The sequence below is a fragment of the Rhodococcus sp. 05-2256-B1 genome (genome assembly GCF_002258465.1).
GTDB classification, from domain to species: Bacteria; Actinomycetota; Actinomycetes; order Mycobacteriales; family Mycobacteriaceae; genus Rhodococcoides; species Rhodococcoides fascians.
Window position 1 is genome coordinate 1 of sequence record NZ_NOZA01000033.1, and the last position, 230,686, is coordinate 230,686.

At 62.5% G+C, this 230,686-nt stretch carries 216 protein-coding genes and 3 pseudogenes (1 of these 219 cut by a window edge); 103 read left to right on the forward strand and 116 right to left on the reverse strand.

Annotated features, from left to right (window positions below):
* Positions 1-99, forward strand: a pseudogene (locus CH285_RS22140) (IS481 family transposase); the annotation flags it as partial.
* Here CH285_RS22140 and CH285_RS22145 read toward each other — a convergent pair.
* Both CH285_RS22145 and CH285_RS22150 read right to left on the reverse strand, forming a co-directional pair.
* On the reverse strand, positions 96-605 hold the full coding sequence (locus CH285_RS22145; RefSeq protein WP_027497701.1) for an O-acetyl-ADP-ribose deacetylase: 510 nt from the start codon (positions 603-605) through the stop codon (positions 96-98). The pseudogene CH285_RS22140 and the gene CH285_RS22145 overlap by 4 nt on opposite strands.
* Positions 602-1,528 (reverse strand): ADP-ribosylglycohydrolase family protein, encoded by a 927-nt coding sequence (locus CH285_RS22150; RefSeq protein ID WP_094643639.1) that lies wholly within the window; start codon positions 1,526-1,528, stop codon positions 602-604. The genes CH285_RS22145 and CH285_RS22150 overlap by 4 nt, the downstream gene beginning before the upstream one ends.
* A gap of 62 nt (positions 1,529-1,590) precedes the next feature.
* Between CH285_RS22150 and CH285_RS22155 the strand changes: the two genes are divergently transcribed.
* The 8 genes from CH285_RS22155 (at position 1,591) to CH285_RS22190 (ending at position 11,663) form a co-directional block, all read left to right on the forward strand.
* Entirely contained in the window at positions 1,591-2,265 is a 675-nt protein-coding gene (locus CH285_RS22155) for an NUDIX hydrolase (RefSeq protein ID WP_094643640.1), read from the forward strand.
* Between the two features lie 48 nt (positions 2,266-2,313).
* Positions 2,314-3,474: a hypothetical protein gene (locus CH285_RS22160; RefSeq protein ID WP_255032348.1), complete on the forward strand. Its 1,161-nt coding sequence runs from the start codon at positions 2,314-2,316 to the stop codon at positions 3,472-3,474.
* 91 nt (positions 3,475-3,565) lie between these two features.
* Positions 3,566-4,864 carry a T3SS (YopN, CesT) and YbjN peptide-binding chaperone 1 gene (locus tag CH285_RS22165; RefSeq protein WP_051365202.1) on the forward strand — a complete coding sequence of 433 codons (1,299 nt, stop codon included), beginning with the start codon at positions 3,566-3,568 and terminating at the stop codon, positions 4,862-4,864.
* A gap of 91 nt (positions 4,865-4,955) precedes the next feature.
* Complete coding sequence (locus CH285_RS22170; protein ID WP_032364396.1) at positions 4,956-5,975, forward strand: AurF N-oxygenase family protein; 1,020 nt, start codon at positions 4,956-4,958, stop codon at positions 5,973-5,975.
* A 61-nt stretch (positions 5,976-6,036) separates the two neighbouring features.
* Positions 6,037-7,635, forward strand: coding sequence for an FAD-dependent oxidoreductase (locus CH285_RS22175; protein ID WP_052054977.1), 1,599 nt, complete (start codon positions 6,037-6,039; stop codon positions 7,633-7,635).
* A gap of 174 nt (positions 7,636-7,809) precedes the next feature.
* A complete protein-coding gene (locus CH285_RS22180; protein ID WP_094643641.1) occupies positions 7,810-8,619 on the forward strand; it encodes a hypothetical protein in 810 nt (269 codons plus the stop codon).
* 90 nt (positions 8,620-8,709) lie between these two features.
* The gene (locus CH285_RS22185) at positions 8,710-10,026 is read left to right on the forward strand and encodes a DUF2786 domain-containing protein (protein ID WP_141215032.1); all 1,317 of its coding nucleotides are present in this window, start codon (positions 8,710-8,712) and stop codon (positions 10,024-10,026) included.
* Positions 10,027-10,046: 20 nt separating this feature from the next.
* Complete coding sequence (locus CH285_RS22190; RefSeq protein WP_094643643.1) at positions 10,047-11,663, forward strand: AMP-binding protein; 1,617 nt, start codon at positions 10,047-10,049, stop codon at positions 11,661-11,663.
* Between the two features lie 9 nt (positions 11,664-11,672).
* Here the strand turns inward: CH285_RS22190 and CH285_RS22195 are convergent, their stop codons facing one another.
* From CH285_RS22195 to CH285_RS22205, 3 genes are all read right to left on the reverse strand, one after another.
* The gene (locus CH285_RS22195; RefSeq protein WP_176458636.1) at positions 11,673-13,268 is read right to left on the reverse strand and encodes an ABC-F family ATP-binding cassette domain-containing protein; all 1,596 of its coding nucleotides are present in this window, start codon (positions 13,266-13,268) and stop codon (positions 11,673-11,675) included.
* A 91-nt stretch (positions 13,269-13,359) separates the two neighbouring features.
* On the reverse strand, positions 13,360-14,061 hold the full coding sequence (locus CH285_RS22200) for an aminoglycoside 3'-phosphotransferase (RefSeq protein ID WP_094643644.1): 702 nt from the start codon (positions 14,059-14,061) through the stop codon (positions 13,360-13,362).
* Positions 14,058-14,735: a SanA/YdcF family protein gene (locus tag CH285_RS22205; protein ID WP_094643645.1), complete on the reverse strand. Its 678-nt coding sequence runs from the start codon at positions 14,733-14,735 to the stop codon at positions 14,058-14,060. The genes CH285_RS22200 and CH285_RS22205 overlap by 4 nt, the downstream gene beginning before the upstream one ends.
* 314 nt (positions 14,736-15,049) lie before the next feature.
* Here CH285_RS22205 and CH285_RS22210 point away from each other — a divergent pair, with 314 nt between their 5' ends.
* Complete coding sequence (locus tag CH285_RS22210; RefSeq protein ID WP_027497711.1) at positions 15,050-16,423, forward strand: dicarboxylate/amino acid:cation symporter; 1,374 nt, start codon at positions 15,050-15,052, stop codon at positions 16,421-16,423.
* Positions 16,424-16,483: 60 nt separating this feature from the next.
* On the opposite strand, the gene CH285_RS27575 is transcribed toward CH285_RS22210, so the two are convergent.
* The 4 genes from CH285_RS27575 to CH285_RS22230 form a co-directional block, all read right to left on the reverse strand.
* A complete protein-coding gene (locus CH285_RS27575) occupies positions 16,484-16,729 on the reverse strand; it encodes a hypothetical protein (RefSeq protein WP_094733282.1) in 246 nt (81 codons plus the stop codon).
* 165 nt (positions 16,730-16,894) lie between these two features.
* A complete protein-coding gene (locus CH285_RS22220) occupies positions 16,895-17,458 on the reverse strand; it encodes a DUF3558 domain-containing protein (protein WP_080729067.1) in 564 nt (187 codons plus the stop codon).
* Between the two features lie 64 nt (positions 17,459-17,522).
* A complete protein-coding gene (locus CH285_RS22225; protein WP_230592865.1) occupies positions 17,523-18,212 on the reverse strand; it encodes a DUF998 domain-containing protein in 690 nt (229 codons plus the stop codon).
* A gap of 137 nt (positions 18,213-18,349) precedes the next feature.
* A complete protein-coding gene (locus CH285_RS22230; protein ID WP_094643646.1) occupies positions 18,350-19,390 on the reverse strand; it encodes an SMP-30/gluconolactonase/LRE family protein in 1,041 nt (346 codons plus the stop codon).
* A gap of 87 nt (positions 19,391-19,477) precedes the next feature.
* Here CH285_RS22230 and CH285_RS22235 point away from each other — a divergent pair, with 87 nt between their 5' ends.
* Positions 19,478-20,131, forward strand: a complete 654-nt coding sequence (locus tag CH285_RS22235) for a DedA family protein (protein ID WP_094643647.1) — start codon at positions 19,478-19,480, stop codon at positions 20,129-20,131.
* A gap of 3 nt (positions 20,132-20,134) precedes the next feature.
* Here CH285_RS22235 and CH285_RS22240 read toward each other — a convergent pair whose 3' ends face one another.
* Positions 20,135-20,395 (reverse strand): LuxR C-terminal-related transcriptional regulator, encoded by a 261-nt coding sequence (locus CH285_RS22240; RefSeq protein ID WP_027497717.1) that lies wholly within the window; start codon positions 20,393-20,395, stop codon positions 20,135-20,137.
* 173 nt (positions 20,396-20,568) lie between these two features.
* On the opposite strand from CH285_RS22240, the gene CH285_RS22245 reads away from it, so the two are divergent.
* Positions 20,569-21,813 carry a TetR family transcriptional regulator C-terminal domain-containing protein gene (locus CH285_RS22245; RefSeq protein WP_094643765.1) on the forward strand — a complete coding sequence of 415 codons (1,245 nt, stop codon included), beginning with the start codon at positions 20,569-20,571 and terminating at the stop codon, positions 21,811-21,813.
* A gap of 18 nt (positions 21,814-21,831) precedes the next feature.
* Here CH285_RS22245 and CH285_RS22250 read toward each other — a convergent pair whose 3' ends face one another.
* Together CH285_RS22250 and CH285_RS22255 are read right to left on the reverse strand one after the other, a co-directional pair.
* Positions 21,832-23,043, reverse strand: a complete 1,212-nt coding sequence (locus tag CH285_RS22250) for a Fic family protein (RefSeq protein WP_094643648.1) — start codon at positions 23,041-23,043, stop codon at positions 21,832-21,834.
* 163 nt (positions 23,044-23,206) lie between these two features.
* On the reverse strand, positions 23,207-23,710 hold the full coding sequence (locus CH285_RS22255; RefSeq protein WP_094643649.1) for a hypothetical protein: 504 nt from the start codon (positions 23,708-23,710) through the stop codon (positions 23,207-23,209).
* 115 nt (positions 23,711-23,825) lie between these two features.
* On the opposite strand from CH285_RS22255, the gene CH285_RS22260 reads away from it, so the two are divergent.
* Together CH285_RS22260 and CH285_RS22265 are read left to right on the forward strand one after the other, a co-directional pair.
* The gene (locus CH285_RS22260; RefSeq protein ID WP_094643650.1) at positions 23,826-25,328 is read left to right on the forward strand and encodes an SAM-dependent methyltransferase; all 1,503 of its coding nucleotides are present in this window, start codon (positions 23,826-23,828) and stop codon (positions 25,326-25,328) included.
* Positions 25,325-25,600, forward strand: coding sequence for a hypothetical protein (locus CH285_RS22265; RefSeq protein ID WP_141215033.1), 276 nt, complete (start codon positions 25,325-25,327; stop codon positions 25,598-25,600). The genes CH285_RS22260 and CH285_RS22265 overlap by 4 nt, the downstream gene beginning before the upstream one ends.
* On the opposite strand, the gene CH285_RS22270 is transcribed toward CH285_RS22265, so the two are convergent.
* On the reverse strand, positions 25,584-25,826 hold the full coding sequence (locus tag CH285_RS22270) for an ArsR/SmtB family transcription factor (RefSeq protein ID WP_371128986.1): 243 nt from the start codon (positions 25,824-25,826) through the stop codon (positions 25,584-25,586). The genes CH285_RS22265 and CH285_RS22270 overlap by 17 nt on opposite strands.
* Before the next feature lie 167 nt (positions 25,827-25,993).
* On the opposite strand from CH285_RS22270, the gene CH285_RS22275 reads away from it, so the two are divergent.
* From CH285_RS22275 to CH285_RS22285, 3 genes are all read left to right on the forward strand, one after another.
* The gene (locus CH285_RS22275; RefSeq protein WP_094643652.1) at positions 25,994-27,040 is read left to right on the forward strand and encodes an SDR family oxidoreductase; all 1,047 of its coding nucleotides are present in this window, start codon (positions 25,994-25,996) and stop codon (positions 27,038-27,040) included.
* An 83-nt stretch (positions 27,041-27,123) separates the two neighbouring features.
* The gene (locus CH285_RS22280; RefSeq protein WP_094643653.1) at positions 27,124-28,413 is read left to right on the forward strand and encodes an MFS transporter; all 1,290 of its coding nucleotides are present in this window, start codon (positions 27,124-27,126) and stop codon (positions 28,411-28,413) included.
* 54 nt (positions 28,414-28,467) lie between these two features.
* On the forward strand, positions 28,468-29,259 hold the full coding sequence (locus tag CH285_RS22285) for an acyl-CoA thioesterase (protein ID WP_094643654.1): 792 nt from the start codon (positions 28,468-28,470) through the stop codon (positions 29,257-29,259).
* Here CH285_RS22285 and CH285_RS22290 read toward each other — a convergent pair.
* The 4 genes from CH285_RS22290 to CH285_RS22305 all read right to left on the reverse strand — a co-directional run bounded on the left by CH285_RS22290 (position 29,247) and on the right by CH285_RS22305 (position 33,728).
* Entirely contained in the window at positions 29,247-30,725 is a 1,479-nt protein-coding gene (locus tag CH285_RS22290) for a mannitol dehydrogenase family protein (protein WP_094643655.1), read from the reverse strand. The genes CH285_RS22285 and CH285_RS22290 overlap by 13 nt on opposite strands.
* Before the next feature lie 103 nt (positions 30,726-30,828).
* Positions 30,829-31,800, reverse strand: a complete 972-nt coding sequence (locus CH285_RS22295; protein ID WP_037219444.1) for an ABC transporter substrate-binding protein — start codon at positions 31,798-31,800, stop codon at positions 30,829-30,831.
* Positions 31,801-31,854: 54 nt separating this feature from the next.
* Entirely contained in the window at positions 31,855-32,952 is a 1,098-nt protein-coding gene (locus CH285_RS22300; protein ID WP_032364378.1) for an ABC transporter permease, read from the reverse strand.
* Positions 32,949-33,728 (reverse strand): ATP-binding cassette domain-containing protein, encoded by a 780-nt coding sequence (locus tag CH285_RS22305; protein ID WP_032364377.1) that lies wholly within the window; start codon positions 33,726-33,728, stop codon positions 32,949-32,951. The genes CH285_RS22300 and CH285_RS22305 overlap by 4 nt, the downstream gene beginning before the upstream one ends.
* Positions 33,729-34,134: 406 nt before the next feature.
* Between CH285_RS22305 and CH285_RS22310 the strand changes: the two genes are divergently transcribed.
* Both CH285_RS22310 and CH285_RS22315 read left to right on the forward strand, forming a co-directional pair.
* A complete protein-coding gene (locus CH285_RS22310) occupies positions 34,135-34,860 on the forward strand; it encodes an SDR family oxidoreductase (protein WP_094643656.1) in 726 nt (241 codons plus the stop codon).
* 30 nt (positions 34,861-34,890) lie between these two features.
* Positions 34,891-35,898, forward strand: a complete 1,008-nt coding sequence (locus CH285_RS22315) for a LacI family DNA-binding transcriptional regulator (RefSeq protein ID WP_094643657.1) — start codon at positions 34,891-34,893, stop codon at positions 35,896-35,898.
* On the opposite strand, the gene CH285_RS22320 is transcribed toward CH285_RS22315, so the two are convergent.
* A complete protein-coding gene (locus CH285_RS22320; RefSeq protein ID WP_176458637.1) occupies positions 35,891-36,463 on the reverse strand; it encodes an AAA family ATPase in 573 nt (190 codons plus the stop codon). The two genes, CH285_RS22315 and CH285_RS22320, sit on opposite strands and share 8 nt — an antisense overlap.
* A gap of 74 nt (positions 36,464-36,537) precedes the next feature.
* Between CH285_RS22320 and CH285_RS22325 the strand changes: the two genes are divergently transcribed.
* The 4 genes from CH285_RS22325 to CH285_RS22340 all read left to right on the forward strand — a co-directional run bounded on the left by CH285_RS22325 (position 36,538) and on the right by CH285_RS22340 (position 40,988).
* The gene (locus CH285_RS22325; protein WP_176458638.1) at positions 36,538-37,542 is read left to right on the forward strand and encodes a LacI family DNA-binding transcriptional regulator; all 1,005 of its coding nucleotides are present in this window, start codon (positions 36,538-36,540) and stop codon (positions 37,540-37,542) included.
* A 10-nt stretch (positions 37,543-37,552) separates the two neighbouring features.
* Complete coding sequence (locus tag CH285_RS22330) at positions 37,553-38,908, forward strand: FGGY-family carbohydrate kinase (RefSeq protein ID WP_094643660.1); 1,356 nt, start codon at positions 37,553-37,555, stop codon at positions 38,906-38,908.
* Between the two features lie 70 nt (positions 38,909-38,978).
* Positions 38,979-39,863, forward strand: a complete 885-nt coding sequence (locus CH285_RS22335; protein ID WP_094643661.1) for a tagatose-bisphosphate aldolase — start codon at positions 38,979-38,981, stop codon at positions 39,861-39,863.
* Between the two features lie 69 nt (positions 39,864-39,932).
* On the forward strand, positions 39,933-40,988 hold the full coding sequence (locus CH285_RS22340) for an alpha/beta hydrolase (RefSeq protein WP_094643662.1): 1,056 nt from the start codon (positions 39,933-39,935) through the stop codon (positions 40,986-40,988).
* A 7-nt stretch (positions 40,989-40,995) separates the two neighbouring features.
* Here the strand turns inward: CH285_RS22340 and CH285_RS22345 are convergent, their stop codons facing one another.
* Entirely contained in the window at positions 40,996-41,394 is a 399-nt protein-coding gene (locus CH285_RS22345; protein WP_094643663.1) for a PPOX class F420-dependent oxidoreductase, read from the reverse strand.
* A 106-nt stretch (positions 41,395-41,500) separates the two neighbouring features.
* Here CH285_RS22345 and CH285_RS22350 point away from each other — a divergent pair, with 106 nt between their 5' ends.
* On the forward strand, positions 41,501-43,126 hold the full coding sequence (locus CH285_RS22350; RefSeq protein ID WP_094643766.1) for a long-chain fatty acid--CoA ligase: 1,626 nt from the start codon (positions 41,501-41,503) through the stop codon (positions 43,124-43,126).
* A gap of 2 nt (positions 43,127-43,128) precedes the next feature.
* On the opposite strand, the gene CH285_RS22355 is transcribed toward CH285_RS22350, so the two are convergent.
* Together CH285_RS22355 and CH285_RS22360 are read right to left on the reverse strand one after the other, a co-directional pair.
* The gene (locus CH285_RS22355) at positions 43,129-43,416 is read right to left on the reverse strand and encodes a hypothetical protein (RefSeq protein ID WP_094643664.1); all 288 of its coding nucleotides are present in this window, start codon (positions 43,414-43,416) and stop codon (positions 43,129-43,131) included.
* A 130-nt stretch (positions 43,417-43,546) separates the two neighbouring features.
* Entirely contained in the window at positions 43,547-45,292 is a 1,746-nt protein-coding gene (locus tag CH285_RS22360; protein WP_094643665.1) for a TerD family protein, read from the reverse strand.
* A 338-nt stretch (positions 45,293-45,630) separates the two neighbouring features.
* On the opposite strand from CH285_RS22360, the gene CH285_RS22365 reads away from it, so the two are divergent.
* Positions 45,631-45,849 (forward strand): helix-turn-helix domain-containing protein, encoded by a 219-nt coding sequence (locus CH285_RS22365; RefSeq protein ID WP_255032367.1) that lies wholly within the window; start codon positions 45,631-45,633, stop codon positions 45,847-45,849.
* A gap of 142 nt (positions 45,850-45,991) precedes the next feature.
* On the opposite strand, the gene upp is transcribed toward CH285_RS22365, so the two are convergent.
* Entirely contained in the window at positions 45,992-46,615 is a 624-nt protein-coding gene (gene upp, locus CH285_RS22370) for a uracil phosphoribosyltransferase (protein WP_027497743.1), read from the reverse strand.
* A 203-nt stretch (positions 46,616-46,818) separates the two neighbouring features.
* Between upp and CH285_RS22375 the strand changes: the two genes are divergently transcribed.
* The 16 genes from CH285_RS22375 (at position 46,819) to CH285_RS22450 (ending at position 69,895) form a co-directional block, all read left to right on the forward strand.
* Entirely contained in the window at positions 46,819-47,991 is a 1,173-nt protein-coding gene (locus CH285_RS22375) for a CaiB/BaiF CoA transferase family protein (RefSeq protein WP_032364454.1), read from the forward strand.
* Positions 47,988-49,568 carry a carboxyl transferase domain-containing protein gene (locus CH285_RS22380; protein ID WP_094643666.1) on the forward strand — a complete coding sequence of 527 codons (1,581 nt, stop codon included), beginning with the start codon at positions 47,988-47,990 and terminating at the stop codon, positions 49,566-49,568. Before CH285_RS22375 ends, CH285_RS22380 begins: the two co-directional genes overlap by 4 nt.
* Positions 49,569-49,646: 78 nt before the next feature.
* Complete coding sequence (locus CH285_RS22385) at positions 49,647-50,753, forward strand: ring-opening amidohydrolase (RefSeq protein ID WP_027497745.1); 1,107 nt, start codon at positions 49,647-49,649, stop codon at positions 50,751-50,753.
* A 105-nt stretch (positions 50,754-50,858) separates the two neighbouring features.
* Entirely contained in the window at positions 50,859-52,307 is a 1,449-nt protein-coding gene (locus CH285_RS22390; protein WP_027497746.1) for an amidase, read from the forward strand.
* A gap of 42 nt (positions 52,308-52,349) precedes the next feature.
* Positions 52,350-54,068, forward strand: coding sequence for a PucR family transcriptional regulator (locus CH285_RS22395; RefSeq protein ID WP_027497747.1), 1,719 nt, complete (start codon positions 52,350-52,352; stop codon positions 54,066-54,068).
* 21 nt (positions 54,069-54,089) lie between these two features.
* On the forward strand, positions 54,090-55,466 hold the full coding sequence (locus CH285_RS22400; protein ID WP_094643667.1) for an amidase: 1,377 nt from the start codon (positions 54,090-54,092) through the stop codon (positions 55,464-55,466).
* Between the two features lie 141 nt (positions 55,467-55,607).
* The gene (locus CH285_RS22405) at positions 55,608-56,750 is read left to right on the forward strand and encodes an XdhC family protein (protein WP_094643668.1); all 1,143 of its coding nucleotides are present in this window, start codon (positions 55,608-55,610) and stop codon (positions 56,748-56,750) included.
* Entirely contained in the window at positions 56,744-58,411 is a 1,668-nt protein-coding gene (locus CH285_RS22410; RefSeq protein ID WP_094643669.1) for a helix-turn-helix domain-containing protein, read from the forward strand. The genes CH285_RS22405 and CH285_RS22410 overlap by 7 nt, the downstream gene beginning before the upstream one ends.
* A gap of 129 nt (positions 58,412-58,540) precedes the next feature.
* The gene (locus CH285_RS22415; protein WP_052061230.1) at positions 58,541-60,001 is read left to right on the forward strand and encodes a uracil-xanthine permease family protein; all 1,461 of its coding nucleotides are present in this window, start codon (positions 58,541-58,543) and stop codon (positions 59,999-60,001) included.
* 80 nt (positions 60,002-60,081) lie between these two features.
* Positions 60,082-60,996, forward strand: coding sequence for an FAD binding domain-containing protein (locus tag CH285_RS22420; RefSeq protein ID WP_094643670.1), 915 nt, complete (start codon positions 60,082-60,084; stop codon positions 60,994-60,996).
* Entirely contained in the window at positions 60,996-61,634 is a 639-nt protein-coding gene (locus tag CH285_RS22425; protein WP_094643671.1) for a (2Fe-2S)-binding protein, read from the forward strand. The genes CH285_RS22420 and CH285_RS22425 overlap by 1 nt, the downstream gene beginning before the upstream one ends.
* Positions 61,631-64,111, forward strand: a complete 2,481-nt coding sequence (cutA, locus tag CH285_RS22430; RefSeq protein ID WP_094643672.1) for an aerobic carbon-monoxide dehydrogenase large subunit — start codon at positions 61,631-61,633, stop codon at positions 64,109-64,111. Before CH285_RS22425 ends, cutA begins: the two co-directional genes overlap by 4 nt.
* Entirely contained in the window at positions 64,108-64,770 is a 663-nt protein-coding gene (locus CH285_RS22435; protein WP_063216770.1) for an SRPBCC family protein, read from the forward strand. The genes cutA and CH285_RS22435 overlap by 4 nt, the downstream gene beginning before the upstream one ends.
* 248 nt (positions 64,771-65,018) lie before the next feature.
* On the forward strand, positions 65,019-67,118 hold the full coding sequence (locus CH285_RS22440) for a hydantoinase/oxoprolinase family protein (protein ID WP_027497755.1): 2,100 nt from the start codon (positions 65,019-65,021) through the stop codon (positions 67,116-67,118).
* Positions 67,118-69,049: a hydantoinase B/oxoprolinase family protein gene (locus tag CH285_RS22445; protein ID WP_032368968.1), complete on the forward strand. Its 1,932-nt coding sequence runs from the start codon at positions 67,118-67,120 to the stop codon at positions 69,047-69,049. Before CH285_RS22440 ends, CH285_RS22445 begins: the two co-directional genes overlap by 1 nt.
* A 9-nt stretch (positions 69,050-69,058) precedes the next feature.
* The gene (locus CH285_RS22450; protein ID WP_094643673.1) at positions 69,059-69,895 is read left to right on the forward strand and encodes an SDR family oxidoreductase; all 837 of its coding nucleotides are present in this window, start codon (positions 69,059-69,061) and stop codon (positions 69,893-69,895) included.
* Between the two features lie 43 nt (positions 69,896-69,938).
* On the opposite strand, the gene CH285_RS22455 is transcribed toward CH285_RS22450, so the two are convergent.
* Positions 69,939-70,535, reverse strand: coding sequence for a TetR family transcriptional regulator (locus tag CH285_RS22455; protein WP_255032358.1), 597 nt, complete (start codon positions 70,533-70,535; stop codon positions 69,939-69,941).
* Positions 70,536-70,952: 417 nt separating this feature from the next.
* Here CH285_RS22455 and CH285_RS22465 point away from each other — a divergent pair, with 417 nt between their 5' ends.
* Genes CH285_RS22465 through CH285_RS22485 form a run of 5 tightly spaced genes read left to right on the forward strand, consistent with a single transcriptional unit; the run spans position 70,953 to position 75,823 of the window.
* Entirely contained in the window at positions 70,953-71,807 is an 855-nt protein-coding gene (locus tag CH285_RS22465) for an ABC transporter permease (RefSeq protein ID WP_255032359.1), read from the forward strand.
* A 21-nt stretch (positions 71,808-71,828) separates the two neighbouring features.
* A complete protein-coding gene (locus tag CH285_RS22470; protein WP_094643767.1) occupies positions 71,829-72,848 on the forward strand; it encodes an ABC transporter substrate-binding protein in 1,020 nt (339 codons plus the stop codon).
* Positions 72,849-72,873: 25 nt separating this feature from the next.
* Entirely contained in the window at positions 72,874-73,653 is a 780-nt protein-coding gene (locus CH285_RS22475) for an ABC transporter ATP-binding protein (RefSeq protein WP_094643677.1), read from the forward strand.
* 32 nt (positions 73,654-73,685) lie between these two features.
* Entirely contained in the window at positions 73,686-75,350 is a 1,665-nt protein-coding gene (locus CH285_RS22480; protein ID WP_094643678.1) for a M24 family metallopeptidase, read from the forward strand.
* On the forward strand, positions 75,347-75,823 hold the full coding sequence (locus tag CH285_RS22485; RefSeq protein ID WP_094643679.1) for a RidA family protein: 477 nt from the start codon (positions 75,347-75,349) through the stop codon (positions 75,821-75,823). The genes CH285_RS22480 and CH285_RS22485 overlap by 4 nt, the downstream gene beginning before the upstream one ends.
* A gap of 3 nt (positions 75,824-75,826) precedes the next feature.
* Here CH285_RS22485 and CH285_RS22490 read toward each other — a convergent pair whose 3' ends face one another.
* The 3 genes from CH285_RS22490 to CH285_RS22500 all read right to left on the reverse strand — a co-directional run bounded on the left by CH285_RS22490 (position 75,827) and on the right by CH285_RS22500 (position 79,676).
* Entirely contained in the window at positions 75,827-76,297 is a 471-nt protein-coding gene (locus CH285_RS22490; protein WP_094643680.1) for a GreA/GreB family elongation factor, read from the reverse strand.
* A gap of 364 nt (positions 76,298-76,661) precedes the next feature.
* On the reverse strand, positions 76,662-78,005 hold the full coding sequence (gene gdhA, locus CH285_RS22495) for an NADP-specific glutamate dehydrogenase (RefSeq protein ID WP_094643681.1): 1,344 nt from the start codon (positions 78,003-78,005) through the stop codon (positions 76,662-76,664).
* Positions 78,006-78,122: 117 nt separating this feature from the next.
* Positions 78,123-79,676 carry a helix-turn-helix domain-containing protein gene (locus CH285_RS22500; protein ID WP_094643682.1) on the reverse strand — a complete coding sequence of 518 codons (1,554 nt, stop codon included), beginning with the start codon at positions 79,674-79,676 and terminating at the stop codon, positions 78,123-78,125.
* A gap of 144 nt (positions 79,677-79,820) precedes the next feature.
* On the opposite strand from CH285_RS22500, the gene CH285_RS22505 reads away from it, so the two are divergent.
* Positions 79,821-80,285, forward strand: a complete 465-nt coding sequence (locus CH285_RS22505; protein WP_217900682.1) for a nucleoside deaminase — start codon at positions 79,821-79,823, stop codon at positions 80,283-80,285.
* Complete coding sequence (gene codB / locus CH285_RS22510) at positions 80,282-81,592, forward strand: cytosine permease (RefSeq protein WP_094643684.1); 1,311 nt, start codon at positions 80,282-80,284, stop codon at positions 81,590-81,592. Before CH285_RS22505 ends, codB begins: the two co-directional genes overlap by 4 nt.
* Positions 81,593-81,771: 179 nt before the next feature.
* Here codB and CH285_RS22515 read toward each other — a convergent pair whose 3' ends face one another.
* The 4 genes from CH285_RS22515 to CH285_RS22530 are packed head-to-tail and all read right to left on the reverse strand — an operon-like array spanning position 81,772 to position 84,179.
* Positions 81,772-82,494, reverse strand: a complete 723-nt coding sequence (locus tag CH285_RS22515; protein WP_094643685.1) for a hypothetical protein — start codon at positions 82,492-82,494, stop codon at positions 81,772-81,774.
* 46 nt (positions 82,495-82,540) lie between these two features.
* Entirely contained in the window at positions 82,541-83,614 is a 1,074-nt protein-coding gene (locus CH285_RS22520) for a hypothetical protein (RefSeq protein ID WP_141215034.1), read from the reverse strand.
* A complete protein-coding gene (locus CH285_RS22525) occupies positions 83,611-83,901 on the reverse strand; it encodes a hypothetical protein (RefSeq protein ID WP_032369083.1) in 291 nt (96 codons plus the stop codon). The genes CH285_RS22520 and CH285_RS22525 overlap by 4 nt, the downstream gene beginning before the upstream one ends.
* Positions 83,898-84,179 (reverse strand): SAV_915 family protein, encoded by a 282-nt coding sequence (locus CH285_RS22530; protein ID WP_230592870.1) that lies wholly within the window; start codon positions 84,177-84,179, stop codon positions 83,898-83,900. The genes CH285_RS22525 and CH285_RS22530 overlap by 4 nt, the downstream gene beginning before the upstream one ends.
* Before the next feature lie 274 nt (positions 84,180-84,453).
* On the opposite strand from CH285_RS22530, the gene CH285_RS22540 reads away from it, so the two are divergent.
* A complete protein-coding gene (locus CH285_RS22540; protein ID WP_141215035.1) occupies positions 84,454-85,272 on the forward strand; it encodes a hypothetical protein in 819 nt (272 codons plus the stop codon).
* Entirely contained in the window at positions 85,269-85,646 is a 378-nt protein-coding gene (locus CH285_RS22545) for a hypothetical protein (RefSeq protein WP_032368975.1), read from the forward strand. Before CH285_RS22540 ends, CH285_RS22545 begins: the two co-directional genes overlap by 4 nt.
* A 67-nt stretch (positions 85,647-85,713) precedes the next feature.
* On the opposite strand, the gene CH285_RS22550 is transcribed toward CH285_RS22545, so the two are convergent.
* The 17 genes from CH285_RS22550 to CH285_RS22630 form a co-directional block, all read right to left on the reverse strand.
* Positions 85,714-86,775: an MBL fold metallo-hydrolase gene (locus tag CH285_RS22550; protein WP_080729071.1), complete on the reverse strand. Its 1,062-nt coding sequence runs from the start codon at positions 86,773-86,775 to the stop codon at positions 85,714-85,716.
* The gene (locus tag CH285_RS22555; protein WP_080729072.1) at positions 86,772-87,962 is read right to left on the reverse strand and encodes an NAD(P)/FAD-dependent oxidoreductase; all 1,191 of its coding nucleotides are present in this window, start codon (positions 87,960-87,962) and stop codon (positions 86,772-86,774) included. The genes CH285_RS22550 and CH285_RS22555 overlap by 4 nt, the downstream gene beginning before the upstream one ends.
* Positions 87,962-88,150 carry a ferredoxin gene (locus CH285_RS22560; protein WP_032368976.1) on the reverse strand — a complete coding sequence of 63 codons (189 nt, stop codon included), beginning with the start codon at positions 88,148-88,150 and terminating at the stop codon, positions 87,962-87,964. Before CH285_RS22560 ends, CH285_RS22555 begins: the two co-directional genes overlap by 1 nt.
* A gap of 10 nt (positions 88,151-88,160) precedes the next feature.
* Positions 88,161-88,691, reverse strand: coding sequence for a VOC family protein (locus CH285_RS22565; RefSeq protein ID WP_080729073.1), 531 nt, complete (start codon positions 88,689-88,691; stop codon positions 88,161-88,163).
* A gap of 84 nt (positions 88,692-88,775) precedes the next feature.
* A complete protein-coding gene (locus tag CH285_RS22570; protein WP_032368978.1) occupies positions 88,776-89,474 on the reverse strand; it encodes a TetR/AcrR family transcriptional regulator in 699 nt (232 codons plus the stop codon).
* 35 nt (positions 89,475-89,509) lie between these two features.
* The gene (locus CH285_RS22575) at positions 89,510-90,289 is read right to left on the reverse strand and encodes an SDR family NAD(P)-dependent oxidoreductase (protein ID WP_032368979.1); all 780 of its coding nucleotides are present in this window, start codon (positions 90,287-90,289) and stop codon (positions 89,510-89,512) included.
* A gap of 8 nt (positions 90,290-90,297) precedes the next feature.
* On the reverse strand, positions 90,298-91,458 hold the full coding sequence (locus CH285_RS22580; protein ID WP_032368980.1) for an acyl-CoA dehydrogenase family protein: 1,161 nt from the start codon (positions 91,456-91,458) through the stop codon (positions 90,298-90,300).
* A gap of 31 nt (positions 91,459-91,489) precedes the next feature.
* Positions 91,490-92,659 (reverse strand): acetyl-CoA C-acyltransferase, encoded by a 1,170-nt coding sequence (locus CH285_RS22585; RefSeq protein WP_032368981.1) that lies wholly within the window; start codon positions 92,657-92,659, stop codon positions 91,490-91,492.
* Positions 92,652-93,464 (reverse strand): LLM class flavin-dependent oxidoreductase, encoded by an 813-nt coding sequence (locus tag CH285_RS22590; RefSeq protein ID WP_032368982.1) that lies wholly within the window; start codon positions 93,462-93,464, stop codon positions 92,652-92,654. The genes CH285_RS22585 and CH285_RS22590 overlap by 8 nt, the downstream gene beginning before the upstream one ends.
* A complete protein-coding gene (locus tag CH285_RS22595; protein WP_094643687.1) occupies positions 93,461-94,417 on the reverse strand; it encodes an LLM class flavin-dependent oxidoreductase in 957 nt (318 codons plus the stop codon). Before CH285_RS22595 ends, CH285_RS22590 begins: the two co-directional genes overlap by 4 nt.
* Positions 94,414-94,833, reverse strand: coding sequence for a MaoC family dehydratase (locus CH285_RS22600; RefSeq protein WP_052068655.1), 420 nt, complete (start codon positions 94,831-94,833; stop codon positions 94,414-94,416). The genes CH285_RS22595 and CH285_RS22600 overlap by 4 nt, the downstream gene beginning before the upstream one ends.
* Positions 94,830-95,273: a hypothetical protein gene (locus tag CH285_RS22605; protein WP_032368983.1), complete on the reverse strand. Its 444-nt coding sequence runs from the start codon at positions 95,271-95,273 to the stop codon at positions 94,830-94,832. Before CH285_RS22605 ends, CH285_RS22600 begins: the two co-directional genes overlap by 4 nt.
* A complete protein-coding gene (locus tag CH285_RS22610) occupies positions 95,270-96,028 on the reverse strand; it encodes an SDR family NAD(P)-dependent oxidoreductase (protein WP_032368984.1) in 759 nt (252 codons plus the stop codon). Before CH285_RS22610 ends, CH285_RS22605 begins: the two co-directional genes overlap by 4 nt.
* Complete coding sequence (locus CH285_RS22615) at positions 96,025-97,248, reverse strand: cytochrome P450 (protein ID WP_032368985.1); 1,224 nt, start codon at positions 97,246-97,248, stop codon at positions 96,025-96,027. Before CH285_RS22615 ends, CH285_RS22610 begins: the two co-directional genes overlap by 4 nt.
* Before the next feature lies 1 nt (position 97,249).
* Positions 97,250-98,371, reverse strand: coding sequence for a thiolase family protein (locus tag CH285_RS22620; RefSeq protein WP_032368986.1), 1,122 nt, complete (start codon positions 98,369-98,371; stop codon positions 97,250-97,252).
* 443 nt (positions 98,372-98,814) lie between these two features.
* Positions 98,815-100,437 (reverse strand): class I adenylate-forming enzyme family protein, encoded by a 1,623-nt coding sequence (locus CH285_RS22625; protein ID WP_141215036.1) that lies wholly within the window; start codon positions 100,435-100,437, stop codon positions 98,815-98,817.
* A 54-nt stretch (positions 100,438-100,491) separates the two neighbouring features.
* Complete coding sequence (locus tag CH285_RS22630; protein WP_032368987.1) at positions 100,492-101,025, reverse strand: nuclear transport factor 2 family protein; 534 nt, start codon at positions 101,023-101,025, stop codon at positions 100,492-100,494.
* A 171-nt stretch (positions 101,026-101,196) separates the two neighbouring features.
* Between CH285_RS22630 and CH285_RS22635 the strand changes: the two genes are divergently transcribed.
* From CH285_RS22635 to CH285_RS22645, 3 genes are read left to right on the forward strand one after another with little or no spacing between them, the layout of a single operon-like run.
* Positions 101,197-102,573 (forward strand): aromatic acid/H+ symport family MFS transporter, encoded by a 1,377-nt coding sequence (locus CH285_RS22635; RefSeq protein WP_032368988.1) that lies wholly within the window; start codon positions 101,197-101,199, stop codon positions 102,571-102,573.
* Positions 102,570-103,112: a nuclear transport factor 2 family protein gene (locus tag CH285_RS22640; RefSeq protein WP_052068657.1), complete on the forward strand. Its 543-nt coding sequence runs from the start codon at positions 102,570-102,572 to the stop codon at positions 103,110-103,112. The genes CH285_RS22635 and CH285_RS22640 overlap by 4 nt, the downstream gene beginning before the upstream one ends.
* A complete protein-coding gene (locus CH285_RS22645; protein WP_032368989.1) occupies positions 103,112-103,849 on the forward strand; it encodes an SDR family NAD(P)-dependent oxidoreductase in 738 nt (245 codons plus the stop codon). The genes CH285_RS22640 and CH285_RS22645 overlap by 1 nt, the downstream gene beginning before the upstream one ends.
* A 39-nt stretch (positions 103,850-103,888) precedes the next feature.
* Here the strand turns inward: CH285_RS22645 and CH285_RS22650 are convergent, their stop codons facing one another.
* The 7 genes from CH285_RS22650 to CH285_RS22680 all read right to left on the reverse strand — a co-directional run bounded on the left by CH285_RS22650 (position 103,889) and on the right by CH285_RS22680 (position 110,782).
* The gene (locus CH285_RS22650; RefSeq protein ID WP_094643688.1) at positions 103,889-104,662 is read right to left on the reverse strand and encodes an SDR family NAD(P)-dependent oxidoreductase; all 774 of its coding nucleotides are present in this window, start codon (positions 104,660-104,662) and stop codon (positions 103,889-103,891) included.
* Between the two features lie 94 nt (positions 104,663-104,756).
* A complete protein-coding gene (locus CH285_RS22655) occupies positions 104,757-105,587 on the reverse strand; it encodes an HpcH/HpaI aldolase/citrate lyase family protein (protein ID WP_094643689.1) in 831 nt (276 codons plus the stop codon).
* Positions 105,584-106,747, reverse strand: a complete 1,164-nt coding sequence (locus tag CH285_RS22660; RefSeq protein ID WP_032393088.1) for an acyl-CoA dehydrogenase family protein — start codon at positions 106,745-106,747, stop codon at positions 105,584-105,586. The genes CH285_RS22655 and CH285_RS22660 overlap by 4 nt, the downstream gene beginning before the upstream one ends.
* Before the next feature lie 39 nt (positions 106,748-106,786).
* Positions 106,787-108,157, reverse strand: a complete 1,371-nt coding sequence (locus CH285_RS22665) for an MmgE/PrpD family protein (protein ID WP_094643690.1) — start codon at positions 108,155-108,157, stop codon at positions 106,787-106,789.
* Complete coding sequence (locus CH285_RS22670) at positions 108,154-109,371, reverse strand: CaiB/BaiF CoA transferase family protein (protein WP_094643691.1); 1,218 nt, start codon at positions 109,369-109,371, stop codon at positions 108,154-108,156. Before CH285_RS22670 ends, CH285_RS22665 begins: the two co-directional genes overlap by 4 nt.
* The gene (locus CH285_RS22675) at positions 109,368-109,916 is read right to left on the reverse strand and encodes a MaoC family dehydratase (RefSeq protein WP_094643692.1); all 549 of its coding nucleotides are present in this window, start codon (positions 109,914-109,916) and stop codon (positions 109,368-109,370) included. The genes CH285_RS22670 and CH285_RS22675 overlap by 4 nt, the downstream gene beginning before the upstream one ends.
* 131 nt (positions 109,917-110,047) lie before the next feature.
* Positions 110,048-110,782, reverse strand: coding sequence for a FadR/GntR family transcriptional regulator (locus tag CH285_RS22680; RefSeq protein ID WP_094643693.1), 735 nt, complete (start codon positions 110,780-110,782; stop codon positions 110,048-110,050).
* A 305-nt stretch (positions 110,783-111,087) separates the two neighbouring features.
* Between CH285_RS22680 and CH285_RS22685 the strand changes: the two genes are divergently transcribed.
* The 7 genes from CH285_RS22685 to CH285_RS22715 all read left to right on the forward strand — a co-directional run bounded on the left by CH285_RS22685 (position 111,088) and on the right by CH285_RS22715 (position 119,863).
* Entirely contained in the window at positions 111,088-113,169 is a 2,082-nt protein-coding gene (locus CH285_RS22685; RefSeq protein ID WP_094643694.1) for a hydantoinase/oxoprolinase family protein, read from the forward strand.
* The gene (locus CH285_RS22690) at positions 113,166-114,983 is read left to right on the forward strand and encodes a hydantoinase B/oxoprolinase family protein (protein ID WP_032379729.1); all 1,818 of its coding nucleotides are present in this window, start codon (positions 113,166-113,168) and stop codon (positions 114,981-114,983) included. Before CH285_RS22685 ends, CH285_RS22690 begins: the two co-directional genes overlap by 4 nt.
* Positions 114,929-116,188 carry an amidase gene (locus CH285_RS22695; protein ID WP_255032364.1) on the forward strand — a complete coding sequence of 420 codons (1,260 nt, stop codon included), beginning with the start codon at positions 114,929-114,931 and terminating at the stop codon, positions 116,186-116,188. The genes CH285_RS22690 and CH285_RS22695 overlap by 55 nt, the downstream gene beginning before the upstream one ends.
* Positions 116,189-116,363: 175 nt before the next feature.
* Positions 116,364-117,380, forward strand: coding sequence for an ABC transporter substrate-binding protein (locus tag CH285_RS22700; protein WP_094643695.1), 1,017 nt, complete (start codon positions 116,364-116,366; stop codon positions 117,378-117,380).
* A gap of 76 nt (positions 117,381-117,456) precedes the next feature.
* Complete coding sequence (locus CH285_RS22705; RefSeq protein WP_371831886.1) at positions 117,457-118,221, forward strand: ABC transporter ATP-binding protein; 765 nt, start codon at positions 117,457-117,459, stop codon at positions 118,219-118,221.
* Positions 118,218-119,042 (forward strand): ABC transporter permease, encoded by an 825-nt coding sequence (locus CH285_RS22710; protein WP_094643697.1) that lies wholly within the window; start codon positions 118,218-118,220, stop codon positions 119,040-119,042. Before CH285_RS22705 ends, CH285_RS22710 begins: the two co-directional genes overlap by 4 nt.
* Entirely contained in the window at positions 119,042-119,863 is an 822-nt protein-coding gene (locus CH285_RS22715; RefSeq protein ID WP_094643698.1) for an ABC transporter permease, read from the forward strand. The genes CH285_RS22710 and CH285_RS22715 overlap by 1 nt, the downstream gene beginning before the upstream one ends.
* 145 nt (positions 119,864-120,008) lie before the next feature.
* On the opposite strand, the gene CH285_RS22720 is transcribed toward CH285_RS22715, so the two are convergent.
* The 3 genes from CH285_RS22720 to CH285_RS22730 all read right to left on the reverse strand — a co-directional run bounded on the left by CH285_RS22720 (position 120,009) and on the right by CH285_RS22730 (position 122,242).
* Positions 120,009-120,581 (reverse strand): DUF4352 domain-containing protein, encoded by a 573-nt coding sequence (locus CH285_RS22720; protein ID WP_255032366.1) that lies wholly within the window; start codon positions 120,579-120,581, stop codon positions 120,009-120,011.
* Positions 120,582-120,894: 313 nt separating this feature from the next.
* The gene (locus CH285_RS22725) at positions 120,895-121,539 is read right to left on the reverse strand and encodes a vWA domain-containing protein (RefSeq protein ID WP_094643700.1); all 645 of its coding nucleotides are present in this window, start codon (positions 121,537-121,539) and stop codon (positions 120,895-120,897) included.
* A 79-nt stretch (positions 121,540-121,618) separates the two neighbouring features.
* Complete coding sequence (locus CH285_RS22730) at positions 121,619-122,242, reverse strand: DUF4352 domain-containing protein (RefSeq protein ID WP_094643701.1); 624 nt, start codon at positions 122,240-122,242, stop codon at positions 121,619-121,621.
* Positions 122,243-122,377: 135 nt separating this feature from the next.
* On the opposite strand from CH285_RS22730, the gene CH285_RS22735 reads away from it, so the two are divergent.
* The 4 genes from CH285_RS22735 (at position 122,378) to CH285_RS28740 (ending at position 126,695) form a co-directional block, all read left to right on the forward strand.
* Positions 122,378-123,613, forward strand: a complete 1,236-nt coding sequence (locus CH285_RS22735) for a sensor histidine kinase (RefSeq protein ID WP_094643702.1) — start codon at positions 122,378-122,380, stop codon at positions 123,611-123,613.
* 38 nt (positions 123,614-123,651) lie between these two features.
* A complete protein-coding gene (locus CH285_RS22740) occupies positions 123,652-124,305 on the forward strand; it encodes a response regulator (RefSeq protein ID WP_094643703.1) in 654 nt (217 codons plus the stop codon).
* 431 nt (positions 124,306-124,736) lie between these two features.
* Positions 124,737-125,861 carry a ParB N-terminal domain-containing protein gene (locus CH285_RS22745; protein ID WP_094643704.1) on the forward strand — a complete coding sequence of 375 codons (1,125 nt, stop codon included), beginning with the start codon at positions 124,737-124,739 and terminating at the stop codon, positions 125,859-125,861.
* 126 nt (positions 125,862-125,987) lie between these two features.
* Positions 125,988-126,695, forward strand: coding sequence for a restriction endonuclease (locus CH285_RS28740; RefSeq protein ID WP_176458857.1), 708 nt, complete (start codon positions 125,988-125,990; stop codon positions 126,693-126,695).
* A gap of 57 nt (positions 126,696-126,752) precedes the next feature.
* Here CH285_RS28740 and dndA read toward each other — a convergent pair whose 3' ends face one another.
* Positions 126,753-127,943, reverse strand: a complete 1,191-nt coding sequence (gene dndA / locus CH285_RS22755; protein ID WP_094643706.1) for a cysteine desulfurase DndA — start codon at positions 127,941-127,943, stop codon at positions 126,753-126,755.
* A gap of 100 nt (positions 127,944-128,043) precedes the next feature.
* On the opposite strand from dndA, the gene dndB reads away from it, so the two are divergent.
* Genes dndB through CH285_RS22780 form a run of 5 tightly spaced genes read left to right on the forward strand, consistent with a single transcriptional unit; the run spans position 128,044 to position 134,511 of the window.
* Positions 128,044-129,171, forward strand: a complete 1,128-nt coding sequence (dndB, locus tag CH285_RS22760) for a DNA sulfur modification protein DndB (RefSeq protein ID WP_094643707.1) — start codon at positions 128,044-128,046, stop codon at positions 129,169-129,171.
* A complete protein-coding gene (dndC, locus tag CH285_RS22765) occupies positions 129,168-130,697 on the forward strand; it encodes a DNA phosphorothioation system sulfurtransferase DndC (protein ID WP_094643708.1) in 1,530 nt (509 codons plus the stop codon). Before dndB ends, dndC begins: the two co-directional genes overlap by 4 nt.
* Positions 130,694-132,667 (forward strand): DNA sulfur modification protein DndD, encoded by a 1,974-nt coding sequence (dndD, locus tag CH285_RS22770; RefSeq protein ID WP_094643709.1) that lies wholly within the window; start codon positions 130,694-130,696, stop codon positions 132,665-132,667. Before dndC ends, dndD begins: the two co-directional genes overlap by 4 nt.
* Before the next feature lie 5 nt (positions 132,668-132,672).
* Positions 132,673-133,053 carry a DNA sulfur modification protein DndE gene (dndE, locus tag CH285_RS22775; RefSeq protein WP_094643710.1) on the forward strand — a complete coding sequence of 127 codons (381 nt, stop codon included), beginning with the start codon at positions 132,673-132,675 and terminating at the stop codon, positions 133,051-133,053.
* Between the two features lie 9 nt (positions 133,054-133,062).
* Complete coding sequence (locus tag CH285_RS22780) at positions 133,063-134,511, forward strand: DNA phosphorothioation-associated putative methyltransferase (protein WP_094643711.1); 1,449 nt, start codon at positions 133,063-133,065, stop codon at positions 134,509-134,511.
* A gap of 153 nt (positions 134,512-134,664) precedes the next feature.
* Here CH285_RS22780 and CH285_RS22785 read toward each other — a convergent pair whose 3' ends face one another.
* The 3 genes from CH285_RS22785 to CH285_RS22800 form a co-directional block, all read right to left on the reverse strand.
* Entirely contained in the window at positions 134,665-136,875 is a 2,211-nt protein-coding gene (locus CH285_RS22785; RefSeq protein WP_128645940.1) for a DNA sulfur modification protein DndB, read from the reverse strand.
* 1,067 nt (positions 136,876-137,942) lie between these two features.
* Positions 137,943-138,587: a VWA domain-containing protein gene (locus CH285_RS22795; protein ID WP_237669241.1), complete on the reverse strand. Its 645-nt coding sequence runs from the start codon at positions 138,585-138,587 to the stop codon at positions 137,943-137,945.
* Positions 138,588-138,681: 94 nt separating this feature from the next.
* Positions 138,682-139,146 (reverse strand): 5' nucleotidase, NT5C type, encoded by a 465-nt coding sequence (locus CH285_RS22800; protein ID WP_094643713.1) that lies wholly within the window; start codon positions 139,144-139,146, stop codon positions 138,682-138,684.
* Positions 139,147-139,549: 403 nt separating this feature from the next.
* On the opposite strand from CH285_RS22800, the gene CH285_RS28475 reads away from it, so the two are divergent.
* Positions 139,550-140,314, forward strand: a complete 765-nt coding sequence (locus CH285_RS28475; RefSeq protein WP_237669242.1) for a hypothetical protein — start codon at positions 139,550-139,552, stop codon at positions 140,312-140,314.
* Positions 140,315-140,490: 176 nt separating this feature from the next.
* Positions 140,491-141,312 (forward strand): hypothetical protein, encoded by an 822-nt coding sequence (locus tag CH285_RS22810; protein ID WP_256984232.1) that lies wholly within the window; start codon positions 140,491-140,493, stop codon positions 141,310-141,312.
* 195 nt (positions 141,313-141,507) lie between these two features.
* Here CH285_RS22810 and CH285_RS22815 read toward each other — a convergent pair whose 3' ends face one another.
* The 5 genes from CH285_RS22815 to CH285_RS22835 form a co-directional block, all read right to left on the reverse strand.
* Entirely contained in the window at positions 141,508-142,449 is a 942-nt protein-coding gene (locus CH285_RS22815; RefSeq protein ID WP_094643714.1) for a hypothetical protein, read from the reverse strand.
* Positions 142,450-142,474: 25 nt separating this feature from the next.
* A complete protein-coding gene (locus tag CH285_RS22820; RefSeq protein WP_094643715.1) occupies positions 142,475-142,831 on the reverse strand; it encodes a hypothetical protein in 357 nt (118 codons plus the stop codon).
* On the reverse strand, positions 142,828-145,278 hold the full coding sequence (locus tag CH285_RS22825) for an AAA family ATPase (protein ID WP_255032340.1): 2,451 nt from the start codon (positions 145,276-145,278) through the stop codon (positions 142,828-142,830). Before CH285_RS22825 ends, CH285_RS22820 begins: the two co-directional genes overlap by 4 nt.
* Positions 145,279-146,123: 845 nt before the next feature.
* Positions 146,124-147,572 (reverse strand): phospholipase D-like domain-containing protein, encoded by a 1,449-nt coding sequence (locus CH285_RS22830; protein ID WP_094643717.1) that lies wholly within the window; start codon positions 147,570-147,572, stop codon positions 146,124-146,126.
* A complete protein-coding gene (locus tag CH285_RS22835; protein WP_094643718.1) occupies positions 147,569-151,081 on the reverse strand; it encodes a serine/threonine-protein kinase in 3,513 nt (1,170 codons plus the stop codon). The genes CH285_RS22830 and CH285_RS22835 overlap by 4 nt, the downstream gene beginning before the upstream one ends.
* Positions 151,082-151,699: 618 nt before the next feature.
* Here CH285_RS22835 and CH285_RS22845 point away from each other — a divergent pair.
* Entirely contained in the window at positions 151,700-152,473 is a 774-nt protein-coding gene (locus CH285_RS22845; RefSeq protein ID WP_094643720.1) for an 8-oxoguanine DNA glycosylase OGG fold protein, read from the forward strand.
* A 16-nt stretch (positions 152,474-152,489) separates the two neighbouring features.
* Positions 152,490-152,915, forward strand: a complete 426-nt coding sequence (locus CH285_RS22850; protein ID WP_094643721.1) for a hypothetical protein — start codon at positions 152,490-152,492, stop codon at positions 152,913-152,915.
* 13 nt (positions 152,916-152,928) lie between these two features.
* On the opposite strand, the gene CH285_RS22855 is transcribed toward CH285_RS22850, so the two are convergent.
* Positions 152,929-153,453 carry a hypothetical protein gene (locus CH285_RS22855; protein ID WP_045840850.1) on the reverse strand — a complete coding sequence of 175 codons (525 nt, stop codon included), beginning with the start codon at positions 153,451-153,453 and terminating at the stop codon, positions 152,929-152,931.
* A gap of 26 nt (positions 153,454-153,479) precedes the next feature.
* Entirely contained in the window at positions 153,480-154,007 is a 528-nt protein-coding gene (locus CH285_RS22860) for a hypothetical protein (protein WP_052063162.1), read from the reverse strand.
* A 262-nt stretch (positions 154,008-154,269) separates the two neighbouring features.
* On the opposite strand from CH285_RS22860, the gene CH285_RS22865 reads away from it, so the two are divergent.
* Genes CH285_RS22865 through CH285_RS22880 form a run of 4 tightly spaced genes read left to right on the forward strand, consistent with a single transcriptional unit; the run spans position 154,270 to position 156,240 of the window.
* Positions 154,270-154,476 (forward strand): hypothetical protein, encoded by a 207-nt coding sequence (locus CH285_RS22865; RefSeq protein WP_141215037.1) that lies wholly within the window; start codon positions 154,270-154,272, stop codon positions 154,474-154,476.
* A 41-nt stretch (positions 154,477-154,517) separates the two neighbouring features.
* Complete coding sequence (locus CH285_RS22870; RefSeq protein ID WP_255032342.1) at positions 154,518-154,940, forward strand: hypothetical protein; 423 nt, start codon at positions 154,518-154,520, stop codon at positions 154,938-154,940.
* A gap of 14 nt (positions 154,941-154,954) precedes the next feature.
* The gene (locus tag CH285_RS22875; protein WP_141215038.1) at positions 154,955-155,608 is read left to right on the forward strand and encodes a hypothetical protein; all 654 of its coding nucleotides are present in this window, start codon (positions 154,955-154,957) and stop codon (positions 155,606-155,608) included.
* Positions 155,608-156,240, forward strand: coding sequence for a hypothetical protein (locus CH285_RS22880; RefSeq protein ID WP_094643724.1), 633 nt, complete (start codon positions 155,608-155,610; stop codon positions 156,238-156,240). The genes CH285_RS22875 and CH285_RS22880 overlap by 1 nt, the downstream gene beginning before the upstream one ends.
* Here CH285_RS22880 and CH285_RS22885 read toward each other — a convergent pair whose 3' ends face one another.
* On the reverse strand, positions 156,241-158,148 hold the full coding sequence (locus CH285_RS22885; RefSeq protein ID WP_094643725.1) for a flavin-containing monooxygenase: 1,908 nt from the start codon (positions 158,146-158,148) through the stop codon (positions 156,241-156,243). It abuts the gene before it with no gap.
* A 202-nt stretch (positions 158,149-158,350) separates the two neighbouring features.
* Between CH285_RS22885 and CH285_RS22890 the strand changes: the two genes are divergently transcribed.
* From CH285_RS22890 to CH285_RS22905, 4 genes are read left to right on the forward strand one after another with little or no spacing between them, the layout of a single operon-like run.
* On the forward strand, positions 158,351-159,013 hold the full coding sequence (locus tag CH285_RS22890; protein ID WP_027497814.1) for a nitroreductase family protein: 663 nt from the start codon (positions 158,351-158,353) through the stop codon (positions 159,011-159,013).
* Between the two features lie 26 nt (positions 159,014-159,039).
* Positions 159,040-160,602, forward strand: a complete 1,563-nt coding sequence (locus CH285_RS22895) for a class I adenylate-forming enzyme family protein (RefSeq protein ID WP_094643726.1) — start codon at positions 159,040-159,042, stop codon at positions 160,600-160,602.
* Positions 160,599-161,240, forward strand: a complete 642-nt coding sequence (locus CH285_RS22900) for a TetR/AcrR family transcriptional regulator (RefSeq protein WP_094643727.1) — start codon at positions 160,599-160,601, stop codon at positions 161,238-161,240. Before CH285_RS22895 ends, CH285_RS22900 begins: the two co-directional genes overlap by 4 nt.
* Complete coding sequence (locus tag CH285_RS22905) at positions 161,230-162,363, forward strand: serine hydrolase domain-containing protein (protein ID WP_094643728.1); 1,134 nt, start codon at positions 161,230-161,232, stop codon at positions 162,361-162,363. The genes CH285_RS22900 and CH285_RS22905 overlap by 11 nt, the downstream gene beginning before the upstream one ends.
* Before the next feature lie 102 nt (positions 162,364-162,465).
* Here the strand turns inward: CH285_RS22905 and CH285_RS22910 are convergent, their stop codons facing one another.
* Genes CH285_RS22910 through CH285_RS22925 form a run of 4 tightly spaced genes read right to left on the reverse strand, consistent with a single transcriptional unit; the run spans position 162,466 to position 166,245 of the window.
* Positions 162,466-163,569 carry an LLM class flavin-dependent oxidoreductase gene (locus CH285_RS22910; protein WP_094643729.1) on the reverse strand — a complete coding sequence of 368 codons (1,104 nt, stop codon included), beginning with the start codon at positions 163,567-163,569 and terminating at the stop codon, positions 162,466-162,468.
* A gap of 18 nt (positions 163,570-163,587) precedes the next feature.
* A complete protein-coding gene (locus CH285_RS22915; protein ID WP_094643730.1) occupies positions 163,588-164,634 on the reverse strand; it encodes an ABC transporter substrate-binding protein in 1,047 nt (348 codons plus the stop codon).
* A 36-nt stretch (positions 164,635-164,670) separates the two neighbouring features.
* Positions 164,671-165,390, reverse strand: coding sequence for an ABC transporter ATP-binding protein (locus CH285_RS22920; protein ID WP_094643731.1), 720 nt, complete (start codon positions 165,388-165,390; stop codon positions 164,671-164,673).
* 3 nt (positions 165,391-165,393) lie between these two features.
* Complete coding sequence (locus CH285_RS22925; protein WP_094643732.1) at positions 165,394-166,245, reverse strand: ABC transporter permease; 852 nt, start codon at positions 166,243-166,245, stop codon at positions 165,394-165,396.
* Positions 166,246-166,361: 116 nt separating this feature from the next.
* On the opposite strand from CH285_RS22925, the gene CH285_RS22930 reads away from it, so the two are divergent.
* A complete protein-coding gene (locus CH285_RS22930; RefSeq protein ID WP_094643772.1) occupies positions 166,362-166,892 on the forward strand; it encodes a GNAT family N-acetyltransferase in 531 nt (176 codons plus the stop codon).
* Between the two features lie 116 nt (positions 166,893-167,008).
* Positions 167,009-168,076 (forward strand): ParB/Srx family N-terminal domain-containing protein, encoded by a 1,068-nt coding sequence (locus CH285_RS22935; protein ID WP_176458640.1) that lies wholly within the window; start codon positions 167,009-167,011, stop codon positions 168,074-168,076.
* A 29-nt stretch (positions 168,077-168,105) separates the two neighbouring features.
* Here the strand turns inward: CH285_RS22935 and CH285_RS22940 are convergent, their stop codons facing one another.
* The gene (locus tag CH285_RS22940) at positions 168,106-168,762 is read right to left on the reverse strand and encodes a DedA family protein (protein ID WP_094643733.1); all 657 of its coding nucleotides are present in this window, start codon (positions 168,760-168,762) and stop codon (positions 168,106-168,108) included.
* A 171-nt stretch (positions 168,763-168,933) separates the two neighbouring features.
* On the opposite strand from CH285_RS22940, the gene CH285_RS22945 reads away from it, so the two are divergent.
* Both CH285_RS22945 and CH285_RS22950 read left to right on the forward strand, forming a co-directional pair.
* Positions 168,934-170,154, forward strand: a complete 1,221-nt coding sequence (locus tag CH285_RS22945; RefSeq protein WP_255032343.1) for a sensor histidine kinase — start codon at positions 168,934-168,936, stop codon at positions 170,152-170,154.
* Entirely contained in the window at positions 170,145-170,789 is a 645-nt protein-coding gene (locus CH285_RS22950) for a response regulator (protein ID WP_094643735.1), read from the forward strand. Before CH285_RS22945 ends, CH285_RS22950 begins: the two co-directional genes overlap by 10 nt.
* Positions 170,790-170,798: 9 nt before the next feature.
* Here CH285_RS22950 and CH285_RS22955 read toward each other — a convergent pair whose 3' ends face one another.
* Genes CH285_RS22955 through CH285_RS22970 form a run of 4 tightly spaced genes read right to left on the reverse strand, consistent with a single transcriptional unit; the run spans position 170,799 to position 173,535 of the window.
* Complete coding sequence (locus CH285_RS22955) at positions 170,799-171,455, reverse strand: nitroreductase family protein (RefSeq protein ID WP_094643774.1); 657 nt, start codon at positions 171,453-171,455, stop codon at positions 170,799-170,801.
* A 7-nt stretch (positions 171,456-171,462) separates the two neighbouring features.
* On the reverse strand, positions 171,463-172,449 hold the full coding sequence (locus CH285_RS22960) for an alpha/beta fold hydrolase (RefSeq protein WP_094643736.1): 987 nt from the start codon (positions 172,447-172,449) through the stop codon (positions 171,463-171,465).
* 12 nt (positions 172,450-172,461) lie between these two features.
* A complete protein-coding gene (locus tag CH285_RS22965) occupies positions 172,462-172,881 on the reverse strand; it encodes an EVE domain-containing protein (protein ID WP_255032345.1) in 420 nt (139 codons plus the stop codon).
* A gap of 21 nt (positions 172,882-172,902) precedes the next feature.
* On the reverse strand, positions 172,903-173,535 hold the full coding sequence (locus CH285_RS22970) for an isochorismatase family protein (RefSeq protein ID WP_094643737.1): 633 nt from the start codon (positions 173,533-173,535) through the stop codon (positions 172,903-172,905).
* Positions 173,536-173,661: 126 nt separating this feature from the next.
* Between CH285_RS22970 and CH285_RS22975 the strand changes: the two genes are divergently transcribed.
* Complete coding sequence (locus CH285_RS22975) at positions 173,662-174,642, forward strand: GlxA family transcriptional regulator (protein ID WP_094643738.1); 981 nt, start codon at positions 173,662-173,664, stop codon at positions 174,640-174,642.
* Positions 174,639-175,469, forward strand: coding sequence for an adenylate/guanylate cyclase domain-containing protein (locus CH285_RS22980; RefSeq protein WP_176458642.1), 831 nt, complete (start codon positions 174,639-174,641; stop codon positions 175,467-175,469). The genes CH285_RS22975 and CH285_RS22980 overlap by 4 nt, the downstream gene beginning before the upstream one ends.
* A gap of 178 nt (positions 175,470-175,647) precedes the next feature.
* Here CH285_RS22980 and CH285_RS22985 read toward each other — a convergent pair whose 3' ends face one another.
* The 5 genes from CH285_RS22985 to CH285_RS23005 all read right to left on the reverse strand — a co-directional run bounded on the left by CH285_RS22985 (position 175,648) and on the right by CH285_RS23005 (position 179,727).
* Positions 175,648-175,944 (reverse strand): colicin immunity domain-containing protein, encoded by a 297-nt coding sequence (locus CH285_RS22985; RefSeq protein WP_141215039.1) that lies wholly within the window; start codon positions 175,942-175,944, stop codon positions 175,648-175,650.
* A 68-nt stretch (positions 175,945-176,012) separates the two neighbouring features.
* Positions 176,013-176,312, reverse strand: coding sequence for a colicin immunity domain-containing protein (locus CH285_RS22990; protein ID WP_141215040.1), 300 nt, complete (start codon positions 176,310-176,312; stop codon positions 176,013-176,015).
* Between the two features lie 333 nt (positions 176,313-176,645).
* Positions 176,646-176,960, reverse strand: coding sequence for an AtuA-related protein (locus CH285_RS22995; RefSeq protein WP_094643741.1), 315 nt, complete (start codon positions 176,958-176,960; stop codon positions 176,646-176,648).
* Complete coding sequence (locus CH285_RS23000; RefSeq protein ID WP_094643777.1) at positions 176,957-178,309, reverse strand: acyclic terpene utilization AtuA family protein; 1,353 nt, start codon at positions 178,307-178,309, stop codon at positions 176,957-176,959. The genes CH285_RS22995 and CH285_RS23000 overlap by 4 nt, the downstream gene beginning before the upstream one ends.
* A complete protein-coding gene (locus tag CH285_RS23005; protein ID WP_094643742.1) occupies positions 178,306-179,727 on the reverse strand; it encodes a CitMHS family transporter in 1,422 nt (473 codons plus the stop codon). The genes CH285_RS23000 and CH285_RS23005 overlap by 4 nt, the downstream gene beginning before the upstream one ends.
* An 82-nt stretch (positions 179,728-179,809) precedes the next feature.
* Between CH285_RS23005 and CH285_RS23010 the strand changes: the two genes are divergently transcribed.
* Positions 179,810-180,703: a LysR family transcriptional regulator gene (locus CH285_RS23010; protein WP_255032346.1), complete on the forward strand. Its 894-nt coding sequence runs from the start codon at positions 179,810-179,812 to the stop codon at positions 180,701-180,703.
* Between the two features lie 72 nt (positions 180,704-180,775).
* Here the strand turns inward: CH285_RS23010 and CH285_RS23015 are convergent, their stop codons facing one another.
* Positions 180,776-183,013, reverse strand: coding sequence for an NADP-dependent isocitrate dehydrogenase (locus CH285_RS23015; protein ID WP_094643744.1), 2,238 nt, complete (start codon positions 183,011-183,013; stop codon positions 180,776-180,778).
* Positions 183,014-183,253: 240 nt separating this feature from the next.
* On the opposite strand from CH285_RS23015, the gene CH285_RS23020 reads away from it, so the two are divergent.
* The 3 genes from CH285_RS23020 (at position 183,254) to CH285_RS23030 (ending at position 185,912) form a co-directional block, all read left to right on the forward strand.
* Positions 183,254-184,630: an NAD-dependent succinate-semialdehyde dehydrogenase gene (locus tag CH285_RS23020; protein WP_094643745.1), complete on the forward strand. Its 1,377-nt coding sequence runs from the start codon at positions 183,254-183,256 to the stop codon at positions 184,628-184,630.
* Between the two features lie 68 nt (positions 184,631-184,698).
* A complete protein-coding gene (locus tag CH285_RS23025) occupies positions 184,699-184,995 on the forward strand; it encodes an antibiotic biosynthesis monooxygenase family protein (RefSeq protein WP_032406974.1) in 297 nt (98 codons plus the stop codon).
* 47 nt (positions 184,996-185,042) lie between these two features.
* Positions 185,043-185,912: an alpha/beta fold hydrolase gene (locus CH285_RS23030; protein WP_094643746.1), complete on the forward strand. Its 870-nt coding sequence runs from the start codon at positions 185,043-185,045 to the stop codon at positions 185,910-185,912.
* On the opposite strand, the gene CH285_RS23035 is transcribed toward CH285_RS23030, so the two are convergent.
* Positions 185,909-187,261, reverse strand: coding sequence for a cytochrome P450 (locus CH285_RS23035; RefSeq protein WP_032393136.1), 1,353 nt, complete (start codon positions 187,259-187,261; stop codon positions 185,909-185,911). The genes CH285_RS23030 and CH285_RS23035 overlap by 4 nt on opposite strands.
* 85 nt (positions 187,262-187,346) lie before the next feature.
* Here CH285_RS23035 and CH285_RS23040 point away from each other — a divergent pair, with 85 nt between their 5' ends.
* On the forward strand, positions 187,347-187,964 hold the full coding sequence (locus CH285_RS23040) for a TetR/AcrR family transcriptional regulator (RefSeq protein ID WP_176456978.1): 618 nt from the start codon (positions 187,347-187,349) through the stop codon (positions 187,962-187,964).
* Positions 187,965-188,039: 75 nt separating this feature from the next.
* Here the strand turns inward: CH285_RS23040 and CH285_RS23045 are convergent, their stop codons facing one another.
* The 6 genes from CH285_RS23045 to CH285_RS23070 all read right to left on the reverse strand — a co-directional run bounded on the left by CH285_RS23045 (position 188,040) and on the right by CH285_RS23070 (position 195,697).
* Positions 188,040-189,404, reverse strand: coding sequence for an acetamidase/formamidase family protein (locus CH285_RS23045; RefSeq protein ID WP_094643747.1), 1,365 nt, complete (start codon positions 189,402-189,404; stop codon positions 188,040-188,042).
* Positions 189,405-189,493: 89 nt separating this feature from the next.
* A complete protein-coding gene (locus tag CH285_RS23050) occupies positions 189,494-189,934 on the reverse strand; it encodes a hypothetical protein (protein ID WP_141215041.1) in 441 nt (146 codons plus the stop codon).
* Positions 189,935-190,143: 209 nt separating this feature from the next.
* On the reverse strand, positions 190,144-191,832 hold the full coding sequence (locus CH285_RS23055) for an ABC transporter family substrate-binding protein (protein WP_032384933.1): 1,689 nt from the start codon (positions 191,830-191,832) through the stop codon (positions 190,144-190,146).
* A gap of 37 nt (positions 191,833-191,869) precedes the next feature.
* Positions 191,870-193,771 carry an ABC transporter ATP-binding protein gene (locus CH285_RS23060; protein ID WP_094643748.1) on the reverse strand — a complete coding sequence of 634 codons (1,902 nt, stop codon included), beginning with the start codon at positions 193,769-193,771 and terminating at the stop codon, positions 191,870-191,872.
* Positions 193,764-194,684, reverse strand: coding sequence for an ABC transporter permease (locus tag CH285_RS23065; protein ID WP_094643749.1), 921 nt, complete (start codon positions 194,682-194,684; stop codon positions 193,764-193,766). The genes CH285_RS23060 and CH285_RS23065 overlap by 8 nt, the downstream gene beginning before the upstream one ends.
* Before the next feature lie 32 nt (positions 194,685-194,716).
* Complete coding sequence (locus CH285_RS23070) at positions 194,717-195,697, reverse strand: ABC transporter permease (protein WP_032364425.1); 981 nt, start codon at positions 195,695-195,697, stop codon at positions 194,717-194,719.
* 319 nt (positions 195,698-196,016) lie between these two features.
* Between CH285_RS23070 and CH285_RS23075 the strand changes: the two genes are divergently transcribed.
* Together CH285_RS23075 and CH285_RS23080 are read left to right on the forward strand one after the other, a co-directional pair.
* A complete protein-coding gene (locus CH285_RS23075; protein ID WP_255032374.1) occupies positions 196,017-196,973 on the forward strand; it encodes a hypothetical protein in 957 nt (318 codons plus the stop codon).
* Positions 196,970-197,593, forward strand: a complete 624-nt coding sequence (locus CH285_RS23080; protein WP_094643750.1) for a hypothetical protein — start codon at positions 196,970-196,972, stop codon at positions 197,591-197,593. Before CH285_RS23075 ends, CH285_RS23080 begins: the two co-directional genes overlap by 4 nt.
* On the opposite strand, the gene CH285_RS23085 is transcribed toward CH285_RS23080, so the two are convergent.
* Positions 197,556-198,824 (reverse strand): DUF4185 domain-containing protein, encoded by a 1,269-nt coding sequence (locus tag CH285_RS23085; protein ID WP_094643779.1) that lies wholly within the window; start codon positions 198,822-198,824, stop codon positions 197,556-197,558. The two genes, CH285_RS23080 and CH285_RS23085, sit on opposite strands and share 38 nt — an antisense overlap.
* A gap of 142 nt (positions 198,825-198,966) precedes the next feature.
* Positions 198,967-199,380, reverse strand: coding sequence for a DUF6992 family protein (locus tag CH285_RS23090; protein ID WP_202902203.1), 414 nt, complete (start codon positions 199,378-199,380; stop codon positions 198,967-198,969).
* A gap of 52 nt (positions 199,381-199,432) precedes the next feature.
* On the opposite strand from CH285_RS23090, the gene CH285_RS23095 reads away from it, so the two are divergent.
* Positions 199,433-199,819, forward strand: a complete 387-nt coding sequence (locus CH285_RS23095; RefSeq protein ID WP_255032373.1) for a hypothetical protein — start codon at positions 199,433-199,435, stop codon at positions 199,817-199,819.
* Positions 199,820-199,843: 24 nt separating this feature from the next.
* Here the strand turns inward: CH285_RS23095 and CH285_RS23100 are convergent, their stop codons facing one another.
* Positions 199,844-200,410, reverse strand: a complete 567-nt coding sequence (locus CH285_RS23100; protein WP_094643751.1) for a peptide deformylase — start codon at positions 200,408-200,410, stop codon at positions 199,844-199,846.
* Positions 200,411-200,518: 108 nt separating this feature from the next.
* Between CH285_RS23100 and CH285_RS28480 the strand changes: the two are divergent.
* From CH285_RS28480 to CH285_RS28490, 3 genes and pseudogenes are all read left to right on the forward strand, one after another.
* Positions 200,519-200,602 (forward strand): annotated as a pseudogene (locus tag CH285_RS28480) (DUF2256 domain-containing protein); the annotation flags it as partial.
* A gap of 15 nt (positions 200,603-200,617) precedes the next feature.
* Entirely contained in the window at positions 200,618-200,869 is a 252-nt protein-coding gene (locus tag CH285_RS28485; RefSeq protein ID WP_255032375.1) for a DUF3253 domain-containing protein, read from the forward strand.
* A 37-nt stretch (positions 200,870-200,906) separates the two neighbouring features.
* On the forward strand, positions 200,907-202,553 hold the full coding sequence (locus tag CH285_RS28490) for a DUF222 domain-containing protein (protein WP_255032371.1): 1,647 nt from the start codon (positions 200,907-200,909) through the stop codon (positions 202,551-202,553).
* Positions 202,554-202,558: 5 nt separating this feature from the next.
* On the opposite strand, the gene CH285_RS23120 is transcribed toward CH285_RS28490, so the two are convergent.
* Positions 202,559-204,055 (reverse strand): fatty acyl-CoA synthetase, encoded by a 1,497-nt coding sequence (locus tag CH285_RS23120; protein ID WP_094643753.1) that lies wholly within the window; start codon positions 204,053-204,055, stop codon positions 202,559-202,561.
* A gap of 87 nt (positions 204,056-204,142) precedes the next feature.
* On the opposite strand from CH285_RS23120, the gene CH285_RS23125 reads away from it, so the two are divergent.
* Entirely contained in the window at positions 204,143-204,682 is a 540-nt protein-coding gene (locus CH285_RS23125) for a DUF2231 domain-containing protein (RefSeq protein WP_032388485.1), read from the forward strand.
* A gap of 7 nt (positions 204,683-204,689) precedes the next feature.
* Here CH285_RS23125 and CH285_RS23130 read toward each other — a convergent pair whose 3' ends face one another.
* Entirely contained in the window at positions 204,690-204,893 is a 204-nt protein-coding gene (locus tag CH285_RS23130; protein WP_045840953.1) for a hypothetical protein, read from the reverse strand.
* A 432-nt stretch (positions 204,894-205,325) separates the two neighbouring features.
* On the opposite strand from CH285_RS23130, the gene CH285_RS23135 reads away from it, so the two are divergent.
* Together CH285_RS23135 and CH285_RS23140 are read left to right on the forward strand one after the other, a co-directional pair.
* Complete coding sequence (locus CH285_RS23135) at positions 205,326-207,629, forward strand: ATP-binding cassette domain-containing protein (protein WP_094643754.1); 2,304 nt, start codon at positions 205,326-205,328, stop codon at positions 207,627-207,629.
* Positions 207,630-207,705: 76 nt separating this feature from the next.
* The gene (locus CH285_RS23140; protein WP_094643782.1) at positions 207,706-208,632 is read left to right on the forward strand and encodes an ABC transporter substrate-binding protein; all 927 of its coding nucleotides are present in this window, start codon (positions 207,706-207,708) and stop codon (positions 208,630-208,632) included.
* 1 nt (position 208,633) lies between these two features.
* On the opposite strand, the gene CH285_RS23145 is transcribed toward CH285_RS23140, so the two are convergent.
* The 5 genes from CH285_RS23145 to CH285_RS23165 all read right to left on the reverse strand — a co-directional run bounded on the left by CH285_RS23145 (position 208,634) and on the right by CH285_RS23165 (position 212,339).
* On the reverse strand, positions 208,634-209,143 hold the full coding sequence (locus CH285_RS23145) for an LpqN/LpqT family lipoprotein (RefSeq protein WP_141215042.1): 510 nt from the start codon (positions 209,141-209,143) through the stop codon (positions 208,634-208,636).
* Positions 209,144-209,160: 17 nt separating this feature from the next.
* Positions 209,161-210,108, reverse strand: coding sequence for a hypothetical protein (locus tag CH285_RS23150; RefSeq protein ID WP_094643756.1), 948 nt, complete (start codon positions 210,106-210,108; stop codon positions 209,161-209,163).
* Positions 210,105-211,088: a hypothetical protein gene (locus CH285_RS23155; RefSeq protein ID WP_094643757.1), complete on the reverse strand. Its 984-nt coding sequence runs from the start codon at positions 211,086-211,088 to the stop codon at positions 210,105-210,107. Before CH285_RS23155 ends, CH285_RS23150 begins: the two co-directional genes overlap by 4 nt.
* Complete coding sequence (locus CH285_RS23160; RefSeq protein ID WP_094643758.1) at positions 211,085-211,384, reverse strand: type VII secretion target; 300 nt, start codon at positions 211,382-211,384, stop codon at positions 211,085-211,087. Before CH285_RS23160 ends, CH285_RS23155 begins: the two co-directional genes overlap by 4 nt.
* Positions 211,385-211,475: 91 nt before the next feature.
* Positions 211,476-212,339: a hypothetical protein gene (locus tag CH285_RS23165; RefSeq protein WP_094643759.1), complete on the reverse strand. Its 864-nt coding sequence runs from the start codon at positions 212,337-212,339 to the stop codon at positions 211,476-211,478.
* A gap of 131 nt (positions 212,340-212,470) precedes the next feature.
* On the opposite strand from CH285_RS23165, the gene CH285_RS23170 reads away from it, so the two are divergent.
* Complete coding sequence (locus CH285_RS23170) at positions 212,471-213,589, forward strand: YbfB/YjiJ family MFS transporter (RefSeq protein ID WP_094643760.1); 1,119 nt, start codon at positions 212,471-212,473, stop codon at positions 213,587-213,589.
* Positions 213,590-213,687: 98 nt separating this feature from the next.
* Here the strand turns inward: CH285_RS23170 and CH285_RS23175 are convergent.
* The 11 genes and pseudogenes from CH285_RS23175 to CH285_RS23225 form a co-directional block, all read right to left on the reverse strand.
* A pseudogene (locus CH285_RS23175) lies at positions 213,688-214,698 on the reverse strand (XdhC family protein); the annotation flags it as partial.
* A gap of 7 nt (positions 214,699-214,705) precedes the next feature.
* Positions 214,706-215,332 carry an SRPBCC family protein gene (locus CH285_RS23180; protein WP_027497873.1) on the reverse strand — a complete coding sequence of 209 codons (627 nt, stop codon included), beginning with the start codon at positions 215,330-215,332 and terminating at the stop codon, positions 214,706-214,708.
* The gene (locus CH285_RS23185) at positions 215,329-215,832 is read right to left on the reverse strand and encodes a (2Fe-2S)-binding protein (RefSeq protein ID WP_027497874.1); all 504 of its coding nucleotides are present in this window, start codon (positions 215,830-215,832) and stop codon (positions 215,329-215,331) included. The genes CH285_RS23180 and CH285_RS23185 overlap by 4 nt, the downstream gene beginning before the upstream one ends.
* Entirely contained in the window at positions 215,829-218,195 is a 2,367-nt protein-coding gene (locus tag CH285_RS23190; protein ID WP_255032370.1) for a xanthine dehydrogenase family protein molybdopterin-binding subunit, read from the reverse strand. The genes CH285_RS23185 and CH285_RS23190 overlap by 4 nt, the downstream gene beginning before the upstream one ends.
* A complete protein-coding gene (locus CH285_RS23195) occupies positions 218,192-219,043 on the reverse strand; it encodes an FAD binding domain-containing protein (RefSeq protein ID WP_032384077.1) in 852 nt (283 codons plus the stop codon). Before CH285_RS23195 ends, CH285_RS23190 begins: the two co-directional genes overlap by 4 nt.
* The gene (locus CH285_RS23200) at positions 219,043-220,473 is read right to left on the reverse strand and encodes an MFS transporter (protein WP_230591517.1); all 1,431 of its coding nucleotides are present in this window, start codon (positions 220,471-220,473) and stop codon (positions 219,043-219,045) included. Before CH285_RS23200 ends, CH285_RS23195 begins: the two co-directional genes overlap by 1 nt.
* Positions 220,470-221,729 carry an FAD-dependent monooxygenase gene (locus tag CH285_RS23205; protein WP_094643761.1) on the reverse strand — a complete coding sequence of 420 codons (1,260 nt, stop codon included), beginning with the start codon at positions 221,727-221,729 and terminating at the stop codon, positions 220,470-220,472. Before CH285_RS23205 ends, CH285_RS23200 begins: the two co-directional genes overlap by 4 nt.
* Position 221,730: 1 nt before the next feature.
* Positions 221,731-222,762 (reverse strand): hypothetical protein, encoded by a 1,032-nt coding sequence (locus CH285_RS23210; RefSeq protein ID WP_027497879.1) that lies wholly within the window; start codon positions 222,760-222,762, stop codon positions 221,731-221,733.
* Complete coding sequence (locus CH285_RS23215) at positions 222,740-223,633, reverse strand: carbon-nitrogen hydrolase family protein (protein ID WP_052055139.1); 894 nt, start codon at positions 223,631-223,633, stop codon at positions 222,740-222,742. Before CH285_RS23215 ends, CH285_RS23210 begins: the two co-directional genes overlap by 23 nt.
* On the reverse strand, positions 223,630-224,262 hold the full coding sequence (locus tag CH285_RS23220) for a flavin reductase family protein (protein ID WP_052055137.1): 633 nt from the start codon (positions 224,260-224,262) through the stop codon (positions 223,630-223,632). The genes CH285_RS23215 and CH285_RS23220 overlap by 4 nt, the downstream gene beginning before the upstream one ends.
* A 159-nt stretch (positions 224,263-224,421) precedes the next feature.
* Positions 224,422-225,456, reverse strand: a complete 1,035-nt coding sequence (locus CH285_RS23225) for a formamidase (protein WP_027497880.1) — start codon at positions 225,454-225,456, stop codon at positions 224,422-224,424.
* Positions 225,457-225,567: 111 nt separating this feature from the next.
* On the opposite strand from CH285_RS23225, the gene CH285_RS23230 reads away from it, so the two are divergent.
* Positions 225,568-226,638 carry a LacI family DNA-binding transcriptional regulator gene (locus CH285_RS23230; protein WP_051365239.1) on the forward strand — a complete coding sequence of 357 codons (1,071 nt, stop codon included), beginning with the start codon at positions 225,568-225,570 and terminating at the stop codon, positions 226,636-226,638.
* Here the strand turns inward: CH285_RS23230 and CH285_RS23235 are convergent.
* The 4 genes in view from CH285_RS23235 to CH285_RS23250 are tightly spaced (at most 33 nt apart) and all read right to left on the reverse strand, a layout consistent with a single transcriptional unit that may run on beyond the window.
* The gene (locus tag CH285_RS23235; RefSeq protein ID WP_027497881.1) at positions 226,594-227,532 is read right to left on the reverse strand and encodes a PfkB family carbohydrate kinase; all 939 of its coding nucleotides are present in this window, start codon (positions 227,530-227,532) and stop codon (positions 226,594-226,596) included. The genes CH285_RS23230 and CH285_RS23235 overlap by 45 nt on opposite strands.
* A complete protein-coding gene (locus tag CH285_RS23240; protein ID WP_027497882.1) occupies positions 227,529-228,995 on the reverse strand; it encodes a purine-cytosine permease family protein in 1,467 nt (488 codons plus the stop codon). Before CH285_RS23240 ends, CH285_RS23235 begins: the two co-directional genes overlap by 4 nt.
* 30 nt (positions 228,996-229,025) lie before the next feature.
* On the reverse strand, positions 229,026-230,027 hold the full coding sequence (locus CH285_RS23245; protein ID WP_027497883.1) for an ADP-ribosylglycohydrolase family protein: 1,002 nt from the start codon (positions 230,025-230,027) through the stop codon (positions 229,026-229,028).
* Positions 230,028-230,060: 33 nt separating this feature from the next.
* Positions 230,061-230,686 carry the 3' portion of a GntR family transcriptional regulator gene (locus tag CH285_RS23250; protein ID WP_051365410.1) on the reverse strand. Its footprint extends 112 nt past the window's final position, so the window shows 626 of its 738 coding nt (coding positions 113-738); its start codon lies beyond the right edge, outside the window — the gene reads right to left on this strand; it ends in the stop codon at positions 230,061-230,063.

A 230,686-nucleotide genomic window follows, 5' to 3' on the forward strand; every position in this document is an offset into this window, starting at 1 on the left:
ATCCACCACTACAATCACCACCGACCCCACACAGGCATCGGCGGCAAGTCACCCATCGAGCGACTGACCGTCCACAACGTCCCCGGGAAGAACAGCTAGCCCACCATCCGCCGTGTCAGCTCGGCAGCCTCGCGGGAGTATGCGACGAGCATGACGAGGTCCACGGATGGCCGCGCTGCCTTGACGGCAACGACCTGTTGGGTGATGGCGTCGTGCATCGGCCAACCGTAGGACCCGGCCGAAATGAGCGGAAAGGCGATGGATTTCAGATTCATCGACGCCGCCAGCGCCAGGCTGCGCTGGTAGCACAGGCGCAGTAGTTCGGATCTGTCTTCGTTCTTCGAGTAGCGCGGGCCGACGGTGTGGATCACACAACTGGCGCGCAACCTGCCTGCGGTGGTGGCCACAGCGGCACCGGTGTCGAGGCCGTGGGGCAAGGTGGTGGCCCGCAACGCCTTGCATTCCGCGAGGATCGTGGGGCCTCCGGCCCGATGCAGCGCGCCGTCCACCCCGCCACCGCCGAGGAGTCGGGTGTTGGCCGCATTGACGATCGCGTCTGCGGCCACCTCGGTGATATCACCATGCACTACGTCGATGATCGTCATGCGTCGTCCTTTCTCTCGGCGATCGCGATGGCGATGCGATCGAGGTCGTCGGCGCGCAGCCCCGGGTAGCCGTGGACCAGCTCGCGCCACTGCGTCGGGACCGCCGACGCGCCCCACCGTGCACCGAGAAGTCCGCCCGCGATCGCGGCGGTGGTGTCGGTGTCCCCGCCTGCTCGGACACACAGTTCGAGCGCGGCAGGAAGGGGCAACGATGCATCTGCCGCGCGAAGTATCGCCCACCAGGCCGTCTGGAGCGCGTGCACGACCCAACCGTTCTCCGGGAAGTCGGTCGGCTCGCCCTCCCGAGCGCTGTCCAGCAGCGGCTGCCAGAAGTCCCGGACATCGGGTTCTTCGTGGCGCAGGAAGTCGGCGATACCGTCGTACGTTCCGTGCAGCACCGCGTGCCGGATCGCGTGCGACCACAGTTGACATGCCTGACCGGCACGAGGATCGGAGTGGGTCAGCGCGCTGATCCGCTCCGCAGCAGCCCGGCATCCGGTCACGTCGTCGAGATAGGCCAGCGCGACGGGCGCGGTCCGCATCAACGAGCCGTTTCCACCGGTCCGGCCGGTCAGCGACGCCGCGACCGCGGCCATCTCCGATCCGGTGCTCGCTCTCTGCGACAGCACTTTCCGGGTCTGATTGCCGACGTCGGGAGGATTCACCGCGAACCAGGCGCGGAAGTTCGCTGCCACCTCATCGACGTCTCCGCCGATCTCGAGAGCGCTCGCAACGCACAGTGCCATCGACGTGTCATCGGTCCATTCCCCCGGGGCCCAGTCGAACGCGCCGCCCCCGATCATCGCAATGGCGGTCTCCGGCGTCGGATATCCGAATTCGTACCCCGCTCCCAACGCATCGCCCACTGCAGTGCCGAGCAGCACCCCACGCGCCCGATCCCGCTGGTTGTCGGTCAAGTTCATTCGCTACCCCTTAGATCATTGTTGATCTAACAATAGATCAGACTTGCGCTAAGCTGCAACCCATGACGTGGACGGACCGAGACGGCAAGGCTCTGACCGATTACCCGCGCCCTTCGGTTGCGGTCGATGTCGCGGTCCTGACGGTCCGTGAACAGCAGCTACAGGTCGTTGTCGTGCCCACTGAGCGGGGCCTCGCACTTCCCGGAACGTTTCTGCGCCCGTCGGAAACCCTGACCGAAGCCGCCGAACGCGCACTCGAGTCCAAGGCGAACATCGTCGATCTGCAGTTCCACCAACTCAAGCTCTTCGACGAGCCCGGCCGCGACGACCGCGGTTGGGTGCTGTCGATGGCGCACGGCGCAGCAACACCGAGTCGATCACTGCCTGCCACAGCCGAATCGGTCGCCATCGACGGTGTGGTGCCGAGCTCGACACTGGCGTTCGATCACAGCGAGATGGTCACCGAGGCAGTGTTGGACCTCCGAGCTCGCTACGCGCGAGAGATCGACCCCGCAGGATTCCTGGATTCCACCTTCACGCTCCTCGAACTGCGGTCGCTGTACGAAATCGTCTTCGATCGCGCGTTCTCCAAAGACACGTTTCGCCGCCACGTCATCACCGCGCTCGAGGGAACGAGCACGACGACGACGGCAGGTGGCGGTCGCCCGGCCGAGCTGTACCGCCGGGCACCCGAGGCTGCACTGGCCGCTTCCGCGGACTCGTTCCTTCGCGGCTAGAGGCGTCGCGCGACGAAACCGGACATGCCAGCGGATAAGCTGCGAGCCATGGGATCGAAGCGGCCTGCCAACCGCGGACAGAAACGCGCAGAAAAGACCAAGGCCCGGCAACGGCGTCACCAGCAATCCCGGCCGGCACCGACCGGTGTCGTATCCGAGCGGATCAGCGATCTGATCGACGGTTTCGTCGAGTGGCTCGACGAGAGCGAGATGTCGGAGCAGGCCGAGGCAATCTCACGGTTGGTGTCGTCGACACTGACCCAGTTGTCCGGTGCGCGCCACGGGTTCTCCCCCAGCGCGTGGATTCCCGCCGATGCGCACCTGCTGGTGGATGCTGCAGAACGCATTCTGCAGGAGGAATCGGAGACAGCCGAGGACACGGCAGTGAACCTCGTTCTGACGTCACTGCAGTATTTGACATTCCTCGACGAGACCGATCTGTGGGACGGCAGCCCCGAGGACTACGCACACTGCATGGAAGACCTCTCCGACTTCCTCGAGGGCGACGAGCCCGACATGCTCGACGCAGACGACATCGATCTGCCGAACGTGTCGCTCGACCAGGAGCTTGCGGCCATTTCGGCTCTGCCGCTGTTACCTGCGCTCGATGACATCGTTGCTCGCGTCGCCGACGGACTCGCAGTGTCGGACGACGTCCATCTACGCACCGCCGTCGGCCCGACCCCACTCGACCCCGCCGGACTCACCGAGTCCTCGGACGTTGCAGCCGTCGATTACTGGTCGACGGCCATCGCGACCGAACTGGTCCGGATCGACGGCGACACGGCCAAGCTCGGCGACAACGCCCCGTCTCTGGCCAAGCGTGAGGCGGAGACCGTTCATGAGCTGGTTGCCGAACACGTCCGAGTGCAGCTGTCCGGAGACGCCGACGACCCCGACGTGTCCCGTTCGCTGGCCAACACGTTCGCGGTTCAGACCCTGCTGGCCGCGATGACCGACGAGCTGCCTCTGAACAACGAGGGCGAGGACTACGCCGATTTGGAAGGTGAGGACCTGCGGACGGCGCAGCTGATCGACCACCGGGTTCGATCTCTGATCGAGCAAGGCATTCTCGTGCGAATCGAAGAGGTCCTGGCGGTTCCACATGCGCTGCGTCCCGCTGTTCTGGACGGGGTGGCCGAGGCGCACCCTTTCGGGGCGCTGGACGAGGAGACGCACGGGCCGCTCGAGGACTCGGCGTCGTCGTGAACGCACTCGCGCGCGCCGAGACTCTGTCGGTGCTCGCCGCTAGCGTGACCGACGCCGCGTTATCTCAGCGCGATTCGGGTAAGGAGCCGACATGAGCGATTCACTCGAGTTCGACTTCGACGTCGACTCGGCATGGATGCACTTCCAGCGCCGGCTCGGCGAGTACGTCAGCGCCATGCGCGACGGTGACGCCTTGGTGATCGAGTCTCGATACGACAGCACGGACGGCGTTCCGGACACCGCGGCCTGCGTCCAGTTCTACGCCTGGGATCTCGACATGGTTCGTTGCGAGCTGCCCGCCAACGAGCACCTACACAGTAGTCGCGCCATCACTGACGCTCAGCGAGAAGCACTGAACGCGTTGGGCTTTCGAACGTCTCGGGATTCCGAGCCGACGCCACCACACGTCGACCGCAATCGCTCGTGGTCCGATGATCTGGCGAAGAAGACGGTCGCGGTGTTCCGTGACATCTGGGGCCTGCCACACCCGTCTTTTCTGAGTTCGCGGGCCACCGGACGCTACGACGTGCCGAGCTTCGAGGCCAGCACCGAACCCGTCTCGGCAGTCGTTCCACTGTGCGTGCAGCCGAAAGGGAAGGACCACCTGCAGCAACTCGTCGATCGTGCACTCGAACCCTGGTTCGGCTTTCCGCCCGATCACGACCCCGACGGCGACATCCCTCTGCGATTCGTCAACGGCACCGCATACGTCACGGTCAAATCCACCGAGCCGGTCGTCGAGATCAACTCGACGTTGGTGCACGCGGTCACCGGTCGCACCCGCGCGGCCGAGTTGCTGGTCGATCTCAACGTGCAGCTTCCGGATGTGATGTTGCATCTCGTCCAGGACTGCATTGTGGCCCAGGTACGTGTCAGCGGATCACCGTTCGTGGCCGATCACCTGCTGTGGGCGGTCCGGATGCTCTCGCACGTGTGGGAGCAGGTCGACGACAAGTTCGCCGAGGACTTCGGGGGCAGGCTCGGCGAACCGACCCCTCCGGTCCTCGAAGGTGACGACTTCCCGGACGGTCTGCTCGCGTTGATTGAGCTGATCGCGGATTCGCCCGATGCTGTCGAGCCACGCACCGTCCTCGAGTGCTGCTCTTCGGACCGTGACGTGGTCGTGTCGTATCTCCGCATCAGCGCCGAGCAGGAGGCATCGTGGCGCGGCATGGCGGTAGCCGCGGACCTGGGCGACGAACACTGCGATGTGGACGAGGCGGATCGCGAGGCCGCGAACTGGGGCAGCGCAGTGGCTGCCCTGCGGGAGGTGCTGCGGAGCACCCCCGAACAGGTCACTCCTGTGGTCGATCCGTCGGCGATCCAATTGCAGCTATTCGAGACCGACGAAGTCGCGGAGGTGTCCGACGAGCGTTCGGACGATCAGTAGCGCCATCCGAACAGCAAAGTTTCGACGGGCTTCCCTTTCATGTTAACTGGGGTTACATTAACTCCATGTTCGCATCACGTTTGGAGAAGCCATGACACTGACGACCGGCACCACGTCCGTTTCGGTGGACATCGACGCCACGGATGAGCAGCAGTACAACGAAACACTCACGTTGCTGTCCGAGGGTTCGGTGCACAAACACTTCGATCCTTACGTCGACATCGACTGGGAGTCCGAGAAGTTCGCGGTTCCCGCCAATGATCCCCGCTGGGTACTGCCCGCCAAGACCGACCCTATCGGGGGCCATGACTGGTACAAGTCCCTGCCGCTGGACCGGCAGATCGAGATCGGCATGTGGCGTCAGGCCAATGTCGCCAAGGTCGGCCTGCAGTTCGAGAACATTCTGATCCGCGGCATGATGCAGTACGTATTCTCGCTGCCCAACGGTTCGGCCGAGGCGCGCTACTGCACCCACGAATCCATCGAAGAGTGCAACCACACCCTGATGTTCCAGGAGATGGTCAATCGGGTGGGTTCCGACGCTCCCGGCATGAGTCGACCGATGAAGATGCTCTCGCCGTTCATCCCCCTGTTCGCGACGCTGCTACCCGAATTGTTCTTCGTCGGCGTCCTCGCAGGCGAGGAACCCATCGACCACATCCAGAAGTCGGTGCTCCGCTCCGGCGAAGAGATCCATCCGATCATGCAGAGCGTGATGGCCATTCACGTGGCCGAGGAGGCTCGCCACATCTCCTTCGCGCACCAGCTCCTGCGTCGTCGTGTGCCCAAGATGTCCAAGATCGGACGCTTCCTGCTGTCGCTGGCCTTCCCCGTCACGATGCGCATTCTGTGCGACGTCATCGTCATCCCGCCGAAGAAATTCTGGACGAAGTTCGACATTCCGAAGAGCGTCAAGAAGGACCTCTTCTGGGGAACCGAGCAGTCGCAGCACGCTCTGCAGGACTACTTCGGTGATGTGCGCATGCTGGCCACCGATACCGGAATGATGAACCGGGCGGCTCGCCTGATGTGGAAGCTGTGCGGAATCGACGGCAAGGCATCACGTTTCCGTAGTGAGCCGGACCGCAGCTCCAGCCAGTTCGCCGCATAGCCCTCTCGACACCCCACGCGCCAGTTATCCGTACAGCAGCGCCCGCCGTCAGGAACCCCACATGCCCCACGTCGTCACCCAATCATGTTGCAGCGACGCGTCATGCGTCTACGCGTGCCCCGTCAACTGCATACACCCCACCCCCGACGAGCCGGACTTCCTGACGGCGGAAATGCTGCACATCGACCCGCAGTCGTGTGTCGACTGTGGTGCCTGTGTGTCGGCCTGCCCGGTGGACGCCATCGTTCCCCAGGCCAAACTGACCGAGGCTCAACTTCCGTTCCTGACGATCAACGCCGACTTCTACAAGCAGGAGCGGCCGCCACGGCCGATTCTGGCTCCGGTCACGCCGGCCGCCTCGGTGTCGAGAGATCGCCAACCGCTCCGGGTGGCGATCGTCGGGTCCGGACCGTCAGCGATGTACGCGGCCGACGAGCTGCTCACGCAGCCGGGGGTCAGCGTCGATGTCTACGATCGGCTTCCGCAACCGCACGGTCTGGCACGCCTGGGCGTTGCACCCGACCACCAGAAGACGCGTCAAGTGTCACGGCTGTTCGAAACCATCTCGGCGCAAGAGGGATTCACCTATCACCTCGGCGTCGAGGTAGGAAAAGACGTGACGCACGACGAGTTGATGGACACCCATCACGCCGTGATCTACGCGGTCGGAGCGTCGTCGGATCGCGAACTCGGTATCCCCGGAGCCGAACTGCCCGGGCGCACGTCGGCGACCGACTTCGTCGCCTGGTACAACGGCCATCCCGATCACGCTCACCGCACGTTCGATCTGTCACACGAACGAGCGGTCGTCATCGGCAACGGCAACGTCGCACTCGACGTGGCCCGGATCCTGACCATGGACCCCGACGCACTCGCCGCGACCGACATCGCCCCCCACGCCTTGGAAGCGCTGCGCCACAGTGCCATTCGAGAGGTGATGGTCGTCGGTCGGCGCGGCGTGGCGCAATCCGCATTCACCGTGCCCGAATTCGCGGGACTGCTGACCGTCCCCGATATCGATCTCACCGTCGACCGCAGCGAGCTCGCACTGGATCCGGTGACGGTACGACTGGCCGGCACCAACGACCTGCCTCACGCCGTCGCCCAGAAGCTGCAACTGCTGCGGCACGTCGACGAGTCACCCGAGCACATCGACGGCCGAAAGCGCGTCACGCTGCGCTACCTGCTCTCCCCCACTCGAATCCTGGGCACGGATCGGGTCACCGGGGTCGAGTTCGAGCGCATGGGTCTGACCGCCGACACCGACGATGTGGTGCGCAGTACCGCCACCGGCGAGATCGAAACGATCGACGCCGGCCTCGTCCTCACCTCCATCGGATACCGCGGCGTCGCGCTGCCGGGAATTCCGTTCGATCACGCAGTCGGCATCATCCCCAACCTCGGCGGCCGCGTCCTCGAGGAAGTGGGCGGATCCCCGTCGACCGGTACGTACGTCACCGGGTGGATCAAGAGAGGACCTTCGGGCTTCATCGGCACCAACAAGTCGTGTGCTCAGGAGACCGTCGGACATCTGGTCGACGACTTCAACGCAGGCCGCCTGACCGATCCGATCGATCTGCCGAGCGCATGGACGGCGAGCTCGGGTCGAGGGTCGCTGCGGCGCTCGAAAGACAAATTGCTGGCACTGCGCCGATCCTGACCGCTCGGCTCCGACACCCCACCCGGTCGGGATCAATGCGACTGTCAGTCGTTCTGAGTGCAACAAAGCCACATTCATCCGGTCCGAGCGTGAGGTTGAAGCGACGACCATCGGGGTAGATTGGGGTGTATCGGCCACCGATTCGCGGCGGGCCAACACCTCGAGGAGACCGAGATGCCGGCCCTGCGACGCATCACAGCGACAGCCGCTGTCCCATTTGTCGGAATTGCCATTGCGCTCGCGTGCGCCGCACCGGCGCAGGCTCTGCCCACAGCGGGCGATTTGGCAGATGTGCCGGCGCGGACGTCGATCTCGTACGAACACGTCCCGACGGGTACGTACGTCGGCAGCGCGGAGGACAATTCGGCACGTCCCGGGCTGTCGACGGTCAAGCTCTACATGGCCGACTACGTCGTTCGCTTCGGAGACGGTTCGCCGCGAGATCGCGACCTGGCCGCGCGCATGGTCCAGGCCAGTGACGACGGTGCCGCCTCGGTACTCGACAACAAATATCCCTGGGCCATCGATTCGACGGCAACGGAGTTCGGACTCACCTCTACCTCACGGGGCGGTTTCTGGGGCAGTTCCTACACCAGCACAGCCGACACCGTGCGATTCCTAGCGGCGAAGAAGCGAACAGACCCCGCCAGCCCGGTCCTCGGCTGGATGAACTCCGCCGCACCGGTTGCAGCCGACGGAACCGCGCAGGACTGGGGCACCCAGCAACTACCCGGCGTGACCGGTAGCAAATGGGGATGGGCCGACGACGGATCGAGCGTGGTTGCGTCCGCGTCGATCGGTGACGAATTCGTCGTCGCTTCCAACACGTATGGACCGCGCCGCTCACAGACCGACGACGTCCTGACAGCGCTAGGCGGCGTCGAGTTGACGGCGCCGCCCACTGCTTCTCCTGTACCGAACCTTCCCGTGATTCCCGGCCTGCCGTCGGTGGAAGAATTGCTGCTGATGCTCGCTCCTCGCTGACATGTTCGAATAACTTGTCGGACCCCTCCCCTACTCTGCGATTCACCGAAAAGTTCGGGGACCACACCGGGGGACGTGGAGGGGACGACGATGAGTCGTATCGATCTGGACAGTTTTCAAAATTTTCACCGCACCGGTCAAATCCGGCCGGACGCGGATCCGGTTCGCCTCGTCGAAATGGGCCTTGACTACGCCACTCGAGGGTCAGGTTGGAAGGCGTACGTTCGGCTGGTTGCAGACCGTCTCGCGAAATTCGAGTGCACGCCCGAAGTCGATCCTGCGTACGCCGTATCAGCACGGATACTCGACCACTCTGTCGACAGGTTGTTCGAGATCGGTTGGCAGCCGGCCGAACTCGCGCACGCTACTCGAAAGATGGTCGGGGGCGCGGCCGGGATGCTCGTGGTGGAGGCGATCGCCACCCATGCGGGGCGTTCCGCTGCCCTCACCAACGCACCCGATTCCTGGCGAGAGCAACTGATCGATCTGAAAATCGATTCCACCGCAGGCGTGTCCGTCGAACGCCTCCGAAGGTGGTGTGCGAGGCCTCGGGTCTCCACGTCCGACTCCTGGAACACGGTGTTGACCGTCCTCGGTCATACGACCTCACTGGGTTCACTCGACAAGCTGGTTCCCATTCCATCGCAGTGGTCGTCGGTTCGATCCTCGGCAGCACCGTCGTCGGCCCGCAAGAGCGGCGTCTCGGATCCCAAGATGCTGGGCAAGATCCGGGGGTTACTGGCAAAGGCGGAGTCCACCCAGTTTCCAGCCGAGGCCGAGGCGTTTTCGGCGAAGGCTCAAGATCTCATGACCCGCTATGCCATCGGCCATGCGCTGCTCGAATCTGACAACCCGCGCGGTTCGATCGGCGACGTCACCACCCGCCGCATCTTGGTCGACAGTCCGTACTCGGAGGCCAAGTCTCTTCTCCTGCACAGTGTTTACGAAGCAAATGGTGCCCGAACCCTGTGGTACAAGCGATTCGCTCTGGTCAACATCGTCGGGCTCGAAGTCGATCTGGATTTGTGCGAGCTGCTGTTCACATCGCTACTCGTGCAGTCTTCTCGCGCACTCGACGAACTTGCCGAATCACCGGAAGCCCGAGGTCGCAGCTTCAGGAAATCTTTTCTGATCGCGTACGCCCACCGTATCGGCCAGCGCTTGCTGGAAGCTCGGGAGCGAGCTACAAAGGCGGCGTCGGAGCATCACGGTAGCGCCTTGCTGCCGATCTTGGCCGAGCGCAGCGATGCCGTGAACAAGGCATTCACGGCCATGTATCCGTCGACAACGGAGGTGCGTATCGAGGCACGCGATCATGCGGGTCGACGTGCAGGCCGTGCCGCCGCCGAACGCGCCGACCTTACCGGTGGGCGCGAACGTATCGACAAATCAGATCTGGCCTCGTAGTGCGCGCTACATTGGCTGGCATGACCGGTCTGGATACTCCGCTGACACCACTTCGCTTTCTCGAACGCGCTGCGGAGGTTCATCCCCACAAGATCGCCGTGGAGGATGGTCCGCGCACCTTCACCTACGAGCAGTTCGCCGCCGCCGTCACCCGGCTCGCGCATGCACTGCGCGCGTCGGGGGTCGGCCACGGCGATCGGGTGGCCTACATGGCGTCGAACTCGGCAGAGCTACTGTTCGCGCATTACGCGGTGCCACTGGCCGGTGCCGTTCTGGTCGCGATCAACACCAGGCTCTCGCCGGACGAAGTTCGGTACATCTGCGATCACTCCGGTTCGGTTCTGTTGGTGGGTGATTCGGCACTGCTGGCCGGTCTCGGAACAGATCCCATCGCAGATTCGGTCACCGAGATCGTCGAGACCCCCTCGGTGGACGGCACGTACGACAGGCTGCCGCACACCACGCGATACGACGCGTTCCTCGAACGGGGCACGGACGAACCGATGGATTGGGAGGTCGACGACGAGACGTCGACCATCACGATCAACTACACCTCGGGCACCACCGGTCGACCCAAGGGCGTGATGTACACCCACCGCGGTGCTTACCTCAATTCCCTGGGAGAACTTCACCACCAGGGATTCGGGGTCGACACCCGCTATCTGTGGACTCTGCCGATGTTCCACTGCAACGGGTGGTGCACCACGTGGGCGGTCACGGCCGCGTCCGGCACCCACGTGTGCCTTCGCGGAGTGCGCGGCGACGCCATCTGGTCGGCCATCGACAACGGCGTCGATCACCTTGCCGGTGCGCCGACCGTGTTGACCACTCTCGCCACTGCTGCACAGGCACATTCACTCGATCGACCGTTGACCATCGTCACTGCGGGAGCTCCTCCGAGCCCGACGATCATCGCCAAGATTCGAGCATTGGGAGCAACGCTCGTACACGTCTACGGCCTCACCGAAACCTACGGTCCGTATTCGGTGTGCGAGGCGAAGCAGGAATGGCTCGAACTGGACGCCGACGAACAGGCCCGTCGCTTGGCTCGACAAGGAGTCGGCATGCTCACCGCAGACCGTCTGCGCGTGGTCCGCGACAAGCCTGGCCCCGGTGGGGTTTTGATCGATGTCGAACCCGACGGCACCGAAATGGGTGAGATCGTCATGCGCGGCAACAACGTCATGAAGGGGTACTACAACGACACGGCCGGAACGACACAGGCTTTCGCGGGCGGCTGGTTCCATTCCGGTGACCTCGGGGTGATGCATCCCGACGGCTACGTTCAGCTACTCGATCGCGCCAAGGACGTCGTCATCTCCGGCGGCGAGAACATCTCCACCATCGAGGTGGAACAGGCACTAGCGAGCCATCCTGCCGTCGCGGATGTTGCGGTCATCGGGGTGCCCGAGGACAAATGGGGAGAGCGGCCGAAGGCGTTCGTGGTGCTGGTGGCCGGCGTGGACGTCTCGGAAGCCAAGCTCGTGGCGCACGTGAAATCGGCCATCGCGTCGTACAAGGCTCCGCGCAACGTCGAGTTCATTGTCGAGCTGCCGAAGACATCGACGGGCAAGATCAGAAAGAAGGAATTGCGCGACGCCGAGTGGGGCACGTCCGCGTCCAAGATCAACGGATAGCAACTCTGGTCACGCCATCTGCACACCGGCGATTTCGGTGACGCCGCCCTTGCCGTCGAACGACAGCTGCCGAAATGCCACCTTCTCGACGAAGAACCTGTCGTGGCTCACCAGAATCACCGCGCCGGGAAAGGCCATCAGCGCACGTTCGAGCACCTGGGTGCTCTGTAGGTCGAGGTGGTTGGTGGGCTCGTCGAGCACGATGACGCCTGCGCCGAACAACAGGCACTGCGCCAATGCAACTCGTGCCTTCTGCCCTCCGGACAGCACGCCGATCTTCGATTTCAGATCCATCTCGGAGAACTGCAGCAACGTGAGAAAGCGGTGGACTTCTTTCTTCGTCGCCGTCAGAGCGAGACTGCCCGGCATCGCGTTGACCGAGTGCGAGACAGTGTCGTCGAGATCGAGATCGGCGAGCACCTGGTTGTAATAGATGAAGGACGGTGCCTTGGTCTTCCATTTGATCTTGCCACTGTCGGGTTGCTCGGCACCGACGAGGATGTCGACCAGCGTGGTCTTTCCGCATCCATTGGGCCCAGTGATGGCGATACGGTCACCGCGGTGCACGGTGAACGAGATGTTCTCGAAGAGTCGTTGCTCGCCATAGCTTTTCGCGATTCCCGTGATCTCCGCGAGGTTGTCGTGCACATGCAAACCGCCGTAGATTGCGGTGACCACCGTGTCGACCGGGCGGGGGCTCTTGCTCTTCTTGATGTTCGCCAGTCGACGTTTGAGCACTCCGCTGGGGTTCTTCACTGCTTCCTTACGATCACCGATCGCTTCTTGCTCGTAGGCCAGCAGCTGCTGTTCGTTGCTGAACTCACGTTCGAGGTTCTTGAGTCGAAACTGCTTCTGCTGCACGTATTCCGAGTAACTACCGTCATAGGTCTGCAGGTGATGGTTCTCGATTTCGACGATGCTGGTGACGACCTGCTCGAGGAATGCGCGGTCGTGCGAGACAACGAGTAGCGCACCGCGGAAGTCTCGTAGCCAGCGTTCGAGCCACGCGATTCCGGCAACATCGAGGAAGTTCGTCGGCTCGTCGAGGAGCAGGACGTCCGGGGCCTCGATGAGGATCTTGGCCAACGCCGCGCGGTTGCGCCAACCACCGGACAGTCGATCGACGGGGAGCTCCCGTCGTTCGGCGTTGAATCCGAGCATCGACAACACGGTGTCGATCTGTTGGTGGTAGGTCCAACCGCCACTGTTCTCCATGGCGTCGAGCAGTTCGGCTTGACGATCGACGAGCTTGTACATCTGCTTCTCGTCCAGGTCACCGCCCAATGCGGCCTCGACCTCGGCCAACTCGGTCTCGATTGCGTGGACGGCACCGAAGAGAGATTCGAGCTCCGCTCGAATGCTGCGATCGCCGTCCAGTTCGGAGAACTGCGAGAAGTAGCCGATGCGAGCACCCTCGGTGACGTCGACAGTGCCCGAATCCGGGGTCTTTCGGCCGAGAAGAAGCTGCAGCAGAGTGGTCTTGCCTGTGCCGTTACGGCCGATCAGACCGATGCGATCGCCGTCGGCGAGGCGGAAGAACACCTCACGCAACATCACCTTCTGGTCGTATCCCTTGGCAACGTCGTTCAAGCGAATCCAACTCAAGCGTCCACTCCTGTAAAACACGGGGTTCGCTGAGTCGTCGAACCGACTCGCTCACTGTAGTCGCGTCGGTGCGAACGCTCCGCGTCGCCGATCAGGTCGACTCCCACAACCACAAGTAGTAATCGAGCCGTTCACGGTCGAGGTCTATGCCGTACGCATCCAAGAATGCATCGCAGTAGCTCCGGCCGAAGTTGTACTCGGTACTCCAGATTGCCGGTGCCAGGTCTGCCCAACGATCGGCGACGCCCATGCTGCCCATGTCCACGTGCGCTGCGCAGGATCCGTCGGCGGCGATCAGGGTGTTCGGCATGCAGGCGTCGCCGTGACACACGACCAGTCGATCGACCGACGGAGATTTCACCGGCAACTCGCGAGAGCCGATACGAGAGACCACCGACCAGTCGAACGGGCACTGCGCGACGGGGACTGCATCGTGAAACGCGCGAAGGCCGGTTGCCGCCGCTCGGACCGCGGTGGCCGGGTCCTCCATCCAGCGATCGGCGACGGCGTTCTCCCACGGCAGAGCCTCAGTCATCATCCAGGACCCGGTAGCGTCCGAACCGGTTTCGAGGACTTTCGGAACCGGGGTGTACCGAATTACCCAGTCCAGACGACACCGCTCGTCTTCCAGGTCGATCGAGCTTTCGACCGGCGTCCACTTGACGTAGCGCGCCTGGCCGAGGCGGAATGTCATGCCTCCCAGCACATTCGACCACACAGGTTCGATTCCGTCGTACCCTGCCAACTCTCGTACGACGGTCGGGACCGCGATATCGCCGTCGGGCACGCTCATTTGCCGGTGATTGTCGCAAGTGAATCGTTCGGCGGGGACACAACGACTGGATCGCGTCCGGACCACAGATCGAGAACTGCTTTGGGGCGTGCCAACAACTCTCGTGCGTAGTTCCGCACAACAGCGAGCGTGTTGCAGTCGATGCAATCGGCGGTCACGCCGTCGACCTCCAGATCCATGTCCTCGCACAGCGCCACGGCGCGCGAGACGTGAAGGGGTTGACTGATGATGAGTCCACGTTCGACGCCGAACGTCTCTTTCGCGCGGGCGCACGTGTCGTAGGTATCGATGCCGTGATCGTCTCCGATGATGACGTCAGGGTCGATTCCATGCTCGATCAGGTACTCGGTCATAGCCTGAATCTCGTTGCCGGACTTGCCGTCTGCATCACCGGAGACAAGGATTGCCTTGATCTTTCCTGCCTCCATCAACTGAATGGCGGTGTCGAGCCGACCGGCGAGAAAGCGCATCGGTTTGCCGTCGCGCACCTGGGCACCGAGAACGATCCCTACTGGCGCGTCCGGTGCGTCGTCGACGTCGTAGACCTGGCCCGCCGTCGCGTACGCAACCCATCCGGCCGATGCCAGAACGACCGCGACCAGCGCTGCGACAACAGCGCACATCGCTTGTAGTAGTCGCCGAACCAGTCCTCGAGGCTTTGCTGTCGTACTCATGATCTCGTTTCGTCGGCTGCGGAAAACTCAACGTAGCTCACGAAATCGGCGAACCGTCGATCGCGCAGCGCACCCTCATCGATTCCACAGTGAACCCTCAGAAGAACCCTGCCCGTCGCGGCGATTGTCGGACGAGTACCGTCTTACCAGTGAATCCGCTGCTGACCTCTCGACGCTACGTCGACTTGCGTCTGCAAGCCAGCGCTACCTGTTGACGGTCCTCTAGACCGCAACCTCTCCGTCGGGCACATCGTCCCGATGAGCACTTTCTCGCCCACCTCTGTCGGCGTCTCTTCTTTTCGAAAGGCATAACCATGTCTGCGCCCAGCGCTACCCGTACGCGCCGTGTCCCTACCTGGGCAACCGCGTTCGGTCCACAAATCGTTGCCGGTCTCGTACTCGGTGTCGTGTTCGGGCTGATCGCTCGATCGATGCCCGACGCGGCCGACGGCAACGAAAACTGGTTGGTCGGTACCCTCTCGACCATCGGTTCGAGCTACGTCAAGCTGCTCACCGTCGCGGTCATTCCGCTGGTCTTCACGGCCATCGTCAGTTCCATCGCCAATCTTCGTGAAGTCACGAACGCTGCACGTCTGGCAATCCAGACGCTGTGGTGGTTCGCCATCACGGCGTTCATCGCGGTGATCATCGGCATCGTCATCGGTCTGGTCGCCCAGCCCGGATCGCGGACCAGCGCTGGGGCGGACTCGGCAGGAGATCCGTCCAGCGTCGGATCCTGGTGGTCGTTCCTCACCGGTTTGGTGCCGAACAACTTCCTCGCGCTCGGTGCGAAGACCACGGTTGCCGAGAGCGGTACCGCGACCACGTCGTTGAGCTTTAACATCCTGCAGTTGCTGGTGATCGCCGCTGCCATCGGTATCGCTGCACTCAAGGTCGGCAAGAAGGCCGAGCCCTTCCTCGCGTTCAACGCCTCGTTGCTGGCCATTGTCCAGAAGGTGCTGTGGTGGATCATTCGCCTCGCGCCGATCGGCACTGCTGCTCTGATCGGCAATGCTGTGGCCACCTACGGCTGGGACGCCATCGGTTCGCTCGGAGTGTTCACCGTCTCGATCTACGTCGGCCTGGCTGTTGTGTTCTTCGTGGTGTACCCGTTGATCGTTCGCGCTCATGGTCTTTCGGTGCGCGCCTTCTACTCGGGCGTGTGGCCCGCGACCCAGCTCGGTTTCGTCTCGCGATCGTCGATCGGCACTCTGCCTCTCACCGAGCGCGTCACCGAACGCAACCTGGGCGTGCCGCGTGAGTACGCCTCGTTTGCGGTACCGCTCGGGGCGACGACGAAGATGGACGGTTGCGCGGCAATCTATCCCGCCATCGCAGCACTGTTCGTCGCGCAGTTCTACGGTATCGACCTGACCATCACCGACTACCTGCTGATCATCGTCGTGTCTGTGATCGGTTCAGCGGCAACAGCAGGAACGACAGGCGCGACGGTGATGCTGACTCTTACGTTGTCGACCTTGGGCCTGCCTCTCGCCGGCGTCGGCCTGCTGCTCGCAGTGGAACCGATCGTCGACATGGGCCGTACCGCGGTCAATGTCACCGGCCAGGCTCTGGTGCCGACCATCGTCGCCAAGCGGGAAGGCATCTTGAATCTCGAGCGCTACAACGCTCCGCGCAACGGCGATCCCTTCGTCGACGAGGAAGCCGAAGTGGAACTGGCTCGCTAGCAGCACGTTTCGACCGATCGATCCCGACGACCGAGCAACTGGGTCGTCGGAATTTTTCGTCTATCGCGGTGGCGACAGCGCTTCGACCGATGCCGCGGTGGCACTGTCCACGGCCTCGACACTTGCGAAATAGTGTCGAAAGAACTCGCGCATGGTCTTGATGATCTCGATCTGCTGCTTGATCGCAAAGCGAGCGGAGCCTTCATCTCCCGTTGCCAACCGCGTGAACTTCGCCTGAAGCTGTTTGGCCGAGTCCAGGTCACCCCAGGACTCAGGCCACGCGAGGGAGGCGGTCATCTCCAGCATGCGATCGAGCTTTATCAGGTACTCGGTGCACGCAGCGTCGCACCGTTCTGCAACTCCTGATTCGACCTCGAGTTCGCCCGCCGCTGCTCGGTCTCGAAGACTCCGCCAGTGGTCCAGATTTTGATTCAAACCGTATGGCTCCAAGTTAGTCAGCACCCTTCTGATTCACTTCGGCAAATACGGTTCGAAGTCGACCGCGTGTCTGTTGACCTCGGCGCAGGGTTCACCTTCGAGATCTCGCGAACCCTTCTTCTGCAGGTCGAGCACGATCAGACCGTCACCCGTGCCGAAAGCAACTGCGCAACCCAGGGATTTCAATTCGTCTGCGTGCCGCAGTTGAACTGCGGTGCGGCCCGAGAGGCTCACCTCCGCACCGCGCACGAACGAAGGACTGCCCAGTAGTTCGTTGATGGACTCCAGCGACGACAACACGGCGACGTAGTACCAACTGTTCAGCGCAGTGCCGTCCCAAGTACAGCCCTTCCATCCGGGGTACGTCGTGATTCCTGCGAAGTCGGGTCGTTCCGTACTCACGTCCAAGCCGCTTGCTGTCACCGCAGATTTCGGGATAGTGCATGGATCGAATGGCTCTCGTGGGCCCGGTGCCACCGCCGACGTGGATGTGTCCTCGCTCGCCACAGGGTTTCCATCTGTCGAGCCGGCGCATCCCGTCAGCAACAGCACCGTGCTGCACGCCACAGCAATTCGACGTCCAGACATCACACGCATTCATTCAACCTCTCGACGCCGACGGCACTGACAGGTTGGACGCACGCAACGCAAGATCGGTTCCCTAGACGGGCTGCGAGGCCTCGATCTCCTGTGACTTCACGGAAGCAGGACTCCTACGTTCGGCTGCCCACACCCACAAGGCCAGCGAGATCAATGCGATCACTTCGGCAACGACGAGCACGCGCTCCACGTAGCCGAGGGTCACCACCCGGTACCAGGGTCGCGTGCCGACGGCACCGACAACGAGTGCGTATGCGATCGGGAGCAGCGTGCAGACGGACAGCACGCTCAGCCACAGTGTCGTTCGTGCCCGGACAGACCATGGACCCTGACGAATCCAGGGCCGCGAGAACGCGAAGACCGCGACGGGGATGCTGACGAACGCCACTGCCGCACCGAGTCGATGGATCGTCCCGCCGAGGCTCAGTGACGCGTCGTTCGACCAATCCTGCTTCGGCACGGCGACAACGGCAACAAGGCCGACAGTCCACAGCATCAGACACAAGGACGCTACCGAGGTGGGTGGGGTGAGCCGTTGTCGCACCGCGGCCAGCAGAGTGAAAGCAGAACCCAACGCGAGCAGGACGACCCCGATCGAGAACACCCACTGCTGTGCGCCGAGTCCGTATTCACTGATCGTGCGCCGAAGGTGCGAAGGCGTCTGCCATGCAGTGTGAGCATCGAGAACCAGAACGACCAGCGCTCCCAACACGATCGACACGGTGCCGACCTCGGCCGGACGAATCGACACGAAGACCCCTCTCTCGGACGACGTCGGTCGCGTCCGACCTCCATGGTGCCCGAACCGTTGCTCGAACCCCCTTGGATCGTTGTGCGCGGAAACTCGGTCTCTGCTACGAGTTTCCGCGCACATGCGGCGAAGCCGCTCTACTGGGGAACAGAGCTGACGGTGAACGGCTCGACCGGTTCTCCCCCACGCTTGTCGAACTGACTGTTGACCACCAGTAGTCGATCATCCACTGCTGCAACGGTTGTGGGGTAGGCAAACGATGGGTCCGTGATTTCGCCGGTGACCGATCCGCGCCGGCCATCATCGTTGAGGTCGACCTTCGAGATCAGACCGTCGCGATTGCGGACGACATACAACGTGTCGTCGTCCATCTCCATGCCATCGCCGTTCATGAGCGTCGCCCCACCGAGGTCGACCTGGGTGACCTCTTTCGAGGTCTTGTCGATCCGGTACAGATTTCCGGTGCTGGACTGCACAACGATCAGCGCCGATTCGTCGTCGTTCTCGACGATGCCGTTGGCATTGAAGCCCTCCCCGTAGACGAACGGGCTGCCGTCGAAGTTCACGAACGTCTCCATCGGAGCGTCCTGCGTCCCAGCCACGATCTGATCGAAGGGAATGCGGTACAGCGCCGGGCTGCGTGAGTCCGTCACAAAGGCATCGCCGTTGTCGGCAATCGCAACGTCGTTGAGGAACGTCGCGTCGGTGCCGAGACCGTTGGTGAACGTGGCCACCAGATCACCGGAATTGGCGTCGTACACCCACACCTTGCCTGTCGCTCCACCGGCGATCACCAAGTAATCGGGCCGATCGTCGTCATCGGTGACATCGATCCCCGCAGCACCGGTGCGTCCGTCCGCACCGCCGGGCAGGAACACCGATACATCCGGCGATCCGACGGTTCCGCGGAACACGGCACCGTCGGAAGTGGAGGTGACGTAGAACGTGTCGTCGGCGGCGGTGATGCCTTCGGGGAACACTCCTGTGCCCGGCAGGTTGTAGACGCCGACGTTCGATGGGCCGGACGAAGCCGATACAGACGACGGAGCGGAGGACGCCGGAGCTGACGATTCAGTGGGAGCGGAAGCGGGGGTCGGCTCCGGATCGGAGGACCCGCAGGCACCCAGCAGGAGTGTGGCGGCGGCAACAACGGGCAGTACCTGGAGGGCTCGTTTCACCCTCGCAAGTGTTCCATATGTCTCAATTTCTTGGCATTTCTCCTGGTGAGCAGATTTTCGGTCGAGACGTTTCGTACAGTCGTAGTCATGAGTGAGCTCTCCACCCTTGCCGCGACCAGCACTGAACTCGGCGGAATCGCCGGGTGGGCGGTGAGTTTGATGGAGGCGATCGGCGGTCCCGGTGCCGGTATTGCCGTGGCCGCCGAGAACTTTTTCCCGCCGCTTCCCAGCGAGATCATTTTGCCGTTGGCCGGCTTCACCGCATCTCAGGGCGGGATGACGCTCTTCGGTGCATTGTTCTGGACGACGGCGGGATCGGTGCTCGGCGCTCTGGTTCTCTACTGGCTGGGCATCAAACTCGGACGTGACCGGATGTACGCCATTGTCGAGAAGATGCCGTTCGTCGGAACCGAGGATCTGACGAAGGCCGAGGACTGGTTCACCAGACACGGTCGGTCGGCGGTGTTCTTCGGCCGCATGATCCCGGTGGTTCGCTCGGGCATCTCGATTCCGGCCGGTGTGTCACGGATGCCGGTAATGCAATTCACGTTGTACACCACGCTCGGCAGCCTGATCTGGAACTCCATATTCGTGCTGGCCGGTTACTTCCTCGGCGAGAATTGGCATTACGTGGAGAACTACGCCTCGGTGTTCCAGTACATCGTCATCGGCATCGTTGTGGCGCTGATCGCGTGGTTCGTGGTGAAGAAAATGAAGTCGAGGCGCGTCGAGGTTGAGTGAACCTCACAGATCGTCGATATCGATGAAGCCGTCCTGCAGAGCCCTCGCCAACAATGCCGCTTTGGTGGGTGCCGTGCGCCCCACCGCGGAGTACTTGGCTCGGATCCGGGACAAGTGGGTGTTCACAGTTCCCATCGACAGATAGAGCGCCCGCGACGCCTCCGACTTGGAGTCGGACACCAGCCACGTGGTGAGCACTTCGATTTCACGAGCGCTGAGCCGCGGATCGGAGCCTTCGTGGATGCGGATGTCGAGAATTGTCATGAAAATCCTTGATATCGGGCACCACCGCTGTCCCGGCGGCGCGAACACAGCACATCACACCGCACTCTTTCCGTTGGGTCACTCCGGTTGATGACCGAGGTCGCTCTCACCCGAGAGTGAGTACTGTCACCGGCACCGTCACGGTCGGTCTCACCTCGGTAAAGTCCGTCCCCATGAACGAGCTCGACGCGACTGCCACCCATTTCGTCGAGGCGGCCGTCACATTGTTGGTCGCGGATCCTCGACGAATTCTCGACCGCGGTATGCGCATCGAGGACGTCGTCCACGCATCCGACTCGTCGACAGCGACGTTCTTCCGCAAGTTCAGCACCAAGGCCGACTTTCTCGACAAGGTGGTCGAGCAGCTGGCCCGGACCTCGCTGCCCACCGACGTCCACGAAACAGTTCGCAGCCAGGTGACGAACGGCGGTGCATCGATTCGCTCGACGGTGACGGCGCTCGTTGCGCAGTACTTCCCGGCAATCGTCGACCGGCAAAGCATCACCGAGTCTCTTCTGGACCACGTTTTCGGCGGACCGTCGTCCCCGACCCTGTTGAGTGAGTACCGCGTCCGAGACCAAGCCGTACTGGGCGCGTTCGAGGCACTGTTCGACCCCGACGGCGGGGCCTTTCGCCGTCCCTTCACAGCCCGAACGTTCGCAGTGACGGTCAACGCAATCATCGATGGATTTCGCCTCCGCAGTCAGGCGGACGCCGCGTCCGTATCGGCCGAGGTGATGTCCGACGCGGTGCTTGCCTTTCTCGGGGCCGTCGTCGACACGTCCGGACGTCATCAGCACCTCGATGATGTGGGAGAAGTCGATTCACCGGTCGAGGAACGCCCGCTTCCTCGCGATCCTCGCGCTGCGATCGTCACAGCTGCGCGCGACGAGTTCGGAAAGCGTGGCTACTTCATGACGCGAATGGACGACGTCGCCGACATCGCAGGAGTGCCGAGGACGGCCTGCAAGACACTGTTTCCGACCAAGCCGTCCGTCATCGTTGCAGCCCTGCAGAATCGGGTCGATCATCTTCGCGAGTCGGTAGCCGACGACCAGTTGCTGGGCCTCGATGAACTCACGATTCTACGAAATCACATGCTGCGGTGCGCGCAGCTCGCCGCCGACGAAGTCGAATTCATGGACGCGCTCCTCGTCGCCGTCGCACACGACACGTACGGCGAGCCGGAGGGGTTGATCTCGATCAAGGAGAAACTCAACCTGCCGGCAATCATCGGGCCGGTCATCGCGCGGGGTCAGGACAGCGGGGTGTTCCGAAAGAGCTCGAGCCCAGTCGATCTCGCAGCAGGCATCACCAATACGCTGCTGATGCGATGCTTCACACGAAGACAGAACAGCCCGCAGGACAACGCGAACTTCGTCGCTGAACTCCTCCTCGACGGTCTCGGTGTGCACTGAGCATCGACCGAGTGCGTGTTATCGGACCCGCCGGATGCCGTCCGCGAAGTCGTCGAGAGCGGCAAGTATCTCCTCGGCCTGCCACACCCTGTTTCGTCGCCCCTTCGACGTCTGGTGCAAAATTCCCACCTCGGTCAGCTTGTCGATTGCCCGCTGAGCCGCAATCTCGCTGACGGCGAAAGTGTTTCGTACGTAGGCGTTGTCGACGACCGGTTGCGCCACCAGCGCGTCGAGTAGTTTCCACACAACCGAGTCGCTGCGTGCGACGACGCGATCGGTGTACTCGGTTCTGACGTCGGACAGCTCGTCTACCAATCGCCGCCCACCTTCGACGGCGTGGAAGGTGGCAGCGGTGAGGCTTCGCACGATCGCCTCGACATCCCCGGCGCGGTAGGCATCCAGACTTCGGAAGTAGCCTGCGGTGTCCGTGAGGAGCCCAGCAGACAGTGGAACCGTCACTCGCTCCGTCACTTCTGCCCTCCGCAGCATCGCGTGGACTATGGCCCGGCCCGTTCGCCCATTTCCGTCCGTGAACGGGTGAAGCGTTTCGAATTGCGCATGCGTGACGGCGATATGCGGGATGACGGGCAAGTCCGAACGAGCTGCGAACTCGAACAGGTCGGCAAGTGCACCCGGAAGCCGGTCGTGGTGCGGTGGAACGAAAGCGGCACGGTGCGGGCCTATGTCCGATCCCCCGATCCAGACTTGCTGAGTCCGCCATTGCCCCGGGAACGGATCGCCGTTGGACTCCATCAGCGATCGGTGCATCTGAAGCACGCTTGCTTCTCCGATCGATGATCCGACCTCGAGTGCTGCTTCCATCGCACGGACGTTTGCCGACACGATCGAGGCGTTCCGCGTTGTGGGCGCACCCAATTCGGCGAGTGCAAGCGCCCTGGCTCCCACGGTCAGATTCTCGATCTGAGAGGACGCCGAGCTTTCCGTCCGCAACAGAATCGAACTCATGGGTGCAAGTTCCACCGATGAACCGAGCCGCTCAGAGGCATAGTGGTCGAATCGAACGATCTCACGGAGGGCGTCCTCCGACTCCGCGATCAGCTGCGCAGGCAGGTTCAGCTCTACCTCTGCAATACGCGGCGGTACAGCTGCTCGATAGTCACCCTGATGCAGCCGCCTCTGGGCGCGCGACATGCACGAATCGGCGACACGCCACGGCCGGCTCTCGAACTCCACCGCAGGCCAGGATGCACCGGCCTCACCGTCTGCCATTATGTGACCATACCAAACCTTATTTGCATATGGTTTGGTATGGCCTGCTCAACCGTACGATCGGCGCGTTCGGACAATGTCGAGATGCAGGTCGACCTCGCCGATGGCAGCTACCTTTTACAGTCAGGCTCGAAATTGGCCATGTTGCAACCACTCCCCTGACTCAGTCCTTCGGAATACGGTATCGACTGCCGATGAACGCGAAGGCCGCATATCCCAGAATCACCACCACATAAAGCACAGTCGGCACCACGAACACCCACGCGCTCACCGACGCACCTGTAGTCGTGCCCGCAACGACGCAGATCCAGGCGAACAGCAGTGCGGAGGCGACTCCGATCCAGTCGAGGTCCTCGGAAATCTTGCGGTTCAGTTCGGGCCGATTCTCGGGGGCAGTCCAGTACTCGTGCAGTCGTCGACTCGGCAGGTTCACCAGCTGGGCCGGGACCTTCGGCAGCCACCACCCGACGCTGACGAACAACCCGACCATGACGAATCCGGTACCACCCATCGTGAGGAGGAAGGAGAGCTTCGAATCCATCCGATCCACCTGACCGGAGCCGTCGAAATGTGCAGGAATCTCGTCGCCCGCGGTGACGGCGACCCAGACGAGAACACCGATGAAGACGAGACTGGACAGCAGTAGGGCAGCGCGCGAAAGCTTCATCCCAGTCAACATTAGCGCCTGCGGCAGTGGTGTGGTGCTGAGCCTCTGGGTCGCTCCGCAGGCTATGCTCCTGTGCCACAGACGGCACCTATCCGCACCACTGCCGGAGGCATCGATGCCCAACAACGAGTTCGGAGACTTTCAGACTCCGACCGAGTTGGCGCGCGCGTTGGTTAACGCCCTGCCTCGTCGCGAATGGACCCGCGTCCTGGAACCCACCTGTGGTGTCGGGAACTTCCTGTCAGTGATGGCCCGGACTCACCCTGAAACAGAGCGCGTCGGGATCGAGGTGCAGCCCGAGTATGCCTCATCAGCAGCACAATTCGGCAGGATCATCACAGCGTCGATCTTCGACTTCGATCTGGCCCGAGATATCGAGTGGAGTTCGGGGCCCGGCGCGACCCTCGTGATCGGCAACCCACCGTGGGTCACCAACTCGCAACTGTCGGTGCTCGATTCCGCCAATCGACCCGCACGCACGAACACGAAGAACGCTCGCGGCATCGACGCCATCACCGGCAGCTCCAACTTCGATATCGCAGAGTTCATTTGGATCAAGTTGCTCACCGAATTCACGGATCGACCCGCAACGATCGCGATGATCTGCAAGACCCAGGTAGCTCGAAACGTTCTGCTGCACTGTGCTCAGCATCAGCTTCCGGTGACCGGTTCGAGCCTACGAATGATCGATGCGAAGAAGTGGTTCGACGCAGGGGTCGATGCCTGTTGGTTCACCGTGGAGCTCGGGGCGGGCAAGAACGACTACACCGCACAGACATATCCGAGCCTCGATGCGGTGCAGCCGGACAACAGAATCGGAGTCGTCGACGGCCAACTGGTCGCGAATGTCGCTGCATATCAGCGCAGCAAGCACTTCGACGGCACCAGCCCTCTGGTGTGGCGGCAAGGCATCAAGCATGACGCCACCGCGGTGATGGAGTTGGCCGAGAATGGCGGCCCGCGAACCAAACTGGGAACCGGCGTGGACATCGAAGCCGACTACCTGTTCCCACTCTTCAAGTGCACCGATGTCTACCGCGACAAGCTGGACTCGGTGTCCAAGTGGATGATCGTGCCGCAGTCGCATACCGGCGACGACACCGAGCAGTTGACGCACACCGCACCGAAGTTGTGGGCATACCTCAACGCCAACGCCGCGGCGCTCGACGGGCGGAAGTCGTCGATCTATCGCAATAGAGCCCGGTTCTGCATCTTCGGTGTAGGCCCGTACACGTTCGCGCCCTACAAGATTGCGATCTCCGGGTTCCACAAGATTCCACAATTCAGGATGGTCGGTCCCTACGACGGCAAACCAGCCGTGTTCGACGATGCCACCTATCTGCTCCCTTTCGAGGACCCCGCAACCTGCTCCGTCGCCCACGCGTTACTGACCGGGCCCGAAGCCACCGATCTCATTGCTGCTCTGGCATTCTGGGACAGCAAGCGGCCCGTGACGAAGAAGCTCTTACAACGCATCGATCTCGCGGCGGTCGCCCGGGCGACCGACCCCGTCGTACTGAGTGAGCGTTCCGCAGCGGCTGCAGCTGCGCACGGTCTAGTGTTCGAGGCAGCATCGCTCACTCACGCGGTGGATCTCGCGATAGGCAAAAAGCTGTGACTGTCGATCCTCTTCAGCGACAACCTGTCCCGGAAATGGCTCTCTTCTTCGTCGGAGGAGTCATGTTCGTCGCGGCTACCGTGATGAAGTGGAACGCCTTGTTCATCACGTCCATCTTCCTCTGCGTATTCGCCGGTTTCGCAGCCCTCATTTCGACATGGCTGTCCCGTCAGAGTCGGCGCATCATCGCACTGTCCGGCATCATCAACCTGCTGGCAGGCCACATACAGAGGTCGCGCCGACGCAGTGGAGACGTCACAGATCGGTCTTGATCGTTTCGGCCAATCGGTCGAGGTACTCGGCGTTGCGTTTGTAGTGCACCCAGGGCCCAATTTTGGTGCTAGTCACCAGGTGGGCGCGTTGTAGCACCGCCATGTACTGCGAGGCAGTCGACTGCGAGACGCCCGCTCTGGATTGAATATGCTTGAGGCACACCCCTACCTGTTCGGCCGGTTCGAGCTGCGGCGGAAAGTCGCTCGGGTCCTTGAGCCATTGCATGATCGCCAATCGCGCCGGGTTGCTGAGAGCACCGAACACTGCCGCAAGCTCCGCAGGATTCAGTTCGTCTGCCACCCTCGAAGCGTACTCCAATATCGCAATATCGCGATCTGTGGTCTACTTACCCAGACATCGTGATATCGCGATATCTAGATAAGGAGAAGCTGATGAAGACAGCAGTAGTCGTGGGGGCCAACGGCGTGATCGGCGGAAATTTGGTCGAACACCTGCAGCGGACCGGGGATTGGAACATCATCGGCCTGTCCCGCAGCGGCGGTATCGACAGCGAACGCGTCCAGCACATTGCGGTGGACCTGCTCGACGGCGACGAGACTCGACGCCGACTCTCGCACCTGACAGACGTCACGCACATCTTCTACGCCGCGTACCAGGAACGCCCGACGTGGGCCGAGCTGGTGCCTCCCAATCTGGCGATGCTCGTCAACGTGGTCACCGTGATCGAGGACAGTTCTCCGAACCTGGAACACGTCAGCCTGATGCAGGGCTACAAGGTCTACGGCGCGCATCTCGGACCGTTCAAAACCCCTGCGCGCGAAACCGATCCACCGCACATGCCGCCCGAGTTCAACATCGACCAACAACAGTTCCTCGAAAGCCGTCAGGTCGGAAAGAGGTGGTCCTGGTCGGCTATCCGGCCATCGGTGGTGTGCGGTGTAGCGCTGGGGAATCCGATGAATCTGGCCACCGTCATCGCTGTCTACGCCACCATGTGCAAGAAGCTGGGCGTGCCCATGCGATTCCCGGGCAAGCCCGGTGCTTTCGGATCTCTGCTGGAAATGACCGATGCATCGTTGCTCGCCGAAGCGACCGTTTGGGCCGCAACCACTCCCGCGTGCGCGAATCAGGCGTTCAACATCACCAACGGAGACCTGTTCCGCTGGAACGACATGTGGCCGCGCATCGCGGACATCTTCGGGTTGGATACCGCCACCCCACTGCCCATGTCACTGGCCGACGTCATGGCCGACAAAGAGTCACTGTGGAATTCGATCGTTGCCGAGCACGAGCTGAAGCCCACTCCCTACCGCGATGTGTCGTCCTGGGCGTTCGGTGACTTCGTGTTCTCCTGGGACTACGACGTCATATCCGACGGCTCCAAGGCCCGCCGCATGGGTTTTCATCGTTTCGTCGACACCGAGGCGATGTTCGCCGGCATCGTCACAGATCTTCGGCAGCAACGAATCATTCCCTGAGCGAATCGGGCTCGGTGGTTCCGCACCCCGGGAGCTGTGGAGGCATAGGCTTTTCGACGCACGCCCCCGACAAGGAGATCGCCATGTCAGTGAAGTCCGAATCGACGTCCACTCGGCACGTGATGCCCAAGAAGCAACTACTCGCAGTCAGTATCGGCAATGCCGTCGAGTGGTACGACTGGACGGTCTATGCGACATTCTCGATCTACTTCGCGACCCAGATCTTCTCCGGTGACAACCCGGCTGTGGCTCTGTTGAGCACCTTGGCGACGTACTCGGTGGCGTTCTTCTTCAGGCCGCTCGGGGGCTTGCTGATCGGACGTTTTTCCGATCTCAGAGGGCGACGTCAGGCAATGATCCTGACGATCGCGATGATGTCGGGTGGGTCGTTCGCGATCGCGGTCCTCCCCACGTTTTCCGTGGCAGGTTGGATAGCTCCGATTCTGCTGTTGCTGGCCCGGATCGTCCAGGGCATGTCGATGGGCGGTGAAGTCTCCAATGCGTCGGCCTACCTCGCCGAGATCGCCCCGAACGATCGGCGGGGGCGATACTCGTCCTTCTATTACATCTCCACCGGCACGGCCATTCTCCTTGCCTCACTACTGGGCGCGTATCTGACCTTCGTGCTCGACGGCGACCAACTGAGCTCGTGGGGCTGGCGCGTACCGTTCGTCATCGGCGGGCTGCTCGGAGTAGTGGGACTCTGGATGCGACGCGGCATGGCCGAAGCCGACAACCAAGAACGCAACGCAGTGAAGGCGAAGGCCGTGCGAAACCCGTTGTGGATGACCATGAAGCACCATCCTCGTGCCGTCCTGCAAGTCGTTGGATTCGTTCTCCTCGCCACTCTCGCCTACTACACGTTCTTCTCCGCGATGACGCCCTACGCCGTCAAGCAACGCGGAGCGGAGGCCAACGACGTGTTCGTGGCCTTGTCGATTGCGACAGCGATGTTCGTCGCGTTGCAGTACCCCATGGGCGCTCTCGCGGACCGCATCGGCCGCAAGCCGCAATTGCTCACCTACGCTGCACTGTTCGCGATTCTGATCATCCCGCTCTCCAAGCTGATCGGGCCGTCGTTCGTCAAACTGCTGATCGTCTTCTGCGTCGGCCTGCTGCTGTTCGCGATGTGCTCGGCCATCATTCCTGCCGTTCTGGCCGAAGCCTTCCCGGCAGAGCTTCGAGGTGTCGGTATCGGGGCCTGGTACAACCTCACGGTTGCGTTGTTCGGTGGCACCGCTCCCCTACTGGTCAATGCCTTGTCCGACGCAGGCCACGCCGACTGGTTCTTCTACTATCTCGCTGCAGCAGCCGTGATCTCGTTCTTGACGATGGTGTGGATGCCGGAGAAGCGTGGCCAGGACCTGGACTGATTATCGGCGACACTACGATCGGATGGCACACCGTCCGAGGCCGTAGGAGAGTCAATGCACCCGTTCGATGCAGCAGTCGCACTCGAGAGTGTCGGCGAGGGCACGTACGCCGGACGTACGTCGCCGTCGTACAACAACATGGTCGGCCCGTTCGGTGGCATCACCGCGGCCACGTTCATCCGGGCCGTCGAACTGCATCCAGAAGGCCAGGGAACACCGGTCTCGTTGACGGTGAACTTCGCCGGTCCTGTCGCCGAGGGTGATTTCGAGATCTCGGCTCGCCCTGTGCGGACCAACCGAAGCAACCAGCACTGGTATCTCGAACTGACTCAGAACGGTGCGGTGGCGACGACCGCGACCGCGGTGTTCGGTTCGCGTCGTGAGACCTGGGACAACATCGAGGCGACGGCCCCTGACGTTCCCTCCCCCGCCGACACGAAGCAGGGCGGTCTTCCCGACGCCATCGCGTGGGCACAGAACTACGAGATGCGTTTCGTGCACGGCGCACTGAGCGATCAGGAGTCCGCTGACTCGACCGAAACTCTGTGGATCCGCGATACACCACCGCGGCCAATGGACTTCGCGGCCCTGACCTCGCTGAGCGATGTGTTCTATCCGCGGATCTTCCAGCGGCTCGGCAAGTATGTTCCGGCTGGGACGATCTCGTTGACTACCCATTACTTCGCTACGCCCGAGGATCTCGAGCAGCATTCCGACGGATACGTCCTCGGCACCGCGCGGGCACGCCGATTTCACCAGGGCTACTTCGACCAGACTGCCGAATTGTGGACCGAGGGCGGGGTTTTGCTGGCCACCAGTCACCAGATGGTCTACTACAAGGTGTGACTCACCGACGACTGTTCCAGCAGTCGTCGTACCGCGCCCCTGGCACCGTTGTCCTGCAGCGAACGCTTGGCTCGCTGGTACGCACCTCGTAGTCGCGGACTAACCGAGAGGTCCCCGAACACTGCGCGATTGGTCAGGAATGCTCCGGGATTGTCGTGGTCTTCCCACGACAGTCGCTGCAGACGCTCCGCATCGGCGTCGATCATGGGCACGTCTCCGCGCTCGTACACCCCACACCATCCGGCGAGTATCAACGCGCAATGATCGACGGTCCGATCGTGCGCCAACCGATCTCGCAGTACCGGCAGCACGAACTTGGGAATCCGCGCGGAGGCGTCGACGATCTGACGTTCGAGGGTGTCTCGAACGGCCAGGCTCGAAAATCGTAACAGCAGTTGCTCGATATAGGCGTCGAGGTCGATCCCCGGCACCGGCGCGAGCGTCGGGGCAGCCTCCGCACGCATGTACGATGCGACGAATTCACGCATGTCCGGATCCGCCATCACCTCGTGAACGTGGGTGTATCCGGCGAGGATGCCGAGGTAGCTCATGGCCTGGTGGGATCCATTGAGCACCCGAAGTTTCATGTGCTCGTACGGTGCGACATCGGAGACGAGTTGCACTCCTACTTCGTCGAACGGTGGCCGCCCGAACGAGAAGGTGTCTTCGAGTACCCACTGCGAGAACGATTCCGACTGAACGGGCCAGCGGTCGTCGATGCCGAAATCACGTCGCAGGTCGTCGACGACGGTGGGCGTCGTGGCCGGGGTGATGCGGTCGACCATCGAATTGGGGAACGCGGTCGTGGCATCGATCCAGTCGGCCAAGTCGCTGTCGTGGTGGCGCGCGAAGGACGTCAGCGCGGTGCGGGTGACCGCGCCGTTGTGAACGATGTTGTCGCAGGACATCACGGTGAACGGCGGAACTCCGTGGAATCGACGGGTGGCGAGAGCCACGGTCAGAAAACCGAAGACGCTCTTCGGTATGGAGAGATCCTCGAGATCCGCCAGCACCGACGGGTCGGTGGGCTCGAACGCTCCCGTCAGATCGTCGACGCCGTAACCGCCTTCGGTGATGGTCAGGGACACGATCATCGTGGACGGTGAACTGAGCACATCGATGACGGCCTGCGGATCGTCGGGTGCGAAAATGAAATCGGCGACAGAGCCGACGATTCGGGCGTCACGTATGCCGTCGGGGTCGACGGTCACGAGTGTGTAGAGGTAGTCCTGGGCGTCGAGGACCTCTCCGATTCTCTTGTCCTGGGGCAGTACTCCCACCCCGCACAGCGCCCAGTCCAGGTGCCCGGCCGCGAGCAATCGGTCGAAGTAGACCGCCTGATGTGCGCGGTGAAACGCACCGACACCGAAATGAACGACACCGCAGTGCAGTTCGTCGGCGTCGTACTCGGGCCTCGCGACGGTCGCCGGTAGGTGTTCCAACGTGGTGCGACGAAGCTCGCTCATGACTTCGGTCCTCGAGTCGGCTGAAGATGAAACGGACGTGGTGAGCGGTGGCGCTCCCGGGCAGGTTCTGCCACCAGGAGCACCACCGCAGTTCAGGGGTGAATCAGCAGGACGACTTGTAGACGTACTGTGCGCCTTCGCCGTCGATGTTGTCGGCGGTGATGACGTGGAAACCGGTGGAGATCTCGGCGGTGACCGGCTTGTCGTCGATGGCCGCCATGGCCTGCTCGACGCCATCGGTGCCGATGGTGCCGGGCTGCTGAGCGATCAGTGCTTGCACCGTTCCCTCACGAAGCTGCTTGACCTGCGCCGGGCCCGCATCGAAGCCGACGATCTTGACCTGATCCTGCTTGCCCGCCTGCCGAACTCCGGTTGCGGTGCCCTCGGCCGCAAAGGTGTTGGCAGCGAAGATGCCGACGATGTCGGGGTCCTTGGCCAGTGCGGCCGAAACCAGACGGGCTGCTTCGGCCGGATCGTTGTGGCTGTACTGCACGCCCAGATAATCGAAGGCCGAGTTTGCTCCGACGGCTTCCTCGAAGCCTTCCACTCGGGCGTCGGCGGTGGAGACTCCCGGATCGGTGGAGATCACCAGTACCTTGCCGCCTGCCGGGCTGAGCCGCTCGATGGCGCTGAATGCCTCTGCGCCGCCGCCCTTGTTGTCGGACGAGATGGAGGAGACCGCGATGGACGGGTCTTCGAGAGTGGTGTCGACGAGGACGACCTTGATGCCGGCTTTGGAGGCTGCCTCGAGGGGTGCCTGCATGGCGGCGACGTCGGTGGGCGCAATGAGAATGGCCGACGGCCGTGATGCCACAACCGAATCCACGATCGGCTTCTGCAGCGTCGGGTCGAACTTCACCGGCCCCTGAGTGTCGACGGTGACGCCTGCCTCCTTGGCCGCGGCCTCGATTCCGCACTGCATGCTGATGTAGAACTCGTCGCCGCTGACGCCCTGGATGAAGGCGATCTTGCCGCTGCCGCCACCGCTTCCGGAGTCGGACGAACAACCCGCCAGGAACATGGCGGAGACCGAAGCGACACTCAGTGCAACGACGGCGGTGCGTGATGTGATCATGGTCGACTTTCTTGTAAGGGGTTGCGAGCGAGGGAGTTCAGGGCCGGTCCGAAGCTAGGGACTTCGAGACCAGAGTCTCTTGAGTGAGCTGGGCGATTGGCCTCGACTTGCGGCGTCGCGTCGACGTTGGTCGAAGTAGACCGCGGCGATGAGAACGGCACCGACGGCGACCTGCTGCCAGAAGGGCTGTACTCCGACGATGACGAAGCCGTTCTGCAGTACGGCCGGAATGAACAATCCGACGACGGTGCCGAACATGGTGCCGATGCCGCCGAAAAGGCTCGTTCCACCGATGACCACTGCCGCAATGACATTGAGGTTGGTCTGGGACTGGCCGGCGATCGCGGTGGTGCCGTACTGAGACAGCGACAGTATGCCCGCCAATCCGGCGAGGGTGCCGGAGAGCGCGTAGATCTTGACCAGATGCATGTCCACCTTGATGCCGACGCGGCGAGCGGACTGCTCCTTGGAGCCGACGGCGAAGGTGTAGAGGCCGAACTTGGTGCGGTGCAGAACGATTCCGAAGATGACGACCAGCACCAAGGCGATGCTCGAGATCAACGGGATGGTGGTGGCAGGCAGGTTTCCGTAGCCGATCGTGTCGACGAGGACCGGTGGTACGTCGCGGATGTCGACGCCGCCGGTGATGACCTGCGACAGACCGAGCGCCCCGCCCAGTGTGCCGAGTGTGACGATCAGCGGAGGCACTTTCGCCTTACCGATCAGAAATCCGTTCAGCAGACCCCAGCACAGGCCGCATCCCAGCGCCACCACGATGCCGACGGCCGCCACTCCCCAGCCGTCGCCGCCGATCGCGGCCATCGTCTTCGCCGACACGACGCCGGAGAAGACGAGCACCGAGCCGACCGAGAGGTCGATGCCGCTGGTGACGATCACGAACGTCATGCCGATACCGAGAACGGCCAGGATGGAGACGTTCTGGATGATCTGCCGGATGTTGCCCCATTCGGGGAAGCTGCCGGGGGCCATGATCGAGAACACCAGGCAGATCGCCGCCAGCACGAGCACGATCTGAAAGACCTGGACTCGCGCCAACTTTCCGAGCGACTCGACGAGATCGAACGTGTGCCGTGACGGCCTGTCGCCGGGAGGCAGCGGCTCGAGCGATGGGGAGATGGTCTGGTTGCTCATCGTGTTGCTCCGGTGGTTGCGCCGGTCATCGCACCGACGAGTTCTTCCATGGTCGTGTTCTTGGCGTCGAGGGTGGCCACGCGCTTGCCCATCCGCAGCACCTGGACACGGTCGGCTACTTCCATCACGTGCGGCATGGAGTGGCTGATGAACACCACGGCCACTCCCCTGTCCGCGACCCGACGGATGGTGTCGAGGACGTTGCGCGTCTGCACGACACCGAGGGCGGCGGTCGGTTCGTCGAGAAAGACGACGCCCTTGGCCCAGGCGACGGCACGCGCGATGGCGATGGCCTGTTGCTGGCCGCCGGACATCGATCCCACCGGGACGGTGAGGCTACGGACGGTGGCACCGAGTTCGTCGAGCGCATCCTGTGATTGCTTGCGCATCGTGGAGACGTCGAGGAAACCGAGGCGGCCGAGCGGCCCCTTGGCCGGCAGTTCGCGTCCGAGAAACATGTTCTGTTGCGCGTTGAGATGCGGAGCGAGCGCGAGATCCTGGAACACCGTTTCGATTCCGAGCTCTGCCGCCACCGTCGGACTGTCGAGATCGACTGCTGTGCCGTCGAACAGGATCTCTCCGGTGTCGACGGCCAGGCTGCCCGAAAGAGCCTTGACCATCGTGGACTTGCCTGCGCCGTTGTCGCCGATGAGGGCGACGACCTCACCCGGGTAGATGTCGAAGTCGGCGTCGTCGAGGGCGCGCACGTTTCCGAAGCTCCTCGACAATCCCCTCGCTTCGAGGATCGGTGTCGCAGCAGGTGCAACGGTGGCCATGGGTACTCCTCGGTCGAATGGAAACGTTCGGGTGTGGGACAGGACGCCCCCGCCGACGCCGGTGCAGCACGGTTCGAGAACTGGGCCTGCGCGGCATGTCGAGCTCCCTGCGGGGCTCGCTGTGTAAACGAGTGTGACCCACACAACTCGCATTGTCACGTGTTTCGCGAAAATTCATGTCACCGGTGACATGGCCTGTCGGCCCAGCAGTCATTCCGCCGCAGTACGAGGCCGATACCCGACCACCGAGTACCGTCTTTGAACTGGACAAATGGACGATCTACACCGTTTTCGCGACGGGAACGACGCGCTGCGGTACCGTCCATGACACCGATGACATACGCGTCCATTCCGGGACGGATGACACCGATGACATGACCACTCGGAACAGTGAAGGTAGACCCCCATGGCGAAGTTCGACGGCCGCAAGATCTTGGTGACAGGTGCCAGCGGAGGCATCGGCTCGGCAACCGTTCGACGATTGGTGGCCGACGGTGCCGACGTCGTCGCGTCGGGCCAATCCGTGGACGCGCTCGACAAGCTGGCCGACGAGACCGGGGCAACGCCCCTGGCGTTCGACCTGACGTCCGAGGACAGTGTTCGCGACGCCGTCGCGGGCCTCGAGCTGTACGGGGTGGTCAACTGCGCCGGTTTCGGCGGCGAGATCGCCACGCCTCAGGACACCGACATCTCGATCTTCGACAAGGTCATCGCCATCAACGCGCGCGGCGCTTTGCTGGTCATCAAGTACACCGTGCCGGCCATGATCGCCGCAGGCACCGGAGCCATCGTCAACGTCTCGAGCCAGGCCAGTCTCGTCGCTCTGACCGGACACATCTCCTACGGATCCTCGAAAGCAGCCTTGGACAACATCACTCGGGTCTCCGCACTCGAACTCGGCCGCCACGGCATCCGCGTGAACGGTGTGAACCCGACGGTCGTCATGACGGAGATGTCTGCCTTCTACTGGGGTCGCCCGGAGATCGAGGAGCCGTTCCTGGCGCAGATGCCGCTGGGACGCTGGGCCACCGAAGACGAGATTGCCGCGCCGATTGCCTTCTTACTGAGCGATGATGCTTCCATGGTGACCGGAGTGTCGTTGCCGGTGGACGGCGGCTACACCAGTCGCTGACGGGACGAGGACGAGCAGACGGGGTAGATCATGACCACCATGCAAGACGTCGCGGCGCTGGCCAAGGTCAGTGCCAAGACCGTCTCACGGGTGTACAACAACGACCCGCACGTCGATCCCGATACTCGTGCCCGCGTTGCCGAAGCGCTCGAGTCGCTCAACTATGTGCCGAACACGATGGCGACCTCCTTTCGCAACGGCCAGACGGCGGCCATCGGTGTCGCCGTCCCGGATATCGACGACCCCTTCTTCTCCTCCATCGCACGCGCAGTGGAGGAACGGGCCCGTCAGGACGACATGGCAGTTCTCGTCACCAGCCTCGGTCACGACGGAGATCAGGAACAGGCGTTGGTGGAGTCGCTGCTGCGGAGGCAGTTGAGCGGCTTGATCATCGCGCCGACGGGTGCGGACCACGCATATCTGGAGCGCTGGATCGACAAGACACCGACGGTGTTCGTCGACCGCGCACCCGACGGTCTCAAAGCCGACAGCTTCGTCGACGACGATCACGGCGGGGCGGTATTGGCCACCGATCATCTCCTCGATCTGGGTCATACCCGCATCGCCGTGATCGGCGACAGTGCCGGGATCCCGACCAGCCGCAATCGCTTGGCCGGATATCGAGAGTCGTTGCAGGCCAGGGGAATCGAATTCGACGAGGCTCTCGTCGCTCTGGGTGTGCTGGACCGCGAGGACGCCCGTGTAGCACTGACCGACCTGACCGCACTCGACAGTCCGCCTACCGCACTGTTTCTGTCGAACGCGCGAGTGGCAATGGCCTGCGTGCCTGTTCTACAGCAGGTGAATTTGCTGCATCTGGCGTTCGTCGGATTCGGCGACTTTCCCCTCGCCGATGCGGTGATGCCACCGGTGACGGTGATCGATCAGAACCCGGCTCGACTCGGCCATCTGGCCATCGAACGACTGTTGGGTCGAATCGAGAATCCGGGTCGCCGTTACAAGCGACGCAACATCCTCGGTGTCGAGTTGATCGAGCGCGAATCCTGTACTCCTGGAACCACTCACACCATCAGCTGAGCCCGAGTTCTCGGGCGACGAGATCGGCTTGCTGCGCGGTCGTCAGTTCGGCGTCGACGCGTAGGTGCGGGATGCGCGGCGTCCGAGCAGGCGGATCCACCGGCCTGTGGGCATCGCGATCCGCGCCACGAGCGGCCCGGCGTCGCGCCAGGAGTTCCGGCGATCCGTCGACGTGGATCACCTTCGTTGCAGCAGGGGTCAATTCGTTCACCAGCAGCGTCCATTCGGGCGCGCCCGTCAATTCGCGGGTGAAGGGCGCAACGAGGACGGGCCGCTGACCGAGCTGTACGAGATCCCGGGCAGCGGCGCGCACCACGGCGTAGCGCCCGGCGCGAATCCGCTCCGAATGTGGTCCGGCACTGTTCCAGTGCGGGCCTTCGATCAGCGAATCCAGTTCGTCCAGTAGCGGATTGGTGAGGGTGTCCAGGTCGAGCAGAGCAGTACCGAGACGGCGCGCCAGCTCTCTACCCAGCGTCGTTTTGCCACTCCCCGCCGCGCCGGCAACCACCAGGACCGGCAGGGATTCCCGTTCGATTCCGAGGACGTCTTGACAGACACGAGGCATAGCGGGAATCATACAAGACAACGTTGTCTCGCATACGTGCTACAGCGACACACTTCCTCCGATCGAGAGTTCACGTGACCGAGCGCGCCAGCATCAAAGACGTCGCCGCCTTGGCGGGCGTCAGCTTCAAGACCGTCTCACGCGTCGTCAACGGCGTGGATACGGTCCTGCCGGAGCTACGCGAGCGGGTCGAGGCTGCGGTGCAGACACTGAACTACGTTCCGAACTCCGCCGCCAGGTCCCTTAAATCGGGGTCGGGCAACACCATCGGGATCGTCGTCGACTCCATCGACGATGTCTTCTTCGCATCACTGGTCAGTGCCGTCGAAGATCGCGCACTCGAACACGGGCTCGCCGTCATCGTCGGCAGCACCGGCTTCGATGCCCAGCGAGAACGGGATCAGCTTGCCCTTCTGGCCGGACAACACGTGCGGGGCATCATCCTCGCGCCGGTCGGCGACCACAGTGACTTCCTCGTACCTCGGCGTCGCACACTGCCCACGGTCACCATCGACCGCTCGATCATCGGTTTCGATTCTGTCATCGTGGACGATTACGGTGCCGCCAAGCGAGCCGTCGAGAAGTTGGTGGCAAGCGGGCACACGCGAATTGCTCTGCTCGGCTTCGACGATCGCCTGCAGACTGCGCAGTTGCGCAGGCAGGCGTATCTCGACGTTCTCGCCGATCTCGGCCAAGAGCCGGAGGCCGCGCTCGCCCCTCCGGTATCCCACGCCGCAGATTCGGTGCGGCCTGTAGTGAAGACGCTGCTGGCGCAGCGCAATCCACCGACTGCGTTCTTCGTCGCCAACGCTCGACACGCGACCGCCGTGGTGTCGGTTCTGCACGAGATCGGTCGCACCGACGTAGCCATGGTGTCGTTCGGCAATTTCTCGCTCGCCGATGCCGTCAGCCCGTCGGTGACCTGCATCGACCAAGACCCGTATCGCATCGGCACCCTCGCATTCGACCGCCTGGTGCGGCGGTTCGACGATCCCTATCTCGAACCCGAGCAGCAGATAGCGCCGACCACTCTCGTGGAACGACTTTCACACGCACTCCCCCTACCCGTAGAGAAATGAGAACTACTACGTGAACCCCAGACTTGTTGCGGGACTGGACCTCGGGAGCACCGGCGTCAAAGTACTCGTCACCGACGATGCAGGCACCGAGCTGCTCATCGAGCAGAGTCCCACGCCGTGGCGGCACGGACCGGGCGGAACCACCGACCTGGCCGCGGAGGATCTGTTGTCCACCATCGGGCACCTACTCGACGTGGTCGCTCGCCGGCTGCCCGAGGAAACCGATGACCCGGCCGCCCGCATCGACGCCATCGCGGTGTCCGGGATGGGTGAGACGGGCTTTCTTCTCGATGAAGACAACGTTGTCCGGGCACCGGCCTTCGCGTGGTTCGATCCGCGTGGTCAGCAGCAGGTCGACAACCTGCCGGCCGAATTGCGCGATCAGTTCGCCGGCAAGACCGGGCTTCCCGTCGGCGTTCAGGTCTCCGTCGTCAAGATCGCCCACCTACGAGACAACGGACTGAGCCTGAACGGGCTGCGCTGGTTCAATCTGCCGGAGTTCGTCGTCCTGTCCCTCGGCGGTCGTGCGGTGGCCGACTACTCGCTGAGTTCGCGCACCGGACTACTCGATCAGGACAGCGGCGAACCCTGGTCGGAGATGTTGGCGCACCTGGGTGTCGGAACCGACTTCATGCCACCCCTGGTCGACGCCGGAACCGATCTCGGAATAGCCGACGCATCAACACTTCCCGAGTCCATCGCCGGCGCTCGTCTGACTGTGGCCGGTCACGATCATCTCGTGTCCGCGGTGTCCGGCGGAGCTATCCCGCACGACCGATACCACGTGTCCATGGGCACTGCCGAGGTTTTGCTGCGGGTGCTCGACACTCCGTTGACCACCGACGCGCGGAGCAGGCTGGCCGAACACCTCATCAACTCGGTGCGCCACGTGGTTCCGGGCCAACATGTGCTCGTCGCGGGAGTGAAGACCGGCTTGCTGATGCGACGGGCGTTGCAGCTGTGCGACATCAGCGATCGTGCCGGCCGCGACCTACTGGACCAGCGAGTGTGCGCTCTGCCTCCAGGTGGACCGTTCACCGACGGTGGTATCGACATCGCCGGTGCCCGCAACGACGACGGCGTTCTGTCCATCACGGTCCGGACCGACGGGATCGATTCGGCCGAGCTGTTCCGTTCGATTCTGTTGCACGGCAACGACGAAGTGGCTCGACTCATCGAGGCACTCGACGCCGAGGTGCCGCCGGCCAGGACGACATTGCTCACCGGCGGCTGGGCCGGGATGGCCAGCGTGCGAGACGCGCGAGCTCAGGTGCTGCCCGGCGTCTCGGTCTCGACCCGATCCCAGGACACCGCCTACGGTGCAGCGCTGTTCGCTGCCCGCCTACTGACGCTCATAGAAATCTGAGCCCATATTTCTGCAGTGAGACAACGTTGTCCCACTCGCGCTCGACCCCAACACCCACCAGGAGAAGAAGATGAACGAACTCACCACCCTCGAACGTCGCGGAATGGCTGCCATTTCCACCGAAGACGGCAACATGCTCATCGTCGCGGGAGATCAGCGCAACGGCATGAAGGCCGTCATGAAGGACGCCGTCGACGGGCCGGGCTCGATCACCGTCGAGCAGCTCGCCGAGGCCAAAGCTGATCTGGTTCGCTACCTCGGCAATCATGCGCCGGCCATCCTGCTGGACCCGGAGGTGGCACTGCCGAAGATCGTCGATGACGGTGTGCTTTCGCGGGGCACCGCTTTGGTGGTCGGCATGGACGCGTCGGGCTTCGAGGAGACCGACGGTCTGCGCTACACCCGTTTCGTCGACGGCGTGACCCCGCGCGTCGTGCGTGACCTCGGCGGCGATGTCGCCAAGATGCTGTTCTACATGCGCCCCGAGCAGCAGGGCGTCGATTCCCGTGTTGCCGAGGAGATCCGTGACCTCGTCAAGGCTTGCTCGGCCGAGGGTCTGCTGCTCATCGTCGAGATCTTGACGTACCAGCTCGAGGGCGAGTCGGACGAGGACTACAAAGCCGGCTTCGGCAAGATCATCGCTGATTCCACGCGCATTTCGGTCGAGTGCGGTGCCAAGGTGCTCAAGCTCCCCTACCCCGGTTCCGCCGAGGCCTGCGCTGCCGTCACCGAAGCGGCACAGGGTGTTCCGTGGGCCGTGCTGTCGGCGGGCGTCGATCACGAGACGTTCATCGAGCAGGTCCGCATCGCCGTCGCCAACGGTGCACGGGGAGCGATGGCAGGCCGGTCACTGTGGAAGGACAGCATGGCTGTCTCTGCCGAGACCCGCGAGGATCTGCTCACCAACCGCGCACTCCCCCGGCTGCGTGAGCTGAACGAGGCCGTCGACGCCTGATCCGCGTCTTTCGACCGAGCCCGTGGGCGAACACGGGCTCGGTCGACGCCGTCTGGGTACCGTGAACCCATGACGGAAGACTCGAAGCACATCGATATCGTTGCCGCGCCCGGAGTGTTCGCCGACCTGCAGACCGCGCAAGAGCTGGTCGCGAGGGCGCTGTCCGCCCGCGGTCTGTCGGGCGGAATTGTCGACGCTGCAACCGGTTCCGATGAGGTTGTCGTCGTTCCCTGCGATGGAGCGCAGGTCGATACGTCGTTGTACAGCAGCGTTGTTCGCGTCGACTTCGGTCAGTGCGCGCCGGATCGTTCCGAGGGGATTCGCGCACACATCCGGGGCCGCGGTCTCGACGGCCTCAGGTTCGCGATCGACAGTCTCTACTTTCACCGCTTCCACCCCGGCACGATCGTGACGTACGGAGATCACCCCGAGCAACGCGTCGAACTGCGGATGCCCGAAGGCGTTGGCCCGTTCCCCGTCGCCGTACTGATTCACGGCGGATACTGGCGTTCGAGGTGGGAATTCGACCTGATGGATGCGATGGCGGTCGATCTGACCGCACGCGGCTACGCCACCTGGAATGTCGAATACCGCCGACCCGACGAACACGGGTGGGATGCGACGACCGAAGATGTCGCGGCTGCTCTCGCCGCGCTGGAGACGGCACCCGCCTCGCTGGATCTGTCTCGAATCGTCCTGATGGGTCATTCCGCGGGAGGTCAACTCGCCCTGCGGCTTGCGGCCGATTCCGTCGGCAAACCTGTGGCCCCTGCCCTGGCGTTGAGTCTGGCCGGGGTGCTCGACCTGAAAGTCGGCGACGAGCGGTGGCTCGGGGAGGGTGCGGTATCGAACGCGATCGGTGCCCGTTATGCGGAGGCGCGACGCATCTACGAGGAGTCGTCACCGATGTCTCGGCTGCCCCTCGGCGTTCCACAGCTGGTGGTGTCCGCAGTGGGCGACGATCCCAATCTCCTCGAGATCAGCCGCGCGTACTACGCCGCCGCATCCGCGGCTTCCGATTCCGTTGCTTCGGTCGAAGGACCGGGCGGGCACTTCGCCGTCGTCGATCCCACGTCGGAGATCTGGGTCGACATCGTTGCGGCGGTGGATGCTGCCCTGATGTGAACCGACCTCAGTCGGTGGTGATCGACAGAATCACCCGCGGCTTGCGGCGTCGAGCGATGATCAGTTCGACGAGCATGACGATGCGGTACTCGATGCCGTATTTCTTCTTCAGCACCGATGTCGGTCTCGAGGCGGCGTCTCCGGTGACGATGGTTGCCGAGCCGGTTACCGCCACGGCGTCATCGGGCACCGCTCCGCGCCGACTGCACGGGCGGAGCTCCACGCGATCGGAGTTCTTGATGCGCTTGACCTTGCCGCTCTCCGCGGGAGTGATGACGACCAGGTTGTCGCCGTCTCGGGCGATCCACACCGGCGTCGATACCGGCGCACCGGATCGACGGAAGGTGGTGAGCGAAACGAATGCCTCGTCGCCAAGGGCACGAGCGTCATCCGAAGTAGTGGCCATGAGTACCAAGTTACGCACCCTCCTCGCGTCGAGTCCGTAGTGTGCATGTTGTGACGCGGAGCACAAAGACGTGCAGCCGCGCCGGGACATCGAAAGCGAGATCGTCGTGAAGAGCACCATGCAGGACACCCCACTGTCCATCGGCCAGCTGGTTCGATTCGGGACGTCAATCCACTCCTCGGCCGAGATCACCACGTGGACCGACACCGGACCCACCACGGTGACATTCGGGGAGTTGGGCAGGCGGGCAGCACAATTGGCTCACGGCCTGCGGTCGATAGGGATCGACGACGATCAACGAGTCGCGACGTTCATGTGGAACAACGCCCCGCACATGGAGGCCTACATGGCGATTCCGGCGATGGGCGCAGTGCTGCACACTCTGAACATCCGACTCTTCCCCGAGCAGCTCACGTACATCGTCAATCATGCCGAGGACCAGGTGATCATCGCCGACGCCAGCCTGCTCCCCCTGCTGACGCCGTTGCTGCCGACGTTCGAGACCGTGCGACATCTCGTGGTCGTCGGGGTCGACCCGGCGCAGGTCACTGCACCCGACGGTATCGAGGTGCTCGGCTACGAGGACCTGTTGGCCGGCAAACCGGAGGAGTTCGATTGGCCCGAACTCGACGAACGATCAGCTGCCGCAATGTGTTACACCTCGGGCACCACCGGCGATCCCAAGGGGGTCGTGTACTCGCATCGCTCGATCTACCTGCATTCCATGCAGGCGTGCATGACCGACGCGATGGCAATTGCGCAGTCCGACAAGGTGTTGGCCATCGTGCCGATGTTCCACGCGATGTCGTGGGGGCTCCCGTATGCGGCGCTGATGGTCGGTGCGTCCCTGATCATGCCCGACAGGTTTCTGCAGCCGGCTCCGTTGGCAGAGATGATGTCGACGCTTCGTCCGACGGCGGCGGCTGCTGTCCCGACGATCTGGCAGGCCCTGCTCGCTCATCTGGACGAGCATCCGGCGGATCTGTCGAGTCTGCGTGATGTGGTGGTCGGCGGTGCCGCATGCCCACCGAGTCTGATGAAAGCCTTCCACGAGAAGTACGGCGTACACATCTCGCAGGCATGGGGCATGACCGAGACCTCACCGCTCGGCACCTCCGGTAGGCCCGACGCGGGACTGTCGCCGGAAAACGAGTTCGACTTGCGTTGCACACAAGGCAGATTCGTTGCCGGAGTTCGGGCACGACTCGTCGACGACGCCGGAACGGTGTTGCCGTGGGACGGCAAGACCGTCGGCGAGCTCGAGGTCCGTGGCCCGTGGATCACCGGCAGCTACTACCGCGCTGACGCGGACGACAAGTTCGACGACGGTTGGCTGCGAACCGGTGACGTGGGCACCATCTCCGAGAACGGCTACCTCCGGCTCACCGATCGCTCCAAGGACATCATCAAGTCCGGCGGTGAATGGATCTCCTCGGTGGAACTCGAGAACCAGGTGATGGGACATCCGGCTGTTCGTGAGGCTGCGGTCATCGGTGTGCCCGACCCGAAGTGGGACGAGCGTCCACTGGTCGCTGTCGTCGTCCGCGAGGGTGCGTCGGTGACGGCCGAAGAACTGAAAGAGTTCCTCAACAGCCGCGTCGCGCAGTGGCAGTTGCCGGAACGATGGACCTTCATCGACGAGGTCCCGAAAACGAGCGTCGGCAAATACGACAAGAAAAGGCTGCGGAGTTCCCACGCCGACGGGGCGTTGGAGGTCATCGAACTGGTGTAGGACTAACTGCTCCAACCCCAGTTGTAGGGGTTCACCACGATTCGGTACCAGGTATCGGTGTTCTCGACGTTGGTGCACGGCACCACGATGTACGACTGCGACGCCTTCTCGAGTGACAGCGCCTTGTTGCAAAAGTATTGCGCGCCTTCCCCGGACTGCTCGGCGCGATAGACAGGACCGTAATGCCATTCGTCGGCACTGGCGGTCGCAGCCCCCATGGTGGTGCCGGCGGCGAGCGGAAGCGCCAGAAGTCCGGTCAATACTGCAATGCGTCGGCTGGTGCGGTTCATTCGAGGGCCTTTCGTGGCGGCACGTCCTGCACAACGTCGCCGGCCGTGGTCCGGCCACCGACTCGATCCGTTCATTGGTGACGTCGCTCGACGGCCGAGTCGCGTTACCGGTCGACGCGACGCAGCGCGACTACCCATCGACCTCCACGCCGAACCGCACCGCCAATTCTGCCAATCCGTCGTCGTAGCCCTGACCGATCGGCCGGAAGCGCCAGCCACTCCCGCGGCGGTAGATCTCTGCGAGCAGCATCGATCGTTCCGTGGTCGCGGCATCCAGCACCGCTGTCGCGACCGCCGAATCGAGTCCATCGAGCGACACCGATACCGCGCCTAGGTCACCGAATGTGTGGTCACCGTCGATTGCTGCGGCGACGGTGATACGCACGCAATCCTCGGGAACGAGTGAAAGGTCGATCCGCACACCCTGTTCGCTGTCACCATCGATCGACATCGAGACGGCACCGTCCGAGGTGACCGGAGCGTTGTAGAACACGAAATCCTCGTCACTGGCGACCAATTCATCGTCGGACAGCAAGAACGCGACTACATCTACACCGACCCGATCGGAGTCGTCGGCACGCCAGGAACTGTTGACCGTCAGCACTGCCTGATCAGGGTCGAGGTCGACGACGCCACCCCGTGGCACCAACGGAGCGATTCGGGACCGCCGAGCAGGGAGCGGCGCGGGAACTTCGATATTCAGTTCTCGGTCGATCGCTGCCGGTGTCAGCAACGTGAGATCCCGTTCCTTCACTTTCGGCATCCGCGGGTCTCCATCGCCGCCGTCCAAGATCAGGATGTCGGTCACGCCGGCGCTGAGATTCACAGCCGGTGTCGCACCGAGTTGGATCAGGCGCGACCGCATGAGTACCGACTCGGCGTGCGAACCGCCCATGACCAAGACCCTTCTAGTCTGCCAGGGCTTGACGACTGGATCGGGCTGCTGCTCGGCTGGTTTCGGCTGGGTCTGCGGCCGAATACCTTTCGGCGTTCCTGGCTGCACATTCCGGAGCAAGTCGAGCAATTCCGACTCCGAGATGATGCGAAGGCCATGGGCGCGCGCCCTTTCGACTTTTCCGCTTTCCGTTGTGGGATCCGAACACACCACCACACTCGTGAATCGACTGACGGAATTCATCACGTCCAGTCCGGCTTCCGTGAGCTGAGCGGCCAAGCGCAATCGCGGGATTCGCGTGTCGCCGCTGATCACGACTCGCATGCCCTGAACGAGACCGCCGTCCTCGGCAAGTGGACCTGGGTTCTCCCACGCGCAATGTGTGCGGGGAACGGTATCCGGATACAGCGTCAGACGCTCGGTGCACGTGACGACTGGAAGGGGAAGTTCGAGCGACCTGGCCAGCCGAGCGCTGTGGGTGAACACCTGCGCCAGCACTAGGGCATCGTCGTAGGCGTCGTGCGCATTGGACTGCAGCACTTTCCAGTGCGCGGCCAGGGTGGACAGCTTGTGGTTGGGAGTATCGAGTTGTAGTCGCCTCGACAATGCCACGGTGCACAACCGTTGCTTCGTCGGCATGTCGATGCCCGCACGCATCGATTCGAGCTTCAAGAACCCGTGATCGAAACTCGCGTTGTGCGCGACCAAAGTTCGACCATCCAGCAGATCCATGAGTTGCGGAGCGATCATGTCGAACGTCGGCGCACCGGCAAGCCGTTCGGGCGTCAGTTTGTGAATGTGCACCGGGCCAGGATCGCAACCCGGGTTGACCAGAGTCGACAGTTCGCGTCCGACACGTCCGTCCTCGTCGACCGTCAGAGCGGCCACACTGAGCACTCGATCACGGGATGCCTTCAGACCCGAGGTCTCGACATCGACGACGACCCATTTGTCGCTGCCGGTTCTAACCGAATTCTTCACAGGATTACCGCTTTCGACCGCATCGGACAATGAAGGCCACTATGCCGCACGAGATGCTGCACGCGAGTCGACTTCGGGCCAACACCTACGGTTCCTGGCCACCGACGGCCGTTCCACAGCACATTGGCGTACCTCGGACCATCGGTCCGCTTGCCAACGCACGCATAGCGAGCCCTTCTCCTGCGAGACGACGTTTCCACACTTTCTGCCTGCTAGAGCAGGCATAGGGGCTCATTGTCGGCAGAACCTTCGGCTAAGTTCCAACATGCATGCCAGGGCAAGCACAAGGAGCGATGATGGCGGAACCGCGACGACGAGCCCGTGAGCACTCGTGAGAACTGGCCGCAACGTTCGTCGCGCGTCGCCATCAGTTGCGCATGACCCAAGCCGAGTTGGCGTTGCTCGCCGGGGTGGGTCGTTCCACCGTTCAAGCACTCGAAGGAGGAAAGAACACAGTGCAGCTCGACAGCGTGGTCGCGGTCGCGGATGCTCTGGGGTGCGATATCGCACTGCTCACGCGCGCCGGATCGTTTGTGCCACCGCTGGATTCGACATGATTCAAGCATTCGAACTACGAGAGGTCGATGCAGCCGATGCCTACCAGGGAAGACCCCTCCCCGATTGACTGACCCGCTCGGGAAACGACATGGTGTTTCGATACGACAGCACTGACCTCGACGACTCCTCTGCGTCGGATCGTCACCGAGGCCCGAATTGACGGTCTCCCGCATCCCCCAGTCCTGGCACGATGATGCCCTGATCGTTGAGCTCATCATCGACGGCGGCACACACCACACGGACGGGATGTCCTGACTTCTCCAGCGCTGCAAGGCCTTCAGGTGTGACGACGACGCACACGACGACCACGTCGGTTGCTCCACGTGCGACGAGCAAGTCGATCGTCGCGGTCATGGACCCGCCCGTGGCCAACATCGGGTCGAGAACGAACACCGGTGTGCCGGCGAGATCTGCGGGCAGCGACTCGAGGTACGGCACCGGCTGCAGTGTCTTCTCGTCTCGTGCCATGCCGATGAATCCCACACCGGATCGCGGAATGAGCGCACTCGCCTGCTCCACCATGCCCAGCCCTGCCCGGAGAACCGGCACGAGCAGAGGTGGGTTCGCCAACCGAACACCCGTGGTGCGGGCAACCGGGGTGTCGACCTCGAAGGTGTCCACCGGGGCATCACGCAAAGCCTCGTACACCAACGTGTGTGTCAGCTGCCGCAGCGCCGAACGGAAGGTCGCGTTGTCACTGTGCACGTCGCGCATCGTCGTCAAAAGCGCTGCGGTCAAGGGATGGTCGACTACGTGGGTATCCATGGTCGCAGATTATGGGCCCCTCGTCGGCCATCCGTCCACACGGCTCGCGCTCGCTCGAACTGTCCGAAAGCGACCCCTCAGCGTCGGCAACTTTTGCCCACGACGGGGCCGCGACCGGCACGTTGACTCGGACGCATGACGCTTCGCAACGATCGATTCGAGTTCGACACCGACATCGCTCCCCTGTCTCGGAACGCAATCCGATGACGGTCGGACCGCTCTCCGACTGCCTGGTCGTCGACCTGTCGCGGGCACTCGCCGGACCCCATGCCGCGATGATGCTCGGGGACCTCGGCGCGCGAGTGATCAAGGTCGAATCGCCCAGCGGCGGTGACGACACGCGAAGCTGGGGCCCACCCTTCGTCGCCGACGACGAGGGCGATCGACACTCGACGTACTTCCTCTCGTGCAATCGCAACAAGGAATCCATCGCACTCGACCTGAAAGCTGTCGACGGCCGAGAAACGCTCACCGCATTGATCCGCCGCGCCGACGTACTCGTCGAGAACTTCCGCCCCGGCGTTCTCGCTCGCCTCGGCTACAGCATGGAGGCATTGCACGAGCTGAATCCCCGTCTGGTGATCCTGTCGATCACCGGTTTCGGCCACGACGGGCCAGAAGGCACGCGCCCCGGTTACGACCAGATCGCTCAGGGCGAAGCAGGATTGATGTCCCTGACCGGGCCGTCGAAGGACGAACCCACTCGGGTCGGCGTTCCCATCGGAGATCTGCTCGCCGGAATGAACGGCGCATACGGCGTCGTGGCCGCATTGCACGAGCGCAACACCACCGGACGCGGCCGCGTCGTGCGAACCAGCTTGTTGGCCTCCATCGTCGGGGTGCACGCATTTCAAGGCACTCGCTACACCGTGGCCGGCGAGGTGCCCCGCCCCACCGGCGGACATCACCCGTCGATCTGCCCGTACGGTCTGTTCCACTCGTCCGAGGGTCTGGTTCAGATTGCCGTGGGCAGCGAGGGATTGTGGCAACGCTTCGCTCCCGCATTCGGACTGGACCGTCCGGAGTGGGCCACCAACCCCCAACGCGTCGACGACAGAGAGGCCGTCATCGCCGCTGTCGATGCCGTTTTCGCGGACTGGCCGACCGACAAACTGCTCGGACTACTCGGTGAGCTCGGCATACCGGCCGGACGCGTCCGTGATCTGGCCGAGGTCTACACCTGGGAACAGACACGGTCGCAGGGACTGATGATCGACGTCGATCATTCGGCCCTGGGCACCATCACGTTGCCCGGCCCACCGCTGCGCATGGACGAGGATTGCGAGGGTGCCGCGATGCGCACGACACACGCGGCCCCGCCGACCCTCGACCAGCACGGCGACTCGATCCGCGCCTGGCTCGAGACGACACCATGACCCGCACCGGCGCGCCGGCACGGCTCGGCGCACTCGAACTCGTCGAGATGGTCGTCGACGCCGGCAGTTTCGTCCGGTGGGACACCGACCCGCTTCCCCCGATCGGGGTGCACGGACCGGCGGATCAGGGCTATCTCGACGAGCTCGCCGCGGCCCGTGAAACGAGCGGCTGCGACGAGTCGGTGTTGACCGGCGAAGCCACCCTCGCAGGGCGCCGGGTGGCACTCGTCCTGTGCGAGTTCGGGTTTCTCGCCGGCTCCATCGGAACGGCGGCCGCCGAACGATTGGTACAGGCCGTCGAAAAGGCGACAGCAGAACAGCTTCCGCTGCTCGCCTCGCCGACCTCCGGCGGAACACGGATGCAGGAGGGCACGGTCGCCTTCTTGCAGATGGTCAAGATCTCGGCGGCTATCGCTGCACACAAGTCGGCGGGTCTCGCCTACGCCGTCTACCTTCGCCATCCCACGACCGGAGGAGCACTTGCCTCGTGGGGCTCTCTCGGCCACGTCACTGCGGCCGAACCGGGTGCGCTGCTGGGCTTTCTCGGTCCGCGTGTGTACCAGGCGCTGTACGGCGAGAAGTTCCCGGAGGGAGTGCAGACAGCCGAAAACCTCGCTGCCCGTGGCCTCGTCGACGCGGTGGTCCATCCCGAACAACTCCGTGAGGTTGCCATTTCGGCCCTCGCCGTCCTGTGTGCGCCACACGAGCCACCTCCGCCGGTTCCGAACATCCCGTTGGAGCACCTCGACGATGTGCCTGCATGGGAATCCATCCGTCGTTCTCGACGACCGGAACGGCCGGGAGTACGCCACCTCGTGCGATCGGCAGCGAACACGGTGACGACGTTGCAGGGCACCGGAGCCGGTGAGATCGAACCCGGTTTGTTTCTGGCCCTTGCCAAGTTCGGGGCCTCGGCGTGTGTCCTTCTCGGCCAGGACCGCACTTTCGCCGATCAGCCGTTGGGTCCCGCCGGCCTCCGGGAGGCACGACGCGGAATGCGGCTGGCGGAAGAGTTGCAACTTCCCCTCGTCACAGTCATCGACACTGCCGGTGCCGCGTTGAGTAAGGAGGCCGAAGAGGGTGGCCTCGCGGGCGAGATCGCCCGCTGCTTGGTCGAACTCACGACACTGAAGGCACCGACGATCTGCCTGCTGCTCGGCCAGGGAGCCGGCGGCGGCGCACTCGCACTGCTCCCCGCCGATCGGGTGCTGTGTGCCCAGCACGGTTGGCTGTCGCCACTGCCGCCGGAGGGTGCATCGGCGATCAAGTTCCACACCACCGACCGCGCAGCCGAGATGGCAGAAGAGCAGGGAGTGCGCAGCCTGGACCTGCTCCGTAACGGCGTCATCGACCGGATCGTGGCCGAACGGCCGGATGCCTCCGACGAACCTGCGGCGTTTCTGTCTCGGCTCGGGACCGTGCTCGAACACGAGTTGGCCGTACTCCTTGCCGCCGACCCTGCCGCGCTGGCGACCTCACGGTTGCAGCGCTACCGCTACCTGGTGATGTCCGATAACCAAAAAAGTGCGCTGATTGGGCAAAGCTTGCCAGTGCACCCCCGGTCCAACGGTCGATAACGTTCGTGGGGCGAGCCCCCGCCGCGCGAACGCCGGCCGACTCTGCAGTACCCACAGATCCCGATGAAGGAGATTTCAGTGCCCGACGCAATCGAGGTCCGCAAGGTCCCGCTCCACAACGTGTCCGATGCCAGCGAGCTGGCGAAGCTCATCGACGACGGGGTGCTCGACGCCGACCGGGTCATTGCAGTCATCGGTAAGACGGAAGGCAACGGCGGAGTCAACGACTACACCCGCATCATCGCCGACCGAGCATTCCGCGAAGTGTTGTCCGCGAAAGGAACTCGCAGCGCACACGACGTCGGCGAGGTTCCGATCGTCTGGTCCGGTGGCACCGACGGAGTCATCAGCCCCCACGCCACCATCTTCGCGACCGTACCGTCGGACAAGGCAGTGCAGACCGAGGAGCCGCGCCTGACGGTCGGCGTCGCGATGAGCGAGCAGTTGATGCCCGAGGACATCGGCCGCACCGCGATGATCACCAAAGTGGCTGCGGCAGTCAAGGATGCGATGGCCAACGCAGGCATCACCGATCCCGCAGACGTGCACTACGTGCAGACCAAGACCCCGCTGCTGACGATCCACACCATCCGTGACGCCAAGAGCCGCGGCAAGACCGTCTGGACCGAACAGACGCACGAGTCGATGGATCTGTCCAACGGCGGCACCGCTCTCGGTATCGCTGTCGCGCTCGGTGAGATCGATATGCCGACCGACGAGGACGTCATGCACAGTCGTGAGCTGTACTCCTCGGTGGCCTCGTGCTCCTCGGGCGTCGAGTTGGACCGTGCGCAGATCGTCGTCGTGGGTAACACTCGCGGAATCGGCGGCCGGTACCGCATCGGACACAGCGTGATGAACGACGCGCTCGATCAGGACGGCATCTGGAACGCGATCAAGGATGCCGGTCTCGAACTCCCCGAACGGCCGCACACCAAGGATCTGGACGGCAAGCTCGTCAACGTCTTCCTCAAATGCGAAGCAAGCCAGGACGGTACGGTCCGTGGACGGCGCAACGCCATGCTCGACGATTCCGACGTCCATTGGCACCGCCAGATCAAGGCGTGCGTCGGCGGCGTCACCGCAGCAGTGACCGGCGACCCAGCGGTCTTCGTATCGGTCTCGGCAGCGCACCAGGGCCCCGAAGGTGGCGGCCCCGTCGCCGCGATCGTCGACCTCGGATAACGCCGGTTTCGATATCGAACAGCGCCGCGCGAACCCGACAGTCTCGGGTTCGCGCGGCGTCCGGCCCTCCCTGCTTCTGCGTCTCTCTCGAACGAAGGAACCACCATGGCAACCACCGTCGGACCCGCTGCCGAACTTCTGATGTCCGACGCGGTCGAGCTCAGCGGCAAGATCAAGCGCCGCGAGGTCTCGTGCGTCGAGACCATGACGGCGTACCTCGACCACATCGAGGCACACAATCCGACGGTCAATGCCATTGTCGCCCTGCGTGATCGCGACGAGCTGCTGGCCGAGGCACGCGAGCGAGATCGGCAGCTCTCGGACGGACAGTATCTCGGGTGGATGCACGGATTTCCCCATGCGGTGAAGGATCTGTCGGCAGCCCGAGGGCTACCGTTCACATCGGGGTCACCGATCTTCGCCGATCGCATCGCTGAGGCGGACGATCTGTTCGTCGCCCGCGTGAAAGCGGCCGGTGCCATCGTGATCGGCAAGACCAACACACCGGAATTCGGGTTCGGATCTCAGACGTACAACCCGGTGTACGGAACCACCGTCTCGCCCTACGACACCTCGCGCACTGCAGGCGGAAGCAGCGGAGGTGCGGCGGCAGCATTGGCCCTGCGCATGCTGCCCGTCGCCGACGGCACCGACTACATGGGATCGCTGCGCAACCCCGCAGCCTTCAACAATGTGGTCGGCTTTCGCCCGTCGTGGGGACGCATTCCCGAGCCCGGCTTCATCGCACAGGGCGCGGTCGCCGGACCGATGGGCCGATCGGTCACCGACGTCGCACATCTGCTGTCGACGATGGCGGGCCCGGATGCCAACGCGCCCCTCGGAATCGACGAGGATCCGGAGATCTTCACCCGCACTCTCGAACGCAGCTTCCGCGGTGCCCGCATCGCGTGGGTCGGAGACTGGAACGGTCACCTGGCTACCGAACCCGGTGTCCTCGATCTGTGCGAGTCGTCGTTCACCGTCTTCGAGGACCTCGGCTGCGCAGTGGAGAGCACCGTGCCGTCGTACGACCCGGCGAAAATCTGGGACTCGTTCCTGACGTGGCGGTGGTGGGCGCAGCTCGGGATGGCCGATCTGTACGAGAACCCGCGCACGAGGGAGCTGATGAAGCCCGAAATGCTGTGGGAGATGGAGCATGCCGTCGCATTGACCGCACTCGATGTCACCAAGGCAGCGCAGGCTCGCAACGACTGGCAGAGCGCACTGACGACATTGTTCGAGACCTACGACTTCGTTCTCGCGCCCACCGCTCAGGTGTTCCCGTTCGACAAGGACCAACATTGGCCGCAGTCCATCGCGGGTCGACCCATGGACACCTATCACCGGTGGATGGAAACGGTGGTGCCCTGGACGATGACCGGTGTTCCTGCCGCCGCCGTCCCGGTCGGGTTCGACGATCGCGGTCTGCCGATGGGTGTTCAGATCATCGGCAGGCACGGTGCCGACCGGGCGGTTCTGCAGCTCGCCTATGCCTACGAGCAGGCCTCGCGGTGGGTCGAGCGCGTTCTCCCGCCGGCACTGCACGTCGGCTGATCCCCCGCCGTCGCGACATGCCCTACACAGTATTGTTGAACAATGGATGACATGGTCGGTGCGCTTCGGCCACGAGTACGAGACTTCCCGGCGTCGGCGAGTTACGCGCTCACCGTCGCAGAATTGCTTGCACTCCCCAGCCTCTCCGGGTCCACTCTTGTTGCGGGCGAGCAGGGACTCGAGAATGTGGTTCGACGCGTCAACGTCATCGAAGTTCCCGACATCCTGCCGTGGGTGAAACCGAACGAACTGCTGTTGACAACGGGTTTCCCACTGCGGCATGCAGATTCGGGCCGCCCGTTCGATGCCGGTGCCCTGGTGGAGCTGGTCGAAGGACTTGCCGAACGCGGTGCGGCCGCGCTCGGAGTCAAAGAAGGACGCTACTTCGGAGACGTGCCCGCTGCGATGATCGAGGCAGCAGATCGACTCGGCCTGCCGCTCTTCCTCATTCGCCGAGATGTCGGCTTCGACGAGGTCATCTCCGAGGTGTTCACCCACCTCGTCGACCGGCAGGCGTGGGCGTTGGATATCGCCGATCGCATGCATCGAGCCCTGACCTCGATCGTGCTCGAAGGCGGCGATCTACCGCAGATCGCCGACGAGGTCGCCACGCTGTTCGAGGCGACGGTACTCATCTGCACTCCGGACGGTCGAGTCCAGGCCACAGCAGGAGCAGACGCAGAACTCGCGGCTTTGGAAGAGATGCCGCTGTTCGACCCGTCCGGTCGCCTGCTCACCGAACGACTCCACGAAGGCCTGCAACCGGTCCCGGGCGACAGCGGGCACCGCATTGCCGTCGCACCGATCATCGCGGGCGGCACCGACCACGGACTGATCGTGGCGGTGGCCGCCGCCGAACGACTCGGTCCCGTCACGATGCAGTCCCTCGAACGCGCGGCCACGGTCGTGGCGTTGGCGGTCATCAAGAAGCTTGCTGTCTCTGCCGTCGAGTCCAAGTTTCGGGGCGACTTCCTTCGGGACGTCCTCAACGGCGCAACCGAATCCCCCGAACAGATCATCGAGTACTGCGCCCAGCTCGACTGGGACGTGGACCGCAGCATGGTCGTCATCGTTGCCCAATTGGACGAGATCGCCGAGGTTGCCGTGAGCAATTCGGTGAAGCCGGCCGTGTCCGGCCGCCTGCCACAGGAGCGGCTGACCGCGGCGTGGCAGCAGGTGGTGCGCAGGCGCGATCGACGGGCTCCCGTCGTCGGGTTCAGCAACGAGGTCGTCACGCTCATGCCGGCCGAACCCGGCACCGAACGGGACGTCGTCGAGGATCTGATCGCCTCCGTCGCCGGAGACAAGGGCGGCGGACGAAACTCGTTCGGCGCGGGCGTGAGCCGCGTTATCGACTCCGTTGCCGACATTCCGCGCGCCTACGATCAGGCCCGCAAAGCAGTCGTCGTAGGACGCCGTATGCGCGGAAACGGATCGGTAGCGCATTTCGACGGCCTCGGCGTGCATCGACTGTTGTCACTGGTCACCGACGGAGCCGAGCTGCAGGCCTTCGCAACCGAGGTGTTGGGCTCACTCGCGGGCGACGACGCCGATGCCGTCGACCTGCGCCAGACGTTGCAGGCGCTGCTGGACACCAACTGCAACGTGGCAGAGACCGCCCGCGTCTTGCATTTCCACTACAACACACTCCGCTACCGCATCGGCAAGCTGGAGTCCATCGTCGGCCCGTTCACCACCGATCCGATTCTGCGCCTGGATGTAGCCTTGGCGCTGCGGGTCGCGGAGATGAAGGGGCTGTGACACCACCCGAGGAGACACCCAGTGCCTGAGGGCAATTCGATCGGAACCGACGCCGTCGCACTCGCGGCAGCAGTGCGCGCCGGCACCGTGTCCGCGCGCGAGGTGACCGAGCAGCACCTCGAACACATCGGCCGAATCAACACCGAGCTGAATGCGATCGTCACCGTCGCAGCCGAATCGGCACTGCTGGCAGCCGACGGAATCGATGCCCGCATCGCCCGCGGCGAGCGGGTCGGCGACCTCGCCGGAGTGCCGTTCACGGTCAAGGACCTGATCGCCACCGCAGGCGTTCGCACCACGGCGGGTTCACATGCGCTCGCGGACAACGTCCCTCGCGTCGACGCTCCCGCCGTTGCTCGGATGCGCGCCGAGGGCGCAATCCTGATCGGTAAGACCAACACACCGGAGTTCGGTGCCAGCGGACTCACGCACAACGACCTGTTCGGCTACACCGTCAACCCGCTCTCGCCTACCGGCATGAAACTGTCTCCCGGTGGCAGCAGCGGCGGCGAGTCGGCGGCCATCGCGTCGGGCATGAGTGTGGTGGGACTGGGCACCGATTTCGGTGGTTCGGTGCGGTGGCCCGCGCACTGCACCGGTCTGTGCTCGATCAGGCCGACACCGGGCCGAATCGACTCCGAGGGGCAGTATCCCGGTGTCATGAGCGACAACCGAGTGCTGACGAATCCGGCGACCATGCACGGCACCGTGCAGACCATCGGACCCATGGCCCGCACTCTCGACGACGTGATCCTGTTGCTGCGCGTGCTGTCGCAGCCGCAATACACCTGGACCGACCCTGCGAGCGTGAACCTCCGCGAGCTCGATATCCGTTGGGCGACAGGTGAAGGCACGATTCCGGTCGATGCGGAGATCCGCGCTGCCGTCGAGGCCGCAGCTCTGCGCACAGAGCCGTTCGTCGGATCGGTGACGCCGTACGAGGGCACCGCACTACACGGCGCTCATGAGCTGTTCACACAGATGCGGGCCTGCGAAACCCAAACGGACATCGAGCAATACGGCCCCGCCGAGTTCAGCGCCAACATCCGGGCCATCCTTGCTGCCGTCCGAACCACCACGGCCGCAGACGTCGAGGCACTGTGGGCTCGACGCGCCGAGATGCAGCACCAGCTGGTGTCCACGATGGGCGACGTCCTGATACTTCCCGTCGCATCGATTCTCGCTCCGCCGCTCGGTGAGACGAGCTTCGAGGTCGACGGTGCAGCTCTGTCGTGGTCGCAGGCGCTGGCGAGCAGCCGAGCGATCAGCATCCTCGGGGTGCCCTCGGTGGTGATTCCCGTTGCCACCTCCAGCAGCGGTCTGCCGATCGGGGTGCAGATCATCGCCAAGCCGTGGCACGAGCATCACGCTCTCGCCGTCGCCGCTGCTCTGACGTAGCCCGCGCGGTCCGGCCACCCGTACCGCGACGGCAGGTTCTTACAACGACCCGCTGTCGATTTGGTCGAAATGTGTTTCATGGTCGGCCCGCGCCAGCAACTAGCGTGATGGGCATCACTCATCCGGTCGAAAGGCGGCGGCATGCGCGACATTCTCGACGACGTGGCCCCGTGGCTGCGCGAACGTGAGCCGTTCGCCCTGGCCACGGTGGTACATACGTGGCAGTCCGCACCGCGCCCCGCGGGTGCGGCCATGGCAGTGGCTACGTCCGGTCAGGTCGTCGGCAGCGTCTCCGGCGGCTGCATCGAAGGTGCCCTGTACGAGCTGGCGAACGACGTCCTCGCCGACGGCATGGCCAGGAGCGAGACCTACCGGGTAGCGGACGACGACGCGATCGGCGTCGGCCTCACGTGCGGCGGCACCATCGAGGTGTTCGTTCGTCTCATCGACAGCGACGCGTGCGCCGCACTCGAAGACGTCGCTCGTCTGGTCTCGAGCGGCGAGCCGGTGGCCGTGCTCACCGACCTCACCACCGGGGCCCCGACGCGACAGGCGGTTCTGGGAGCGGAGGCAACCGTCGATCCGGACGGTCTCACCGACATCGAGTCCGACGGTTCGAGCGTGAGTCTCGCCGTTCTCGACCGACTACACCGCGGCGAGTCCGGCCTGGACATTCACTTCGTCGACGACGGCGCGCGATCCGTCATGGTCGAGTTGTTCGGGCCACCGCCCCGGATGTACGTGTTCGGTGCCATCGATTTCGCCGCCGCGATGTGTCGCCTTGGCACGTTCGCCGGCTTCGCCGTCACCGTCGTCGACGCCCGCCCGGTGTTCGCCACCCGAGCACGATTCCCCGACGCTCATGACGTCGTGGTCGCATGGCCGCATACGTTTCTCGCCACCGCGCCGGTGGACGAGCGCACCGTCATCACCGTTCTCACACACGACGAGAAGTTCGACATTCCCTTGCTCGAGGTCGCGCTACGTAGCGGTGCCGCCTATGTGGGTGCACTGGGTAGTCGTGCCACGCACCGCCGACGGGTGGAACTGCTTGGCGAGCGCGGGGTGACCGAGAACGAACTCGCCCGGCTGCACTCCCCCATCGGTCTCGACCTGGGTGCCTCCACTCCCGCGGAAACTGCGGTCTCCATCGTGGCCGAGATTCTTAAGGTCTCGCGGCGCACCACCGGGCTCGAATTGCGCAGTCTCACCGGTCCGATTCATCGCGACGCCGCCGGGGCAGTCGACGCGACGTCACCCACTCGATCGGCCGTGCGGTGCTGACACTGCACGACGAGCAACGCTCGACCACCTCGGAAGCACCGCATACCGTCGAGACCGTACTGGGCTCGAACCTGCTGGAGCACGCCACGCTGCTCGCCGGTCGCGCCGGCCTCGGACGGCCGGTACGCAGAATCAATCATGTCGACGACCCCGCCGGCATTCGGTTCTGGATTCGGCCGGGTGACCTGTTGTCCACGACGAGCGAGGCCCTCACGCACCTGACGGAGCCGACGGCAGCGCTGCTGTCCCGAGCGCATTCCCTCGGCGTTGCCGGGATTCTGGTGCGGGTGGACGACGACATCGCCGTTCCGGACAGCGTCGGCGTGAGTGCCGAGACACTGGGCCTGCCGCTGGTTCAGGTCTGCGGCGAACTCGACCCCGGGCACGATCTCACCGCGGGCCTACGCGACAACGCAAAGACGCAGGCACGAGCGATGTTTCGGTCCGAACGTCTGCGCCGGGCATTGACCGACATCACGCTCGCCGGCGGCGGGGTGGCACAACTGGCATTCGCAAACTCGGTCGAATGCGATGTGGCAGTGTCGATCACCACGGTGGACGGACGCGAACTTGCCTCGGCAGGCAGTGACGACGAACTGTCCGCCCTCCGCACCAGCACCGCCCTCGATCCCACCGGAAGACTGCGCACCGACTCCGTCGACGGCGGCCTCGGTCTTCGTTCGCAACAGGGCAATTCGATCGCGGTATGCGCCATTACTGCCAACGGAATCGACCACGGACGCATCGTTCTGTTCTCCTCACGTCGGCCTTTGACGGAATCGGACCTGCACACTGCCGACGCGGCCGCAGGCGTGTTGGCGATGGTCGTCACTCGCGATCTCGCGCTGTCAGCAGTCGAGGAGAAACACCGATCGAATTTTCTGCGCGATCTTCTCCTGGGCCGAGGCGGCGAGCACGCACACGCGGTGGCGCATGCTCGACGCTTCGGCTGGGATCTCGGCAGGCCGGTGGTGATCGTCGCGATCGAACCGATCCCACACCTCGACGACGAACCGACGCCCGGCCGCAGGCCACTCGTCGATCGGCAGATGTCGGCTTTCGCAGGGGCTCTGGCACAACGAGATCCGCAGGCCGCCATCGCCGCCCTCGGCACCGAGACCGTCATCATCATGGGCGAACGTCCGACGACGGTCGCGGACGTGCACGAGATCGTCGAACGAGTGCACGGAGACGGCGGCGGTGGTCGGCAACCGTTCACGGTCGGGATTTCGCGTCCGTGCACCACGGTGGCCGACATCCCCAGCAGGTACGGCCAGGCGCGTACCGCGTTGAAGGTCGGCCGGCAGGTATCCGGGGACTGGGCCGTCACCACGTTCGACGAACTCGGCGTGTTCCGACTACTGAGCCTGGTGGACAACGTCGACGAGCTCGAATCGTTCACCCGGGAAACCCTGCACGACCTCGCCGGACACGACGACGAGGCACGCGACATGCGCAGAACGCTGGAGACGTTGCTGGCCACCAACATCAACATCGCCGAAACCGCTCGGGCACTGCACTTTCACTACAACACCTTGCGATACCGAATAACGAAACTCGAAAAGATACTGGGCCCCTTCACCGATCGCGCCGATCTACGCCTGGATCTTTCCCTTGCGCTGAAAATCATGGCCATGCGCGGAACCGACCACCACATGTGACGGACCCGCCATCGAGCGCTTGGCAGATTGCGCTCGTAGCGATTTGGAAATGCGTCAGTAACGTTGCAGGACAATGCTTTACCCATCCCGCGAACCACCCCGGTTCGATACGTTGGAGAAAGGCTCGACATGCCTATCTGGAAGATTCACGGAGACGGAAAGAATGTTCGACCGGGTGACGTCGTCGCGCCGAACGAACGGTTGAACTGGGGCCGCACCATCAGTCTCGGCGGCCAGCATGTGGTGTCGATGTTCGGGGCCACATTCGTCTTCCCCATCATCATGGGACTCAATCCTCAACTCGCCATTCTGATGTCGGGCTTCTGCACCATCTTCTTCCTACTCATGGTCAAGGGCCGCATCCCCAGCTACCTCGGCACGTCCGCGGTGTTCGTCGGCGGTGTCGCGGCCATCCGAGCGCAGGGTGGAACGTCGGCCGAGGTCACCGGTGCCATCCTCGTATCGGGCCTCGTCCTGGCTCTCGCCGGGCTCGCCATCCACTTCATGGGCGGCGGCGTCGTGGTGCGGGTGCTGCCCCCTGTCGTCACCGGTGCGGTGGTCATGTTGATCGGCTTCAATCTCGCGCCTGTCGTCGCCAGCACCTACTGGCCACAGGACCAATGGGTCGCTCTCGCAGTGATGTTCGTGCTCATCGTCATGAGCGTAGCGTTACGCGGGTTCCTCGGACGGATCGCGATTCTGCTGTCGCTGGTGTTCGGGTACGCGCTGTCCTGGATCCTCGACCTCGTATCCGGGCCCATCACGTCCTACGACGCCACGGCCGGCGAGGTCACCGAGCACTTCCGCGTCAATTGGTCGGGTGTCGAGGCGTCGCAGTGGTTCGGGCTCCCGCCGTTCAGCGACGAGGCCAACGGCATCGTCGGCATTCACGCACCGTCGTTCAGCCTCGCCTTCATCGTTCTCGTCCTCCCCGGTGTCATCGCTCTGATCGCCGAAAATGCAGGGCACGTCAAGGCTGTCGCGGAAATGACCGGTGACGATCTCGACCCGATGATGGGCCGGGCACTCGCTGCCGACGGTATCGCGACGGTCATGGCCAGCTCGGTCGGTGGTTCACCGACGACGACCTACGCCGAGAACATCGGCGTCATGGCGGCGACTAAGGTCTATTCGACGGCGGCATACACGGCGGCCGGAATCATCGCGATGATCCTCGGATTCTCGCCGAAGTTCGGCGCGCTGATCTCGGCCACTCCCGGCGGCGTCCTCGGCGGTATCACCGTCGTCCTCTACGGCATGATCGGTCTGCTGGGTGCCAAGATCTGGCGCGAGAACGGTGTCGACTTCGGCAACCCGCTCAACATGATGCCGGTTGCCGCCGGTCTGATCATCGCGATCGGCGACACCTCGCTCGTATTCAGCGATTCGTTCTCGTTGAGCGGTATCTCCCTCGGCACGATCGTCGTCATAGGGCTCTACCACCTGTGCGCTCGCATTGCACCTGCCCACATGAAGACACCGGTCGACGCGTTGCCTCGACATCGATCCTCCTCTACCACAGCACGTTCCGACGGTAGCGACGGAGACGGGGTTGCCGGCGAGGTCGACACCCTGAAGCCGTTGCGGTAACGAGCGATTGCAACACTGGGGCGTGACGTTTGTCACCTCTTGACGAAACACTTCCAGGCACAGGCAGGCAGGATCGGGATATGAAACCTTCTCCATTGAAATACCATCGGCCGCGGTCGATCGAGGAGGCGTGCCGCATCCTGGCCGAGGTCGACGGCAAGGTGCTGGCCGGCGGTCAGTCCCTCATTCCGATGCTGTCGATGCGCCTGGCCGCCCCCGGGAACCTGATCGACATCACCGGTATCGACGGTCTCGACGACATCACCGGGTCGACCGACTCGGGCGTCACGTTCGCGGCTCTGGCCACGCACGCGTCGCTCGCGTCGAACCGGGCTGCCGCCCGGACGCAGCCGTTGCTCGGACGGGCACTGCAGCTGGTGGCCCACGCGACCATCCGGAACCGTGGGACCACCGTTGGATCCATCGTCCATGCCGACCCGTCGGCCGAGATGCCCGCGGTCATCCGGTTGCTCGACGGTTCGGTCACGGTGCAGTCCGTCCGCGGCCGCCGAGAGATCGCGGCGGAAGATCTGTTCCTCGGGCCGCTGGAGTCCTCGCTCGAAACCGATGAGATCGCGATCGCCGCAACGGTTCCCGCCGCCAAGTCCGGCGAGGGCACGGCCATCGACGAGGTTGCCCGCCGACACGGTGACTACGCGCTCGTCGGAGTCGCGGCCCGCGTCACCGTTGCCGACAACGCAGTACGCACCGCGCACGTCACGTACGTGTCCGCCGGAGAATTCGGCGAGGTCGTCGACTACACCGACGTCATCGGTGGGGCCGCGGTATCCGACGCGCGTGATCCGAAGTGGAACGCGTTGTCCGAGGACGCACGTCGACGCGTCGAGACCGAGTCCGATATTCATGCCACCGCGGCGTACCGATCCCAACTCGTCGCCGCACTGACCGCACGGGTGGTGATGGCCGCCGCAGTCGACGGCGCGTCGTCGAAGTCCGCTCACCCGCAGCACGCCGATTCCGGAGTGAACCACTGATGAAGACAACAGATATCGAACAGCAGTTGGACGATCTGCTGGCGGAGACCGGTGAACAACACGTACAGGTGACGTTCACGCTCAACGCAACCAAGCAGACGATCGTCGTTCCGGCCCGCACTCTCGCGTCGGACGCCATCCGCCACGACCTACGCCAGACCGGCACCCACGTGGGATGCGAGCACGGCGTGTGCGGCGCGTGCACGGTGCTCCTGGACGGCAAGCCGGTCCGCGCCTGCCTGATGCTCGCCGCCAGCCTCGAGGGGCAGACCGTCACCACGGTCGAAGGCCTCGTCGAGCCGGACGGCACCCTGCATCCCGTGCAGCAGGCCTTCAAGGACTGCCACGGTCTGCAGTGTGGTTTCTGCACACCGGGATTCGTCACGACCATCGCCGCGTTCCTCGACGAGAACGATTCGCCGACGCAGGAGGAGGCCACCGAGGCCATCGCCGGCAACATCTGTCGGTGTACGGGCTATCAGAACATCAAGGCCTCGGTGCTCCGCGCCGCCGAGATCAAACGTGAGCGGGCGGGCGAGTTCCCGCTCGGTCCCGACGACGAGTCGAGTCGTGCCGCACTCGACCGCAAGGTACGCGGATCCACCAGTCCCGTCGGCGGACGGATGGGCCGAGCATGAGCACCACGCGCACCGCACCGCCGCACACTCCCACCAACACCGCTCCCCTGTTCGGCCAGCCGCTGTCGCGGTCGGAGGACGAGCGCCTGCTCAGCGGCAAGGGCAAGTATCTCGACGACCTCGGTCACGGGGCGCTGATCGCTGCCTTCGTGCGCTCCCCGCACGCACATGCACGCATCACCGCCATCGATATCGACGACGCGCTGGCCATGCCGGGCGTGCACGCGGTGTACACCTACGACGATCTCGAAGCGGACTCGGCCGAGATGGCCGAAGGGCTGCCGCTGCTGATCCCCCATCCGGCAATCGTGGCTCCACGCAACGGCTTCCCGCTCGCCAAGGACGAGGTCAATCACGTCGGTGAGGCCATCGTCATGGTCATCGCAACGAACCGCTACGTGGCCGAGGATGCCTGTGCGGTCATCGACGTCCGCTACGACATCCTCGACCCCGTCGTGGGCATCGACACCGCGCGCGTCGCGGCTCGCCGAGTACACGACGACGTTCCGGACAACGTGGCCGCGCACCTGCAGCACGGTTTCGGAGACATCGACGCCGAACTCGCCGCTGCACCACACCGCATCACCCTCGACCTGAACATCGAGCGTTCGGCGGCGATGCCGATGGAGGGTAAAGGCGTCTACGCGCGCTGGGACAGTGACGAGGAGACGCTGACCTTCTGGTCGTCCACGCAGACCTCCACGTCGGTGCGCGCGGCCGTCGCGGCGCGACTCGGCATGGCGATGAACAAGATTCACTGCATCGCCCCGGATGTCGGTGGCGGCTTCGGCGTGAAGATCATGCACCCGTGGCCGGAGGAGGTGATGGTGACGTGGGCAGCCCGACAGCTCGGTCGCGCCGGCATCTCCAACGAGGTCAAGTGGGTCGAGGACCGCCGCGAGCATTTCATCTCGAGTGCGCACGAACGTGCACAGGTCCAAGAGGTCACCCTGGGTTTCGACGACGAGGGACGGCTGTTGGCGTTCGACTTCACCGTCTGGCACGACAACGGCGCATACCTGCCGTACGGCATCATCGTGCTGATCAACACCGCGACGCAGGTACTCGGGCCCTACAAGCCGGTCTCGTTCCGCTGCAACGGTTATTCGCTGTACACCAACACCGTCATCGTCATTCCGTATCGAGGAGCAGGACGCCCGCAGGGGGTGTTCGCGATGGAACGCTCGATGGACGCTATCGCCCAGTACCTCGGCAAGGACCGCCTCGAGGTCCGCGAGAAGAACCTGATCAGGCCCGAGGAGATGCCCTACGACTTCGGTTTGATGTTCCAGGACGGTCGACCGTTGATCTACGACACCGGCGATTACCAGGCCGGCATCGACAAGCTCAAGGCGCTGATCGACTGGGACGGCTTCCCCGAATACAAGAAGCAGGCAGCCGCGCAGGGCCGCACCGTCGGTATCGGTGTCGGTGCCTACGTCGAGGGCACCGGCCCGGGACCGTACGAGGGCGCGCACGTGCTCATCGAGAACTCGGGAAAGATCAAGGGCGCAACGGGGTTGACGACGCAGGGCCAGGGCCATCAGACGACGTTCGCGCAGATCGTCGCCGATGACCTGGGTGTCTCCATCGCCGACGTCGAGATCACCACCGGCGATACTCGTCGATTCGGTTATGCCGTCGGCACATTCGCCTCCCGTGGTGCGGTGATGTCCGGTTCGGCGTTCCACGTGGCCGCGCAGATGGTCGCCGAGAAAGCGAAGGTCATCGCCGGGCGTGCCCTCGATCTCGACCCCGTCGAGCTCGAATTGCGCGGGGGCTACGTCTGCAAGATCGGCACCGAACCCGGAGCAGAGGACACGTCCATCTCCCTCGGTGTCGTTGCCGTACTGTCCAATCCGCTGCGCTATGCCTTCGACAAGGAGTCGAGGCAGGCCACCGGGTTCGCGAAGATGGACACCGACATGACGATCCCGCCGGTGCCGGAGGGCGAACAGCCGGGCCTCGAAGCCACCGGGTACTACTCTCCCCCGCGCTCGACGTTCGCGTCGGGCATCCACGCGGCGATCGTCGAGACCGATCCGGTGACGGCCGAGATCCACGTCGAGCGCTACGCGGTGGTGCACGACTGCGGCAACGTCATCAACCCCCGGATCGTCGAGGGCCAGATTCACGGCGGCGTCGCCCAGGGAATCGGCGGCGCGTTGTACGAGAAGATTGCCTACGACGAGCACGGGCAACTCCTGAACGCCTCGTTCATGGACTTCCTGATGCCGTTCGTCACCGAAGTTCCCGAGACGATCGAGATGGACCACACCGTCACCCCGTCCGGGCTCAATCCGTTGGGCATGAAGGGTGCCGGCGAAGCCGGTGTCATCCCCACCAGCGCCGTCATCGCGGCTGCCGTCGAAGACGCCGAGGGCTTTTCGATCACCTCGATGCCCATTTCACCGTCCGACCTGTACGAGCTGCGGCTGACCCACGCGGTCGCTCAGACAACCGAGGAGATTTCATGAGAATCGCAGGAACCGCCACGCTGGCCGCACCTCCCGCCGAGGTGTACGACAGCATGCAGGACGGCCGGGTACTGGCCGCGACCATCCCCGGAGTGCAGTCGCTCGAGCAGTTGAGCGACGATCACTACAAGCTCTCGATCACCGCAGGCGTCGCAGCCATCAAGGGCACCTACGACGGTGAAGTTGTCCTCTCGCAACAGAATCGGCCCGAGTCGTTCGTCATGACCGCCTCCGGTGCCGGCGCACCGGGCACGGTGCGCGCCGACGTCACCATCAAGCTCGAGCCCACCGAAGGCGGCGGCACGATGCTCAGCTACGACGCCGACGCCGTGGTCGGCGGCATGGTCGGCGGGGTCGGTCAGCGCATGATCACCGGTGTCGCAAAGAAGATGGCCGGAGTGTTCTTCAACGGCCTCGACGGCGTCATCGCCAACGGGGTGCCGGAGGCCGCTGCTGCGCCCGCGGAGGTAACAGCCAGCGATTCCGGCACCACCCCCACTGCCTTGCCTGTCGCGGCCGGACGCGCTGTGAGTGCCGGCGCACCCGTCGCCGCGCAGTCCGTCCGCGGCACACTACTGGCCGCCGCAGCCGGCGCAGGCTTCGCACTGGCCGGAGTCGTGTTGGGCGGACTGCTCACTCGCTCGTCCTGTCACCGGTAGCTTCGCGCCGTCACGGCTCACGATAAGGCCGCTCATCCCCAGCGATCGGGGGTGAGCGGCCTTTGTCGTTGCAAGTACTGCCAATTCGACGCCGGTGCAGGGCGCGCGGAGCTCAAATGCTCGGCCGGAGTTTGGCACCTTGTGCCAAAGATACTGAGACGCAGAACGGGTCGAATGTGAGTACACGTCAGGTACCCGCCGATCCGATCAACGGACGCGTGGCCTACGAACCATATCGAGGAGGAAGCGTGGAACCACGAAAGATTCGGGTCGGTATCGACACCGGTGGCACATTCACCGACGTCGTGGCAGTGGACGAGGAGTCGGGAGCCATGGTGACCACCAAGACTCCGTCGACGCCGAGTGATCCGGCCGAGGGATTCCTGACCGGCATCGACAAGGTACTGCGCCAGCTCGGCGTATCCGGCGATTCGCTCAGCGCCGTCAGCCACGGCACCACCGTCGCCACCAACAAGTTGCTCGAAGGCAAGGTGGAGAACCTGGGGTTCATCACCACCGAGGGTTACGAGCACGTACTCGAGATCGCGCGCCAGTCGGTTCCCGACGGCTACGGCAACTCGTACTTCTGGGTCAAGCCCGATCGCATCGTGCCCGCGCACCGCGTCCGCACCATTCGTGGCCGGCTCTCGTTCGACGGCAACGAGATTCGCCCCCTCAACGACGACGACGTGCGCGCCGCAGCCGCATTCTTCAAGGCCGAGGGCGTCAAAACGCTGGGTGTGTGCCTGGTGCACTCCTACGCCAACCCCGATCACGAACAGCGTGTCCGCGACATCCTGCTCGAGGAATACCCCGAGGCCACGGTCTCCATCTCCACCGAGGTGCTGCGCGAGTACCGCGAATTCGAGCGCGCCATCACCACATTGGTCGACGCGGCCGTCAAGCCGAACATTCGCAGCTACGTCAACAACATCGCCAACCGGCTGCGGGAGTTCGCCACCGAATCCGGCGACGCGCGCGACGTGCCGTTCTACGTCATGAAGTCGAATGGCGGCGTCCTGTCCGCCAAAGAGGTTGTGCATCAGCCCATCACCACCGTGCTCTCCGGCCCAGCTGCCGGCGCTCTGGGTGCGGCCCTGGTGGCCAGCGCTGCCGGCGTCGAGCAGGTGTTGACGTGCGACGGCGGCGGCACCTCCACCGATGTGACCGTCGTGGTCCGCGGCGAGCCGGCACTGACCACCGAGGGGCGCGTCGGCAACTACCCGTCGAAGATCCCGATGATCGACGTCGTCACCGTGGGTGCAGGCGGCGGGTCGATCGCCTGGATGACGCCCGAGGGCACGCTGCGCGTCGGGCCGCATTCTGCCGGAGCCGATCCCGGCCCCATGTGTTACGGCAACGGTGGGTCCGCTCCCACCATCACCGATGCCCACGTTCTGCTCGGCCGCATTCCTCCTCACCTGCTCGGCGGCGAGATCCCGCTCGATACCGACCTGGCGCGCAAGGGCATCGAAGACCTCGCGCATCAGCTCTCGCTCGAAGTCGAGGCCTGTGGCACCGGCATCCTCGAGGTGTCGGCCTGGAACCAGGCCAATGCGCTGCGGCAGATCTCGGTCAAGCGTGGTCTCGACGTTCGCGACTTCACGCTCGTCACGTTCGGCGGCTCCGGCTCGCTGCTGGCCTGCCGCCTGGTGGACATCCTGGGTCTGAAAGATGTTCTGGTACCCCTCAACCCGGGCAACGTGTCGGCGTTCGGTTTGCTGACCGTCGACGTGCGCAACGACTACGTGCAGACGCATGTCAGCCGGCACGACCGTCTGCGCGTCGAGGATCTGGAATCGGAGCTGGCCGTGCTGGCCTCTCGGGCCGACGAGGCGCTCGCCGGTGAGGGCTTTGCGGCCGAGGATCGTCGCTACGCACGCTCGGCCGATCTGCGCTACTTCGGTCAGGCCTTCGAGGTTCGGGTGCCGATCGCCGACGGCGAGATTACTCAGGCCACCATCGATCAGGCCGCCGAAGCGTTTCACGAAGCACACCGCGAGCTGTACGGCTACGACTTCCGCGGAGATCAGAGCCAGTTCGTCGAGTGGGTGAACCTGCGCGTCAGCGGCATCGGACCCATCAAGCGCCCGGTGCTGTCCGAGATCGCCGAGGGCAGCGGAGCCGAGAGTGCCCGCACCGGAACGCGTCAGGCCTACTTCGACGGCTGGCACGAAACCGCGATCTACAGCCGCGCCGATCTCGGTGCCGGTGACACGATCACCGGCCCGGCCGTCATCGAAGAATTCAGCTCCACCGTGCCGATCGATCCGGGCTTCTCCGCTCGCATCGACACGTTCGGCAACGTCCGCATCACCCGCACTCTCGACTCGAACGGAGCGAACTGATGACCGTCATCGACATGGTGAACAACAAGCCCTACCGGCTCTCTCCGGTCGACGCGCCTGCGCCTGATCCCGTTCTCGTCGAGATCGTGGCCGGCTACCTCGCAAGCGTCGAGATGGAGGTGGAGACGGCCATTTCGCGAACGTCGCGGTCCCCGATGATTCGTGACGCCCACGACTTCCGCGCCGGAATCCACGACCGGAACCTTCGCAAGCTGACGGGCCGCTCCTACTCCGCGCTGGTGCATCCGGTCGCTCGCGACTTCCCGCTCGAGACGATGAAGCCGGGTGACGTCTACTTCCACAACGACGTCTATCTCTCCGAGGGTGGCATCGGGCACCTGCCCGATCTCTGCGTCACGGTGCCGGTGTTCGCGACCAAGCCCGGCGACACCGAGCCGTCGGTCGTTGCCTTCGTGCAGGCGTTCGGCCATCACGACGACATCGGCGGCTGCTGCCCCGGCTCCATGCCGTCCGGTGCCACCACCGTGTACGAAGAGGGCCTGATGGTTCCGCCGATCAAGCTGTGGGATCAGGGCGTACCCAACCAGGCTGCGTTGACGATCATGACGCGCAATTCCCGCATGCCCGACGCGTTGGCCGCCGATCTCGACGCCGAATGTTCCGCGTGCCTGATGGGTGCTCGGCGGATGACGGAGCTGTACGAGCGCTACGGCGTCGATACCGTCGAGGCGTGCTTCGACTCGATGATGGATGCCACCACCGAGATCTACCGCCGCGAGATCCTGAGCAAAATCCCCAAGGGCGAGTACACCTGGGAGGACTACGCCGAGCACGATGGCGTCGACGAGCCCATGTTGCACGTTCAGCGCATCACGTTGACCAAGACCGGCCCTGAGGACGAGCGCGGCGAGCGACTCATCCTCGACTTCACCGGCACCGGGCCACAGGCCAAGGGCCCGATCAACCACTGCGGTGATTATGCCGACGGCAACTTCCTGGCCAAATGGCTTGCGCCGGTGCTCCGCAACCTCGCGGACTCCCCCGAGCGCATGGCCGAGCTCGACGTCAACGAGGGCGTCATCCCGCTGATCGAGATGAAGTTCCCGGAGAAGGGCACGCTCATCACCCCGATCTTCCCGGCCCCGACCAACGCTCGTACGTTCGTCATCCTGCGCCTGCTCGGTGTGCTCGCCGGTGTCGTGGCAAAGGCCGTGGACGGGAACATGCCTGCCGATCAGGAAACCATTCGCTACACGGGCGTGTACGGCGACGACTTCGACGGCAACTCGTACCTCATGCGTGAGGTGCTCGGCGGCGGCTCCGGTGGTCGGCACTACGCGGACGGTGAGGACACCATTCACGTCGTGCCCGATTCGCGGAACCTGCCCACCGAATTCACCGAGAGCCGCTTCCCGTTCATCGTGGAAAAGCTGGGCCTGGCCAAGGATTCGGGCGGTGCCGGCCGCTACCGCGGCGGCCTCGGCTACGAGAAGCACATCCGGATGCTCAAGGATGCGCACTTCATGTCCATCGCCGACCGTTCGATCCTCGCGTGCTGGGGAGTCAAGGGCGGTAAGGCCGGCGGATCGTTCTCGGTGACGCTGAATCCGGGTCAGGCCAACGAGCGTGAGTTCGACGCGTTGACCGATGCCGAGCCGATCCTGGCGGGCGACACCATCCGAATCCGCACGACGGGCGGCGGCGGTTGGGGCGATCCCCTGGAACGTCCTATCGAATCGGTGGAGCAGGACGTGCTGTGGGGCAAAGTCTCTCGCGAGTTCGCAGCCAAGGATTACGGCGTCGTGATCGCCGAGGGCACGGCGACCGCGGACGTCGAGGCATCGGAGAAGCTGCGTGCAGAGATGCGCAATGCGCGCGGCCTCGATGAGCCGTTCTTCGATCGCGGACCGGGATACGAGCAGCTTTCCGGTGGTGCGAAGTTCGCCGAGTACGACTTCATCGATCGCTGAGATCACCTGATGACTCTCGACGTTTCCCGTGGCACTGACATCGCGATCGTCGGTGCCACGGGTAAGACCGGACGAGCCGTCGCAGCTGCACTCGACGGTGTGGCGGTGGTACGGAGGCTGAGTCGTTCTGCGCCGGACTTTCCGGTGGACCTGGAGACCGGTAATGGACTGGTCGAGGCTTTCACCGGGTGCCGCGGGGTGTATTTCATTGCGCCCAATGTGCATCCGAACGAGCCGGCTCTCCTCGTACGGGCGCTGGACGCGGCGGCTTCTGCAGGGGTCGACCACGTCGTGTATCACTCCGTGGCCTGGCCGTACAGCCCGCGGATGCCGCACCACATGGACAAGGCACGCTGCGAGGAAGCGCTACGTGCTTTCAGTTCGGAGCGGGGCTTGCACTGGACCATCCTGCAGCCCTGCGCCTATGCACAGAACTTCGAGGCGGTTCTGGACGGGACTGCTGCCGATCTTGCTGTGCCCTACAGCCTGGACACCACGTTCTCGTTCATCAGCCTCGACGATGTGGCCGAGGTGGCAGCTCGGGTCCTCATCGAGGGACCTGAGCTGCACCACGGGGCGACGTACGAGCTCGGTGGGCCGGAAGCGCTCAGTGTCCGAGACGTGGTTCGTCTGGTCGAGGTGGCCACCGGTCGTGTGGTCGCCTCGAAGTCCTCGAGTGTCGACGAATGGATGAGGCTGCACAGCGACTCGATGTCCGCCGATGAGCAACATCGACTCGGGGCAATGTTCGAGTTCTACGACGACCGAGACTTTCTGGCCGGGAGTGCCGTCACCGCAGCCCTGTTGGGCCGGGAGCCGACGCCGGTGCGTGCGTTGATCGGATAACGGTCGGGCGTGAAGAGATCCGCCCAGGAGGGTACCCCTGCCTTCAACTACGCACCGTGTACCCGATGACGAGGTCGGTCAACATCTTTCGCAGTCGTTCCTTGTTCTTAGGTGCGACGGGATCGAATTGAAACAACCACTCGAATGTGTACTGGTTCGATATGCGAAAAAAACTGAAGCTCGTGATCGTGAAGTGAAGGTCGACAGCGTCGATACCTTCCTTGAACACTTTAAGATCACGGCCGCGCTGCAGAATCCCGGCTAAAAGCTCCAGCGCGGGGCCTGCCAGCTCGCTTCGCTCCCCTGATTGCCCTAAATACGCGGCCTTGTGCGTGTTCTCGCTAGCCATCAAGCGAACAAAATCCGGGTTCTTCTCGTGGTAGTCGAAGGTCAACTCGACTACCCGCCGCAGTGCATCCACCGGCTCGAGCTCATCGACGTGGACCCGCTGTTCCTCGGCGCGAATGTTGACAATCGCTCCTTCGAGCACCGATCGGTACAACCCTTGCTTGTCTCCGAAGTAGTAATAGATCATCTTCTTCGTCGTCTTCGTACGCAGAGCGATGTCATCCATCCTGGCACCGGTGAATCCCTTGGCTGCAAATTCAGCCGTTGCCACGGTGAGAATGTTGCCGCGCACATCACCGCCGCGGGCTCCTCGGCGGCTTCCGATTTCGGACGCTGTCGACATCTGGCCAATCCCCTCATGCTCGAAAACACTTGTTATACCGCACAGTGAATCACAGCTGGACCCACATCGATGCAGTTTGGATTCCAACGGTCACCTCGCCCTCCCGCCGCGCGTCCCACTTGGCATCGAGCAATTCAGTTTCGGCATAGGTCCAGCTGAGAGAGGCGCAAACGTTGGCGTTCGATGTGTCTATCGACTTTGGACACGTTTGACCCCTGGACGTGTCCTCGATCACGTTGTACGGTTCGGCAAGTTCACCAAACAGTGAAATGGTGTTCGACCCAACGCGTCGAGACTTGACCGCTCGGTCGTTGCCTACCGAGCCCGACCGACAACAGACTTCGATACCCCACAGGATGGATGGCCATGACAGCATCTGAGATGCAGACCAGTCCCGTCGCCACCGAGCCGCCGGAAAAGCCACCGATGCCCGACGGCACCGTCAGACGAAAGAAATGGCCACGTCGCGACTCGCTTCTGACCGGCACCAAGGCCATCGTGGGCATTCTCGGCCTACTGGGCCTATGGGAGTTGGCCGTGGTGATCACTCGGCCACCCGAGTACATTCTCGTGGGCCCACTTGCGGCCTTCGCCGAACTGTTCGACCGCTTCGACTACTTCACCACCAACGCCTGGGTCACGGTTGGAGAAGCATTGGCCGGCTTCGTCGGCGGAACCCTCCTGGGCGTCATCTGTGGCGCGCTTCTCCACTACTCGCCGACCATCCGAACGTTTCTGTATCCAGCGCTGGTCACGATCGATACGATCCCCAAAGTTGCTCTCGCCCCGCTGTTCATCGTGTGGTTCGGTTTCGGTTTCGAGTCGAAGGCGTTCGTTGCCATGGCAATTGCCTTCTTCCCACTAGTAATCAATACCTTCGACGGCCTCAGCACGGTTCCACACGAGTTGAAGGAGTTGGCCCGTATCAACAGGGCGTCGACGTGGAAGCGACTGACCAAGATCGAATTCATCTACGCCCTGCCATCTATCTTCTCCGGGGCCAAGATTTCCATCTCGCTGGCGGTAGGCGGTGCCGTCGTCGGAGAGTTCATTGCCGGGTCGAAGGGACTCGGCTACGTCATCATGCTTGCCAACAGTCAGGTCGATCTGGCCGCGATGTTCGCTGCGTTCTTCGTGCTGGCCGCTATTGCCCTGGTGCTGTTCTTCATCGTCGATTTCACAGGCAAGAAGCTCATGCCATGGAAGTCCCACGCGAAATGATCTATCGACTTGGAGATGACCATGCGTAAGACACATGCAGCACGAGTTCTGATTGCGACAGTCTTTCTTCTTCCCCTCGCCGCCTGCGGCGGAACGAACTCCGAGAATTCGATGTCGCTTATGGTTGATGTGGGCTACCTACCCAAACACGCACCTTTTTTCGCCGCTGTCGACCGTGGCTTCTTCGCCGAGGAAGGCCTCAATGTCACCGTCATGCCCGGCTCCGGTTCAGGCAACACCGTCGCCGCCGTGGACACCGGCAAGGTGGACGCAGGGTGGGCCGACTTCGGTGTCACAGTACTGAACCAGGGGCGCGGCGCTCAGGTCACGCAAGTAGACCTGCTTCAGGCTCGCTCTGCCTACGCGGTAGTAGCCATGTCGGACGGCGATATTCACGACTGGAGTGACCTGCCGGGCAAGACCATCGCCACCGAGGGTGCCGGGGCCATGACCGCAATGTGGCCCTACGCGCTGAGCAAGTTGGGCCTTGCCGATCAGGACGTGGACGTCATTCACGCCGCCAGCAGCGCCAAGATTCCCGGATTGCTCTCGGGCCAGTGGGATGCCAACTTGGCGCTGTCTGTATCCGACGGACCGGCGATCGACGCTCTCGGCAAAACACCGGTGGTACTGAAGTGGTCGGATCTTGGGATCGATCTGTACGGAAACGGCATCATCTTCTCGAACGAGCAGCTGAAGACCAACCCCGACAAGGTCGTGAAATTCAACCGAGCAATGCAGCGGGCGTATCTATGGTCGTGCGACAACCCCGAAGATGCCGCGGAGTCGTTCCACAAAGAAGTCCAAGGATACGAAACCAGCACCGTGGTGCTCGCGCTCGACGAGCAGTGCGCGCTCAACAATCGCGTCGGGGAGGAGTCCGAACCGTTCGGACTCATGACCGACGAGGGCGTCCAACAAATGATCGACGTATCGCGTGATTTCCTCGGGCTCGACCCGAACTCGACTCTCACACCCGATCAGGTTTACAGCAACGACTACATCGACCCGATCTCCGCCGAGATTATCTCCGCGCCATGATCGTCTACTCGCCTGGGAGCGAATCATGAACAGCCGCAATGCAGTAGAAGTCAACAACGTCGGAGTCTCCTTCAAATCTCGCGACGGTGAAACGAACGACGTCCTAAGGGGGGTCGATTTCGACGTCGAGAGCGGTCAGTTCGTATCCATCGTCGGACAGTCCGGCAGTGGGAAGACGACGCTACTCAAGACCATTTCGGGTTTGCAGGCAACCACCGAGGGCGATGTCCTGATCAAAGGTGCGCCGATTGCCGCGGGCATCGAGGAGATCGGCATGGTGTTCCAAAGTCCTGTGCTTTTGCCGTGGCGCAACAATCTCGATAACGTCCTGCTACCGCTCGAGTTTCGTGGCACCCGTGACAACAAATCGAAGGCTCGCGCACTCGAGCTGTTGGATATGGTCGGTTTGAAGGACAAGGCCAAACGGTACTCATACGAACTTTCGGGCGGCATGCAACAGCGCGTCGCGATCTGTAGGGCCTTGGTCTCCGATCCGGAATTGCTACTCATGGACGAGCCGTTCGGAGCGCTCGATGCGATGACTCGCGACACCATGAACTTCGAGATTCAACGCATCTGGCAGAAGGCTCAGTGCAGTGTCGTGTTCGTTACACACAGTATTTCCGAGGCCGTCTGGCTGGGTGATCGAGTGGTCGTGGTGGGTGATCGTCCGGGACGGATCATCGCCGACATCACCATCGATATCCCTCGACCACGCGGCAAGGAACACCGCTACTCCCCCACCTTCGCCGACTACGTCAGCGAAGTCGAATCGCACATCGGGGTCACCGCTGGAATTAGCTGACCCTGCACATCCGCTCTACGACTGGAGTTCTCATGCTGCGGCTATCCGCAAATCTCGACACACTGGCCAGTGATTTCGATCTGTATCCGCACCGAAGCCTGCTGTTCACCGCTATACGTCTGGACTCGCACCCCCTCGTGCGGCCCTTGATCGCAACTGGCGAGCGCACCGAACCGACCCTGCTGGTACGCCAACAAGAACAGGGCAACGTTCTGTCCGCCGGGGTGGACCCCGAGCGTATACGGTTCTATGCCCCGTGGGTCACGATCGACCCACGCCCCATCGCCGGGGTCGACGTGGCCGAAACCTTGACATCCCTGATCGACGAACTGAGCGAGGGTGAGCCGGTACTGCTCGACGCAGACGTCGTCTACAGCCACCAACTGACGCTCGCAGACAAGCTCACGGTCGTAACCGAACCCACCGCACCGAATCGTGTTTCTGTGCAGGCAATTCCGGCGTCGACGGTCATGACACAATTCGCGCGGTGGCGCGTACGCGGTGCACAGAGCGCCGCTGAGCTGATTGCAGACGTACCCCATCTTCAAGGGTTGACGGACGAGTTCGTCACCTCCGATGCCCGCTTCACCGGTCTCGAAGCTGTTGCTGCCGAACGCGACATCGATGCGCTGGTATTACTCGCACCGCCGAACTTCTCCGAGGTCACCGGTAAACCCGGCAACGGCGACATTGCAGTGTGGATGCCAGGTGACGAGCAGGTCTACGTCATTAGACTCGCCGTTGCCGACGCAGGTTCCTATTGCGACACGGTCGGTGACTACTCATCGCTCGGCGAAGCTGTTTCGACGCTAGTTCCCGGCAAACGGATCGGTATCGAAGAGGAATTCATGTCCGTCGGTATCGCCGGTCAACTGATCGATGCGGGCCTCGACCTCGTTCCGACGTCGAACGATCTCGCACATTGGCGCGACATTCGCGATCACGAGGATCTACCCTTTCAGATAATTGCGGCCAGAACGAGCGTATACGCGATCGAGGAAGCGCTGAACTGGGCTAAGGGGGCGATCGACGCTGGTGTCGAGTTCACCGAACTGGACATCCACCGCCGCTATCTCGAATACATCGACAAGTTCAAGAAAGACAATGACATCGAGTTCGAGGTGAAACCGTACTTCACCAACCTGCATTCATCGAACCGCATGCTTTTCCCGGGTCCGCCCGTCGATTTCCCGATCGACTCCGACACCACATGCATTCAACTCGACGCAGGAGTGCAGGTGACCATCGACGGCGTTGTGGTCGCGACATCCGACATGGCTCGTTCGCTCCCCCGCACACCCGCGGCCAAGGAAGCATACGAATTCTTCTTCACCGTCGTCAGGCAAGGAATCATCGGCCAGTTGCGCCCCGGCGTCGTCTGCGAAGACGTACACGAGGAGGCACTTCGGTTCCTCGCTCCTCACCTGCCCCGGATGATCGAAATTGGGATGCTCGGAGAGGACACGGATTTCGATGCCATCTATCGAGGCCGTAACGTCGGGCATCTGATGGGCAAGCAAGAGTCGTTCGCCAACGAACTTCGTCCGGGATACAAGCACGCACTCGATGTTGGCTCGTACGGAGCCGCCGAAATACCCTGGCGCTACGGGGGCGTCGCAATCGGCACCGAGGATCTGTGGTTCATCGGACGGAACCGAACGTACATTCTCACCCAGCGCGACCTGGTTGCATCATGACCTATACCACTACCGAAAACGCGAAGTCGCGTTTGGCGACGCGCAACTTGACGCTCCCGGACCTCGGTGCTCCGGCGTACTCCTACGACGCGTGGACCCGGCACGACGACGTTCTCTACATGTCCGGACAGATCTCACGCACGCCGAACGGGGAAGTTCTCGATGGGCGAGCCGGTGTGGACGCCACCACGGCGGACGCTGCTGCTGCAGCAGAAGTCGCAGCGCTGAATCTGCTTGCCAGGATCGAACAGGCCGTCGGCCTCGACAATGTCGAGCAGATCCTGAAGCTGAACGTGTGGATCGCAAGCGGACCCGACTACACCGATCAACCAGTCGTCGCGGAAACCGCATCGCAGTTGCTGATCGACGTATTGGGCAGAGCTGGACGCCATGCGAGAACAACTTTGCCGACACACGTATTGCCCAAGAACGCGCTGGTCGAACTCGAAGCCGTTGTTGCAGTAAAGAAGTAGCGACTAGTTCCAGGCGATGTCGAGAACGGTCACTGTGCTTTCGGCACCGGAGGGGAGCGAGTACGTGCGTACGTCACGCACTCGACTCCCGTCCAAGGCAGCGCCCAAAGGTGAAGCGGTCGAGCAGGTTCGGCCGCTGCTCTCCAGCACGTGTTCGACCAGCACGAAGGTGTCCACGTCCTTCTCGTCACCATCGAACATGACGGTGACAGCAGATCCTGGGCCGGCGATATCGCGATCGATGGTTTTCGATGCGTCCGATTCTGCGATGCGGCCCTTCACTTCTGCGATCGTGCGATCGATGCGCTGCAGCTCGGCGCGAGCGCGGTGGTACGCGTCGTTGTTGTCGAGGTCTCCCGAAGCACGTTGCACCAGAACGTCGTTGAAAGCCATCACTCGGCTCTCCAGTAGCTCCGGCAGTTGTTGCTCACGGGGTGCGGGTGTGTCGAACGGCAGGTGATCGATAGTGGTCACGGTTTCTCCTGTGTGACTGGGGTTGTGAGAGTGCTCGAGCAGCACGTCATTGCGCGATGTACGGACGCAGAACTGCGCCCGCCGATTCGAGATGACTATTCATTGACCGCTGTTTCTCGATGCGCCGACGGACAGGCATTACCGAGCGCGATCAGAACGGCTGGTAGTCGAAAGAGGTGGCGCTGCAATCGGGTCCAGGACGGAGTCGAGGGACCGAGGATCGAACGAGGTGACGAAAGCGCGAACGCTACCGCACCTCTGCTCCATCGGGGATCACAGCGACACACCTTCTTTCGGTTCGAGCTCGTGCAACCGACTGTAGCCGAAAGAAAATAAAAAGCCAGTCGGTGATGAGGCCGGTGCTTCAGACGATGCCGAGAGCGATCATCGCGTCGGCGACTTTGATGAAACCGGCGATATTCGCGCCGTGGACGTAGTCGCCCGGCTTGCCGTACTCCTCGGCGGTCGCGATGGTTCGGTGATGGATTCCGTGCATGATTGCGGCGAGGCGTTCGTCGGTGTACTCGAAACTCCACGAGTCACGAGATGCGTTCTGCTGCATCTCGAGAGCGGAGGTAGCCACTCCTCCGGCATTGGCCGCCTTGCCAGGTGCGAACGCCACTGAGGCGTCGCGGAAGATCTGGACGGCCTCCGGTGTGGTCGGCATGTTGGCCCCTTCGGCCACCACCTTCACGCCGTTGGAGACGAGGACTTTCGCCGCGTCGGCATCGAGTTCGTTCTGCGTGGCCGAGGGCATTGCTACCTGGCACGGCACATCCCAGATCGAGCCGTTCTCGATGAACGATGCTCCGTCGACGGTCTCGCAATACGCGCTGATGCGTTCGCGTCGCACCTCTTTGATGTCTTTGAGCAGTTCGAGGTCGATGCCGTTGGAGTCGACGATGTAGCCCGAGGAATCCGAGCATGCGATCACCGTGCCGCCGAGTTGATGCACCTTCTCGACCGCGTAGATGGCGACGTTTCCGGACCCGGACACGACCACGGTCTTGCCATCCAGTGAGGTGCCGAGCGTCTCGAGCATGTCTGCGACGAAATAGGCGACGCCGTAGCCGGTGGCTTCCCGGCGTACCTGCGAACCACCCCACGAGGTGCCTTTGCCGGTCAGCACGCCGGATTCGTAGGAGTTGGTCAGACGCTTGTATTGCCCGAAGAGATAACCGATTTCGCGGCCACCGACGCCGATGTCGCCGGCGGGCACATCGGTGTACTCGCCGATGTGGCGGTGCAGCTCGGTCATGAAGGACTGGCAGAACCGCATGACCTCGGCCTCGGATCGGCCCTTGGGGTCGAAGTCGGAGCCGCCCTTGCCGCCGCCGATGGGGAGCCCGGTCAGTGCGTTCTTGAAGATCTGCTCGAAACCCAGGAACTTGACGATGCCCAGGTTGACGCTGGAGTGGAACCGCAATCCACCCTTGTACGGCCCCAGGGCGCTGTTGTACTGCACTCGGAAGCCACGGTTGACGTGCACTGCGCCGGCGTCGTCCACCCACGGAACCCGGAAGATGATCTGACGCTCCGGCTCACACAAACGCTCGATCAACCCGGCGTCGGCGTAACCCGGACTGCGATCGACCACCACTCGAAGCGAGTCGAACACCTCGGTCACCGCTTGATGGAACTCGGGCTCCCCCGCGTTCCGCGCGCGAACTTGCTGGTAGATCGTCTCGATCTGGTCTCGCGTCGACACTCGTGCGTCTCCTATGTGAGGAATGTGAAATAAGACCGTAACAATGACGGACGCGAGATGGGCACACAGGTTGGGGACTCACAGGACCGGATCCACGACGTTCCCGATCGAGTGGGGTCAGCTTCCGCAGCGCGATGTACGCGCGAATGCGGCCTGCGGGTCAACACCTGTCTGCATACGCCACGCCGTCAGAGCGAGTCCCAGACCGGCCAGGTGCGTCGGATCATCGAGCGAGGTGCCCAGGAGCGTGTCGAGTCGCGACAACCGGGCGTAGAGAGACTGTCGCCTGATGCCCAGTCCGATCGCGGTCTGGGCTTTACTACCGCCGTTCGCCACGAAGGCATCGAGGGTTCGCACGAGATCGGCAGAGTGTTCGGTGTCGAAAGCGATCACGTCACCGAGCTGTTCGGTGACGAACTCCGTGATCATGGCCGGTACGCACGCGCCCAGCAACCGTTGAACACCGACATCGCGAGCGCACAGAACACCGGTGCGAGTTCCGAAGCGCCGCGCGATCTGGACCACCTCACGCGCTCGGCCGATCGCATCGGAGATGTGAGACAACCCGAGGACCGGAGCCGACGCACCGATCGTGCGCAATGCTGAACCATGAGATCCGCCGCGGAGCAGAGCCTCGATCTCATTGAACGAGGAGCGAACTCGCGCAGGCGACGGCTGCACCCAACCCTGCGCGAGCACGACGACGTGGTTCGCAGCCACCCCGACCAAACACCGCCCGAGGACGGACTCGACCGCCTCTCGAACCGGAATCAACAGCTCGCGCGCCGGAGTTCGTTGATCGACGTCGACGGCGGCCACCAGAACATGGTGGCCTTCGGTGGGTGCCCAACCGGCTGCGCCGAGGCGCTCGACCAGGTCACCGTGTGAGGTCGACGTGCCTCCCACGAGATCGGTGATCACGGCCTGTGCACGGGACTGCCGGGGACCGAGGCCGGGATGTCGACCGAGTTCCAGAGCTACCGCCACGGCCGCGCAGTGACCGATGGCCGAGCGCCGTGCGGTGGTCCGTCCGGCCAGCACGAGCCGACCGAGCGAGCCCGCGGGTCCGCGCACGTCGAGGACCGTTTTTTCATCGGCCGATCGCGGCGCAGCGGTAGCGTTGTGTTCGACGACGCGGCCCTCCGCGTCGAGCAGATCGACGCCACAGCCGGCCAGCCGTGCGATCGCGTCGAGTAGGGCAGTCATACCCTGCCCCGCCACGACGAGGTCCATGAGCTGATGCCAGACCGGCTCACCGGTGCGCTGCATTCCGAGCCGGCGCCTCATCACGAGGTCGTGGAAGTCCTCGACCATCCGCTCGAAGGGGACGATCGTGTGCAGCGTCAGGAACGCCACCCCTCGGCGACGCGCGGCCTCGACCAATTCCGGCGGTGCCACGAGAAATGAGCGTCCGACTTCCATTGCGAGAGCGGCACATCCCGCGTCGGCCAGTTGGTCGAGGTAGGCGGTCAGCTGTTGGGCCGATCGCCCTTGGAGGCCGAGTCCGGTGGTCAACAACAGCTCTCCGCCCGACAGCAAGCCGCCCATCTCGTAGACCTCGGACGAATGCACCCAGCGGACGACCACGGTGTCGGGTGAGCCCGTGAGTACCTCGACAGCAGCCGCTTCGAAAGACGGCAGCGCCAGAACGTTTCGCAGAGTCGGCAGCATTCGTTCATGCTCCGCCGGCGGGACACAGTGCTCCAGATCGACTATTGCTCGAGTGACACGTTGTCCCTTGGCAATCTGTGCGAGGCCTGGTCGACTGATGGCACGCATCACCCTCACCGTTCGCAGACACTTCAGGAGGACCCCTTGACCGATCCCGCGCACACCGACGAGTACTTCCTCGGACTTGCAATCGAACAGGCACAGATCGGCTGGGAGGAGGGCGGCGTTCCCATCGGCGCGGTACTCGTGCACGACGGCGAAGTACTGGCGGTGGGACGGAACCGACGCGTGCAGATGGACAGCGCAATTCGTCATGGCGAAACCGACTGCATCGAGCGAGCGGGGCGACTACCGGCTTCGGTGTACCGCAAATCCGTTCTCTACACCACCCTGTCCCCGTGCTTCATGTGCGCGGGAACCGCATTGCTGTACGAGATTCCGCGAATCGTCATCGGCGAGAACCGCTCGTTCGAGATGTCGGAGAGTCTGTTGCGCGAGCATGGAGTACAGCTCGACGTCGTCGACGACCCCGCCTGTCTGCAGCTCATGGAACGCATGTTGGCGGAGCGCCCAGGCCTGTGGCTCGAAGACATCGGCGAGGAGGCATGAGCAACCGAGCCGATCACGAATCCACCGCACAGAAGGCCGACGAACCGGTAGACCTGGACTACCCCGTCACGCCCGTGCCCCGCAGTGCCCGCAAGCCGTTCTTCTCGTTGGCCATCGTTCTGCTGGGCTTTACCATCTTCACGCCGACAATGCTGGCCGGCGCTGCACTCGGCACGGCGTTCAGTTTCTGGACCCTCATCCTGGTGATCGTCGCCGGCTCGGCGATTCTGGGCGCGTACGTGGCCATGATGGGATTTGCCGGTGCACGTACGGGTTTGACGACCGTGCTCATGGCGCGTTACAGCTTCGGCACCCGCGGATCCAAGCTTGCGTCGTTGCTCCTCGGTGGTACGCAAATCGGTTGGTATGGCGTCATCATCGGCACCATCGGTGAGCTCACCTCGCAGGCTTTGGGCTGGGAGTCGTATGCCGCGCGGGCGGCGGTCATGATCGGTGCGAGCATCCTCATGTGCATCACCGCCTGCTACGGATACCGCGGGATGTACTGGGTCTCGGTCGTGTCGACGCCATTGATTATTGCCTTGGCATGTTGGGTGGTCTCCCGCTCTCTCGACGAGGTCGGTGGGTTCTCCGGTCTGACGTCGATCGCACCCACGACGACCATGACGGTCACGCTCGCCATCACGACGGTCGTCGGCACTTTCGTCTCCGCGGGGACCCAGGCACCCAACTGGACTCGATTCGCACGATCCGGATCGCAAGCAGCATGGGCGTGCATCATCGGGTTCCTTCTCGGCAACGGAATGATGATTCTGTTCGGAGCGATCGGAGCAATCACGTTCGGTGAGGGCGATTTCGTTCTGGTTCTCTACAACCTGGGACTCGTCGGCTGGGGCTTGATCCTGCTGTTCGGCAACCTGTGGAAGAGCAACGCCGACACCGCATATGCCTTCGGTGTTGCCGGTGCAGAGATGTTCCGGCATCCCCGGAAGGCACCATTCATCATCGGCGGGTGCGTCATCGGGACCGTGCTCGCGCTCGTCGGTGTACACAACCATCTGGTCGACTACCTGAGCTTGCTCGGCACCTTCATTCCTCCGTTGGGCGGGGTTCTCATCGGGGACTTCCTGTGCCGCTGGCGGCACGGCATTCCAGAGGGACACACTCCCCCGCTGGTGCATTGGCGGCATCTCGCGGTCTACGCCTTTGCGGCCTTCCTCGCGTGGTTGTCCGGAGAACTGGACATCGGAATCCCGCCGTTGATCGGCATCGTGGTTGCCATCGCACTGACGATGGTTCTGCAACGACGTGGCTCGGCGTCCGCAGATGGATCCCTAGCTGCTTAGTGTTGGTACTACTGTCAACCCCGACGCCAGTGTTGGTCGAAAAACGGTAGCCGACGCCGATGATCATCACCGGATTGTTCTTCGCCGAGTACGCGCGAGTCAGCGAAGACATGCTCGGCGGTGTATGGGATACCTGCACCGTCCCGAGCGATGCGCCAGCCGAATGCCTGCCGTGCACGCTATATACCGATGCTCGTCAATCTCTCTGCGGCTGCGTCAGTCCCGAGTTCAACGCGGGCCTGCGGATTGTCGATGTAGAAGCGTATCCACTGTTCCAACGTCGCCGGGTGGATATCGAAGCGTCTGCAGTCGAGTTCGATGTACTGGCCTTTCGGCATGAGTTCGACTCTCCAGAGCATGGTTGTGAAGCGCCGGTTCATCTTCGCCAACTCGTCGACCCTTATGAGAACCATCGGGTACGACTCCACCACCACAGCAGTGTCTCTGATGTCCAGCCACGGCACCAGGAGGTCGAATGCCCAGCCGCGGTGGCGAATACCGTCGTCCGAGAGCTCGAGGTAGCCGTTGCGAATACTGCGCAGCAGGATTGGAACCAGGAACGAGGCCATCGACAATCCCATTGCCGCTAGGACCCATCCAGCCCCACCCGAGGTGAAACCCACCGCGATCATGCAAGTCGACAACGAGCTGACTATTACGATGAGCAACCTCAAGCCCACCGGGTTGTAGCGCACAGTCGATCCCTGTACCCATCGGCGGACGTGAGAGCCATTCTTGACAGACGGCACGTTGGTCAACGCGAAAGCCGCTGTGCTGAAGCAGAACACAGCGAATCCGAAAGTCGACAGCGCGGAGGCGACCATTCCCTCCATGACGCTCACCAGGCACAAGTACAGAGCAATCAGCGCCGCGAACCCGAAGATCGCGCTTCGCGCGACCATTGACCCCGGCGATGCCACCCAGCGCCGCAATTCTCTAGGCCGCACGTCAGAAAATCGCATCCCACGCCCCCGTCCCCAATTCCCCGATTGCCGACCCCGTGTCAGCGACTGCCGCAGCACCATCGCCGATCGCGTCGCCGACGCTACCCAGACCTTCTGTGTACAGAGTGTCGACAGCACCGGAAGTGAAGATGCCGACGACCGCACCGCCGGCCGCACCGACAAGAGTCCCGACCCCCGGCACTGGGATCGCGGTGCCGATGAGAGCACCCGCTGCGACTGCCGCCCCGAATCCGAGACCGCCCGACACGATGGCCTGGTCGACTGGTTTGCCCTCGTAAATGTCGTAGGCGATTCCACCGACGGCCAGTGCACCGCCAAGTCCTGCAAAGAACCGGCCCGCTCTAGTTTCGAATCTATCCGCGACGTCTCTGTACATCTCGCTCCTACGCAGGGTTGCCCTGGACTCATCGACATCGCGATAGATCTGAGCTGCAGGAGTTCCGGGCGGGACCGACTGGGCCAGCCGTAGATACTTGGCCGCTTCCTCGGCGAGAAGATCTGCGCGCTTCGTCAGCAGTGACACATGCTTCGAGGCCAGGCCTTCGGCCGCTCCTCCGAGAAAGTCCGAAGCGAGAAGGAACCATCCTTCAGTGACCTCCAACCATGCATTCTTCAGTGTTTCGCCGGCCAGGGTTTCGATCTGTCGCGCCGCATCGGCACCCTGTGACGCCGCCTCGTACGCGAGACGATGCGCCTTGGACTCCCCACCGGGGTCGAGGATGACGTGACCGCTGAGGGTCAGCCCCGCTGCGGCCGCATCGGTCCGAACGTCTGACATCCGATCGTGCGCCCTCTCGAGATCGGAGGCGAAGGCGTCGATCGCGGCAGCATAGGCGCGGGCCGCTACCGCCATATCAACAGTTCGCTGCGCGCCGTGAGTCAATTGCTCGCACGCAAGTCGAGATGCCGGCCCGTCCCAGGCCGAATCCACAGTGTTCCGAATGCAATACATCGTTTCGCCAGTGACGTCGATGTTCGACGCGAGTTGGTCATGTAGCCAGCCGGCTGCCACGCGGACCGAGCCAGGATTACCGTTCACGTGAGTATCGACAGTCACCGATGCTCCTCCCACAGTGCAACATTGACTTGGTCGGCCGAGGCCAGGTCTTGTTCCGAATAGCGATCGACACTGTCCGAGACAACGTCGCCGAAACCCGCGAGCGATAGAGTCAATTGGCCGGCAGACTCGGCGAACATCGACATGATCCCGAGAATTGCTGCAGTTCCTACACCCCCATCGACGTCGCCGGGAATCGACGCCGCCAGTGCATCCATATAAGCCGACGTCTCGGATAGCCGTGCGGCTTCGGACCGCAAAGCGTCCTTGTCCACGTACAACGTCATGATGGTGCCGCCCACTCGTTCTGCGGAACAACGACATCGAGAAGAACAAGGTCGAATAACACGCTTTCTCGAACCGTCATCAACCGCTCGGTTGGCATCACCAGCCAGGGCTCATCCGGGCCAACGCAGGTGCGCAGGCGGTCCAGTGCCGAAAACACCAACAACGCCGACCGTCCGTCGCGTGTGGTCCTCACTCGGACGGTCGCATCATTCGGGGTTACGGCCGACTGGACGCACGGAAAATAGATCACTGGCGGGAAATATGCCGGAACTGCCATGAACGCCCTCCCCTGGTGCGGCACGGACGCCGACTCACTGCATCAGACGCACTGGCGGACCTTGCGGTTCCACCGGACTTCGATCGTCGATGTGGCGCTCCGTGCTCGTCGACCCCACCGCCAACAAGCACCGGTTCGCTCATCGCTGGGAAAACAATCCTGTAAACGAATCACATCGTCGCGACGAGTTGGCCCCGTCCATCGCGGTTCGAACAGACGTCAAGGACTCGGGCGCGCGGCGTTGGGGCACGCGAACCCTTCCTATGATGGAGTCGTGTCCCCTGACCGAACAGATCGCAACCTCGCTCGCGTGATTCCATTGTTCGGTCGCCGAGGATCCCGCGGCACCACGGACTTCGTCGACGACGTCGAGCCGGTGGTCGAGTCTCCGGTCCAATGGGTGACGCCCCAGCACATCGAGCTCGCATCGCTGAATGCCGAGGACGAGTTAGCAGCGCTGACGGCATCAAAACCGATAGCCCAGCTTCGCTCACTCCTCGGCTGGCTCGGTTCCTCACGACCGATCACCGGGAAGGGGGTTCCGCGGCCGGGTTCGGTCAGCGAGCTGGCGAAAGCCGTTGGTGTTGAGCTGAATGGGCGTGAATTGGGGGCGAGATCGATGCTCCAGATCAAAGCCCTGATGACTCTGTGGGATGCGGCGAAGGTGACCGGATTGATCGAGCTCCACTCCACCAGAGCTGTTCCTGGTCCGCATGCCCAACAGTTCGCCCACTCACATGCCAGCTCCCTGGCCGCTCACCGAAGGGCTCTCTCGCACGTCATCGGTCGTTACTTCTTCAGCGAGGATCCCCTCCGTCCGTCCCCGGCTGTCGATGTCGTAGCCGGACAGATCGTTCTCGCCGCGATGACAAGCACTCCGCGGACGCAGCTTCCGGCAGTCGGCCCGGCCGGCGCCGGGGATCTGTACGAACACATCGAGGCGTTGATACTTCGCGGCATGCTGGAGCAGTTCATTGCGGACGGGTGGCTGGTCTGTGACGGCAATTACCGAGTGCCGCAACCCTTTCGCCCGGCCGTCCTGGATGCGATGACATCACTTCCCTATTACGAGACGGACACCACCAACCGATGATCATCACGGGTCTATTTTTCGCGGAATACGCGCGGGTCAGCGGAGACATGCTCGACATCCTCGGCGGCGTCTGGGATACCTGCACGGTTCCTCGCGACAGTCGCATGCTCGAATGCCGGCTGGTCGCACTGTTGCAGACGGGACCCGACGATATCGGTAAGGACTTCCCCGCAACGCTCGAAGTGCTCGACGCGAAGGGCGAACACATCGTCAATCAACGTGGTCTCCAGATCCCCGGTGCCGGATTTACCGGGGAGAATCGATTCTGGTTCCTGCCGATGCAGATGGTGTTCCGCGACGAAGGGCGGCACAACTTCATCCTCAGCGCCGGTGGAGCCACAGCGAGCGTCGGGCTTCGCATCGCCTTCGGCTGACCTCTGGCGCGGTATCAGCTGTGGGATGAGAAGCGTTGTTCTTTCCGACGCCGACTCAAGGCTCGCTTTACGACGGTTCAACCATCCGGAACGAGGCAACACCCCGGTCATCGACATCTTCCGCCAGATGACCTCGCACCACCAAGAGTTCGAGGTGCGCCAGCGTCTCGTTGACAGCCAAAGTGCGGTTGAAGAGATCGAGTTCGGCCAGCGCACTATTGTGCCGAGTCCATGTGGACGCAACGGCGACGTCGTACGCGGTGTGCGCACCCCTCGCCACAGCGTCAGCAAAACCGCTCAGTCGCGTTTCGTGGTGCGCGATTAACTCACGAACCCTGGCGTGCAGCACCGGCATCACTGGGCCGTGCGCGGGAAACATACGCGCGTCGGGCATGTCGAGAAGAGCACCCAGAGACCCAAGATACGAACCGAGAGGATTAACCGACAACACCGACTCGAAGCCAACCGACGGCGTGATGCGCGGCAGCACATGGTCGCCGGTGAAGACTGCCCCGCGTAACGGGTCGACGAACACGCAGTTACCTCTTGTGTGCCCCGGAGTGTGGACGACCTCGAGCGTGCCTTGAGCGACGGAATCCCCGTCGACCAGCCACCGATCGGGATCCTCGAAATCTCTGAAACTCCACGAACGCCACTCTGGCCGCGCTGGCACGTCGTCCGTCCACCCCGTTGCTCCTGCGCGTATCAACGAACGCATATGCGGCTCGTGACCGATGAACTCGGGTTCGGCCGCGCGTCGCAGTGACTCCCGCTCGTCGACGTGCAGGGCTACCTCGGCTCCGGAACAGCGTCTGATCTCGGCTGCGTTCGAGTAATGATCGGCGTGAACGTGCGTCACCGCGACGGCATGAACGGACTCGAATGATTCCCCCAGCGCCGCAAGTCCGCGCGCCAGCGTCTCACGTGCGGCGTCGCTCGACTGCCCCGTATCGATCAGTACGAGCCCTTTGCCCGTCTCGAGCGCGTAGACGTTTATTGCAGCCAATCCGTCGCCTGGCATAGGCAGCGGAATTCGATGCACACCGTCGGCGACCTCGAAAACACCAGCTTCGGTCCAATGCTGCCCTGCGTCGGTCGCCCGACGCAGGGGGAGAACTCCTGCCGTCATGACCGCACCATCATCGATGTACCGATCAAACCTCGAAACTTGGCTGCTTTGTTGGCCTCTCCGATATGAACGACACCTACGACGACCCCGTCCCGGATGTACGCCGCACAGAAGTCCGCGCCCAGGTCACCGTCTGCCACAGTGACGTCAGTACCCAGACCAGGCTGACCGAACGACTGGATCTTCATGTCGAATTGATCGGACCAGAACCAAGGCATCGGAGCAAAAACCTCGGATGCCGGGGCAGTCGTTACCGAACCTGCCAGCAATGACCTTGCAGCGCGTTTCGCGGAGAACATCGGCATCTGCCAGTGTTCGACGCGGCGGGCGACGTCGTCGAACATCGGATTGGGGAATCTTGCGACATCGCCGACGGCCACCACGTCGGCGGTGCCGACAACACGTAAGTCGTTGTTGCACAGCACGCCGTCGGTCAAGTCGAGACCATTGCCTTCCATCCATGAAGTGCTTGGCATCGAACCGACGGCTTCGATCACCATCGATGCCACTATGGCCGATCCATCGCTCAACGTCACGACGGGTGCAAAGTCGTCGCCTTCCACCGCCGAGACACCGACGCCGAGATGAAAGACCACACCGTGGGCTTCGTGCCTGCGCCGAATTTCGCCGCCGACGAGAGCACCGAGCGGCCGCACCATAGGCGCGTCGTCGAGCGCGACCACGTGAACTCGGATTCCCCGGCCGGTCAACGAGGCCGCGGCCTCACAGCCGATGAAGCCGGCACCCAACACGACGACCGTGGCGCCGTCAGCGACGTTCGCTTGGACGAACTGTGCATCGTCGAGCGATCGCAGACTCCTGCAGTCCGCTCGGCCGGCGGTCACCGACAGCCGCCGCGGTTCCACACCCGACGCCGCTACCAGCGCCTCGTACTCGAATGTGGAGCCGTCGTCGGCTGTCAGAGTTCGTTTCGTCAAATCGCTACCTACGATGGGTGTTCGGAGTACCCACCGGTCACGCGCGGAGTTCGATCGTCCCGTCAGAGCCACTGTTTCGTGTACAGCGAGATCGTGCAGTAACGCCTTCGATATCGGTGGCCTGGTGTAGGGCATGTGCTTCTCCGCACCGAATACCGTGATGTCACCTACGTATCCTTCGGCGCGCAAAGCATCGACTGTCCGCAGTGACGCCAGGCCCGCACCCACGATGGCGATGCCGCATGACATCAGCTGCCGACTATCGAAATCGCTTGCAGTGGGCACGCATCGACGGCCGCTTCCACATCTGCACGGTCATCGTCGGAGGGGTTCGACTCGAATTCGAGGCCATTGTCGTTCAATGTGAACACCGTCGGTGCTGCGTAAACGCACTGACCGTAATCCTGGCACAGAGTCAGGTCGACTGAAATCTTCATGTCGCACTCCCTACTGGTAGAACTGCTCGACGAGCTCTTGTTGGAATTTCTTGTTCTCCTCGTTACCCGGGTGCGGCAACCATTTGTCGCCGCCTACCTGGTAACGAGTTGCGAGTTCGATCAGAACCCCGTGGCACTTCTCTTCGGGAATGAAATTCCAGTGCAACCAGGGCATAGTGTCCGGCGAGCTGCTTTCGTCGAGGACGAGCGGCAAACCCGCGTCTCGACACTGCTGCACGGTATGACCGAAATTCGTCGACAGGAACGCAATGTGGTGCACGAACTCGCCACGCTTCTTCAACACCTTGTGCACCCAGGAATCGTCGGTCGCGGGTGCCCACAATTGAATCGACACTCCGGTGGGATCCGGATTCTGGTACGTGGCCCAATTCATTGCGGTCCCATCGGAGGCACCGTTTCCCCTAGTCAAGGCGGTGGTCAATTCAGGGGTGAGGACACCGAGAATGTCCTGCCAGTCCGCAATTGCACGATCTAGATCCCTCACGCACATCGAGACGTGGTCGATATGAACGCTAGCCATCGAGCCTCCTCCAGTTAATTCAACCAATCGGTTGGTGTAATTGTATACCTACAGGTGGGCCATGGTCCACAAAAAAATTTGTTGCTACCGCGTCGCGCGCAACGCGGCAGGACCCGAGGTTCGTACCGCCTCGAGTGACCCTGCCCGCTTCACGCCGTCGTCCGAGACCACGGACGCCAAAATCATCCCCGTCAGCCTTTGGACGAGTTCTTCGACCGACATCCGGCCGCCCACATGGAACCAATTCACCAGCGAGTTGAGCTGCCCCAGAATGGTCCAGGTAGCCAACGAGACGTCGAGGCTGTCGCTGATCAACTTCTCCGCACGGCCCTCGGCAAGTATCGATCGCAGCAGGCCCGTGTATACGTCGCCGAGCTCGGTAATCTCGCGACGTCGGTTCTCCGACAACGCGCGTCGCTCGCGGAACTGAATGCTCATCGACGTGAAGTTGGCGACGGTGAACTCGACGTGCGCGCGCACGAACGCAGTCAATCGATCGAGAGCGTTACCGTCCAAGTCGACTGCATTGCCCACCTCTATCAGCGCAGCATCGAAGGCGCGTTTGATGATCTCGTAGAGAAAATCTTCCTTGGTCTTGACGTAGTGATAGAGGCTTCCCTTCAGCATGCCGACCTCGTCGGCTACCTCCTGGATGCTCGACGCGTCGTAGCCACGAGCGAGGAAAACCGTGGCGGCACCATCGAGGATCTCCTGGAACCGCTGCGGATCGGGCTGGTCCTTGCGCGGACGGCCCGGCCCGCGTCGCGTCGCTTCCTCGACCATGCACACCCCTCTCGACAACGGCGAATCTCTCCACCCTACGACGCCGGCGAAGGTCCGAGCCGCAACGCACCGTCGAGGCGAATCACTTCCCCGTTCAAGAAGCCGTTTTCGACTATGTGCTGGACCAGTCGAGCGAGCTCGGACGCCGCGCCCAACCGCTTCGGGAAAACCGCCTCGCCGATCAAACTCTCTCGGACCGACGGCGCGGCCGCGGCCAGCATAGGTGTATCCATGCTGCCTGGGCACACCGTCATCGATCGGATCCCCCACTCTGCGAGGTCACGGGCGACCGGCAGCGTCATGGCAATCAAGCCGCCCTTGGAAGCCGCGTAAGCGGCCTGGCCGACCTGACCCTCGATACCCGCAATCGAGCCGATGCTGATGACGATTCCTCGGCTGCCGTCGCCGTCCGGCTCGTTCTCGGCCATCGCCGCAGCACAGGTACGAATGACGTCGAATGCACCGATCAGGTTGACCTCCAGGCACTGGCGGTACCGGTCCAGCGGGAACGGGCGCTTCGCTTTGTTGACCACCCGTCCTGGAGGACTTATGCCTGCGCATCCGACAAGCACATCGATGCGTCCGAATCGGGCTACCGAACGCGAGACCGCACGCTCGACCTGATCGGGTACCGAGACATCGACCGGCTCGAACGCGCACGCGTCGCCCAGTTCGCTTGCCAGTTCACCCCCCGCGGACTCCGTGCGGTCGAGGATCACGACGCGACCGCCCTCGGCTACTACCATTCTGGCGACCTGCTCACCGAGTCCCGACGCTCCGCCGGTGACGACGACGACCGAATTTGCTATTCGCATAAGAGACCTCAGAACGATCTCGGCAGACCATAGGACTCGGCAATTTGATTGCGCGCCATTTCGCTCGTGATGGGTCCAATGCGGTAGAGGCGCACATCTCGCCAATACCTCTGCATATCCGTTTCGAGCGCGTACCCCATTCCGCCGAGGATTTGCATGCCCAAATCGGCTGCTTTGCCTGCTAATTCGGACGCCACTACCTTTGCCATCGTCGATTCGGTGCCACAGGGCAAGCCCTGCTCCTGACGCCAGGCCGCGTAGTTGGTCATCAACTCGGCTTGCTTCTGCCACATCGCCATATCGGCGACGAAGTGCTGCAGCGATTGGAACTGGCCGATCGGCTTGCCGAACGCTTCGCGCTCCTTCAGGTAGGCCAGCGCGTCCTCGAAGACACCGTCGAGCACCCCGGTGCAGAGGGCGCCCACCATGATTCGCTCGTTGTTCAGAGTCTCGAGCATCTGGTACCAGCCCTTATTGACCTCGCCGACGACGAGACGGTCCTCGACGAACACGTCGTCGAGCCACACCTCGCACGAGCCGACCGACTTCATGCCGACCTTAGGAATTTGGCGAGTGGTGATGCCCTCGGCGTTGCCGGGTACCAAGAAGATCGTCATACCGCGGCTGGCCTTGTCCGCGTTCGGGTCACTTTTCGCAACGAGCATGAGGTAGTCCGCGACATGGGCTGCCGTGGACCAGATTTTCTGTCCGGTAATGCGCCACCCACCTTCGACCTTCTTCGCGACGGTCTTCATCGAGCCCAGGACATCCGTACCACCCGACGGTTCCGTCAGGGCGATGGACATACGGATCTCACCGTCCGCCAACTTCGGCAGCAGCTCCTGCTTGACTTCTTCCTGGGCATACAGCGCAACGGATTTGGCGCAGAACGACGAGACGCCCCAGATCCAGGTCAGTCCTCCGAGCGTCCGCGCGAGTTCGCGGGCGACGATCATCTGAGTCATCACGTCGCCGCCCTGGCCACCGTATTCCTCCGGCAGGCCGATTCCGTGCAGGCCCTGCTTCGACATCTTGTCCCACAGCTCGAAGGGGTACTCGAATTCGCGCCCCTCCCATTCCCGAGCGGTGTTCTTGTCCAATTCCGAGTCGATCCATGCGCGGAGCGACTTGCGGAACTGCTCTTGTTCGTCGGTCAACGAAAAGTCCATGGTGTTCTCCTACTGAGTGGGTGAATAATGCTTATTTGTCGAGATTTTCGATGATTGTGGCGTTGGCCAGGCCCCCGCCCTCGCACATCGTCTGCAGTCCCCATCGCCCTCCCGAGCGACGCAGTTCGTGGACCAGGGTCGTCATGAGTTTGGCTCCGCTGGCTCCGAGTGGATGCCCCAAAGCCATTGCGCCACCGTTGACATTGGTCTTCTCGATCGGTGCGCCCGTGTCCTTGGACCAGGCGGCAACGACCCCGGCGAAAGCCTCGTTGCACTCGAAGAGGTCGATGTCGTCGATCTCGAGGCCGGCCCTTTTCAGTACCCTGCGGGTAGCAGGTATCGGACCCGAGAGGATCAGAACAGGATCACTGCCGACGACGGCGTTCGAGTGCACACGGGCCAACGGCGCCAAACCGTGCTGCCGCACAGCCGATTCCGACGCGAGAAGGATTGCCGACGAACCGTCGGCCAGCTGGCTCGCCAATGCCGCGGTGTGACGACCACCAGCACGGATCGGTGCCAGACCGCGCATCTTCTCGGTATCGAGCGTTCGCCGGAACCCTTCATCGACGGTGAGCTCGCCGAGTGGGGCAACCTCGGCGTCGAAGCGGCCTTCGTCCCACGCACGCGATGCATTTCGGTGACTGCGCTCGGCTAGCGACACCATCTCGTCGTCGGTGATACCCCACTGCTCGACGATCAGGTCGCCACCGCGAAACTGATGTATCTCCTGCTCGCCGAAGCGAGCTTGCCAACCCGCGCCGTCGAAGGGATAGCGCATGTTCAGGTCCGGCCCGACCGTCCCCGACGAGTTCAGCGGAACGGTACTCATCGACTCGACGCCGGCAGCGACGACCAAGTCGTAGTCGCCGGCCCGAATCCCCTGCGCCGCGAAAGCAACTGCCTGTTGGGACGAGCCGCATTGGCGATCGATGGTAACTGCGGGCACCTCCTCTGGGAGCCCTGCCGACAGCCACGCATTGCGCCCTGTATTCCAAGCCTGACCACCAATCTGCCCGACGCATCCCATGATGACGTCGTCGACGGCAGCGGGGTCGATACCGGTCCGTTCGATCAGTGCGCGCAACGTGTGTGCCGCGAGGTCGACAGGATGGATTGCGCTCGCACCGCCGCCGCGGCGTCCGGTTGGTGTTCGTACGGCGTCCACGATGTAGACCGCCGGTCGAGTGTGTTCAGACATCGATGCTCACCAGTTCTTCGTCGGAGTTGTGTCGGTCCCAGAACTGCTCGAGGCCCGCAGGCAGACCTGGCAGTTGGACGGCCGCTCGAATTCGGCCGGCGATCTTGTCGATCACGAAAGCGGCGTTACTCGCGTTCACAGCCGGGACGCGGAGGATGGCAGTGTCAACGCCGTCGTCGCGTCCGGCTGCACGCAATTTCTCGACCACCCGCGTTATGGCGTCGCGGCCGTCGACGCTTTCCACGTCGAACACGGCGGGTCGCAGTCCGCGACCTCTCGGCGCAGAATTGTCTGCCAGGTAGGGCGCGCCCAGGTCTTCGGCCGAGTCGGCCTGGATCCAGGTTCCGTCGGAACGCACACGGGAGGGGGTGACCATCACCGCGTCGTCCTGGGCATGGGTGTTGGCGTGAATTCGAGCCGGCACAGTCCACACCACGCCGCGGTGCGCGAACGGCCGCGACCGTGCGGCCTTCAGGACGATGTGAGCGGCTTCGTCGAAGCTGGCTTCGTGTCCAGGAGCCGGAGCCAGAGACGCAATCCATCGGCCGCCCAAGAGGTTGTCGAGGACCGCACATTCTTCAGCCGTGTAAACGGGGTGACTGTTGTCGAGGTGCAATCGACCACCGATGGTGACTCGCTCTGTAGTGCCGGCCAGACTTGCCGCGGCAGCTACCACCGCCGCAGTCCGGTCAGACGTTGCCTCGAGCCAAAGGAGATCGAGTGCGCTGTCGTCGACAAGCTGCGCGCAACGAGCGAGGTCGCCGCGCTTCATCGCCGATGGGTCGACGGCGATTCCCAATTTCATGCGGACACCGCCACAGGGAGGAGCGCAGACGCGAAGAGCATGAGACTGTCTCGATACTGCTGGGGGGTAATCACATCGAAGTTCAATCGGGCGACGACGGTATCCACCCCCGCCGATGCGAGCGCGGACAGTTGAGCGGAGACCTCGTCCGGACTACCGACGATGGCCGTGCGCGTGATGCGCTGCATCTGCTTGTCGAGCAGTTCCGGCCGGGTGAAGCCGTTGGCGTCACCGTCGAGGACCCACCAGGCTCCTGCCTCCTCCCGGTAATGCGATTCGAGCGCGGGCAGGAAAGTCTCGCGCGCGCGGGCACCGTCGACGTCGACGTACACGTCTTTCAAAACCCCGATCCGGCCGGCACTCCGGCCACCTGCCGCTTGATGAATACGCGCAACAGCAGCGTCGAGTTCGTCCGGATACAGGGTCTGAGGTAGCAGAGCCGACGCATTACGGCGGCCGATTCTCTCGATCGCCGCATCGGCCATACCGCCGATCCAGATCCGCGCTGAATCCATGGGGTGGGTTCCGCCGAGCAGTCGGTCCAAACCGGCCTCCATTCGGCGTCCGCGGTCTCGTCGGCAAAGTCCGAGCGCGTCGAATTCTGCGTCTCGATGTCCCAGACCGACCCCGAGTTCGAGCCGATCGCCGGACATCGCAGCCACTTCCTGCGCCATCGACGCGATTCGGTCGGGGTCGTGTTGGGGCAGCAGCAACATCGCCGTGCCGAATCGAAGTGTCGAGGTGACGCCCGCTGCAGCGGCAATCGCAGTCAGCGGAGACGGGCACCACCCGTCGTACCAGAACCGGTGCTCGGCGAACCACATCGAGTCGAAGCCGAGCTGTTCGAGTTCGCGGGCGGATTCGAGCATGTCGGCATAGAGACGCTGATGGTTTCGAGAGTCGGCGACCGTCGACTGCATGGACCACAACCCGACACCGATGTGCATGGTCATTGCGTGACAGCCCTTCTGGTGACGCTGGCGCGGGCTGTCAACGCGAGTGGCCCACCCTGAATGCGCAGTTGGATAGTCAAGGTGCAGAGATCTACGTCGACCTCGTCGACTGTGCCGCTGACTTCCAGAATGTCTCCAGCACAAACGTTTCCGACGAAACGCACGGACAGTTTCCGTACATCGTTCACCGACCCAAACACCTCACCCAGGTAGTTCATGACGTAGGCCATATTGGTCGGGCCCTGGTTCACCGGCCGCTCACCCATTCCAAGCGCGCGAACTGCATTCACGTCGAAGTGGATCGGGTTGCTATCCGACAACAGCGCGGCCATTGTCTTCATCTTTTCCGCGCTGACGGCCGGCAAGACGACTGTCGGAAGCGTTGCTCCGAAACGCAAATCAAGAATGTCGGTCATGGTGTCCTCCTGGGGAACACGATCGAGTTTCGGGTGCGGGCGACTACGTGATCGCCGTCGACGATCTCGAGCTCGAACCCGACGATGTCGAACGTTCCCGCTTTGCGGCCCTGCTTGCGCTCGGCACTGCAGAACTGGCCGCGTACCTCGTAACCCCGCTGCACCCGGAGCGGAGTATCGACAATGGTCTCGCTTTCACCGAACATGGGCCCGTCTGCAGCGGACGCGCCACACATCTTGAATAGCTCGTCCCAGGTCAGTCCCATCGCACCTGTTGCCGCGACGTACACGAAAATGGGATGCGCTGTGCGATCACCGGTTTGCATGCCGAGCACGACGTCGTTCATCAACCATTGCTGATAGGGCTCGATGACGAACGACCCACCCGGCAGCGTGCGGCCGGGCAAAGCCTGGACGTCGTCGACTGTGAATGCGGTCATGCGAGTGCTCCTCCGTCGACGACGAGCGTGGACCCGGTGATGAACGACGCGTCGTCGCTGCAGAGAAACACCACGGGCATAGCGATTTCCTCGGCCCGGCCCCAGCGTCCGAGCGGAATGTCCTGATCCAACAGGGCGTCCATCGCACCTGTCCCCTCGTAGTGGGACCATCCCTCGGTGCGAATAAGACCCGGTACGACCGTGTTGACGCGGATGCCGTGGGAGCCCCATTCTTTCGACATCGATCTGGTCAACATTTGGAGACCGCCTTTTGCTGCGGAGTAGTGCGCCATCGAGTCCTGGGCCTGCAGTCCTGCGAGAGATCCGATGTTGACGATCACGCCGCTCCCGCGCGCGATCATGCCGGATGATGCAGCGCGGCCCACGAGGTACGGAGCAGTCAGGTTCAGTGCGATTGTCCTGTCCCAGCCGCGTTGTTCCATATCGGTGATGGGTGCCAAGAATCGTGCTCCGCCAGCGTTGTTGACGACGATGTCGAGGTGGCCGAATTCGTCGTGGGTTGCCGCCACCGCGGCTTTCACGGCGTCTTCGTCGGTGACGTCGGCGACGACGACGAGAGCGCGGCCACCGATTTCCCGGACGTGAGCGGCAACCTTTTCGAGCGGTTCCTGTCGTCGCCCTACACACACCACGTCGGCACCGGCAGCTGCGAGGGCGACGGTTGTGGCGTGTCCGATATCGCCGGCCGCGCCGGTGATCAGTGCCGTCCGACCGGCCAATCCGCCCGTGGTCATGACTCGACCCGCACCGGGTAGGCCGTCATTCCCCGACTGATCAACGTCGGGTGCCAATGCGGAAGCGTGGTTGTCGGGACCAGCCCGGGCAACCTTTCAACGATCGACTCGATTGCGACGGACGCTTCGAGGCGCGCCAGAAAGTTGCCCAAGCAATGGTGCAGCCCGAAACCGAAGCCCACGTGCCGGTTCGGCGTCCGTGTGATGTCGAAATTCTCGGGCGACTCGAACGCAGCGTCGTCACGGTTCGCCGAACCCTGAACCAGATACACCTGCTCACCCACACCCAGTGTCTGCCCGCCGATGTCCACGGGCGCAATGACGCGTCGCATCTCCATCTTCGACGGACCGTCGAAGCGCAACAGTTCTTCGACCGTGCCTCTGATCAGCGACCGATCCGCACGTAGTCGAGCGAGCTGGTGCGGGTGCTCGAGTAGAACCTTGGTGCCGTTCGCGATCAGATTCGTTGTTGTTTCGTGTCCTCCGAACACCAATAGAACGCACGTGGAAACGATTTCGTCGTCGGTGAGCGGCGCGTCTTCGTCCGCCGCCAGTAATGCACTGATCAGGTTGTCGCCGGGCGTCTTCCGGAACGTGGCGATCAGTTCACGCAAGTAGTCCGCGAGATCGGTCAGACCCTGCTGCGCTTCCGCGCGCCGGCCTTCGACGCCCCGTGCACCGAAAACCAGCACGAGAATTTGGTCGGACCAGCGCTTGAACAGATCGCGGTCCTCGGGTGGCACACCCATCAACTCCGCAATGACCACGGCGGGAATCGGGTAGGCCACATCTTCGACCAGATCCAGCTCGGTACGGCCGACCACTCGGTCGAGTGTTTCCCGAACGACGGATTCCACCCGGGGACGCATACGTTCGACGGCTTTGGGGGCGAAGGCCGGCATGACCATCTTGCGCAACCGAGTGTGGTCGGGCGGATCCATGAAGACCATCCAGTTGCCCAGGATGTCGAACGTCGGCTTACGCTCGCGCTGCTGCTGCGGCGTCAGCTTGGACTCGAAGATCGGCTTGATTCGGTCCGACGACAAGGCCGGGTTACGCAGTGCAGCAGTAACATCGGCGTGCCGGTAAACGAACCAGGCGCGAAACTCTTCGTTCCAATGCACCGGATGCTCAGCGCGCATGTACGCGAAGTACTCGTAGGGATCCGTCACCCGATCCTCGCGGAGGATGTTGTGGTCCGTCGTCTCGATCGTGTTCATTTCATCCTCCCAATACGGCTACGACACAGCCATTTCCGTCGATGCCGGCGGTGCCGCCACCCATCGTTTCGACCACGGCGACTTCGGCACCATCGACCTGGCGTGCACCACAGTCGCCTCGCAGCTGCCACACGGCCTCGGCAACCTGCGCCAGCCCTGTGGCTCCGAGTGGGTGCCCCCGACTGAGCAACCCACCGGAGGGATTGATCGGCTGCGCCCCGCCAAGCGAGGTATGACCTTCGTGGAGCAACGACGCAGCTTTGCCCTCACCGGCAATGCCGAGTGCCTCGGACGTGACGAGCTCTCCGATCGTGAAAGCGTCGTGCAGCTCCACCAGGTCCGCGTCATCCGGTCCGATACCAGCGGCGTCGTATGCCAGCGCTGCCGTATCTCGGACAAGTTCGTAACCCCAGGGTTGTGCGGAGCGGTGATCCCAGAGGTGCCCGGACAGAAGGGCGGTGGCCCTGAGTGGAATGTCGCGGCTCGTGCGGCGTCGAGGCCCGAGAATTGCTGCCGCAGCGGCGTCCGACAGGTCGCAGCACTGCAGCAGAGTCAGTGGATCTGCCACCATGCGCGACGCCAGAACCTCGTCCACCGTGACGGTGCGCCCATGCTGTGCGCGGTCGTTGAGCGATCCGTGACGCCTGTTCTTGACCGCGACCGCAGCCAAGTCGATATCGGCAAGCCCGTGCAACGCCGCGTACCGGCTGGCAACCGAGGCATACACCGCGGGCAACGCCATACCGCTGCGACCTTCGGAATCGGTCGACTCCGGCGTGATGGGTCCGGCGAAGTGAGCAGTCATGGTTTCGATACCAAGACACAAAACGGTGCCGTAACGCCCACTCTCGATTGCCCAGCGGGCCTCATGAAGTGCAGTAGATCCAGTGGCACAAGCGTTCTCGATCGTCACGATCGGAACGCCCGTGATGCCCATCGACGACAGTGCTCGCTGGGCCGTGCCCGGGGCACCGAAGACCGTTCCGGCGAACACCGCGTCGATGCCGGTCAGCCCGGCGTCCCCCAACGCCTCCCGCACGGCAGTTCCGGCCAACTGCGGGGCGGAGAGCGACGGCTGCCGTCCGAACGAACTGGTCCCGACGCCCCATACATGTGCAGTCATGAGACGACACTCCCCTGAAGATCGCCGAATTCGTTGACACCGGTGATAGTCACGGCCGCACCCACCTGCACCGGGGACTCGTCGATGGGCGTCTCGACCAACACTCGTGGCCCATCCCGGAGATCGACGTACGCGAGCCCGCGGGGGCTTGGACGGTCCGGCACCCGCACGCGAACGCAGGTCGACGCGAACACGGTGCCGGTCGGGTCGAACCGAGAACTCTCTGTGTCGGCACCGCACGCCGGACACCGGGTCAACGCTGCGAAAGTCGGGTAAGCGCACGTTCCGCATCTCACGCCCACGACCGCGGCCGAACCTGAAACCGTCTCGACACGCGGCCTCGGATCGGGCGTAGTGGTTGGCTCTCCGTCAATCATGATTTTAATATACCAATCGGTGGTTTGAATTAATAAAGCAGGGGTCGACACGTCGGACAAGCAGGCTCAGGCCGGCGCGGACGACTGCGATTCGAGACCCAGCTCGACGCACATCTCGTCCCGTAATCGGTACTTCTGAATCTTCGTGGCCGACATCGGCCACGTCTTCTTCGCGACGACATAATGCGGAACCTTGTATCGCGCCAACGAGACTCGACAGTGATCGAGCAACACCTGGGCGTCGAATACCGCTCCCGTTCGCAACTCCACTGCCGCCGCAGGCACTTCGATCAGACGGTCGTGCGGCACGGCGACAACAGCGGCAACCAGAACATCGGGATGCGAAACCAGAACACTCTCGATCTCGAGTGCCGCGACATTCTCTCCGCCCACCTTGATCATGTCTTTCAGACGGCCGCGGTACGTAACGCGACCCAGCTCGTCGACGGATCCGCGATCGCCGGTATGCAACCACCCGGACGCGTCGAGCACCTCATCTGTGCGGGCGTCGTCGTTCCAGTAGCCCGCGAAAACTCCCCAGCCCCTGATGACCAATTCACCTACCTTGCCCGGTTCCAGAATTCGACCGGTGAAGCTGTCCATGGCAGCGATGTCGACGCCGGGAAATGCGGGCCCCTGCGACAGCACCCGATCGGCCAGTGATTCGTCGGTTTCGTTGACGGCACTGACTCCCCCGCCCTCACTGCACCCGTATGCACTGACCTGAACGGTGTGGGGAGTGCGAGTTTGCAACTTGCGCAACGCATCAGGCGGTGCGACGTTGAGCATGACCCGTACGTTCTTCAACGATTCCTCGGTGTAGTCGGAGTGATCGAGCAACGCCTCGGTGACGGCCGGAAAAGCCGGCCATGCCGAGGTGACCCCCCACCGGTCGATCTGTTTCAATGCCGCGCGCGGCTCGAAGTACAGCTGCGTCACGAATCCCGCACCAGCGTCAACACACGCCAGGAACGGGAGCACAAAGCTCAGATGGAAGAACGGCAGGGGATCCCACAGCCGGTCTTCGGCAGTCAGCTCGAAGCGGTACCGCCCAATGGAGTTCCCGCCACGCACCAATGATCGATGCGTCAACTGGCAACCTTTGGGCAACGAGGTCGTTCCCGAGGTGTAGATCATCAGCGCGATATCGGTGGCGGTCGCAGTCCCGAGTACTTCCGGCGCGATCGACGTTGACGCTTCGGATCCCGGTGTTACATCCCGAACCAGGATCTGCTTCAAGCTCGGAGCCGATGCGATATCGATCGGCCCGCCCAGATCTACGTCCCCGAGCTCGGTCAGCGCGCTGGTCAACTGGCCGACGAAATCGATGCGGTCGTTGCGCATGCCCGAAACGACGAGGGTGTCGATGCCCGAGTCGGCGAGCACATGCGCCAGCTCCCGCGAGGAAAATCTGGTGTTGAACACAACAGCCACCGCACCGAGCGATGAGCACGCGAACAGCGTCTGCACCGCTCCGAAGGAGTTGGGGACCAGCAGTCCGACCCTGGACCGCGGTCCGACACCGTGCGCGTACAAGTAGGACGCAGCCGCATAGCTGTCCGCCAAAAGCTGCTCGTACGTGCAGCTTTCCTCGCCCACGACCAAGCACACGTTGTGGGGATGGGCCTTCGCGGCGCGTTCCAGCGACGCGTGCAGCGTGAGATTGTTCGTATCCGGAGCGGTAGTCATCGATGCCAATCCTCGAACCGTCGGGGTGATGGGAATCACGATAGTGCAGATTCTTTATTCTGCCAACCGATTGTTTGATTTATCTATCGCGACACCGGGCGGGATCGTCTCGGCCGATGACCCCAGCGCAGTCGCGCCACGCTGCATAGCCTCCGCCAAAATCGACCGATCACCTCGACTCCAAGTGACGGCGAGCCTCATATCGGTGAGCAGCCATTTCCCATTGATACGAATGAGCGTGTCCTCGTAGAATCCACCCAGCGTGTAGAACTTCGAGTCGCCGCCAGTGCGCAGCATGTGCTCTGCCACCACGTACACCGTTGATGTCGCGGTCTCACCGGTGATGCGCACCAATGGATTCGTCAACGAATGCTGCGTGGCGTCCAATCCAGTGAAGAGGGTTCGGCAGTACGCCGTCCACCGATCACCCGCGATCGAACCCGGAATCCGATTCGGGTCGTGGGCGCTGTAATCCAGCCGAACCGCATCCGTGATGCAACTTCGGAACTGCACCCAGTTACGCCGGTCGATGCCCTGGACGAGCTTCGTCCGCACATCGAGCACATCCCAACGATCTTCGATCACCACGTGTGTCTCCTGAGTCGTAGTAATAATTACACCAAACGATTGGTTGCAATAATGTGATGGCCACGATAGCGTCTGCATCGTTCGCTGTGATGCGAATCACGAGATGCATAGCCATTCGCCATCAGATTGCGGCACACTCGATTGGTGCCGTCCACCCTCGGGAGACACTCCATGTCCAACACACGATCGGTCGATGTCACCAGCGTCATCGACAATGCGCCGTTTTCGCGAATACAGAAGAAGGCGATCGGGCTGTGTATCGCGATTGCGATCATCGATGGTTTCGACGCGCAGAGCATCGGCTTCGCAGCACCAGCGATCGCCGCGGACTGGGACATACCCGTGTCGTCGTTCGGATTGGTCTTCTCACTCGGCTTGGTCGGAATGATGCTGGGCGGCATGATTTTCGGACCGATTTCCGACCGGTACGGACGACGGAACGTCATCGTCGGATGCACGGTCGCCTTTGCCGTGTTCACTCTCGCGACATCGATGTCGACGTCGGTCGAGATGTTGATGATCCTCCGTTTTCTGACCGGTCTCGGGCTCGGCGGTATCACGCCCAATCTCATCGCACTCGCATCGGAATACGCACCCAGCCGAATTCGATCCACCGTCGTCACCATCGTCGTCTGCGGGTTCTCGCTCGGCGGTTTCTTCGGCGGGTTCCTGGCCGCCTATCTGATTCCGACCTTCGGCTGGAATTTCCTCTTTATCGTCGGCGGCATTCTCCCGCTGTTCCTCGCGGTGTACTCGTACTTCACGCTGCCGGAATCGGTCCGGTACCTCACGGTGAACGGTAGAACTGCCGAGGCAGCGAATATCCTGGATCAGGTCTCCCCCGGGTCCGTATTGCCCGGCAGCTCCCTCACGCTCCCCGAAACTGCAAGCAACAAATCGTCGGTCGGCGCGTTGTTCAGCGAGGGTCGTACGTCACGAACAGTGATTCTGTGGGGCATCTTCTTCATGAACCTGCTCGTCATCTACTTCGTGCTCAGCTGGATGCCATCCCTGTTCAAGGAGGCCGGCTTGACCGCCTCCGTTGCGTTGGTGGCCACTGCGCTCTTCAATCTCGGCGGAGTAGTCGGCGGAATCACCATCGGCCGCTTGGCCGACCGCCGCGAGCGCCCGTTCGGTGTGATCGCTACGTCTTACGTTCTCGGTGCAGTATTCATCGGTGTCGTTGCCGTTGCATTCCACATCGTTCCGCTCATGCTCATCGCTGTGTTCGTTGTCGGTGTCGGAGTCTCCGGAAGTCAAACCGGAATCAGCGCCGTCGCAGCATCCGCCTACCCGACCATTGCCCGAGCCACCGGCGTCGGTTGGGCGTACGGAGTCGGCCGTATCGGCTCCATAATCGGGCCGACTCTCGGCGGGTTCCTCATCGCCATCGGGCTCGGTGCAGTGAACATCTTCACCCTCACGATGATCCCGACTCTGCTCGCCGCAGCAGGAATTCTGCTGCTATCGAAGAAGATCGGCCGCAGCCGCCCGGAAACCCCGAAGGCGACCCAGGTCGAGAACAGCGCGGAACTGGACAACGCATGAACCTTGACGAATTGAGCGATCTCGCCGAGATCAACGGAGTTTTGTTCCGGTATTGCCGCGGTTTGGACCGGATGGACAAAGAATTGACCAGGTCGTGCTGGCACACCGACGGTACCGACGACCATGCTCCGCTGTTCGTCGGTACCGCGGACGACTTCCTCGAGTGGTTGTGGCCGGTTCATGCGGGGATGGAGCTGACTCGGCACATGGTGACCAACGTCGTCGTCGATCTGCGAGGTGACCGAGCCGGCACCGAATGCTACTGGAGCCTGACCTTTCGAACCGCAACGGATGCAGGGAGTGTCGACACCCAGTCCGGAGGGCGTTACGTCGACATGTTCGAGCGACGCGATGGCGTCTGGGCTATTACACACCGTCGGTCGATTCGTGAGTGGAGCCGGACCGACGCGGTGCTGGAGCCTACAGACCCCGCGAAAGGCCAGCGGTTGATCGAGGCGCACAGCCCCGGTGCCGAAGTCACCTCGCCGGCGCGGGACCGGTCGGACTACTCGTACACGGCACTGCGAACGACGCACTGATGGGATCTCGGCGGGTAGTCGTCGTGACCGGGGCCGCACAGGGCATCGGTCACGGGGTGGCCGAGCGGATGGCTGCGCTCGGGCACCAGGTGGTCGGCCTCGATCACGATGCATCCCAGCTCGCGAAATTCACTGCGGCCCAGGGAATTCACGGAATCGCAACCGACGTCTCCGACGACGCACAGGTCGCGGACGCCATTCGATCGATCGAGGACGAGTACGGACGGCTCGACGTACTGGTCAACAACGCGGGTATCAGTCCGTCGCACGGTGGGCGTTCTCAGCCGGTCGAGGACATCGGTCTCGACGAGTGGGATCGTGTCTTGGCCGTCAACCTCACGGGCACATTTTTGATGTGCCGTGCCGCGCTGCCGATGATGAAACGCGGACGCTGGGGCCGCATCGTCAACTTCTCGTCGCAGGGAGGACGCACCCGGTCACTGTTGTCCGGCGCACATTACGGTGCGACCAAGGCCGGCCTGATTGGATTCACACGCGTGCTAGCAGGTCAGGTGGGCCAGCACGGTATCACTGCCAATTGTGTGGCACCGGGGCGTATCGACACACTGCAGAGCCGCAGCTTCGGAGACGCGGAGGCCTATGCGGCGCAGCTCCCCGCCGGCCGTCTGGGCGTACCGGACGACATCGCTGCGGCCGTCGAGTATCTGATCTCCGATGGTGCGGGTTTTGTGACCGGAACGGTTCTGGACGTGAACGGCGGGCACTTCATGCCGTAAAAAGCCGGGAGGGCGGTTGTCCACCCTCCCGGTATCCGCTCAGATCGAGTATCCTCCATCGACATTGAGCTTCTGCCCCGTGATCCAATTCGCTTCGTCCGACGAAAGAAAAGCGACGGCGTTCGCGATGTCCACCGTACTTCCGAAGCGGCGCATGGGAGTTCTGCGTAGCACTTCCTCGAGGTCAGCTTCGGTAAGCTCGCCTTGCGCGCGGAGCTTCTGCACCATCCCGTCCGCCAGTATTGCGGGCCCGACACTATTGAATCGGACCCCGAAACGTCCCTCCTCGCTGGCGAAGGCGCGAACCAGTTGTTCGACAGCGCCTTTGGTACCTGCGGACAGACCGTCGCGTACGGGATACCGGCTCGTTGCGACCGTCGTCACCGAAACAAGGTTTCCCTGCGAGCGACGCAATGCGGGCAGTACCGCGTGAACAAGGTTGAAGAATGACGCGGCCTCGTCGGTGAGATGCTCCGCATACGTCGACGGCTCGACCTTCGACAAATGCATCATGGGAACCAAAGGTCCTGCAGCGTGCACGACCACTCCGATTCCGCCACCCGCACTATCGATCTCGTCGATAGCCACCTTCAAGGCCTTCGGGTCAGCGAGGTCGATCTTGCAACTCCGGGCAAGTCCACCGGCCTCCTCGACCGCCTTCTCGAGTGCATGTGCCTTCTCCGAGCTCGTTCTGTAAAGCAACGCAATAGGTTTGTCCTGGGCCACCAGTCGACGTACGCAACTGGAACCGATTCCTCCCGTCGCTCCAGTCACGACGGTCCACGGTCGGTCACCAATCTGTTCGGATGCCATAGACCGAGCATATATTATGCCAATCGTTTGGTTGTTTTATTATCCCGGCTATTTGCTGCGTCCAGTGCCGAATCTTGGGCTACTCGACCGAAGATCAGGTCCTGGCCGACTCCCGCGTACCACGCTCCACCACTCGTCGAGCGGTTCGAGCCACGGCCTCGTCGATCAGGAATCCCTTGCCGTCCACGGCCACACCCGAGGTGGCACGTTCCAAGTCGGCCAACAGTTCCTCGGCTTCGCGCACTTCCAGCTCGGATGGCACGAACACCGTTCGTACAGGTTCGAGTTGAGCCGGATGAATGCACGCACGACCGACGAATCCCAGACCGGCCAGTGCACGTGTGTCAGCCTCGAACGCATCGGCGTCGCGGAAGTTTCGCGACACCGCGGCCGGCGGCGGATCGATTCCCGCTGCAACGCTGGCTGCGACCACCTGAGCGCGCACGAACGATAGTGACTCCGCAGAACCGTCGACGCCCAGATCCGCGGCCAGGTCCACCTCACCGATTTGAAGAAACTTGACCCGAGACGCACGGGCAATCTCGAGGGCAGCGAACACTCCGGCGGCCGTCTCGATGAGGGGCGAGACCACCGCGTCACTGCCGCTCAGTAGGGCGCCGGCCTGCTCTATCTCCCGAGCAGACGACACCTTCGGCAACCAGATACCCGTCAGATTCGGGTGCAACACCGCACGAATATCGTCCTCCTGCAACAGCCCTGGGTTCACCCGCACCCAGATCTGTACATCGCCTGGATCGCAGGCAGCCACCCATGCAGCCACCGTCACGCGGGCATGATCCTTGTTCGCCGCGGTGACGGCGTCCTCGAGATCCAACACCACCGCATCCGCACCCGAGGCCAATGCTTTGTCGAACCGCTCCGGCACGTCCCCAGGAACATAGAGGTAGGTCAGAGCCGTCCTCATCCGATGACGCCCGTGCCCGCGACGAGAGACTTCGCGATGACAGTCCGCATGATGTCGTTGGTGCCCTCGCCGATGGCCATGAGGGGAGCATCGCGGTAGAGACGCTCGACGACGAACTCGGTGGAGTAGCCGTACCCACCGTGAATGCGCATGGCTTCGAGGCTGGCGGTGATGGCGGCTTCGGAGGCGAAGTACTTCGCCATTCCGGCTTCCATGTCCACGCGCTTACCCGAATCCGCCTGCGATGCAGCCCAGTAGGTCATCAGACGTGCAGCCTGGAGCTGGGTCGCGATGTCGGCGATCTTGAGCTGAATGGCCTGGAACTCGGCGATGGGCTGACCGAACGCGGTGCGCTGCTTGGCGTATTCGAGGGCCGCGTCATAGGCGGCCTGCGCGATTCCGACACTGCGACCGGCAATGTTGAGGCGACCGATCTCGAGACCGGACAATGCTTGCTGCAGACCACGACCCTCAACCCCACCGAGCACTGCGTCGACGGGAACGCGCACATCGGTGAAGGTGATCTCACACGACTCGGTGCCCTTGTAGCCGAGCTTGCCCATGTCGCGCTGCACCTCGAAACCGTCGGTCGTGGTGTCGATCAGCAGCAGCGACATTCCCTTGTGCGCGGGAGTCGTGGTGGTGTCGGTCTTGACCAGTACCGGAAGCACATTCGCGTGCCGAGCGTTGGTGATCCACGTCTTCGCGCCGTTGACGACGTAATGGTCGCCATCGCGCTTGGCGGTGGTCTTGATGCCCTGCAGGTCGGTTCCGGCACCGGGCTCGGTCAGGCCGACTCCCGTGCGCCATTCGCCGGACGCGAGCTTGGGCAGCAAAGTCTTCTTCTGCTCCTCGGTGCCGTGCTTGCCGATCATCCAGCACGACAGGTTGTGGCTGCCGAGAATGCCGGCGACGCCCATCCATCCGCGGGCCAGTTCCTCGTACACCAGGGTGAACGAGACCTTGTCCAGGTCGAGGCCGCCGTACTCCTCCGGCGTCGTGATCCCGAACAGGCCCATGGCCTTCATGTGCTCGACGATCTCGGTGGGGTACCGCCCCGTCTTTTCCCACTCGTTCGCGACCGGGATGATTTCCTTGTCGACGAAGGTGCGCAATGCTTTACGGAAGGCCGTCTGCTGCTCGTCGTACGTGAAGTCCATGATGAAGTCCTGTCGATTGGAGTGTCGTCGATCAAAGTGTCAAGGTGCCGGCGCGATGGCTGCGGCGAGGTCGAGGATGGCGGTCAAGTCGGTTTCGTCGACCAACCCGAGGACGCGGTCGGCCAGCTCGTTGGCGCGAGAGTCGCTGCCGCAGTTGCCGAGAAACTTCTCCAGCAGACGGTCGTCGCTCAGCGGGAAACCGGCAGATCCTTGGCTGCCGCCGACGGAGGCGTCGAGCACCCGTCCGTCGGTCAGGGTGAGAACCGCCCTGCCCGACGCGGCGGCCGCGGGAACCTCGGACGGCAGGTTCGTCACCCGCACCTTGCGAGCGGTGACGAGAACGTCCTCGCGTGCGATGGATTCGTCGGTGTAGGTCGACACGGTGATGGCACCGTCGTGCAGCAGTGCCGCCACACTCCACGGCAGATCGAACTTGCCGTCGTAGGTGCTGCGCGGTGACGCGACGCCAGTGTTCGGTCCGCAGACGAACGGACTCGAATCGGGGTGAACGAACACCTCGATGTCGGCCACGTCTCCTGCGTGAACGGCGCTGTCCCCGAGCGCCTTCGTCACTGCGTCGAGCGTGACGTGCATCAGCTGGCAACTGGGGTACGGCTTGATGCCGATCCGGGTGGCTTCCCACCGCGTGCCGAGTCCCTCGGTCAGCGCCGCGAAATTCGTCGGCCGGTCGGTCAACGCAGCGTAGATTCCGCGTCGACCTTCGAGAACCGAGGACGGTCCGGTGGCTCCCGCGGCGGCGAGCCGTGCAGCGAGCACGCCGTTCATACTGGCCGATCCGGGATGCAGCGCCTTGGTGTCGGCGTCGGTATCGAGAAACTCGAGCAAGCCCGAACTCGACGATCCGGCGATTCCCAGGGCGTTGACCAACGTCTCGGTGTCGAACTTCGAAAGGTGTCCGGCGACGAGTGCGGCTGTCAACGGTCCCACCGCTGCCGTGGCATGTACACCGCGAGCGTGGAATCCGTGCGGGCTGACTTCACCGAGGCGGCAGGCGGTTTCAAGCCCGAGAGCTGCGGCGGTCAGCACATCTGCACCCAAGGCCGACACCTGCTGCCCGACGGCGAATGCCGCGGGGAGCGATACGGCCGTCGCGTGCACCAGTGCGCCCGCATGGGTGTCGTCGAAGTCCAGCGAGTGCAGCATCACCCCGGTCGCGAAGGCGGCTGCCGGCGCGGAGAGGCCACGGGTCCCGGTGAGGGGCCGCGCCTCTGGTGGGCCGCCGAGAGCGTCGGCCACTGTCCAGCCCGGTCGGCCGTAGCCGAGCCGTTGGGCCGCAACGGTATTACCGACGCCATCGAGCAGGTGCCGGGCGGCCGCGTGCCGGACGTCCTCGGACAGATCGGCGACGGTGACCCCCGATGCCCACTCCGCCAGGATCGTCGAGGTCACGCCCGCACCTCGTCCTTCGCCGTACCGAAGGCTCCCTCCGCCTTCAGCTTCGCGATGCGATCGTCGTCGTAGCCCAGCTGCTCGCGCACGATGTCGTCGAAGTGCTCGTTGCGCTGCGGCGCGCGGCGGTACTGCTTGGCCTCGGATCCGAAGTTGACCGGGGAGGCGACCTGGCGCACGGTGTTGTACACCGGATGCTCGGTCTCGACCACGAGATTGCGTGCGAGCGTATGCGGTTCGGTCAATGCGTGCTCGACGTCGTTGATCGGACCTGAAGGCACCCCGGCCGGGCCGAGCTTCGAGAGCCAGTGCTCGACGGTATTCGTGGCGAACACCTCTTCCAGGATCGGCAGCAGCACGTCCTGATGCTTGCCACGCAGCGAGAAGTTGGTGAACCGCGGATCTGCACCGAGGTCCGGGCGATCGATGGCGACGACGAGACGGTCCCAGAACTTCTCCTTGGCGCAGCCGACGATGAGCCAACCGTCCGTTGCCTCGAAGGCCTGGAACGGCACCAGGGATGGGTGAGCCGAGTTCTTCGTGCGGATCGGCTCGAAGCCGGCGTTGAGATGCCACGTCGCGGGATACGTGAGTAGCGACATCGCCGTGTCGTACAGCGAAACGTCGCAGTCACCACCGATGCCGTCGCGACGGGCCGCGTGCAATCCCGACAGCAAGGAGATTGCGGCGACGAATCCGCCGGAGTAATCGACCAGCGACAGACCGGATTTGGTGGGCGGGCCGTCCGGGTCGCCGGTGACGCTCATCCAGCCGGCAAGGCCCTGCAGAATGTAGTCGTAGCCAGGCTCTTTCGAGCGCGGGCCGGTCATGCCGAACCCGGTGAGGCTGCAGCACACGATTGCGGGATTGAGATGCTTGAGCTGGTCGTAGGTGATGCCGATCTTCTCCGGCACGTCACCACGCAGGTTGGAGTAGACGGCGTCACTGGTGCGGACGAGGTCCTCGAACACCGCTCGGCCACTCGGGGTCGAAAGATCAAGGGAGAGAGAGCGCTTATTGCGGTTGAAGCTCTCGAAGAACAGCGAGTCTTCGCCCTCGTTGTAGGGCGGGACGTAGCGTCCGACGTCGCCGCCGACGCTGGGGTCCTCGATCTTGATGACATCCGCGCCGAGGTCGGCCAGGTGCAAGCTACCGAACGGGCCTGCGCCGTACTGCTCGAGGGAAATGATGCGGACGTCTTCCAGTGGCCTCATGCGTCGGAGTCTTTCGTAGTAGGAAGTTCGAGCGGGCCGTTCTGCGCTTCCGGGAAGTAGTTCTGCCCGATGCCACTGTCGCGGGTGGCGACCATGACCGAGCGCTTCCACGAAATGACCTCGACGCCATCCTGATTGAGGCCGCGGGTGATCATCGAGACGATGCCGGCGTAGGGGCGTGACTCGGACTTGCGCAGCCCGGTGCAGATACTTTCGGCGTACAGGGTGTCGCCTGCATAGACCGGGTGGGACATCTTGATGTCGGTGAAGGCGAGGTTGGAGATCGCGTTCTGGCTCATGTCGATCACCGAAAGTCCCAGCACCACAGAGACTGTGAAGCCGGAGTTGACGATGACCTTCCCATCGGTGATGGGGTTCTGCGACGCCAGGTGCGCATTGAAATGGTTCTGGTTGGTGTTGAGCGACAGCAGCGTGACCCACGTGTTGTCGGTCTCCGAGATCGTCCGCCCGAAGGGATGTTGATAGACGTCCCCCACGGTGTAATCGTCGAAGAAGCGCCCCAGAACGGCCGGATGGATTGCCACCGTGTCTCCTCGTGTCGGTTTGGCGAGTGCCTTGCCTAGACCATAAACATCAGATGTTTACGGCGTCAAGGGTTCGAGACAACCGGAAATCAGCAGACTTCACCTGAATCGACTCGGTAAAGAGCAGATGTTTACGTATTACGAAGTCGATCCATCTGTCGGTACGAGTCGCCGAGGTGGTCGAGATGCTTACGCATCAGATCCATGGCGGCCATCGAGTCACCGGCCTCCACCACGTCGAGCAGGCCTCGATGGTCACTGTCGACGCACTTCCAGAAGCCCTCGGGCGCGTGATCGCGGCCGAATCGCCCGGACAGGACACGGAAGACGGGTGCGGTGATGAGCTCGAGCAGGGGGTTGTGGGCTGCGCGCAGCAGGACGAGATGGAATTCCTGGTTCTTGGCGAACGTCTCGGGTCCCTGCACTTGATTGGGATCGAAGATCGTCGCGTTGAGCTGCTCGAGATGCTCGTCGGTGCGGCGGAACGCCGCGATGCCCGCGGCCGGGACCTCCATCAGGTTGCGCACTTCCATGAGCTGGTCGACGGTGACAGTCTCGGCGGCGGCCATCAGGGCCACACCGGTTTCCAGATGCTCGCTGATGTGTCCAACGCTGGGGACGGCGACGAAGCTTCCCCCGGTCACCCCCCTGGTCGTCTCGATCAGGTTCTGGCTGGCCAGGGACCGGAGGGCTTCACGAATAGTGCTACGCCCGACGCCGAATTCGGCGGTGAGCTCGGCTTCGCCGGGTAGCCGCTCTCCTGGCTGCAGCTCACCGGAGAGAATGCGGCTCCGAAGATGGCCGGCGAGAACCGCATACGCGGGGACACTCTTGGCGGTCGCCTTGAGCGGAGCCGATTGGGCCACGTCTTCCCCCTGATGTCGTTCGACTGTTCCTACTGACCGGTCGGCTCGAGCTTAGCCTGGCCGATGCCCCGAGATGCGGAGATCGCAACCCTCGATACATCCGCTTTTTAGCAAGAAACCGCGCATACCGACCCGAATCTAGGCCGATATCTGGACAAAGACGACGCAATACATCAGAGGTATTGCTTTTCCTGTCGATCATCAGCACTATGACTCATGTCACCTCAGCAGTGACCCCACGACTTCGTAGGACACGCGGAGCACGCCTTCCCGCTCCCCTCGGGCACCGACAGAACGGACGCAGCATGAAACGCATTGGAGTCGACGTCGGCGGCACGTTCACCGACCTCGTCCTGTGGGACGACGACGGCACGGTCGTCGTGCACAAGACCCCGTCCACCAATCACGACCCCTCGATCGGCACGATGGACGGCATCAAGGTTCTCGCCGAACGTGCCGGCATCGACCCGTCCGAAATCGACATGTTCTTCCACGGCACCACCGTGGCCACCAACATCGTGCTCGAGCACAACGGCTGCGACGTCGGCATGATCACCACCGAGGGCTTCCGCGACCTGCTGCACATCGCGCGCAAGAAACGTCCTCTCAATTACTCCAATTACCAGGATCTTCCGTGGCAGAAGTGGCAACTCGTGCCGCGGCGCAACCGTCGCGTTGTCCCGGAACGTATCGATGCCGCAGGAAACATTCTCACCCCACTCGACGAAGATGCTGTGCGCGAGCAGGTTCGGCTGCTGCGTGAGCGCGGCGTGCAGGCTATCGCCGTCGCATTCCTGCACGCGTACCGCAACCCCACGCACGAGCAGCGCGTGCGAGCCATCATCGAAGAAGAGTTTCCCGGCGTCTTCATCTCCCTCTCCAGCGAGGTCGCCCCGCAATACCGCGAGTACGAACGCTTTTCGACCGCAGCACTCAACGCTTTCATCGGACCGAAGACCTCGAAGTACATCGAGAACCTCGCAGGTAAGGCCAAAGCAGCGCAGGTCGGCGAAGACGTACACCTCATGACCTCGGCCGGCGGGCTCGTCACCTCGCGCAGCGCCAGCGAAATCCCGGTCTCACTCCTGACCAGCGGTGTGGTCGCCGGCCTGCTCGGTGGCTGCGCCATCGGCAAGGCATCCGGCTTCCCCAGTGTCATCACCCTCGATGTCGGTGGCACCTCCGCGGATGTCGGCGTGGCCCCGGACGGCGCCCTGCGGATGAAGCATCTGCTCGACACCCGAATCGGTGACTATCACGCGATGGTGCCGATGGCAGAGGTCGACACCATCGGTGCCGGAGGCGGATCCATCGCCGTGGTCGACGACGGTGGCATGTTCCGCGTCGGACCACGCAGTGCGGGTGCCGTTCCCGGTCCGGCCTGTTACGGACACGGCGGCACTGAACCGACCTCTACCGACGCCATGGTGATGATGGGATGGCTGCGCGAGAAGAGCTTCCTGTCCGGAACCATGGAGGTCAAGCCTGAGCTGGCGCGTAAAGCGATTCAGACGCACATCGCCGACAAGCTCGACACCCCACTCGACGACGCCGCGATGGGCATCTTCAAGATCCTCGCCCATTCCATGACCGAGGCGATCAGCCTGCACTCGGTGCGCAAAGGCTATGACCCGCGCGACTTCTCACTGATCGCCGAAGGTGGTGCCGGTCCGCTGTTTGCCTGGCAGATCGCCGACCAGCTCGGTATCCCGCGCGTGATCGTGCCCGGTCACCCCGGCATCACCTCCGCTGTCGGCCTGCTCACCACCGACATCCGCTACGAGGAGCCGACGACGGTGTGGACGTCGTCTGCGGACCCGAACATCGAACTGCTGCAGGAGCAGGTCGAGCGTCTGTCCGCACTGGCCGTCGCGCAGCTCGAGAAGGACGGCGTTGCGGCCGAGAACATTTCGCTCGAGCGCAGCGTCGACTGCCGTTACGTCGGCCAGGGCTACGAATTGCGTGTCGCCGCGCCGGACGGCGACATCGACGACGTGTGGGTCAAGACCGTCGCGGAGGCATTTCACGACGTGCACGGACGTACCTACTCTCAGCGGTTCGACGACAAGCCCGTGCAGCTGATCAACGTCCGTGTCACCGGCGTCGGCGCTGTCCCGCACGTGCAGATCGCCGACATCGCCGTAGGCTCCGCCGACTCCTCGGCCGCGATCAAGACGACCACCCAGGCGCTGTTCTGGCAGGACGAGACGTCCGCGCCGCAGTGGGTGGACACCCCTGTCTACGAGCGGTCGTTGTTGCTGGCGAACAACGAGATCGACGGTCCGGCGATCGTCGAGCAGTTCGATTCCACCACGATCATCGGCATGAATCAGCACGCCACCGTCGACGCCGTCGGCCACATCATCATCGAGAGGAACCCCGCATGAGCAAGGCGCTGATGCCCACCACCGGAGTGTCACTGGCGGGCGAATCCACTCGAACCTGGAACGACGTCGAGGTCGATCCCATCACCTTGCGCGTCATCGGCGGAGCACTGCAGTCGATGGCCAAGGAGATGGCCCAGGTCCTCTACCGCATGGCGTACTCCTCGCTCATCCGCGAGTCCGAGGACCTCGGCGCGGGCATCTTCGACATCAACGGACGTGAACTGTGCGAATCGGATTCGACTCCGATGCACTGTGGTTCGATTCCGGCCTACATCAAGGGTGTCAACCGTCGCCTCGCCGGAACGTACAAGCCCGGAGACGTGGTGCTGCACAATCATCCGTACCACGGAGCGGCTCACTCCCCCGATTACGGCGTGATCATTCCGATCTTCTGGCAGGGCGAGCACATCGGCTTCGCCGGGTGTACCGGGCATGTGTCCGACGTCGGCGGCAACTTCCCCGGACTGTGCATGGACGTCGTCGATGTGTGGGCCGAGGGCAAGCTGATGGACTCGATGAAGATCTACGAGGCCGGGGTCCGCAACGACTACCTGATTCAGCACATCCTCGACAACGTCCGTACCCCGGAGCAGAACCGCGGCGACCTCGAAGCACTGATTGCATGCTCGCGGATCGGCGAGAAACGATTCACCGAGCTGCTCGAGAAGTACGGCCTCGACACCGTGATGAGCGCGGGCGAACGCTGGATGGACTACTCCGAGTCCATGCTGCGCAAAAAGATTCGCGAGATTCCCGACGGCAGCTACACCGCGCCCATCGGCTATCTCGACGACGACGGCAAAAACCGCGGCGAACCACTGAAGGTGGCCGTGCGGGTACAGGTCGAGGGCGAGGACATTCTCATCGACCTCACCGGCTCCAACAGTCAGGTGCCCACCGCGTTCAACGTCCCGTTCGAGGGTTCGGTTCTCCCGGTAGCCGTCTCGGCGATTCGCACGATTCTGCTCGACGAGGACCTCACCGAGGAATTCGTCCCCCAGAACGACGGGTGCTTCCGCCCCGTCAAGGCCTATGCTCCCGAGGGCACGATCTTCAACCCGGACTTCCCCGCGTCGTGCTTCGCGCGGTTCTCTCAGGTGAACCGGGTGTTCGACTCGATCAATCTCGCTCTGGCACCGGTGCTTCCGGACCACGCGATCGCCGGATCGTCCGCCGCTCTGTGTGCCATCGCCTATTCCGGCATCGCGCCGGACGGCGAATCGTACTGGGTCTACATCGAAATCAACGAGGGCTCCTACGGTGGCCGCAACGGCAAGGACGGGATGGACGCCGTCGACGCCCTGATGGCCAACACCCGCAACAACCCCATCGAGGAGCTCGAGCTCAACCACGCCATGCGCGCGTTGCGGTACGAACTGCGCGACGAAGCTCCCGCACCGGGCAAGTGGCGCGGCGGTATCGGCAGTGTGCGCAAGTGGTTGATGGAGACCGATACGTTCCTCGGTTCCGAGGCCGACAACCGATCGGATCCTCCGGCCGGAGCCCTCGGCGGACACAACGGTGTGTCCGGCTCGTTCACCAGGAACGCCGGGACCGATCGCGAGGAAGTGTTGTACTCCAAGGTCACTCAGGAGACGATTCGCTCCGGTGAGACGCTGGAGATCAAGCTCCCCTCGGGCGGCGGATTCGGAAACCCGTTCGAGCGTGATCCGTTCCAGGTGCTCAGCGACGTCTGGGACGAATACCTCACCGAGGACGATGCTCGACGTGACTACGGTGTAGTCGTGAACACCGATTCGTGGACGGTAGACGAGGACGCGACGGCCGAGCTGCGCGCCCGGAGCGCAGCCTGATCGAGGACGGGACCTTCGGCGGTGTCGTCCGGTGGATCGACGACCGGAACGACACCCCGGGGGCCCTGTCCGGCCTGCGCATCGGCGTCAAGGACAACATCGACGTGGCCGGCGTCGAGACCACCTGCGCGTCGGAGTTCTTCGAGCACAACGTCGCCGACGCTGATGCCGAGGTAGTGACCCGCCTGCGACGCGCAGGCGGGTCGGTGGTTGCGAAGCTGAACATGGCCGAGTTCGCCGTCGGCGTCACCTCGCAGAACTCGGCCGCCGGACCTTCGTACAACCCGTGGAATACCGCTCGGGTGCCCGGCGGATCGAGCGGCGGTTCGGGGATTGCCGTCGCCGCCGGACTGGTCGACGCGTCCCTGGGCACCGACACCGGCGGGTCGGTGCGCCTCCCCGCCGCAGCGTGCGGCATCACCGGTCTACGCCCGAGTTGGGGATCGATCAGCAACGACGGCGTGTTCCCGGTGAGCGAGCAATTCGACACCATCGGCCCGATGGCGCGGTCGGTCACGGAGGTGAAGGCTCTGTTCGACGTCCTGTCCCCCAGCCCGTCCGAACCATCAGCCGTCACGCGTATCGGTGTCCCGACCGTGTTCCTCACCGCGGACGTGGACTCGGGCGTCGCGCAGACCGTCGCAGCCGCGGTGCGCACGTTCGCCGAACTAGGGTACGAGATCGTCCCCATCGAGCTGGGGTATGCCGCCGATGCTCAGGACATCGTCTACACGATCGTCTACAGCGACCTCGCTCGCCGCCATCGGCACCGGCTCGACACCGAGCCTTCTCGCTTCCAGCCCGCGACTTACGAACGAATAGCGCTGGGCCTGAGCATCTCCGAGTCCGACCGTGCCCGTGCACTCACCGGTCGCGATCGGTTCCGTCAGGCCATGACCGCCACGTTCGAGATTGTCGACGCGGTGCTGACCCCGGCCATGCCCGTCGATATTCCCCCGAGGGACGGGGGCGACGACGTTGTCGCGCTCTCGCGCCGGATGGGACAATTCACGTACCCGTGGTCGTTGCACGACGGCCCGACGCTGGCTCTGCCGGTCGGGTTCCACCCGTCCTCGGGCATGCCGGTGGGAGCGCAACTCACCGCTGCGGCGCACCGCGAGGGCGCGTTGTTCGGCGTGGGTGAGCGCTATCAGTCGGTGACCAATTGGCATCGGGCGGCACCACCGCATACATCTGATCTTTAACCCGCGCTGTGCGACCAATCAGCGGGCATTGTCCGTATTTACCTCATCTTGACGCGTAAAACATCTTATGTTTAAGTGGTTAGCAGCTGTTACGTACGTCTCACTACGGGTGGTCCTGCGACAGCCGACACTCCCACTTCGGCATCGTCACGCCGATCAGCAAGCGAGGACGCAGATGCATTTACGCCGAATCACCTCGATCATGACAGCGGTGGCGCTATCCGGCGCACTGGTGGCATGCGGGTCGGATCCCGGCCCCGACGCGGACCCCGCCAATCCGGTCACGATCGACGTCACCGTCTCGGCCGCGGCCGAAATCTACAGCATCCCTTGGCTTGTCGCGCAGAAGCAGGGACTGTTCGAGAAGCACGGTGTGATCGTGGAGAACATCGTGCCGGGCAAGGGCGGCAGCGCGACCATGCGCACGCTGCTCGACGGCAACATCCCCATCGGTGAGGTCAGCTACCCGTCGATCGTGCAGGCGGACGCAGCCGGCTCCGAATTGCGCATCGTCGGCGGCGGCACGCAAGGGCCGTACCCGATGAACTTCTACGCACTCGCCTCGAATCCCAACATCAATTCCATCGAGGACGTGCGCCGTTGGGCGTACACGCGGCCCAACTCGGCGTCCGATGCTCTGACGCGTCTGCTTCCCTCCGTTGCGGGCGTCGACCCGAGCCGGATCGAGCGGGTTGCCTCCGGCGGAATCGGTGAGGGCTTCGCACTACTCGAAGCCGGCAACGTCGACATTGCACTCGTTCCCTCTATCGTCGCCGAACAGCGGCCGGAGGATTTCAAGCTGATCGTCAGCAGCCCCGACTACATGTCGCGGTTCCTGCAGTCGACGATCACCACGACCAAGGATTACGCCGCGAGCAATCCCGGCGTCGTACGAGCCATCAACGCCGGCTACACCGACGCGGTGGCATCGATCAAGGCCGATCCTGTTGCGGCAGCGCAGATTTATGCGGATTACACCGGATTCAATGTGGAGTCGGCCATCGCGGTGGTCGAGCGCGCATCCTCGGTCGACACCTGGGGTGGCGGCTTCGACGCCGCGTCGGTCGAATCCGCCCAGGACGGCGTGGAAGCGTCCGGGAGCGATCGAGTACCCAATTTCTGCACCCTGTTCGACCCGGACTTCCTCGCCGCGGGAGTAGAGAACGATGTTCCCGGCGACTGCGACTCCTGACCGCAATTTCCCACCACCAGAAGGTACCGACGTGACTCACGCAGCGACTCGACCCCGCCCCGACACCACCTCCGCCATCGCCGTCGCCTCGTCGGTCTCGCGGCACTTCGGTGATGTGACCGCCCTCCACGAGATCGACTTGTCCATCGGCCGAGGAGAATTCGTCTCCGTCGTCGGGCCCAGTGGCTGCGGCAAGTCCACTTTGCTCGAGGTTTTCGCCGGACTCCAGGATCACGACGGCGGCACCGTGCACGTCGACGGGCAACCGCTCACCGGCCCTCGGTCCAAGACTGCGGTCATCTTCCAGGAATCGGCGACGCTCCCCTGGCGGACCGTCCGCGACAACGTCGCGTTCGCTCTCGAAGTCCGGGGTGTCGGGAAGAAAGAACGTCGGTCCCGCGCCGACGAACTACTGAACACTGTGGGGCTGAGCAAGTTCGGCGACCACTACCCCACCCAGTTGTCCGGCGGTATGCGCCAGCGTGTGGCCATCGCGCGCTGCCTGTCCATGGAGCCTGACCTCATACTCGCGGATGAGCCGTTCGGTGCTCTCGATGAGCAGACGCGATTGGTCATGTCGTACGAGCTGCTCAAGATCGTCGAAAAGCTCACCTGTGGAGTCCTGTTCATCACCCACAGCATTCAGGAAGCGGTACTGCTCTCCGACCGCGTGTTGGTGATGAGCGCGCGGCCCGGCCGGTTCATCGACGAGATGGACATCGACCTGCCTCGCCCGCGCTCCGAGGACGTTCTCGCCAGCCCAGCGGCTACTGCTCTGCACGAACGCATTTGGTCGAGTCTGCGCGACGAGGCCAAGAAGACGATGAGCATCGAACCATGAGTGCGCCGACGCGCGAGAGCAACCGCGCCTCCGTAGTTCCCGGATACATCCGGCCGGCCCCCTCCACCCAACTCGGTCTCCCCGCATGGGGCTGGACCGTACTCATCCTCGTCGCGGCACTGGTGGCCATCGACATCTCGGCACGGTTCTTTGCATCACCGCTCGACATCGTGCCGGTGACCGATATGATCTCGACGTCGCTGAGCCTGCTGACCGACCCGGACTTCCTCGTCGACGAGTTGGGCCGGACGCTCGGCATCATCGTTCTTGCATTCGTGCTCAGCTCCGTACTCGGCGTCGCCGCGGCCTACGTGCTGTGGCGGTACGAATTGTGGGACAGAGCGTTTCAGCCGTACCTCAACGTCTACTACGCCGTCCCGACGTTCGCGCTCTACCCCATCATGGTGGTGCTCTTCGGCGCTGGAGTCGCCCCGATCGCCATCCTGTCCACCATTTTCGCATTCGGTGTGGTCGCGCTGAACGCACGCACCGGCTTCAACGAGGTGTCGCCGATCGTCACCAAGCTCGGCACCACGCTGATGTTGACGCGGTGGCAGTACTTCCGATCCGTGCTTCTGCCGTATGCGCTGCCGAGCATCGTGACCGGCCTCAAGCTCGGGCTCTCGTACGCCGTCATCTCGGTGTTGGCCAGTGAGTTCATCCTCTCCACCCAAGGTCTGGGGCACTTCATCTCCATCGCCTACGACGGGTTCGACATCGCCGACATGTACGCCGGGATCCTCATCGTGGCGCTGATCGCTTTGCTCTCGACCTCGCTGATTTCGCTCGCGCTCAACCGATTCGATTGGAGGCGCCGCTGATGAGCAGCACCTTGGACAGAGTTGCCACCGCCCCTTCAGTTCCCCCGAAAGTGACCCCGTCCGCGGGCCGCACGAACGCTCGACGGTTCCTGCCTCCGGTGGTCGTGGCCGTCGTCGCGGTTGTGATCTGGTGGATCGCGGCCGTTCTGGTCGACAGTCTCATCTTCCCGACGCCTGCCGAGGCCATGCGTTCGCTTGCTGCGGACCTTGGTACCGCCGACTTCCGAGCCAACGTCTACGACTCACTACGCATCCTTGTGCTCGCGTTTCTGGCAAGTACAGTCGCGGGTTCCCTGCTGGGCCTGACACTCGGACTGAGTCCGTTCTGGACCCGAACCATCGCCCCGATCGTCTACTCGATCAACAGCATCCCGAAGATCGTGCTGTACCCGATCTTCCTGTCGTTCCTGGGCATCGGCGCGCTGAGCCGATTCGGGTTCTCCTTCTACGCCGCGTTCATCCCGATGTTTCTCGTCGCGGTCGAGGCCACGGCATCGGTCCAAAGAATCCACCTGAAGATGGCGGCATCGCTTCAGGTGAGCTGGCCTCGCTTGATCCGTCAGATCGTCATTCCCGCGGTGCTGCCGGCATTGGCGACGGGTATGCGGATGACCTTCGGCTTGGCATTCCTGGGTCTGCTTCTCGCCGAGATGTTCTCGTCGTCCAGTGGCATCGGTTACGAACTGCTGCGCAACGTCAGCCTGGTGCGCATGGAGAACATCATGGGCACTGTTGTGCTGATTCTGGTGATGGCATTGCCACCCACCATCGCCCTGCAGTGGTTGGAAACTCGGATCACCTCGAAGTACGGCGGTCGGTGATAAGGACAGTTCAGCTCGCGTTCGCAAGTCCTCGAGCCGCCGAGACAAGACCTCGGCAGTCGAGCGGTGATATCCACCATCTCGCGAGCTGACAACAAAGACGGCCGGGCACCGTTTCGGTGCCCGGCCGACGAAAGCCTCTGAGCTATCGCAGGGAGATTTCAGCCCCACCGGAGAAGACGGAGTCGTGTACCTCGAGAGTCGCGGGGACCGCATCCGCTGGGATGTCGAACACGATCGTTATGTTCTGTGACAGACCGGGGTTGATGTCACCCCCAATTGCAGTTTCTGCCTCAAGGTTGATCGCTGCCATCGCGTCATTCTCGAACTCACGACCTTGGACATCGATCAACTTCTGGTTCGAACCGAAGTAGCTTTGCGCCTTATCGGAGACGTTGGTGACCGTGACGCTGACCAGCACGAACTGCCCCAGGGCGTCTTTCTGAAGGTACGGGTTGTCGCCGAGGGTCGTGATACCCGTCTCGACACCGGTTACGACAAAACCGAACTTGCCATCGCGCACTTCCTGGCCGATACCTGGGGCCGTCTGCTCAGGTTCTGGTGCGAGAGAAACCGATTCGACGGGAGCGACGACCGCGGCAGAGGGAGCATTTCCGGCTGCGACAGGTGCAGCGGTGGACGAGGTTGAGGATTTCGCAGTTGTGGACTTCTCATCATCACCCCCACCCAACATTCCGCCCACAACAAGAACCAGCACGACGCCACCCACAACCCACGGCCACTTCCGCTTCTTCTTAGCGGGCGGCTGCGGCTGTCCGTACGGCTGCTGTGCGTAGGGCTGCCCGTGCGGAGGTTGGGCGCCGTAAGACCCCTGTGGCTGCCCGTAGGGAGCCTGTCCCGAGGGCTGCGGCTGATTTGGATCGTGCGGAAATGTCATGAAGTCCTGGTCTCTGGTCGAAGTGGTGCTGAGTAGGTATAGGACCGGCGGGTCGGAATGTTTCAGTACATCGGCTGAATTCATTCGACCGAATGAACTACGAGCCGTTCCGCTTCCTCAGAGGCAATCTCTGCTATACCCCTCGCGCTCGTCTGCGATCGCCCGGGGTGAAGGCCGATGCCGAGCGCGCATCGACACCGGCCGATCGCTTTCGATGCTGATAGTCCGCCACCGAATCGAAGGCTGCCGTAACGCCGACCGAGGTCGAGACGTACATCATCGACTTGCCGCGCTGAAAGCCCAGATCGGCACCCACCTCGACAGCGTCGATGTTCGATCCCAAGAACACGAAGTCCCAGCTGTACTCGGACTCCTGCCGCTGAATCAATTCCCGCACAGAAGCATTGGTCCACTCTTGGCTCGCGTTCTCGTGACCGTCGGTCATGACGAGAACGGTCACCGAACCGGGGCGCTCATCCTCTGGACTCGCAGCCAGACCCGCGCCGACCTCGCTGACGAGCCGCCCGATCGCGTCGTACAACGCGGTGCCACCACGCGGCTCGAGGACGAGTGGGTCGACGTCCGCGATGGGCACGCTGTCGTAGACAAGCTCGTACCGGTTGTCGAACTGTGCCAGCGTGACCACGGTCCGACCGTCGGCCGCACGCTCCTTGGCGATGAACGAGTCGAATCCGCCGCGGGTGTCGTCGGCGATGGAATGCATCGAACCGGACCTGTCGAGCAAAGCAGCAACGAGGGACAGCTGAGGGTTGGTCATAGTATCCTTCCGTAGGACGCAGCCGAGACTGCGCCGAATGAATTGGTTTGAGGCTTAACGGAAGTGCGGATTTCGATGGCTACCGAAGTGCAACCGTCGTACCGCCCGAGAAGGCCGAATCGTGCAGCTCGATCTCGGCAGGCACGGTTCCTACGGGGACGTCGAACACGACGGTTGTATCCAGCGCGTTGCCCGGGTTGATCTGTTCGTAGCCGATGCCCTCGTCGAGGTAGGCAGTCGCGAGGCTGTCGACGGAGTACTGCTTGCCGTCCGCGTCGAGCAACTTCTGCGAGGACGCGTCCAAGCTCTGTGCTCGGTCGCCGATGTTGCGGGCGGTCATCGTCACCTGGACGTACTCGCCCTGTGCGGTCTGCGTCAGGTATTCCGAGCCGACGGTCGTGACGGGTGGCGCGACGGCCGTGACGATGAACTCGAACTTGCCGTCACGCACTGGTACGCCGATTCCCGGCTGAGCCGGCTCGGCCGGGGCTGCAGGAGCCGCTTCTTCCGACGACGGGGATCCGGCCGGCGCGGGAGCTGTCGGGCTCTCCGACGAACCACCACCGATGAGCCGAATGAGGGCACCCAGCACGACGATCGCCAGGATGACGGTCAGGATCTTGTGTCGGGCGAACCAACTCTTCTTCTGCTCGGGAGCGGGCGGAGCGTACTGCTGCTGGGGGTTCGGGTTGTGGTTGGTCATGTCGAAATTCCTCTCGTTAGGCGATGCATCAACCACACCGCAGTCAGCCCTGTCCGCGCCTCGGCTGACCGGTCGGTGCGCCTCCTCCTTTCGGTCGCATCCGATCGGTCATGCGGGCCGTTCGGACGATTCGCAGTGTCGGTGCACGGCCGTACGCTTCTCCTCGTGAGCACCCATCGGACAGGCACCCTGCGCCGCAAAGCCTGGACGACGGCGGCGGTGGCCTTCAGCCTGTTCTGCTCGATGATGACCGCCGGGTTGGCGGGTGCGTCCGGGACGCCGGGGTGGAACCTGGGCCTCGGCGTCGCGCTCAACCTGATCGCAGGCGTCGCCTTGATTTGGCGACACGAACGGCCATGGGTCGTTCTGGGACTGGCGTTGGCCGGGCCGCTGTTCTTCGCCACCGATGCGACGGCAGCGTTGATTGCTCTGTTTGCTGTCGGTGCGTTCGCGCGAACCAAGCCGCTCGTGATTGCCGCAGTCGCTGTGTACGTCGCGTGCGGGGTGTCGTTGACGTACGACGCCCATCGCAGCCGGTACTACTCCGTCCTGACCATCGGTTCGACGAAGGCCGAGGATGGGTCCATGCCGGTGGAGTGGGACGTCCCGGCGTGGATTCCGTGGGTCGTCGCGGCAGTGCTCGTCGGGTTGGTCGTGGGTGGAGCAATACTGCGTCGCACGCGATCCGACCTGACGGAGGCTGTGGTCACGCGAGACAAGGTGACGGTGGAGTCCAACGCACTTCGTGAGGAGATGCTGCTGAATGCCGAACGTGCCCGCATCGCCCGCGACATGCACGACACCCTCGCTGCCAGCCTCAGCCGCATCTCACTGTTTGCAGGCGGAATGCAAGTCAACAGCGCCGATGGACCCGAGAAAGTAGCCCAAACTGCATCGATGATTCGGCAGACCGCCCACGATGCGCTCGACGAGCTCAAGCGCATCATAGGTGTGCTGCGCGGATCGGCCGATGCCTCGGGCGGTGGTCGGCAAAGCGTCGAGGGCATCTCGGATCTGGTGCACTCGGCACGGGACGCGGGCTTGCACACGTCGCTGATGCTCGATGTGACGCCCGGTGAAATCGGAGCTGCGAGCAGCCATGTGGTGTATCGGGTGGTGCAGGAATCGCTCACCAATGCGCAGAAGCATGCCGCCGGTTCGACGATTCGGGTGGCGGTGCACGGGTCCGATCAGGCAGGCCTTCGCGTGGACGTACGCAATCAGCTGATGGGGCAACCGGCGTTTGCGCATGGGTCGGGTACGGGGTTGACCGGACTGGCCGAACAAGTCCGCGGGGTGGGCGGCACGTTTGCTGCCGGCGCTCAGCCGGGCGAATTCGTGGTCTCGTGCTGGCTGCCGTGGTACTCCTGACGGGCAGTGTCGGAGTCGCGTTCTAAGCTCAGCGAACCATGACAGCGCCAGCCGTGATCACAGTTCTGATCGTCGACGACGACCCCTTCGTTAGGCGGGGCGTGACCGACATCTTCGCGAAGACCCCGGACATTTCGGTGGTGGCGGATGTGGAGGACGGCGACCAGGTGCCTGCTGCGGTGACGGCGTTCCGGCCGCACGTGGTGCTGATGGATCTTCAGATGCGCCGGGTCGGCGGACTGGATGCCACCCGCGAGTTAATGACGCTGGCCCATCCACCGAAGGTCATTGCGATGACGGCGATGGATGTGGACGACCTGGTGGTCCGGGCCATCGAGGCGGGGGCACACAGCTTTCTGAGCAAAAGCGAGGCCCCCGAGACGTTCCATCAGTCGGTTCGAGCAGTGGCATCCGGCAACACGTTGTTCAGTGAGGATTCGCTTCGGAAGATTGTCGCGACGTCGATGTTGCCGGCAACTCCGGCATCGGTGTCGATGGACGTGCTGAGCCCGCGAGAGCGAGATGTGCTGCGTATCTTGGCTACTGGTTCGACCAATGCGGATATATCCTCGGAGCTATTCCTCAGCGAGACGACGGTGAAGACCCATATCTCTGGGATATTCATGAAACTTGGTGTGCGCAATCGAGTCGAGGCGGCGCTGGCTGCCTTCCGGGCGGGAATGGTCACGTGAGCGGACCGAGCCTGAACCGGTGACCCGAGGCAGCACCCGTCCTGCGCGAAACTGGCGGAGCGATTGCTAACTTAAACGAGCGTTGGTAGGTACTTCGGTGAGCGACGACCGCGCAAGAGCGATCAAGGCCGCATTGAGGGCATCCTTCGCAATGGTCGATGGAGTGAAAGATCCGTCGAACGCCTGACTGCAGAGTAACTCCAGCCGCGATGTCGTGCGTCGAAACCACTGGCGCATTGATCAATATCGGCGGCAGTGACGTGACCTCGGCGGTCACTACCTTCGCCAGTCCGGGCAGGCCAAAGCGGCAATGCTTCACACTCTTCGCAAGTTTGCGCACGCTTCAGCAACCGACGGCCGAGAAACGCTGTCCACCTCACGTCCGTGAGTTATAATCGACGTTGAAGATCAGAAGACTAAAAGGAGAATCAGTGTACGACCAAGATTTGCTTGAAATGAACATTTCCCTCGATAAAATTTATCTGGACCCTAACAATCCTCGATTCACGAATCTGAAATCGAAGATCCCCGACAAAAGAGCCCACGAAGAACAGGTCCAAAAGAATACGGACGTTAGCATTCAGAAAGAAGGGGTCGAAGAGCTTGTCGGTAGCATTATTCAGAACGGATTCTTACCTCTGGATCGAATCGTAATTCGCGAACTTGAAATTGGAAGTGGTAGATATGTCGCAGTCGAAGGAAATCGGCGCGTCGCAGCACTCAAAACAGTTGAAAAGAGAATCAGCGGCGCTCTGATTGAAGAGTCCGATCTAAACGAGGAGGGTCAGGAACTACTTTTAGAATCTATACAAAGCATAAAATGCCTCGTATACACGGGTGCCCAGTCGAACGACATTGCGTGGATACTTCAGGGAATTAGGCACATTAGCGGAATTAGGGATTGGTCCCCCGCGCAGCGAGCAGAACTTGTATCACGAGAAATCGATGAGGGTGGTTTAAAATCCCGCCAGGTGGGTCAGAAGCTTGGAATATCAACACAAGCCGTGAATAGACTGTACAACGCCAACCGAGGCCTCCAGCAAATGCTCTCCGATGAAGACTACTCGAGCCGTGCAAAAAAAGAATATTTCACACTCTTCGAAGAAGCACACAGGAGGCCAAACATAAGGAACTGGCTTGGCTGGAATGAAGCAAGCAAGAACTACGAGAACATTGATAACCTGCAGACATTCTACGAGCTGGTCGGTGAAGATCCGGAAAACGGCAGTAAGCGAAGAATTCACGACCCGCGCCAAATTGGCGCTCTGGAGCAGCTAGTCAAAAACAACCGAACTGACCTGATCGACAGCGTGCTGCAGTACGCCATGCCGATCGACGAGGCCAAAGGCCGTCTTGACGAATCGTCAGCAAAGCACGATTGGAAAGCTGAGATTCAGCGTGCGACAAAAGCGCTTGAAAGCCTTCCTGCGACAATGCTCATGTCACAGCCGAAAGATGTTTCGTCATCGCTTCAATCACTCGCTGATGTTATCGCGTCTCTTCTCGCTGCGGTATCAGCCCCCAATCAAGGCGATTCCGCCTCGGAGACTTCGTAAGCAATGAATGCGCTGAAAATCGTTCGAGAAGAGGCATATACCCTCGCCACTTCAACGCAGCCCAGAAAGTCAGTGCACGTCCTGAGTCACCTATCGTGCGCGTTTGTGAAATCAGGTTACTCTTCCATGCAAAGCGACGAATTGGCTGAGCAATGGCTGGGGCGATTTTTGCAACATTTTGAGACATTTACAGATCGCACGTGGTCTGCGGAGGGAATTGACCCTCCGCTTTACGCATCTACACTGCAGGCAGACGTGCTTTTAGGGGTAAATCACAAATACTTCCGGGGGGGTACAACTGGAGAAAACTTACGCATAATCGAGTTTGTAAAGTGCTGCGAACCCCGTGAATTTGTATGGTCTTGCGCGGTAGCGCTCGCATATTCAGGCGCTTCTAGAGTCTACGTCGTTGATGGATCCAACGATGGCGGTATAGACGTCTTAGGACTTTATCAGACGAGCCCGATCCAGGGTTTATGCATATCTATTCAAGCAAAAGCGTGGACCGGGGTCCTATCTGGGCAACACGTAGAAGACGTGGTAAATAAATACTTGTATGGACTACAAAAGCCCGTTTGGCATATCTATGACTCGTTAATTGATATCAATTCTCAGCCGGGATTCTCGAGGGCACTGGTCATTGCCTCGCGTGACGGCTTTGGCTCGTCGGCATTGACCACTTCACGAAAGCTTGCGAACGTATGCTGGAATTCCTACAAGATCGGATCTTTAATACCGCCAACTTGCGATTACGAACGATTCTCCGGTCTGGTCAACCACCTCTCTGCCGATAAGATCGGCCGCACGACAAACATAGTTCCAATGATTTTATGACTTTCAACCAGACAGTGGAGCGGCATACGGTAGCTCACCAATCTTATGGTTTGTAATCTAGCGGTGTCGAATCCGTTCAAGAGCAGAGCCTATGGCCAGCCAGTCTGGCCGCGGAGTTAAGTGGCACCACGATAGGCGGAGCGCACCGTTGATCCTGTCCTCGCCGAGATCCATTGCTACCAGCACGTGACTTGGTTCGTAAGCTTGCGAAGTACACGCAGACCCGTTCGAAATAGCTGCCGTACCTTTTAGCGCGACAAGTGCTGCCTCAGAGTCCAAGCCAGGCACCGAGAAGTTCAAGGTGTGAGGCAACGCCCGTGACGGGTCTCCATTTATTAAGATACTAAGCGGAGCAAGCGCGGTTAGCGCTTGCTCCCTCAGTTGCAGCGCGTATTTTTTGCGCTCCAGGCGCTTAGCTCCGGCCAGCTCGATTGCAGTTCCAAGCCCAGCGATGAGCGGTACCGGCAAGGTGCCGGGACGAAGGCCTCGTTCTTGGCCGCCGCCAACAAATAGCGCGCTCAGTGGGATGCGCTCGTAGCCACGACGTCGAGCGATCAAGGCACCGATACCTTTCGGCGCGTAAACCTTATGACCAGACAAACTAATTAGGTCAATCCTAGAGTTGTCGAAGATGTCCGCGACTTTTCCGTAGGCCTGCGCTCCGTCTACATGAAAAAATGCACCATGGCTCGTCAGACACGCCGCAATGTCGGAGATCGGTTGAAACACGCCCGTCTCGTTGTTTGCGGCCATAACCGACACTAGGTGTGTGTCAGGACGAAGGGCCGCTGATATGTCATCCGCCGAAACCCAGCCATCAGAATTGGGTGATACTTCGGTGATCTCGAACCCACGTCTTCCGAGCTCACGAATTGGCTCCAAAACAGCTTTGTGCTCGATCTGAGTGGTCACGATGTGCATGTGTCCCGAGTCACGACCGGCTTGCTCGAGTCCAAGGATCGCAAGATTGTTGCTCTCAGTAGCCCCGCTAGTGAAGATTACCTCGTCTGGCTTGGCACCCGCGGGTGCCGCAACCTGCTCACGGGCACGATTCACGCGTTCCTTAGCGCGTTGCCCATACGCGTGCGTGCGGCTGCCGGCGTTACCGAAATCTTCCTGCAGGTAGTGGATGACCTCTGCCAGGACTTCAGGATCGATTGGCGTCGTTGCGTTGCAGTCCAGGTACACCGGAGACGCTGCAGCGGCGTCGCTCAGCAAAGAGTTGTCGGTACCCGGAGCTATCGTCATGCCCGAGACTGTACGCCAAAATCGACGCGGGTGTTCGTTAAACCCGGCGTGTTGTTCGGATGTATAGTTCCGTACATCACCGACCAACGTTTGGAGAGACATGGTCAAGCAGTCCAGCTCGGTAGTTGCTCGAAGCCCGGGCTTCGAGTACGTCTTCCCTGCCATCCGGGGGGTTCAAGCCGGGCGGGGCTACTTCGTGACCATGTGCCCCTTGAGACTAATACCGCGCCTGTTCCTGTTTGACGATGAGGAGCTTGTCCCGGAGATGCGTGCGCAGCGGACGCTCAACAAGGCACGAGTACCGGAGATCGCTCGCTACGTGGTCGAAAATCCGGACAGCTACGTCTTCTCAGCGCTCACGGCGTCAGTCGACGCCGACGTCACCTTCGAGCCCTTCGGCGGCGGTGGACCGAATGACCGCATCGGCACGCTTACCATCCCTATGTCGGCCAAGTTCGTGATCAACGATGGCCAGCATCGTCGCGCGGCGATCCAGGAAGCTCTGAGTCAGAACCCAGACCTTGGTGACGAGACCATCGCTATCGTCATGTTCCTGGATCTCGGGCTCAAGCGTTGTCAGCAGATGTTTGCAGACCTGAACAGGTACGCCATCCGACCCGCAAAATCGATCAGTGTGTTGTACGACCATCGAGATGACCTGTCGGCCATCACGCGCGTCGTTGTCTTCCAGTCCGACTTCTACAACGATCTGACGGAGACCGAGTCGAGCAACTTGGCAACCCGCTCACGGAAGCTGTTTACGTTGTCCGCGATGTACAGCGCAAACCGGGCACTTCTCGACGGTCTCGATGACAGCAGTTTCGATCAGAAAGTCGAAATGGCTCAGGTCTTCTGGGACACCGTCTCGAAGTACATCCCCGAGTGGACTCAAGTTCGCCAACGCGAAGTCAGCGCCGGCGAAATCCGCAGGGACTTCATACACAGCCACGGCATCGTGTTGCACTCACTCGGCAAGGTCGGCAACAGCATTCTGCGGGACACACCAGACAAGAAGAAGTGGCCAAAGATTCTGAAGCAACTCGGAGACATCGATTGGCATCGATCGAATTCGTCCGTATGGGAAGGCCGGGCAATGTCCGGTGGTCGCGTCTCGAAGAGCGCCGGCAACGTGTTGCTGACGACAGCGCTCATCAGAAGAACCTTGGGAATCCCGTTGCCAGCCGACGAGCAGCGCGCCGAAACTGCATTTAATGGAGGAGACAAGTGACCATTAACCTACCGATCCGACCGCGATCTGCGTTCGACAATCTAGGGCTGTCGGGCACGATCGACGAATTGGTTGAGCAAACTCAGACTCTCTACCTCGAAGACGGTATCCCGTGGGTCATCGGTTATTCAGGTGGTAAAGACTCGACCGCTGTACTGCAGCTGGTTTGGATGGCCATCGCTCGCTTGGAGCCGGAGAAGCGAACCAAGCAGATTCATGTCATCAGCACCGACACATTGGTCGAGAACCCCATCGTTGCGGCGTGGGTCACCCACTCGCTGGAGACGATCAGGGCCGCTGCAACCCAACAGGATCTGCCGATCGAACCTCACCGTTTGACGCCTGCTGTCGCGGACACATTCTGGGTCAACTTGGCGGGTCGAGGATACCCTGCCCCACGGCCCAAGTTCCGGTGGTGCACAGAGCGGCTGAAGATCAAGCCCTCCAACAGTTTTATCATTAACATGGTGAAATCCCACGGAGAAGCGATACTGGTCCTGGGCACGCGTAAAGCTGAGAGCTCCGGTCGGTCACATCGAATGTCCGAGCTAGAGTCACGTCGGGTACGAGATCTACTCAGTCCCAACGACTCTCTTCCCAACTGCCTCGTCTACTCGCCTGTTGAGAATTGGTCCAACGACGATGTATGGACCTTCCTCATGCAAACCAAGAACCCATGGGGATACTCGAACAAAGAGCTTCTTACCATGTATCAAGGTGCCTCGTCCGATGGAGAGTGCCCGTTGGTCGTCGACTCCTCCACCCCGAGCTGCGGTGATAGCCGGTTTGGTTGCTGGACATGCACACTGGTCGACAAAGACAAGTCGATGTCGGCGATGATTCAGAATGACGAAGAGAAAGAGTGGATGCTTCCACTCTTAGAGCTTCGTAACGAACTCGATGTAGCCGATGACAGACATCTCCGCGATTTTCGCCGTATGAACGGGAGCGTCCAGCTCTTTCACGACCGAACCATCCCGGGCCCATACACGCAGAAGTCACGCGAACGATGGGTACGTAAGCTACTCGAAGCTCAGACATGGATTCGCGCAAACGGGCCGAAGATAGTCGAAAACCTTGAGTTGGTGACACTTCCGGAGCTCGAGGAAATTCGTCGGTTGTGGGTAGTCGAGAAGCACGAGTTCGAGGACAACCTGCCCGCCATCTATCGCGAAGTGACTGGCGAGGATTTCCCTGGACGCCCACTCGACGAGCATCTCCCCCTCGGTCCAGAGACGGTCGCCATCCTCCAGGAAGTCGTGGGCGACGACAGACTCCATTTTGAGCTCGTACGCGAGCTGCTCGACATCGAGCAGCGACACCGTTCACAAGCCCGCCGTGCCGGTCTTTTCGACTCTCTTACGAAGGCGATGCGCAGAGGTTTCTACGATGACGAGGACGACGCCCTAAACCGGGCTAACAAGCGGCGTGACGCGATTGAACGTGAGAGCGACTCCGACACACCCAGCGATCTCGACATTGCAGCGGGGTACGTTCGCGCAGTTCCGACAGGGGCAACAGATTGATACTCGATCATCTGGTCTTACAAAACGTCGGCACCTTCTCGGCGAGACACAAAATAGAACTCACACCGAAGTCGTCGACCAAGCCAATTATTTTGGTCGGCGGATTGAACGGTGCTGGCAAGACCACAATTTTGGAGGCAATTCACCTCGCGTTCTACGGAACGCTGGCTCAATCGACAGGGCGTCGAACCGGAAGCTACGAGAACTACCTCCGTAGCCTGGTGCACCGTGGTGCCGCTCCCGGCTCGACTTCAGCGGTCGAGCTCGAATTTCGCGCCAACCAACAAGGAGTCGAGCATAGATACCGTGTGATGCGTTCATGGGAGGGATCGAAAGACCCCGTACGCGAACGCCTCGAAGTGGAAGTGGACGGCGTCGTGGACAAGGCTCTGACCTCGACGTGGGGCGAACACGTCGAAACCTTCCTGCCGCGCGGTATCGCGGGTCTGTTCTTCTTCGACGGTGAGCAAATCGAGGCCCTGGCCGACATGCAAAAATCGCGCGAAGTGCTCGGATCGGCGTTGTCCACTTTGTTGGGACTCGATCTGGTCGAGCGACTCGCTACCGATCTGGCCGTTTTGAGACGCCGGCACCGAATGAATCAGATACCTGAAGCCCTCAAAGCCAAAGTGGCAGAGAAGAAGGACGCGGCGTCGAACTCTCGACAGGTAGAAGAGACCACTGTCGAGTCGCTGGCATCCGCCCGGGTCGAGTTGGAGCGCGCGGAAAAGCGTCACTTCGAGCTAACCGAGCGATATCGGTCGACCGGAGGTGAACTGCTCGACAAACGTGTGGCCACCGAAAGTTCGGCGCAGCTGCATCGGGAATCTCTGGACCAGATCGAGGCTGAACTGCGAGAGGAAGCCGCCGATGTCGCTCCTTTGCTTCAGATCAGCGAGCTTCTCGAGGGGCTGGAACGGCAAAGCCTGGCGGAAGTCAATGCCACAAACCAGCGAATAGTCGCAGACGCTCTCGTTTTGCGTGACCAGGCAATCGTCGACATGCTCTCGACGGCCAGCGTCGATGCCTCTGCCTTGGACACCATCGCTCTGTACATGTCAGAAGATCGCACACGTCGTGAATCAGAAGGAACGGTGCCGCACGTGACCGGCCTTCAGAATCCAGCGGGCATCGCGTTCCTACGAGAGTCAGCACTACCGGGTGCCCGAAGACGACTTGCGTCGCTTCTGGAGCGTAGACACTCGACCCGTACGGAATTGGATCAGCTCGAGCGCGTCCTGGTTGCCATGCCAGATCCCGAGTCACTTCATGATTTGAAGGCCGAATTGGACGTTGCTTCCTCTGACCTCGTGCGTAAGCAAGCGACTCTTCAAATGGTGCAGGAAGCGCTTACATCAACCAGAGCGGACAGAGTCAAGGCTGATGCAGCGTACGAGAGTGAACTAGACCGTCTCGCACACGCCGAGCTATCCACGGATGACGACACTCGGATCGTCACTCACGTAGACAAGGTCAAGGAAACTCTCGAATCTCTTCGTGGGGCGGCCACACGCCGATACCTGGGAAGGATCGGAGAGCTCGTCCTCGAAGCGCTGCAACGGCTACTTCGCAAAGAGTCCCTCGTGGCTTCGGTAAATATCGACCCCGATACCTACACAGTCGAACTTGTAGGGAGAGACGGAAACGTACTTCCAGCCAACCAGATGTCTGCTGGTGAACGTCAACTACTCGCAGTCTCGCTGCTCTGGGGCTTGGCGCGGGCGTCCGGACAACCGCTACCAGTTGTCGTCGACACGCCGCTGGGCAGGCTGGACGGATCTCATCGAGGCCACTTGGTCGACCGATACTTCCCGTATGCAAGCCATCAAGTGATCCTCTTGTCCACGGACACCGAGATCGACGAAATTACTTATGCGCGAATCAAGAAATTCGTTGGCCGCGCGTACAGACTCGATTTTGACCAGGCAACGAACTCCACGTCCGTGCTGCCCGGCTACTTCTGGGAGTAACTAAAGTGCCACTCGAACATGTTCGCTTGTCCCAAACCGCCCGCGACCAACTAGTAACACTCAAACGGCGCACCAAGATCGAACATTGGAACGTTCTGTGCAGGTGGGCTCTGTGCCGATCGCTCGCCGAACCGACGGTCCCCCCCGCCTTACGACTCGTTACCGACAGCAGCGTTGAGATGACCTGGAAAGTCTTCGCCGGTTCTCACGGAGAAACACTATGGGCACTAATGAGATACAGGTGCCACCGAGATGGACTGCCGTTGGACGAAGACACTGTTGCCAACTATCTCCGATTGCATCTTCACCGAGGAATCGGATACTTGATTGGTGACACCCGTTCTTCGGACATCGGGGGGCTGGTCAAGCTTGCGCTGACAGAGTAGGTCATTGGCATGCATCTGGAGAACGTTGCTCGGCACAGGACCGCCATGGCGCGGACAGCCCTGTCCAGGCCCGTAGAAACCGCCCTTGCGGACCAAATCCTCACGACGGGTATGTCGTTTTTCGACTACGGGTGCGGGCGGGGGGACGATCTGCGGGGCTTGTCTGCCTTGGGTTACCGGGCATCCGGCTGGGACCCTGGCCATCGTCCTGAGGCAGTCAGATCTTCTGCAGACGTGGTCAACTTAGGGTTCGTAGTCAACGTGATCGAAAACCCTGCTGAGCGGCTAGAGACAGTCAGGTCCGCCTGGGGGCTTGCGCGGCGAGTTCTGATCGTGTCCGGGCGACTCGTTTGGGAAGCAAGACACCTAGTTGGCCGTCGCTTTGCCGACGGAATAATTACACAGTCTGGTACCTTTCAAAAATTCTACGAACAAAACGAATTATCGACTTGGCTTGAACAGGCACTGGGCAAGAAGCCCGTCGCCGCTGCTCCCGGTATCTTCTACGTTTTCAGGGACGAAGTAGATGAACAACAATTCCTAGCCAACCGAGTGCACACGTACCGCCCACGCGTACAGATAGACCCTCACGTCACATACGAGCAGAACAGCGAGCTGCTTGAACCCTTGCTCAAATTCATGTCTCGACATGGACGCTACCCGAAGACTGGTGAACTTGAAGTTGATCATGAACGGTGTATAAAAGAGCAATTTCAGACGCTTGGCCGCGCAATGAATTTGATATACAAGGTGACGGAGGATACATACTGGGAGCGAGTTCGAACGCAGTGCAAGAGCGAGCTCGTTGTCTATGCCGCCCTCTCGCGATTCGGCCGTAGACCGAAATTTGGCAGCCTGGGAAAAACACTGCAACGCGACATAAAAACTCATTTCAACACATATCGAGAAGTCACCACCCTCGGCGATCGCCTCCTCGCCTCATCGGGCAACCCAACGTTGATACTGATGTCAGCTCGCAGCTCAAAAGTTGGGAAACAAACACCCTCAGCACTTTATGTCCATCGCAACGCTGTTGCGGAGCTACCTCCACTCCTTCAGGTCTACGAGGGGTGCGCGCGGGTCCTGTCTGGGAATATTCCGCGGGCCAATATGATCAAGCTTTCGGTCCTCAAACCACAGATATCTTTCCTGACCTATCCCGATTTTGAAGCCAACGCACATCCGACACTCGCGAGTGCAGTGACTGTCAACTTGCGGGATCTCTCTGTGGATTGGAGGGACTACACCCGATCAACCAATCCCCCACTCCTTCATCGAAAGGAAGAATTCGTGGGTGCCGACGACCCGAGACGCGCGCTCTACGAGAAGTTGACCGCGTCCGAGGTGCGAGCGGGACTATATGAACGCCCTGAGCAGATCGGCAGGTTGGACGGATGGCGACAGACCTTGGAACGAAGGTCGAAGATTGTCCGTGGGCATCGCTTGTTCAACAAATAGATCGGCATAACGTCAGGAGCCGGCAGCCTCTAGGGTGAGTATGCCCCCCCGAGGGCCTGAAAGTTCATCGTCAGATCGATCATCGGTCGATGGTCGGGCTGTGGTGCAAACGGTTTCCTTCCGCGGGCCACCGACTATCTTTAAGACACGCCTCTATGACGGTTCACTCACCTCACCATTGGCAGCTTCCGTTCCCAGGCCATCGTCAAGATCATCATCGACCTGGTCATCATCCGTCAAAGTCGTATCGGGCGTTTCAACAACTTTGCCTGACTGAACCTTGAACCACGCCTCCAGCTGTTCGTCTGGTACGTCGAACCATTTTGCAATAGCGCTTCTAACTTCCTTGGAAGAATCTACTACTGCTTGCTGCCTACGTTTGTCGTCTTTCAAATCGGGACGAGTTGTCCGCAATGCTTTATCTTTCTCGCCAACGATATACGTTAGATAGGCTTGCCTTGACTCGTCGCGAAGATTCAGTAGAGATTCTTCATTGACGACGCCTTTCAGCGGTGCGAACCCCTCCTTTGAGGCCAGAATTTCCAACCAAAAATACCGGAACTGAACTGCTCGTGGCGAGTCCATATTCGTGATTAAATTCAAAGGACTTTTCGGAGACTTGGCACTACGCTTCGACAGCGCGAGCCGCCGATCGTAAGAGCCTGAGGTTCGGCTCTCCATCCAAGAATTGACACCTGCCTTCATTCCCTCAGCGACACTTACGACGTCGTCGATGCCGCCCGGTGTTGCTCGTTTCACGATGGATGCCAAGGTCAAGGCCAGGCCTAATTGACACGCGTGGGTGTTTACCGCTTGGAAGAGTTGATTCACTTCGTCCACCCTTGACTTGGCACCGATGTACTGATCGGCCCTAAGGGTTTCAAATTCCGATTGCTTGGTGACAATCAGATCCCAAGCCTTCACAACATCTGGCTTTGTAGTTGCCCCGTAAAGCTCCTTTTCGCGTTGCCAGTACGTAGCCGAATCGCGGAGTGTCCAGTACATTCCCACTCCCCCGAACAATGCATCATTCGCGAGCGTTGAAATGGCATCGTCAAGTAGCCATCCATCTTTGAGTTGAGACAATGCCCTCGCGTGTGCCCTGTAAGGCAGAATTCCGCTGAGAAGCACCAGTATCGCTCTTCCCCATGACTCCCGGTACGCCTCCGATAACTTTGGTACCGCGGAGTCAGGAAAGTTCTTATTCGCCAACTCGTCTCGAGAGAAAGGCTGGTCACCGTCGATGGTCGGATCGAACAATCTCTCTACATCTAATTGTTCGCGCATGAACGAGTTTTTCTCTTCTTCAGGCTCGCGCTTTCCTATTACCGAGTCGAGCTTATTGATATATTTTGGTGGACCAAAGACGGTCCGACTTATCATTTGTTTAATGGCATGTATATTTGTTAATGCAGACCATCTCGCCGATGTTGTCGATTTCGTATCCGGATTGTCGTACTCGACGCAGAATAACGGTAAGTATTCCTCGCCAGGCTGATTGCGCAGATCAGTTAGCGTCGTGCGAACAAAGATATTGAGCAGCTCGCTATCCGAGAGCAAAATTAGCCTTGATTCGCTTGGAGTTCGAGCTTCTTTATTGACATCCACGAAAACCTTACGTGCGGCCTTGTGCGGCTCGTGGCCGCTACCGAACTTCTCAGGAAACCACAGAAGAGTGACCGGGACTTCAATGTCATCCAGTACGCCATCACGATTCTTGAGCGCCTCTTTAATTCGCGATTCGTAAAAATAGCGGTATCGCGCGCCCGAGGAGCTTTGCCATGCCGATCGAATAGTTCGATCAATGGCCAACAATGCCATAGCACGGTGCTGCCCGTCGACAACCACAAGACGGCAGAACTCGCTGTTCCACTTGACCTCCCCGAGCGCAATTGGACTCGCTTTGCCTGTGTCGTCGACTAGCCGGCGGATGCGCACCGACTGGCCTGCATCCTGCTGAGCCCAATCCAACCCGCCGTCGTTCACGATTGTCCGCTGGCCCAGCTCGGGGAAATCCGAAGGTCGCTGAGACTGAAATGGAAGCAAGACTGCGACTATTGGTGGAAAAAACGCTGGTCCGTTTTTCTCTGGATTGAGTAGGTAAGGTACGAGATTAACCGCGACGCGGTGATCATCAAGGTCGCGTTGCAGGAGCTGGTTGAAGTCGAGCTCCTCCGAAGGGATCACCTCACGAACCGGCACAAGGTGCTGAGTCAATCTCCGCTCAGAGTCCGCAGCATCAGCTCCCAGCCGGGCTTTGGTCATCAAGTAGTCAACCTGCCCCGCCGGCGTTGAAAATCGTCCGGTGATTCCTTGAACGCTATTTTGAAATGAAGCACCGCTGCCAAATTGACCAAGACTCATTTACTGCCTCCCTAGAACCGGTTGAAAAACTCGCTGTAGGACCCATTCAGCATTTTGTGCTACCACTCTTCGCTGAGCACGTCCATCGTCGTTAGTTCCGAGTCCCAGGAACTCTGTACCCGACGGGAGGACCCAAACGTCCAGTCGTTCCAGGCGGATCCCACACCCGGCCAGTCTCTCCCCCAGCGATTGCCCATTGAATTGCATCACGTCAGCCAGGGCCGGATTCTGCCTCAGCTGAGCGTATGCAGCCTCATACGCTTTCTTGTGTTCGGCTAACCTGCCCCTCAGATTCGTCGCGACGCCGATGTATAGAGGGCTCGCGAAGATCGGGGATGCAGCCAGCAACAGGTCGGCCAAGAGTCGCCGCTGCTCCGGGTTTGCAGATACTTCAGCCAAGCGCAAACCCAATCGGCTGGTCTCGGTTACTTCGTCGAGGTCTGCGGCCGACTCGCGATTGAGTGTTGCTGACCAGTTCAAACCGTACTTTCCGGGGCCTGCCATATGGACCGGTCCTGTGCGGTGCACGTTGACATAATCCATGATGGCTCGGTTAAGTTCAAAGGTCGCCAGGTCTCTGTCGCCCCGCAACCGAGGTTCCCAGTCGCGCTCGGAGAGCGCCACCTTTGCATACCACGCGTAGATGCCAGGCACATCTGGTGCCATGTCGAGCTCTAGCGCCCCGAAACGCTTTGGCTGTGGAGGCTGGCGATTGTGCTTCACAGACATCACGTGATCCTATCCGTCCAGCCCCCAGGGGCGCTGCTTGGCTCTCATGATCGCGATTCTTTAGGTCGAAGACTTTGACTCTTGAAGTTGAGCCTACCCAAAGCGTCGGGGAACTATCTGAGGGTCGCACACGGATTCTTCAAGCTTTGCTTATTCCTCGTTGAGCTGAGGATGACTCGTAATCCTAATCCGAGCGCGGCAGCAGTAAACGCATCCTCAGCGGCAGGTGCAACCTACGGACAGATTCAACTGAACTTCCAACCGGTCAGTGCGGCAACGATGCAGAGGACGAAGACCAGTTCAATTGCCCTCCAACACGCCGCTGCCCCGGTACTTACTCATTCGCCGCGCGCTCGGCGACGGTCGGCTTCGGAGAAACCCTGGGCCAGAGACGCTCCGTGCACCTGGGCACGCTTGCGGTCCTGGTAGCTCGCCACCGAATCGAAGGCAGCCGTGACGCCGACCGTCGTCGATACGTACGTCATCGACTTCTCCCGCGCGAACCCGAGATCAGCACCCACTTCGACAGCGTCGATGTTGGAACCCAAGAAAACGAAGTCCCACTCGTAGTCCCGCTCCTGCTTCGCAATCAGCTCGCGCACAGCAGTATTGGTCCACTCCTTGCTCGCGTTCTCGTGCCCGTCGGTCATCACCAGAACAGTGACCGAGCCAGGGCGGTCGTCCGCGGGTAACGCACTGAGCTCCGCACCCACCTCGGTGACGAGCCGGCCAACCGCGTCGTAGAGAGCAGTCATCCCGCGTGGCTCCAGCACGAGGTTCGGTACCTCCGCGATCGGCTTCGAGCTGTAGACCGACTCGTATCGGTCGTCGAACTGAGCCAGAGTGACAACGGTATTGCCGTCGGACTCACGTTCCTTGGCGATGAACGAATCGAACCCGCCGCGGGTGTCGTCGGCGATGGCATTCATCGAACCCGAACGGTCGAGCACAGCAGCAACGAGAGAGAGCTGTGGATTGGTCAAAAGAACCTCCTGATGGAAAGTGCACCGAATGGACGCGGTGACGATGATGGCCGAACCATACCGAGGGGTACCGACAAGAACTGAGCTACGACGGTCACGCCCGTTCCAGCAGGTAGGCCGTCACCTGGTCCCACGTCTCGAACGGTTCGGTGCCGTACCGCAGCCATTCCCCTCCGAATTCGCCGGCACCATTATTGCGTCGGTCGTCTACGAGAAAATCCCCGCGATTCAGGTTCTTGTGGTGGGACAGGATAAGTCTTTTGTAGGCGACGGATCCTTCGTCGGACCCGAGGTGCTTCTGCACCCACAGCACCTTGTCGTGCCAGGCGCTGGAGTTCTTCCAGGGGGCGGTGGAGAGGATGTAGGTGTCGAACACGGCCGCCAACGTGCGGTAAGCATCGAGCGCGCCGTCGATGGGATCCATCAGCGAAAAGATGTGCGCTACCTCGTCGAGGTCGTTGGGGTATTTCGCTATGTCGGCCGGGTCTGCCCGGTCGATGCCCGACTGGAAGTTTACGAGCGTGTTGTCGAGGTCTACGTACAGAATTTTCCTGGCCATCGGGCACCTTTCGTCGTGCACCGTCGCGGTGCAATGTCAGAGAAGAGTCACGGGAACATCGACACCGCGAGAGAAGCAGAACTTGATCCGTTCCGCATTTCGATCATCGCACACGCGTACGACAAGCTGTTTCGCGACCACTGCCGTCGCCGTGAGCTCCACACTGTGTCAGACCCGTTGGATACAGTCAGTCGTGTCGCACCGAGATCCCGGGGAGAGCGAAACCGATTGCGCACCATGCACGCACCGGTCTTCGCACACGCAGCCCACACTCGCCACAATGCACTCGATCTGCCCCAGACGGGTACCAACATCTGGTGGCGGAATTGCAGACCCTTGCGTCCCACCTCAAGCCCGCCGTATAGCGATTAAGCCCGACACCACAAAAGACTTGGAGACATATATGAAGCAATCCGACCACCCCGCTCCGGAATGGCATTTCGCATCGACCATCGATGGAGATCGGTATGCCGTGATCACCAACCTCGATCATGACTACGCCGGATGGTCGGTGGAAGTCGAGCAAGAAGGAGGCATTCAGATCGGCCAGGTGATGTCGGAAACCCTGTGGCGTGACGACGACACTGATTTCAACCTGCTCGGTCTCGGAGACTCTGTGGACGGTTGGTGCGCACCGGTCGAAGGCGGGGCACTGCTGACCGCGTTCTTCACCCCTGCGGGCACACGTCTCGCGATCGAGCCTTGGGTCTACACGCGAGAATGGTTGACAGAATCGCTTGTCGACCAACCGGTGGCACTCATTATCGACCTCGGACCCAACGACTACATCCCCAGCGAGCACGAGTCCGACGACGTCCTGTGTGCTCAACTTCAGGTGATGGAGGACGACGTATTCCTTGTTCGTCGCTCCCGCACCGAGCTCGGACATCTACTGCTCGCCAACTATTCGACTGCGGCAATCACTCTCGACAAGTGGTACCTGCAGGAACACTTCGACGACTGCACCGACGGCTACCTGTTCACCAAGGATCGTCGCTTAGCCGCGGAAACCTGCGTCACCTGGTTCCGGGACAAGCAGGACCCGAACGAGAAGATCGACATTGGCTGCAACTACCGGTTCGCCGACCAACTGATCCCCGAGGACGGACGCTCTTCTAGCCTGAATACACCGTCTAGACAACAGAGGAGCATGGGTTTCGGTCGCTGAACGTGCTGTCGTGCTGGCATATTCGTCCGTTTGTTCGACAACTTCGACTTCGTGTCCACCGTCGAGCAGATTCCGGTGACGGAACATAGATCAAGATTGATACCCGGTACCGTCACAGCACGAGCCGGTCCGACTGAATCCGACGGGCGCAGAACCTCGTGTCATCACGACCGGATATGGTGTCCAACATGGCAGAACCTTCCCAGGACAAGCTCTACGCGACCACGCTGCAGACAATCGGTGCCATCGCGAAGCTACCCGTCGTCCACGTGGACAGAGACTCTTTTCTACGGAAGCAGTTCAAAGATTCCTCGTACCTCGATGTCATCCTCGCCGAGGGGCCACAGGTCGTTTACTCAGTCGAATCACTTCGCAAAAAATGCAACACACTTGTCAAGAACAGTGCAGCGAAGACCTCGGCTGTATCATTTGCCAGCGGCCTGCCCGGCAACCCTGCGATCATGGTTGCCGCAGGTGGAGCGGACGTAGCGCAATATTTCGGCTTCGCCATCAACCTTGCTCAACAGATCGCGTACATGTTCGGGGAAGATGACCTCTTCGACGGCAACGAACTGTCTGAGTCGGCCCAAATTCGCGTGATTGGCTACCTCGGCGCAATGTTCGGAGCGGCTGGGGCATCGGCGCTGGTGGCGAGCACATCGAAAGTCGCCGGCGCGAACATCGGCAAGAAAGTCGCAGCGCAGGCACTGACGAAAACCACCTGGTACCCCCTCGTCAAGAAGGTCGGCGCAATCATCGGGCAGAAGATCACGAAGAAGACCGTAGAGAAGACGATCACCAAGGCCGTACCCGTGGTCGGCGGGATAGTGTCCGGCGGGCTGACGTATGTGACTTTTCGCCCCATGGGACACCGTCTAGCCGACACTCTTGTCAGAAATTTGACTGGCGAATTCGACGACGACCTCGACCTGAATCCCGAGTTCGCGGCACGCGCAAACGCGAACAACGTCGTGATCGAACAGATCGGCGGTCTGTAACCACGTACGTTCTTCGTCGGACATCAGCGCCCTGGCAATCACCGCTCGAACGGCGCCTCCGATATCGTGGAAGGCGTTGTTGCCCAAGGCGTAGCCGCTTGGAGTCGCTGATAGAACACCAGGCACGGATGTGCGCTTTAAAGCCGACGTGTCGCGTGCATTAAGCAGTCGTTCGACGCCACAAGGCACCTATCGTTACCGTCCTTCCGGAAGCGTTGGATACACAAAGCCTTCGTCGCTCTCATGAACGCATCCGATCCCGTGCTCTCTCAACAACTCGATGAGGTCGCCGACCGGCGGCTCCGGCAAGAGCACAGAGAGGGCAGGAGGAGTCTTGAAATGCCTTCGATAGTCGAGCAACTGTCCCAATGCCATCCGCACCGCCTCCCGCGAAGCTGATGCCTTCGCCTCGTACAGAACGCCGTTGGTGTTGTCGAACAAGTCGGCGATCAATGTACGCCCCGTGTTCTTCACTGCCAGCTGGAAACTGCTCACGTCCACGCCATCCGCCTTCAGTGTGTCCGCGAAGCGGTGGACCATCGCGCTCTCAGCCCGCGTCGCTCGATAGGACGCGAACGACTCGACGTAATACTCCTTGATGCGATTGCCCTCCAACGGGATTCGCCGCGCGACTCGCTCACCACCGGCACTCCCACCTCCACCGAGCCATGGGTTGGCGTTCTTGCGCCGGAGGTTGTCGAGGTGGCCGGACCACAGCTCAGCCAGAACGGACGCTGAGGGTTCTCTAATCAACCGCCCTGAATTCTGCACAGGAAACTTGAACTCGGGTAACGCTTGCTGAACTTCTTCGACGGGTAGACGATCGTCGTCGTCGAGCATCACGTCCCAGCTGACGTCGACGTACACAGCAGTTCCTCCCCCCTCATCCCAATGCTCGCCAGGGTGCGCGCCATCGGCGATGAGTTCACCGCTCGCCACCACGCCGCGGTTCTTCCCGGTCCGCAGCATGTAGACCCGATCTCCGTTCAGTGGATTCCCATATCCGCGACCGAAACTCCAATTGCCCGGGTAGGGAATCCCTTTGGTCGTTTCATCGATCATCTCACGGCGCTCGTCCGGATCGAGACCCTCGTCGCTTCCGTTCCAGAGGACGAAGAAGCTCTTTTTCATTTCCATATATCAACCTTTCGAGCCTGCTCGATCACGTTTCCTCCAACAGCACGGCTACCACGCCACACAAATGCCGCACTTCATCCACTGTCGGTGCAAGTTCATAGGCATGGTGGTGGCAGGCATTGCTCAGCCTGTTCCACGCCATCGACGCGGCGTCCGCGCGTTCCGTGGTGTCCAACGACCTCAAGATCACCAGCCGTGATCGCATGCTCGGTCGCTCGATATCCACGCCCAGCGCCACACATCGCGCGACCACCAACTCCTCCAACGCCTGGCGAGCGATGAACGCGGCCAGACGCGCGGAACCGCCTGCAGCGCCATGACTTCCGTCGAGCAGCAGTTCGGCATTTCTCAGCGCTACTGCCGGTGACGTGGTCGTAGTCATTCGGCGAGAATCCCGTCGACCATCTTCTTTAGGTCGTTCACCAATTCCCAAGTGATCGGCCGATCCGAACCGTTGTGAGTGCCTGCATTCGCGATGTGGAGCGTCGGGAAGCGTTCGGTGCGGAAGCCGAGCCACTGCGATAGGTCGCGTTCGGAATCCTGGTGCACGGCCAGCGCAATCTTGTTGCGCGTCTTGTGCACTGCCGACCACCGCTCTTCGGTCGCCAGCCGAGACTCCCCCGCCCGGTGTTGCTTTGCATAGAACACTTGCTGCGCAGCAGATTCCAGAGCCAACCGGAACAAGCCCGGCGCAACTCGCCGCTTGACGTCCTCGGGCACATTCTCGTCCAACACCAATGCCCGCACATCGTTGAAATACCGGGTCGCTTGATTCTGTGTCTCAGAAACACTGATGTTGGAACCTGGTTCGCGCATGACCTCGACGAGCCGCGCATCGACTGCGAGTTGCCTGATCGCAGTGGCCAATCGATCATCGTGCGAGAACACGATGACCTGCCTGGTCTTTGCGAGCGCCGACAGCACCTTGATGAAGCCATCGATCTTCGCCGGATCCATCGCCTGGATAGGGTCGTCCAGCACGATGAATCGAAACGGACTGTTCGGCGTGGTCGCTCTCGGTATGAACAGTGCTAATGCCAACGCATGCAGCTCGCCCTGACTCATCACCGACAGTGCCTCGGACTCCACGCCGTCGACCGAGCCGGTCATCACCACTCGCCTGCTGGTGTTGTGGCCCACCAAGTTGATAGCACCGATGTCGACATTGCTTTCCTGACGCAACTCCGCCCAAATGTCGCGCGCCTGCTCTGCAATCGGAGCAAGCCGCTGATCCCTCAATTGCTTGGCGTGCGAGGCAATCCACTTCTTGGCCGTGTCGACGTTCTTGACGGCCTCATCCGCCTCTCGCGCTGCGGATTCGAGGGTGGCCCACGCGGCCAGACGTCCAGCAATCGGTGCCCAGGTGTCCTCACGCTGAGCCGCCGCTTCATTGGCCTCGGTGCGCAGCGCCTCAGCAGACTCGATGACCGCGGGGATCGTCGTTGCCAAGTGGTCCGCCACACCGGAAGAACTCGACGGTTGCTCTCGCGCCACGGCGACGGACTTTTGATACTCGGACAGTGAAGGCAGGTCGACGCCCTCCACCGCGGTGGCGTCGGTGATTTCGTTCCCCAGTTCGACTGCGGCGCGTTGCGCTCGGTCGAGGCGGCGGCGGCTGTGCTTGTAGGCAGCCAGTTTCTGGCTCTCCTCGGCAAGCTGCGCCCGCGAGTGCTCGGCCCACGCATCGTCGAGCGTCCCCGTCGCGCAGACCGGACACTCGATTTTGCCCGTCTCACTGTGCAATCGCAGTGCCGCATCGAGCAGATCGTTGCGCTGCTCCACCACCGACAGTGCCTCATCAGCCGAATCCGCGGTATCGGCCGCAGCTGCCCTTAGCTCCGCCACCACCTCGTCGACACGCTGCTGAGTCGGGGCGCTCAGCGCTGCGAGCCGCTTCAAACCGATGAGCGCGGGCGATGCCGATGCGTCGGCACCAGTGGCCAGCGCTAGCACCGCGTCGAGATCCGCAACCCGCTTCTTGACCAGGTCTGCAGCAGTTTTCGCACGGTCGTCCGACGCATCCGACAACAAGTTCTTGAGCTGGCGCAGGCTCTCCGCTGCTCGTTGCCGGGGCCCCTTGACCTCCTTGAGTACCGCTGCCAGTCGCTTCTCGGCATCGGTGATCTCGTCGAGTCCGAGGAGTTTGGCCAGGGCGTCGTGCAGGGTGGACGGCGTCGCGTCGAACAGGCCGCCGATTTCGTCGTAGGACAGGATCGGGCGATGCAATTCGACGGCAGACTTCCACCCAAGTGCATCGGTACCGATGCTGCGCTTCTGCTTTCCAACCTGAGTCCAGGTGGAGCATCCCTTCAGCGCGGCATCAGAGGTCCAGTCGACACCGACAACCGTCGGTTCGGATCCTTCGATCGTGAGCCCCACCCGCACCTCACACGGATCTCCCTGATGCAGATTGCGCCAGGTATCAGCCCACAGCTTGGCCTTGTTCTCCCAGCGGTAACTCGAACCGGTGATCGCGAATTCGAGCGCCTCGGCAAAGCTCGACTTGCCCGATCCGTTGCGGCCACTGACGATCGTGATCCCAGGCGCAGGGTGTAGATCCAGCGCTGCTTTGGGCCCGATGCCGCGGAATCCCGCGACAGTGATCGAGGTCAGAAAAGCACCGACCGGCTCTTCGACGAGCTTGCTACCCGACGGCTCCGGAACGTGCGGGGTCGAGATGCCGTCGAGAAGCTCCTGCAGTGACGTCGGCCCTTCCAGGGCTGCGAGAACGAAGTACTTGACCTCGTCGGACAGATCATTGTCCGCGTCGATGGCGTCGATCACCACGTCGACGAGTGGCCTGTCGACAGCATTGTCGGCAACGGGCACCGGCACTCCCCTCTTCGTTCTGATGGCTAACCAGACCCCACAGTCCCATACGGTGCCGACAGTGCGCAGGGACATGAACTATCTCCGATCCAGCTTCGGAACTCGCCGGTCGAGGTTGACTTCGGGAAGGCACGAAGGCGGCTATCAGATTCAGGCACCCCGAGCCACGGTCAACCAGGACGATCGCACCGGTCACGGCGGAGCCATCTCACCAGGCAGCCATGCGGCGGCTTCTGCACCCTCGCATGCCTTCGCCATACGACCTATAGGCGACGCAGCGCGGCTGTCCGCGATGACACCAGGTGTTCTTGTGTCTCATTCGTCCATCATTTTCATTACCTCTATCCAAGAATCAGACCGTGACACGGATACCCTCCGGGCCCCAGATGACAGCGACGGTTCTGTAATGCTGATGAGCGCCCGCTCGATCGCCCCGTATGCAGGAAGCAACGAGGTGATGCGGCTGCCAATGCTTGAGGTGTTCACGATCGCGCCTCTCAAGGCACTCATCGAATTACCCACCGGTAGGGCACCGCCAACGAGACAGAGCCTCCCGCTTGCTGAGGCTTCATACCAGGCACCGGCTACCCGAAGGAGGCCCGCTGCCCATGATTACACGGGACGACGACACGAAAAACGCGCCCTGCACAAAGGAGGCGCGAGGATCGCCGACATCGTCAGAGATACCGGCTGCCGCGTAATAAATCACGAACGATAAGTCCGATCACCTTCAAAAGCTGGAATCGAGCGAAACCGGTTGTTCACTATTAGCAGGATCACCCTAGACTGTCTGGCTCATCTGTGCATGAGCATCTTCAGGAAGCTTTAAACCTTCCCCCCTTCGCTCATGATCCTACTATCTGAGTTCGATAGTCCGCGTAGATTCGATCTATTTCCGAGGGTATCGAGACAAATGTTCCCCGCTCATCCCGAAAAGGGCGTGCAGGATCGCCGGAGAAAGATAGCCAATTAAAACTTGTGACAACTACGAATTGCGAGTCGACAAGCAGCACCTTCGCGTGGGTATTACCTAAACGCGAGAAACCAAAGTTTGGGAAGGCTTTTGCGAGTCCAGCAAGAGCTTTCTCCGCCGCCTTGTCCCCAGCTGTCATGCGCTTTCCATCATCTATTCCGTAACCGATAATGACCTCCACACCCGACGTAAGCAATGCTCGCAGTCGATCGACGAACTCTTCGGTTACGACAGTCGACCTGATCCATGGAGAAACTATCAACAACCTAGTCTCCGCACACTCAATCCCCTCACGCAGGAATGACGCATGCTCGTGCACCTCCAGAATCCTCACCGGCATCGACGCTAGCGCCGCTTCGGCCTGATCTAGCTCCAGACGCACATTCTCGGCTCGTTCCGCATCCAATTCTGACGACGTTGCCTTCGAAAGGGAATCAAGTTGCTGCTGAAGACTCTCAGTGGCACGCTTTAACGCTGATACACTTTCGTCTGGCGCAATTTGGTTAGAAACATCCTTCCCAAGCAACTTCTGGACGTACTCTCGGTCACTTGTCAACCCGTCAAAAATTCCAACACGATTCTTTCCATTTGCGCTTGCGAACGCGTTTGTATATTCGGCCACCAAACGACCATCTACCGCAATCTGAACAGAAAGTTCGGATACCGAGTCCGTTGACTCGAACACTAAAGCAAGCGCCTTCTTGAAAAATCTACTTCGTTTTCCGTCGATTTCCAGAACGGTAATCAAGTCGAAATTTGACACCGCGCTTACCCGTTTTAAGATTGGTCTCACCTCTGCAGTGTCGTCCGGTCCTATCTCGGGAGGATCAATCGGCGCAGGCCGGACCTCTACGATTTCGTTGTCCCGGAGATCACGCGGACGCCAGCGATCGGTTCTATCGACTAGGTCAAACCGACGCAGCAGACCGTCGTAAGCAAGGTGAAGCGTGGGCTCGGTTCGTCGTACCTCGGATTGCTCGCTCAGCACCCGCTGTCCGCGCTCTGTAATCCGATACCTTACTTCCTTACTGTCGCCGAAGGTCGGTGTTATCGAGCCAGTTCTAAGAGCATCCACCATTACAGGATCAATCACCCGCGCCGGAAGGCCTAGGAAGTTTGATATATCAACAGCCCTCGACACGTCGGCCTCAATACATCTCAGAATAAATTCCGTCGTTGTCGGCAGTTCAGATCGTTGCAGCATACGACACTTTATCGGTAACTCCCAGAACGGCAGACCGATCTCACGGTAAGACAGAAGCCGCAACCCTGGTTGCCTGCCCAAGCGACGCACAATCTGGTCAATCGACGGATCCGTCATATCGAGCTCGCATCCTCGACTGCACTGTCAGAATCCGACGCTATATGTTCGAGAACTTTCCCAAGGGCGCTCTGCGTGCCTGACGACGCCTTTATATGTTCAGCATCACCCACTATCACCAGTGCATCGCGCGCACGGGATAATGCCACGTTTACACGATTTTCTACAGAAAGAAACCCCATGGCATGTTTTTTGTTGGACCTAGTAACACTGAAAATGGCCACGTCTGCCTCCTGCCCCTGATAAGCGTCAATGTTCGCCACCTGAACAGTAAGCCGCGACAATGCTGTGAGTTCAGCTGAAATTGATTCCGTCAGAATTCGTCGTTGCGGTTCATAGCCAGTCAGGACTGCCACTGAGACATTGATTTTTTGCCGCTCAGCGACCCATTGCATACGTTGCAAGATCGAGACCACGACCCTCACTTCGTCCCGGTTCAAATAACTATTTCCGTCCGCAGCTTCAAATCTACCCGGACGATTAGACGTATCGAACCACGTGACTGGATGACTCACTCCGAGGCCCACAATCTTCGATGCCTCTCGGGGTTCACTGGTTAAGCTACCCGCATAGAAACACTTGCTAATGAGTCTTCCAATAGTCGGATGCATGCGATGCTGGTGTGTCAATGCCACCTTTGAGGCAAGTGGCAACCGCTCCAGTAGGACGTTAAACAACGTCTCCCGAACAGCGTCCCGACTCAGATTGTGCTGGTCCAATATCGAGGGATCATTAAGCGCGTCTTCGACGAATGGCGGAAGCTGCCTGTCGTCGCCGACTAGAATCCACCGCTTACTCGCTGCGAGTGGAACAAGTGACTCCGTAGCGGTAGCTTTCGATGCCTCGTCGATGATACACATGTCAAAGTCGATGTTTTCGGCCCCCTGGACTCCCGCTAATCCCACGCAGGTTGCAGCTACAACGTTAGACCCTGCAACCACAATCCCTACAAATTCATGGCCGGTTCCAAATCGAGCTCTCCAATCCTCCTGTATTACGCGGAGGCGATCTAATCTGGGATCGTGAATTGGTGCCCGAACAGCGGCAATTTTTAATAGGTCCTCACTTTTTATATCTGAAGAAAGCTCAAGCATAGCGATCAAAGAACGCCGTAGGTTCTGTTTAGCAGTCTGAAGTGCTTCCAGTTCTCTCCGCAGTCCACTAAGGCGTTGCTCGATCAACACCAGTTCCGTGCTTAGGCTTGGCGTTGCCTCGAAGATCGCGGCTACTTCAGACCCTGCTCTTACAAATTGATCAACGGCATCGTTCAGCGCCGGCAGCTCTTGGATGTGTGAAGCAGACTCTAGCTTGAGCGCCGCCTCGATGAGTGCAGGAGCAAGGGCAGAAAGTTGATCCATCTGCTCAAGAATTGAATTTCGTTCTATGTTTTGGCTTTCGACCGATGTCGCATGTTGCTTTTCTCGTGAAATTTTGCCCGTCAACTCTGCGGCCAAATCACGAATCTTTTGACCATTCGTGTTGATGCCTAGAGACTCAGCCAATTGCTGGAGATAGCTCCGTCCCGCAGCTTCTACCCGGGTCCTCCAAATTTCCACCGCAGCATCGACCGTATAGGGTTCCACCTCCGCCATGACCCGCTCACTCTTTCCCAAGCGGAGAAGGGTTGCTTCAGGGCAAATCGCAGCAATACGCTCCAGTGCATTGTCTAAAGCAATGTGCGTCTGCGATGCGAGCAGGATTCGGCTGTCGGCCTTGGCGATTAAAGTCTGAGCAACAACTTCCGCGATGAACGTAGTCTTTCCTGTTCCAGGTGGCCCCTGAACAAGCAAGAAGTCGTTGTTGCCGAGCGCATTCTCGACAGCTCGAAGTTTCGCCGAATCGAGTCCGTCCTGCACTGGCACAATATGGGTCTGCGCCACAGGTGGCGCACTTATCTCTGGCTCCAGCAGAAGCTCTCGCAAATCAGATCTCGCCGACTTCTGGTCCGAGATTCTATCTAATGCAGACTTTTCACGCCGTAGTTTCGACTTGTTTCCTTCTGTATCCAGTTCGATGATACCTTTTGCAGGAAGGTCCGAAAATTTTCCCTTTGTCAAATAGAGAACCAATTCTGAATTCTCGATTCCCTCAACCTCTCCAAAAAAGACTCGTCTGCGTCCGGAACTGACTAGCCTGGCTTCGCCTACCTTAATATCATTTATTTCCGGGCACTTGAAATATACGCGATTGCCGCTCACCCGGAACGAGATATACCTAATCTTGGAACCGCGTCGATCTTCTACAGAAAATTTTGCGGCCAAGACATCGCGCCAAGTGCGGAACTCGTCTACCGAGGGACGCCTGCGCGCTCGATCACGGTCATATTCCTGTGTGTCCTCTAGAAGGACGTTCAAATCAGACTCCACTGCGGCAGGATCTGTGGGAGTGGTGCCTCGGAACTTGACAGACGGCCGGTACCATCCGTCACGCTTCTCCTCCGTTATAGATCTGACAACGCGGTGGACACGCAGCATCGATGGAGCAATCCGGTCGACCTGGACTCGCACCATTAATGTCTCCCCGCATATCATCAAGTCTGGTGTCAGCTCAGCACCGTTCTTGACAGATGGGTTATCAAAAGCCATAGCACCGACGTTCTGAAGGTCGTCCAGAAGAAACCTGCGCGCATCGTTTGGCTCGATGCCGACGGTTTCTGATACATCAGCCAAAATCTTGGGACTCACAACTAGATGTACAGATTTCGTAGATCTACCCACGACGTTGCGCGCATCTTGAATTGCCTCTAAAGAAGCCAAAAAGGTGGTTGCGCTTTCGGGCCTGCTTTCCGGTTCTACGTTGAGGCAGTCGTGCAATCTTTCTCGAACAGGTTCCGGGATGTTTAGCTCTTGCAAAGCCAAAAGGAACTCGGCCGTCGAATTCGGAGACGAAGCCGACAAAGACTCGATCGCTAGGACTGCAAAAGAAAATACATCGTATGCAAAAGTGGGCGATGATGTCATTCTCTCGGGAGGCGCATACGGCTCGGTGCCGAACGGTGCCATCGTTAACCCAAGATTAAGCGTTTGCACAAGTCGCGCCGTTCCGAAATCAGCAACTTTTATTCGGCCCTCGCTGTCAATTAAGACGTTACCTGGTTTGATATCGCGGTGGACGAACCCACCCGAATGTAGCACTGCGAGTCCTCGAAGGATTCCCCTCGCGATTGGCCAGAAATCGTCCCATCCGGTTAGTTCAAGAGTCGGCAAATACTTCGCGAGATCAGATGGCATCCATTCGAAGACTAGATACGGTGCGCCTTCGTCATCGCGACCGAAATCTAAGAGTTTGGCAAGATTTTCGTCCTCGCGAATCTGCTGGTAGGCGGTGAGTTCGGCAGTCCAGGCGGCCGTGAGGATTCTGTCATCATGCAGATGACCGCCCCGAAATATTTTAACCGCAACTATGTCATTGTCTCGGTCCATGTCTGAACCTCGATACAAGAGGGCATGGCCACCGCTAGCGACAGGCTTCTCACCGAGCGCGTACCTGCCGTCCAGCAACGTCGCCATTGCAACAGCCTCTCATAGTCGGGTTACACGCTAGAATGCGTCGTGGTCATGCTAGCTAACATGCTCAAGGAAAGGTTCATTTCAGCCCGCGTTTCAGAGTGCCGTCGCGTTTCCAGTTCGGACCGCGATGGTTCAAAGGCTCGTGCAGATTGGGGATCACGACGGCTGGTCCTTGATCTCGCGACGGCTATCTGCCGCTGGTTAACGCCACCGTTGTTTAGAACCGCCGATACTGTCGGAGCCGACGAGGTCCATGCATACGGTGTCGGCTCCCCGACCGTGGGAATCGTCGTAGCGAGCTGGTCGAGCGCGTCGACGACTCCGCTCGGACGTAGAACGAGACAAGTCCGCAGTCCCCCCGACAGAAGACCTATCGGCACACCCCGTTGGAGAGATCACGGTGGACTGCGATTCGCTGAAGCTCATCGAACTCGACCAGAACCTGACCTTGTAGACCGCGGCTGTCGGCACCCCTTATGCCGACGAATTGGCGCTGCTGGCAATAATCGCACATCAGGAAACTGATCACCACGACAAACCATCCGGGACCCGCACCGAGTGACCGTGCCCGAGTGACGGCAGCGTCGAACTGTCGGTACCCGATGCTTCGATGGCGGTATGTCACGACTCGACGAGGGGTTCCCGCCTCCCACGGCCTGTGTGCAGTGGTGTCAGCACCGCAGCTACGACCTGCATGTCCTCGACGACGGTGTGGAGGTGGACCTGGATTGGTGGAACGGCCACCTCGACCGAGCCGGTCATGATCTACGACTGCGCGGCCGCAACCTCGACGGCGAAATCGTCGAATACGGCGGTGCCACCGTGCAGCGCAACGATCTACAGATCGGCACCGATCTGGCTGCAGGTGAACATGATTCGCTCGCCCTGTTGTTTCTCTGCGCAGCGTGGCAGGGCAGTCATCGGCACCGCAGAGCAATGAGACGATTCCCGGACGTCATGACCCCGCACCTCAGCCGTCCCGACGAGAACCCCGTCGCCAAGACTCTGGCTGTGCTCGACAGCTGCGTCCGCAACCGCGTAGTGCCCGAGCATCCGAACTCGAACTGGTCCGGCTGGCCCGACGCACCGGGCGTCGGGATGTCCTTGATGGCCACGTTCCTGTGGGCGGTGAAGGCGTCGGTCTACGGCGGCCCAGCACAGCTGATCGACCAATACGGAGTCTCGACCCTCATCCACGAAGGGTGGCTCGAAGACCCGTCCGTCACCGGATTCACTCGTCGTCGCTACGACCGCTACGTCGAACTCATCACCGCATGGGCCACCGACATCGGCACCAGCCCCGAACTCGTCGAAATGTGGCTCGTACAGCGCTGGAGCGCCCGACTCAACGAAGCACGACACGGCCGATACACCACACCCACGTTGTTCTGAAACCACCACAACGGAAGTGCTGTCGACGTTCGGCAACTCCGCTCTGGATCTGTGGTCACAGCGATGGGGCCTGCCGAGTGGCCCGCAGTATCAGGTGGCGTGCACCGATCCGGTGGCACTCAGCGGAGACGATCGGCCCGTCGGAATCACGGTGCCGAGCGCACCGTTCGCGTTCGGAATCATTTCGATTCTGCTGCAGTACACCACGGCCCCCGAGACCGTGCCGACTTCGAACTCGACGTGGACCACCAGCCGCGGCCGAGTGGCCGGATCCTGCATCGACGCCGGCGGGTACAACCAGTACCACCTGACGTTTGTGGAACCTCAGCCGCTCAACGAGATTCCTCTGCTCGATTCGCACCTGGTCGACATGAACGTGGGCCTCGATCGACTGGTCAGCATCGCCGATCAGCAGACGACAGCGTGGCAAACTGCCCGCTGACCGTCCAGACGTTTCACGGAACGAGCAACACACCCAATCCGGGGATGAGTGCATTCGATGCGGGTGGGGCTTGCCACTGCTCACGATTGTGGGTGACGGTCACAACCACCGGGCCCGCCCCGGTCTGCGCAGTTACTTCGAGAGGCAAGTTGACCGGATATCTCGGCTCAGCGTTGATCGGGAGTGATGGATTCTCGAGGGCTTCCCAGTGCCGTAGATCGACCGCTCCGACGGCACCCGTGGCGAGATTGCGCCAGTTCACCGTCAGGAAACGGTAATTGAACTGGTAGTAGTACGGCCTGATCTCCGCAGCCGTGAAGCGCACCTCACCTGGCTTCTCACCTACCGTCGCCGTGATCGGAATCGTCTGAACGAGTCCGCCTGGAACCCCAGCCGGACCGAACTCCGGCCCGGTGACGACTGGGACCAGAAGCTCGGACGTCGTCGGTGCCGCCGTCGCCGCACCCACTCCCACACCCAGAACCAGTGGTACGGAGAGCGCCAGCGCAATTACTCCGCGTCGTAAAGATGTTCGCATCGTTTGCCTTTCATCCGCGATCGAATTCAGGGGACCAGCACCACGCCGGCCCCTGGGAGAAGAGTGTCAAGGTACGGAGAGCCCCACTGACCGCCGTTCGAGTAGTCCTTGGTGTGCGTCACCGTCACCACAACAGGACCCGGTCCGGTGTTCGCGACCACCTCGAGGGGCAGATCTTCCCGTCCGTAGGGGCCACTCGGCGATGGCGTCGGATCGTCCTGCCAATGCCGAAGATCGGCGGCACCCGTCGCACCTGTCGCGAGGTTTCGCCAGTTCAGGTTCAGATACCGGTAGGGATACTGATCGGCGAATGGAGCAATGTTTGCGGCCGAGAAGCGGGCGACACCGGACTCGTCTCCCACAGTGGCTTTCATCGGGATGGTCTGGAACAGGCCACCGGGGACGGCTCCGGGAGCTACCTGGAATCCGGTCACGATGGGTACCTGCAAGTTCATCACCTGCGGGTCAGCCGGTGCCGTGCCGGCTCCGATCCCGAACACCAGAGGCACGGTCAGCGCCGTTGCTACTACCGCTCGCCGCAATGACTTTCGCATACTGCGTACCTTCCATCGAAGTCGCACAACGTGATTCCAGATCGAGATAGATCCTGCGCCAGGCGTCTCAGGTTGAACCTGAAACATCAACTGGCGGTTGAGTGTTATCTCCGTCCACACTCGCAGGCGAAATGTCCGATAGTCCACCCGTATACCGATTCGTGACGGGGTCGTGACACGAACGACGTTAACAGACCACCTGGCCCGTTCGATTCATAGTTCAGAGGTGATGCACTCTGCAGCCACCGGTGAGGACGAACGAATGAGGCAAGTCCGCAACATCGTGGCCATGTGTGCCCTGGTCGCTGCTACCACCCTGACTCTTACGGCCTGCGGGTCCGAGGCACCGAACGGCACCGATGTAGCGCCCGTCACCAGCGCAGCGTCCTCGCCGTCAGCCGTGGTTCCCCTGATGCAGGTGGCGGCACCGGGACGGACGGTCCAGCAGTCGAGACTCCCGAGGTCGTGACTCCGGCGCTGCAGCAGCCCCCTGAAGCGGGACCAGCGGCCGTGCCGCCCGTTCCCAACCGCGACGACGTCAACGTCGATGCACGCGACTTCGAGGTAGACGGAGGCCAGTACTTCTTCCAATCCCCGAGCGGGAATGTGTTCTGCGCATTCAATTCATCCAATGCACCCGGAACGCTCGTGGGCTGTCAGGTCCGCTATTCGGTACCGGGCAACACCGGACGCGAGTGCGCGAACACCGCAAACAACACCTACGGCGTGCAGATCACCCAGGACGGCACCGTCGAACAGATCTGCACCAACCAGGGAATCTTCTTCGGTGGCAATCCCGGCCCACGAGTTCTGGAATACGGCCAGGTCATCGGAGTGACGGGCAACTTCTGCCGCTCTACCGAAGCTGGCATGACCTGCTACGACGGCGACCGAGGCTTCATGATCTCCCGCGACGTCAACATCGCTTTCTGATGAAGGGGCTCCGAATGATCCGAAGAACTGCTCTGCTCGCGGCGGCCGCAACACTCACGGCCGTGACTCTGACGGCCTGTGGGAGTGACGACGCCCCCGCGGCCGCACCGGCCCCCACCGCTGCGTCACAAAACTCCGCTCCGCCGCAGGTGACCGTTGCAGCGCCGACCCAGACCAGTGGAAGCAACGCCGGAGGTGAGTCCGGTGCACCCGCGGCGACCGAATCGACGCCAACCGCTGCCGACCCCGGGAACAACACCGCACCGATCACGCCCGTCGACCCGGCCAGCTTGATCGTTCCCGGTAATCAGGTCGCGTGGAAGTCGCCGTCCGGCAAGATCTACTGCAAGATCGGCTCCGGACCCTTCTCCTCCGGCTGCCAATCGTCCGACGCCCCCGTTCCCGACGGTGCCGAGGCCGACTGCGCCCCGAACTCGACCTTCAGCGTCGACATGCTGTCCAAGGGCTTCTACCTCGACCCCGGCAAAGTGACTCCCACCTGCTTCAACCAGGGAGTATTCGGCGCCGAGGACGCCCAGGTGTTGGAGTACAACACGTCCGTCTCCTACAACGGCTTCACCTGCTTCTCCCGAGTCAAAGCGATGATCTGCGACGCAGGCGGCGGACATGGCTTCGTGTTGTCGATGCAGCAAGCGACGTCCAACTGATGACGAGACACAGCAGGCGCGAGGCCGTCGTCGCCATTGCGTTCATCGGTGTACTTCTGACGGGATGCAGCAATTCGGACGAACCGACCGATGCGATGCCGTCGGTCATTCCCACGGTCGTCGCGGGTGCGCCGGCGACATCGACCGAGGCGGCACCGCAGGTAACGGTGGCACCGCAACCGGGCGGCAGCGCATCCGAGACCGATTCTCCGGCAACACCATCGGTCGAGTCCGCGCCGATCACTCCCGTCGACCCGGCCAGATATGCCGCCATCAATAACGAAGTTGGCTGGAAGTCGCCGTCGGGCAACATCTATTGCAAGCTCGGCTCCACCGCGTTCTCGTCCGGCTGCCAAGCCACGGACGCACCCGTGCCCGACGGCGCGGACTGCGACAAACCACCCTTCTCGGCCGACGAGATGAGCAAAGGCTTCTTCCTGGACCCGGGCAAGGTCACCCCGATGTGCTTCAACCAAGGCGCTTTCGGGGTCGAGAACGCGCAGTCGCTGGAGTACAACACATCGATCTCGCACCTCGACTACACCTGCTACTCCCGAGTCGACGCCATGGTCTGCGACGCGGGCGGCGGGCACGGCTTCGTGTTGTCGGCACAGCAGGCGACGTCCAACTGATCAGCGCGCCTCATCGCGTCGAGGCTCCATGACGAAGTCGTCCAGATCGGCCCGTCGCGTCATCTCCCAGTAGTCGACGATGCGCCACGGCAGCGTTGAAACCACGCGCCCGGCGTCGTTGCGGTACCAGTTGTCCATGCCTCCGTGCGACCAGATCATTTTCGCGTGCGCCTCGTCGTGCTTGCGGACGTACTCCGCTTCCACGTCGGCCTTGCACTCGATGGCTCCGATTCGCTTGTCCACCATGTCGATCAAGACATCGACGATGTAGCGCACCTGGCATTCGGCGATGGTGATGTAGCTACCCCCATGGCCCAATACCGTTCCAGGACCGCAAGTGATGAAGAAGTTCGGGAAGTCCGGGACGGTGATGCCGAGATACGCGTGCGCATCCTCCGGGCCCCAGATATCGCGGATGGACTCACCCGACCGTCCGCGCACGTCGATCGGCGTCAGCAGCTTGTGAGTCTCGAAGCCCGTCGCGAGGATCACCACATCGACCTCGGTCTCCGAACCATCGCGCGCTACAACCGATTTCGAGGTGATGGATGCGACGGCGTCGGCGATGAGCGTGACGTTGTCTCGTTTCAGCGCGGCGTACCAACCGTTGTCGAGCAACATCCGCTTGCCGAAGGGCGGGTAATCGGGGAGGGACTTCTCGATCAGATCCGGTCTGCCCTCGAGCTCGGCTTCGATGTAGCGGGTGAACACCCGTCGATGAGCGTCGTTCATCGGGTTGATCGAGCGCTGCGGATGCTCCCATTCGGGATCGACCTGCAGCGAGCTGTGCACACGATCGTTAAAGTTCCAGGCCAGTCTGGTCCGATACCAAAGCCGATACAGCGGAACGACATCCATCAGGTAGTTGGCGTCGTCGCCCATCTCGGTGAAATACACGTCGCTCGACGAGACCCACTGCGGCGAGCGCTGAAAGACCGTCGCGTGTCCCACCGTCGACGCGATGGCCGGCAGCACCTGCATGGCGCTCGCCCCGGTACCGACGATGGCGACGCGCTTGCCGGTCAGATCCAGATCGGCCGGCCAGTTGGCGGTGTGGAAGATCGGGCCGTCGAACGATTCGAGCCCGGAAATGTGGGGCACCTTCGGCCGATTGAGCTGACCGGTAGCGGTGATCACCACGTCGGCGGTCAGGATCTCGCCATCGACCGTGGTGACGGTCCAGCCCTGCCGCTGGGCGTCGTATTCGGCGGTCGCCACCTCGGTGTCGAAACGAATGCGTTGCCGCAGATCGTGTTCGGAGGCGACATCGCTGAGGTACTGCCATACCTCGTCGCGCTTGCCGAAGTGTGTGCTCCACGCCCGCGGCGCGAAGGAGTAGGAGTACAGGTGACTGGGGGTGTCGACGCCGGCTCCGGGGTAGGTGTTCTCGAACCAGCCACCACCCACGTCGGAGTTCTTCTCGAGCACCGTGTGACTGATGCCTGCCTCGTGCAACTTGATAGACGCGAGCATTCCCGAGACGCCCGCACCGATCACGATGACCGACAGATCGTTCGGTGCGGCCACCTGAGTGTCAGAGGCAGTGAAGCCCATGTCCTCGGCCACCATCACACCGAATTCGGGTGGAACCTGCTCACCGACGGCCGCGCTGATCATCTCGACGAGGTGCTCCGAGTCGGGTGCGGGCACCGCCATGGGCGTGCCCTCGTGGAACGCGCAGATTGCGTCGAGCGCAGCGGCGCGGATGCGGTCGGCGACGGCGTCGTCCAATCCGCCCGTGTCGTTGTTGTCCATGCCCCGACTACGGGTGGGGCGATACGGATCGGTGAGCCACGTACGGTCTCCGGTCAGCTGATAGAGCACCGCCACCAGCGTGGGCAGATTCGCCGCGGTGAGAGCGCGCGCGAGCCGATCCCGATCCACGCCTTCCACGGTTTCCGCTGCCATTGCTGCGTCTGTGGACACCGGTACCTCCTGTTGCGTGCTGCTCTATCCGACTCCGACAGCTCAACTAACCACGGTTAGGCAATTTCGCGCAAGGGATTCGCGGTCTCGATATTCACAGCATGTCAGCCCTTGACAATGTGGCCCACGCCACATGATGCTTCATGGCACTACCTAACAGCGGACAGGCGAAGGGACTTTACCCATGGAACTCACCGAGGCGATGCGCACCACCGGCACCTGCAGGCGGTACCTCAGCGATCCTGTTCCCGACGAGGTATTCAAGGCCGCGTTCGACGTCGCGCGCTTCGGCCCGCAGGGCGGCAATCGACAGCCGGTGCGGTGGATCGTCGTGCGTGACGCCGCCCGCAAGCAGGCCCTTGCCGATCTCTACCTCCCGATGTGGGACGCCTACTTCGCCGGCATCACCGGCGGAACCGTCGCCGTCGGCGCACTGCCCAAGACCGTGCAGGACGCCGACTACTTCGCCCGCCACCTCCACGAGGTGCCCGCCATCGTGGTGGTCTGCGCCGCGCTGGACGGACTGCACCCCACCGACCACGAACTCGGCCGACTCTCCGTCGTCGGCGGGGCGTCCATCTACCCCACCGTGCAGAACCTGTGCCTGAGTCTGCGCGATCAGGGCGTCGCGACCGCGGTGACGACGTTGCTGTGCCACGAGGAACCCGCCATTCGTGAACTGCTCGGCATCCCGGACGACTACATCACCGCCGCGCACATCGCCGTCGGCTATCCGGAGAAGTCGTTCCCGCGCAAGCTCACCCGTGATCCGGTGGAGCAGATCGTTGCGGCAGAGACGTTCTCGCAGCCGATGTTCGACTCCGCTGCACTCTCGCCTGCACTGTAAAACCACAGCATCTGAAGGAGTCCGCCGTGCCCGGTACCGCCATCCACCATCGCTCCCCCATCGGCCGCGCCACCATCGGAGATCAACTGCGTCGCCATGCGCGGACTCAGCCGAACAAGGTTGCGTTTATCAGCTACGCGGCGGACGGCACCCGCGAGGTCACCACGTACGGCGAACTCGACTCTCGCGCAAACCAGTTCGCCAACCTGCTGGTGGATCTCGGGGTGACAGCAGGCGATCGCGTCGCATCGATGGCTCGTAACAGCGTCGACGTGGTGGTGGCGTACTACGGCGCCCTCAAGGCCGGTGCGGCCTTCACCGGCATCAACGTGATGTACCGCGCCGCCGAGGTGAAGCACCAACTCGAACACGCGGAACCTACTGTGGTGGTGGCCGATCCGGCCTTCGCCGAGATCATCTCCTCGGTGAAACCCGACACCACCACCTTGGTGACGTTCGGCACCGAATACGCCGCACTGACGACAAACACCCCGTCCACCGAGCCGGACGTCGAGATGGACGAGAACGACGTCGCGATGGTCATTTACACCTCCGGTACCGAAGCGGCTCCCAAGGGCGTGATGATTCCGCACCGCAACTTCCTCATCTCCACCGCGCCCGCGTGGAGCTGGGGCCTGCGCACCGGACCGGAGGACACCTGGCTGTTCGTCATGCCGTTCCACACCATCGCCGGACTCGGCTCGATGACGACCCTCACGCTGATGGGCGCGACCCTCGTACTGCCCGCGACGGTCGACCCGGCGCAATCGCTCCGCATTATCGCTGCCGAGAAGATCTCCGTCATCGCCCAAACTCCCACGTTCTACCTGGCCCTGGCCCGTGACGAGCAGTTCGGACCCGAGGCCGTGAGCCAGGTTCGGCGGTGCCTCACCTACGGTGGCCAGGTGTCACCGCACACAATCAGCGCCTGGGCCGGCGCGGCACCCGAGGCCATCTGGGGCACCTACTGGGGACAGTCGGAACTCTCGCAGCTCGGCTCGGTCGGCTGGTTCTCGACCCTCGACGACATTCCCGACGGCGACGCGTCGTGGATCGGCAAGCCCGTGACCCACCTCGAGATCAAGGTGGTCGACCCCGCGGGCAACGAGAGCGAGATCGGTGAATTGCTCTGTCGCACTCCGTCGGTGATGCTCGGCTACTTCAAGGACCCCGAACGCACCGCCGAGGTGTTCCGGGACGGCTGGGTACACACCGGCGATATGGTGCGCATCGACGCCGACGGCAACCTGTTCTTCTACGATCGGATGAAGGACATGATCAAGTCGGGAGGGATGAACGTGTCGTCACAGGAAGTGGAACGCACCATCCACACGCACCCGGATGTGCTGCGCGCCGCCGTCGTCGGCGTGCCCGACCCGTATTGGTCCGAGGCAGTGACAGCCTTCGTCATTGCGCGCGACGGAGTGACCGCCGACCCGGCCGCGATCATCGAGTACTGCCGCACCGAGTTGGCGTCATACAAGGCCCCGAAGTCGGTACACATCGTGGCCGAACTGCCCGTCGACCCGCAGGGCAAGATCCTCAAGCGTGAACTGCGACTGTTGGCGGCGGTCGAGGAGACGGTATGACGCAGCCCGATTCGACGCAGCCATCCGAGCTCACCGCTCTCCCCCGACAGCAACGCACTCGCCAACGGCGAGACGACATCGTCGCCAACGCCGCCAATATCTTTGCGCGTGAGGGCTACTCGAACGTGGGGATGCGCGACATCGCCGACGCCGTCGGTATCAAGGGTGCCAGCCTCTACCACCACTTCCCATCCAAGGAAGACATCCTCTTCGCGATCTGCCTGACGGTCACCCAGGAACCGGCCGAGGAGAACCTGCCGCTGCTCGACGCGGCTGGAACCCCTACCGAGCGCCTGTCGTCTCTGGTGCGCGCGCACCTGGTGCATCTGAATCGGCGACGGGTGGAGTACATCGTGGGCCTGCACGAACTCGCCTCGCTCACCCCCGAGCACCGCACCGTCATCGAGGATTTCCGCCGCCAGTATCAACGACGCGTCCGCGATGTCATCACCGCCGGAATGCGCAGCGGTGAATTCACCGTCCCGGATGCACGATTGGCGTCGTTCGCCCTGACCGACATGCTCAACGGAATCAGCAACTGGTTCCACGACGGCGGCGAACTCAGCATCGAGGACGTCGCCGACAACTACGTCGAACTAGCCGTTCACCGCATTTTGGGGGCATCACATGGCAATTGACGGTCACTGCGACCCACGCTTCTCGGTCGTGCACGACAAGTTGGCGGCCAACCTCGACAACGGCGAGGAACTCGGCGCGTCCATCGTAGTCGACATCGACGGCCACACTGCCGTCGACCTATGGGGCGGGTATCGCGACACCGATCGCGGCCTGCCGTGGGAGTCGGACACGATCACCAACGTGTGGTCGACGACGAAGATGGTGACGTGCCTGGCGGCGTTGATGCTGATCGACCGTGGAGTGCTCGACCCCGACGCACCGGTCGCGACGTACTGGCCCGAGTTCGCAGCCGCAGGCAAGGAGAACATCGCGGTTCGGCACCTGCTGTCGCACACCTCCGGCGTCTCGGGCTGGGACCGGCCGTTCGGCGAAGAGGACCTCTACGACTGGGAACTGGCAACATCGCGTCTGGCTGCGCAGGCTCCGTGGTGGGATTCGCGCACGACGTCGGGCTATCACGCGGTCAGTCAGGGCCACCTGATCGGAGAAGTTATCCGCCGCGTCACCGGAAAGTCGTTGCGGCAGTTCGTCGCCGACGAGATCGCCGGGCCACTCGGTGCCGACTTCCAGATCGGTGCCGTCGAGGCCGACTGGAATCGGATCGCCGACGTCGTACCACCGCCCCCGCCGACCGATGATGCCGTGCCCGACCCGACGATGGTGCGTCGCAAGACGTTTCTTGGACCGTTGGTGAAGGCCTCGTCCGCGAACACTCCGGCGTGGCGCGGTGCGGACATGGGCGCAGTGAATGGGCATGCCAATGCACGATCGGTCGCCAGAATCCTGTCGGTCATCTCCCGAGGCGGCACCGTGGACGGCGTGCGGCTGCTGAGCCCCGAGACCATCGACACGATCTTCGAGGAGCAATCCAACGGAGTCGATCGAGTGCTGGGCATCCCGTTGCGCTTTGGTCAGGGTTTTGCTCTCCCACAGCAAGAATCGATGCCCTACATCCCCGACGGCAAAATCTGCTTCTGGGGCGGCTGGGGCGGATCACTGACCGTTCTGCACCCGGAATCGCAGCTGACCATCTCGTACGTGATGAACCGAATGGGGCCGGGCATCATCGGTTCGGAGCGAGCGGAGCAATACGTGCGGGCGGTGTACGACGCCCTCGTATGACGGCGGTCTCGATGATCGCGCATCACTATCATCCATTTTTCACACCATCTACTGGACAGATTTCCCAATTGCGCAGACCCGGCGGGTTCGATCCCACGTGCTCTAGCGCGCGGGAACCGTGATTCCTCGCGCGTCGAGGATGGGTCGAACACCTTCGGCAAAGTGATACGACTCCTCCAGATGCGGATATCCCGAGAGGATGAACTCGTCGAACCCTGCGTCGTGGTACTCCCCTATGAGGTTCGCGACTTCCTCGTGCGAGCCCACCAACGCGGTACCGGCACCGCCACGTACCAGGCCGACTCCGGCCCACAGGTTCGGGTAGATCTCGAGCGAGTCCTTGCTGCCACCGTGCAGCGCCGCCATCCGCCGCTGTCCCTCGGACTGCGAGGAAGAATGCAACGCGTGAGCCGCCGACACTTGCTCCTCGGGCAGCTCGTCGAGAAGTTTCTGCGCGACGGCCCAGGCCTCGTCGGACGTGTCGCGGCTGATGGTGTGCAGGCGAATGCCGTAGGTGAGCTTGCGCCCCTCGGCATCCGCGAGCGCCTGCACTTTCTCGATCTTGGCGCGGGCATCGACCGGGGGCTCGCCCCATGTCAGATACGTCTGGACGTGCTTAGCCGCGACGACGAGCGCGGGGTCGGACGAGCCGCCGAACCAGAACTCGGGCAACGGGTCCGGGGCCTCTGATACACGTGCGTCGGCGACCTCGAAGAACTCGCCCCTGTGATCGACCGACGACTCCGTCCAGATTCGGTGGACGAGACCGAGGAACTCGTCGGTGCGCGCGTAGCGCCGATCGTGATCGATCCAATCCCCGAAGCGACGCTGCTCGACATCGTCGCCCCCGGTGACGATGTTGAACAACACCCGCCCTTCCGAGAACCGCTGCAGCGTCGCCGCCTGCTGCGCCGCCAACGTGGGCGGCGTGAGACCGGGACGGAAGGCGACAAGGAACTTCAGTCGTCGAGTGCTCTGCAGCAGGGCGGCCGTGGTCAACCACGCGTCCTCGCACCACGTTCCGGTGGGCGTCAGCACCCCCTCGTAGCCGAGTCGATCCGCGGCCTGAGCAACCTCGGTGAGGTAGCGCAACGACGGGCGACGAAACCCGGCGGGTTCGCGGAGATTTCCGGAGGCATGAGACGCACCGACGATGGAGCGGCCGTCGCCAGCGGTGGGAAGAAACCAGAAGATACGTGCGGTCACGGGTGAACTCCTACGTGATCAGTTGATGGATGCGTTCGCGTCTGCGATGGCGTCGTTGTAGCGGGTGTCGACGAAGTCCTCGAACTTGTTTCCACCCGGGATGCTGCCGCTGTCTACGAAGACATCGAACAAGGTCTGCTCCGACTCGATGATGCTGCTGTCCAACGCAATTGCCGGACGCTGACTTCGTCCTTGCGCCAATTCGCCTGCCGCCGGGTCGATGCCTACTGCCGCTGAGTACGCCGCCGCCCACTCGGCTGGATTCTTCTCGGCCCAGGCGGAAGCTTTGGCAAGACGGACGACGAAGTCCTGCAAGGCAGTATTGGTCGCGGGGTCGTCCAGTGCTTGCTGCGACGCGATGCCGAAGCCATAACCGTTGGCGACACCCTCAGCGGTGGTCAGTGTTTTGGAGCTGTTCTGGACCTGCGCGATCGCGGTGAACGGATCCCAGATCGCCCAGGCATCGACCTCACCCGAGGTGAATGCCGTCAACGCATCAGCGGGCTGAAGGAACACCAACTGAACGTCGTCGGTGGTCAATCCGGCCTTCTGCAACTGCAGCAATACGTGGCCATGCGCGGAACTGCCCTTACCCACGGCGATCTTCTTGCCGCGCAGGTCTGCGAACGATGCGAGCGTCGAGTCCGCCGGTACGAGAATCTGATCGCCGCTCGCGTCGTTGGTGTAGGCGGAGACAACCTTGATGCGGGCATTGGCTGCAACCCCGAAGACGGGAGGCGTGTTGCCGGTGACCGCGAAGTCGATCTGTCCGGCCGTTGCGGCCTCCACCTGAGGCGGGCCGGAAGTGAAGGTGGAGAACGCAACATCGTACGGCGCAGAGTCGAGCTCCCCCGACGCGCGTAGCAGCGCTTCGGTGCCACCTTTCTGGTCACCGACGTCGAGGGTGACCGTGGCGAGCTGATCGTCCGAAACGAGTTCCGGGGCTTCGGTAATCGCGGTGTCGCTGCCACGAGAGACGCAGCCGGTGAGGCCGACAACCGTCAGAGACAGGGCAGCGAGCACGCCGAGTGCGCGCAGCGATCGGGGACGAGCGTGTGACGACATGTGTGAAAGATCCTTATCAGGTGCCGAATGGACCGGTCAGTGAACTCCGAGAGCTCCGAGTAGGTGGTGACGAATCCGAGAGAAGCCGGGTGTTCCCCGGTCGCGGGGACGAGGCAGGTCGACGGTGACAGTGTCCGAGACTTCGCCGTTCTCGAGCACCACCACCCTGTCCCCCAATGCAATTGCCTCGTCAACGTCATGGGTGACCAGGAGGATGCCGAACCCGTGCCGTCCCCACAGATCGAGCAGGAGCGACTGCATGGTCAGCCGAGTGAGGGCGTCGAGCGCGCCGAACGGTTCGTCGAGCAGCAGCAGTTCGGGCTCCCCCACCAACGCCCGCGCCAGCGCGGCGCGCTGGGCTTGACCACCGGACAGCGTGAGCGGCCACGCGTCCCGCTTCTCGGCCAGCCCCACCTCGTCGAGGGTGGCGTCCGCGGCGACCAACGCATCATTACCCGTCACGCCTGCGGTGTTCAGTCCGTAGGACACGTTCTGACGCACCGTCCGCCACGGAAACAGGTGGGGTTCCTGGAAGGCCACCGCCGGATTCCCTGCGACGTGCCGCTCCCCAGTGTGATCCGTCGACAGGCCGGCCAGGACGCGCAGGATCGTCGACTTTCCGGAACCGGAGCGTCCGACCAACGAGACGATCTCGCCCCGCTCGATGGACAGGTCGACGCCCTTCAACACGTGACTGGATCCGTAGAACTTGTCGATCCCGTGCAGGGCGGCGACGGACGTCGTCGTCGTTGTCATGAATCAAGCATCCAATCGGTATCGCAGGGCGCGCTTTTCGAGAATCCGGACGATGCCGTCGGTGGAGATTCCCATCAGGGCGTAGATGACGAGTCCGAAGATGATGGTGTCCAAGCGCAGGAAGTCTCGCGCATTGTTGATGACGTAACCGAGCCCGGATTCGGCGTTGATCTGCTCGGCCACGATCAACGACAGCCACGCGATGGCCAACGACTGCCGGAGCCCCACCAACAGTTGAGGAGCGATACTCGGCAGGATGATCGTGGTGAACCGCTGACGCCACGAGAACCCGAGTACGACGGCGGTGTCGAGGAAATCACGATCGATCTGGCGTATCGCCGAGAACGTGTTCAGGTACAAGGGAAATGCGACGCCCAGGGCGACCAACAGGATCTTGGGAGTCTCGCCGATCCCGAACCACAGAATGAACAGCGGGATCAGGCCGAGGTGCGGAATTGCGCGCAACATCTGCAGCGGCGGATCGACCGTTGCCTCGGCGAGCTTGGACAACCCGACCAGCGCACCGAGGGCCACGCCGATCAAACCGCCCAGAACGAGCCCCTGGACGACCCGGGTTCCGGAAATGGCGAGGGCCTCGGCCAATTCACCGGTGCGCAGCAGCTCCAGTCCCGCGTCGAAAATCAACGACGGTGCGGGAAGCACGCGTTCGGAGAGAACTCCTGCAGCGCTGGCGATCTGCCACAGGACAAGTAGCAAGACGGGAGAGAGAAAGCGTAGGACGGTCCACCGGTACCGCTGCCACACCGATTGTTTCGGTGAGGCGGGCGCAGGGTCGGTGTCGCTGACACGCAGGTGCACGGGTCCCGCGGGTGGGGCGTACGACGTGACGACCATGTTCACGTGCCTTCCGGTTGATGACGAGCAGGTTCGATTCACCACCATCGGTCACGATGGGGGTCCGGGAACAGGGTTCGAATCACCGTGAATCCAAGTCGGGCAGAATCGGACGCATGAACACCGCGCCCATTCACACCGAGCGCCTGACACTGCGTCTGTACGAACTCGACGACGCAGACAGGGTTCTCGCGTACTACAGCGATCCCGAAGTGTGCCGCTTCCTTCTGCACGAAGCGTGGACGAAGGCCGATGCTGTTGCAGCCGTAAGCAAACGGATGAAGCGATCCGGATTGAACACCCAGGCGCTCGCTATGGTCGTCGAACACGAGGGGACGGTGGTGGGCAATGTCGAGGCGTGGTTGGTGGACGGTTCCCCGGCTCTCGTCGAACTCGGGTGGACGTTCGACCCGGCCGTATCCGGTCGCGGCTACGCCACCGAGGCGGTGAACGGTTTGATCGACCACGTGTTCTCGCTACCCCAGATCCACCGAATCAGCGCACAGATGGACGGACGCAACGACGCCTCTGCCCGGTTGGCCGCGCGGGTCGGGATGCGTCAGGAAGCGCACTTCCGAGCGAACTGGTGGTGCAAGGGCGAATGGACCGACACCCTCGTGTACGCGATGTTGCGCGAGGATCGCTGACCGACGTGGCGCGTTCACCTCGTGACCACCTCTCGTTCGGTTCCTCGCCATCGGCCAGTGACCGGAGTGCGCCAGTCTCGGGACACTTCACTTCTCGACTCCTGGGAGTTTCACGAATGCGCACAATTCGTAGAGCAGCCTTGCTGGGCACGCTCGCGCTGGTCTCCGTCGTATCCACGTCGATGGGCAGTGTCGCTACCGCTGCGCCGGCACGGACCGCGTCGCCGCTCTGCCAGGTTGCAGATCTGCTCCCCAGCGGATCGTCATCTGGCCTCGGCTACCAATGTGCCGAAGCGGGTGAGCTTCTGGATTTGCCGATCGGTGATGTGCGCGCGACGCAACCCTCGCTTGGGTACGACGAGGTGTACTACAAGCTCGGTCGCTACACGCTCGGCAAAGACGAGATCAACAAGAAGTTCGACGACTGGTGCGAGGCCAACGGCCAGGAAGAGGCCGCCTCGGCATCGCCCGGTGCGCGGCTGGACAATCCGTCGTCGTTCACCTGCACTGTGCCCGTCGGCCAGGAAACGCCCGACACCATCGCACCCATGAAGACCGTTGTCATCGGGCCGGGCGGCGTGCCCTATCTGACCGACGGACACCACACGCTGACCTCGTTCTACGAAACGGCCGACGGTGGACCGAATCTGCACCTGCGTCTCCGGGTGGTGGCAAATCTCAGTGACCTGAGCACTGCCGACTTCTGGGCTCGAATGAAAGCCGAGAAGTGGGTGTGGAACTACGACGTCGACGGCAACGAGGTTCCGGTGGAACAGCTTCCGTCAGGAGTCGGTTTTGCGAAGTTCCAAAACGACAAGTACCGGAGCCTGATGTACTTCGCTCGCGATATCGGCTTCACCCCCGGCACCATCCCCTTCCAGGAATTCTATTGGGGTGCATGGGTTCGTGACTCCGGAGCGGTGGACATCAGCGGTTGGGACAGCAAGAACCTGGCGAGCTACCTGAACACCGTCGCGTCGGTATCGCGCGCTCAGGTCGCGGCCCCGAAAGACGCTGTGATCGACAGTGGCCGCACCGCAGCGGAACTCGGTGCCCTGGACGCCTGGAACGACGGAAAAGCAGCCACCAAGGGTGAATTCGGTAAGCTCTCGGCACCCTTCTCGGACGCCAAGCCCGGCAAACTCGCCTACGCCTTGCAATACAAGTCGGGACTGCCCCGGTAGGTGCAGGTCGAGTCGCCGGGCCGTCGTTCTTACAGGGCGGCCTGGCGGCGAGACCGCACCCGCAGGGCAACGAAGACTACGGCAGCAATGGCCACCGTCACGACGACGATCTTCTGCAGGATTTCCGCATACGCGTCGACCAGGTGCCAGTTCTCGCCCAGCTGATATCCCGCGGTGACAAAAATGGTGTTCCAGATCAGACTGCCGATCGTGGTGAGTAGCAGGAACTTCGCCATTCCCATCCGCTCGATCCCGGCCGGCAGGGAGATGAAGCTACGAAAGAGCGGGATCATTCGGCCGAGCAGCACCGCCTTCGAGCCATGCCTGGTGAACCACGCCTCCGAGCGGTCGAAGTCGCTGGCCCTGATCAGTGGAATGCGCGCTACCAATGCCCGCGTGCGCTCGCGTCCGATGATTGCACCCACCGCGTAGACGATCACCGCGCCCAGCACCGAGCCGAGAGTCGTCCAGAGGAGCGCGGCACCGAAGGAGAACACTCCCTGACTGGCCGAGAACCCGGCAAGTGGGAGAACGAGCTCGCTCGGAATCGGCGGGAACAGATTGTCGGCACCGACGACCACGGCTGCGCCGGGGCCACCGAGTGCATCCATGACTCCCACCGCCCAGCCTGCCAGCCCGTCGAGAGTCTCGGTTTCTGCTGCTGCGGTAATCAATATGTCGGACATAGCAATTCCCCTGTTCGTCGGTGTTTCCTGTCGTGAAGGACGCTGAAAACGCTACGAACTTCGTGAATGCGGGGCATCGAGGAATGCCGTCGCCTCTCGCCGGGCAAACCGCATGAAAATCCTGTGGTTTACCGCAGTATCAGCGGGCATTTGTGCGGCTACGCTGCTGGAGTGCTGGCTAACCGTGGCGTGTACCCAACCGGGCAGGCGGATCGTGCGTCGATCGGCTCACTGCTGCGGCGTTGGCTCACGGCACTGTCCGGAGTTCTGCTGGGTAGCGTCACCGCGGTGGCAGCGCTGCTGTTCTCTGTGATGACGTCACTCGCCCTCGTTCTGGCGCGCATCCTCGGTCGACGAGGGTGGCCTGTGCAGAGGGCAGTAGACGCCAGCGCATTGTCGTTCTCGGAGTTCGAGATTCGACGCATCAGCCGATTCCACGGCGCGCTGCGCACGGACGCGCTGACCCCACTACGCTGCCGCATGTATCTCGGTCTGCGGTGGACGATCGGAATACTCGGGCTCGGCGTGGTTCTCCTGCTGACACTGTGCCTCGTCGTAGCGGGCTCGATGGTCTCGGCATGGATTTTCAGCGGCGACTGGGGCCTGATCGAAGAGTCCAACCGCGTCGACGGCGGACTCGTCGCGATGGCCGCGCTGCCCGGGATCCTGTTGATCTTCGTGGCCGCTGTCGGCGTCGCAGGGGTGGGATCGTTGGACCGCTGGTTTGCCGTTCACGTGCTCGGACGGCAGTCCGAGCGACTGTTGCAACAGCGGGTGGCCGAGCTGACGAGCAGCCGCGATCACGTGGTCGACGCCATCGACGACGAACGCCGTCGCATCGAGCGCGATCTGCACGACGGAGTGCAGCAGCACCTGGTTGCACTGGGGATGCTGGTCGGCCGGGCTCGCCGCGCGGACGATCCTGCGAAGGTGCACGAACTCCTCGGCCAAGCCCAAGTCGCATCGCAGGGAGCAATCGATGAGCTACGCGAGGTTGCCAACCGGGTGTATCCGATCGCGCTCGACAAGGACGGCCTGCGCGCAGCACTCGAAGCACTGGCCGAGCGGTCCGGTGTGCCCGTCCGACTCTCGTACGAACTGACGGAGAGGTTGCGCCCCGCTGTGGAAACAGTCGTCTACTTCGTCATCTCGGAGGCGGTGACCAACGCAGCCAAACATGCCTCCCCGACATCGTTGGAGGTCAACGTCACTCGGCAGAAGTTCGATCGCGTACTGGCAATTATCACCGACGACGGGGCCGGCGGTGCCGATCCGTCCGGTACCGGGTTGTCCGGACTGGCGCGCCGCGTCGCTGCGATGGATGGCACCCTCACCGTGGACAGCCCGGTCGGCGGCCCGACCGTCGTGACTGCGAGCGTCCCATGCGCGTGATCGTCGCGGAGGACTCGACGTTGCTGCGTGAGGGTCTGGTGCGTCTGCTCGTCGACGAAGGCCACGACGTGATCGCGTCTGTGGGCGACGCCGACGCGCTTCTGGTTGCCGTGGAACTGGATCGTCCCGACATCGTTGTCACCGACGTCCGTATGCCCCCAGGTCACAGCGACGAGGGCTTGCGGGCGGCACTGACCATCCGCGGTCGATGGCCGGAGGTGGCAGTACTCGTGCTCTCCCAGTACGTCGAAAACCGTTACGCAGCAGAGCTGATCAGTGGATCGGGTGGCAAGGTCGGATACCTGCTCAAGGACCGCGTCGCGCAAGTCGACGAGTTCCTGGACGCCCTCGACAGGGTGGCCGGCGGCGGAACTGCCTTCGACCCGGAGGTGGTGCGCCAGTTGCTCTCTCGCACCACCCGATCGAATCCCCTCGAACTACTCACGCCGCGCGAGCGCGATGTGCTCGAGCTGATGGCGCAAGGTCTCACCAATGCGCGCATTGCCACCGATCTCTATATCTCGGTGAGCTCAGTCGAGAAACACATCAACGCCGTGTTCGACAAACTCGGATTGGCGAACTCCACCGGCATGAGTCGACGGGTAATGGCGGTGGTTGCGTTCCTGCGCACGTAACCGATCCGACTACCAGCGATCGACGTGCAGCACCGTCTCGATGGGATCCCGCGGCGCGACCTTGAACGTCTCACCCGTGTAGTACGCCGTCGGAATCAACGCGCCCTGATGGAAGTCGTCGGGGATGCCGAGAAGCTCGGAGATCTCCGCCTCGCGAGCGAGATGAATTGTGGTCCAAGCCGTTCCGAGGCCACGTGCCCGTGCAGCCAGGGCGTAATTCCACACCGCGGGCAGCAGGGAGCCCCACAGACCGGCCTGGTTTCCGGCCGGGAGCGTCTTACCTGCTTGGATGCACGGGATCAGCAGCACGGGAACTTCACCCATGTGCTCGCCGAGCCATCCCGCGCTGTCGCCGACTCGCTTCTGCACCGAGGCGCGTTCCGGATCGTCCGCAAACAAAGCCGACGCGGAATGCTTCGACGCCTGATACGCGGCGAACAGCTCGCCGTAGATCGCGCCGATCCGGGCGCGAAGATCGGGATCGGTGACGACGATCCACTGCCAACCCTGCTTGTTCGACCCAGAAGGGGCCTGCAGCGCGATCTCGAGACATTCCTTGATCAGTTCCATCGGAACCGGCCGCGTCAGGTCGAGACGCTTGCGGACGGTGCGCGTCGTGGTCAGCAGTTCGTCGGGAGTCAAGTCGGCAATCGGGAAAGAAGTCACCTCACGATCATGCACCATTCGGCCTCTGCAGGGCCCGGTTGATTAATTCCTCGTTCGCAGCGTCCCAGCGCGCCGCCATCGACATTCCCCCATGCCCGTCGCCCTCATCGATGATCAGTGTCGACCCGGGCCAACGTCGATGCAGAAGCCACGGTGTGACTGCCGGTCCTGAGATGCCCTTTCGGCCGTGGATCAGGACTCCTGGGATGTCCACCAGACCGTCGGCACGTGCAAGCAAGGGCGGATTACAGAACCCGTCGTGCGACCAGTAATGCGCGGTCAGCCGCGCGAAGGCCAGCCGGAACCGGTCGTCGTCCCAGCGCGGATTACGCCGAGCACCATTGGTACCGATCGAGATGTGCACGTCCTCCCACAGCGCCCACTCCCGAGATGCACTGTCCCGCAATTGCACATCAGGTGAGTTGAACAGACGGTCGTACGCGTCGACTATGCGACTCTCACCTAGTCGATAGCCGACGCCCGACTGCTCCGCGAAGCTAGCGAAGCGATCCCACGCTTCCGGGAAGACCGCACCGACTCCTTCGGTGATCCAGTCGACCTCCGCGCGGCTGGTCGTCGTGACAGAGACGAGGACGATGCCGAGAACCCTTGTCGGATGTGCGAGAGCGTAGGCCAGAGCGAGAGTCGAACCCCAGGATGCGCCGTTGACGATCCACGCCTCGACGCCCAGGTGCTCACGCAAGGCCTCGATGTCGGCGATCAGATGATCAGTGGTGTTGGTAGTCAACGACGTCGAGGGATCGGATGCATGTGGTGTAGAACGGCCGCACCCACGCTGCTCGAACCCGACTGCGCGAACACGAGACAGATCGAAGTGTCGTCGAAACTGACTGGAGTTCAAGGTCCCGCCTGGCCCACCGTGCAAGTAGACCGCTGGGACGCCGTCGGACGGGCCCCATTGCTCCCAGTAGATGCGTTGCCCGTCCCCGACATCTAGCATTCCGTGAAGTGCCGGCTCGTCTTCCGATGTCATCCCGCCATCACATCATTCGAGAGGCAACATCTGCCGGATCACTGCCCATGCGGACGCGTCGACCCAGGAGGGGTTGGCCTGCTGAGGCGATCGGAACACCTCGAGCATCGACAACTCCTCGATGCACTGGATGTCCGACGCAAGAATCGGCTCGTCGAACAGCATGATGTCCGTCGAGATCTTCCACTGCGGACCGGGTACTGGGGTGCCGGTCAATCGGCCCGCACCCCAGATCCCGCGTCGCGGGTGGCTACTGACCCAGAACAGCACGGGTTGACCGGGTTTCATCAAACGCGTTCGGTAGTTGTCGGCGACGCACCAGTTCTCGTGCGCACGTCCGGCTTCGATCATCGGCGCGAGATCGGTCTTGTGCGGATTGCACTTGATCACCCACGCACCGAGCGTCTGGTCCGTAATTGCCCGTGCCGTCACCGTCGCCATCGTAATTACGACTTAGGCAACCGCGTCGTTGCCCTGCGCTGCCGAGACCACCAGATTGTTTGCGGTCAGCTCGTTTCCGTTCTTGACGGCGTCGACCCACTGGTCGGTGGACGCCACTGCCGCGAAGTTCGACTGGTAGAGCACCATCAGTGCCTTGTGCAGTTGCTCGGCCGAGACGGTGCCCGCCTCGTTGGAGAGGTTGATCGCTCCGGTGGCGTCGGACAGGATCTCGACGGTCAGGTCCAGCGCTTCGGCGTCGGCGCTGGAGGCAAGGTCGCAGTTGTTCGTCATGTAGCCGACGATCGTGACGGTGTCGATGTTGTTGCTCTGCAACCACTTCGCGACACCGGTTCCAGCGAAGACGCTGCTGTACTGCTTCTCGACTCGCTCGAAGGAGGGCTGCACGACGGCCTGAATGTCGGGATGCAGCTCGTAGGTCGGGGTGCCCTTGACGAAAGCGGGCGAACCTTCGGGCATTTCGTGCTGAACGATCGCGACGGGCAGGTCTTGCGCCGCAGCGGCTTCGATGGCGCGGACGATATTGGCCAACGACTCGTCGCGCGGCGGGTACTGGATCTTCAGCACTCCCTCGAAGTACTCCTGCTGGACGTCGATGACGATGAGGGCTCTGCGTGGTGCGGTCATGGGTGTTCTCCTTGTAGCCGGCGTTCTCGGTCGATACCCATCGTTCGTCATCGACCTTGCGTCCACGAGTGGCACGGATGCATACTTTCGATTGATTTGCGCCAACGTTCTGGATCGGAGCCAACCATGCGAATAGCGCTCTATGTGTTCGACGGCATCACGATGTTTCACCTCGCCGCGCCGTTGATGGTGTTCGGCGAGGTGAATCGCCTCGGACTCGCCTCGGATTGGGAGACGCGAGTGTGGTCCGACGAACCAGGCTCGATCCGCACCGAGGAAGGGTTTCCCATCGGCGAGATCGCGGGTCCCAGCACCGTCGACTGGGCCGACATCGTCATCGTGACGTCGTGGCCGGAGTCGTTGCCGCGCATAGGCACTGATTTCTCCGACGCTCTCCGCGGAGCTCATGCCCGAGGCACAGCGATCGCGGGTTTGTGCCTCGGTTCGTTCGCCGTCGCAGACACCGGTTTGCTGGCCGGCCGCCCCGCCGTCACGCACTGGACCAAGATGACCGAACTGCGGGAGCGAAATGCACACGCCGGCGTCGACGAGTCGGTCCTCTACATCGACCACGGAGACGTGATGACCTCCGCGGGAACGGCATCGTCGATAGATTCCTGCCTGCACATCGTGCGCAAGCACCTCGGTTCGGCTGCCGCGACGCGGGTGGCCCGCAGTCTGGTGGTCGCACCCCATCGCGACGGTGGTCAGGCTCAATACATCGAACGGCCGGTCATCGAGGCATCAGGCGGTACCGCGATCGCCGACGTCCAGAGCTGGGCACTCGAGCGACTGGACGAGTCGTTGCCCATCGAGCGACTGGCCGATCATGCCCGCATGAGCCGACGCAGCTTCATCCGTCAGTTTCAGTTCGAGACGGGATCCACCCCGGCTCGGTGGGTGTTGATCAAACGGCTGGAGGAAGCTAGGAACCTACTGGAAACGACCGATCGCAGTATCGAGAACATCGCAGCACTGTGCGGATTCGGCAGCGCCGTCACGCTGCGTCAGAACTTTCGCTCGGCATTCGCGGTGACACCGACGGCTTATCGACGGCAATTCGCCGACGGTTGTGCGCCCGCAGAGGCCTTGGACAGGCAAGGATGAGCGACGTGATCCTGTGGATAGTTGCCGGAGTAGAGCTCGCCGCCATCGTTGCGCTCGGTGTCGTGTTGATTGTGTCGCGTCGCAAGCTGAAGCACACCCGCCGCGCACTCGACCGAGCTCTCGCAGAAACACAGCAGCGCCGTAAGCGACGCGGCCTGGTGCCCTTCGCCATCAGAACTGCCTTCCACACCACGGACCTACTCATCAACAAGGGCTTCGGCGCCACGGTTCGCAACTCCGTCGAGGACCTCGCGGGCTGGGCCAAGGTGGAACGCCCCGATCTGGCACGTATGACGGCGGACGGCGACATCGTGGTGATGTTCTCGGACATCGAAGGATCGACCGCACGCAACGAGGAACTGGGCGACCGCGGCTGGGTCAAGCTGCTCGAAAAGCACAACAAGCTGATCTGCAAGCACGTCGCCGATCACGGCGGGCATGTGGTGAAAAGTCAGGGCGACGGGTACATGCTTGCATTTTCCGATCCCGCTGGGGCCGTGCGCTGCGGGGTGAAAGTACAGGAAGCCCTGATGAGAAACCCGGATCGATGGGACCGCATCCGCGTACGCATGGGCGTACACGTCGGCAGTTCGGTGCGACGCGGAGACGACATCTTCGGACTCAACGTGGCCATGGCAGCGCGGGTCGCGGGACAGGCCGAGGGCGGCGAGATCCTGATCAGTGAACCTGTCCGCAACGCCATCAGCACGGTTCCCGATCTTCCCGTCGGTCTGCCCCGTGAAGTCGAATTGAAAGGGATGAGCGGAAGTTTCCAGTTGTATCCGATTGACGTGGCAACACCCGATCCGATGTTGGAACTCGAGTGACACTCTCCAGGTCGCTGTTCGCAGTTCCCCGTGTCAAGCCTCGGATGTGGAGAGCCTTCGCCTTCACATGACGCTTGACAGGCGACAACGGAATTGACGAGTCGCCGCCCGCCAACATCTACGAAGAGGACCAAGATCACTCGACGTTGATCTGCACTGGCGAAGTCGAAGAGCTGCATTACTCGGAGTCGAACAGTTTCTCGTAGGTCGCCGCCGCACGTTCCCTGAGCTGTTCGCCCGAAAGATCCCCCGGGCTATCACGCAGCACCGGATCCGAAACGTAATCATCTACATCGAAGAATAAATCCTCGAGAATTACGAACACATCACCCCGCACATGGACTTTGTCGTTGGTGAAAGTGTGGAGATATTTTGCCTCGAAGTCATCCGCCGACATCTCATCGTTCACAAATTTTCGGATAATCTCTCGGTATTGGCTCAGCATTGCATCGACCGATCTCTGATTCTCAGTCACTATTCATCCCTAGGACTTCCCTGTCAGAGCGCATCGCTGACTTGTACACGCGGTTCAGGAGATTGGCACTATCCTTCTCGACTCAACTGACGGAGCTTCTCCAACGCACCAGTCGCACAGCCCAGCAATTGACCTGCATCCAGATCGTCGTCGCCGCGCAACCTGTCCTCGGCGACGTAAGCGTCCACATCTCCGAACAGACCGTTGACTATCTCGGACACTTCCCTTTCGAGTGTCCCCGGAGTCCTCTTTACCAGCCTCAAATATTCCTGCTCGAAGACCTCGGCCGTGTCGCTTCCATCGACGAAATCCTCGATAATGGGTATAAATATCAAGGCCTGCTCGACCGCCCTCCCAATAGCACTCATCAGCACAGTCTCCCCTCGCTGGAAAACGACGCCATCTGCTCCTCCCTCACATCCCAGCCGGCTCGGCAGAAGTTGCACGAAACGTCCCGCTTCGTGCGCCTGCAAATTCAAGGAACTCTCGGGCGCTCAACAGCCTGGTCAGAGTCGGGACACGCGACCCGACCTGGTGTCGTCCGACCTCCCCCCGTCTGCCCCGCCACTGTTCGCCGGAAGGCGACGCCCATAGCCTTGGACGTCGTCCAAGCCCAGTCGGTTCCATCGAACTGCAGCAGATACGCCCAAGGATTCAGCCTCCGACACGGGGCGGATGGGCGCCGGAGTCAGGAAGCAAGGTCAAAGAAATTCAGGCACAGTCATACTCAGCAGGTGATAGCTCAAACACTTGCCATGTCCGTCGAGAACGGGGCTACCTGTCACTCCCCCGCCGAGCACGCCGGGCAGCTCGAACACCAATCCCGAGACCAAGGGCATTTCGGTGCGACGCACGGCTCCGGTGACCAGCGGTGCGAAATGCCCGGCAACGGCATCGACAGTCAGTGCGCCGGAGAGTAACTCGTAGTCCTCATCGGTTCGCGGGAACACCGCAAGAATGAGGGTGTCGCCCTTGTCCCCGGTTCGCACGTCGGCGAGATCATCGACAGTTCTCATGCCGTCACCTTCGTGATGTGCACGGCGGTCGTCAACTGTGCACGTGGGATCAAACAGGAGCGGATTGCGAGAACCTCCGCGCTACTGCTCCGTGCACCACCTCCGCCGGCCGGGCCGTTGGTGTACAGACTTTCCACTTCCCATCCCACGAGTGCAGCGGTCTCCGCATCGGGCACCTTTGCCGTCACGCGCAGTCGCACCTCGGGGACATCGGTGTGGGCAGCAAGTCCGCGGAATGCTGCGCCCGCCCCGATGTACTCGATGCCCACGTTTTCCGCCGCGATCCCGTGTACCTCCCACAGTCGTTGCTGCACAATCTCTCCGGCAAGCTGTGCGCGTTGCAGTGCGCGTGGTCCGGCGTAGCTGATCTGCCCTTCACCGAGCCAACCGCCACGAAATCCGAGGGTCACCTTCAGCTCCTCCGGCCGTGCACTGCCCGTCGCCCCGGACACCGCGACCCGATCGGGACCAGTGGTCTCGAACGAGACACAGGTGAAATCTGCGGTCACGTCCGGCGTCAAGTATCTGGCTGGGTCGCCTACCTCGTAGAGCAACTGCTCCGCGCACGTTCGCCGCGTCAACTCACCGCCGGTGCCGTCGACCTTGCCGAATTCAGCTGTGCCGTCGGCACGCACGTCCCCGAACGGGAAGCCCAGATTGGCCAGACCCTGCACAGGCTTGGTGACCGGGTCCGCGAAGTAGCCACCGGTCAGTTGGCCCGCGCACTCGAGTAGATGCCCGACGGCCGTCCCTGCACCGAGTGACTCCCAATCCTGACCGGCCCAACCGAATTCGTGCATCAGCGGCGCGAGATACAGCGCTGGATCGGCAAGACGGCCGGTGACGATCACGTCTGCACCGACGTCGAGCGCGGGCAGGACTGCATCGGCCCCGATGTAGGCGTTGGCCGACACCAACTCCTCGGAATGCTCCGACAGCGGCCTTCCGGTCTCCCACACCACCGGGTCGATCCGGCGCACCGCGTCGAGCACGTCGTCGCCGGTGACAGCAGCGATGCGGACCGAACGCGAGCACACCTGCTCCGCCACCTGGGCGATGACGTTTGCTGCCGCAACAGGATTCGCAGCTCCCGAGTTGGTCACGACGGTGATGCCCTGCTCCGTCGTCGCACTGAGAACTGCGCGCATCCGCGCTGCCAAGAGCGGGTCGTAGCCCGTCGCGGGATCGAGCAATTTTCGGGCTTGCCCTGTTGCGACAGTCCGCTCTCCGAGGCACTCGAAGATCAGATAGTCGAGCTCGCCTCGTTCGGCCAAGATCTGTGCAGGGTCGATCCGATCGCCGGCAAACCCAGCGCCTGCTCCCAATCGGACGGTACCGGGGGCGCTCATGAAACCCACACCGGGATGACGCCCGTCGCGAACGCGACTCCGAGCATGCCGAGGCTCACCAGCCACGCCCACCCGATCGTGTGCCGGATGTGCCTGCCGATGTCGACCTTCGCGAGACCGACGAGAAGATAGAACGCACCCGTCATCGGACTGATCGGGAAGCCGACGGTCTCCTCACCGATGATCGACGCCTGAGCGAGATGGATTGCGCTGATACCGAATTGGTCGCCGACCTCGATGAGCACCGGCAACACACCGAAGTAGTACGCGTCGGGGCCGAAGATGAGACTCATCGGTACCGCGAACACCCCGACGATGAGCGGAAGTGCCGGTGCCATCCAGTCCGGAATCACGTTGGCGGCGCTGACGGCCATCGATTCGATCATGCCGCTGCCATCGAGTACACCGAGCAGAACACCCGCGGCGAGTAGCGTGCCCACCATCAGCATCGCGCCGACAGCATGCGCTTCGATGCGCGCAGACTGCGCCTTCATCCCGGGGTAATTAATCAGGAGCGCAACGATGGTCGCGATGATGAAACAGGTCTCCGGAGGGGCGACGGCCGCGATCAGTGCGCCGAGTGTCGCGACAACGAGAACGACATTGACCCAGAACAGCTTCGGACGCAGCAAGCTGGGCTCGTCGGGTGTATTGGGCTGGTCGGGCTCTTCTGAGGTCTCGTCACCGGTCGAGCCTGCTGAAGCCGGCTCATCGGTTCCGCCGGTAGCGGGTACCGCAATTCGCTGCCCGACGCGTGCCGTCGACTCCTCCACCTCGGCCGAGACATCGCCTGCTGCGACCTTCGCCAACCGTGTCCGCTCTCGGCGTCCGAGGTAGTACGCGACGGCCAACGCGAACACCACGCCCGCGATCTGCGCCGGAATGAGCGGCACCCACAGCTCGTTGGCGTCGACGCCCAAGGTTGCTGCCGCCCGCGCCGTGGGGCCGCCCCACGGAACCAGGTTCATCACGCCCGCACCGAGACCGACACACGTGGCCAGCACCAGCCGGCTCATGCCGAGCCGCTCGTAGATCGGCAACATCGCGGGAACGGCGATGAGGAAGGTGACCGCGCCTGCGCCGTCGAGATGCGCGACCAACGCGAGAGCCGTCGTGGCCACGGCGACGGTCGGCGGAGCGCTGCCTGCCCACTTCACGATGCGCGCGATGAGGGGATCGAACAGACCTGCGTCGCGCATGATCCCGAAGAACACGATCGCGAACAGGAACATAGCCGCGACGCCCACCACGCCGCCGAGCCCGTCCTTGACGAACCCTGCCACCTCGGACGGAGAGTTACCGGCCAGGAACGCAGCAGCCAGCGGGACACCCGCGAGTGCCACGATGGCCGCGACGCGTTGAGTGAACAACAGCAGCAGGATGATGGCAATCGTCCCGAAGCCGAGCAGTGACAGCATGTGATCTCCTTCATCGAATATGACGAGTGTTGTGCAGATCACTTACGCAGTCCAACATCAGTTGGGTATAGATTCATGCGCTGTGGGCATAAACCTGGGCATCGCCCATCTACGCGCCGTCGTCGCACTCGCAGATCACGCGAGCTTCACCGCAGCTGCCGCGTGGCTGCAGGTCTCACAACCGAACCTGAGCCGCACCGTCGCCGAGGCTGAGCGCCGCCTGGGCGTGCGGTTGTTCGTACGCACCACCCGTAGCGTCGACCTCACCGGTGACGGGCACGAGGTAACGGCCTACGCCCGTCGGGTATTGCTCGAGTTCGACGACGGCCTGGAGCAGATCGGCCGCTTCGTCTCGGGTGACCGCGGAACCGTCACCATCGCGTGCCTGCCGTCGATCGCGGCAACGTTCTTGCCTCCCTACATCGTGGAGTTTCGTCGCAGCCACCCTGACGTCTCGGTGCACATCAAAGACGGTCTGCGCGACGACGTGGTGGCCTCGGTGCGCGACGGCTCCGTGGACTTTGCAGTGGTGGCGGCATCGGGGCGAGCGAACGACTTGATGCGCACGACGGTGAGCGCCGACGCGTTCGTCTGCGCAGTACCCGCGGATCACGCTCTTGCACAACGCACGTCGCTGTCTTGGACCGATCTGGCCGGCGAGCCGTTCATCTCGTTCGGCCCCGAATCCAGCATCGAGTCACATGTACGACTCGCACTGGAAAGCGCGGGAGTCGAGGTGGGACCGTCAGTTCAGGCGCACAACGTGGCCGCCGTGGCAGGCCTGACCGCGGCGGGATTGGGCATCACCGTGATCCCCGAACTCGTGGTGCCGATGATGTCGTTCGCGAACCTGGTCTACTTGCCCATCGAGCCGACAATTCACCGGACCATTTCCGTCGTCCAGTTGCCGGGGAGACGTCAGAGTGCAAGCTGTTCGGCGTTTCTCGGTGTTTTTATGCCGCCCCAGAAGGAGTGAATGGTCCACTCACAACGTCTGAGCGCGTGAATGGACCATTCATTCCATGGGGGTGGAGCCAAACAGAAAGAGCTACTGCTTCGCAGACTCCAGAGCCTCGTTGAAGGTCTTGGACGGACGCATCACTGCAGCCGTGGCTTTGGAGTCCGGGTAGTAGTAGCCGCCGATGTCGACGGGACTGCCCTGGACCCCGTTCATCTCGGCGACGATCTTGTCTTCGTTCTCGGCCAACGTCTTCGCCAGAGCTGCAAAGTGCTTGGCCAGCTCGGTGTCCTCGGTCTGCTCGGCAAGTTCCTGTGCCCAGTACAGCGCGAGGTAGAACTGGCTGCCGCGGTTGTCGAGTTCACCGGTCGAGCGCGACGGGCCCTTGCTGTTTTCGAGCAGCTTGCCGGTGGCCGCGTCGAGTGCGGTGGCGAGAATGGTTGCCTTGACGTCGCCGGTCTTGATTCCCAGATCCTCCAGGCTCACTGCAAGAGCCAGGAACTCACCCAACGAATCCCAGCGGAGGTGGTTCTCCTCGATGAGCTGCTTGACGTGCTTGGGGGCCGAGCCGCCCGCGCCCGTCTCGTACAGTCCGCCGCCTGCCATGAGCGGAACGATGGAGAGCATCTTGGCGCTGGTGCCGAGTTCGAGAATCGGGAACAGATCGGTGAGGTAGTCGCGCAGGATGTTGCCGGTCGCGGAGATGGTGTCGAGCCCGCGGATGAGGCGTTCCATCGTGTAGCGGATGGCGCGCACCTGCGACATGATCTGGATGTCGAGGCCTTCGGTGTCGTGATCCTTCAGGTACTTGCGCACCTTGCCGATCAGCTCGTTCTCGTGCGGGCGGTACGGGTCCAGCCAGAAGACGACCGGCATTCCGGACTCACGGGTGCGGCGAACTGCCAAGGCAACCCAGTCGCGGATCGGCGCGTCCTTGACGATGCACAGGCGCCAGATGTCGCCCTCTTCGACGTCCTGGGTCAGCAGAACTTCGCCCGTCGCCAGGTCGGTGATGTTGGCGACGCCGCCGGCAGGAACCTCGAACGTCTTGTCGTGCGAGCCGTATTCCTCGGCCTTCTGCGCCATCAGGCCGACGTTGGGAACGGTGCCCATCGTCGTCGGATCGAACTGGCCGTTGGTCTTACAGAAGTTGATCATTTCCTGGTAGATGCGGAAGAAGGTCGACTCCGGGCTGACCGCCTTGGTGTCCTTCGGCCGGCCGTCCGCGCCCCACATCTTGCCGCCGCTGCGGATCATCGCGGGCATGGAGGCGTCGACGATGACATCGCTGGGCGAGTGGAAGTTGGAGATGCCGCGTGCCGAGTCCACCATCGCCAGTTCCGGACGGGTCTCGTGGCACTTGTGCAGATCGTCGATAATCTCTTCGCGCTGCGCGCTGGGGAGTGCTTCGATCTTGCTGTACAGATCCGACAGGCCGTTGTTGACGTTGACGCCCAGTTCCTCGAACAGATCGCCGTGCTTGGCGAACGCGTCCTTGTAGAAGACCTTGACGGCGTGACCGAACACGATGGGGTGCGAAACCCGCATCATCGTGGCCTTCACGTGCAGGGAGAACATGATGCCCGTCTTGTAGGCGTCCTCCATCTGCTCTTCGTAGAACTCGATGAGCGCCTTCTTGCTCATGAACATGCTGTCGATGACGTCGCCGTCGGTGAGCGACACCTTCTCCTTGAGCACGATGGTTTCGCCGCCCTCGGTCAGCAGTTCCATCTTGACCTCGCGGTCGCCCTCGACGGTCATCGACTTCTCGCCGTGGTAGAAGTCGCCGTGGCGCATGTGCGCAACGTGAGTGCGCGACGCCGGTGACCATTCACCCATGCTGTGCGGGTGCTTGCGGGCGTATTCCTTGACGGCCTTGGGAGCGCGCCGATCCGAGTTACCCTCCCGCAGAACGGGATTGACCGCACTACCCAGGCACTTGGTGTAACGGTCGCGGATGTCGCGCTCTTCGTCGGTCTTCGGGTTGCCGGGAAAGTCGGGGATCGCGTAGCCCTTGTCCTGCAACTCCTTGATGGCCGCGAGCAACTGCGGCACCGAGGCGCTGATGTTGGGCAGCTTGATGATGTTGGTCTCGGGCAGCTGCGTCAGCTTGCCCAGCTCGGCGAGGTTGTCGGTCACTCGCTGGTCTTCGTTCAGGTAATCGGGGAACTCGGCGAGGATGCGGTTGGCAACGGAGATGTCACTCGACTCGACGTTGATCTCGGCCGCACTGGCGAAAGAACGTATGACCGGAAGAAACGCGTGAGTCGCCAGCATCGGCGCCTCGTCGGTCAGTGTGTAGATGATGGTCGGCTTCTTCGCTGTCATGTTTCGCCTTTGCCTCAGTTTCAACGTCGTCTTTTGGATGCGTTCGCCATCGACTTTAATCTTCCGAACCCGCGACTGTGGGGGCAGTGGGGTATCACTCCACCTGGGGTTCCAAGTTACCGACCAGTAGGACGCCCACAGGGTTTCGCAACTTCACCCCGCCCCATCCTTGACCACCGTCGGAGCATCCGATTTGCCCGAGTCGGAACAATCGCACCCTCCCCGACCGTTGAGCGAGGTATGACGACCTACAAGACTGTCAATCCTGCCGACGGCACAATTGTCAAGGAATTCGAGACTCTCAACGGTGCCGGCGTCGAGCGTGCACTTGCCGATGCACACGCCGGTTTCCAGACATGGCGCAAGACCTCACCGAAGCATCGCGCCGACATCCTGCACAAGGTCGCCGATCTCTACGCCGAGCGTTCCGACGAACTGGCCCGCACGATCTCGCTCGAAATGGGCAAGCCTCTCACCGAATCCCAGGGCGAGGTGGAACTGTCGTCGAACATCTACCGCTACTACGCCGACCACGGCCCGTCGCTTCTCGAGGATGAGAAGCTCGACGTACCCGGCGCGGAAGACACTGTGCTGCAGCGTAAGCCGGTGGGCGCACTCGTTGGCGTCATGCCGTGGAACTTCCCGTACTACCAGGTTGCCCGGTTCGCCGGCCCGAACCTGATGGTGGGCAACACGATTCTGCTCAAGCATGCGCCCAACTGCCCGCAATCTGCGCTACTGATGGAGGAAATCTTCCAGCAGGCCGGTCTGCCCCGGGACGCATACATCAACATTTTCGCGACCAACGACCAGATCGCCGACATGATCGCCGACTCCCGCGTCCAGGGCGTCTCGCTCACCGGTAGTGAGAGGGCCGGAACCTCCGTCGCCGAGACGGCCGGACGCAACCTCAAGAAGGTCGTCCTCGAACTCGGCGGATCGGACGTATTCATCCTGCTCGATTCCGACGACATGGACGCCACCGTCGAATCCGCGACCCGGGCGCGGCTGTCCAACGCAGGCCAGGCCTGCAACGCCGCCAAGCGCATCCTCGTCGCCGAGGAGGTCTACGACGACTTCGTCACCAAGCTCGTCGCGTCGTTCGAGGCCGTGCAAACCGGCGACCCGCTGGACGCGAAGACCACCCTCGGACCACTGTCGTCGCAAACCGCCGCCGACACGCTGATCGAGCAGATCGACGACGCCGTCGCCAAGGGCGCAACGCTGCTGACCGGCGGTAAGAAGATCGACGGACCGGGTGCCTACGTGCAGCCGACGCTGCTGACAGACGTGACCCCGGACATGCGCGCCTACAGCGAAGAGCTGTTCGGGCCGGCCGGTGTGATCTACAAGGTCGAAAGCGCGCAGCAGGCAATCGAACTGGCGAACTCCTCCGCATACGGTCTCAGCGGCTCGGTGTGGAGCGCTGACCTCGACAAGGCCCGCGACGTCGCCGAGCAACTCGAAGTGGGCATGGCGTTCGTCAACGAACACGGCACCACACTGCCCGGCCTGCCGTTCGGCGGTGTGAAGCGCTCCGGCGTCGGCCGCGAGCTGGGACCGTGGGGCATGGACGAATTCGTGAACAAAAAGCTCGTCCGAGTCTCCGCGAAGTAGCCGTACTCGCCGATGCTCCCCGGGCAGTTGCTCGGGGAGCATCGCGCTGCTGCGGTCATACTGTCTCGGTGATCGTCGAACACGCCCTGCTGCATGTCATCCCCCACCGAACCGACGAGTTCGAAACCGCGTTCGCCGATGCGAAATCGATCATCGCGTCGATGCCGGGGTTCGTGAATCTGACCCTCTCGCGGGGCATCGAGCAGCCGAATACCTACCTGCTGTTGGTGAAGTGGGAACGACTCGAAGACCACACCGACGGCTTTCGTGGTTCCGACGAGTATCAGCAGTGGAAGTCGCTGCTGCACCATTTCTACGAACCGTTCCCCGTCGTCGAGCATTTTGCTCCGATGCTCGAGGCGTAAGAGTTAGGTTCGTGTCTCGACCCTCTCGCCGCACCAAGGAGATTTCCGTGGCCAACGCTTCGTCGTTCGTATCCAAGCAGGACGACCTCGAGATCAGCACCTATACCTGGGCGACGTCCGCCGATCCTGCTCGCGGTGTCGTACAGATCGCACACGGGCTCGCCGAGCACGGCAGTCGTTACGCACGCTTCGCTGCCGCCCTGAACGACGCCGGCTTCCACGTCGTCGCGTCGGATCACCGCGGCCATGGCCAGTCGATCGTCGACACCCCCGGCGATTTCGGTGCCGCCGCATTCGCCGGCCTGTGGGCAGACATAGAGCAACTGGGCGAATCACTGCTGACCGAGTACCCCGACCTGCCTCTGTTCTTGTTCGCTCATTCCATGGGATCCTTTGCCACCCAGCATGTTCTGATCGAGCGATCGGATCTGTACGAGGGCGTGGTGCTGTCGGGTTCGACGACACTCGACGTACTCGCCGCAGGAATGGCCAACGCCCCGGCGGGCGACCTGAGCGTGTTCAACGCCGCCTTCGAGCACCGCACCGGCTACGAATGGCTCTCGCGTGACGAGGCAGAGGTGGACGCCTACGTGGCAGATCCGCTGTGCGGCTTCGACCTTCCGGCGTCGACGGTCCCCGCTTTGTTCGGCGAGGCCGAGAAGCTCGCCGATCCGCACAACCTGGAGCAGATTCGCTCTGATCTCCCCCTGCTCATCACGTCGGGAACGGACGACCCACTCGCCGGCGGCGGCCAGTTGATCGAGACACTGGCCGCCCGCTACCGCGCGGCCGGCATGAGCGATGTAACCGTCACCCTGTACCCCGGTGCCCGCCACGAAATCCTCAACGAGACCAACCGTGACGAGGTCACAGCCGACATCATCGGTTGGCTCACCGACCGCGCCGGATCGGTCTAACGCCGTCTCAGCTGCACGGGCTGCCCGTCCTCCGGGAAGGGCAGCGACGTGAAGTTCAGCGGTGCAACGTAATCGGGGTCGACCGTCCAGTCGAATCGCAGCAACAGGTGATGCATGATCGTCTTGATCTCGGCCCCGGCGAAGAACATGCCGATGCATTTGTGGACGCCGCCGCCGAACGGCTCCCACGCATAGCGGTGCACCTTGTCCTCGCGTCGATCGGCGGCGAACCGTCCGGGATCGAATTGCTCGGGGTTGGGCCAGTACTGCTCCATGTGATGCGTGAAGTGCGGCGCGACAGAGGCATACGTTCCCGCGGGCACGAACTTGCCCTGCACCTCGGTGTCCTTCACGGCACGGCGGGCCACCACCGGTGTGGGCGAGACCAGGCGCAAGCACTCCTTCATCACCAGATCGACGTTGGTCAGCTCGTCGAGTTGCGCGAACGACGGAGCATCGGTGCCCAGCGCCTCGCATTCGGCCCGGCACTTGTCCTGCCACTCCGGATGCTGGCCGAGGTACTGCATCATCGTCGACAGCGTGATCGTCGACGTGTCGTGCGCAGCCATGAGCAGGAAGATCATGTGGTCGATCACTTCGTCGTCGGAGAAGTGCTCTCCGTCGTCACCCTCGATGTGGCACAACACCGAGAAGAGGTCGTCGGTCTCGGTGGCTCGACGGGCCGGGAGGTAGCGGCGGAAGAACTGGTCGAGCACCGCTCGACCGTCCAGACCCCGCTTCCACCGCGTGCCCGGAACGCGGTAGCGCACGATCGACGTGGCAGCCTGCACGCAGGCGATGAAACTCGCATTGAGCTCAGCGATGTCGGCGTCCGTCGTTCCCTCCGCACCTCCCATGAAGATGCTCGTCGCGACGTCCAGCGTCAGCGCTTTGAGCGCCGGATAGACCTGGAAGTCGCGGCCCGGCTGCCACGCGTCCAAACCCGTTGCTGTGACTGGATTCAACGCTGCGACGGACTTGGTCAGCCGGTCCCGAGTGAAGGCCTGCTGCATGATTCGTCGATGACGTAGGTGCTCCTCGGAGTCGAGCAGCATCAGCCCGCCGTGGAAGAACGGCCCGATCAACAGCGACCAGCCGTCACCGTTGGCGAACGCCTTGTCCGCGTTCTGCAGCACCTGCTGACACGCATCGGGACCGAGAACGGTGATCCACTTCTGCCCGGCCATCGTCATCCACGAGACCTCGCCGTACTTGTCCCACCGACTACCGAGCAGCTTCAGAGGGTCTCGAATGTACTCGAGCGTGTGCCCGACGACGGGAAGACCGCCGTCGCCGAACACCGGTTGGAGAGCTGAATCTGCGGGTGGAGCAGCCAGAGCACGTGCCATTGTCGACCTCCGTCAATCTGACATGGTGCCATGTCAGATGAGATGTAGTCTGCGTCACAGTCACGGTCTCTGTCAAGATCTACCCATGCCTCCCACGACGCGTCGCTACAACGGCATGAGCGCCGACGACCGCGCGGCCGACCGCCGAGCGAGATTGCTCGACGCCGGCCTCGAGGTATTCGCGGCAGCCGGAGCGAAGGGTGCGACCATGACCGCGATCTGCGCACACGCCAAGCTGACCGAGCGCTACTTCTACCAAAACTTCAGCAGCAGAGACGACTTGCTCGAGCAGGTCGTGGAATCGGTGTCCGCCGAGATACGAACGGCAGCGCTGGATGCACTGCACTCCCCCGCCCGGACCGTCGACGAGAAGGTACACAATGCGGTGACCGCGTTCGTCGGCGTCCTGACCGAGGACCGTCGCAAGGGCCGGGTTGCGATGATCGAATCGCTCGCCGTCGACTCCCTCCGCGAATACCGACGAAAGTCCCTGCGCGGCTTCGCTCATCTGGTGGCCGAACAGTCGCGCGAACTCTACGGCGAGAAGGCCTGGCCGCAACCACAGTCGGAGATCAACGGTCTGCTCTTCATCGGTGGACTTGCCGAACTCGTGATCGCCTGGCTGAACGACGAAATCGACATCGCACCTGCAGACATCGTCGACGCCGCAACACGTCACTTCATTGCAACCGCGCACCGCTGAGGTGCGCTACGCGCAGTGGCGTGATTATGTGCCCGCAGAGGCACTTACCCGCACCACTGCGCCGCAGGCGCACTCCTACCGGTCGAAGTGCGCCTTCGAGATCTGTCCGTGCACGCCGACGGTCTTGTCGACCACCTGCGAGACAGTGAAGTTCGCGGCAGCGGAGAGGTACGCATACGCCGTCGCTCGATCCATACCGAGATCGGTCTCCAAGAAGTCGAGAGCATTGACCACAGCCCGGCGCATCGCCGCGTTCAGGTCCGAACTCTGGCCGCCGACGGCCCCGTCCGGGTCGGACAATCCGATCGGGATCCACGAGTCCTCGTTCTCGGCAAAGGGATACGAGTACGCGACGGACGGCGCATCACCACTGCCCGCCTTGCAAACGGTGAGACGGAAGGTACCGCGCAGAGACCCCTCCATCGCAGTCAGCGCCACCTCACCGTCACCCATCGCCATGTGTGGATCGCCGACGTAGAACAGCGCGCCCTCCGCGAACACGGGAAGGTAGAACGTCGAGCCGACGCCGAGCAGACCGACGTCGATGTTGCCACCGCCGAGCGTCGGGGGAATCGAGTTGGCATTCGGGGACGTCAGACCGGGGTCGCTCGCGAACGCCACGCCCATCATGCCCATGAACGGACGCAGCGGAAAGCGCACGGCCGCATCGCCGTACCGCATCACGCCCTGCCCGTCCTCGACGGCCGTGAACGTGGACACGTTGCCGTACTGCGTCGGGTCACCCGATTTCCTGCCGTCGCTTCCGATCGGCGGCATCACCTCGTCCAGGCCGATGCCCGCCGGTGCCTCACCGGACGCCGTAACTGCCAGAGAGCCCTTGCCATGTCTGCTCGACACCACGCCGTACGGCACCCGCGGAACGGCCTCCAGAGTTTCGATCTTGAGAACGTCTCCGCGCTGCGCACCTTCGACAAACACCGGACCGGTCACGACGTGCGGTCCGTCGACGTCGAAGTTGCGTACCGTCCGGTCGTATCCGCCGGCAATATCGATGGCGTCCTGGAGGACGTCGGACTCCGAAACGCCTTTGCCGCCGAAGAATTCGACGGGATCGCGGCCCTGGTCCTCGAGAATGCCCTCGTGGCTGAGCGCATCGATGGTGACAGTCTCGCCGGACTTCATCTGCAGTACCGACTCCGAGTCGACCGTCGGGACGTAACCCCACAGAACCTTGTCGACCTCCGAGCTCAGATAGTGGTCTCCCGAAATGTCGCCCGATCCTGGGTTGAGAATGGCACCCGCGGGCGCTGCAGGAGCCGACGAGCTTGTTGCCGCGGTAGTGGTCGAGGACGTCGAACACGCTGCTGTAGTTGCCAAACCAGCCCCTGCGCTCATCGCTGCCACCGCCCGAATGAAGCCGCGTCGACCGATCCCTTTGCTGATCGTTTCCGCTGCGTGCTCTGCCATCGACTGCGCCATACTGCCTCCTGAATTGTCCGAATCTCGAACGTAGATCAGGGGTGTTTCTCAGCAGTTACGAACGCGCGTCACGAGAATTGCTCAGCGACTCAACTGGGGTCGCTGCCGGCGATCGCCGACCACCAGATCGCGGTGACAGCTGCCAACAGACTCACCGCCAGAAATTGTGCAAAGCCCCCACCGTCGACGATCAACCACAGCAGCCCGATGAACGGGCCGGCCACCGCTGCGGGGGCGTCGAGCATGATCCGACGACGCAGCGAACCGAATCTGGCGCTGCGCCTGCGCAGATCGGCGTCGTTGAGGCGCGGGGCATCGAGAGGTGTTCCCGGCGGTAAGGTCGATCGCCGCCGACCGGAGGGCAACGCAACGATCCCCGGTTCGACGACGAAAGCGCGGTGTCCGAGAAACGACCTACCGACCTTCGCTTCGGCGCCGGGGACCAATCCGAGAAGACCGGTGTGGAAGTACACCGGATACCAGGCCCGCCCGGCGCCCTCCTGAACCTCCACATACCCGCGCGAACGCATGCGGTGTTGAAACCGAACACGACGCACGGAGATTCGATCCCGAGACCGCGCTGCGGATCGTCCGGCCAACAAGGCCGAGGCCACAGACCAACCCGTCCAGATCAGAACGACGAGCGCAACCACCAGGCCGAGCGGGGTGTAGACAGCGGTCGATGCCGCGACAACCAGCGTGATTGCCGCGACACCGACCGGATATTCGAGCCCGTTGTCTATTTCAGGAACCCGACCTTCGACATGTCGATGTCGCCGAATCCTGGAGCGCCGAAGTTGGCGAGATTGGACTTCGTCGCGTAGGTGAACGGACGCTGGAACAGCGTCAGGCTGTGGCCTTCGGCCCAGATCGCCTTGTCCGCCTCGTTGTAGTCGGCGATACGTGCTTCGTCGTCGAGCTCGCCCGCAGCCTTGTCGAGTAGTCCGTTGATCTCCTCGGACCCGACCTGGCCGTAATTCTGCAGCGTGCTGCCGGGCGTCAAACGGAAGATGCCGTCACTGCTGGACGTGTACGGCGTTCCCTCCCAGGTGAAGTGGGTGACATCGAAGGCACCCACCAGGATGTACTTCTCGAAGAAGTCGTCCGACGGCACTGCATCGATGATCAGATTGGCACCGACAGCCTTGAGGTTCTGCTGGATGATCTGCGCTTCCTGCGTCGCATTCGGGGTATCGGCCGGAATGATGTCGTGCAGATCGAGCTGCTGACCGTCCTTCGAGCGGAACTCACCGTTCATCGTCCAGCCGGCCGCGTCGAGTTCGGACTTCGCCTTCTCCGGATCGAACGTGATGTCGCCGTTGTTGGCCTGGTAGCCCTTCTGTCCGTCGACGTAGATATGACTGTTCAGCACCGTCGGGTTCGAGGTGATCTGGCCCAGCTGCGAGGTGGCCAGGTAGTCGCGGTCGATCGCCTTCATCAGAGCCAACCGGACCGCCTTGTCGGACGTGATGCGTCCGGGAGCACCGTTGAAGTCGAAGTGGCGGTACTGAGACCCGAGGCTCTGCCGCAGGTCGACGTTCGGGATACCGCGGGCAACCTTGAACGCATCTGCGCTGCTACCCAGTTCGTAGTAGTCGATCTCGCCGCTCTGCAACGCGCCGACGGACGCTGTCGAATCGAGTGGCAGGTACGTGATGGTGTCGAGCACTGCGGGATTCTCGCCCCACCAGTCCGGGTTGCGTTCGGCGACAATGCGCTTGCCACCGGGCTCGATGGTCCGGATACGGAACGGCCCTGCGGTGGCCGGCATCGTGCTCACAGATCCGGTGTTGAATGCGTCGACACTGGCCATGGACTCAGCCGGCATCAGAGGCTCGTACAATGACCGCCAGTCACCGAACTTCTCGGCAAAGGTCAGGATGACCTGCTGGTCGTTCTCGCCGCGGACGACGGACTCGACCTTGTCCCAGCCAGCGGTGCTGGACGCCTCGTAGGCCGGATCCTTACCGTTGTTGGCAGTCCACGTTGCCACGAGGTCTGTGTAGTCCAACGGACGCCCGGTGCTCCACTTGGCCTTCGGGTTGATGTTGTACGTGATGACCTGCTTGCCGTCGACCTCGGACTCGGTGATGTCGGTGAAGAAATCAGTCGCGACCGTCAGGCTTGCATCGGCTGCAGCATTGAATGCCCTCGGCATCAATGCCAGGTAGTACCGTGCCGCATCGACCGTCGTGCCATCGATTTGGTAGTAGTTGTAGTTGGTCGGCACCTGCGAGAGCGGAAAGTTCATGTTTCCGCCCTGCTGGAGATCGCTGATGGGATGCGGGTTGATCTGCGCTCCGCTCTCGAAGGACGCGGGCGCATCGGCGTTCGGCCCGGTGTCACCCGAGCTGCACCCCGCCACCAGTCCCACAGTGGTCACGGCCACCGCGATCGGGACCAGTGCCCGAAATAGCTTGGCTCTCATCAATTCACCTTTCTCAGTGTGCACGTAACCTGCAGGGTCAGATGGCGTCGGCCAGTGCTGCGGCCTCGGCGATTCGGGCTCGTTGGAGCACGGGATCGGGGATGGGGATGGCTTTGAGCAGCGCCCGCGTGTACGGGTCCTTCGGTGCGTCGAAGATCTGCTCCGTCGGACCCTTCTCGACGAACACTCCGTTGCGCATCACCGCTACTTCGTCGGCGAGGTGACGCACCACCGAAAGGTCGTGCGAGACGAACAGATACGCCAGACCGAGCTCCTCCTGCAGATCCTGCAGCAGGTTGAGCACACCCGCCTGGATCGACACGTCGAGAGCAGACACGGGCTCGTCGAGCACCAGGATCGACGGCTTCAGCGCCAAAGCCCGTGCAATGCCGACTCGTTGGCGCTGCCCGCCGGAGAACTGGGTGGGATACCGATCCGCGAGCTCGGGACGCATTCCGACGGTATCCATCAGTTCTCGAACTCGGCGGGTTCGCTCGTCGACCGGGACGCCGTTGATCTTCAGCGGCTCGGCGATGATCTCCCCCACCGGCATGCGCGGGTCTAGCGAGCCCATCGGATCCTGGAACACGATTTGGATGTGGGCGCGCAACTTTCGTTGCTCGGCGCGGCTCAGGCTGCAGGGCTCTACGCCGTTGATCTTGATCGAACCCTGCTGCGGCTTCACGAATTCCATGATCTCGAGGAGAGTCGTGGACTTTCCGCACCCGGACTCACCGACGATCGCCAACGTGGACCCCGCATGCACATCGAAGCTGATGCCCTGCACGGCAGGCACTTCCCCAGCCCGACGCCGCAGCACGGAACCCTTGAACATCGGGTAGCTTTTGTGCAGGTCGGTCACCGACAGCACCGGAGCGTCCTTGGACACCGTCACCACGAGCTCCGCGGGGGCCTCCGACCGTGGGGCACCCTCGAACTCGGCCTCCACCGACTCGGCCGTCGCCGCGTCGACGCGGATGCACGCCGCCCTGTGATTCGGTGCCACCTGAACCAACGGCGGTTCGCCCTCGTTACAGGCCTCCGTGTGCAACGGACACCGGGGCCCGAACGGGCAGCCCGTCGGGAGATTCACCAGAGCGGGCGGCGTGCCCTCGATGGGCACCAGTCGCTCCTGCGCGGGACGATCCGGGCGAGGCACGGAGCCGAGCAAGCCGACGGTGTAGGGCATCGACGGGTGTGCGTACAACTCGTCGACCGGTGCGGTCTCGACCGCGCGCCCGGCGTACATCACCATGGCCCGATCGGCCACGCCGGCAACGACTCCCAGGTCGTGGGTGATGAATACGACGCCTGCGCCGGTGACGTCGCGGGCCGTGCGCAGCAGATCCAGGATCTGGGCTTGGATCGTCACGTCGAGGGCCGTGGTCGGCTCGTCGGCGATGATGAGATCGGGATCGTTCGCGATAGCCATCGCGATGACGACGCGTTGGCGCATCCCCCCGGAGAACTCGTGCGGGTAGGACTTTGCCCGTGTTCTCGGATCGGCGATGCCGACCAGATCGAGCAGTTCCAGGGTTCGGTCGTGGACCTTCGCCTTGCTCAGCGACGGGTTGTGCACAGAGATCGCTTCGGCAATCTGGTCGCCGATGCGGTAGATGGGCGTCAACGCCGTCAGCGGATCCTGCGAGATCATCGCCACCGAACGTCCACGCTCACGCGACATCTCGCGGTCGGACAAGCCGAGCAACTGTCGCCCGTTCAGCTCGATGGATCCGGTGACACGTGCGGACTCCGGGAGCAAACCCATGATCGCGAGGGACGACACCGACTTGCCCGAGCCGGACTCGCCGACGATGGCCATGACCTCGCCCTTGTCGACCTGGTAGTCCAAGCCTCGCACTGCGGTGACGCGCCCCTCCTCGCTGGGAAAGCTGACCTCGAGTCCGCTGACCTTCAACACCGGCACTGTCTCAGCCACGTGCCTGTCCCCTCGTCGAATTCGGATCGAATGCGTCGCGCAGGCCGTCGCCGACGAAATTCGTCGCCAGCACGATCAGTACCAGTGCGCCACAGCAGAACGCGAACAGCCACGGATACGTCAACGCGGACGACGTACCGTCTGCGATCAGCGTGCCGAGCGAGACGTCGGGTCGCTGGACACCGAAGCCGAAGTAGCTCAGCGATGCCTCCCCGATGATGGCGATACCCACATTGAGCGTGACGTCGACGATGAGGATGGAGGCCATCGACGGCAGCACGTGCTTGCCGATCACGCTGCTCGGTGTTGCGCCCATGTACTTTGCGGCGCGGATGAATTCGCGTTCACGTAGGGACCGCGTCATCGCGCGAATGATGCGTGAGGTGATCATCCACGCGAAGGCTGCGAGCAGCAGCACCAGGATGAAGAAGCTCTTGTCGCGGAACAACGGAGAGCAGATAGCGATCACCAGGAAGCTGGGTACGACGAGCAATACATCGGCGACCCACATCAGCGCGCGGTCGGTCCAACCGCCGAAGTACCCCGCCACCGCGCCGACGACGCCGGCAAGCACCGTGGAAATGAGCGCGACGAGCATGCCGATGATCAGCGACTTCTGCAGACCGCGCAGCGTCTGAGCCAGAACATCCTGGCCGATCTGATTGGTGCCGAACCAGTGTCGTGTGGTCGGCGGCGAGTTGAGCGCGTACGCGTCGAGTTCCTCGTAGGTGAACGGGATGAAATGCGGGAGCACGAACGCGCCGACGAACATCGCGAGAAGGGCCACGATGCCCACCAGCGCCGGCCGGTTGCGCAGGAACCGGCGCAGCACCAACCGCCGACGGGTGATCGGGGCAGACGAGTCGATCGGGCCCTCGACCGCAGTGATCTCGGGAACCACAGGTGTCGCCATCGCCGGTCCTTTCCTCTACTCGAAGTGGTGGGTCAGTCCGCGTAGCGAACGCGCGGATCCAAAGCAGCAGTGAAGATATCGGTCAACATTCCGGAAACCAGGACCGACAGCGCAGTGAAGAGCGAGACCGCGAGCGTGATGTTGATGTCCTGACTGGTGATGCCGTAAATCAGCCAGTCACCCATGCCGTACCAGCCGAACACGCGCTCGGTGAACGTCGCGCCGGTGATCACCGCACCCATACCGAATGCGAACAGTGTGGCCATCGGGATCAACGCAGTACGGAAGCCGTGCTTGAAGATTGCGCGCCCGCGCGTGAGCCCTTTGCCGCGGGCAGTACGGATGTAGTCCATGTTCAGCTCGTCGAGCATCGAACTGCGCATGTACCGGCTGTACCCACCGATGGTGAACAGCATCAAGACGACGGTCGGCAGCAGCAGATGCTGCGCGCGGTCGACAATTTCGTTCATCAGACCGGGGGCGAGCGTCGTCGACGTTTCACCGGTGTACTGGAAGAACTGACTGCCGGTGCTCTGATTGACCTGCACAGCAAGGTACTTGAGCACCGGGGCCAAAACCAGGATCGGGGTGCTGATGAGAATGAACGTCACGACCGTTGCGACGTGGTCGAAGATCTTGTACTGCCGGACGGCACCGTACGCACCGACGAGGGTTCCCAGTACCGCGCCGAGGACGGTGCCGAGCACGACCAACCGCAGCGAGACCAGGATGCGGCGCCACAGTTCGTCGTTGACCGAGCCTGCGGCGATGGTCTGCCCGAAGTCTCCGTGCAGTACCGCCCATAGCCATTTCAGATACCGCAACACCGGATTGTCGTCGAGGTGCAGTGCCGCGCGCTTGGCGTCGAGTACAGCGTCCGACGGCGGCGGGTTGCGGCTGAGCAGATTCGACAGTGGATCGAACGTGAGCGAGGCCAGCAAGTACGTGAGAAACGTCGCGATGATCAGCAGGACGACGTAATTCAGCAACCTGCGTGCAAGATAACCGCCCACGCGCAACCACCTTCCATCGAGCACCACGGCCGTGCCCGACGGCACTGCTCTCGGCATTGTTCACACCGCTTGTTTCCTGCGTGTTTCGTTAGCGGTGGAAACGGACAATCCTCAAGATAGCACCAGGAATTCGTATTTCGATGACGGTTGCGAAACTCTTACCGACACTTCGGACAATGCGGAATCATCGGTCGCAGAACGAGTCTGACGACCTGGCTGTCGTAGGGTCGCCTAATTCAATGGCTCACCGAACGCATTCGCGACAATGCGGACAGGAGACGAATAGGCGGTGCTCGCACGCGTCGGTAGATTCACTGCCATGCCGACAGCCTCCACACCCGACGGATTCGCCCTCGAACGCTTCGACGTCACCGATTCCGGGGCCATCGCCACGATCTTCGCCGCCAAGGACCTCCGAAACGGACTCTACGTTCTGCATTTCGCAGACAACGCGGCCTTCGTGGGCTACTCCGAATCACTCGCGGCCCGAGTGAATGCCGACCGCGAGATATGGCCCGACATCGAGGCCCTCGAGGTAGCACCCGGTGCCGCAGATCGTCTGGAGCAGCTCACCGATCTCGTGTCCCAGCTCCACCCACTGCGACAACGCCCGTCGGAGCCCACCGCGATCGGCGAAGCTCCGGGAGTGAAGACGGCACTGCCCAAAGAACGAGCCAAGCGCACGACGCTCCTCGACGCGGCCGTGGGACGCAGTCGTCGCCAGTTCTGGGAACTGTCCGACCACATCGCGTACCCCGCCATCCGCAGCATCGTGGCCGACTACATCAACTCGTCGATCCCCGACCCGGCCAACACCGCGAAATACCTCTGGCAGACAACCGCTCTGTCCGACGTACAGGACGACAGCGGTCCGCGACGATTGCTGACGCTGACGTGCGGCGGCTTCGAGACCCTGCGAGTCGACGAAATCGTGCACGACGACGACACGATCGAACTCGACCTGCGCATCAACACCAACGTTCCGCGCGACCGGACCGACGAGCAGCTCGAGGTCTCCAACGAAACCGTCAGCGCCGGACGTGGGCCGTACCGAGACGAACGGGTGTGGTCGTGGTCGATCGACCTCGGCGCGTTGCTGGAAGAAGACGTGGATGTCGATCTCGGCATCGACGACGACACGTTCGACGATCTCGCGTACGGCCTCAACGCGCGGCTGATGCGGTCCGGAAACTCAACGGGCGCAGCGGCACACAACAACGATCTCGCGGCCGACCTACTCGCCGAGGCATACCGGCAGCTGTTCGAGGCCGAGTGACCGACCGCCTCTGGTACGTCGCATACGGCTCGAACCTGCTGCGAGAGAGGTTCTCCGTCTATCTGACGGGCTCCGAGGACGGCTCGGAGTTCGGGGCGCATCCACCGGCACCCTCGTCGGAAGAGGTCGAGGCGGAACGCTGGTTGTGGATCGATCACGCCCTGTACTTCGCGGGCGTGTCCCGACGGTGGACCGGGGCGTCGGCCTTCGTGTCGCTGAACACCGATCCCGCGTATCCGTCTCTGGTACACGGATACCTGATCGACAGTGTGCAGTTGGCGCATGTCGCCTCGGTGGAGAACGTGGTCGATTCCGTCGATATCTCGGCTGTGGAATCGCTGGGCATCGGCGAGTGGGCCGCACTCGACATCGACCGCCGAGGTGAAGCATACAGAGGGAAATACGATGCGCTGCTAAGGCTTCCGGACATCGACGGACTGCCCGCGCTCACACTGACGAGTTCGATCGTGCGGGAGCACGGCGAACCGTCGAGCAAGTATCTCTCGACGATCCGGCGTGGACTGCTGTCCGCAGAGATCGACATGGACGTCGACGCGTACCTCGACGCCGCCGCCGGACGCGTCACTTCAACGCATCAAGGTTCGTCTTCAGAAGCATGACGTTGTAATCGGACCACCGAGAAGCCGTGAAGTACAGGTCTTTTCCGCTCGACATCGGGTGAATGAACGGCGCGTAGATGCCGCCTGCCGTCTGGTTGGCGTCGAGAATCGTCCTCGGTTCGCTCCACGGTCCCTCCGGGTTTTCCGCCGTGCGCGCCACCAACGTCCGGTTGTTCTCGTTGCCGTACATCATGACGTACCGGCCGAGGTAGTCGTTCCACGCCACCGACATCTCGCTGACCGGGCCCTTCACTACGGCGACGGTATCGCCGACGTTCTTGGACCATTGCTTGGCCGGATCGGGGTCTTGCGTCGAATACTCGTACGCGTCGAGATTCTCGATCTGATCGGGCGCGACTCGGGAGACGAACGCGTCGCCGAATCGTCCGTTGGGAGTACCGAACTGGTACAGGTACCGACCGTCTTGTCCCAGAACATAGGCGCTCTGCTGAAACTTGCCCTGGCTTTCGTGGACGTTGGTGAAGCCGGGGATCGTGACACCCTTGTTGACGCGGATCGTCTTGGGATCCGTCGTCCAATTCTGTCCGTTGTCGGTCGATTTGGCCGTCGCCGAGTAGTTCGTGATCCAGCGACCGGGTGTGCCCCAGCTCTGCACCGACATGTAGTTGATGTACTGGGTGCTGCCGATCGCGATAGCCGCCGTGGGGATGGTCGTGTCCTCGACGCTCGGTAGCTTCGCGCTCGAGATGATCTCGGCGGCGTAACGCGGATTGTTCGCTCTGACAACCGCACCCGAGGTGGTATTCGCGGGGTCGGCCGGACTGATCGTGATGCCCTGCGACAAGTTCGTCGACGCCTTGTCCGAGCGGAAGAGTGCATTGCTGCGCCACTGGGCATTGCCGGAGGAGCAATCACCGAACGTGTCACCGAACGCCATCAAGATCTGGCCCGCACCGTTGTCCCAGGTGATACCGAGGTCGGTTCCGGACATCGCCAGGTTGTCGTAGGTGTCGTTCACGCTCTGCGGACCGGTGACCCAGGCGATGCTCTGGGTGTTCCCGGTGATGCGCGGCAGAGGACCCTGCGGTCCCTGCGGGTTCTTGCCCGACATTCCCGCGCTGCCCGACGAACCGAACAGCGGTGAGGAGCCCGGCCCACCCAGACCGCCGCACGGTTCTGCAGAGACGGTCGGCGCAGTCAATGCGCTCAGCCCGCTCACTGCCAATGCCAGGACAGCCCCGACAGCAATATGCCGACTACGTAAGCGCATGAACGAACCCACCGTTCCCCTTGTGAAGCACGATACGGATGTGACTGATGGGACGAGTGTTACGCAAATACACTTAGGTCGCAACAATTAGTTCGTGTCGATGCTTGACAAATCGAACGCTATGGGAATGACACCTATGTGATTACTGCGCGATCAGGCGGGCGTGCGCGGTGTCGAGCAAGAGCAGAGCCGCTCCCTGCACGACGACCGCCGTTCCGTGACCGATCGCCTGGTCAGCGGTGATTCGGCGGCCGAAGGTGGGCTTCCGGACGGCGATATGAGCACCGGCCGCGACGTAGAGCACGTCGAGCCCGGCATTGATCCACAGCAACTTGCTCAAACTCTTCGACGTCGGGACCGAGGAGTTGAGCGCTCCCGCCCCGGCGATCGCCACGTCGATCGCACCCCAACCCGCCGTCTGTTGGCCGAATGCACGACGGGCAGGCGACGAACCGCGGGCCGCCAACACCGTTCCGGCAAGCACACTCACACCGCCCCACACGGCGAGACGCCGACCGAGTAGTTGGGCTACGGCGGGAGCTTCCATACGAGTCATCGCTCCAGTGTGCCGGGCTCGACGCCGAGGGCGACCCGTAACGCGCGGTCCGTTGCTGCCGATCACCGAGCACCGGGTTTTCGTGCTCGAAACGAACGGAGTCACCATGCTGAAGAATATCCTCGCCGGCGCTGCACTGACGATCGGCGTGGCGGTGCTCGCCGCACCGACGGCATCCGCCGCGCCCGACGACAACCCGTTCGGCCCCAAAGACTCCACTTCGAGCTTCGTCAACGCATTCGACCCCGCGGCCTACAGCAGCGCGAGCGAGAAGTCATTGATCGTCAGCCCATTCGGCACCAGCCGGCAAATCGACTGTTCCTCGTTCCATGCCCGCACCTGGTGCACTCAGAACGGCCACGCGCTCACCGACATCCGCATTCCGGCCGGATCGTCGGAATGGAATTACCGGATGCTCTACGTGTACAACCCGTTCTGACCGTCGGATAAGGCACAGCCGCAATCACAGTCCGAGCGGATGCGCGTCGGCCCCAGGCAACCAACTGTTGCCCGGCCCGACCCACCCCCTCTCCTTGATCATCTTCTTCGCCGCACGTCGGTGGCGGCCGAGGAGGCGGTCGAGGTAGAGGAGCCCGGCCAGATGGTCGAACTCGTGCTGCAGACACCGCGCCAGATAGCCCGTGCCTTCCACCGTCACCGGGTTGTTCTCCACATCGACACCTGTGACACGGGCCCACTGAGCACGCCCGGTCGGAAACAGCTCCCCCGGCACGGACAGGCATCCCTCGGTGTCTTCCGGGTCGGGCATCGTCTCCGGAATCCCTAAGGTCTGGAGCACCGGGTTGATCACGTGTCCGCGATGACGGACCCCGCCGTCCCGCAGGTCGTAGACGAAGACCGAACGTGGGTCGCCTATCTGGTTGGCCGCCAGACCCGCACCGGGTGCAGCCGTATTGGTCTCGAACATGTCCTCGACCAACGCTTCGAGCTCGTCGTCGAACACCGTCACGCGAGTTGCCGGAGTTGTCAGCCGGGGATCACCGGCAACCAGGATCGGTCGAATCGCCATGCAAACAGGATAGTTTCGCTCCGAGAGCGGCGAAGCCCCGGGCAACGAGGTTACTGTCGATCTGTGGCCCACTCCCGTCGTCCCTCCGCCGCGCACCCCGCAGACAAGGTGTGCGCGTCGTGCGGTCGGCGGATCGAGTGGCGCAAGAAATGGGAGAAGAACTGGGATGACGTCAAGTACTGCAGCGACACCTGCCGGCGGCGCAAAGTGAGTGCAACCGACAAGGAACTCGAAGACAAAATCCGATCCTTGCTCGACGCCCGATCACGCGACGCGACGATCTGCCCCTCGGACATCGCACGAGCCCTGTCCGACGACGCCTGGCGCGACTTGATGGAGCCCGTTCGCCGCGCGGCCCGACGTATGGTCGACGCCGGCGAAGTCGAGATCACCCAGAAGGGGTCGGTCATAGATCCCTCGACCGCAAAGGGACCGATCCGGATCCGCTGGAAGCGTTGACGGAAACCTGTCGGTGGGTGGGTATAGCTTTCGTGGGGTGAAGACATGGGGGGATGTGTTCGGGCTCGGGGACCAGGAGTTGGTCTCCGAGCTTGCTGACGTGAACTCCCTCGAAAACGCCCTCGCAGCACAGAGATTGATGTTGCTCGCCGAGATAGACCGCCGCGGTTTAGCGATGAAACTCGGGCACTCGTCCGTCACCCGCTGGTACGCGAAGTCGGTGCGGATCACCGACGGGTCAGCCGCCCGCCAGAACGCACTGGGGTACTGGCTGTTCGATCACCCCACGGTGCTCGACGCCCTCGCCGATGGCCGCATCCATGCCGCGCACGCCGCCGCCATCGCTGAGGGATACGACGTCGTGCTGGTGGCCGACCCGACGTTGGATCAGGACCGCCGCGACGGAATTGTCGACGAATTGCTCGACACCGCGATGCGCAACACCGCGGGGCAGGTGACCTCCCGCGCGCAGGCTTTGGCGCATGCGGCCGCCGACGACGCCCGAGCGAGACACGCGAAAGCCGAGAAACAACGCCGAGAGCAGGAACAGCAGGAACTCGAGCGTCATGATCAGGAGGGGCAGAGAGATGATGCTGCGACCTCTACCGGCCGGCTGCCAGATCCGGAACCGCCTGCGCCCGAGCCTGTTCCACCGACACCCGCACCGCGACCGGTGTCGGAAAACCCGGCACTGAACCGGTTCGACCTGCATGCTCTGGCCAACGGCCGCTTCCAGTTCGGTGGCGACATCGACCGGTTGCTCGCCGAGAAGCTTCTCACCGCTCTGTCGCCGTTGACGGCACCGCGGCCAGGTCCCGGCGGCGAGCGCGACCCACGCAGCCCGTCGAAGCGCCGGGCCGATGCATTAGATCAGGTCCTCGACCGACACCTCCGCGGCGGCACTCGTGGGTCGGCGGGCGGGTCGCGGGCGTCAGTGCACCTGATCGTTCCCCTGCGGGACTTGCTCGCCCACGGCGGTAATAAGCAATCCGATAGCGGGGCAACGGATTCGGGCAACAATGGTTCGGTCTCGAATGGTTCCTCGAACGGCGGCGACAGCAACGGCTCGCGTCCGGATGGAGTGGCTCGAGGGGATATCGATGCTCGCGGCGATGCGACATCCGGATGTGGTGGTGCCGGGCAAGAATCTGTGTCCGGGCCGGGCGACGCTGGTCCTCGCGGCGATGCCGCGGCCCGTCGTGGCGGTGACAGTAACGGCGGGCAGAAGTCTGTGCCCGAGCCGGGCGACGCGGACTGGCCGTTCCACCTCGACTGGACCGGCCCCATCAGTCGCTTCCTCGCCGAGCTGGTCACCTGCGACGCCGACCTGACCCCCGTCATCGTCGACCACCACGGCGTACCACTCGCACTCGGACGAACCACCAGACTCGCCAGCGACGACCAACGCATCTCCCTGACCATCCGCGACACCTGCTGCGTCATATGCGGCCGCCCCGCCCAGTGGTGCCAAGCCCACCACATCAAATTCTGGGAACACGGCGGCCGCACCGACCTGATCAACCTCGCGCTGGTCTGCGGAGAATGCCACCGCCTCATCCACCACGGCGACTGGCAGCTCATCATGGGCGACGACGGACACCCCTACGCCATCCCACCCGAATCCGTCGACCCCAGACAGCAACCCCTCCCCAGCTACCACCGACGAAAACAGCGAGCAGCCTGAACAACTCAGGCGCGCAACGCGCGCTTGAGCAACTTTCCGCTCTGGTTGCGGGGCAACTCGTCCAGGAAAGTGACGGTCTTCGGCACCTTGAACGGCGCGATCTTGCCCTTCACGTGGTCGATCAACTCCTGCGCCGACACCTCACTTCCGTCCTTGAGCACGACGACAGCAGTCACCGCCTCGATCCACTTGTCGTCCGGTGTCCCGATCACCGCAACCTCGGCAACGGCGGGGTGCGTGTAGATCGCGTCCTCGACCTCACGAGAAGCAACCAGAATCCCGCCCGTGTTGATTACGTCCTTGATCCGGTCGACGACCGTGATGAACCCCTCGGCGTCCCGAGTCACCAGATCACCCGAATGGAACCACCCACCCGAGAACGCATCCGCCGTCGCCTCCGGCTTGTCCCAGTAACCGTCGCACAATTGAGGCGAGCGGTAGAGAATCTCACCGGGCTCGCCGTCCGGCACATCGTTACCGTCCGCGTCGACAACGCGGGTCTCGACGAAGAACACCGCACGACCACACGACGCCGGTCTGGCCTCGTGCTCGGACGGCTGCAGAACCGTTGCCAGCGGACCGATTTCGGATTGTCCGAAGCAGTTGTAGAACTCGATGTCCGGGTATCGCTCACGCAGCCGGGTCAACACCGTGACGGGCATGATCGACGACCCGTACTGAGCCTTCTTCAGCGACGAGAGATCGCGAGAATCGAGGTCGGGATGATTGGCGAGCGGAACCCACACCGTCGGGGCCAGGAACAACGACTTGATCTTCTCGTCCTCGATCCGCCGCAGAATCTCCGCGACGTCGGGCTTGCGCATCAGTCGCACGGTCGCCCCGACCGACAGATACGGCAGCATGAACACGTGCATCCCCGCCGAGTGGTACATCGGCATCACCAACAGCGGGTCGTCGTCTTCAGTGAACCCCAGAGCGATCACACACGAGACGTACTCGGCAACGAGCGCGCCGTGAGACATCATCGCGCCCTTCGGTTTCGACGTCGTGCCGGAGGTGTAGAGCAACTGCGCCAGGTCCGCGGAGTCCGCGGCCGGCTCGAGGACCGAATCATCCCCGGCAGGGTCGAGCAGATCCGGAAGCGACACCACGAACTCGACGGCGGTACCGCTCCGAACGGAATCGAGCGTGTTCGACAATTCCGGGTCGACGAGCACTGCCCGTGCGCCCGACTGATCGAGCAGATACAGCAGCTCGTCGCCCACGAGTGCGTAGTTGATGGGCACGTGCACCAATCCTGCTCGCGCACAGGCAAGAAATGCCACCACGTACGCGTCGGAGTTGACGCCGTACGCCGCCACCCGGTCACCCTTGTCCAAGCCCATCGCGATCAACCGACGGGCGACCCGCGTCACGGCAGTGTCGAGCTCGCGGTAGCTATGGCTGCGGCCTTCGAACGTCACAGCCGGACGGTCGGGAAATTTCGCCGCCGACCTGCGCAGAACGCCGTCGACGGTGCTGACTCGGGTGCCGTTCGTCATGACAACGACGTTATAGGGCGTCCAAGCTTTTTGCCTCGACTTCGACGTCGATGGTTCGCTCGCCGATCACGGGGCATTCGGTGTTGCATGACAATCAAACAAGCACTCGACAGTCTCGAGACTGCCTCGTTTCTCGACGGACCCAGCGACGCGATCCATGGCGTACTTGCACCTGCGGTAGCGGACAGTGCCGTCGGATCAGCGCTGCACGGCCGGTGGATCGGGCACCCCATCCACCCCGCGCTGGTGACGGTGACCATCGGCAGCTGGACCAGCGCCGTCGCGCTCGATCTAGTCAAGAACCAGTCCAGGGCGGCCAAAATTGTCGTCGCGCTGGGTCTCGCGTCCGCGCCGCCGGCGATAGCGACCGGATGGGCCGACTGGTCGACGATGAACACTGTTCAGCGTCGGGTCGGCATCATCCACGCGGCATCGAACGCAACCGGGGTGTTCCTCTTTCTGGGCTCCTACCTCCGTCGCCGGAAGCAGACCGACGGAGTCGCCAAAGCTCTGGCGGCGGCCGGCCTCGCAGCCGCAGGACTCGGCGGACTCATCGGCGGGCACCTCGCCTACAGCACCCCCGGCAGCGAGGCCGAGTCGGAAGCTCGACACCGCCTGCCGAGCTGAAAATCCGTCAACAGTTGTTCGGTTCTCCGATCTTGACTGCCGACAGCACGGCTTCGCCCTCGCCGATGAGGACACCGGGAGCCGGATCCTGTTCGACGACAATCCAGTTCGAATCGTTGACCTGCATCCGGCCCTCCCCCGACGCGTCAGCGCTGCGGGAGTAGAAGACACCGGCCGCCTGGATCGCGTTCTGCGCAGACTGCAGATTCATACACACAACCGGAGGCATTGCGACGAGGACCGGCTCCGGCGCGGGCGATTGGGTTACGACCGGCTCGGACGCGGCGGCACTTGGGGCGCCGGTTATGGCGGCCGAGGTCGGCGCGGCTGCGGTCGCCTCGACCGTGACCGTACGGACCTCGGTTCGGACATCGGACTCACTCGGGCTATCCGATCCGCAGCCCGCAAGGGCTACAGCGGACATCGCAAGCACGATGGCCGATCGCACGGTGAACCGGGTATTGCTCGACATGAAAGCCTCTCGGTAGGACCGACGCTCACCGTCGGTCGATGCCCATATGACATCGCCAGACCAAGGAGTCTGTTACTTCGGAAGCGTCTCACATCGTTTCCGTACGCTGTACGGTAGACTGCGTCGGCCCAGGGCGAACCATCGTCGGGGCAGCGAAAGGTGGCCAAAGCGATGAACGCAGTCCAGCCGAAGATTGCCGACGAACGAACGACACCCGAACGAGAACTGTCCACGATCGTCGTGCGTGGAGCCCGGGAGAACAATCTGCGCGACGTCGACCTGGATCTGCCGAAACGCTCGCTGGTCGTGTTCGCCGGCGTCTCCGGGTCGGGCAAGTCGTCACTGGTGTTCGACACCATCGCTGCCGAGGCCCAGCGGCAGATCAACTCCACGTTCACCGCGTTCGCGCAGACGTTTCTGCCGTCCTATGGCCGACCGGATGCAGATCTGATCGCGAACCTGTCGGCCGTCGTCATCGTCGATCAGAAGCGACTGTTCGGTGGTCCGAGGTCGACGGTCGGCACCATCACCGACATCGGAGACTGGCTGCGCATGCTGTGGTCCCGCGCCGTCACGCCGAGCATCGGCTACGCCAACGCCTTCTCGTTCAACGACCCCGCCGGGATGTGTCTCGAATGCGAGGGGCTCGGCGAGGCGAAGGTCGTCGACCTCGGCGAACTGGTGGACGAGTCGAAGTCGTTGCGCGAGGGCCCGTTCAAGCATCCCGACTTCGAGGTCGGCAAATGGCCGTACCGGGTGTTCGCCGACTCGGGCCTGTTCGATCTCGACGTCCCGATCGAGCAGTACTCGGCGCGCGAGCGTCACCTCTTCTTCGACGCCAAGCCCGGCGAGGTCGAGGTGACCAATCCCGACGCCGTCATGAAGAGCTACGAGGGCATCGTGTCGAGGTTCCGCCGAAGCTACCTCGCCAAGGACGCAGATGCGCTCAAGGGCAAGGCGAAAGCCGCGTTCGAGCGCATCGTCACGCGCGGCGTCTGCGAGGCCTGCGGCGGTTCCCGCTACAACGACACCATCCGCGGTGCCACTCTCGAAGGACTTTCCCTGCCCGACGCGTTCGCCATGCAGGTTTCCGAACTAGCCGACCGTATCGAACAATGGGACATCAAGGGCCTGCACTCCGTCACCACCGAAATCGTCACGCAGTTGACCAGGCTCGTCGATCTCGGCCTGGGCTACCTGAGCCTGGACCGAGCGACGTCCTCGCTCTCGGGTGGTGAATCCCAGCGCATCAAGATGGTTCGTCACCTCGGAGCCACGCTGAACGACATGCTCTACGTCTTCGACGAACCGACGACCGGTTTGCATCCTCGCGACGTCCACCGCCTGAACGACATGCTGCTCGCGCTGCGCGACAAGGGCAATACCGTCCTCGTCGTCGAGCACGACCCCGAAGTGATGGCCATCGCCGACCGCATCGTCGAGATCGGACCGGGTGCCGGAAAGTCCGGTGGCACAGTGGTGTTCGAGGGAACCTTCGACGAGCTCCGCCGAGCCGACACCAGGACTGGTTCTGCGCTCCGGCGTGATGACGCCGAGATACGCAGTCCCCGTGCGCCTTCGGGCTGGCTGAGCATCTCCGGTGCCACCACCCACAACCTGCGCGATGTCAGCGTCGACATCCCGCTCGGGGTACTGACAGCCGTCACCGGTGTCGCCGGTTCCGGAAAGTCGAGCCTCATCCACGGTCATCTGCGCGAGGCCGCGCCCGACGCCGTTGTCATCGACCAGGCACCGATCCGGGGCTCACGCCGTTCGTCCCCTGCGACCTACACCGGTCTGCTCGATCCGATCCGCGCGTACTTCGCCAAGAAGACCGGGCAACCGCCGTCGCTGTTCTCCCCCAACTCGGACGGCGCGTGCCCCGATTGCCAGGGCAGCGGTGTCACCTTCACCGAACTCGGATTCACCGATCCCGTGACGAGTACCTGCGAGACGTGCCAGGGCAGGCGCTTCCGCTCCGGGGCCATCCGGCACACCGTCGACGGCGTCAGCATCGCCGACATCTTCGAGATGTCCGTCGAGGATGCGCAGGACTTCTTCGAGGTCAAAAAGATTCGAGACATTCTGCGCCGCTGCCGGGACGTCGGACTCGGCTACCTCTCGCTCGGGCAGAACTTGTCGTCACTGTCCGGCGGCGAACGGCAACGTCTCAAACTCGCCACCGAGCTGATCGGGTCGTCTTCGGTGCTGGTGCTCGACGAACCGACGACGGGACTGCACCCGTCGGATGTGTCGAACTTGATCGCGTTGCTGTCCGGGATGGTCGACGAGGGCAGGTCGGTGATCGTCATCGAACACAACCTCGACGTCGTCGCCGCGGCGGATCACATCATCGATCTAGGTCCCGACGGCGGCCACAACGGCGGGCTGATCACCTTCACCGGCACGGTCGACGAGCTGGTGGCCTCGGACACCCACACCGGTAGGTACTTGGCACGGAGCCTGGGGCGTTGACCGCGCCCCGATAGTGTTGACGTTCGAAGAGACACCGGACAACACAGGAGTGGCAGTGCAGCGTCGATCGGCACGAATGATCTCAGCCGGGTTCGCGGTCGTCGCGCTCGTAGCGGCGGGATGCAGCACGCAGGAAACGGACACGCCACCCGCCGCCGATTCGGCGCCCGCGGCGAGTGGCGAGTTTCCGAGGACGATCACATCCGGCTCGGACGGCGGCTCGGTCACCATCGACGCTGCTCCACAGAAGATCGTGTCGCTGAGCCCGACCGCGACGGAGACGCTGTACGCCGTCGGGGCGGGCGACCAGGTGGTGGCCGTGGACGATCAATCGGACTTCCCCGCCGATGCTCCGAAGACAGGGTTGTCGGCGTTCACCCCGAGCCTCGAAGCGATCGTGGCGTACGACCCCGATCTGGTGATCGCCTCCACCGACCTGGGCCTCGTGACGTCGACACTGGCCGAGGCAGGCGTTCCGACGCTGGTGCTGCCTGCCGCGACGAGCCTCGATGATGCCTACTCGCAGATCGAGCGCGTCGCGGACGCCACCGGCCACGACGCCGACGGCGATGCCGTCGTATCCCGGACTCGTGACCGGATCGATGCAGCCGTCGCGAGCGTCCCGACCCGCGAGGCGCCGCTGACGTACTTCCACGAACTCGACGACACGTTGTACACGGTGACGAGTGCGAGCTTCGTCGGGCAGATCTACGGTCTGTTCGGACTCACCAGCATCGCCGACGGTTCCGACGCCGGCGACTACCCACAGCTCGCCGCCGAGGCCGTGATCACGTCGAACCCGGATGTGGTGTTTCTTGCCGACGCCCAATGCTGTGGCGTCACAGCCGCTTCCGTCTCGTCACGACCGGGTTGGGGATCGATGACCGCCGTCCGCGACGGCCGGATCTTCCCGATGGACGAGGACCTGTCGAGTCGATGGGGCCCTCGTATCGCAGACCAGGCAGAGGCCGTCGCTGCGGTGGTACAACAGATCCCTGCGTGAGCTATCGATGCCCGATACGAACTTCGTCCACGAATTCGTCTGCTGCCCACGCCAATCGAGACCTGCCCCGTTCCGGCAAGGTGACCGTCAATTGGACGAGGTACTGATCGACGATGTGGTGGACCACGACATACCTAGTCCGAGCGAACAGCGTCCGACCGTCCCAGTCGTACCTACCCGCAATCGAAACGGACGGTAGACCGCAGAACGGGTCACGGTCGTAGCTGACGTCGATCCATTCCGGAAGTGCCCGGGAGTCGCCGAACCCACAAGCCAGCAGGGTCTGCGGATCGAGTGACCGCGTCAACTTTCCGGTCAAGACTGCCGCGTTGGGAACGAACCCGTCGACCGCATCTGCCGGAGAACACAGCACCGCGGTGGCGTGCGGAAACAGATGCGCAGGAACGAGATCCCACCCCGGCAGCGCAGGGAGCTCCAGACCGAACCTTGCGCATTCGTCGAGATGTACGGGCGCGAGCTCGACACCACGCTGTTGCAGAACGCCCTGCATCGATTGTTCCCGAGTTGTCACTGGACGTCCCGTCGACCCGACATCGACGCCGCTCGGTCTGCTTCGATGCGATCGAGGAATCGAGGCGGGCGCAGTAGCTCTCGCGCGTCGTCATGGGCAAGCTGCGCACGGCCCCAGGGATTGTCCCGACACCACTGCAGTACGGACAGCAGCGCGTTGGGCTCGACCTTCTTCTCGCACGCCATCAGGACCAGCACCTGATCCGTTCCACCGGCAGGGTCGCGATACACGACTCGGATGGTGGGGTACCAATGTGAATGCGATACCGCAGGATTCGGATGCGTCCGCGGCTGCAGCTCGACGATCCCGTCCCACGGGACAACCGTGATTGCAGTGGTGGCCTTCCATCCGCGGCGCCGGTAGATCTCCTCCACGAGGCCATCGGGATGCAGCGAAATTCGGGTCCGATTGACGACGAGCACACTCAGTGCGAAAAACAGCAGACATATCGGAGCGCCGAAGTGCGACATGACTACGACGCCCAGGTCGTGACGCGTTGTACTTACCCGTGCGTCTCCTCCCCAGTGGATGTAGGACAGGCCGGACACCAACGCGAATGCGAGTATTCCGCTGCGATACAACACAGTCCCCCGCCCCGGCACTGCCACGCCTCGGCCGACTCCGGCGACAGTCACCGGTCGCACGAACAGCGACAGCCGCGCAGACCCGATGCCGGACAACACCACGGCCGCTGTGAGCGATATCAGCACCGCGAGCACCAGCGGCGACACGAGGAGAACGGTCTCCCCGGAAAGCGTCCCGAACAGGAGAACCGGAGCCTTGATCGTCGCGGCAAGGACTGCAGACGAAACCCCGAGAGCTACCAGCCAACCCAGGTGAACACTGCGCCACGTCCGCACCCACAATGGATACTTCTGCGCTACCAGGCTCTTACGCAGCACGTCCTCGGTCTGGGGCGTGCGATCGTCTCTGATCTCGCTCATTTTCCTGCCGCCTCGAACAACTTCTCCACGCCGTAGCTGACGACTTGGCCCAGTGCGATCCCGGCAGCAGCGCCGGCCACCGTGCCGGGCCCCGGAAAAATGGAACCCGCCATGCCACCCACGGCTCCGAACGCCCAGGTCGTAATTGCTCCCGCGACTATCGGCGTCGCCTCGACGATCACGGCCTCGGCCGGGTTCACGCCCTCGTCGATTTTTCCCGCAATTCCGGGAATCGCACCGGCAACGACTCCGAAGACCCCGAGCCCGCGTCCGATGTTCTTGGCAACGTCGTCGACGGATTCGACACCGGGTATTTCCAGCGCCCGCCTCGTCACGGCGGCCATGCCTCCGACGACCGACGCTGCGATGGTCGACGGCCAGTCCGGCATCCAGGAGAACGACCCGTCCGGGTTCTCGACGAACTTTCCGGTGGGATTGTCGAGGGCGAGCGCGGTCAACCGCTCGGTGGGCTCGGCCAGCTGCTGCGCAGCGTCGAGAGCGACACTCTCGGCCTGGCGCAGAGCACTCTGGATGTCCTGGGTCAATTGATATGCTGCAGAACGGAGTTCGTCGGCTCGACGTGTCTTCTCTTCACCCAGGCTGTCTGGGATCAGCGCGATCATCCCTTCGGGATTCACCACACCGTCGGCCCGTACCGCGAACCCGCTCGTCGTAGCCGCGGACACCTGAGCCCGCACGTGCGCTTGGGCGGCCTCGACGATGTCGGCCGCACCTTCGAATGCGGCTCCGAGCGAGTCGATTTCACTGCAGACGGAGCTCATCCGGGAGCATTCGGCCACCACGCGATCGGCTGCGGCGCGTGCCGCCTCGCCGGTCCACGTCTCGGCCAGTGTGTCCTGCTCTTCCAAGACCCCGGTTCGTTGGCCGTTGACGCGTTCGACTATCTCGGCCAGTTCGATCATCGTCTTGCGCATCGACTGCGGCTCCCAGCCGGCGACGTGCGGCACGGTCGGGGTCATTTCGGCTGGTCCATCGCAGCGAGGCGGCGGGCAAGGTCGTCGTCGGTGATCTCGTAGTTCTGCGCGACACCACGGGCGATGTCCGCAACGCATTCGGCTCGGCCTGCCAGAGCGGCAACAGCTCCCGCAGCCGCTGCGGACGCTGCCGCACACGCTGCGCGAAAGTCGGTACCCTGCAGCGCATTCTCGGATGCTCGGAACGGGGCGAGGGTGTCCAACTCGGCGATCACCTCCCCCGTTCCCGACAGCACATTCGAGAACTGCCGCAGGATCGATGGATCCACATTCACTGTCATGACGCTCCCCCGAGTCGCACCGTATCGACGCCCGGTGAATCGGCGTCATCGGGTTTGACGCAGCGAGCCCGTGATCGGTTCCGTGCCGAAGCTAGGACCGCGACAGTTCCAGGCGCTCACGAAGCGGTGGTGGCACCAGCAGGTTGGGTGAGTCGTAGCCGGTCATGCGGATCCGGTTGACCGGGCCGTCGGTGCACCACTTCATCAATGCCAGAACGGCATTCGGCTCGGCTGCGAGCAAATGGATGCGAATCGCCATCCGGTCCGGTTGATCCAGCCGGTCGCGGGGACGCTCGATATCGAGCCCAGTCGCTCGGACATACAGCACGGGCTCGGTGAACCCACTCCCCCGCTTCTCTGACGTTCGGTACGTCGAGGCCTCGTACTGCTCCACATCGTCCCAGCGCACGAGGATGTCGTGAGTGCGCGGAAAGAAGAACACGCACGACCGTCTGCGTCTGACAAATCCGTCCGCGAACAAACGCAGTTCGACGCTGCTGCGGAAGCCGAGCGTCGCCACCAGTACAACGATGGCAATTCCAGCAATCGGCATACCGGCCGCGCCGAACACGTCACTCTTCGACAGGGCGACCCCCATTCCTGATACCGAGATGGACGCGACCGTGATCAACCAGAGCTTGGCGGTCCGAGGCGGAATGGAGACGCCGCTACCGAGCGCGTGGTCCTCGACGCGCCGAACGAATCGGACGGGGATTACCCATCGAATCACGTTGTCGTTGACGCCGATCCAAACGCAGGCCATGAGGGCAAGTAGAGCGATCGATCCGATCGTGTGCCCATTGTCGCCTCCTTGCACCTCGAGCCGTCCGCGATAGATCGCAATGCCTACCACCGCGACAATCGCGATGACGGCCTGCCACAGGCGGCCCAAAGTGTTCGGCCAGTACGGGACCCAGATAGGTCGTTCTGCGTCGGTGTACTTCGTCTCACTCATGCGTCCCCCCACAGTCGGTATCAGGTATTGGACGCACCGGTGGTGCGATCGGTTCCCTGCTGCTCGGTTCGATGAGACTGGAATCCAACGCGTACCGTTGGCGCGGCTAACGACTTAGGAGGGCGATCGCAATGAACGGCCGTCGATTATCGTTCGCTGCCGCGGCCGGACTCGCGGCCGCGATGGGCGTCGGGCGATTCGTGTTCACGCCGCTGCTACCGATCATGGTCGACGCGGCGGAGGTGACCCCGAGCAGCGGTGCCGTCATCGCAACCGCGAACTATGCCGGCTACCTCGTCGGCGCGATCGTGTTGTCGGTGCGCCCGTCGATCAATACGACGACGTCGTTCAGGCTGTGGACGCTCGTGCTCATCGCAAGCGAAATGGCGATGGCTGCAGTGCATTCCACCGCAACGTTTTCGGCGCTGCGGTTCCTGGCCGGCCTGGCGAGTGCCGCGGTGTTCATCGCCTGCGCGAGCACCGTCACCAAGCACAGAGCCGACGGGGCGTCACCAGGAATCGCGTTCGGCGGCGTCGGTGCAGGTATTGCAGCGTCCGGCATTCTGACGTTGCTCGCCGGACCACATCTGTCGTGGGAGGCGCTGTGGTTGTGCTCGGCGATACTGACTGCGGTGCTCGTCGCCCCGGCGTGGACGCTTCGGGTACACCCCGAGCCTGCAGGGCGGTCCGAGGCGGGCGAGGTGAACGCCGGAACCCGCGCGGTGTGGCGGACATTGCTCGTCGCGTACTTCCTCGAGGGCCTCGGTTACATCGTCGTCGGCACGTTTCTCGTGGCAGCGGTCGGTGGCCACGGCAGCACGTCGGTGGGTCCAGCGGTGTGGATCGGCGTGGGATTGGCTGCGGTGCCGGCGACGGTGCTGTGGCAAGGGGTGGCACGCCGAACCAGCCTGCGCGAAGCTCTGGTAGCAGCGTTCGCATTGCAGACCGTGGCCGCAGTGCTTCCCGCACTGACCGGGAACACCCTTGCCGCCGTATGTTCAGCGTTGTTGTTCGGGGGAACGTTCATGGGCATCACGATGCTGACGATGAGCACAGCGCAATCACTTCCCATCGGCCGTACCGCGGCGACACTGACTACCGTCTACGGCGTCGGACAAGTGGTGGGTCCATTGGTGGTTGCGCCCGCAATCGGCGATTCGTACGCGATCGCCTTCGCCATCGCGACCGGCGTGCTGGTGCTGGGAACTGCCGGCGCAGTGCGCGTATCGCAGTTGACCGCGCCACGCTGAGCCTCGCTGCCACGGTCGGCGCTGCCGTGCAACGGACCGGTGCCGTCACGCAAACGCCCGCCCGATCGCCCGTTGGACACCGCAACCATTTCGGCGACGATCGACAGTGCGGTCTCCCCAGGGGTGCGTCCGCCGATGTCGAGACCGACGGGCGACGACAACCGCGCGAACGCGTCCTCTCCGACACCTCTGTCGACAAGACGTTCACGTCGGTCCTCGTGCGTTCGGCGGCTGCCCAACACACCGATGTAACCGGCAGGGGTGCGCACTGCGACGTCGAGCAACGGGACATCGAACTTCGCATCGTGTGTGAGCACGCACAGGGCGGTGGTGTCGTCGATCGACCCCTTGTCCCACTGGGCCGTCAGATACTCGTGCGGCCACGCCACGACAACCTCGTCGGCGTGCGGAAAGCGCTCCTCCGTAGCGAATATCGGCCGGGCATCACACACCACGGTGCGGTAGCCCACGATGGTTGCTGCGTGGGCGACGGCGTCGGCGAGATCGAGCGCGCCGAAGACGATCAGGAGCGGTGGGGCCCGAAACGATCGCACGAAGACCTCGACGATGTCGTCGTCGACGTCGATTTCCCGCAGTCCACTTGCACCGTCCGACAACATCACCCGAGCGAGCGATACAGCTCGCTCATCGAGCACCGGGTGTCCGATGGAGCCGGACGAACCGTCGGCAGTCACCACGAGGTGTCCGCCCGCAGCACCGGAGGCGACCGTGACCTCGGCAACCGACGATCGCGATGTTATTCGCGCCAACAGTTCTGCGTAGTGCGGGCGACTGTCTCGATCGACCCTGTCGACCACAACGTCGACCGTTCCGCCGCAGGTGAGGCCTATGGCGAACGGGTCGTCGGCCGCGACGCCGAACCTCAGGCGGTCGACGAGTCCACCCGTCGCCGCCGACACTGCCGCATCGAACACTGCACCTTCGACGCATCCGCCGGACACCCCGCCGAGAGCGGTACCACCGGCGTCGACGGCCATGACCGCACCGACGTCCCGCACCGCGCTGCCTGAGGTCGCCACGACAGTGGCCACACCGAACGGTCGTCCGTCTACGAACCAATCGTGCAGTGTGCCGGCGAAGTCGAGCATCGCGAACCTACCGACGTCCGAAGGCTCTGGAGACCAACCAGCCCTCGACCATTCCGGCGAGAAAGATCCCCGCGACCGGTGCGTACTTGCGCACCGGTTCGGGCATCAGAGACATCGCATTCAATTCGCCGCCCATCGGACTCGGAACAGCGGTCTTCACTGCTGCAGGCGCGGTGGGATCGGCCGTAGCCGAACCACTGAGCAACGCACCGAGATTGACGGCGAACTGTTGCAACACCTTGTTCGACACCGCCACGATCGCGCCCTTGCCGAACGAGACGATCTTGCCGCTGATCACCAGATCGGTGTTCAGGGTCAACCGCGAACGGTCACCGATCGACTCGACCGCGAGATCGACCTGAGCCTCGGCATCGCCGTTTCCGTGCGAGTCCGCACCCTTGGCTTCGAGTGTGAGCGTGCGGGTCTCGGCGTCGACTTCGAGGAACCGAATCGTGCCGGCGTACGACGCGCTGATCGGCCCGACCTTGACCTTGACTCCGCCGAGGAACGTCTCACCGTCCTTGCCGGTGATCGCGGCCCCTGGTACACAGGTCGCCACTTTCTCGACGTCGTTGATCAGCCTGAAAACGTCGTCCGCGGACGCGTCGATGTCGAGGGTGTTGGTCAGTATCACTGGGAAACTCCTTTCGCGCAGCCGACGCAGCGGCGCTGTTCGGCGCACGAGTCGATGGCCTCGACGATGGTCTGGTATCCGGTGCAACGGCAATAGTTCGAGGCAACCACCTCGCGGATCTTTTCCTTGGTGGCATCGGGATTGTCGGCAAGATATCCCTCGGCCAGCATCAGGAATCCCGGCGTACAGAATCCGCACTGCAGTCCGTGGTGGTCCGCGAACGCTTGTTGCAGATCGTTCAATTCGCCGTCGATGCTCAGTGATTCGACGGTCCGAATCTCGGAGTTCTCCACCTGCGCGGCAAACGTCAAGCATGCGCGCGCCGGCTTGCCGTCGATCAGGACAGTGCAGGCCCCGCAGACGCCGTGCTCGCAACCCACGTGAGTTCCGGTCAACTGCAGGTCGTGCCGTAGTACGTCGACCAGGGTGCGGCGTGGTTGGGTGATCACCTCGTGCTCGGTACCGTTGACGGTCAGTTCGATCAGTTGCTTGTTGCTCATGGCCTTCCCTTCGCCAGCGCCGCATGTACAGCAACGGGAGTGATCGGTGTGTCGTTCAGTTCGACTCCGGTGGAACGCAGTCCGTCGTTGACCGCGTTGAGCACCGCGGCCGGTGCGCCGATAGTTCCACCCTCACCGGCTCCTTTGGCCCCGGATTCGGTGAACAGGCAGGGAGTTTCGAGGTGGTGGATCTCGATGTCTGGAATTTCGCACGCGGTGGGCACCTTGTAGTCGATGAAGCTGGCGCACAGTGGGTTTCCATGATCGTCGTACGAGACCTGCTCGAACAACGCGCCCGCGATACCCTGGGCGATCCCGCCGCGACACTGGCCCTCGACGATTTTCGGATTGATGGCCACCCCGCAATCCTCGACGCACACGTACTTCAGGATCTCCACTTGCCCGGTGCCCTCGTGTAATTCGACGACGACGCCGTGTGTGGCGTTGGAGAACGTGCCGTCGTTGAACACGTCGAAGCTGGCCGTCGCGGACAGTCCGGGTTCGACGCCCTTCGGTAGCAGTTGCGCCTTCAGATACGCGACGTCGGCGATGTCCCGGTAGGTGACGTACTTCGAGTGGTCGTCGCGCTGACGTACGCGCCCGGAGGCCAGCTCGACGTTGTCGTCACGTGTCTCCAGCAGGTGCGCCGCGATCTCACACAGTTTGTCTCCCAGCTTGTTCGACGCCAACGCCACCGCACTGCCGCCGATGGTGATCGAGCGGGAGGCGAACGACCCGAAGCCGTACGTGATGCGGTCGGTGTCGCCCTGCACGATCTTCACCTGTTCGACGCCGATGCCGAGACGATCTGCGACGATCTGCGCCATGGTGGTCTCGTGACTCTGCCCGTGGCTCATCGTTCCGGTGGTCACGACGACGGTGCCGGAGGTGTCCATCCTGACCTCCGAGATGTCGAATCCGGGGACCACGTTCATCTTGCGGGCCGCGAATGCGCTGCTGCCGTATCCGGTTCGCTCGCTGAAGCACGAGTAGCCGATGCCTATGTGTCGGCCGTCTGCGGTCGCCCGCTCCTGAAGGTCGTACCAACCGCCGTCCCGCAGCGTCTGCTCGCACAGGTTCAGGGCCTCGAGGTACGAGCCCGGGTCGTAGGTGATGTTGTTGACACCGGTGTACGGGAAAGCGGTGATCACGTTGCGCCGCCTGATCTCCACCGCATCGAGCGCCAGTTCGCGAGCCGCTCGCTCGAACAGCCGCTCCATCACCATCACGTACTGCGGGCGTGACACTCCGCGGTACGGCGCGGTCGGTGCCTTGTTGCTGAACACCGAGCGCCCTCGTACCCGGTACGCCGGAACCTGGTACACCCCTGGCATTTCCGCCGACGCCATCAGCGGCTCGATACCCGCGGTGAACGGGTAGCAGGAGTACGCGCCCATGTCGCACACGACATCCGCGTCCAGGCCCAATATGTGTCCCTCGGAGTCGAACGCTGCCCGCACGTCGTACTGCTGTTCGCGCGCCAGGAACGAGGCCGTCAGTGCGTCCTTGCGGTCCTCGATCCATTTCACGGGACGGCGGAGCTTCAACGCTGCCGCGGCGACTGCAATTTCCTCGCGACCGACGACGCACTTCTGCCCGAAGCCGCCGCCCATGTCGGGTACCACGACGCGCACCTGGCGCTCGTCGAGTCCGAGGCAGAGCGCGGTGACGGTGCGAACCTGGTGTGGGACCTGCGTGCAGATATAGATGATCAATTGCTCGTCGCGGTCGTCCCAGTACGCGATGCATCCGCGGGTCTCGAGAGGCAGTGCGTTCTGACGTCCGGTTCTGGACTGCACGGACACCACGGTGTGCGCGTCGTCGAATATCTCGTCGATGCCGTCGGTGGCGAACATCTGCACGTCCACGACGGTGTTGTTCGGAACCGAATCGTGAACCAGCGGCACGCCTTCGGACATGGCCTGATCTGCGGAGGTGACAGCGGCGACAGTCCGGTACGACACTCGTGCCGCTTCGAGTCCGTCCTCGACGCTGTAGGCGTCGGCGGCGACGACGATGGCCAGCGGCTCACCGACGTAGCGCACGACGTCGTGCGCCAGCACGGGCATGTCGGTGGGCACGAATTCGGTCAGAGGACGGGACAATTCGGCTCGGATCGGCCTCAAGTCCAGGTCCGCCGCGGTGAACACACCGCGCACTCCCTCGACTCCGGCGACATCACCGACGTCGAGACCGGTGATGGCTCCGGCCGCGACGGTGCTGCGGACGAACTGCGCGTGCAGCATGCCCGGCATCGCGATGTCGTCGACGAATCTGCCACGGCCGGTGAGCAACCGTGGATCTTCCCGGCGTGCGACCGAGGTACCGACGAATTTCGGCGTGAGAACCTGATCGACGCTCACGTGGGCACCCCCTGCGACACCAGCGCGTCGCTGCAGGCTTCGACGACCAACGTGCGCACCAGGGTGCGGCGGTACTCGGCGGTGAACATGCCCTCGTCCTCCAGTTCCAGTGCTTCGGCTGCGGCGTCCGCGCAGTCGGCGAACGTTCCACCGGCGGCGAGCGCGGCTTCTCCTGCGGGCGATCGCATCGGGGTCGCGCCGACCCCCGCAAGGGCGACGCGTCCGCCGACCACGGCCACGCCGTCGAGATCGAGGGACACTGCTGCGCCCACGATCGCGAAATCTCCCTGCCGCTCGGCGTATTCGGTCACTGCGGCATGCGGTGCCGGGTTCGGGAACACGATCTCGACGATCATCTCGTCGAACGCGAGATCGGTGGAGTAGTACCCGAAGAAGAACGAATCTGCCTCGACGGTTCGCCGCCCCCGCACGCTCTCGACGACGATGCGGGCGTCCAGCAGGATGGCGAGCAAGCACCATTCGGCGGTGGCGTCCGCATGGGCGATGCTGCCACCGACGGTGCCGCGGGTACGGATCGGGTAGTGCCCCACCCACCGCATGGCATCGCGTAGAACAGCGAAGTCTGTTCCCACGTCGCCGGATTCGACGTCATGGTGGGTGGTGAGCGCTCCGATGTGCAGGCCGTCGGATTCTCGGCGGATGTAGCTCAGAGTGTTCAACCCACCCACGTCGACCAGATGCCCGGGCCGGGCGAGGCGGAAGTTCATCATGGCGACCAGGGACTGGCCTCCGGCGATGATCTTCGCGTCCTCGCCCAGCTCGGCCAGCAGGCGCACTGCACCCGAGACATCGCGCGCCCGGTGGTAGTCGAACTGTGCGGGCTTCATCAGACCCGAGCCTCGCCTGCGACTACCTCGGTGGGTTCGTCGACCAGGGTGTCGAGTTCGCGGCCCTTGGTCTCGGGTGCGAAGTACGCCATCCAGATCACCGCGAACAACACGAACGCGGTGACGATGCCGAAGGTCAACGGCAGACCCAGGATCGGCCACATGACGGAGCCGAAAAGCAGCGGCGCAAAGCCCGTGGCCACCCGACTGACCGAGGAGGCGTACCCGAATCCCGAGGCGCGAATGTTGGTGGGATACAACTCCGACACGTAGCAGTACAGCACGGGGATGGTCAGCTGGATGACGAATCCGAAGATGCCGAGCCAGATCAGCGCTGCCGATTGAATGTCGAGCATGACGGCGAACATGACCAGCGCACTGCCGGCGATCGGGCCGGACAGTCCGATGACCCACTTGCGTCCGAAGATCTCGACGATGAACGCGGAGGTGAGCACACCGACGATACCGACTCCGGTCATGAGCGTCGTACCGGCGAAGGCCGCGAATTCCCCGTAGCCCTCGGCCCGCAGGATGGACGGCATCCAACTCAGCGCGGCGTAGTACAGCAGCATGATCGACACGAACAGCATCCACGCTGCGGCAGTGATACGTGGGCTGTAGCGCCACACCGATTTCAGCTGCGTCAGAGCAGCTTTCATGCCGCCTGGACCCTTCGGGGCGGTATCGGCGACGATGACGTACTCGACGGCGTCCGATCCGGTACGAGTCACCATGTCGTCTATGACGGCACGGGCCTCGACTTCACGGCCGACCTTGGCGAGGTAGATCGGCGACTCCGGGATGCCGCGCCGGACCCAGAACAGCAGCAGCGCAGGCAGAACCATGAACAGCAGCATGTAGCGCCAGCGAACATCGCCGTCGATCGGGACGAGCAGTGTTGCCACGACGCCACAGATGGTGGCACCGATCGGCCACCAGACGTCCATCGCGGACAGAATCTTGCCGCGAATGCGACGTGGCGAGAATTCGCTGACCAACGCGTAGTCCACCGGGATGCAGCCGCCGAGGCCGAACCCTGCGAGGAACCTCAGAACGATGAAGATCTCGAAGCTCGGTGCGAAAGCACCGAGGACCGAGAACAGCGCAAAGATCAACAGCGTCAACGAGAATGCGCGTTTTCGCCCGACGCGGTCGGCGATCGTTCCCCACACGACGGCTCCGACGGCCATACCGATCAGGTTGCCGGTGGCGACGAGACCGCGCTCGGCCTGGGACAGATCCCAGTAACTTCCGAGCAGGGGCGTCAAGAAGCCGTTCAGCGCCACGTCCCAGGCGTCGAACATGTAACCCAGCCCGCCGATGATGAAGATCTTGCCCTGCACTCCCCATTTCCAGGGGAGCTCCTGTACTACCTGATCACCAGTCTTCATCGCAGCCTCCGGCTCGGTGTTGTGGTCCGAGATCGTCATCGGACGAACGAGTAATGGAATTTCTCGTCGTCGCTGTCGTCGAGCGGTGTACCGCTCCACAGCCAGTCGTACGAGATGTCGGACTCCCCATCGAACGACGCCAGTGTCGCGTCCCGCTTCTGCTGCTCGGGTCCATCGGGTATGTGGTAGAAAGTCTTGTTCTGCAGGCTCGCATCCTGCACCATCCGCGCGTGCCGGGCCCGACGAAAGACGTAGCGCGCCAACGCGTCGTCGATTCCGTTCGAGGTCACCTTCGCGAGTTCCTCGGCGAGCACCGCCGCATCTTCCATGGCCTGCGATGCGCCCTGCGCCTGGTACGGCAGCATGGCGTGGCAGGCATCGCCCAGCAGCGCGACGCGTCCGTCGGTCCAACGCGGGTCGGGTCTGCGGTAGTAGAGCGCCTGGCACAGCACGTTCTCGTCGGCCTTGGACAGCATCGCGTGGGCGCGGTCGTCCCAGTCCGGGAACGTCGCCATCAGTTCCTCGGGCCCGACGAGCCGCGGTCCGCCGTCACGTACTTCATCCGTACACGGTGCCAACGCAACGACATTGAGGTACTCGCCGTTGCGGATCATGTAGTGCACCAGGTGACGGTCGGGTCCGTACCAGATGGTGCTCTGGTAGCGATCTACGAGCCAGCGGGTTGCCGGATCCTTGACGATACGGTCGCCGGGAATGAGTGCGCGATACGCCATTTCGCCGGAGAACACCAGCGTGTCGGGCAGGCCGATGAGATCGCGTACCGTCGAGCGGATTCCGTCGGCTCCGATGAGCAGATCCGATTCGTACCGTCGTCCCGCTCCGGTGACTGCGACGGGCCGCATCGGGTCGGTGCGGTCGACCTCGACGACCTTCGCGTCGGTCTCGAACACTACAACCGGGCCGGGGCCGTCGGGGTCGAGGCACTGCGCATGAATGGCAGAGTGCAGGTCTGCGCGGTGGTAGTGCCAGTACGGCGCGTTGAACGTCTTCTTGCAGTATTCGCCGAGCGCGGTGAGCGCGATGACCTTCCCGTTCTCCCAGCGCCTGCGCACCTGATCCATCGGCTCGGTTTTGATCTCTTCGAGTTTCTCTCGCATACCGAGGGCGATGAGAATGCGGCTGGCGTTCGGTGCGGTCTGGATGCCTGCTCCGACCTCGCCTAGCTCGGCGGCGGCTTCGAGTACCGTCACCTTGATTCCTCTGTGCCGCAGCGAAAGCGCTGCGGTCAGCCCGCCCAGGCCGCCGCCGGCGACGACCACTTCGATCGGAGCCATGTCAGTTCTCCACCAATCGACCTTCGGTGACGACGTCGATGCCGTCGATGGATACGGTGCAGGCGCGCATTCCGATGTCGAGGTGTGCGTATGAGTCTCGGCCGAGTACAGGGTGCGGGCCGGTGGACCACAGGAAACTGCCGGCGAACGCTCGCGCGTCCATACCCATGATGTCGTCCTTGCCGTACATCGCGGCCGCGAACCAGTCGCCGGTCTTCATCAAGCCCCAGCCCATGTGGGACAGGTAGCGCGCCCACTTGTCGTTGGAGTCGGCGAAGAACATGTTGAGCAGTGCAGCTTCACCGCCGCCGGTCACCTCGTCGATGTGGCCGTTGGTGACCGTCAGCGTCGTCTCGTCCCGGACGTATTCCTTGAACGGCAACAAGATATCGCCCTCGGACAGCACGATCTTTCCGTTCGAGATCTCCGGCCAACACAACACCATGGTGGACGGCCAGTGATCCCAGCGGCCCTTGTCGTCGGCGAAGCCCACCTGGAACTCGGGCTGCGAATTGCTCAGTTGCACGGTGAGATCGGTACCGGCTTCGTTGGTGATGCGCATGGTCGAACCGTTGCGGATCAGATCGACGCCTGCCTGGACCCGCTCCTTGTCGCCGTCCTGCGGCATATTCCTGATAAGCACGTCCGGGGCGTCGCACACGAAGATGATGCGTGTTCCGGCGGCCAGGATCTCTTGCTGGATAGGCGCGTGAATGAAGCCCTCGCTGGTCAGATCGACCACGAGATCAGCTCCCTTGAGCATGTCCTGTGCGACCGAACTGTTCATGACCGACACAAGACCGGGGCCCGCACCGGTGTGGGTGCTCGGCATCGGTGCCGGACTGCCGCCGGGAACGGTGGCCGAAAGTACCTGTGCCCCCAAACTTTGAGCCGCTCCGAAGGCAGCCGAGACGTAATCCCCACGGCTCGAAGGCTCCGCGAGAATCACCACCTGCTCTCCTGGCTGCACTTTGCACAGCTCGAGCTGACGGGTGAACGCGCGCAGGAGATCAGCTGATCGCAGATCGAACATCTCGGTTCCTCTCGTGAGGGTTCTCGGTTGAATCGTTCTCGGTGATTCCGCCCAGGCGGGCAAGGTCTTTCAGATAGGGAATTTCGTCGCGTGCGTCGAGCAACTCACGGCGAGTCACTGTTGCCGAGACCGATCCGACGCTCTCGTCCATCTCGACGATGGTGCGACCTTGCGGTCCGACTATGACGCTGTGGCCCGCGAACCGTGGGCCGTCGCCGGTCTGTCCGGTGAGTCCGGCGGCCGCGACGACGACGCCGTTCTCGAGTGCTCGGGAACGGGTGAGCAACTTCCACACGTGCAAACGGACGTGTCCGAATGCCGACGGTACGGCGATCACATCGGCTCCTCGCTGGACGAGGTCGCGGACCGTCTCGGGGAACCCTGCCTCGTAGCAGATCACGACGCCGATGGTGCCGAACGGAGTGCTGACCAGCAGTCCGCTCTCAGCGCCAGGAGTGAACACCGATTTCTCTCGGTCCCACAGAAAGCGCTTGTGTCCCAGAGCGATCAGGCCGCCCGGGCCCACGACGAGCGAGCTGTCGAAGACGATTCCGTCGGCATCACGAAACGCGATGGCCGTCACCAGAACCGTGTCGGTCTCGGCGGCCAGCGCTCCGAGTGCGGTCGACGTTCGACCGGGTACGGACTCTGCCATGGTTTCGACGCCGTCGAGATCGTAACCGCTGGCGAACAATTCGGGCAGAACGATCACCTTCGACCCGCTCGCGGCGAGAGCCTGCACCTCTGCGCGCACCGCGTCGATGTTCTGCTGCCAGGCTCCGATTCGCGAACCGGTCTGCACCACAGCGATATCGAACGTATCGACAACCGACTCGGTGTCGACGCCGCGCAGCCGGGCCGAGGCGGTCACTGCGCCACCCGGTTCATGTCTGTGGTGTAGAACGGGCCAGCCAGCCTGCCGAGAAAACGGTGTTCGAGAGTATCGACGTGCAGGTCGGCAGTGAGCAGGCCAGGCCTACTGGTCACCGCCGTCACGGTCCCCAACACCAGAGTGTCCGTGCCGAGTGCAATTTCCTGCATCGTGCGGCATTCGAGAGACACCAGGGATTCGAGCACCGACGGGGCCTCGACCGACACCGACGGCACCGCGGTCATGTGCGAGAGCTCGAATTCGTCGACATCGGCATCGACGGTGGCGAAACTCGCGGTCACCGCATCCACGGTGTCGGCGGACGGGATGTTGACGACGAATTCGCCGGTGTCGCGAATGTTGACCAGTGTGTCCTTGAGCTCTCCGGGGAACCCGATGCGTTCACCGATGGAGATCATCAGCGTCGCCGGATTGCGCGAGGCGACGTTGAAGAAGCTGAACGGTGCCAGGTTGCGGACGCCGTCGCCGGAAACGGTCGAGATCCATGCGATCGGACGAGGCTGCACCGCACAGGACAGCAGTTTGTACACATCCCCCGACGACATCGATTCGATGTCGTGGCGGGTGCGATCCGTGAGCTCCAGAGAGTCGCCTACCTGGGAAGTCATCGAAACGAGCCTTCTTTCGCTTGCTGTGCAACCGGTCGTGCAACCGATTGCGTTGCCCTGACGATAGAGGGGTTTCTCGGTCGATGTCGAGCTTTGGGCCACAAATCCGAAACCAATTAATGGCACCGTTACACGGGCACCGGCTGCGTAACCTGCGCCTTACTCGCCGCGCATCCCGGCCCTGGCCGTATCGATCGGACTGCCGTCTCGACGCGGCGGCCCGTACCCCTCCGAGGACCCGTCGACAATGCGAACCTCGTCCTCCCACGGAACTCGGTAGGTTCCGTCGGCGAGATCGCGGACGTAGGTGTACGGGCAGTCACGCGCCCCTCCATCGAGCGCGGTGTACCCACGATGCCCCAGTTGATAGATGTTGTTCTCCACTCCCCACTCGCGACGTGCCGCGTCGGCCCTGGCCGGCTCGATCGACACGGTCACCACCCGATCGGGTGTGGAATCGCCGCGCTCGATGATCGTTCCTTCGTAGTCGCACACCATCGCCTCCCCCATCGACGGGATGCCGTTGCCGTCCTCCCCCGCCAGACAGACCGAGGCCGTGTACGCCAGGTTGTGGAATGCATTGGCCTCGTTGGTGATACGCCAGGACTGCCGAAGAGGGAACTTGTAGCCGGCCGTGCGCAGCAACACGTTGGCACCACGGTAGCTCGCTTCACGGGCGACTTCGGGGAACATTCCGTCGTGACAGATCAACAGCGACAGCACCGAACCCTTCGGTCCCGGGCAGACCGGCAGACCGATGTCGCCGGGCTCCCACGGCTCCTTGGGCGTCCAGGGGTGAAGTTTGCGGACGTACAGGGCAATCTCACCCTGATCGTCGACGATTATTCCTGAGTTGAACGGCGCTCCACCGGGGTTGCGTTCCATGATGCTGAAGCACCCCCACACCGTCGACTCACGGCACGCGTCGCGCAATCGCTCCACCTGCGGACCGTCCATGTCGCACATCACCTCGTCGGACGCCCACGACGATTTGCGTAGACCGTGCAGCGAGTACTCCGGGAAGACCACGAGGTCGAGCGCCGCGAACCCGGCCTTCGCCTCGCGCAGCTGCCTGCACACGCGATCGGTCGTCGCGTCGACATCGTCCAAGCTCGTGATCAGCGGAACCTGCTGCTGAACCAGGCCGAGCGTGAGTGACGTCGGCGACGGATTGAGACCACCAAGACCTGTCATCTATTGTCCGTTCCTAGGGGCAACTTGTTGCGCAAACGATTGCGCACGGTGCTAGCTTAGGGGTCATCAGGGGTCGGGGCAGCGCCGACGGAGGATCGAGGGGAACCGCCAGTGGACAGCACCAGTTCGGGGAGCGTCACGCTCAAAACGGTCGCAGCGGCTGCGGGAGTGCATGTTTCGACCGTCTCTCGTGCTCTGCGACGCGTTGCGCTCGACCCGGCAGGTGCGAGCGCCGGAGATCTGCGATTGTTCGAGCTGGCCCGCGATATGGACTACGTCCCCAACCCCAACGCGGCGAGCTTGACCACCAAGAAATCCACTGCGTTCGGAGTACTCGTCCCGCGATTGACCGATGTGGTGCTCTCTGCGATGTACGACGCCATCGAGGAAACAGCGAATCGTGCCGGGTACGAGACCTTCGTCGCCAACACCCACGACGATCCGATTCAGCAGCGTCGACGCATCGACCTGTTGCTCGGCCGCAACGTCGACGGCCTCATCTTCGGTGATGCTCGCCTCGACAGCGAGAACCTCGAAAACCTCCAGCGCCGAGGGATCAAGTTCGTGCTCATCAGCCGCAGATACCCGGGCATGACCTCCGTGACGTGCGACGACCATCGGGGCGGCTACCTCGCCGGTGAGCACCTGGCCGGACTGGGCCACACCCGAGTGGGGATCGTGTCCGGCCCTGCGTGGGCCAGCACCGGAATCGACCGCTTGGAGGGCTGCCGCGCTGCCCTCCGCGACGCAGGCATCGACGTTCCGGACGAGTACGTACGGGAAGAGGGGTTCGATCCCGATGCCGGAAGGCGCGGGGCGAGCGCCCTTCTGTCGCTGCCGACTCCCCCGACGGCGATCTTCGCGACCAACGATTTCAGCGCCATCGGAGTGCTCGGCGTGCTGCGTCAGTCGGGTCTGCAGCCAGGACGCGACGTAGCCGTCGTCGGCTACAACGACATCTCGATCTGCAGCGAGTTGACCGTTCCGTTGACGACGATTCACAGCCCACACCGCGAAATCGGCACGCGCGCAGCAGAGATGCTGCTGGCGGTCACCCATGGACTTCCGGTGTCCTCGATGGCGTTGACACCGACCCTCGTCGTGCGCGACTCGACGGTTCCAGGACGGAGTCGTCTCTCACCCGTCGAGAGGACGACCGCGGATCAACGCGTCGGTACGTGACCGAGGCGGAGCCGTCGCCGGTCCTCGCTCGGTGACCGCAAGTGCTGCAGCAGCATTGGCCCGCAGCGCCGCGTCGTACAGACCGAGCCCACGGGACAGCCCTGCCAACAACACCCCGGCGTGAGCATCGCCCGCGCCGTTCGAGTCCACCGCCTGCACCTCGAACCCCGGAACCGATTGCGACGTCCGTCTACCGCCCGCGATTCGACAACCGTCCGGACCGGTACGGAGTACCACCGCCGCATCGGGCCGCACCCTCGTCACCAATTCGGCCGCGATGGAATCGATATCGACCTCATCCGTCATGAGCATGCCCTCGCGTAGATTCACGCTCACGACGTCGGCACGGGCGAGAACGGCGTCCACCACGTCGCGGTTCAGCGTGGCGATCAATGGAGACGGATCGAACAGCACCGTGACGTCCGCGGGAAGCGTCGGCAGCCACGCGGTCAATGCTGCGGCGTTGCTCTCGTGCGCCAGCCCGTAGCCGGTGACGTACACCAAGTCTGCACTCCGCACCCCTGCCGCCTCGAGGTCCCCGACACCAAGTTCCGCCTCGGCCCCCGGGTAGGTCACGAACGTGCGCTCGGTGTTCGCATCGACGAGGGCGATACAGAACCCCGAGTCCTGTTCAGACGGTGCGGTATTGACTATGCGGGCACCGCTGGCGGACAGAGCTTCGCGGACGATCGAACCATAGTGACCGGACCCGTATCTGCCGGCGAAGATCACCGGCAGATCATCACGAATCGCGGCGACCATCACGTTGAGTCCACCGCCCGCGGTCTCGTTCAGTGACGTCGCTACGACGTCACCTCCCGGAACCGGCACTTCGGGTACGGCCATCACCACGTCGACGATCACCTGACCGGTATGGATCAGTCGCGGACTCACCGAGAGACCGTCTCGGTCCGCCGCGCTCCACCGGTGACGAGATAGAGCCCGGCGGCGATCACGAACGACGCCACCCAGCCGAGTCCGTTGTCACCGATCCAGCTGCCGGACAGCGGTCCGGTGTAGATCACGTCGCCGTCCACCGTGATCGCAGTGAACAGGAAGCCCACCACGATTCCCGCCGCCCAGCTCGCGAAGGCGTACCAGTTGACTCCGCCGGTGTACCAGTAGCGACTGGTGTTGCCCACGTTCATGATCGATGCCGCGTCGTACGTCTTCCGTTTGATCATGTCCGTCATGAACACACCGAGCCATGCCGTCAGAGGTACGGCGAGAACCGAGATGAAGGTGATGAACGGTCCGTAGAAGCCGTCGGAGATCAGCATGAAATAGATGGCGCCGACGAACGTGACGAAGACGTCGACTCCGACCGCATAGACCCGCTTGATCCGGAAACCGAGGGTCAACGTGGTGAGACTGGCCGAATACACCGAAAGATGGTTGGACAACAGCAATCCGCCGAATGCGGTGATCAGATACGGAACGGCCATCCAGGCCGGCAGAATTTCTCGGATTGCCGCAACCGGATCCGATGCGGACGCAAGGCTGTTGTCGCCTGCCGACAGCAGCGCGCCGAGTCCGATCAGCAGAACGAGGGGAATTCCGGCTCCGGCCGCGCTGGACAGCACCAACGAGCCGGCTCCCACACTCTTTCGTTGATATCGCGACATGTCGGCTCCGGCATTCGCCCAACCGATACCTGTTCCAGCAGCTATGGTTCCGACACCGATGACCATCGCACTGATGGATCCGGCCGGGGTACTGGTCACTGCAGTCCAGTCGACGGTGGCGATCAGGAAGATTGCGACGAAGATGTTCAGCGCACCGAAAATCCACGTGGACCAGCGTTGGATGACGAGGATCGCCGCATGCCCCAGACCGCTGACCACCAGTGTGAGCACGATGAAGACGACGATGGAGACGATCGTGACGACGGCATGATCCTTCGCGACGCCGGATCCACCGAAGATCAGTGTGAAGATCGACAGCAACACGAATGCCGCGGTCGTGGTGTTGACGGTTTCCCAGCCGAGTCGCGACATCAGCGAGACCAGTGTGGGGCCGATGTTTCCGCGAACCCCGAAGGTGGCTCGCGACAACGTGAGACTCGGTGCCCCGCCACGTTTACCGGCAATCGACACGATTCCAACGATGGCGAACGAACCCGCCGCGCCCACCAGGGCGACAATCAATGCTTGCCAGATATTCAGACCGGTGAAGACCACCAGGGTAGCCCCGAGCGGTAGACCGAGAATGGAAATGTTCGCGGCGAACCACACCCAGAACAACTGCAGCGGATTACCGTTGCGCTCGTCGTCCGGGACTGGCTCGATCCCCCGAGTTTCCAGGGACAATACGTCGACTGTCGTGTCCGATGCAGACGTGGAAGCGGATGAGGTCATGGTTGTGCTCCAAGGGTGAGTCGAACTGTGTCAGTTCGTGTTACGGAGAGCAAGCAGTCGGTCGACGATGGGCTCCAGATCGAGCTTGTTCACGTCGGTTACCGTTCGTATCGCTTCGCCGGGCCACGCTGCCAGGCCGCCGACGGCACCGCGAATTGCGCCGGCTATTGCTGCGATCGTGTCGGTGTCGCCGCCGATGGTGGCGGCTGCCAGTACGACGTCCCAAGGGTCGTCGTACGCAACGGCCAGAGCGAAGGCCGCTACCACTGATTCCTGTGACGCGACGGACGTGCCGATGACGTCTGCCACTGTGTCCGTGATGGGCCGGTCGGCGGACTTGCCGACCAGCTCGACTGCCCAACGAATACGGGCTGCGATGTTTCCACCGGCGACCCAATATCCCCGGGTGGCCCCCTCGGTGGCGGCGGCGACACCGATGTCGACCGCCTCGTGCAATTCCGCACCCGCGATCCCGGCGCTGATGGCTCCGGCAACCGCTGCGGCGGAGGCTATTCCGAGTGACGTGTTGTGGGTGACGAAACTGCAACTGTAGATCGCGTCGACGAACGGCGCGATACCGCCGTCCAACGATGCCGCAATTGCCGCAGGTGTGATTCGCATGGCCGCACCGTTGGTGCTGCCGAACTTGCCCGCCTCGTTCGGGTCGGAGCCGTCGAGTATTCGTTCCACAGCTCGCTTGGTGGACGGCCCGAGCAGATCCAAAGATCCGCGCGCGGACATCTCGGACTCCCACGCGATCAAGGCGCGGGCGAAAGCCGAGGGATCGACCCTACCGTCACCGTCGATGATCAACTGGGCCAACATGATCGCCTGCTCGGTGTCGTCGGTGATCGAGCCCGCCGACATGCCGTGCGCGATCCGCTGACGGGGACCGGCGGCGACGAATCCGCGTAGTTGGCCGTAATCCTCAGCAATGTCCCCGCGACACATCGATTGCGTCGGCATTCCCAGCGCGTCTCCCAGCGCCAGGCCATAGAAAGCCCCGAGGGCGCGATCGCGTGAAGCAGACATCGAAACAGTCCTCGCAGAGAGTGGGGTCATCGGTCAGGAATTGAAAGTGAGATGGAGCCGAAATCGGTCGGGCGCGAGCAGGCTGACGACCTTCTCGACGAACCGACCCGACGCGTCTCGACTGACACGAATGCTGTGCAGGTACGGGGTGCCCACCGGCACTTCGAGAACGGCTGCATCGGCCGCGTCGACGGGAACCACCGAGACCCATTGCTCGCCGCTGGCAGCCACGAGCCCCGCAGACCTCAAGGTTGCCGTCAGCGATTCTTCTACCAATCCGTTCTCGGGCAGGTCCGCAAGCGAACCGAGCGCCGGAACACGGCTACGCTCCAGCGACACCGGTCGCCCGTCGACCACGTGCCGCACTCGGTCGACGGCAACGAAGTTCAACGTGGAAGTACCGGCCTCGGCTGCCAACTCGGGGTCGACGATGCGCTCGACCCGGAGAGTGCGGGTGTGCATCTCGACGCCCGCGGAGGACAGGGCCCGCGCCCATCCGTCCGCAGTCTCGATCTGATGACCATCGAAGGTGACGAGTGATCCTATGCCGCTTCGCTTTTGGATGAGGTTCTGTTCTTCCAATTCGCTGAGCGCCGATCGGATGGTTCCGCGACTGACCGAGAACTCGCGGGCAAGGTCGTTCTCTCCGGGCAAGAACG

Excerpts from the sequence above, each read along its gene's own strand:
- CH285_RS22145 (WP_027497701.1), bottom strand. The coding sequence starts at position 605 with ATGACGATCATCGACGTAGTGCATGGTGATATCACCGAGGTGGCCGCA.
- CH285_RS22150 (WP_094643639.1), bottom strand. The coding sequence starts at position 1,528 with ATGAACTTGACCGACAACCAGCGGGATCGGGCGCGTGGGGTGCTGCTC.
- CH285_RS22155 (WP_094643640.1), top strand. The coding sequence starts at position 1,591 with ATGACGTGGACGGACCGAGACGGCAAGGCTCTGACCGATTACCCGCGC.
- CH285_RS22160 (WP_255032348.1), top strand. The coding sequence starts at position 2,314 with ATGGGATCGAAGCGGCCTGCCAACCGCGGACAGAAACGCGCAGAAAAG.
- CH285_RS22165 (WP_051365202.1), top strand. The coding sequence starts at position 3,566 with ATGAGCGATTCACTCGAGTTCGACTTCGACGTCGACTCGGCATGGATG.
- CH285_RS22170 (WP_032364396.1), top strand. The coding sequence starts at position 4,956 with ATGACACTGACGACCGGCACCACGTCCGTTTCGGTGGACATCGACGCC.
- CH285_RS22175 (WP_052054977.1), top strand. The coding sequence starts at position 6,037 with ATGCCCCACGTCGTCACCCAATCATGTTGCAGCGACGCGTCATGCGTC.
- CH285_RS22180 (WP_094643641.1), top strand. The coding sequence starts at position 7,810 with ATGCCGGCCCTGCGACGCATCACAGCGACAGCCGCTGTCCCATTTGTC.
- CH285_RS22185 (WP_141215032.1), top strand. The coding sequence starts at position 8,710 with ATGAGTCGTATCGATCTGGACAGTTTTCAAAATTTTCACCGCACCGGT.
- CH285_RS22190 (WP_094643643.1), top strand. The coding sequence starts at position 10,047 with ATGACCGGTCTGGATACTCCGCTGACACCACTTCGCTTTCTCGAACGC.
- CH285_RS22200 (WP_094643644.1), bottom strand. The coding sequence starts at position 14,061 with ATGAGCGTGCCCGACGGCGATATCGCGGTCCCGACCGTCGTACGAGAG.
- CH285_RS22205 (WP_094643645.1), bottom strand. The coding sequence starts at position 14,735 with ATGAGTACGACAGCAAAGCCTCGAGGACTGGTTCGGCGACTACTACAA.
- CH285_RS22210 (WP_027497711.1), top strand. The coding sequence starts at position 15,050 with ATGTCTGCGCCCAGCGCTACCCGTACGCGCCGTGTCCCTACCTGGGCA.
- CH285_RS27575 (WP_094733282.1), bottom strand. The coding sequence starts at position 16,729 with ATGCTGGAGATGACCGCCTCCCTCGCGTGGCCTGAGTCCTGGGGTGAC.
- CH285_RS22220 (WP_080729067.1), bottom strand. The coding sequence starts at position 17,458 with ATGCGTGTGATGTCTGGACGTCGAATTGCTGTGGCGTGCAGCACGGTG.
- CH285_RS22235 (WP_094643647.1), top strand. The coding sequence starts at position 19,478 with ATGAGTGAGCTCTCCACCCTTGCCGCGACCAGCACTGAACTCGGCGGA.
- CH285_RS22240 (WP_027497717.1), bottom strand. The coding sequence starts at position 20,395 with ATGACAATTCTCGACATCCGCATCCACGAAGGCTCCGATCCGCGGCTC.
- CH285_RS22245 (WP_094643765.1), top strand. The coding sequence starts at position 20,569 with ATGAACGAGCTCGACGCGACTGCCACCCATTTCGTCGAGGCGGCCGTC.
- CH285_RS22250 (WP_094643648.1), bottom strand. The coding sequence starts at position 23,043 with ATGGCAGACGGTGAGGCCGGTGCATCCTGGCCTGCGGTGGAGTTCGAG.
- CH285_RS22255 (WP_094643649.1), bottom strand. The coding sequence starts at position 23,710 with ATGAAGCTTTCGCGCGCTGCCCTACTGCTGTCCAGTCTCGTCTTCATC.
- CH285_RS22260 (WP_094643650.1), top strand. The coding sequence starts at position 23,826 with ATGCCCAACAACGAGTTCGGAGACTTTCAGACTCCGACCGAGTTGGCG.
- CH285_RS22270 (WP_371128986.1), bottom strand. The coding sequence starts at position 25,826 with ATGCAATGGCTCAAGGACCCGAGCGACTTTCCGCCGCAGCTCGAACCG.
- CH285_RS22275 (WP_094643652.1), top strand. The coding sequence starts at position 25,994 with ATGAAGACAGCAGTAGTCGTGGGGGCCAACGGCGTGATCGGCGGAAAT.
- CH285_RS22280 (WP_094643653.1), top strand. The coding sequence starts at position 27,124 with ATGTCAGTGAAGTCCGAATCGACGTCCACTCGGCACGTGATGCCCAAG.
- CH285_RS22285 (WP_094643654.1), top strand. The coding sequence starts at position 28,468 with ATGCACCCGTTCGATGCAGCAGTCGCACTCGAGAGTGTCGGCGAGGGC.
- CH285_RS22290 (WP_094643655.1), bottom strand. The coding sequence starts at position 30,725 with ATGAGCGAGCTTCGTCGCACCACGTTGGAACACCTACCGGCGACCGTC.
- CH285_RS22295 (WP_037219444.1), bottom strand. The coding sequence starts at position 31,800 with ATGATCACATCACGCACCGCCGTCGTTGCACTGAGTGTCGCTTCGGTC.
- CH285_RS22300 (WP_032364378.1), bottom strand. The coding sequence starts at position 32,952 with ATGAGCAACCAGACCATCTCCCCATCGCTCGAGCCGCTGCCTCCCGGC.
- CH285_RS22305 (WP_032364377.1), bottom strand. The coding sequence starts at position 33,728 with ATGGCCACCGTTGCACCTGCTGCGACACCGATCCTCGAAGCGAGGGGA.
- CH285_RS22310 (WP_094643656.1), top strand. The coding sequence starts at position 34,135 with ATGGCGAAGTTCGACGGCCGCAAGATCTTGGTGACAGGTGCCAGCGGA.
- CH285_RS22315 (WP_094643657.1), top strand. The coding sequence starts at position 34,891 with ATGACCACCATGCAAGACGTCGCGGCGCTGGCCAAGGTCAGTGCCAAG.
- CH285_RS22320 (WP_176458637.1), bottom strand. The coding sequence starts at position 36,463 with ATGCCTCGTGTCTGTCAAGACGTCCTCGGAATCGAACGGGAATCCCTG.
- CH285_RS22335 (WP_094643661.1), top strand. The coding sequence starts at position 38,979 with ATGAACGAACTCACCACCCTCGAACGTCGCGGAATGGCTGCCATTTCC.
- CH285_RS22340 (WP_094643662.1), top strand. The coding sequence starts at position 39,933 with ATGACGGAAGACTCGAAGCACATCGATATCGTTGCCGCGCCCGGAGTG.
- CH285_RS22345 (WP_094643663.1), bottom strand. The coding sequence starts at position 41,394 with ATGGCCACTACTTCGGATGACGCTCGTGCCCTTGGCGACGAGGCATTC.
- CH285_RS22355 (WP_094643664.1), bottom strand. The coding sequence starts at position 43,416 with ATGAACCGCACCAGCCGACGCATTGCAGTATTGACCGGACTTCTGGCG.
- upp (WP_027497743.1), bottom strand. The coding sequence starts at position 46,615 with ATGGATACCCACGTAGTCGACCATCCCTTGACCGCAGCGCTTTTGACG.
- CH285_RS22375 (WP_032364454.1), top strand. The coding sequence starts at position 46,819 with ATGACGGTCGGACCGCTCTCCGACTGCCTGGTCGTCGACCTGTCGCGG.
- CH285_RS22380 (WP_094643666.1), top strand. The coding sequence starts at position 47,988 with ATGACCCGCACCGGCGCGCCGGCACGGCTCGGCGCACTCGAACTCGTC.
- CH285_RS22390 (WP_027497746.1), top strand. The coding sequence starts at position 50,859 with ATGGCAACCACCGTCGGACCCGCTGCCGAACTTCTGATGTCCGACGCG.
- CH285_RS22395 (WP_027497747.1), top strand. The coding sequence starts at position 52,350 with ATGGATGACATGGTCGGTGCGCTTCGGCCACGAGTACGAGACTTCCCG.
- CH285_RS22405 (WP_094643668.1), top strand. The coding sequence starts at position 55,608 with ATGCGCGACATTCTCGACGACGTGGCCCCGTGGCTGCGCGAACGTGAG.
- CH285_RS22415 (WP_052061230.1), top strand. The coding sequence starts at position 58,541 with ATGCCTATCTGGAAGATTCACGGAGACGGAAAGAATGTTCGACCGGGT.
- CH285_RS22420 (WP_094643670.1), top strand. The coding sequence starts at position 60,082 with ATGAAACCTTCTCCATTGAAATACCATCGGCCGCGGTCGATCGAGGAG.
- CH285_RS22425 (WP_094643671.1), top strand. The coding sequence starts at position 60,996 with ATGAAGACAACAGATATCGAACAGCAGTTGGACGATCTGCTGGCGGAG.
- cutA (WP_094643672.1), top strand. The coding sequence starts at position 61,631 with ATGAGCACCACGCGCACCGCACCGCCGCACACTCCCACCAACACCGCT.
- CH285_RS22435 (WP_063216770.1), top strand. The coding sequence starts at position 64,108 with ATGAGAATCGCAGGAACCGCCACGCTGGCCGCACCTCCCGCCGAGGTG.
- CH285_RS22445 (WP_032368968.1), top strand. The coding sequence starts at position 67,118 with ATGACCGTCATCGACATGGTGAACAACAAGCCCTACCGGCTCTCTCCG.
- CH285_RS22450 (WP_094643673.1), top strand. The coding sequence starts at position 69,059 with ATGACTCTCGACGTTTCCCGTGGCACTGACATCGCGATCGTCGGTGCC.
- CH285_RS22465 (WP_255032359.1), top strand. The coding sequence starts at position 70,953 with ATGACAGCATCTGAGATGCAGACCAGTCCCGTCGCCACCGAGCCGCCG.
- CH285_RS22470 (WP_094643767.1), top strand. The coding sequence starts at position 71,829 with ATGCGTAAGACACATGCAGCACGAGTTCTGATTGCGACAGTCTTTCTT.
- CH285_RS22475 (WP_094643677.1), top strand. The coding sequence starts at position 72,874 with ATGAACAGCCGCAATGCAGTAGAAGTCAACAACGTCGGAGTCTCCTTC.
- CH285_RS22480 (WP_094643678.1), top strand. The coding sequence starts at position 73,686 with ATGCTGCGGCTATCCGCAAATCTCGACACACTGGCCAGTGATTTCGAT.
- CH285_RS22485 (WP_094643679.1), top strand. The coding sequence starts at position 75,347 with ATGACCTATACCACTACCGAAAACGCGAAGTCGCGTTTGGCGACGCGC.
- CH285_RS22500 (WP_094643682.1), bottom strand. The coding sequence starts at position 79,676 with ATGCTGCCGACTCTGCGAAACGTTCTGGCGCTGCCGTCTTTCGAAGCG.
- codB (WP_094643684.1), top strand. The coding sequence starts at position 80,282 with ATGAGCAACCGAGCCGATCACGAATCCACCGCACAGAAGGCCGACGAA.
- CH285_RS22515 (WP_094643685.1), bottom strand. The coding sequence starts at position 82,494 with ATGGTCGCGCGAAGCGCGATCTTCGGGTTCGCGGCGCTGATTGCTCTG.
- CH285_RS22525 (WP_032369083.1), bottom strand. The coding sequence starts at position 83,901 with ATGACGTTGTACGTGGACAAGGACGCTTTGCGGTCCGAAGCCGCACGG.
- CH285_RS22530 (WP_230592870.1), bottom strand. The coding sequence starts at position 84,179 with ATGGCAGTTCCGGCATATTTCCCGCCAGTGATCTATTTTCCGTGCGTC.
- CH285_RS22545 (WP_032368975.1), top strand. The coding sequence starts at position 85,269 with ATGATCATCACGGGTCTATTTTTCGCGGAATACGCGCGGGTCAGCGGA.
- CH285_RS22550 (WP_080729071.1), bottom strand. The coding sequence starts at position 86,775 with ATGACGGCAGGAGTTCTCCCCCTGCGTCGGGCGACCGACGCAGGGCAG.
- CH285_RS22555 (WP_080729072.1), bottom strand. The coding sequence starts at position 87,962 with ATGTCATGCGGCATCGCCATCGTGGGTGCGGGCCTGGCGTCACTGCGG.
- CH285_RS22560 (WP_032368976.1), bottom strand. The coding sequence starts at position 88,150 with ATGAAGATTTCAGTCGACCTGACTCTGTGCCAGGATTACGGTCAGTGC.
- CH285_RS22565 (WP_080729073.1), bottom strand. The coding sequence starts at position 88,691 with ATGGCTAGCGTTCATATCGACCACGTCTCGATGTGCGTGAGGGATCTA.
- CH285_RS22570 (WP_032368978.1), bottom strand. The coding sequence starts at position 89,474 with ATGGTCGAGGAAGCGACGCGACGCGGGCCGGGCCGTCCGCGCAAGGAC.
- CH285_RS22575 (WP_032368979.1), bottom strand. The coding sequence starts at position 90,289 with ATGCGAATAGCAAATTCGGTCGTCGTCGTCACCGGCGGAGCGTCGGGA.
- CH285_RS22580 (WP_032368980.1), bottom strand. The coding sequence starts at position 91,458 with ATGGACTTTTCGTTGACCGACGAACAAGAGCAGTTCCGCAAGTCGCTC.
- CH285_RS22585 (WP_032368981.1), bottom strand. The coding sequence starts at position 92,659 with ATGTCTGAACACACTCGACCGGCGGTCTACATCGTGGACGCCGTACGA.
- CH285_RS22590 (WP_032368982.1), bottom strand. The coding sequence starts at position 93,464 with ATGAAATTGGGAATCGCCGTCGACCCATCGGCGATGAAGCGCGGCGAC.
- CH285_RS22595 (WP_094643687.1), bottom strand. The coding sequence starts at position 94,417 with ATGACCATGCACATCGGTGTCGGGTTGTGGTCCATGCAGTCGACGGTC.
- CH285_RS22600 (WP_052068655.1), bottom strand. The coding sequence starts at position 94,833 with ATGACCGACATTCTTGATTTGCGTTTCGGAGCAACGCTTCCGACAGTC.
- CH285_RS22605 (WP_032368983.1), bottom strand. The coding sequence starts at position 95,273 with ATGACCGCATTCACAGTCGACGACGTCCAGGCTTTGCCCGGCCGCACG.
- CH285_RS22610 (WP_032368984.1), bottom strand. The coding sequence starts at position 96,028 with ATGACCACGGGCGGATTGGCCGGTCGGACGGCACTGATCACCGGCGCG.
- CH285_RS22615 (WP_032368985.1), bottom strand. The coding sequence starts at position 97,248 with ATGAACACGATCGAGACGACGGACCACAACATCCTCCGCGAGGATCGG.
- CH285_RS22620 (WP_032368986.1), bottom strand. The coding sequence starts at position 98,371 with ATGACTGCACATGTATGGGGCGTCGGGACCAGTTCGTTCGGACGGCAG.
- CH285_RS22625 (WP_141215036.1), bottom strand. The coding sequence starts at position 100,437 with ATGACTACCGCTCCGGATACGAACAATCTCACGCTGCACGCGTCGCTG.
- CH285_RS22635 (WP_032368988.1), top strand. The coding sequence starts at position 101,197 with ATGTCCAACACACGATCGGTCGATGTCACCAGCGTCATCGACAATGCG.
- CH285_RS22640 (WP_052068657.1), top strand. The coding sequence starts at position 102,570 with ATGAACCTTGACGAATTGAGCGATCTCGCCGAGATCAACGGAGTTTTG.
- CH285_RS22645 (WP_032368989.1), top strand. The coding sequence starts at position 103,112 with ATGGGATCTCGGCGGGTAGTCGTCGTGACCGGGGCCGCACAGGGCATC.
- CH285_RS22650 (WP_094643688.1), bottom strand. The coding sequence starts at position 104,662 with ATGGCATCCGAACAGATTGGTGACCGACCGTGGACCGTCGTGACTGGA.
- CH285_RS22655 (WP_094643689.1), bottom strand. The coding sequence starts at position 105,587 with ATGAGGACGGCTCTGACCTACCTCTATGTTCCTGGGGACGTGCCGGAG.
- CH285_RS22660 (WP_032393088.1), bottom strand. The coding sequence starts at position 106,747 with ATGGACTTCACGTACGACGAGCAGCAGACGGCCTTCCGTAAAGCATTG.
- CH285_RS22670 (WP_094643691.1), bottom strand. The coding sequence starts at position 109,371 with ATGAGGCCACTGGAAGACGTCCGCATCATTTCCCTCGAGCAGTACGGC.
- CH285_RS22685 (WP_094643694.1), top strand. The coding sequence starts at position 111,088 with ATGAAACGCATTGGAGTCGACGTCGGCGGCACGTTCACCGACCTCGTC.
- CH285_RS22690 (WP_032379729.1), top strand. The coding sequence starts at position 113,166 with ATGAGCAAGGCGCTGATGCCCACCACCGGAGTGTCACTGGCGGGCGAA.
- CH285_RS22700 (WP_094643695.1), top strand. The coding sequence starts at position 116,364 with ATGCATTTACGCCGAATCACCTCGATCATGACAGCGGTGGCGCTATCC.
- CH285_RS22710 (WP_094643697.1), top strand. The coding sequence starts at position 118,218 with ATGAGTGCGCCGACGCGCGAGAGCAACCGCGCCTCCGTAGTTCCCGGA.
- CH285_RS22715 (WP_094643698.1), top strand. The coding sequence starts at position 119,042 with ATGAGCAGCACCTTGGACAGAGTTGCCACCGCCCCTTCAGTTCCCCCG.
- CH285_RS22725 (WP_094643700.1), bottom strand. The coding sequence starts at position 121,539 with ATGACCAACCCTCAGCTGTCCCTCGTTGCTGCTTTGCTCGACAGGTCC.
- CH285_RS22730 (WP_094643701.1), bottom strand. The coding sequence starts at position 122,242 with ATGACCAACCACAACCCGAACCCCCAGCAGCAGTACGCTCCGCCCGCT.
- CH285_RS22740 (WP_094643703.1), top strand. The coding sequence starts at position 123,652 with ATGACAGCGCCAGCCGTGATCACAGTTCTGATCGTCGACGACGACCCC.
- CH285_RS28740 (WP_176458857.1), top strand. The coding sequence starts at position 125,988 with ATGCAAAGCGACGAATTGGCTGAGCAATGGCTGGGGCGATTTTTGCAA.
- dndA (WP_094643706.1), bottom strand. The coding sequence starts at position 127,943 with ATGACGATAGCTCCGGGTACCGACAACTCTTTGCTGAGCGACGCCGCT.
- dndB (WP_094643707.1), top strand. The coding sequence starts at position 128,044 with ATGGTCAAGCAGTCCAGCTCGGTAGTTGCTCGAAGCCCGGGCTTCGAG.
- CH285_RS22780 (WP_094643711.1), top strand. The coding sequence starts at position 133,063 with ATGCATCTGGAGAACGTTGCTCGGCACAGGACCGCCATGGCGCGGACA.
- CH285_RS22785 (WP_128645940.1), bottom strand. The coding sequence starts at position 136,875 with ATGAGTCTTGGTCAATTTGGCAGCGGTGCTTCATTTCAAAATAGCGTT.
- CH285_RS22800 (WP_094643713.1), bottom strand. The coding sequence starts at position 139,146 with ATGGCCAGGAAAATTCTGTACGTAGACCTCGACAACACGCTCGTAAAC.
- CH285_RS28475 (WP_237669242.1), top strand. The coding sequence starts at position 139,550 with ATGAAGCAATCCGACCACCCCGCTCCGGAATGGCATTTCGCATCGACC.
- CH285_RS22810 (WP_256984232.1), top strand. The coding sequence starts at position 140,491 with ATGGTGTCCAACATGGCAGAACCTTCCCAGGACAAGCTCTACGCGACC.
- CH285_RS22815 (WP_094643714.1), bottom strand. The coding sequence starts at position 142,449 with ATGGAAATGAAAAAGAGCTTCTTCGTCCTCTGGAACGGAAGCGACGAG.
- CH285_RS22820 (WP_094643715.1), bottom strand. The coding sequence starts at position 142,831 with ATGACTACGACCACGTCACCGGCAGTAGCGCTGAGAAATGCCGAACTG.
- CH285_RS22830 (WP_094643717.1), bottom strand. The coding sequence starts at position 147,572 with ATGACGGATCCGTCGATTGACCAGATTGTGCGTCGCTTGGGCAGGCAA.
- CH285_RS22835 (WP_094643718.1), bottom strand. The coding sequence starts at position 151,081 with ATGGCGACGTTGCTGGACGGCAGGTACGCGCTCGGTGAGAAGCCTGTC.
- CH285_RS22845 (WP_094643720.1), top strand. The coding sequence starts at position 151,700 with ATGTCACGACTCGACGAGGGGTTCCCGCCTCCCACGGCCTGTGTGCAG.
- CH285_RS22855 (WP_045840850.1), bottom strand. The coding sequence starts at position 153,453 with ATGCGAACATCTTTACGACGCGGAGTAATTGCGCTGGCGCTCTCCGTA.
- CH285_RS22860 (WP_052063162.1), bottom strand. The coding sequence starts at position 154,007 with ATGCGAAAGTCATTGCGGCGAGCGGTAGTAGCAACGGCGCTGACCGTG.
- CH285_RS22865 (WP_141215037.1), top strand. The coding sequence starts at position 154,270 with ATGAGGCAAGTCCGCAACATCGTGGCCATGTGTGCCCTGGTCGCTGCT.
- CH285_RS22875 (WP_141215038.1), top strand. The coding sequence starts at position 154,955 with ATGATCCGAAGAACTGCTCTGCTCGCGGCGGCCGCAACACTCACGGCC.
- CH285_RS22880 (WP_094643724.1), top strand. The coding sequence starts at position 155,608 with ATGACGAGACACAGCAGGCGCGAGGCCGTCGTCGCCATTGCGTTCATC.
- CH285_RS22885 (WP_094643725.1), bottom strand. The coding sequence starts at position 158,148 with ATGGCAGCGGAAACCGTGGAAGGCGTGGATCGGGATCGGCTCGCGCGC.
- CH285_RS22890 (WP_027497814.1), top strand. The coding sequence starts at position 158,351 with ATGGAACTCACCGAGGCGATGCGCACCACCGGCACCTGCAGGCGGTAC.
- CH285_RS22900 (WP_094643727.1), top strand. The coding sequence starts at position 160,599 with ATGACGCAGCCCGATTCGACGCAGCCATCCGAGCTCACCGCTCTCCCC.
- CH285_RS22905 (WP_094643728.1), top strand. The coding sequence starts at position 161,230 with ATGGCAATTGACGGTCACTGCGACCCACGCTTCTCGGTCGTGCACGAC.
- CH285_RS22915 (WP_094643730.1), bottom strand. The coding sequence starts at position 164,634 with ATGTCGTCACACGCTCGTCCCCGATCGCTGCGCGCACTCGGCGTGCTC.
- CH285_RS22920 (WP_094643731.1), bottom strand. The coding sequence starts at position 165,390 with ATGACAACGACGACGACGTCCGTCGCCGCCCTGCACGGGATCGACAAG.
- CH285_RS22925 (WP_094643732.1), bottom strand. The coding sequence starts at position 166,245 with ATGGTCGTCACGTCGTACGCCCCACCCGCGGGACCCGTGCACCTGCGT.
- CH285_RS22930 (WP_094643772.1), top strand. The coding sequence starts at position 166,362 with ATGAACACCGCGCCCATTCACACCGAGCGCCTGACACTGCGTCTGTAC.
- CH285_RS22935 (WP_176458640.1), top strand. The coding sequence starts at position 167,009 with ATGCGCACAATTCGTAGAGCAGCCTTGCTGGGCACGCTCGCGCTGGTC.
- CH285_RS22940 (WP_094643733.1), bottom strand. The coding sequence starts at position 168,762 with ATGTCCGACATATTGATTACCGCAGCAGCAGAAACCGAGACTCTCGAC.
- CH285_RS22950 (WP_094643735.1), top strand. The coding sequence starts at position 170,145 with ATGCGCGTGATCGTCGCGGAGGACTCGACGTTGCTGCGTGAGGGTCTG.
- CH285_RS22960 (WP_094643736.1), bottom strand. The coding sequence starts at position 172,449 with ATGACATCGGAAGACGAGCCGGCACTTCACGGAATGCTAGATGTCGGG.
- CH285_RS22970 (WP_094643737.1), bottom strand. The coding sequence starts at position 173,535 with ATGACCGCACCACGCAGAGCCCTCATCGTCATCGACGTCCAGCAGGAG.
- CH285_RS22975 (WP_094643738.1), top strand. The coding sequence starts at position 173,662 with ATGCGAATAGCGCTCTATGTGTTCGACGGCATCACGATGTTTCACCTC.
- CH285_RS22980 (WP_176458642.1), top strand. The coding sequence starts at position 174,639 with ATGAGCGACGTGATCCTGTGGATAGTTGCCGGAGTAGAGCTCGCCGCC.
- CH285_RS22990 (WP_141215040.1), bottom strand. The coding sequence starts at position 176,312 with ATGAGTGCTATTGGGAGGGCGGTCGAGCAGGCCTTGATATTTATACCC.
- CH285_RS22995 (WP_094643741.1), bottom strand. The coding sequence starts at position 176,960 with ATGAGAACTGTCGATGATCTCGCCGACGTGCGAACCGGGGACAAGGGC.
- CH285_RS23000 (WP_094643777.1), bottom strand. The coding sequence starts at position 178,309 with ATGAGCGCCCCCGGTACCGTCCGATTGGGAGCAGGCGCTGGGTTTGCC.
- CH285_RS23005 (WP_094643742.1), bottom strand. The coding sequence starts at position 179,727 with ATGCTGTCACTGCTCGGCTTCGGGACGATTGCCATCATCCTGCTGCTG.
- CH285_RS23015 (WP_094643744.1), bottom strand. The coding sequence starts at position 183,013 with ATGACAGCGAAGAAGCCGACCATCATCTACACACTGACCGACGAGGCG.
- CH285_RS23020 (WP_094643745.1), top strand. The coding sequence starts at position 183,254 with ATGACGACCTACAAGACTGTCAATCCTGCCGACGGCACAATTGTCAAG.
- CH285_RS23035 (WP_032393136.1), bottom strand. The coding sequence starts at position 187,261 with ATGGCACGTGCTCTGGCTGCTCCACCCGCAGATTCAGCTCTCCAACCG.
- CH285_RS23040 (WP_176456978.1), top strand. The coding sequence starts at position 187,347 with ATGCCTCCCACGACGCGTCGCTACAACGGCATGAGCGCCGACGACCGC.
- CH285_RS23045 (WP_094643747.1), bottom strand. The coding sequence starts at position 189,404 with ATGGCGCAGTCGATGGCAGAGCACGCAGCGGAAACGATCAGCAAAGGG.
- CH285_RS23050 (WP_141215041.1), bottom strand. The coding sequence starts at position 189,934 with ATGCGTTCGCGCGGGTATGTGGAGGTTCAGGAGGGCGCCGGGCGGGCC.
- CH285_RS23055 (WP_032384933.1), bottom strand. The coding sequence starts at position 191,832 with ATGAGAGCCAAGCTATTTCGGGCACTGGTCCCGATCGCGGTGGCCGTG.
- CH285_RS23065 (WP_094643749.1), bottom strand. The coding sequence starts at position 194,684 with ATGGCGACACCTGTGGTTCCCGAGATCACTGCGGTCGAGGGCCCGATC.
- CH285_RS23075 (WP_255032374.1), top strand. The coding sequence starts at position 196,017 with ATGCCGACAGCCTCCACACCCGACGGATTCGCCCTCGAACGCTTCGAC.
- CH285_RS23085 (WP_094643779.1), bottom strand. The coding sequence starts at position 198,824 with ATGCGCTTACGTAGTCGGCATATTGCTGTCGGGGCTGTCCTGGCATTG.
- CH285_RS23090 (WP_202902203.1), bottom strand. The coding sequence starts at position 199,380 with ATGACTCGTATGGAAGCTCCCGCCGTAGCCCAACTACTCGGTCGGCGT.
- CH285_RS23100 (WP_094643751.1), bottom strand. The coding sequence starts at position 200,410 with ATGGCGATTCGACCGATCCTGGTTGCCGGTGATCCCCGGCTGACAACT.
- CH285_RS23120 (WP_094643753.1), bottom strand. The coding sequence starts at position 204,055 with ATGACGAACGGCACCCGAGTCAGCACCGTCGACGGCGTTCTGCGCAGG.
- CH285_RS23125 (WP_032388485.1), top strand. The coding sequence starts at position 204,143 with ATGACAATCAAACAAGCACTCGACAGTCTCGAGACTGCCTCGTTTCTC.
- CH285_RS23130 (WP_045840953.1), bottom strand. The coding sequence starts at position 204,893 with ATGAATCTGCAGTCTGCGCAGAACGCGATCCAGGCGGCCGGTGTCTTC.
- CH285_RS23135 (WP_094643754.1), top strand. The coding sequence starts at position 205,326 with ATGAACGCAGTCCAGCCGAAGATTGCCGACGAACGAACGACACCCGAA.
- CH285_RS23140 (WP_094643782.1), top strand. The coding sequence starts at position 207,706 with ATGATCTCAGCCGGGTTCGCGGTCGTCGCGCTCGTAGCGGCGGGATGC.
- CH285_RS23145 (WP_141215042.1), bottom strand. The coding sequence starts at position 209,143 with ATGCAGGGCGTTCTGCAACAGCGTGGTGTCGAGCTCGCGCCCGTACAT.
- CH285_RS23150 (WP_094643756.1), bottom strand. The coding sequence starts at position 210,108 with ATGAGCGAGATCAGAGACGATCGCACGCCCCAGACCGAGGACGTGCTG.
- CH285_RS23155 (WP_094643757.1), bottom strand. The coding sequence starts at position 211,088 with ATGACCCCGACCGTGCCGCACGTCGCCGGCTGGGAGCCGCAGTCGATG.
- CH285_RS23160 (WP_094643758.1), bottom strand. The coding sequence starts at position 211,384 with ATGACAGTGAATGTGGATCCATCGATCCTGCGGCAGTTCTCGAATGTG.
- CH285_RS23165 (WP_094643759.1), bottom strand. The coding sequence starts at position 212,339 with ATGAGTGAGACGAAGTACACCGACGCAGAACGACCTATCTGGGTCCCG.
- CH285_RS23170 (WP_094643760.1), top strand. The coding sequence starts at position 212,471 with ATGAACGGCCGTCGATTATCGTTCGCTGCCGCGGCCGGACTCGCGGCC.
- CH285_RS23185 (WP_027497874.1), bottom strand. The coding sequence starts at position 215,832 with ATGAGCAACAAGCAACTGATCGAACTGACCGTCAACGGTACCGAGCAC.
- CH285_RS23195 (WP_032384077.1), bottom strand. The coding sequence starts at position 219,043 with ATGAAGCCCGCACAGTTCGACTACCACCGGGCGCGCGATGTCTCGGGT.
- CH285_RS23200 (WP_230591517.1), bottom strand. The coding sequence starts at position 220,473 with ATGACGATCTCGGACCACAACACCGAGCCGGAGGCTGCGATGAAGACT.
- CH285_RS23205 (WP_094643761.1), bottom strand. The coding sequence starts at position 221,729 with ATGGCTCCGATCGAAGTGGTCGTCGCCGGCGGCGGCCTGGGCGGGCTG.
- CH285_RS23210 (WP_027497879.1), bottom strand. The coding sequence starts at position 222,762 with ATGTTCGATCTGCGATCAGCTGATCTCCTGCGCGCGTTCACCCGTCAG.
- CH285_RS23220 (WP_052055137.1), bottom strand. The coding sequence starts at position 224,262 with ATGACTTCCCAGGTAGGCGACTCTCTGGAGCTCACGGATCGCACCCGC.
- CH285_RS23225 (WP_027497880.1), bottom strand. The coding sequence starts at position 225,456 with ATGACAGGTCTTGGTGGTCTCAATCCGTCGCCGACGTCACTCACGCTC.
- CH285_RS23240 (WP_027497882.1), bottom strand. The coding sequence starts at position 228,995 with ATGACCTCATCCGCTTCCACGTCTGCATCGGACACGACAGTCGACGTA.
- CH285_RS23245 (WP_027497883.1), bottom strand. The coding sequence starts at position 230,027 with ATGTCTGCTTCACGCGATCGCGCCCTCGGGGCTTTCTATGGCCTGGCG.